General features: G+C 68.3%; 146 protein-coding genes, 1 tRNA gene, 39 pseudogenes and 1 riboswitch (1 of these 187 only partly in view). Of the genes and pseudogenes, 80 read left to right on the top strand and 106 right to left on the bottom strand.

All coding sequences use genetic code 11. The features are described 5' to 3' along the window. The coding region (locus C7T91_RS08380; protein WP_201742020.1) for a mannonate dehydratase at positions 1–334 on the top strand (334 nt) is incomplete at its 5' end. Then, positions 331–1,791 (top strand): mannitol dehydrogenase family protein, encoded by a 1,461-nt coding sequence (locus C7T91_RS08375; RefSeq protein WP_108258840.1) that lies wholly within the window; start codon positions 331–333, stop codon positions 1,789–1,791. The genes C7T91_RS08380 and C7T91_RS08375, both read left to right, overlap by 4 nt. A gap of 57 nt (positions 1,792–1,848) precedes the next feature. On the opposite strand, the gene fdhA is transcribed toward C7T91_RS08375, so the two are convergent. Together fdhA and C7T91_RS08365 are read right to left on the bottom strand one after the other, a co-directional pair. Further along, positions 1,849–3,033, bottom strand: coding sequence for a formaldehyde dehydrogenase, glutathione-independent (fdhA, locus tag C7T91_RS08370; RefSeq protein ID WP_108258839.1), 1,185 nt, complete (start codon positions 3,031–3,033; stop codon positions 1,849–1,851). A 155-nt stretch (positions 3,034–3,188) separates the two neighbouring features. Continuing rightward, positions 3,189–4,577, bottom strand: a complete 1,389-nt coding sequence (locus C7T91_RS08365) for a xanthine dehydrogenase family protein molybdopterin-binding subunit (protein WP_236638099.1) — start codon at positions 4,575–4,577, stop codon at positions 3,189–3,191. Between C7T91_RS08365 and C7T91_RS08360 the strand changes: the two are divergent. The 3 genes and pseudogenes from C7T91_RS08360 to C7T91_RS32360 form a co-directional block, all read left to right on the top strand. Beyond that, positions 4,507–4,674, top strand: a pseudogene (locus tag C7T91_RS08360) (IS3 family transposase); the annotation flags it as partial. The gene C7T91_RS08365 and the pseudogene C7T91_RS08360 sit on opposite strands and share 71 nt — an antisense overlap. Before the next feature lie 275 nt (positions 4,675–4,949). Next, positions 4,950–6,329, top strand: a complete 1,380-nt coding sequence (locus C7T91_RS08355; RefSeq protein ID WP_108258838.1) for an aminotransferase family protein — start codon at positions 4,950–4,952, stop codon at positions 6,327–6,329. Between the two features lie 227 nt (positions 6,330–6,556). Next, complete coding sequence (locus tag C7T91_RS32360) at positions 6,557–6,724, top strand: hypothetical protein (RefSeq protein ID WP_161555801.1); 168 nt, start codon at positions 6,557–6,559, stop codon at positions 6,722–6,724. Positions 6,725–6,761: 37 nt separating this feature from the next. Here C7T91_RS32360 and C7T91_RS08350 read toward each other — a convergent pair whose 3' ends face one another. Continuing rightward, positions 6,762–8,051 (bottom strand): O-acetylhomoserine aminocarboxypropyltransferase/cysteine synthase family protein, encoded by a 1,290-nt coding sequence (locus C7T91_RS08350; RefSeq protein ID WP_108258837.1) that lies wholly within the window; start codon positions 8,049–8,051, stop codon positions 6,762–6,764. A gap of 152 nt (positions 8,052–8,203) precedes the next feature. Between C7T91_RS08350 and C7T91_RS08345 the strand changes: the two genes are divergently transcribed. After that, positions 8,204–9,235, top strand: coding sequence for a ligand-gated ion channel (locus C7T91_RS08345; RefSeq protein WP_108258836.1), 1,032 nt, complete (start codon positions 8,204–8,206; stop codon positions 9,233–9,235). Here C7T91_RS08345 and C7T91_RS08340 read toward each other — a convergent pair. The 6 genes and pseudogenes from C7T91_RS08340 to C7T91_RS08315 all read right to left on the bottom strand — a co-directional run bounded on the left by C7T91_RS08340 (position 9,232) and on the right by C7T91_RS08315 (position 15,637). After that, positions 9,232–9,990, bottom strand: coding sequence for a hypothetical protein (locus C7T91_RS08340; protein WP_108258835.1), 759 nt, complete (start codon positions 9,988–9,990; stop codon positions 9,232–9,234). The genes C7T91_RS08345 and C7T91_RS08340 overlap by 4 nt on opposite strands. A 102-nt stretch (positions 9,991–10,092) precedes the next feature. After that, entirely contained in the window at positions 10,093–10,275 is a 183-nt protein-coding gene (locus C7T91_RS08335) for a hypothetical protein (RefSeq protein ID WP_108258834.1), read from the bottom strand. Between the two features lie 383 nt (positions 10,276–10,658). Then, a pseudogene (rsmH, locus tag C7T91_RS08330) lies at positions 10,659–11,429 on the bottom strand (16S rRNA (cytosine(1402)-N(4))-methyltransferase RsmH); the annotation flags it as partial. Positions 11,430–11,433: 4 nt separating this feature from the next. After that, positions 11,434–11,934 carry a division/cell wall cluster transcriptional repressor MraZ gene (locus C7T91_RS08325; RefSeq protein ID WP_161555800.1) on the bottom strand — a complete coding sequence of 167 codons (501 nt, stop codon included), beginning with the start codon at positions 11,932–11,934 and terminating at the stop codon, positions 11,434–11,436. Positions 11,935–12,790: 856 nt separating this feature from the next. After that, positions 12,791–13,171, bottom strand: a complete 381-nt coding sequence (locus C7T91_RS08320) for a response regulator (protein WP_108258831.1) — start codon at positions 13,169–13,171, stop codon at positions 12,791–12,793. A 109-nt stretch (positions 13,172–13,280) separates the two neighbouring features. Next, a pseudogene (locus C7T91_RS08315) lies at positions 13,281–15,637 on the bottom strand (ATP-dependent helicase). A 400-nt stretch (positions 15,638–16,037) separates the two neighbouring features. Here C7T91_RS08315 and C7T91_RS08310 point away from each other — a divergent pair. Then, positions 16,038–19,475: a pyruvate carboxylase gene (locus C7T91_RS08310; RefSeq protein ID WP_108258830.1), complete on the top strand. Its 3,438-nt coding sequence runs from the start codon at positions 16,038–16,040 to the stop codon at positions 19,473–19,475. Between the two features lie 159 nt (positions 19,476–19,634). After that, entirely contained in the window at positions 19,635–20,699 is a 1,065-nt protein-coding gene (locus C7T91_RS08305) for a hypothetical protein (RefSeq protein ID WP_108258829.1), read from the top strand. Between the two features lie 19 nt (positions 20,700–20,718). Here the strand turns inward: C7T91_RS08305 and C7T91_RS08300 are convergent, their stop codons facing one another. Further along, the gene (locus C7T91_RS08300) at positions 20,719–21,921 is read right to left on the bottom strand and encodes a polyhydroxyalkanoate depolymerase (protein WP_236638098.1); all 1,203 of its coding nucleotides are present in this window, start codon (positions 21,919–21,921) and stop codon (positions 20,719–20,721) included. Positions 21,922–22,043: 122 nt separating this feature from the next. Between C7T91_RS08300 and C7T91_RS08295 the strand changes: the two genes are divergently transcribed. After that, the gene (locus C7T91_RS08295) at positions 22,044–22,700 is read left to right on the top strand and encodes a glutathione S-transferase family protein (RefSeq protein WP_108258827.1); all 657 of its coding nucleotides are present in this window, start codon (positions 22,044–22,046) and stop codon (positions 22,698–22,700) included. A gap of 30 nt (positions 22,701–22,730) precedes the next feature. Here C7T91_RS08295 and C7T91_RS31445 read toward each other — a convergent pair whose 3' ends face one another. From C7T91_RS31445 to C7T91_RS38405, 4 genes are all read right to left on the bottom strand, one after another. Continuing rightward, a complete protein-coding gene (locus tag C7T91_RS31445) occupies positions 22,731–23,375 on the bottom strand; it encodes a hypothetical protein (protein WP_145962810.1) in 645 nt (214 codons plus the stop codon). Between the two features lie 84 nt (positions 23,376–23,459). Continuing rightward, entirely contained in the window at positions 23,460–24,656 is a 1,197-nt protein-coding gene (gene doeA / locus C7T91_RS08290) for an ectoine hydrolase DoeA (RefSeq protein ID WP_108258826.1), read from the bottom strand. Between the two features lie 4 nt (positions 24,657–24,660). Beyond that, positions 24,661–25,068 (bottom strand): hypothetical protein, encoded by a 408-nt coding sequence (locus C7T91_RS38410; protein WP_108258825.1) that lies wholly within the window; start codon positions 25,066–25,068, stop codon positions 24,661–24,663. After that, the gene (locus C7T91_RS38405; protein WP_330848827.1) at positions 24,993–25,475 is read right to left on the bottom strand and encodes an efflux RND transporter periplasmic adaptor subunit; all 483 of its coding nucleotides are present in this window, start codon (positions 25,473–25,475) and stop codon (positions 24,993–24,995) included. The genes C7T91_RS38410 and C7T91_RS38405 overlap by 76 nt, the downstream gene beginning before the upstream one ends. A gap of 226 nt (positions 25,476–25,701) precedes the next feature. Here C7T91_RS38405 and C7T91_RS08275 point away from each other — a divergent pair, with 226 nt between their 5' ends. Continuing rightward, a complete protein-coding gene (locus C7T91_RS08275) occupies positions 25,702–26,340 on the top strand; it encodes a TetR/AcrR family transcriptional regulator (protein ID WP_108258823.1) in 639 nt (212 codons plus the stop codon). Between the two features lie 93 nt (positions 26,341–26,433). Here the strand turns inward: C7T91_RS08275 and C7T91_RS33395 are convergent, their stop codons facing one another. Then, positions 26,434–29,772, bottom strand: a complete 3,339-nt coding sequence (locus C7T91_RS33395) for a hypothetical protein (protein WP_236638097.1) — start codon at positions 29,770–29,772, stop codon at positions 26,434–26,436. 248 nt (positions 29,773–30,020) lie between these two features. Between C7T91_RS33395 and C7T91_RS08265 the strand changes: the two genes are divergently transcribed. Beyond that, positions 30,021–31,277: an amidohydrolase/deacetylase family metallohydrolase gene (locus C7T91_RS08265; protein WP_108258822.1), complete on the top strand. Its 1,257-nt coding sequence runs from the start codon at positions 30,021–30,023 to the stop codon at positions 31,275–31,277. 22 nt (positions 31,278–31,299) lie between these two features. Here the strand turns inward: C7T91_RS08265 and C7T91_RS08260 are convergent, their stop codons facing one another. Together C7T91_RS08260 and C7T91_RS08255 are read right to left on the bottom strand one after the other, a co-directional pair. Further along, positions 31,300–31,662, bottom strand: coding sequence for a Rieske (2Fe-2S) protein (locus tag C7T91_RS08260; RefSeq protein WP_108258821.1), 363 nt, complete (start codon positions 31,660–31,662; stop codon positions 31,300–31,302). Between the two features lie 73 nt (positions 31,663–31,735). Further along, positions 31,736–32,770, bottom strand: coding sequence for a GlxA family transcriptional regulator (locus C7T91_RS08255; RefSeq protein ID WP_108258820.1), 1,035 nt, complete (start codon positions 32,768–32,770; stop codon positions 31,736–31,738). Positions 32,771–32,867: 97 nt separating this feature from the next. On the opposite strand from C7T91_RS08255, the gene C7T91_RS08250 reads away from it, so the two are divergent. The 6 genes and pseudogenes from C7T91_RS08250 to C7T91_RS08225 form a co-directional block, all read left to right on the top strand. Next, positions 32,868–34,121 carry a sarcosine oxidase subunit beta family protein gene (locus tag C7T91_RS08250; protein ID WP_108258819.1) on the top strand — a complete coding sequence of 418 codons (1,254 nt, stop codon included), beginning with the start codon at positions 32,868–32,870 and terminating at the stop codon, positions 34,119–34,121. Positions 34,122–34,132: 11 nt separating this feature from the next. Beyond that, positions 34,133–34,435 (top strand): sarcosine oxidase subunit delta, encoded by a 303-nt coding sequence (locus C7T91_RS08245; protein ID WP_108258818.1) that lies wholly within the window; start codon positions 34,133–34,135, stop codon positions 34,433–34,435. Next, a complete protein-coding gene (locus C7T91_RS08240) occupies positions 34,432–37,422 on the top strand; it encodes a sarcosine oxidase subunit alpha (protein ID WP_108258817.1) in 2,991 nt (996 codons plus the stop codon). Before C7T91_RS08245 ends, C7T91_RS08240 begins: the two co-directional genes overlap by 4 nt. 17 nt (positions 37,423–37,439) lie before the next feature. Further along, the gene (locus C7T91_RS08235; RefSeq protein WP_108258816.1) at positions 37,440–37,994 is read left to right on the top strand and encodes a sarcosine oxidase subunit gamma; all 555 of its coding nucleotides are present in this window, start codon (positions 37,440–37,442) and stop codon (positions 37,992–37,994) included. A gap of 16 nt (positions 37,995–38,010) precedes the next feature. Beyond that, a complete protein-coding gene (glyA, locus tag C7T91_RS08230) occupies positions 38,011–39,279 on the top strand; it encodes a serine hydroxymethyltransferase (RefSeq protein WP_108258815.1) in 1,269 nt (422 codons plus the stop codon). 4 nt (positions 39,280–39,283) lie between these two features. Further along, positions 39,284–40,366 (top strand): annotated as a pseudogene (locus tag C7T91_RS08225) (L-serine ammonia-lyase); the annotation flags it as partial. A gap of 111 nt (positions 40,367–40,477) precedes the next feature. On the opposite strand, the pseudogene C7T91_RS35155 reads toward C7T91_RS08225, so the two are convergent. Further along, positions 40,478–40,765 (bottom strand): annotated as a pseudogene (locus C7T91_RS35155) (class I SAM-dependent methyltransferase); the annotation flags it as partial. Between the two features lie 243 nt (positions 40,766–41,008). Here C7T91_RS35155 and C7T91_RS08215 point away from each other — a divergent pair. Genes C7T91_RS08215 through C7T91_RS08205 form a run of 3 tightly spaced genes read left to right on the top strand, consistent with a single transcriptional unit; the run spans position 41,009 to position 44,002 of the window. Then, on the top strand, positions 41,009–42,145 hold the full coding sequence (locus tag C7T91_RS08215; RefSeq protein WP_108258814.1) for an ABC transporter substrate-binding protein: 1,137 nt from the start codon (positions 41,009–41,011) through the stop codon (positions 42,143–42,145). Positions 42,146–42,191: 46 nt separating this feature from the next. After that, the gene (locus C7T91_RS08210) at positions 42,192–43,253 is read left to right on the top strand and encodes a FecCD family ABC transporter permease (protein WP_108258813.1); all 1,062 of its coding nucleotides are present in this window, start codon (positions 42,192–42,194) and stop codon (positions 43,251–43,253) included. Next, positions 43,247–44,002: an ABC transporter ATP-binding protein gene (locus tag C7T91_RS08205; RefSeq protein WP_108258812.1), complete on the top strand. Its 756-nt coding sequence runs from the start codon at positions 43,247–43,249 to the stop codon at positions 44,000–44,002. The genes C7T91_RS08210 and C7T91_RS08205 overlap by 7 nt, the downstream gene beginning before the upstream one ends. Positions 44,003–44,009: 7 nt before the next feature. Here the strand turns inward: C7T91_RS08205 and C7T91_RS08200 are convergent, their stop codons facing one another. The 3 genes from C7T91_RS08200 to C7T91_RS08190 are packed head-to-tail and all read right to left on the bottom strand — an operon-like array spanning position 44,010 to position 46,593. After that, entirely contained in the window at positions 44,010–44,900 is an 891-nt protein-coding gene (locus tag C7T91_RS08200) for an ABC transporter ATP-binding protein (protein ID WP_108258811.1), read from the bottom strand. After that, the gene (locus tag C7T91_RS08195; RefSeq protein WP_108258810.1) at positions 44,897–45,901 is read right to left on the bottom strand and encodes an ABC transporter ATP-binding protein; all 1,005 of its coding nucleotides are present in this window, start codon (positions 45,899–45,901) and stop codon (positions 44,897–44,899) included. Before C7T91_RS08195 ends, C7T91_RS08200 begins: the two co-directional genes overlap by 4 nt. Further along, a complete protein-coding gene (locus tag C7T91_RS08190) occupies positions 45,898–46,593 on the bottom strand; it encodes an ABC transporter permease (protein ID WP_108258809.1) in 696 nt (231 codons plus the stop codon). Before C7T91_RS08190 ends, C7T91_RS08195 begins: the two co-directional genes overlap by 4 nt. A gap of 17 nt (positions 46,594–46,610) precedes the next feature. Here C7T91_RS08190 and acs point away from each other — a divergent pair. Next, positions 46,611–48,179 (top strand): annotated as a pseudogene (acs, locus tag C7T91_RS08185) (acetate--CoA ligase); the annotation flags it as partial. A 113-nt stretch (positions 48,180–48,292) separates the two neighbouring features. Here acs and C7T91_RS08180 read toward each other — a convergent pair. The 5 genes from C7T91_RS08180 to C7T91_RS08160 form a co-directional block, all read right to left on the bottom strand. Beyond that, the gene (locus C7T91_RS08180; protein WP_108258808.1) at positions 48,293–48,955 is read right to left on the bottom strand and encodes a phosphoribosylanthranilate isomerase; all 663 of its coding nucleotides are present in this window, start codon (positions 48,953–48,955) and stop codon (positions 48,293–48,295) included. A gap of 7 nt (positions 48,956–48,962) precedes the next feature. Next, positions 48,963–49,331 carry a LapA family protein gene (locus C7T91_RS08175; RefSeq protein WP_108258807.1) on the bottom strand — a complete coding sequence of 123 codons (369 nt, stop codon included), beginning with the start codon at positions 49,329–49,331 and terminating at the stop codon, positions 48,963–48,965. Between the two features lie 15 nt (positions 49,332–49,346). Continuing rightward, the gene (gene ihfB / locus C7T91_RS08170; RefSeq protein WP_108258806.1) at positions 49,347–49,637 is read right to left on the bottom strand and encodes an integration host factor subunit beta; all 291 of its coding nucleotides are present in this window, start codon (positions 49,635–49,637) and stop codon (positions 49,347–49,349) included. A 264-nt stretch (positions 49,638–49,901) separates the two neighbouring features. Further along, positions 49,902–51,578, bottom strand: coding sequence for a 30S ribosomal protein S1 (gene rpsA / locus C7T91_RS08165; RefSeq protein ID WP_108258805.1), 1,677 nt, complete (start codon positions 51,576–51,578; stop codon positions 49,902–49,904). A gap of 237 nt (positions 51,579–51,815) precedes the next feature. Continuing rightward, positions 51,816–52,442, bottom strand: a complete 627-nt coding sequence (locus C7T91_RS08160; protein WP_108258804.1) for a nitroreductase family protein — start codon at positions 52,440–52,442, stop codon at positions 51,816–51,818. Between the two features lie 218 nt (positions 52,443–52,660). Here C7T91_RS08160 and queC point away from each other — a divergent pair, with 218 nt between their 5' ends. Genes queC through queE form a run of 3 tightly spaced genes read left to right on the top strand, consistent with a single transcriptional unit; the run spans position 52,661 to position 54,419 of the window. Continuing rightward, entirely contained in the window at positions 52,661–53,362 is a 702-nt protein-coding gene (gene queC / locus C7T91_RS08155) for a 7-cyano-7-deazaguanine synthase QueC (RefSeq protein WP_108258865.1), read from the top strand. Then, complete coding sequence (gene queD, locus C7T91_RS08150; RefSeq protein WP_108258803.1) at positions 53,362–53,715, top strand: 6-carboxytetrahydropterin synthase QueD; 354 nt, start codon at positions 53,362–53,364, stop codon at positions 53,713–53,715. Before queC ends, queD begins: the two co-directional genes overlap by 1 nt. Beyond that, positions 53,712–54,419: a 7-carboxy-7-deazaguanine synthase QueE gene (gene queE, locus C7T91_RS08145; protein ID WP_108258802.1), complete on the top strand. Its 708-nt coding sequence runs from the start codon at positions 53,712–53,714 to the stop codon at positions 54,417–54,419. Before queD ends, queE begins: the two co-directional genes overlap by 4 nt. 47 nt (positions 54,420–54,466) lie before the next feature. Here queE and C7T91_RS08140 read toward each other — a convergent pair whose 3' ends face one another. The 3 genes from C7T91_RS08140 to trmB form a co-directional block, all read right to left on the bottom strand. Then, entirely contained in the window at positions 54,467–55,078 is a 612-nt protein-coding gene (locus tag C7T91_RS08140; RefSeq protein WP_108258801.1) for a (d)CMP kinase, read from the bottom strand. Between the two features lie 71 nt (positions 55,079–55,149). Next, positions 55,150–56,496, bottom strand: a complete 1,347-nt coding sequence (gene aroA, locus C7T91_RS08135) for a 3-phosphoshikimate 1-carboxyvinyltransferase (RefSeq protein WP_108258800.1) — start codon at positions 56,494–56,496, stop codon at positions 55,150–55,152. A 122-nt stretch (positions 56,497–56,618) separates the two neighbouring features. Beyond that, entirely contained in the window at positions 56,619–57,335 is a 717-nt protein-coding gene (trmB, locus tag C7T91_RS08130) for a tRNA (guanosine(46)-N7)-methyltransferase TrmB (RefSeq protein ID WP_108258799.1), read from the bottom strand. Between the two features lie 260 nt (positions 57,336–57,595). On the opposite strand from trmB, the gene C7T91_RS08125 reads away from it, so the two are divergent. Beyond that, the gene (locus C7T91_RS08125) at positions 57,596–58,072 is read left to right on the top strand and encodes a hypothetical protein (RefSeq protein WP_108258798.1); all 477 of its coding nucleotides are present in this window, start codon (positions 57,596–57,598) and stop codon (positions 58,070–58,072) included. Between the two features lie 76 nt (positions 58,073–58,148). Here C7T91_RS08125 and C7T91_RS32350 read toward each other — a convergent pair whose 3' ends face one another. Beyond that, positions 58,149–58,637 (bottom strand): DUF3047 domain-containing protein, encoded by a 489-nt coding sequence (locus C7T91_RS32350; RefSeq protein WP_161555799.1) that lies wholly within the window; start codon positions 58,635–58,637, stop codon positions 58,149–58,151. 316 nt (positions 58,638–58,953) lie between these two features. On the opposite strand from C7T91_RS32350, the gene metH reads away from it, so the two are divergent. After that, positions 58,954–62,709, top strand: coding sequence for a methionine synthase (metH, locus tag C7T91_RS08115; RefSeq protein ID WP_108258796.1), 3,756 nt, complete (start codon positions 58,954–58,956; stop codon positions 62,707–62,709). A gap of 150 nt (positions 62,710–62,859) precedes the next feature. On the opposite strand, the gene C7T91_RS08110 is transcribed toward metH, so the two are convergent. After that, positions 62,860–64,437 (bottom strand): Ppx/GppA family phosphatase, encoded by a 1,578-nt coding sequence (locus C7T91_RS08110; protein WP_108258795.1) that lies wholly within the window; start codon positions 64,435–64,437, stop codon positions 62,860–62,862. Positions 64,438–64,907: 470 nt separating this feature from the next. Between C7T91_RS08110 and C7T91_RS08105 the strand changes: the two genes are divergently transcribed. Continuing rightward, positions 64,908–65,912 carry a BMP family ABC transporter substrate-binding protein gene (locus C7T91_RS08105; protein ID WP_236638095.1) on the top strand — a complete coding sequence of 335 codons (1,005 nt, stop codon included), beginning with the start codon at positions 64,908–64,910 and terminating at the stop codon, positions 65,910–65,912. A gap of 21 nt (positions 65,913–65,933) precedes the next feature. After that, on the top strand, positions 65,934–66,425 hold the full coding sequence (locus C7T91_RS38400) for a hypothetical protein (protein WP_108258793.1): 492 nt from the start codon (positions 65,934–65,936) through the stop codon (positions 66,423–66,425). Here the strand turns inward: C7T91_RS38400 and C7T91_RS08095 are convergent. The 4 genes from C7T91_RS08095 to C7T91_RS08080 all read right to left on the bottom strand — a co-directional run bounded on the left by C7T91_RS08095 (position 66,389) and on the right by C7T91_RS08080 (position 69,993). Beyond that, positions 66,389–67,129: a sulfite exporter TauE/SafE family protein gene (locus C7T91_RS08095; RefSeq protein ID WP_108258792.1), complete on the bottom strand. Its 741-nt coding sequence runs from the start codon at positions 67,127–67,129 to the stop codon at positions 66,389–66,391. The genes C7T91_RS38400 and C7T91_RS08095 overlap by 37 nt on opposite strands. 82 nt (positions 67,130–67,211) lie before the next feature. Then, positions 67,212–67,907, bottom strand: a complete 696-nt coding sequence (locus C7T91_RS08090; RefSeq protein WP_108258791.1) for an ABC transporter ATP-binding protein — start codon at positions 67,905–67,907, stop codon at positions 67,212–67,214. Then, positions 67,901–68,650, bottom strand: coding sequence for an ABC transporter ATP-binding protein (locus C7T91_RS08085; RefSeq protein WP_108258790.1), 750 nt, complete (start codon positions 68,648–68,650; stop codon positions 67,901–67,903). Before C7T91_RS08085 ends, C7T91_RS08090 begins: the two co-directional genes overlap by 7 nt. Continuing rightward, positions 68,647–69,993 (bottom strand): ABC transporter permease subunit, encoded by a 1,347-nt coding sequence (locus C7T91_RS08080; RefSeq protein ID WP_161555798.1) that lies wholly within the window; start codon positions 69,991–69,993, stop codon positions 68,647–68,649. Before C7T91_RS08080 ends, C7T91_RS08085 begins: the two co-directional genes overlap by 4 nt. Before the next feature lie 74 nt (positions 69,994–70,067). On the opposite strand from C7T91_RS08080, the gene C7T91_RS08075 reads away from it, so the two are divergent. The 9 genes and pseudogenes from C7T91_RS08075 to C7T91_RS35115 all read left to right on the top strand — a co-directional run. Further along, on the top strand, positions 70,068–70,391 hold the full coding sequence (locus C7T91_RS08075; protein WP_108258788.1) for an aminomethyltransferase family protein: 324 nt from the start codon (positions 70,068–70,070) through the stop codon (positions 70,389–70,391). 25 nt (positions 70,392–70,416) lie between these two features. Further along, a pseudogene (locus C7T91_RS08070) lies at positions 70,417–71,025 on the top strand (tetrahydrofolate dehydrogenase/cyclohydrolase catalytic domain-containing protein); the annotation flags it as partial. 1 nt (position 71,026) lies between these two features. Continuing rightward, positions 71,027–71,140: pseudogene (locus C7T91_RS40350) on the top strand (DUF4212 domain-containing protein); the annotation flags it as partial. Between the two features lie 28 nt (positions 71,141–71,168). Continuing rightward, positions 71,169–72,951: pseudogene (locus C7T91_RS40345) on the top strand (sodium:solute symporter family protein). Positions 72,952–73,070: 119 nt separating this feature from the next. Then, positions 73,071–74,908: pseudogene (locus C7T91_RS08055) on the top strand (DUF294 nucleotidyltransferase-like domain-containing protein). A 311-nt stretch (positions 74,909–75,219) separates the two neighbouring features. Beyond that, complete coding sequence (locus tag C7T91_RS35120; protein WP_236638093.1) at positions 75,220–75,480, top strand: hypothetical protein; 261 nt, start codon at positions 75,220–75,222, stop codon at positions 75,478–75,480. Between the two features lie 4 nt (positions 75,481–75,484). Further along, positions 75,485–75,889 carry a response regulator gene (locus C7T91_RS08045; RefSeq protein ID WP_108258787.1) on the top strand — a complete coding sequence of 135 codons (405 nt, stop codon included), beginning with the start codon at positions 75,485–75,487 and terminating at the stop codon, positions 75,887–75,889. Positions 75,890–76,023: 134 nt separating this feature from the next. Beyond that, positions 76,024–76,287, top strand: a complete 264-nt coding sequence (locus C7T91_RS08040) for a hypothetical protein (protein ID WP_108258786.1) — start codon at positions 76,024–76,026, stop codon at positions 76,285–76,287. Between the two features lie 112 nt (positions 76,288–76,399). Further along, a pseudogene (locus tag C7T91_RS35115) lies at positions 76,400–77,398 on the top strand (transposase); the annotation flags it as partial. A gap of 16 nt (positions 77,399–77,414) precedes the next feature. Here the strand turns inward: C7T91_RS35115 and C7T91_RS08030 are convergent. Beyond that, positions 77,415–77,930, bottom strand: coding sequence for a MarR family winged helix-turn-helix transcriptional regulator (locus C7T91_RS08030; RefSeq protein WP_108258784.1), 516 nt, complete (start codon positions 77,928–77,930; stop codon positions 77,415–77,417). A gap of 154 nt (positions 77,931–78,084) precedes the next feature. Between C7T91_RS08030 and C7T91_RS08025 the strand changes: the two genes are divergently transcribed. Beyond that, positions 78,085–79,248, top strand: coding sequence for an amidohydrolase (locus C7T91_RS08025; RefSeq protein ID WP_108258783.1), 1,164 nt, complete (start codon positions 78,085–78,087; stop codon positions 79,246–79,248). 106 nt (positions 79,249–79,354) lie between these two features. On the opposite strand, the gene C7T91_RS40340 is transcribed toward C7T91_RS08025, so the two are convergent. Then, positions 79,355–79,918: an IS3 family transposase gene (locus C7T91_RS40340; protein WP_456237838.1), complete on the bottom strand. Its 564-nt coding sequence runs from the start codon at positions 79,916–79,918 to the stop codon at positions 79,355–79,357. 315 nt (positions 79,919–80,233) lie between these two features. Between C7T91_RS40340 and C7T91_RS08015 the strand changes: the two are divergent. Further along, positions 80,234–80,576, top strand: a pseudogene (locus tag C7T91_RS08015) (transposase); the annotation flags it as partial. 136 nt (positions 80,577–80,712) lie between these two features. Here the strand turns inward: C7T91_RS08015 and C7T91_RS08010 are convergent. The 5 genes and pseudogenes from C7T91_RS08010 to C7T91_RS07990 all read right to left on the bottom strand — a co-directional run bounded on the left by C7T91_RS08010 (position 80,713) and on the right by C7T91_RS07990 (position 85,501). After that, positions 80,713–81,444 (bottom strand): helix-turn-helix transcriptional regulator, encoded by a 732-nt coding sequence (locus C7T91_RS08010; protein ID WP_108258781.1) that lies wholly within the window; start codon positions 81,442–81,444, stop codon positions 80,713–80,715. A 242-nt stretch (positions 81,445–81,686) separates the two neighbouring features. Continuing rightward, a complete protein-coding gene (locus tag C7T91_RS08005; protein WP_108258780.1) occupies positions 81,687–82,649 on the bottom strand; it encodes an amidohydrolase family protein in 963 nt (320 codons plus the stop codon). Between the two features lie 87 nt (positions 82,650–82,736). Further along, positions 82,737–84,251, bottom strand: coding sequence for a tripartite tricarboxylate transporter permease (locus tag C7T91_RS08000; protein ID WP_236638092.1), 1,515 nt, complete (start codon positions 84,249–84,251; stop codon positions 82,737–82,739). 21 nt (positions 84,252–84,272) lie between these two features. Continuing rightward, positions 84,273–84,497: pseudogene (locus tag C7T91_RS07995) on the bottom strand (hypothetical protein); the annotation flags it as partial. A 710-nt stretch (positions 84,498–85,207) separates the two neighbouring features. Then, positions 85,208–85,501, bottom strand: coding sequence for a hypothetical protein (locus tag C7T91_RS07990; RefSeq protein WP_108258778.1), 294 nt, complete (start codon positions 85,499–85,501; stop codon positions 85,208–85,210). 667 nt (positions 85,502–86,168) lie between these two features. Here C7T91_RS07990 and C7T91_RS07985 point away from each other — a divergent pair. From C7T91_RS07985 to C7T91_RS07975, 3 genes and pseudogenes are all read left to right on the top strand, one after another. Then, positions 86,169–86,801, top strand: coding sequence for an NAD(P)/FAD-dependent oxidoreductase (locus C7T91_RS07985; RefSeq protein WP_108258777.1), 633 nt, complete (start codon positions 86,169–86,171; stop codon positions 86,799–86,801). A 135-nt stretch (positions 86,802–86,936) separates the two neighbouring features. Next, positions 86,937–87,095: pseudogene (locus tag C7T91_RS07980) on the top strand (IS6 family transposase); the annotation flags it as partial. 123 nt (positions 87,096–87,218) lie between these two features. Continuing rightward, positions 87,219–87,467, top strand: a pseudogene (locus C7T91_RS07975) (hypothetical protein); the annotation flags it as partial. Between the two features lie 177 nt (positions 87,468–87,644). Here the strand turns inward: C7T91_RS07975 and C7T91_RS07970 are convergent. Further along, a pseudogene (locus C7T91_RS07970) lies at positions 87,645–88,748 on the bottom strand (transposase). Here C7T91_RS07970 and C7T91_RS39210 point away from each other — a divergent pair. Both C7T91_RS39210 and C7T91_RS39205 read left to right on the top strand, forming a co-directional pair. After that, positions 88,690–88,833 carry a hypothetical protein gene (locus C7T91_RS39210; protein WP_407943276.1) on the top strand — a complete coding sequence of 48 codons (144 nt, stop codon included), beginning with the start codon at positions 88,690–88,692 and terminating at the stop codon, positions 88,831–88,833. The pseudogene C7T91_RS07970 and the gene C7T91_RS39210 overlap by 59 nt on opposite strands. Before the next feature lie 52 nt (positions 88,834–88,885). Then, entirely contained in the window at positions 88,886–89,554 is a 669-nt protein-coding gene (locus tag C7T91_RS39205; RefSeq protein WP_161555797.1) for an IS3 family transposase, read from the top strand. 536 nt (positions 89,555–90,090) lie between these two features. Here the strand turns inward: C7T91_RS39205 and C7T91_RS07955 are convergent. From C7T91_RS07955 to C7T91_RS07945, 3 genes and pseudogenes are all read right to left on the bottom strand, one after another. After that, positions 90,091–90,659: pseudogene (locus tag C7T91_RS07955) on the bottom strand (Mrp/NBP35 family ATP-binding protein); the annotation flags it as partial. Between the two features lie 954 nt (positions 90,660–91,613). After that, positions 91,614–92,138: pseudogene (locus C7T91_RS39200) on the bottom strand (transposase); the annotation flags it as partial. A gap of 235 nt (positions 92,139–92,373) precedes the next feature. Next, on the bottom strand, positions 92,374–92,868 hold the full coding sequence (locus tag C7T91_RS07945) for an ABC transporter permease subunit (protein WP_236638091.1): 495 nt from the start codon (positions 92,866–92,868) through the stop codon (positions 92,374–92,376). A 232-nt stretch (positions 92,869–93,100) separates the two neighbouring features. Here C7T91_RS07945 and C7T91_RS07935 point away from each other — a divergent pair. Further along, positions 93,101–93,529: pseudogene (locus C7T91_RS07935) on the top strand (glutathione S-transferase N-terminal domain-containing protein); the annotation flags it as partial. Positions 93,530–93,617: 88 nt separating this feature from the next. Here C7T91_RS07935 and C7T91_RS07930 read toward each other — a convergent pair. The 7 genes and pseudogenes from C7T91_RS07930 to C7T91_RS07905 all read right to left on the bottom strand — a co-directional run bounded on the left by C7T91_RS07930 (position 93,618) and on the right by C7T91_RS07905 (position 97,207). Then, a complete protein-coding gene (locus C7T91_RS07930; RefSeq protein WP_108258772.1) occupies positions 93,618–94,082 on the bottom strand; it encodes a type VI secretion system baseplate subunit TssG in 465 nt (154 codons plus the stop codon). Further along, a complete protein-coding gene (locus C7T91_RS07925) occupies positions 94,046–94,366 on the bottom strand; it encodes a type VI secretion system baseplate subunit TssF (RefSeq protein WP_330848830.1) in 321 nt (106 codons plus the stop codon). Before C7T91_RS07925 ends, C7T91_RS07930 begins: the two co-directional genes overlap by 37 nt. Continuing rightward, positions 94,365–94,757, bottom strand: a pseudogene (locus C7T91_RS33385) (hydroxyethylthiazole kinase); the annotation flags it as partial. The gene C7T91_RS07925 and the pseudogene C7T91_RS33385, both read right to left, overlap by 2 nt. Positions 94,758–94,860: 103 nt before the next feature. Beyond that, positions 94,861–94,956, bottom strand: a riboswitch (TPP riboswitch). Positions 94,957–94,961: 5 nt separating this feature from the next. Beyond that, positions 94,962–95,717 carry a DUF3169 family protein gene (locus C7T91_RS07920; RefSeq protein ID WP_236638090.1) on the bottom strand — a complete coding sequence of 252 codons (756 nt, stop codon included), beginning with the start codon at positions 95,715–95,717 and terminating at the stop codon, positions 94,962–94,964. A 115-nt stretch (positions 95,718–95,832) separates the two neighbouring features. Then, positions 95,833–96,048, bottom strand: a pseudogene (locus tag C7T91_RS07915) (S-adenosylmethionine:tRNA ribosyltransferase-isomerase); the annotation flags it as partial. Further along, the gene (locus C7T91_RS07910; RefSeq protein WP_161555795.1) at positions 96,045–96,587 is read right to left on the bottom strand and encodes an AsmA-like C-terminal region-containing protein; all 543 of its coding nucleotides are present in this window, start codon (positions 96,585–96,587) and stop codon (positions 96,045–96,047) included. The gene C7T91_RS07910 and the pseudogene C7T91_RS07915, both read right to left, overlap by 4 nt. Before the next feature lie 413 nt (positions 96,588–97,000). Next, entirely contained in the window at positions 97,001–97,207 is a 207-nt protein-coding gene (locus C7T91_RS07905; protein WP_407943275.1) for a response regulator, read from the bottom strand. A gap of 26 nt (positions 97,208–97,233) precedes the next feature. On the opposite strand from C7T91_RS07905, the gene C7T91_RS07900 reads away from it, so the two are divergent. After that, a complete protein-coding gene (locus C7T91_RS07900; RefSeq protein ID WP_108258768.1) occupies positions 97,234–97,788 on the top strand; it encodes an ABC transporter permease subunit in 555 nt (184 codons plus the stop codon). Then, positions 97,785–97,940 (top strand): annotated as a pseudogene (locus C7T91_RS38390) (ATP-binding cassette domain-containing protein); the annotation flags it as partial. The gene C7T91_RS07900 and the pseudogene C7T91_RS38390, both read left to right, overlap by 4 nt. A 31-nt stretch (positions 97,941–97,971) precedes the next feature. Here C7T91_RS38390 and C7T91_RS07890 read toward each other — a convergent pair. The 7 genes and pseudogenes from C7T91_RS07890 to C7T91_RS35100 all read right to left on the bottom strand — a co-directional run bounded on the left by C7T91_RS07890 (position 97,972) and on the right by C7T91_RS35100 (position 102,220). Further along, positions 97,972–98,352: a hypothetical protein gene (locus C7T91_RS07890; protein ID WP_108258767.1), complete on the bottom strand. Its 381-nt coding sequence runs from the start codon at positions 98,350–98,352 to the stop codon at positions 97,972–97,974. 241 nt (positions 98,353–98,593) lie between these two features. Further along, positions 98,594–99,211 carry a hypothetical protein gene (locus tag C7T91_RS07885; RefSeq protein ID WP_145962807.1) on the bottom strand — a complete coding sequence of 206 codons (618 nt, stop codon included), beginning with the start codon at positions 99,209–99,211 and terminating at the stop codon, positions 98,594–98,596. 226 nt (positions 99,212–99,437) lie between these two features. Further along, positions 99,438–99,998: pseudogene (locus tag C7T91_RS07880) on the bottom strand (acylphosphatase); the annotation flags it as partial. Beyond that, a pseudogene (locus C7T91_RS07875) lies at positions 99,995–100,120 on the bottom strand (nickel-dependent hydrogenase large subunit); the annotation flags it as partial. The pseudogenes C7T91_RS07880 and C7T91_RS07875, both read right to left, overlap by 4 nt. A 239-nt stretch (positions 100,121–100,359) precedes the next feature. Beyond that, a pseudogene (locus C7T91_RS37785) lies at positions 100,360–101,121 on the bottom strand (beta-1,6-N-acetylglucosaminyltransferase); the annotation flags it as partial. 407 nt (positions 101,122–101,528) lie between these two features. Beyond that, positions 101,529–101,906: pseudogene (locus C7T91_RS07870) on the bottom strand (polyphenol oxidase family protein); the annotation flags it as partial. Next, positions 101,897–102,220: an SAM-dependent methyltransferase gene (locus C7T91_RS35100; protein WP_236638089.1), complete on the bottom strand. Its 324-nt coding sequence runs from the start codon at positions 102,218–102,220 to the stop codon at positions 101,897–101,899. The pseudogene C7T91_RS07870 and the gene C7T91_RS35100, both read right to left, overlap by 10 nt. On the opposite strand from C7T91_RS35100, the gene C7T91_RS33380 reads away from it, so the two are divergent. Further along, entirely contained in the window at positions 102,105–102,581 is a 477-nt protein-coding gene (locus tag C7T91_RS33380) for a LysE/ArgO family amino acid transporter (protein WP_236638113.1), read from the top strand. The two genes, C7T91_RS35100 and C7T91_RS33380, sit on opposite strands and share 116 nt — an antisense overlap. Positions 102,582–102,806: 225 nt before the next feature. Here C7T91_RS33380 and C7T91_RS07855 read toward each other — a convergent pair whose 3' ends face one another. From C7T91_RS07855 to C7T91_RS32345, 3 genes are all read right to left on the bottom strand, one after another. Beyond that, the gene (locus C7T91_RS07855) at positions 102,807–103,403 is read right to left on the bottom strand and encodes a very short patch repair endonuclease (protein ID WP_108258764.1); all 597 of its coding nucleotides are present in this window, start codon (positions 103,401–103,403) and stop codon (positions 102,807–102,809) included. A 146-nt stretch (positions 103,404–103,549) separates the two neighbouring features. Then, positions 103,550–103,960: a hypothetical protein gene (locus C7T91_RS07850; RefSeq protein ID WP_108258763.1), complete on the bottom strand. Its 411-nt coding sequence runs from the start codon at positions 103,958–103,960 to the stop codon at positions 103,550–103,552. Further along, positions 103,957–104,133 (bottom strand): hypothetical protein, encoded by a 177-nt coding sequence (locus C7T91_RS32345; RefSeq protein ID WP_161555794.1) that lies wholly within the window; start codon positions 104,131–104,133, stop codon positions 103,957–103,959. Before C7T91_RS32345 ends, C7T91_RS07850 begins: the two co-directional genes overlap by 4 nt. Positions 104,134–104,294: 161 nt before the next feature. Here C7T91_RS32345 and C7T91_RS35095 point away from each other — a divergent pair, with 161 nt between their 5' ends. Next, complete coding sequence (locus C7T91_RS35095; RefSeq protein ID WP_236638088.1) at positions 104,295–106,076, top strand: AAA domain-containing protein; 1,782 nt, start codon at positions 104,295–104,297, stop codon at positions 106,074–106,076. On the opposite strand, the pseudogene ispG reads toward C7T91_RS35095, so the two are convergent. Next, positions 105,995–106,873 (bottom strand): annotated as a pseudogene (gene ispG / locus C7T91_RS07840) (flavodoxin-dependent (E)-4-hydroxy-3-methylbut-2-enyl-diphosphate synthase); the annotation flags it as partial. The gene C7T91_RS35095 and the pseudogene ispG sit on opposite strands and share 82 nt — an antisense overlap. A 271-nt stretch (positions 106,874–107,144) precedes the next feature. Beyond that, a complete protein-coding gene (locus C7T91_RS37780) occupies positions 107,145–107,414 on the bottom strand; it encodes an SDR family NAD(P)-dependent oxidoreductase (protein WP_108258762.1) in 270 nt (89 codons plus the stop codon). A gap of 213 nt (positions 107,415–107,627) precedes the next feature. Between C7T91_RS37780 and cobS the strand changes: the two genes are divergently transcribed. Then, positions 107,628–108,611: a cobaltochelatase subunit CobS gene (gene cobS / locus C7T91_RS07830; RefSeq protein WP_108258761.1), complete on the top strand. Its 984-nt coding sequence runs from the start codon at positions 107,628–107,630 to the stop codon at positions 108,609–108,611. A gap of 78 nt (positions 108,612–108,689) precedes the next feature. On the opposite strand, the gene C7T91_RS07825 is transcribed toward cobS, so the two are convergent. Together C7T91_RS07825 and C7T91_RS07820 are read right to left on the bottom strand one after the other, a co-directional pair. Next, entirely contained in the window at positions 108,690–109,292 is a 603-nt protein-coding gene (locus tag C7T91_RS07825; RefSeq protein ID WP_108258760.1) for a cytidine/deoxycytidylate deaminase family protein, read from the bottom strand. A gap of 443 nt (positions 109,293–109,735) precedes the next feature. After that, positions 109,736–110,812 (bottom strand): DUF3616 domain-containing protein, encoded by a 1,077-nt coding sequence (locus C7T91_RS07820; RefSeq protein WP_108258759.1) that lies wholly within the window; start codon positions 110,810–110,812, stop codon positions 109,736–109,738. Positions 110,813–110,930: 118 nt separating this feature from the next. Between C7T91_RS07820 and C7T91_RS35085 the strand changes: the two are divergent. Then, a pseudogene (locus C7T91_RS35085) lies at positions 110,931–111,500 on the top strand (CYTH domain-containing protein); the annotation flags it as partial. Between the two features lie 139 nt (positions 111,501–111,639). After that, a pseudogene (locus tag C7T91_RS35080) lies at positions 111,640–111,909 on the top strand (IS5/IS1182 family transposase); the annotation flags it as partial. A gap of 285 nt (positions 111,910–112,194) precedes the next feature. Here the strand turns inward: C7T91_RS35080 and C7T91_RS07810 are convergent. Beyond that, complete coding sequence (locus C7T91_RS07810) at positions 112,195–113,154, bottom strand: radical SAM protein (protein WP_108258757.1); 960 nt, start codon at positions 113,152–113,154, stop codon at positions 112,195–112,197. Positions 113,155–113,293: 139 nt separating this feature from the next. Between C7T91_RS07810 and zwf the strand changes: the two genes are divergently transcribed. Genes zwf through pgi form a run of 3 tightly spaced genes read left to right on the top strand, consistent with a single transcriptional unit; the run spans position 113,294 to position 117,030 of the window. Continuing rightward, entirely contained in the window at positions 113,294–114,745 is a 1,452-nt protein-coding gene (gene zwf / locus C7T91_RS07805; RefSeq protein WP_108258756.1) for a glucose-6-phosphate dehydrogenase, read from the top strand. After that, positions 114,742–115,407: a 6-phosphogluconolactonase gene (gene pgl / locus C7T91_RS07800; protein WP_108258755.1), complete on the top strand. Its 666-nt coding sequence runs from the start codon at positions 114,742–114,744 to the stop codon at positions 115,405–115,407. Before zwf ends, pgl begins: the two co-directional genes overlap by 4 nt. Before the next feature lie 12 nt (positions 115,408–115,419). Further along, a complete protein-coding gene (gene pgi, locus C7T91_RS07795; RefSeq protein WP_108258754.1) occupies positions 115,420–117,030 on the top strand; it encodes a glucose-6-phosphate isomerase in 1,611 nt (536 codons plus the stop codon). Positions 117,031–117,823: 793 nt separating this feature from the next. On the opposite strand, the pseudogene hemA reads toward pgi, so the two are convergent. Continuing rightward, positions 117,824–118,925 (bottom strand): annotated as a pseudogene (gene hemA / locus C7T91_RS07790) (5-aminolevulinate synthase); the annotation flags it as partial. A gap of 358 nt (positions 118,926–119,283) precedes the next feature. Here hemA and C7T91_RS07785 point away from each other — a divergent pair. From C7T91_RS07785 to C7T91_RS39195, 4 genes and pseudogenes are all read left to right on the top strand, one after another. Beyond that, entirely contained in the window at positions 119,284–119,769 is a 486-nt protein-coding gene (locus tag C7T91_RS07785; RefSeq protein WP_108258753.1) for a jacalin-like lectin, read from the top strand. 167 nt (positions 119,770–119,936) lie between these two features. Beyond that, positions 119,937–120,407, top strand: a complete 471-nt coding sequence (locus tag C7T91_RS35075) for a glucan biosynthesis protein (RefSeq protein WP_236638087.1) — start codon at positions 119,937–119,939, stop codon at positions 120,405–120,407. Beyond that, positions 120,397–121,530 carry a glucan biosynthesis protein gene (locus tag C7T91_RS07780; RefSeq protein ID WP_407943274.1) on the top strand — a complete coding sequence of 378 codons (1,134 nt, stop codon included), beginning with the start codon at positions 120,397–120,399 and terminating at the stop codon, positions 121,528–121,530. The genes C7T91_RS35075 and C7T91_RS07780 overlap by 11 nt, the downstream gene beginning before the upstream one ends. Before the next feature lie 81 nt (positions 121,531–121,611). After that, positions 121,612–122,989, top strand: a pseudogene (locus C7T91_RS39195) (M20/M25/M40 family metallo-hydrolase). Here C7T91_RS39195 and C7T91_RS07770 read toward each other — a convergent pair. Continuing rightward, the gene (locus C7T91_RS07770) at positions 122,984–123,868 is read right to left on the bottom strand and encodes a glycosyltransferase family 2 protein (RefSeq protein ID WP_108258752.1); all 885 of its coding nucleotides are present in this window, start codon (positions 123,866–123,868) and stop codon (positions 122,984–122,986) included. The pseudogene C7T91_RS39195 and the gene C7T91_RS07770 overlap by 6 nt on opposite strands. A gap of 33 nt (positions 123,869–123,901) precedes the next feature. On the opposite strand from C7T91_RS07770, the gene C7T91_RS31425 reads away from it, so the two are divergent. Further along, positions 123,902–124,135: a hypothetical protein gene (locus C7T91_RS31425; protein ID WP_145962806.1), complete on the top strand. Its 234-nt coding sequence runs from the start codon at positions 123,902–123,904 to the stop codon at positions 124,133–124,135. A gap of 29 nt (positions 124,136–124,164) precedes the next feature. After that, entirely contained in the window at positions 124,165–125,205 is a 1,041-nt protein-coding gene (locus tag C7T91_RS07760) for a succinylglutamate desuccinylase/aspartoacylase family protein (RefSeq protein ID WP_108258750.1), read from the top strand. A 13-nt stretch (positions 125,206–125,218) separates the two neighbouring features. Here C7T91_RS07760 and C7T91_RS07755 read toward each other — a convergent pair whose 3' ends face one another. Beyond that, positions 125,219–126,430, bottom strand: a complete 1,212-nt coding sequence (locus C7T91_RS07755; protein ID WP_108258749.1) for a M12 family metallopeptidase — start codon at positions 126,428–126,430, stop codon at positions 125,219–125,221. Between the two features lie 24 nt (positions 126,431–126,454). Between C7T91_RS07755 and C7T91_RS07750 the strand changes: the two genes are divergently transcribed. Beyond that, positions 126,455–127,096 carry a response regulator gene (locus tag C7T91_RS07750; RefSeq protein WP_108258748.1) on the top strand — a complete coding sequence of 214 codons (642 nt, stop codon included), beginning with the start codon at positions 126,455–126,457 and terminating at the stop codon, positions 127,094–127,096. 49 nt (positions 127,097–127,145) lie between these two features. Here C7T91_RS07750 and C7T91_RS07745 read toward each other — a convergent pair whose 3' ends face one another. The 15 genes and pseudogenes from C7T91_RS07745 to C7T91_RS07675 all read right to left on the bottom strand — a co-directional run bounded on the left by C7T91_RS07745 (position 127,146) and on the right by C7T91_RS07675 (position 142,306). Beyond that, positions 127,146–127,598 carry a M10 family metallopeptidase C-terminal domain-containing protein gene (locus C7T91_RS07745; RefSeq protein ID WP_269100712.1) on the bottom strand — a complete coding sequence of 151 codons (453 nt, stop codon included), beginning with the start codon at positions 127,596–127,598 and terminating at the stop codon, positions 127,146–127,148. Positions 127,599–127,646: 48 nt separating this feature from the next. Next, positions 127,647–129,179 carry a putative baseplate assembly protein gene (locus C7T91_RS07740; RefSeq protein ID WP_108258747.1) on the bottom strand — a complete coding sequence of 511 codons (1,533 nt, stop codon included), beginning with the start codon at positions 129,177–129,179 and terminating at the stop codon, positions 127,647–127,649. A 275-nt stretch (positions 129,180–129,454) separates the two neighbouring features. Continuing rightward, positions 129,455–129,853: pseudogene (locus tag C7T91_RS07735) on the bottom strand (oxidoreductase); the annotation flags it as partial. A gap of 331 nt (positions 129,854–130,184) precedes the next feature. Further along, the gene (locus C7T91_RS07730) at positions 130,185–130,454 is read right to left on the bottom strand and encodes a LysR substrate-binding domain-containing protein (protein WP_236638083.1); all 270 of its coding nucleotides are present in this window, start codon (positions 130,452–130,454) and stop codon (positions 130,185–130,187) included. Next, positions 130,439–130,798 (bottom strand): glutathione S-transferase N-terminal domain-containing protein, encoded by a 360-nt coding sequence (locus tag C7T91_RS07725; RefSeq protein WP_108258745.1) that lies wholly within the window; start codon positions 130,796–130,798, stop codon positions 130,439–130,441. Before C7T91_RS07725 ends, C7T91_RS07730 begins: the two co-directional genes overlap by 16 nt. Then, positions 130,795–131,631 carry an aromatic ring-hydroxylating oxygenase subunit alpha gene (locus C7T91_RS07720; RefSeq protein WP_108258744.1) on the bottom strand — a complete coding sequence of 279 codons (837 nt, stop codon included), beginning with the start codon at positions 131,629–131,631 and terminating at the stop codon, positions 130,795–130,797. The genes C7T91_RS07725 and C7T91_RS07720 overlap by 4 nt, the downstream gene beginning before the upstream one ends. An 82-nt stretch (positions 131,632–131,713) precedes the next feature. Beyond that, positions 131,714–132,244 (bottom strand): hypothetical protein, encoded by a 531-nt coding sequence (locus tag C7T91_RS07715; RefSeq protein WP_108258743.1) that lies wholly within the window; start codon positions 132,242–132,244, stop codon positions 131,714–131,716. Next, the gene (locus tag C7T91_RS07710) at positions 132,241–133,575 is read right to left on the bottom strand and encodes a DUF3131 domain-containing protein (protein WP_108258742.1); all 1,335 of its coding nucleotides are present in this window, start codon (positions 133,573–133,575) and stop codon (positions 132,241–132,243) included. Before C7T91_RS07710 ends, C7T91_RS07715 begins: the two co-directional genes overlap by 4 nt. Beyond that, the gene (locus C7T91_RS07705; RefSeq protein WP_108258741.1) at positions 133,575–135,401 is read right to left on the bottom strand and encodes a glycosyltransferase; all 1,827 of its coding nucleotides are present in this window, start codon (positions 135,399–135,401) and stop codon (positions 133,575–133,577) included. The genes C7T91_RS07710 and C7T91_RS07705 overlap by 1 nt, the downstream gene beginning before the upstream one ends. A gap of 8 nt (positions 135,402–135,409) precedes the next feature. Next, positions 135,410–136,558, bottom strand: coding sequence for an acyltransferase (locus tag C7T91_RS07700; protein WP_108258859.1), 1,149 nt, complete (start codon positions 136,556–136,558; stop codon positions 135,410–135,412). Then, positions 136,555–137,937 (bottom strand): DUF3131 domain-containing protein, encoded by a 1,383-nt coding sequence (locus tag C7T91_RS35055; protein WP_236638111.1) that lies wholly within the window; start codon positions 137,935–137,937, stop codon positions 136,555–136,557. The genes C7T91_RS07700 and C7T91_RS35055 overlap by 4 nt, the downstream gene beginning before the upstream one ends. Beyond that, positions 137,855–139,879, bottom strand: a complete 2,025-nt coding sequence (locus C7T91_RS07690; protein ID WP_456237837.1) for an ATP-binding protein — start codon at positions 139,877–139,879, stop codon at positions 137,855–137,857. Before C7T91_RS07690 ends, C7T91_RS35055 begins: the two co-directional genes overlap by 83 nt. A 449-nt stretch (positions 139,880–140,328) precedes the next feature. Beyond that, positions 140,329–140,745 carry an ATP-binding protein gene (locus tag C7T91_RS07685; protein ID WP_161555792.1) on the bottom strand — a complete coding sequence of 139 codons (417 nt, stop codon included), beginning with the start codon at positions 140,743–140,745 and terminating at the stop codon, positions 140,329–140,331. Then, positions 140,745–141,092, bottom strand: coding sequence for an STAS domain-containing protein (locus C7T91_RS07680; protein WP_108258737.1), 348 nt, complete (start codon positions 141,090–141,092; stop codon positions 140,745–140,747). The genes C7T91_RS07685 and C7T91_RS07680 overlap by 1 nt, the downstream gene beginning before the upstream one ends. Continuing rightward, positions 141,089–142,306 carry a PP2C family protein-serine/threonine phosphatase gene (locus tag C7T91_RS07675; protein ID WP_108258736.1) on the bottom strand — a complete coding sequence of 406 codons (1,218 nt, stop codon included), beginning with the start codon at positions 142,304–142,306 and terminating at the stop codon, positions 141,089–141,091. Before C7T91_RS07675 ends, C7T91_RS07680 begins: the two co-directional genes overlap by 4 nt. A gap of 549 nt (positions 142,307–142,855) precedes the next feature. On the opposite strand from C7T91_RS07675, the gene C7T91_RS38385 reads away from it, so the two are divergent. From C7T91_RS38385 to C7T91_RS37775, 3 genes are all read left to right on the top strand, one after another. After that, complete coding sequence (locus tag C7T91_RS38385; protein ID WP_330848825.1) at positions 142,856–143,128, top strand: nitroreductase family protein; 273 nt, start codon at positions 142,856–142,858, stop codon at positions 143,126–143,128. Next, the gene (locus C7T91_RS38380; protein ID WP_330848824.1) at positions 143,113–143,544 is read left to right on the top strand and encodes a nitroreductase family protein; all 432 of its coding nucleotides are present in this window, start codon (positions 143,113–143,115) and stop codon (positions 143,542–143,544) included. Before C7T91_RS38385 ends, C7T91_RS38380 begins: the two co-directional genes overlap by 16 nt. Before the next feature lie 66 nt (positions 143,545–143,610). Beyond that, positions 143,611–146,664 (top strand): ATP-binding protein, encoded by a 3,054-nt coding sequence (locus tag C7T91_RS37775; protein WP_108258735.1) that lies wholly within the window; start codon positions 143,611–143,613, stop codon positions 146,662–146,664. 517 nt (positions 146,665–147,181) lie between these two features. On the opposite strand, the pseudogene C7T91_RS35035 reads toward C7T91_RS37775, so the two are convergent. Then, a pseudogene (locus C7T91_RS35035) lies at positions 147,182–147,373 on the bottom strand (NAD(P)H-quinone oxidoreductase); the annotation flags it as partial. Between the two features lie 22 nt (positions 147,374–147,395). Further along, on the bottom strand, positions 147,396–148,100 hold the full coding sequence (locus C7T91_RS07655; protein ID WP_236638082.1) for a COQ9 family protein: 705 nt from the start codon (positions 148,098–148,100) through the stop codon (positions 147,396–147,398). Positions 148,101–148,215: 115 nt separating this feature from the next. Here C7T91_RS07655 and rpsU point away from each other — a divergent pair, with 115 nt between their 5' ends. Beyond that, positions 148,216–148,422 (top strand): 30S ribosomal protein S21, encoded by a 207-nt coding sequence (rpsU, locus tag C7T91_RS07650; RefSeq protein WP_005614280.1) that lies wholly within the window; start codon positions 148,216–148,218, stop codon positions 148,420–148,422. Positions 148,423–148,503: 81 nt separating this feature from the next. On the opposite strand, the gene C7T91_RS07645 is transcribed toward rpsU, so the two are convergent. Beyond that, a complete protein-coding gene (locus C7T91_RS07645) occupies positions 148,504–150,216 on the bottom strand; it encodes a sensor histidine kinase (RefSeq protein WP_161555791.1) in 1,713 nt (570 codons plus the stop codon). A gap of 216 nt (positions 150,217–150,432) precedes the next feature. Here C7T91_RS07645 and C7T91_RS07640 point away from each other — a divergent pair, with 216 nt between their 5' ends. Further along, entirely contained in the window at positions 150,433–151,146 is a 714-nt protein-coding gene (locus C7T91_RS07640) for a glutathione S-transferase N-terminal domain-containing protein (protein ID WP_108258733.1), read from the top strand. A 7-nt stretch (positions 151,147–151,153) separates the two neighbouring features. On the opposite strand, the gene mscL is transcribed toward C7T91_RS07640, so the two are convergent. Then, a complete protein-coding gene (gene mscL, locus C7T91_RS07635) occupies positions 151,154–151,600 on the bottom strand; it encodes a large-conductance mechanosensitive channel protein MscL (RefSeq protein WP_108258732.1) in 447 nt (148 codons plus the stop codon). 209 nt (positions 151,601–151,809) lie between these two features. Here mscL and C7T91_RS07630 point away from each other — a divergent pair. Beyond that, positions 151,810–151,899: transfer RNA gene (locus C7T91_RS07630), tRNA-Ser, on the top strand. 469 nt (positions 151,900–152,368) lie between these two features. On the opposite strand, the gene pheT is transcribed toward C7T91_RS07630, so the two are convergent. From pheT to C7T91_RS32335, 6 genes are all read right to left on the bottom strand, one after another. After that, positions 152,369–154,783, bottom strand: coding sequence for a phenylalanine--tRNA ligase subunit beta (gene pheT / locus C7T91_RS07625; RefSeq protein WP_108258731.1), 2,415 nt, complete (start codon positions 154,781–154,783; stop codon positions 152,369–152,371). Positions 154,784–154,852: 69 nt separating this feature from the next. After that, positions 154,853–156,298: a TrkH family potassium uptake protein gene (locus C7T91_RS07620; protein ID WP_108258857.1), complete on the bottom strand. Its 1,446-nt coding sequence runs from the start codon at positions 156,296–156,298 to the stop codon at positions 154,853–154,855. A gap of 501 nt (positions 156,299–156,799) precedes the next feature. Beyond that, positions 156,800–157,054, bottom strand: coding sequence for a hypothetical protein (locus tag C7T91_RS32340; protein ID WP_161555790.1), 255 nt, complete (start codon positions 157,052–157,054; stop codon positions 156,800–156,802). After that, positions 157,051–157,245, bottom strand: coding sequence for a hypothetical protein (locus tag C7T91_RS07610; protein WP_108258729.1), 195 nt, complete (start codon positions 157,243–157,245; stop codon positions 157,051–157,053). The genes C7T91_RS32340 and C7T91_RS07610 overlap by 4 nt, the downstream gene beginning before the upstream one ends. Before the next feature lie 165 nt (positions 157,246–157,410). Beyond that, positions 157,411–158,700, bottom strand: a complete 1,290-nt coding sequence (locus C7T91_RS07605; protein ID WP_236638081.1) for an AAA family ATPase — start codon at positions 158,698–158,700, stop codon at positions 157,411–157,413. A gap of 7 nt (positions 158,701–158,707) precedes the next feature. Next, positions 158,708–158,977 (bottom strand): hypothetical protein, encoded by a 270-nt coding sequence (locus tag C7T91_RS32335; protein WP_108258728.1) that lies wholly within the window; start codon positions 158,975–158,977, stop codon positions 158,708–158,710. Positions 158,978–159,373: 396 nt separating this feature from the next. Between C7T91_RS32335 and C7T91_RS07595 the strand changes: the two genes are divergently transcribed. From C7T91_RS07595 to C7T91_RS33375, 3 genes and pseudogenes are all read left to right on the top strand, one after another. Further along, positions 159,374–160,627, top strand: a complete 1,254-nt coding sequence (locus C7T91_RS07595) for a hypothetical protein (protein WP_108258727.1) — start codon at positions 159,374–159,376, stop codon at positions 160,625–160,627. An 808-nt stretch (positions 160,628–161,435) separates the two neighbouring features. Next, positions 161,436–161,987 (top strand): annotated as a pseudogene (locus C7T91_RS07590) (IS110 family RNA-guided transposase); the annotation flags it as partial. Between the two features lie 103 nt (positions 161,988–162,090). Further along, a complete protein-coding gene (locus C7T91_RS33375) occupies positions 162,091–162,645 on the top strand; it encodes a hypothetical protein (RefSeq protein WP_201742026.1) in 555 nt (184 codons plus the stop codon). Positions 162,646–162,972: 327 nt separating this feature from the next. On the opposite strand, the pseudogene C7T91_RS07580 reads toward C7T91_RS33375, so the two are convergent. Both C7T91_RS07580 and C7T91_RS07575 read right to left on the bottom strand, forming a co-directional pair. Then, positions 162,973–163,165, bottom strand: a pseudogene (locus C7T91_RS07580) (hypothetical protein); the annotation flags it as partial. Between the two features lie 212 nt (positions 163,166–163,377). Beyond that, the gene (locus C7T91_RS07575) at positions 163,378–164,058 is read right to left on the bottom strand and encodes an FAD-dependent oxidoreductase (protein WP_108258725.1); all 681 of its coding nucleotides are present in this window, start codon (positions 164,056–164,058) and stop codon (positions 163,378–163,380) included. 273 nt (positions 164,059–164,331) lie between these two features. Here C7T91_RS07575 and C7T91_RS07570 point away from each other — a divergent pair, with 273 nt between their 5' ends. After that, positions 164,332–165,654 carry an FGGY-family carbohydrate kinase gene (locus C7T91_RS07570; RefSeq protein ID WP_108258724.1) on the top strand — a complete coding sequence of 441 codons (1,323 nt, stop codon included), beginning with the start codon at positions 164,332–164,334 and terminating at the stop codon, positions 165,652–165,654. Here C7T91_RS07570 and manD read toward each other — a convergent pair. From manD to C7T91_RS07545, 5 genes are all read right to left on the bottom strand, one after another. Beyond that, a complete protein-coding gene (gene manD, locus C7T91_RS07565) occupies positions 165,617–166,822 on the bottom strand; it encodes a D-mannonate dehydratase ManD (protein WP_108258723.1) in 1,206 nt (401 codons plus the stop codon). The genes C7T91_RS07570 and manD overlap by 38 nt on opposite strands. A 12-nt stretch (positions 166,823–166,834) precedes the next feature. Then, a complete protein-coding gene (locus C7T91_RS07560) occupies positions 166,835–168,526 on the bottom strand; it encodes an ABC transporter ATP-binding protein (protein ID WP_108258722.1) in 1,692 nt (563 codons plus the stop codon). Then, on the bottom strand, positions 168,523–169,668 hold the full coding sequence (locus C7T91_RS07555; RefSeq protein WP_108258721.1) for an ABC transporter permease: 1,146 nt from the start codon (positions 169,666–169,668) through the stop codon (positions 168,523–168,525). The genes C7T91_RS07560 and C7T91_RS07555 overlap by 4 nt, the downstream gene beginning before the upstream one ends. Continuing rightward, the gene (locus tag C7T91_RS07550) at positions 169,665–170,651 is read right to left on the bottom strand and encodes an ABC transporter permease (protein ID WP_108258720.1); all 987 of its coding nucleotides are present in this window, start codon (positions 170,649–170,651) and stop codon (positions 169,665–169,667) included. The genes C7T91_RS07555 and C7T91_RS07550 overlap by 4 nt, the downstream gene beginning before the upstream one ends. A 139-nt stretch (positions 170,652–170,790) precedes the next feature. Continuing rightward, a complete protein-coding gene (locus tag C7T91_RS07545) occupies positions 170,791–172,713 on the bottom strand; it encodes an ABC transporter substrate-binding protein (protein WP_108258855.1) in 1,923 nt (640 codons plus the stop codon). A 220-nt stretch (positions 172,714–172,933) separates the two neighbouring features. On the opposite strand from C7T91_RS07545, the gene C7T91_RS07540 reads away from it, so the two are divergent. From C7T91_RS07540 to C7T91_RS35030, 6 genes and pseudogenes are all read left to right on the top strand, one after another. Next, positions 172,934–173,629 carry a GntR family transcriptional regulator gene (locus C7T91_RS07540; protein WP_108258719.1) on the top strand — a complete coding sequence of 232 codons (696 nt, stop codon included), beginning with the start codon at positions 172,934–172,936 and terminating at the stop codon, positions 173,627–173,629. Between the two features lie 256 nt (positions 173,630–173,885). Beyond that, on the top strand, positions 173,886–174,326 hold the full coding sequence (locus tag C7T91_RS07535; RefSeq protein ID WP_108258718.1) for an RrF2 family transcriptional regulator: 441 nt from the start codon (positions 173,886–173,888) through the stop codon (positions 174,324–174,326). A gap of 463 nt (positions 174,327–174,789) precedes the next feature. Then, positions 174,790–177,245: pseudogene (nirB, locus tag C7T91_RS07530) on the top strand (nitrite reductase large subunit NirB). Continuing rightward, positions 177,242–177,580 (top strand): nitrite reductase small subunit NirD, encoded by a 339-nt coding sequence (nirD, locus tag C7T91_RS07525; RefSeq protein WP_108258717.1) that lies wholly within the window; start codon positions 177,242–177,244, stop codon positions 177,578–177,580. Before nirB ends, nirD begins: the two are co-directional and overlap by 4 nt. 32 nt (positions 177,581–177,612) lie before the next feature. Continuing rightward, complete coding sequence (locus C7T91_RS07520) at positions 177,613–178,449, top strand: formate/nitrite transporter family protein (RefSeq protein ID WP_108258716.1); 837 nt, start codon at positions 177,613–177,615, stop codon at positions 178,447–178,449. A gap of 64 nt (positions 178,450–178,513) precedes the next feature. Further along, positions 178,514–179,209: pseudogene (locus C7T91_RS35030) on the top strand (PP2C family protein-serine/threonine phosphatase); the annotation flags it as partial. 62 nt (positions 179,210–179,271) lie between these two features. Here C7T91_RS35030 and C7T91_RS37770 read toward each other — a convergent pair. Continuing rightward, positions 179,272–179,487: pseudogene (locus C7T91_RS37770) on the bottom strand (benzoate/H(+) symporter BenE family transporter); the annotation flags it as partial. Positions 179,488–179,561: 74 nt separating this feature from the next. On the opposite strand from C7T91_RS37770, the gene C7T91_RS07510 reads away from it, so the two are divergent. Together C7T91_RS07510 and C7T91_RS07505 are read left to right on the top strand one after the other, a co-directional pair. Continuing rightward, complete coding sequence (locus C7T91_RS07510; RefSeq protein ID WP_108258714.1) at positions 179,562–180,269, top strand: GntR family transcriptional regulator; 708 nt, start codon at positions 179,562–179,564, stop codon at positions 180,267–180,269. 39 nt (positions 180,270–180,308) lie between these two features. Next, entirely contained in the window at positions 180,309–181,271 is a 963-nt protein-coding gene (locus C7T91_RS07505; RefSeq protein WP_108258713.1) for a M48 family metalloprotease, read from the top strand. A gap of 183 nt (positions 181,272–181,454) precedes the next feature. Here the strand turns inward: C7T91_RS07505 and aroC are convergent. Continuing rightward, positions 181,455–182,207, bottom strand: a pseudogene (gene aroC, locus C7T91_RS07500) (chorismate synthase); the annotation flags it as partial. 362 nt (positions 182,208–182,569) lie between these two features. Beyond that, positions 182,570–183,067: the final stretch of a Bug family tripartite tricarboxylate transporter substrate binding protein gene (locus tag C7T91_RS07490; RefSeq protein ID WP_108258711.1), read on the bottom strand. Its footprint extends 504 nt past the window's final position; the window shows 498 of its 1,002 coding nt (coding positions 505–1,002); the start codon falls outside the window, past its right edge — the gene reads right to left on this strand; it ends in the stop codon at positions 182,570–182,572.

The raw sequence follows: 183,067 nt of genomic DNA, 5'->3' as shown, positions 1-183,067 counted from the left end.
CTTCGAGGCGCTGGCCGACCGGGTGCACTTCCTGCACCTGCGCAACGTCGCGATCGAGGGCAGCAACGTGATGAACTCGTTCTACGAGGACGAACATCTCGAGGGCCATACCGACATGGTCGCCATGGTCGCCGCCATCGTCGCCGAGGAAGCACGCCGCAAGGCGGCGGGCCGCGCCGACTGGTCGATCCCGTTCCGTCCCGATCACGGCCAGGACATCCTCGACGACATCGGCCGCGACGCGCAGCCGGGCTATCCGGCAATCGGCCGCCTCAAGGGCCTCGCCGAACTCCGCGGCCTCTACCGGGCCTTCCAGCACGGGGGCCGGGCATGACCCGGCTGGCCTCGCTTGAGCAGGTGCCCGCGGAGCTGCGCCCGTCCTACGACCCGGCGGAGCACGGCACCGGCATCGTCCATCTCGGGCTCGGCGCCTTCCACAAGGCGCATCAGGCGTCGCTGACCGATCTGGCGCTGTCGGCTTCGGGCGGCGACTGGCGCATCCTCGGCGTGTCGCTGCGCTCGCCGAAGGCCTCCGAAGAGCTGGCACCGCAGAACGGGCTCTACACGCTGATCGAGAAGGGCGCGGGCGGCACTGTCGCGCGGGTCATCGGATCGGTGTCCGGGGCGATCTGCTCGGCCGGCAATCCCGGCCCGGCGCTCGACGCGATGGCCGCGGAGACCACGAAGATCGTGTCGCTGACCGTAACCGAGAAGGCCTATGGCCTCGACCGCGCGACCCATGGCTGCGACCCGTCGCATCCGGCGGTGGCGGCCGATCTGGCATCGCCCGACGCGCCGCAGGGCGTGCTCGGCCTGCTGGTTGCGGCACTCAAGCGGCGGCGCGCGGCGGGGCTCGCGCCCTTCACCGTGCTCTGCTGCGACAACCTTCCCGAGAACGGCGTGCTGCTGAAGGGCGCGGTGGCCGATTTCGCCCGCCGCCTCGATCCCGAGCTGGCGGAGTGGATCGCAGCCGAAGGCGCCTTCCCCTCCACCATGGTCGACCGGATCACCCCGGCGGCGACGGCAGCGACGCTGGCCGAGGCCGCGGCGCTGACCGGGGCCGAGGATCTGGCGGCGATCGAGACCGAGTCCTTCTGCCAATGGGTGATCGAGGATGATTTCCCGCTCGGCCGTCCCGACTGGGCGGCGGCGGGGGCGATCTTCACCGATGACGTCGCCGCCTTCGAGGCGATGAAGCTGCGCATGCTCAACGGCACGCATTCGATGCTGGCCTATGCGGGCTTCCATGCCGGGCTGCCCTATGTGCGCGACGTGATGGACGACCCGTCGCTGTCGCAGCTGGTGCGCCGCCATCTCGCCGCAGCCGCCGCCACGCTGCCCGAAATCCCGGGCATCGACACGGCGGAATACGGCGCTGCGCTGGCACGGCGCTTCGAGAACAAGGCGATCGCGCACGAGACCTTCCAGATCGCCATGGACGGCTCCGAGAAGATGCCCCAGCGGATCTTCGCGGCGCTGGCCGAGGCGCGCGCGAAGGACGTGGACATCCGCCCCTTCGCCTTCGCCACCGCGGCCTGGGCGCGGCATGTCTCGGGCAGCACCCATGACTGCGCGGCCTACGAGCTGCGCGATCCGCGGGCCGCGGAGCTGTCCGCGATGGTGTCGGGAAAGGATGCCGCAGGCATCGCCGAGGCGCTGCGCGAGGCGGGCTTCGTGCCGGCCGCAGCGGCAGCGGATGACGGGTTCTGGGCGGAAACCGCCACGATCCTCGAGGCGATGCTGGCGCGGCCGATGGCCGAGGTCATCGCCGAAGAAGCAGGGCGCGGCTGAACCGCGCCCCCTCTGCAACCGCCCCGGTGCGGGCGGTTGCGGTCAGATCTGCGGACCTCAGGCGGCCAGGGTGCCGTGCGGATCGAGCACGAATTTGCGCGCCACGCCGCTGTCGAAGCTCTGGTAGCCGGTGACGGCCTCTTCGAGCGGCATGATCGTCGCGTTGACGATGTCGCCGATCGGCAGGCGGTCATGCAGGATCGCCTGCATCAGCTGGCGGTTGTACTGCAGCACCGGGGTCTGGCCGGTGTGGAAGGACTGCGCCTTGGACCAGCCGAGGCCGAAGCGCATCGACAGGCTGCCCTGCTTCGCCGCCGCGTCGACAGCGCCGGGATCCTCGGTCACGTAGAGGCCGGGGATGCCGACCGAGCCCGCCACGCGGGTGATTTCCATCATCTGGTTCAGCACGATGGCCGGCTGTTCGCCGCCGGAATGGCCGCGCGCCTCGAAGCCCACCGCGTCGATCGCCGCGTCAACCTCGGGCGAGCCGGTGATCTGGGCGATCATGTCGCCGAGACGGTCGCTGGCCGAGAGGTCCACCGGCTCGAAGCCGACTTTCGCGACATGCGCCAGGCGTTCCTTGTTGAAGTCGCCGACCATCACGACAGCGGCGCCGAGGATGCGCGCCGAGGCCGCGGCTGCGAGGCCGACAGGGCCCGCGCCCGCGACATAGACCACCGAGCCGACGCCGACCTTGGCCTGCACCGCGCCATGGAAGCCGGTCGGCAGGATGTCCGACAGCATCGTCAGGTCGCGGATCTTCGACATCGCGCGGTCGCGGTCCGGGAATTTCAGCAGGTTGAAATCGGCATAGGGCACGGTGACGTAGCGCGCCTGCCCGCCGATCCAGCCGCCCATGTCGACATAGCCGTAGGCACCGCCGGCGCGCGACGGGTTCACCGTCAGGCAGACGCCGGTATCGCCTTCGCGGCAGCAGCGGCAGCGGCCGCAGGCGACGTTGAACGGCACAGAGACGAGATCGCCGATCTCCAGCATCTCGACGTCGCAGCCTTTCTCGATCACTTCGCCGGTGATCTCGTGGCCGAGGATCAGGCCCGGCTCGGCGCTGGTGCGGCCGCGCACCATGTGCTGGTCGGAGCCGCAGATGTTGGTCGAGATGACCTTGAGGATGACGCCGTGCTCGATGCGGCGGCCATCGGGGGCCTCCAGCTTCGGATCCGGGATCTTCTGGACTTCGACCAGGCCGGGACCGGTATAGACGACGCCGATATTGCTGCTCATGATAACTCCTCCCACGAGACGCCCCCTGCGGCTGCAGGGTGCCCGCCAGCATGACGCAGAGGCGGCGTCCTGACCTGCACGAATGCGACACATGCGCAAACTGCTGCGACAGGCAGGGTGCCGGGGCCCGGAGAGGAAGGCCCCGGCGCGGAGGGTCAGCCGATCTCCGGCAGCCCCCCGATCAGGCGCTCGGGCGTGACCGGATAGTCGCGCACCCGGATGCCCGTCGCATTGTGCACGGCATTCGCTATCGCCGCCGGGACGCCGCAGAGCCCAAGCTCGCCGACGCCCTTGGCCTTCAGCGGCGAGGCCGCGGCATCCGCGGTGTCGAGGAAGATCACCTGCTGCTCGGGAATGTCGGCATGGACGGCGACCTCGTAGGACGCCATGTCGTGATTGGCGAAGACGCCCCGCCCGGTGTCGAGCGCCATCTCTTCCGACAGGGCTGCGCCGACGCCCATCGCCATCGCGCCGATCACCTGGCTGCGCGCCGTGACCGGGTTGACGATCCGGCCCGCATCGCAGACCGCCAGCATCCGCCGCACCCGCGTCTCGCCGGTATAGGCATGCACGCCCACCTCGACGAAATGCGCGCCGAAAGTGGCCATGGCATAGCCCTTCTGGAACTCGCCCCACTGGACCGCGTCCTCGGCCGAGACCTCTTCCTCGATCTCCGCCAGCGCCCGGTCGCCATCGCCCCCGATGACGCGGCCGCCGCGGAATTCGGGATCGTCGAGACCGAGGCGTTCGGCGATCCGCGCGCGCAGCGCCATGCAGGCTGCATAGACCCCGGCGGTGGAGCTCGGCGCGCCGAACTGGCCGCCCGAGCCCGAGGACACCGGATAGGCGGAGTTGCCCAGCCGCACCTCGACATCCCCGGCCGCCATGCCCATCGTTTCGGCCGCGGTCTGGGCGAGGATGGTGTAGCTGCCGGTGCCGATATCCGTCATGTCGGTCTCGATCACCAGCTTGCCGCCCGCAAGCCGCGCCCGCGCCCCCGAGGGCAGCACCAGATGGCCGCGATAGGCCCCGGCCACGCCATGGCCGACCATCCAGTCGCCGTCGCGCGTGGCCCCCGGCTCCCGGTTGCGCGCCTCCCAGCCGAATTCCTCCGCGCCGCGGCGCAGGCAGTCCGCGAAATTGCGGTCGCTGAACGGCGTGTCGGGCTGCGACGGATGCACCTGGGTATCGTTCAGGATGCGGAATTCGACCGGATCGATCCCGAGCTTTTCCGCCATCTCGTCCATCGCGACCTCGAGCGCCATCAGCCCCGAGGCCTCGCCCGGCGCCCGCATGTCGGCGCTTTCCGGCAGGGCCATGTCGACGACATGGTTCTTCACCCGCCGCGTGCCGCCCGCATAGAAGACCGGCGTCTGCGCCGTCGCGTTCTCGCCGCGCCCGCCCGGCAGGCAATAGGACGCCGCTTCGTGCCAGATGCCCGCGAGGCGGCCGTCGGCACCGGCCGCCAGGCGGAAGAACGAGCTCGTCCATCGAACCAGATTCCGGTCGTGCCGCGAGGCCAGGGCGGCGCCGTTCGAGTACATCGCCATCTTCTACAATCGGCAGCGCCGCCATTCGAGCATCGGATACCGAACACCGGAGCAGGCAAGGATCGGCATGACCACCCCAATGGCCGCATAGTGAATATCGGCCCAGCCCGCGATCCGGGGGCAAGCTCAGTCAGACGTCCCGCCGCTGCCCGGAAATGCATCGCGGCGTCGGCGGGACCGGATGCCGGAACTCCGGAGAAAATTCGGCAAGCGCCATCAAACAGGGACGTTTCCAAACCTCTGCCGATCTGGACCTAAATCGCGAAGTGCTCTGGCCCTATCGGTTTGCAGGGAAAATAGGCAGGACACTCGGCAAACCCGCCGCGGAGCGACCGGCCCCGCGCGATTCCCGCTTTGGAGCACGCCATGAACAAGTCGGTTCAGCCGAACGATCTTTCCGCCGTCATCGAGGCCGACCGCGCCCATCTGTGGCACCACCTGCTGCAGCACAAGTCTCTCGAGACGAAGGATCCGAAGATCATCGTCGAGGGCAAGGGCATGCGAGTCTGGGACCAGACCGGCAAGGAGCATCTCGATGCAGTCTCGGGCGGCGTCTGGACGGTGAACGTGGGCTATGGCCGCGAACGCATCGCCAATGCCGTGCGCGACCAGCTGATCAAGATGAACTATTTCGCGCAATCGGCGGGCTCGATCCCCGGCAGCCAGTTCGCCGAGATGCTGCTCGCGAAGATGCCGGGCATGAGCCGCGTCTACTACGTCAACTCCGGCTCCGAGGCCAACGAGAAGGCCTTCAAGATGGTCCGCCAGATCGCGCACAAGCGCCACGGCGGCAGGAAGCACAAGATCCTCTACCGCGAGCGCGACTATCACGGCTCGACCATCGCCTGCATCTCGGCCGGCGGCCAGCCCGAGCGCAACATGCAGTACGGGCCCTACACGCCGGGCTTCGTCGAGGTGCCGCACTGCATGGAATACCGCGCCCAGTGGGAGTGCGAGAACTATGGCGAGCGCGCGGCTGACGCCATCGAAGAGGTCATCCTGCGCGAAGGCCCCGACACCGTCGGCGCGCTCTGCCTGGAGCCGGTGACCGCCGGCGGCGGCGTGATCACGCCGCCCGAGGGCTACTGGCAGCGGGTCCGCGAAATCTGCGACAAGTACGACATCCTGCTGCATATCGACGAGGTGGTCTGCGGCATGGGCCGGACCGGCACCTGGTTCGGCTATCAGCAATACGGCATCCAGCCCGATTTCGTGACCATGGCCAAGGGCGTGGCCTCGGGCTATGCGGCGATCGCCTGCCTGGTGACGACCGAGAAGGTCTTCGACCTGTTCAAGACCGACATGTCCGACCCGATGGACTACTTCCGCGACATCTCCACCTTCGGCGGCTGCACCGCGGGCCCGGCGGCGGCGATCGAGAACATGAAGATCCTCGAGGAAGAGAACCTGCTGGAGAACACCACCGCCATGGGCGCGCGGATGATGGCCAATCTCGCCGCGCTGATGGAGAAGCACAAGGTCATCGGCGACGTGCGCGGCAAGGGCCTGTTCTGCGGTGCCGAGCTGGTTGCCGACCGCGCCACCAAGGAACCTGCCGCCGAGAAGATGGTGCAGGCGGTGGTTGCCGACTGCATGGCGCAGGGCGTCATCATCGGCGCCACCAACCGCAGCTTCACCGGCTTCAACAACACGCTGTGCTTCTCGCCCGCGCTGATCGCCACGCCGGACGACATCGACCAGATCACCGATGCGGTCGACGGCGCGCTCGGCCGGGTCTTCGGCTGAGCAGGCTGCGGCCCGCTCCGGCGGGCCGCCGGTCCCTGTTGACTGGGACCGGACGTGTTGATCTCCGTTGAGGCCTGACCCTTGTTCGACGTCGCCTCCGGATTGATTGCCGGGGGACGGCGGCGTGATCCGCACGGCATTTCCGGGCGTGATCCGGAGCTTGGCATTGCGGGGCCAGCTCCCGGTCCGGGAGAGCTGCTTATTGGGGCGGCATCGGTTCAAGCCCGATGGGCGACCCGGCGGTCCCGGAGCGCGGCGCGTGCCGCCACCGGTCCGCGGCCGCGCCGGGCGATCCGCAAGTCTCTCCGGGCTGGACCGACGCCGCCATGCCGGTGGCGCCCGGCGCGCTGACGGTGACCGAGCGGGTCACCGTGGTCTTCGCGCTGGACCAGTGATCCGGACGGGGCCGCGGCTGCGCGGCCCCTCTGCCGGTCAGGCGCCGGCGGCGGACAGCGCCTGGTCGAGATCGGCGATCAGGTCCTTGGCATCCTCGATGCCGATCGACACCCGCACCATGTCGGGTGCGGCTCCGGCGGCGACCTGCTGTTCCTCGGAGAGCTGGCGGTGCGTGGTCGAGGCGGAATGGATGATCAGCGAGCGCGTGTCGCCCAGGTTGGCGACATGGCAGAACAGCTTGAGGTTGTCGACGAGCTTGACGCAGGCCTCGTAGCCGCCCTTCAGCCCGAAGGTGAAGAGCGACCCGGCGCCTTCGGGACAGATCCGCGCCACCCGGTCGTGCCAGGGCGAGCTTTCCAGCCCGGCATAGGTCACCCTCGAAATCCGCGGATCGTTCTCCAGCCAGGCGGCGACGGCCTTCGCGTTCTCGACATGCTTGCGCATCCGCAGCGACAGCGTCTCGATGCCCAGAAGCGTGTAATGCGCCGCCTGCGGGTTCATCGTCATGCCGAGGTCGCGCAGCCCGATGGCGATCGAATGGAAGGTGAAGGCCATCGGCCCGAGCGTCCCGAAGGTCAGCCCGTGATAGGCCGGTTCCGGCTGCGAGAAGCTGGGGAACTTGTCCGAGGCCGACCAGTCGAAGGTGCCGCTGTCGATCACCGCGCCGCCGGTCACCGTGCCGTTGCCGGTCAGGTATTTCGTGGTCGAATGGACGACGATGGTCGCGCCGTGCTCGAACGGGCGGCACAGATAGGGCGTGGCCGAGGTGTTGTCGACGATCAGCGGCAGGCCGGCCTTCGCCGCGACCGCCGAGACGGCGTCGAGATCGGTGATGTAGCCGCCCGGATTGGCGATCGACTCGCAGAACACGGCGCGGGTGTCGCCGTCGATGGCGGCCTCGAGCGCGGCCAGATCGTCGAAATCGACGAATTTCGCCGACCAGCCGAAGCGCTTGATCGTCTGGCTCAGCTGCGTGACCGTGCCGCCGTAGAGCCGGGTCGAGGCAACCACGTTGCGCCCCGGGGCCATCAGCGGGAACAGCGCCATGATCTGCGCGGCATGGCCCGAGGAGCAGCAGATGCCGCCCGCGCCGCCTTCGAGCGCGGTGATCCGCGCCGCCAGCGCCGAGACCGTCGGGTTCGTGAGCCGCGAATAGATGTAGCCGATCTCCTCGAGGTTGAAGAGCTTCGCGGCATGCTCGGCATCGCGGAACTTGTAGGCGGTGGTCTGGTAGATCGGCGTCTGGATCGCGCCGGTCGCCGGATCAGGCGCGGTGCCGGCATGGACCTGCTTCGTGTCGAAGCCGTGATCGGGTGCGTCAGTCATCTTGTCCTCCCTCTGTGGGACAAAGGCTTAGGCCATCGGGGGGGCTGTTGCCAACGGGCTTTGCCGCCGCGGCGGGCTGTCGCATCTTGGCTCTTGCGCGAAGCGGGGCCTTCGTGGAACTGTCGGCCATATCAAATGCTTCGGGAGGGCCCATGCGACGGCATCTCGGGCGGTTCGCCGCCTTTCTCCTGCTTCTCTGCCTTCCTGCCATGGCCGTGGCCGACTGCACCTTGCCCGAGCTGCGCACCGACCAGCCGCCGCCCGCGGACGGGCCGGTGCGGGTGGCGGTCGGCTTCATCGTCGCGGATTTCCTCGGCGTCAGCGATACCGACCAGCGCATCGATGTCGACCTGCGCATGGCGATGGAATGGACCGATCCGCGTCTCGAGGGGCTCGAGGGCTGCCGCTTCGGCGTCAGCCAGGTCTGGTTCCCGCCGGTGATGCTGGCCAATTCCGCCTCTCTGCGCGAGGCCTTCCGGATTTCCCGCAACCAGGTCGCGGTCGGCGAGGGCGGCCGGGTCCGCTACGTGCAGCGCTATACCGGGTGGATCTCCTCCTATCACCGGCTGGAGCGCTTCCCCTTCGACCGCCAGCATTTCACGCTGGATTTCCTGGCGCCGGACATGGATGCGCAGAGCCTGTTGCTTGAGCCCGCCGAGGCGCCGCCGCGGATCTCCGGGCGGCTCAATGTCGAGGGCTGGAACATCGAGGGCGTGTCGCTGGCGTCCGTCGTGCACCAGCTTGCCGTGCTCGACCGTCCCTCCAGCGTGCTGACCCTGACGATCGAAGCCCAGCGGGAGGCGACCTACTACATCTACCGGGTCCTGCTGCCGCTGAGCTTCGTGGTGGCGATGTCCTGGACGATCTTCTGGGGCTCGCCGGAGCGGTTCGAGTTCCGCATCGGGCTCGGGGCGACGGCGATGCTGACGGCGATCGCCTTCTCGCTGTCGATCGCCGGGCAGCTGCCGACGCTGGGCTACCTGACGGTGATCGACAAGATGCTGATCTGGGCGGTGGGGCTGGTCTTCCTGTCGATGGCCGAGTCGCTGGTGGCGTGGCTGATCAACAAGGGCGGCGAGGGCCGCGCCTCGGACAAGCCCGCCGCCCGCCGCCTCGACCGCACCTCCCGCTACGTCTTCCCGCTGCTCCTCTTCGGCGGCTGGGCCGCGATTTTCGCGATTTAGGCGGAGCTGCGGAGCGGGCGCGCGCCGGGAATGTTCTGCCGCAGCCGGGGTGCCTCCTCGTGACGGTCCCCCGCACGCACTGGATCACGGCCGGCCAGTGCCGCCGCCACTGCGGTCCGTGCGCGCTCCAATGCCGCGGTGCCTTCCGAGCAGGCCGGGTGACCGGCCAGTGCCAGTTCCGCAATGGCGATGTTTTCCCGCGTAATGGCCCAGTCCGGCGGATGCGCGGACACATCGTGGACGGTGAGGGCGGCGCGATAGGTGGCGGCGCTGCGTGCCGGCAGGGCGGTGCCGTCCTCCCCGGCGCTGCGGCTGCCCTTGTCCCGAAGCGCGACGCCGGGGGTGTTCCGCAAATCGCCCCAAAGTTGCAGCTCTGCTCCCTTGTCGATTTGCGAGAGGCCCGTCCGGTCCATGTCGATGGCCCGTGCCAGCCCGGTACCGCCATAGCGCACCCCGCCTGCGTGGCGCCGGCCTTCGCAGCGTGCCCGCCGTCTTGCCGATCCGGCCAGGTCGGGGCCCGCAAAGCTGTCGGCGGCGGAGAGGATGCGGCAGGCGTCTTCCACCCGGCCGCGCAGACACGCGCTGTCGGCGCGGGCGAGCCCGGTCTCCGCCGCGATCTCGGTCTCGGCCTCGTCCACGCGGGACAGGAGCGCCTCCATTTCCTGCGGATCGCCGTGCCGGATCGCGTCCTGTGCGGTGCTCTTGAGATTGGCAATCGCCGCCGCCCGCCCGTTCAGCCCCTCCACCTGCCGCAACAGCGCGCGGTCGTCCTCGGCCTTCTTCTCCAGCAGGTCGCGCCGTGCCCCGGGATGCCGCTGAAAGGCAATCCGCGATGCCGAAGCGGGTCGTCAGCGCCTTCAGCTGGTCGGTGCCCGCCCTTGCAGGTGCCCCGACGGTGTCGAGCGCTTCGCCGACCGGGCCGCATTGCTCCCGTCCGGCGTTTCCTTCGCGATGGCCGGGGCAAGGGCGGTCATGAAGGTCGGATCAGCCAGCAGGTCGGCCGGAACCGGGTCGAACCAGCGGCGGAACCCCTCGATCATCCCCGCGCGGCTGACCTCGGACCCAGATCGGCACGCCTCGCTGCCATGTCGTCCAGTACCTGTTCGGCGCTCGGATCCGCGGCGGCAAGCTCTGCCGGGGCGGGCATGGCCGCTTCCAGCAACTGCGGAAGCAGGACCTCCGCCTCGTCCGGCGAGCCGCTGGATGCGGGGCGCCGTTGCAGCGCCTGCGCAATGCTCTCGGCCATGGATGCCGCGGCATCCCTGCGCCAAAACGCCGTCCGCTGGTTCATCATTTCATCCTGAACAAGTCCCATGGCATTGATATCCGGCGGATTTCGCCCTGTTTTCTTCGCCATGCCCTGCAAGGAAGAGCACGACACAGGCCGAAACCCTGCAATTTCCGGCCGCCGGTGCCGGCTGCCGCCGCCGCCCGAGCGCGCGGAGCGCGCCTGGAAGAACCGCTTGACCACGCGGTCCTCCATCGAATGGAAGGTGACGACCGCCAGCCAGCCGCCCGGCGCCAGCACCCGCTCGGCGGCCTCGAGCCCTTCGGCGAGCTGGCCGAATTCGTCGTTCACCGCGATGCGCAGCGCCTGGAAGCTGCGGGTCGCCGGATGGCTCTGGCCGGGCTTCGGGCGCGGCAGGCAGGACTCGATGATCTTGACCAGCGCCTGCGTCGTCTCGATCGGCGCGGTCTTGCGCGCGGTCCCGATCGCGCGGGCGATGCGGCGCGAGGCACGCTCTTCGCCGTAGTGATAGAGAATGTCGGCCAGGACCTCCTCGGAGGCGCCGTTGACCAGATCTGCCGCCGAGACGCCGTCCTGGCTCATCCGCATGTCCAGGGGGCCGTCGCGCATGAAGGAGAAGCCCCGCTCCGCCAGGTCGAGCTGCATCGAGCTGACCCCCAGATCCAGCGTGATCCCGTCAAGCGGCCGGTCGGTGGCCTGGTCGAGCGTCGAGAAGGTGCCGTGGAACAGGCTCAGCCGGTCGCCATAGGGCTTGCCCCAGTCCGCCGCCAGCTCCAGCGCCAGCGGATCGCGGTCGACTCCGATCACATGCTCCGCCCCGGCATCCAGAAGCGCGCGCGTGTAGCCGCCGGCACCCAGCGTGCCGTCCAGCCAGCGGCCGGAAACCGGCGCAACCGCCTCGATGATCTTGCCGATCAGGACCGGAACGTGGGGGGCTTCGGTCATCGGTTCAGTCTTCCATGTCAAGCAGTTCGGAGAGGTCCATCCCCTCCTCGTATCCCTCGACCTCGGTGAGGTCGAATGCGGCCGCCTCGGCCTCGTAATCGACCGAGTTCCAGATTTCAAACTTCTCGCCGCCGCCGGCGAAAGTCAGCTCGCCGGTCTCGCCCAGCCCCAGCCGCGTGCGCAGATGCTTCGGCAGCACGATCCGTCCTGTGGTGTCGACCCGGGCTTCCCAGCTGAGCGTCAGGAAGGCCTTGACCAGCGCCTTCTTTCGCGGACTGGCCTTCATCGCGTGGATCTTGGCTTCGACCTCGGCCATGGCCTGCTGGCTGTAGCCCAGGAGACAGCTGCGGGTCGTGTCGCCGAAAACGATGATCAGGTTGGGGTCTTCGCCGGACTCGCGGTCGGGATCGCCGGCATCCAGGACCTTCCGGATCTGTGCAGGAATCGAGACGCGGCCCTTCGCGTCGATCTTCTGCCCAAATTCGCCCCGGAAGGTGCAGAGCACGATGTGATCCCCTGGCAATCCTACCTAAATGAAAGTGGCGGACCGGGCCGCTGCCACAGCCTGATCCGCCACCTGTGCCTCTTGGTCGATCTTCTGCGCGGGGCAAACCTTGGGGGACACGCCCGCGCGAAGACTTCTTACCGGAGATGTGCTTGCCTGTATGAGCCTGCTTTATTTTTTGTCTGTCTCCGTTAGGGAAAGGGATACTATGGGATTTCATGGAACTCAACAGGAATTTACACCAAAGGAGCAGAAAATTTTCCGAGTGTGCGGAACCTGTGACGAAAGTTGCGGGAAGACTCGCCGGATTTCGCGGAAAGAGCCAGGAAATACGTGTTTCGCCCCCCGTCCGCCCATGGGATTTCATGGAATCCGGCCTGCTCCAGCCACCTGCCCTCTGGTTCCATGAATTCCCCTGCGGGATCCAGCCGGGACCGGACGGGCCGCACGGCGCACGCTGCGACCAAGGTCTAATGCCTGGGGATCATTTTGCACTTGCAGAAAGATCGTCGCCGCCTGCCGCGGGGCAAACCCCCAAGAGAATCGATCAATCCTCAAGTATGAAACGATAATTTCCGACGCTTGCGCATGCTGCATAGCAGAAATGTTAACTACCCTATTGTGCAGGTGCAGAAAAATGCTAGATTGAGATCACAGGAAGCGACACGGACCCTGTGGTCCGCTCCGGAGCTTCCGCAGACATTCAGATCAGGAAGCCCCTCCTCCTCCCTGGGCTTTCTGCTTTCGCGGCGGCACCCTCCTCCTCCCTGGTGTCGCCGCTTTTTTTTGCCCGCAGCCCGGCGCACACGGCCCGGAGCCGCTCACAGGATCTCACGAAACCTCACGGAAAGCCCGCTCAGGACGCCGCGGCGGCCTTGCGGGACAGACACACATGCTGGCAGACCGCCATGATGTGCTCTATGTCGACGGGCTTGCGCAGCGCCGAGACCACGGCCGGGGACAGCCCCATCAGCCGCGCCTGGGAGAACCCCGCCGCGCCCGCGACCAGCACCATCTTGCAGTCCGGATTGGCATAGGTCGCCAGCGCCGCCACCGCACGGCCGGGACCGCCGCCGAGATAGAGATCGAGCAGGACAAGATCGAAGCTGCCGCTGATCAGCGCCTTGCGCGCAGCCTGCGCGCTGGCGGCCTCCTGCACCTCGTGCCGCTCCCGCCGGAAGGCAGCCGCCCACAGCTCCCTCGGATTCGGATCGTTCTCGACAATAAGTATCTTCATGCACGCATCCGAAAAGCACCGGCAGGACGGACGCCGCGGTCCGCCCGCACCCCCATGCTTACAAAATGCCGCACCTGCATTCTAGGCGGAAATGCCGCCGGGCCGGAAATCAGAAAGGCGGATCATCCCCGGCCTCGGCGGCAGGCTTCAGGAAGCGCGCGACGACATGCTTGGTCCCGGCACGCTCGAACGCGACCTCCAGCTTGTCGCCCTCGATGCCCGCCACCGCGCCGTAGCCGAATTTCTGGTGGAACACCCGGTCGCCCAGCACGAAGCTCGACACCGCATCGAGATCGATCACGCTGGTCAGCGATTCCTTGGGCTGGTGCATCGGACGCGGACGGCTCTGGGCCTCCTGCAGCCGCTTCCAGCCAGGGGAATTGTAGACATCCGCCCGCGCAGCCCGGTCATCCAGCGTCGAGCGCTGCACCGGCGCCTGCCCGCCATAGAGGCCCGAAGGCGTCAGCACCTCGACATGCGCCTCGGGCAGCTCGTCGACGAAGCGCGAAGGCAGCTGCGACTGCCACTGGCCGTAGACCCGGCGGTTCCCGGCGAAGGAAATCGTGCAGACCTCCTCGGCGCGGGTGATGCCGACATAGGCCAGGCGGCGCTCCTCCTCGAGGCCGGTGATGCCGGATTCGTCCATGGACCGCTGCGACGGGAACAGCCCGTCCTCCCAGCCGGCAGGAACACCGCCGGGAATTCGAGGCCCTTGGCGGCATGCAGCGTCATGATCGAAACCTGCGGACCGGCATTGCCTGCATCGTTGTCCATGACCAGCGCCACGTGCTCGAGGAAGCCCTGCAGGTTCTCGAAGCTCTCGAGCGCCTTCACCAGCTCCTTGAGGTTCTCCAGCCGGCCCGGCGCCTCGGGCGTCTTGTCGTTCTGCCACATCGCGGTGTAGCCCGACTCGTCGAGGATCACCTGGGCTATCTCGACATGGTTGGCGTCCGGCTCGCGCAGCATGATCGCCCAGCGGTCGAGCGCTTCGACCAGCTCGCGCAGCTTCGCCCCGCCCTTGCCGCCGATTTCCTTCGCCTCGACCAGGAGCCGCGCGCCTTCCTTCAGCGGCACGCCGTTGGCGCGCGCCGCCAGCTGGATCTTCTGCTGCGCCTTGTCGCCGAGGCCGCGTTTCGGCGTGTTGACGATGCGTTCGAACGCCAGGTCGTCCTCGGGCGAGGTCACCATGCGGAAATAGGCCATGGCATCGCGGATCTCGAGCCGCTCGTAGAAGCGCGGCCCGCCGATCACCCGGTAAGGCAGCCCGATGGTCAGGAACCGGTCCTCGAAGACGCGCATCTGGTGCGAGGCCCGCACGAGAATGGCGCAGTCGTCGAGCCCGAAGGGCCGCATGCCGCGCGTGCCCTTCTGCATCGACTCGATTTCCTCGCCGATCCAGCGCGCCTCTTCCTCTCCGTCCCAATGGCCGATCAGCCGGACCTTCTCGCCGCCCTTGGCATCGGTCCAGAGCGTCTTGCCCAGCCGCCCCTGGTTGCCGCGGATCACCCCCGAGGCGGCGGCGAGGATATGTTCGGTCGAGCGGTAGTTCTGCTCCAGCCGGATCACCGCGGCGCCGGGGAAGTCCTTCTCGAAGCGCAGGATGTTGCCGACCTCGGCACCGCGCCAGCCATAGATGGACTGGTCGTCGTCGCCGACGCAGCAGATGTTGCGGTGCCCGGCCGCGAGCAGCCGCAGCCACATGTACTGCGCGACGTTGGTATCCTGGTACTCGTCGACCAGGATGTAGCGGAACCAGCGCTGGTACTGCTCCAGCACGTCGGGGTTCTTCTGGAAAATCGTCACGACATGCAGCAGCAGGTCGCCGAAATCGCAGGCGTTCAGGTCCAGCAGCCGCTGCTGGTAGGCGCCGTAGAGCTCTATCCCGCGGTCGTTGAAGGCGTTCGCCTCCGAGGCCGGGACCGCATCCGGGCGCCAGGCGCGGTTCTTCCAGTTGTCGATCACGCCCGAGAGCGCGCGGGCGGGCCAGCGCTTCTCGTCGATATTGGCTGCCGAGATCACCTGTTTCAGCAGGCGGATCTGGTCGTCGGTGTCGAGAATGGTGAAGTTCGATTTCAGACCGACAAGCTCGGCATGGCGGCGCAGCAGCTTGACGCAGATCGCGTGGAAGGTGCCGAGCCAGGGCATGCCCTCGACCGCATGGCCGAGCTGCTTGCCCACCCGGTCCTTCATCTCGCGCGCGGCCTTGTTGGTAAAGGTCACGGCCAGGATCTCGTTCGGCCTGGCGGTGCCGGTGCTCAGCAGATGCGCGATCCGCGCGGTCAGCGCCCGGGTCTTGCCGGTCCCCGCCCCCGCCAGCATCAGCACCGGCCCGTCGAGCGTCTCGACCGCCTCGCGCTGCGCCTGGTTCAGGCCGTCCAGATAGGGCATCGGCCGCGCCGCCATGGCCCGGCGCGACAGCGGCATCGCGGCCGCCTCGAAGGCTTCGCTGTCATCGAATTCATTCATGCCCCGGCTTATAACGCGGGCCGCGCCGGGTGAGAAGGCGTGTTCCCGATACGTTCCGGAAATTTCCGTCAAAACCTTTTGCAGTTCCGGATCGGGCCCGCCGGACCTGTCTGCAGGGGCGCTGCGGGCCGCACATCCGCAGGCAGATTCTCTGCCGCCGCCCTCCCGCGGCGCGGCCGGATCAGCCCAAGCCCCCCGCTGCATGGCGCAAAATGCGTGCCGGACACCATGGATGAATGGCAAATTCATGACGGAAAAACGGCCGGTTTACAGGCACTTCCCTGAAATGGCGGCGCAATATCTGTAACAATTTGACGCCGCATTAGCACAAATGTTTGCCAGCCGCCTTCGGGGACGCTAAGTCAGGCCCCAACGTCGATTTTGGTAAGGATATGTGACCATGGCCGAGTTCTCGAAGATTCTCGTCGCCAACCGCGGCGAGATTGCCATCCGGGTCATGCGGGCAGCCAACGAACTGGGCAAGAAGACCGTCGCGGTCTATGCCGAGGAAGACAAGCTCTCGCTGCACCGCTTCAAGGCAGACGAAGCCTATCGCATCGGCGAGGGGCTCGGGCCCGTGGCCGCCTACCTGTCGATCCCCGAGATCATCCGCGTGGCCAAGGCCTGCGGCGCGGACGCGATCCATCCCGGCTACGGCCTGCTCTCGGAGAACCCGGAATTCGTCGAGGCCTGCGACGCGGCCGGCATCACCTTCATCGGCCCGAAGGCCGAGACCATGCGCGCGCTCGGCGACAAGGCCAGCGCCCGCAAGGTCGCCATCGCCGCGGGCGTGCCGGTGATCCCGGCGACCGAAGTGCTGGGCGATGACTTCGACGCGATCGCCGAAGAGGCGGCCGAGATCGGCTATCCGCTGATGCTGAAGGCCAGCTGGGGCGGCGGCGGACGCGGCATGCGGCCGATCCTCGATCCCTCCGAGCTGAAGGACAAGATCGCCGAAGGCCGCCGCGAGGCCGAAGCCGCCTTCGGCAACGGCGAGGGCTATCTCGAGAAGATGATCACCCGCGCCCGCCATGTCGAGGTCCAGATCCTCGGCGACAAGATGGGCAACATCTACCACCTCTACGAGCGCGACTGCTCGGTGCAGCGCCGCAACCAGAAGGTCGTCGAGCGCGCCCCCGCCCCCTACCTGTCCGAGGCGCAGCGCGAGGAAATCTGCGAGCTCGGCCGCAAGATCTGCGCCCATGTGAACTATGAATGCGCGGGCACGGTCGAATTCCTGATGGATATGGAGACCGGCAAGTTCTACTTCATCGAAGTGAACCCGCGGGTCCAGGTGGAGCACACCGTCACCGAGGAAGTCACCGGCATCGACATCGTCCAGGCGCAGATCAAGATCGCCGAGGGCAAGTCGCTGACCGAGGCGACCGGCAAGGCCAGCCAGTACGACATCAAGCTGACCGGCCACGCGCTTCAGACCCGGATCACCACCGAGGATCCGCAGAACAACTTCATCCCGGATTACGGCCGCATCACCGCCTACCGCTCGGCCACCGGCATGGGCATCCGGCTCGACGGCGGCACCGCCTATGCCGGCGGCGTGATCACCCGCTACTACGACTCGCTGCTGGTCAAGGTCACCGCCAAGGCGCCGACCCCCGAGGCCGCGATCAAGCGGATGGACCGCGCGCTGCGCGAGTTCCGCATCCGCGGCGTCTCGACGAACATCGACTTCGTCATCAACCTGCTGAAGCACCCGGTCTTCCTCAACAACGAGTACTCGACCAAGTTCATCGACACGACGCCCGAACTCTTCGACTTCAAGAGCCGCGCCGACCGGGCGACCAAGGTGCTGACCTACATCGCCGACATCACGGTGAACGGCCATCCCGAGACCGCAGGCCGGGTCAAGCCCGCCATGGCCAAGGAGCCGCGCGCGCCGAAGGTCGAGCCGGGCCTGGCGCCCGAAGGCACCCGCACGCTTCTCGACCGCGAAGGCCCGCAGGCCGTCGCCGACTGGATGGCGGCGCAGACGCGGCTGCTGCTGACCGACACCACCATGCGCGACGGGCACCAGTCGCTCTTGGCCACAAGGATGCGCTCGATCGACATGATCCGCGTGGCGCCGGCCTATGCGGCGAACCTGTCGGGGCTCTTCTCGGTGGAATGCTGGGGCGGCGCGACCTTCGACGTGGCCTACCGCTTCCTGCAGGAATGCCCGTGGCAGCGGCTGCGCGACCTGCGCGCCAAGATGCCGAACGTGATGACGCAGATGCTGCTGCGCGCGTCGAACGGCGTCGGCTACACCAACTACCCGGACAACGTGGTCGAGAGCTTCGTCAAGCAGGCTGCGGCGTCGGGCGTCGACGTGTTCCGCGTCTTCGACAGCCTCAACTGGGTCGAGAACATGCGCGTCGCGATGGACGCGGTGGTCGAGGCAAACAAGGTCTGCGAAGGCACGATCTGCTATACCGGCGACCTTCTGGACCCGGCGCGCTCGAAATACGACCTGAACTACTATGTCTCGATGGGCAAGGAGCTGAAGGCCGCGGGCGCGCATGTGCTCGGCCTGAAGGACATGGCGGGCCTCTTGAAGCCGACCCAGGCGGGCATGCTGGTCAAGGCGCTGAAGGAAGAGGTCGGGCTGCCGATCCATTTCCACACCCATGACACCTCGGGCGTCGCCGGGGCGACGATCCTCGCCGCCGCGCAGGCCGGGGTGGATGCGGTCGATGCGGCGATGGACGCCTTCTCGGGCGGCACCTCGCAGCCCTGCCTCGGTTCCATCGTCGAAGCGCTGCGCCATACCGAGCGCGACACCGGACTCGACATCGCGAAAATCCGCGAGATTTCGGATTACTGGGAAACGGTGCGCGCGCAATACGCCGCCTTCGAGTCGGGCCTCGCGGCGCCGGCCTCCGAGGTCTACCTGCACGAGATGCCCGGCGGGCAGTTCACCAACCTCAAGGCGCAGGCGCGCTCGCTGGGGCTGGAGGAACGCTGGCACGAGGTCGCGCACATGTATGCCGAGGTGAACCAGATGTTCGGCGACATCGTGAAGGTGACGCCGTCCTCGAAGGTCGTCGGCGACATGGCGCTGATGATGGTCAGCCAGGGCCTCAGCCGCGCCGAGGTCGAGGACCCGGCGAAGGACGTCGCCTTCCCCGACTCGGTCATAGACATGATGAAGGGCAATCTGGGCCAGCCTCCGGGCGGCTTCCCGGAGGGCATCGTCGCAAAGGTTCTGAAGGGCGAGACGCCGAACACCGAGCGCCCCGGCAAGCATCTCGCCCCGGTCGACCTGGAGGCCGAGCGCGCCAAGCTCGCCAAGCAGTTCGGCGTGGAGATCGACGACGAGGATCTGAACGGCTCGCTGATGTACCCGAAGGTCTTCGCCGATTACATGACGCGCCACGACATGTACGGCCCGGTCCGGACGCTGCCGACGCGCACCTTCTTCTACGGCATGGAGCCGGCCGAGGAGGTCTCGGTCGAGATCGACCCGGGCAAAACGCTGGAAATCCGCCTGCAGACCGTGGGCGAGACCCAGGATGACGGCGACGTGCGGGTGTTCTTCGAGCTGAACGGCCAGCCGCGCACCATCCGCGTGCCGGACCGCAAGGCCAAGGCGTCTTCCGCGGCGCGGCCCAAGGCCGAGGCCGGAAACCCCAAGCATATCGGCGCGCCGATGCCCGGGATCGCCTCGCAGATCTCCGTCACCCCCGGCCAGGAGGTGAAGGAGGGCGACCTGATCGTCGTGATCGAGGCGATGAAGATGGAAACCGGCCTCTATGCCGAGACCGCGGGCAAGGTGAAGGCGGTCCATGTCACCGCCGGCGCCCAGATCGACGCCAAGGATCTGCTGGTCGAACTGGAATGATGCATGGGGCGGCCTGCGGGCCGCCCCTTCGCTTTCCGGGACAGCCGCGCGGCCGGCCCTTTTGCCGCGGCGCGCCCGCTTCTTCCCGCGCATCGGCCCGGCTAGGATGCCGGAACCGGCCCTGCCTGGCCGGAGGGCGGCCCCGGGGAGTGGAAGACCATGGACGAAGTCCTGCTGCATATCGGCATGCACAAGACCGGAACGACCTCGATCCAGTCGGCGATCCTCGGCTATGACGACGGCGACACGGTCCAGGCGGATCTGGAGATCCCCAACCATTCCGCCCCGCTCTACACCGCCTTTTCCGCAAACCGCGCCAAGTACCATTACTGGCGCAGCTTCGGCCTCGGCCCGGAGCAGATCGAGAAGCGCCGCAGCTCCTATCTGGAGATGCTCGATGCACAGCTCGCCCGCACGGACCGCAGGCGGCTGCTGATCTCGGGCGAGGACATCAGCATCCTCGATCCGGCCGACAAGACCGCGCTGGTCGACTTCTTCGCCGCGCGGGTGCCGAAAATCCATGTGCTTTGCTATCTGCGCGCGCCCGGCAGCTACGCCGCTTCCGCCTTCCAGCAACGCATCACCGGCGGCATGGCGCAGCTTCCGGCGCATTGCAGCCCCGGCTACCGGATGCGGCTGGAGGCGTTCCGCACCGATGCCCGCGTCACCACGCTGGAGGTCCGGGAGTTCTCCCGCGGCAAGCTGGCGGGCGGCGATGCGGTGGAGGATTTCGCCACCGTGCTCGGGCTCGACCTGGCGCGGATGGCGCGCACCAGCCTGAACGAAGGGCTGGGCGAGACAGCGGCCAAGCTGCTCTACCATTTCAACCGGGTGATGCCGCTTTCGGCCGGCGACCGGGTGCTGATGCAGGCGCGCATGGCGATGGGCCGCGAACTGGCGGCCGCCTACCCGTCGCGCCCGATCGCGGCGGAGTGGCTGGGCGCGCTCGCCGACGCCTCCGAGACCAGCTATGTCGCCGGGCATTTCGGCATCGATTTCCCTGCCGCCGCCGCGGACGCCCCGTCCGACCGGGCGGCGCTGGAGGGCTACATGGCGGACCTGTCCGGAATCGACCTGGCGCCGCTCGACCGGCTTCTCGAAACGCACCGGATCTCGGGCCGCTTTCCCGGCGCGACCGAGAAGCTGGTCCGGCTCTATCTGTGGCATGTCTACGAGCGCGAGACCGCGCTGGCCGCACGCAGGCAGGCCGCCGCGGCGGGCTGAACCGGGGCCCGGCCCGGGATCACTCCATGGCGAGGATCAGGTTCCTGACCTGCGGGTAGATCTCGTTCTCCCAGCGGCGGCCGTTGAACACGCCGTAATGGCCGACATTGGCCTGCAGGTGGTGCCGCTTCAGATGCGGCCGCAGCGAAGAGCAGAGTTCATGGGCCGCCGTGGTCTGGCCGAGCGCGCAGATGTCGTCGCGCCCGCCCTCGACGGTCAGGAGGGCCGTGCGCCGGATCGCGGCCGGCTTCACCTTGCGGCCGCGATAGGTGAATTCCCCGGTCGCCAGCTCCGCCTTCTGGAAGATCCGCTCGATCGTCTCGAGATAGAATTCCGCCGTCAGGTCGAGCACGGCGAAATACTCGTCGTAGAATTCCTTGATCTTCTCCGCCTCGCGGAACTCGCCCTTCGACAGGTGGCCGAACAGCTTCCGGTGCTGGTCCTGATGGCGCTCCATGTTCATCGCCATGAAGGCGGTGAGCTGCACGAAGCCCGGATAGACCTTGCGCCCCGCCCCGGCATAGCGCGACGGCACCCGCGCGATGACATTGGTCTCGAACCACTCCATCGGCTTCTCGTTGGCGAGGTCGTTGACCACCGTCGGACTTTCGCGCACGTCGATCGGCCCGGCCATCAGCGTCATGGACACGGGCGTCGCGGGGTTGTTGTCCTCAGACATCACCGCCACCGCCGCGAGCGCCTGCACGCAGGGCTGGCAGACCGCCAGGATGTTCGAGCCCGGGCCGATATGCTCGAGGAACTTGATGACGTACTCGACATAGTCCTCGACGCCGAAACTCCCGGCCGAGAGCGGCACGTCGCGGGCATTGGCCCAGTCGGTGATATAGACGTCGTGGTCGCGCAGCAGCACCTCGACCGTGCCGCGCAGGAGCGTCGCGAAATGCCCCGAGAGCGGCGCCACCACCAGGATCGGCGGCTGCGGCGTATCGATGTCCTTGCGGAAATGCAGGAGCCGCCCGAAGGGCAGCGACATCGCCACCTCCTCGGTGACGGTCGCATCGACATTGCCGGTGCGGACCTTGTGGATGCCGAAGGGCGGGCTGGCATGGGTCAGCTGGAAGCGCGACACCATCTCCATCGCGGCATCGAAATACTGCGCGGTGCCGTTGAGCATCTGCCCCCAGGGCGTGCCGCCCAGGCGCAGGTTCCGTGCCATCATCCGGACCGGCGCGATCACGTCATCCTGGAATTGGTAACCCATGTACAGCATCGTGCCTGCCCCCTGCCTTGTCGCAGCATGTTCGCAGAAAAAAGTTAGTGCATGTTTCGCTGCGCTGCGACAGTATTATTTGCAGTGCGGCATGAAACGCGGGGAACCCGGCCATGGCTCAGGCGACTTTGACTATTTCTTCCAAGAATTACTCATCCTGGTCGCTGCGCGGCTGGCTGCTGTGCAAGCTTGCGGGACTTGATTTCGAGGAAAAGCCGGTCTCGATGGACGATCCGGACACCCGCCAGGAGCTGCTTCTGCTGTCGCCGACGGTGCGCGTGCCGCGGCTGGCGCATGACGGGGTCGAGGTCTGGGACACGCTCGCCATCGCCAACTACCTGCACGACACGTTTCCGGACGCGGGCATGTTCCCCGAAGACCGCAAGGCGCGCGCGCATTGCCGGGCGATCTCGGGCGAGATGCATTCGGGCTTCTTCAACCTGCGCTCGGCGCTGCCGATGAACATCAAGGCGCGCCACGCCAAGTTCAAGGTCTTCTCCGGCGCCCGCCCCGACATCGCCCATGTCAAGGAAATCTGGAGCCAGTGCCTCGACAGCTATGGCGGGCCGTTCCTGTTCGGCGCGGCGCCTTCGGTGGCGGATGCGATGTTCGCCCCGGTCTGCACCCGGTTCCGAACCTATGCGGTGGAGCTGGAGCCGAAGCTGCAGGCCTATTGCGACACGATCTTCGCTTGGGCGCCGATGCAGGAATGGGAAGACGCCGCCAAGGCCGAGCCCGACGAGATGGCCGAGCTCGAAGTCGAGTTCTGAGACCGGACGTTCTTCGTCGTACGGATGAAATCAGGAGATGTATCCGAGCAGTCGCGCCTCAATGGCTTGGCGCGATTTTTCTGTGCGTTGAAGCTTGCCACGTCCATCTTGGTCGAGTTCTTCAACATCAATGACCAGAAGATTGACACCATGGACAGGAAGTACCGTGCGCCGACGCTCATCGTAGCGGCGACGTTGCTCGCCCCGTGACAATCCAGAGATCGTCTGCTTTCGGTCCCAGAAAGGTACTTCGTAGCTATGCTGAAGCTCATTGTACTCTATCACGAGGCTTAATTCTTGATAGAATGCGTCCACGGGCAAACTTGCAGATCGGCCGTTTGCCCCAACATCTCCCCTAAGAAAGGCAAAGCGGTGCTGACGCCAGGCCTTGCATCCAAGCAAGAGATCACACTGGTCGATAACCCATGTTTCGTCGCGATCATTTCGCCTGCTTAAACGATCCGGCGTCACCGCAGGCGCTCTGCAAACGATCTTGTCTAGAACGCCCTGCATGTCGCGTTGCTGTCCGCTTCCAGTCGGAACCGTCCACCTGTCGTTGTGCATGTGCCAGGAAAATGCCGCCCTGCGCAGGGCAGAACGAAAGACTTTCGGGCATATCCTCGCCTTTCTCGCCATCTCAGCCGCCGTCGTCACGCCGCAATTCAACCTGCCCATTCTCGCCAGCTCCCGGTCATTACGGGCCATCCCGCTGCCGGGAGCTTTCGCAAAAACGTTTAACGAAAGGTTGCCAAGGATCTGTCAGTCCTTGATCAGCATCTTGCGCGGGATGTTGCAGAAGATCTCGGGGTCGTGCTCGGTAATGGCAATCGACTCGGTGGTCTCGTAGCCCCAGCTGTCCATCCACAGGCCGGTCATGAAATGGAAGGTCATGCCCGGCTGCAGCACCGTCCGGTCGCCCCGGCGCAGCGACATGGTGCGCTCGCCCCAGTCGGGCGGGTAGCTCAGGCCGATGGAATAGCCGGTACGGTTTTCCTTCTCGATGCCGTGGCGTTCCAGCGCCCGGAAGAAGGCGATCGCGATGTCCTCGCAGGTATTGCCGGGCTTCGCCATCTCGAGCCCGGCTTCCATGCCCTCGAGCACCGCGGCCTCGGCATCGAGGATATGGCCCGGCGGCTTGCCCAGGTAGATCGTGCGCGACAGCGGCACGTGGTAGCGCTGGTAGCAGCCGGCGATCTCGAAGAACGTGCCCTCGTCGGGCTTCATCGGCAGATCGTCCCAGGTCAGGTGCGGCGCGGCGGCATCCGGCCCCGAGGGCAGGAGCGGCACGATCGCCGGGTAGTCGCCGCCATGGCCCTCCCAGTCGTCATAGCGCAGCCCGGCATCGTAGATTTCCGCCACCAGGTCGCATTTGCGGATGCCGACCTCGACCTTCTCGGCGATCCGGCGGTGCTGGCGCTCGACCAGCCGCGCGGCCGAGCGCATGTAGTCGAGCTCCTTCTCGGATTTCACCGCGCGCTGCCAGTTGATGAAGCCGGTGGCATCCTTGAAGGTCGCATCCGGCAGCCCGGAGGTCAGGCGTTCATGCGCCCGCGCCGAATACCAGTAATTGTCCATCTCGACGCCGATATGGCCCTTGTCCCAGCCGAATTCCTTCAGCTTCGCGCAGAGGTATTCCATCGGGTGGCGTTCGGTCGACTGGACGTAATGGTCGGGATAGCCGATCACCCGGTCGCGCTGCATCCAGACGGTGCGGTAGGCGCCCTGGGCGTCCTGGCCGCGGCCGAACCAGACCGGCGCGCCATGCGGGCCGACGATCACGCATTGATGGACATAGAAGGACCAGCCGCCATAGCCCGCGACCCAGGCCATGTTGGACGGGTCCGAGAGGATCAGAAGGTCATAGCCCTCGCGTTCCATCCGGGCGCGGATCTTGACCAGCCGCGCCTCGTATTCCTCGGTCGTGTAGCGTTCCGGCGTTCTCTGCAGCTTGTTCATCGGCTCAGTCCTGGTCGAAGGCGGCAAGCGCCCTGGTGGCAATCGCGGTATCCTGCACGCCGGTCCCGGTCAGGTCGGCGATCGTTATCTCGTCGGGCGCGCGGCGGCCGGGATGGCGGCCTGTGATCACGTCGCCCAGTTCGGGAATGCTCCCGTCATCGGCGATGGTCCCGGCCTCCAGCGCGGCGCGCAGCTCGCCCATCTTGCGGGTCTGGGCGACCCTGTCAGCAACGTAAAGGCCGGCGCGGCCAAGGCAAGCCGGGTCGAGCTCGCCCTTCCCGGCCTGGTCGCTGCCCATCGCCGTCACATGCTGCCCCGGGCGCAGCCAGTCCGCCATCAGGATCGGCTCGGACGCGGGGGTGGTGGTGACGATGATGTCCGCAAAGGCCGCTGCCTCGGCCGGGTCCGCCACGGCGCGGACCGCGAGGCCGGGGGCGGCGCGGTGCGGGCGTCGTCCACCGCCTGCTGGGTGCCGACGCGGCGGTCGAGCAGCTCGGTCACCCGCTTCTCGTCGCGCTGCGTCGCGGCCAGCGCGGCTTCGGCGGCCGAGACCGAGGCCTTGGCCTGCTTCACGGCGGCGTCATAGGTGGCGGGATCGATCGTGTAGAGCAGGTCGCCCTGCTCGACATGGCTGCCCTCGGCGAAATGGCGTTCGGTGATGATGCCGGCCACCTGCGGGCGCACTTCGGCCACCGCAGAGGCGACGACCCGGCCGGGCAGGGTGGAGGTCAGGGTGATTTCCTGCGGCTCCAGCGTGACCACGGTCACCGGCGCGGGCGGCTGTCCGCCGCCCTGCTGGGCCGCTGCGGGCAGGGCCAAGGCGCAGAATGCAAGCGCAAGGGCCGGGAGAGGACGGAAAATTCGAGTGGAACACATGTCTGGCACTCCGCGTGCGGGAACCTTGCGCGGCCCCTGATCTTGAATTACGAAACTAGACGGTTTCATAAATGCGGCGTACCCCTTTTGGCAAGCCTGCTGCGGCTGGTGATGCAGCCGGGTCACGCATCACGTTGCCGTGACATGACAGGGGAATGGAGGAGGTTCTGTGGAGATTGCGGTTTGCGGCAAGGGACGCCGCCGCGGGCGGCCGGCGGCGCTGGGGCACGAGGCCCGGCGCGCCCAGGTGCTCGATGCGCTCGACCTGGTCTACGAGGAAGGCGGCGCAGGCAGCCTGACCATGGCGGAGGTGGCGCGGCGCGCGGGCATGTCGAAGCGCACGCTCTACGAAATCTTCGAGGATCGCGGCGCGCTGTTCGCCGCCTATTTCGACAAGGTCGGCTGCACCTTCATCCGAGACCTTCCCGAAGGCGCCGGGGGCCTGCCGCTGGCCGAGCGGCTGGCGCTGATCCTCGAGCCGCGCGTCGAATGCCCGACCGCGCTGCCGCTGGAGATCTTCCGCTGCATCATCGCCGAGGCCCCGGCACGGCCGGAAATGGCCCGCGAATTCATGCAGAAACTGCGGCGGCGGGCCTTGGGGATCGTCGAGGGCGAGTTGGAGCGCTCGCTGCGGTCGGGCGAGATCCGCCCGGTCGACACCAAGCTTGTCTCCGCGATCCTGCTCGACATGACCCACCAGAACCTGGTGGTGCAGCTGATGGACCCGGGCACCCAGCAGAGCCTCGAGGAACGCCGCCGCCGGTTCGGCACCGCGATCGGCATCGCGCTCGACGGGCTGCGCGCCTGAGCCGGGCCGAACGGGAAAACGCGGCGCATCGCTGCGCCGCGCTCCCTCCCTCCCCACAAGGGAAACCCGCCCCGGAGGGCCCCGGCCGGTCCGTCAGACCAGCACGGTCAGGTGATCCTCCGCCCAGCTCAGCTGCTCCGCGGAAATCTCGGTGTTCCAGAGCACGACCTCGCTCTTCCAGCCGCCCCCGGCATCGGCGAAGCGCAGGATCGAGTTGCCGTCCGCGACGCGCAGGCCGAGGAAATCCTCGAGGCTCGCCGCAACCTCCACCTGGTCGCCGCCGGCCAGATGGTTCAGGTGCTGGCGGCCGAAGCCCTCCGGGCCGGCGGCGAAGTCGAAGACATCCGCATCCGCCGTGCCCGACTGGAGCTGCTTGGCCTTCGCGAAGGAGGCATTCGCCGTCTGGGTCGCGGTGATGACGAAGATCGTGCCGTCCCATGAGATCTCGGATGGGTCCAGCGAATAGCCCTTGATGGTGATCTCGCTATTCCGTGCAGTGCCGAATTTCAGGATCGTGTCGCGGCCGGAATGGATGATTTCCAGCGGCGTTGCCTGGCCTTCGGCGGTCGCCACCTCGATCCGGTCGCCCAGGTCGAAGCCGCGGATCTCGTCCCGGCCGAAGCCGGATTCCAGCCCGGTCACATTGGTGCCGTTGGCGGCGCCGAGCAGCTCCTCCGGGGTCGGATCGGCGCTGATGCCGTCATCCGCAGGCTCGCCGGACAGCGCGAAGCCGAACAGCGCCTCGACCGAGCATTCGGCCGAGTTGACGAAGTCGAGCGCCGCCGCGGCCAGCGCTCCGGTCATCTTGAGGATGTCGGTCGCGCGGGTGCCGTCGACATAGACCAGCAGCACGCCGGGGTCGTCCGCCGGGATTTCCAGCCGCAGGCCGTAATCGTTCCATGCGCCGTTCATCCCGCCCGCGGCGGCGATCGCCAGCAGGCCCTTCATCTCGACGGTGAGCCCGCCGGCATCGTCCCAGATGTCGATCTCGCTGTTCTCGCGGTTGCTTGCCACCGGATCGAGCAGCGCGGCCACCGCATGGATGCCCCAGCCGTCCTCGATGTTCTCCTGCAGGCTCTGGGCGCGGAACCCGCCTTCGGAAGTGTCGAAGATGTCGGTCAGGCGGCCGCGGATGCTGATCGTCTGCACGGTCTCGTCGAAGGCGTAGGTGCGCGCGGCATCGGTCACCGCGAAGGCGAATTTCTCGCGCGTGATCACATGGCGGAAGCGGAACGGATCGTAGAGGGTCGAGGGAATGAAGCCCTGGAATTTCGCGGCAAGCGCGTCGTATTCGGCCTGGAGCTGGTCCAGAACCGCGCCGGTATCCCCGGCCAGGTACTGGGCCGCTTCCCCGGCGATGGCGCCGTCCAGCCGGATCACGTCGGTCTGCCCGACGCCGTCGACCAGGATCTCCATCCAGCCGGCCGCCGGGTCGCTGTCGCCGAGGCGGATGCCGATATCCTGTGCCGTGCCGATCTCGCCGCCCCGGGCCGCGATCGACAGCAGTGCCTGCATTTCCTTGGTCAGGCTGCCATCGGCCTCGTGAATGCGGATCGCCCGGGTCTTGTCGCGCGCGCCGTTCTCCATGTCGGCCATGGCGGCGACATGGATGCCGTAGCCCTCGGCGATGTTCTCGGCCAGGGTCTTCGAGGCAAAGCCCTCGGCGTCATTGGTGTCGGTCAGCCGCCCGGTCAGGCGGATCTTGGTGACGCTGTCATCGACGATGACCGTGCTCGCCTGGTTGCCGAGGGCCAGCGTCTGCTGCGGACGCACCGCCTCGTAGAGCCGCTGGGTCGGGTCGTAGCCCTCGCCGAGGTCGAAATTCTTGTATTTCAGCGCATCGCCGTAAAGCAGCACCGCCCCGGGGGCCACCGCCGCCGGGAAGAGCACGTCGAGGTCGTTCGACGCGGAATTCAGATAGGCCAGGGCCGCGGCGGCCAGCCCGCCCTTCAGCGTGATCAGATCGGTCGCGATGGTGCCGTCAACATAGAGGTCGAGCGTGCTGTCCGAGGCGCTCCAGGCGCCCAGCCGCAGATTCAGGTCGGTCGCGCTGCCCACCGCGCCGCCGGCATCGGCGATCGTCAGCAGCGCCTTGAATTCGGCCGAGAGATTGCCGTCCGCGTCGTAGATCGTCAGTTCCCGCGCGCTGCCCGAGGTGTCGCCCGGCACGGTCATCGCGGCGACATGCAGGCCGAAGCCGCCCTCGATCGCCGCGCGCGCGCCGAGATTGGCGAAGGCGGTCTCCGAGGTGGTGTCGGTCGCGTCATAGAGCGTGCCGCCGATGCGGAACCAGGTCACCGTCTCGTCGATCTCGTAGCTGCGCCCGGCATCGAGCAGGCTCATCGAGAAATAGTCGCGCGCCACCGTCACCGCGTTGCGGAACGGGTCGGTCAGGGTCGAGGCGCGGAAATCCTGGATCAGGCTGCCGAGATGGTCGAGCTGCGCCTGGTACTCGGCAAAGGTCGTGTCCGCGCCGGTATTGGCGATGCGCACATGGTCGAAGGCCAGCTTGGCGATCTCGCCCTCGAAGCGCAGGATGTCGGTCTGGCCGCGGCCGTCGGCCAGCACTTCGAGCATGCCGTCGCCGGTCATGTCGAAGCCGCCGAGGCGCAGCCCGTAATCGGCCGCGCTGCCCGACGCGCCGCCGCCTGCCGCGATCGACAGCAGCACCTTCATCTCGAAGGACAGCCCGCCCGCGCCGTCGCGCAGCGCCAGCGTCAGCCCCTTGTCGGACTCGGCGGATGCGAGATCGGCATGGGCCGCCACATGGATGCCGTACTTGTCGCGGATGTTCTCGCCGAGGCTCTGCATCAGGAAGCTGCCCTCGGCCATGTCGGTCAGCGAGGTCAGGTAGCCCGAGATTTTCAGCTCTTCGATGCGGTCGTCGATCAGGATGGTGGAAGCGGTCGAGCCGACATTCACCGCCTGCTGGGTCTGGCCCTCGGCAAGCCCGTAGATCCGCGCCAGCGGGTCATAGCCGGAGCCGAGCCCGAAATTCAGGTAGGCGGCGGCCGGATCGGCGAAGAAATTGCCGCTCTGGGGCAGGGCGGCCGAGCCGCCGCCGCCGGTGATGCCGGGCAGCGAGAAGCGGTAGACGTCATTGCCGCCATTGCCGATCAGGATGTCGTTGCCGTCGCCGCCGGTCAGCGTGTCGTCGCCGCCGGTGCCGGCCAGCGTGTCGTCCTGGCCGGTGCCGGTGATCTCGATCCCCGCGACCGGCGCGGGGGCCGGATCGGTGCCGGGATCGGCCGCCGCCCAGCCCTCGGCCAGCGCGGCGGCGGCGGCGGCGTTCCTCACCGGGCGCGGGCAGGCGGCGGGTGAGGAAAAGGCCGGTCCGGCATGCAGCAGAACCCGCTCGGGCAGCCCGGGAATGGCCTCCGAAAGCGGCAGGCAGGCGGCGAGATGCGGGGAAATGCCCTCCCAGAAGCTCATGCGGCGGCTCCTGCGGGAAAAAGCGGCAGGGTCTGTGCGGTGCGGCGGGCAGGGGTCATGTGCGTCCTTCCATAAGGCAACCTTGTCCTGATGATAAGCTTTCCTGTCTTGAAAACGCAGATTAGTCAGTCTACTGATGAATTCAAGAAGATGCCACGGAAACGCATGAATTCCCTGTCCTGTCAGCTTCTTGAGGGTTTTCGGCAGGCTGGGGTCGTCCAGGTTTTCGAGTGACAAGAGGTACATAGATGAAACAGGGATACGACACCGTCCTCAAGGGCGGACGGGTCATCGACACCGCGACGGGCCGCGACGGGCTGTTCGACATCGCGGTCGCAGGCGGCAAGATCGCCGCCATCGAGCCGTCGATCGAGCCAGGCGCCGCCGAGGTGGTCGACCTCGCGGGCAAGATCGTCACGGCGGGGATGATCGACACTCACGGCCATGTCTACCAGCATGTCACCGGCAAGTTCGGCCTGAACCCCGACATGGTCGGCGTCCGCTCCGGCGTGACCACGATCATCGACCAGGGCGGGCCCAGCTGCATGACGCTGGGCGGGTTCAAGCATTATCTCGACCATGGCTCCAAGACCAAGCTCTACTGCTTCATCTCGGCCTATCTGGTCGGCGGGCTCGAGGGCCACATGTACCCCGATCTCTACGGGCCGCACGGCGTCAATGCCGAGCATACGATCCGCGTGGCGAAGGAGAACCTCGACATCGTGCGCGGCGTGAAGGCCCATGCCGAGATCGGCGGCCAGTCGCGCTGGGGCATGGAGGTCATCAAGATCGGCAAGCAGATCTCGAAGGAGCTTGGCCTGCCGCTCTACATCCATCTCGGCCAGCTCTGGCCGTCGCTCGAGGAAGGCCCGGTGCCCGACCCGGACGAGCTGATCCGCGAGCTGGTGCCGATCATGGAGGAGGGCGACATGCTCGCCCATCCCTTCACCCGCCATCCCGGCGGCTTCGTCTCCGAAGAGGGCGAGGTCCATCCGATCGTCTTCGAGGCGATTGCCCGCGGCGTGCGCGTCGATGTCGGCCATGGCTCGCATTTCAGCTTCGAAGTGGCGAAGAAGGTGCTCGACAGCGGCATCAAGCCCTTCACGCTGGGCGCCGACATGCACGGCTTCAACGTCACCGTGCCGCCCGAGGGGCTGGAGAAGGACGTCCGCGAGTCGAACCCGTTCTTCGGCGCGGCGCCGTTCAACCTGACCGTGGCGATGACCGAGCTCCTGACGCTGGGCATGTCGATGGCCGACATCATCGCGACCGTGACCGAGAACCCGGCCACGGTGCTCGGCAAGTCGGACGAACTTGGGTCGCTGCAGGTCGGTCGCGCGGCCGACATCTCTGTGCTGGAGCTGCTCGACGGGCGGTTCAAGCTGTTCGACAATTCCGGCGTCGAGGCGGTGACCGACAAGCTGTTCCGCCCGGTGATGTGCTTCAAGGACGGCGAGAAGTTCGACGCGGACTCGCCGCTGATCCCGCCGCCGGTCCTGGCCTGAAATCCGGGCGCGGGCGCCGCGCTCAGGTGAAGTCCCAGACCTTCTTCGCACCGTCCGGCGGGTTCCGCCGGACGGCTTCGGCATCGACCTCCACCCGCTCCCCGGCGATCCGTGCCGGGTAGAGCTTCAGGTCGCTTACCTTCCAGCCGGCCGAGACCTTGCCGGTGGCGAGGTCGAAGCGCGCGAAATGGCGCGGGCAGTGGATCTCGCAGCCCTCCACCTTGCCGTCTTTCAGCGAGGCCTTGTCATGCGGGCAGAGGCTCTGGAAGGCGCGGGGCGCGCCGTCCTGCAGCGCCAGGCCGATCACATGGCCATCGAGCGTGACTGTCACCACACGGTTCTCGGGCAGCGCATCAAGCGCCAGGACATCGCGGAACTCGGCCATCTCACGGCCCTTTCTTGGTCAATGCACCCGATGAATTTAGATTTTATGGCAATGCCTTGCAAGGTTTCCGGCGTCACGCGCGCGGCGGCAGGAAGACGCCGACCGCCATGGCGTCGTCCGAGGGCACGGCGCGGGCGCGGCGGTATTCGGCCGGGGTGATGCCGCGCTCGGCGCGCAGCGTGCGGGTCAGGTGGGAGGCGTCGCAGAAGCCGCAGGCCAGCGCGATGTCGGCGACGCTGGCATCGGTCTCGCGCAGCCGCACCAGTGCCCGCTCCAGCCGCAGGTCGAGATAGACCTTGAGCGGCGTCTGACGCAAATCTGCCAGAAAGCGCCGCTCCAGCGTGCGCCGCGCGACGCCGAGCGCCTCGGCGATCTCGCCGACCGGCAGAGGCATCTCGATATGCTGCTGCATCCGCAGCACCGCGCGGCGCACCAGCGGGTCGCTGGCGCGCTTGGTGAGCAGCTGTCCGGGCTGCGGCCGCTCGCCGTCGAGCGCGTCGTCGATCATCATGATGTTGAGGCTCTTGATCGCCGCCGACTGGCCGACATGGCGCTGCACCAGGAAGGCCGCCAGATGCGCCGCGCCATGCCCGCCCGAGCAGGTCAGCCGGTCGCGGTCGACGACGAAGATCTGGTCGGAAACCGGGCGCTCGGATTCGAAGCGCTCGAGGAAATCCTGGTGGTGGAACCAGCTGACGCAGCAGCGGTATCCGGCAAGCAGGCCTGCCTCCTGCAGGATGAACACCCCGGTGCAGAGACCGGCCACCGGCACCCCCTGGGCGGCGCGCGCCTTGAGGAAGGTCAGCATCGGCGCGGACAGCGCCGCGCGGTCGCCCATGATGCCGCCGACGACCACGATGTAGTCGAACTCGCCGGCCTCGCGCAGCCGCCGGTCGGGCTCCACCCGGACGCCGCAGCTGGAGCGGACATTTTCCATCGTGTCCGACAGCACGCTCCAGTCGCAGAGGATCGGCCGCGACTGGTCGGCCTCGTCCGCGGCGAGCCGCAGCACGTCGACGAAATTGGCGAAGGCCGACAGCGTGAAGCGGTCCGCCAGCAGGAAGGCGACGCGCAAACGCTTGCGTGGCGGGCTATGCGACGGTTTCATGACGCGATTCTGCTTTCCGGCTGTCGTTTTCCTCCAATCGCGACTCTGCACCGGGAACTATGGTCACGTCTACTCCTCCGTAGAAGGCTACCCCGACATGACGCGCTTCAACGCATTCAACCTGGTGAAGAACGCCCTCGGCGGCCACAAGGCCTGGACCGAGCAATGGCCCGAGTCGCAGCCCAAGGCCGAGTACGACGTGGTTATCGTCGGCGCCGGCGGCCATGGTCTTGGGGCGGCCTATTACCTGGCCACGCAGCATGGCATCACCAACATCGCGGTGATCGACAAGGGCTGGCTGGGCGGCGGCAACACCGGCCGCAACACCACCATCATCCGCTCGAACTATCTCTATGACGAGAGCGCGCGGCTGTTCGACCACTCGGTCGACCTGTGGCAGACCCTGTCGCAGGAGCTGAACTACAACGTCATGTACTCGAACCGCGGCGTTCTGATGCTGGCGCACAACGTCCATGACGTGCAGAGCTTCAAGCGGCACATCCATGCCAACCGGCTGAACGGCGTCGACAACCGCTGGCTGTCGCCGGAGGAGTGCAAGGAATACTGCCCGCCGATCAACATCGCCAAGGACGCGCGCTACCCGGTCATGGGCGGCGCCCTGCAGGAGCGCGCAGGCACCGCACGCCATGACGCCGTCGCATGGGGCTATGCCCGCGGCGCGGCCGCCCGCGGCGTCGACATCATCCAGAACTGCGCCGTGACCGCGATCCGCCGCAACGCCGACGGCTCCGTCGCGGGCGTCGAGACCGCCAAGGGCTTCATCAAGGCCAAGAAGGTCGCCGTTTCCGCATCGGGCCACAACACCCAGGTCATGGCGACCGCGGATGTCCGCCTGCCGCTGGAATCCATGCCGCTGCAGGCACTGGTCTCCGAGCCGGTCAAGCCGATCTTCCCCTGCGTGGTGATGTCGAACGCGGTGCACGCCTACTGCTCGCAGTCCGACAAGGGCGAGCTGGTGATCGGCTCCGGCACCGACCAGTACGTGTCCTACTCGCAGCGCGGCGGCCTGCCGCTGATCGAGCACACCATCGCGGCGATCTCCGAGGTGTTCCCGATTTTCAACCGCATGCGCATGCTGCGCAAGTGGGGCGGGATCACCGACAACACCCCGGACCGCTCGCCGATCATCGGCAAGACCCCGGTGCAGAACCTCTATGTCAACTGCGGCTGGGGCACCGGCGGCTTCAAGGCAACGCCCGGCTCGGCGCATGTCTTCGCTTGGACCATCGCCAAGGATGAACCGCACCCGATCAACGCCCCGTTCACGCTCGACCGTTTCCGCACCGGCCGCCTGATCGACGAAGCCGCCGCCGCGGCCGTGGCACACTAAGGACACCCGATATGCTGCTGATCCATTGCCCCTATTGCGGCGAGACCCTGCCCGAGGTCGAATTCGCCTATGCCGGCGAGGCCCATATTGCCCGTCCGGAAAATCCCTCTGCCGTGTCCGACGAGGAATGGGCCGAGTACCTGTTCATGCGCGACAACGTGAAGGGCGTCCATTACGAGCGCTGGCGCCACCTGCACGGCTGCGGACGGTTCTTCAACGCCGCGCGCAACACCATCACCGACAAGTTCCTGACCACCTATGAGGCGGGCGCCCCGCGTCCCGCTCTGGACACCCTGACGGAGGGCGGCAAATGAGCAAGTATCGCGTTTCCGGCCGCGGCCGCATCGACACCTCCCGTCCGGTGAGCTTCACCTTCGACGGCAAGCGCATCAAGGGCGCGAAGGGCGACACCGTCGCTTCCGCGCTGCTGGCGAACGGCATCCACCTGATGGGCCGCTCCTTCAAGTACCACCGCCCGCGCGGCGCCGTGGCGGCCGGGTCCGAAGAGCCCAACGCGCTGATCGGCACCCGCCGCGGCCCGGGCCGGTTCGAGCCGAACACCCGCGCCACCGTCCAGGAGATCTGGGAAGGCCTCGAGACCAACTCGCAGAACAAGTTCCCGAGCCTGAAATTCGACGTGGGCGCGGTCAACGACGCTGCCTACATGATGTTCTCGGCCGGGTTCTACTACAAGACCTTCATGTGGCCGCGCAGCTTCTGGGACAAGGTCTACGAGCCTTTCATCCGCGCCGCGGCCGGCCTCGGCGTGTCGCCGAAGGAAGAGGACCCGGATACCTATGCCTCGCGCAACGCGTTCTGCGACGTGCTGGTCATCGGCTCGGGCCCTGCCGGCCTGGCCGCGGCCCGTGCCGCCGCCGTCGAGGGGCTGAAGGTCGTCCTCGTGGACGAGAACGCCGAAGCGGGCGGCACGCTGCTCAGCGAACCGCAGGCCGTGATCGACGGCAAGCCGGCATGGGACTGGCTGTCCTCCGAGCTGGCTGCGCTGAAGGCGGCGGGCGTCAAGATCATGACCCGCACCACGGCGATCGCCTACTACCACCAGAACCTGATCGGCCTCGTCGAGAAGCTGTCGGACCATCTGGAGGTCCTGCCGCAGGACACGCCGCGCGAACGCCTGTGGCGGATGCGCGCCAAGCAGGTCGTGCTCGCCCAGGGCGCGCTGGAAAAGCCGCTGGTGTTCCACGGCAACGACCGCCCCGGCGTGATGCTGGCAGGCTCGGCGCAGACCTACCTGAACCGCTACGGCGTTCTGGTCGGCACCTCGCCCGCCGTCGTCACCTCGCATGACAGCGCCTGGTTCTCCGCCTTCGACCTCGCCGATGCGGGCGCCAAGGTGCAGGCCATCGTCGATACCCGCAGCGAGATCCGCCAGGAACTGCTGGACGGCGCGAAATCGCGCGGCATCCGCGTGCTGGCCGGCTACACCGCCACCGGCACCGAAGGCCGCCTGCGCGTCAAGTCGGTCCGCGTCAACCCGATGCAGTCGGGCAAGGTCGGCGCGCCGGAGACCATCTCCTGCGACGCGCTGCTGATGTCCGGCGGCTGGACCCCGTCGCTGCACCTGTTCTCGCACACCCAGGGCAAGCTGGCCTGGGATGACGACCGCACCACCTTCCTGCCCGACTACACGCCGGAAGACTGCGTCATCGCTGGCGCGGGCCGCGGCCTCTGGGGCATCGCCGCCGCTCTGGCGGACGGGGCCGAGAAGGGCCAGCAGGCCGTCGAGGCGCTCGGCCGTTCCGCGATCGCGGCGGTTCCGGCGGTCAAGAACGACCGCACCGGCACCGGCGTCTCGCACAAGGAGCTGCCGACCGACCTGAGCCCGGGCAAGGCGAAGGCCTTCGTCGACTACCAGAACGACGTGACCGCCAAGGACCTGCGCCTGGCCGTGCGCGAAGGCATGAAGTCGATCGAGCACGTCAAGCGCTACACCACCAACGGCATGGCGACCGACCAGGGCAAGATGTCCAACATCAACGGCCTGAACATCGCCTCCGACGCGCTCGGCCGCAAGCAGCCGCAGGTCGGCCTGACCACCTTCCGGCCGCCCTACACGCCGACCACCTTCGGCGCCTTCGCGGGCTATCACCGCGGCGGCCATTTCGAAGTGACCCGCAAGACCCGCATCGACAGCTGGGCCGCCGAGAACGGCGCCGTGTTCGAGCCGGTCAGCCAGTGGCGCCGCGCCTGGTACTTCCCGAAGGCCGGCGAGACGATGGACCAGGCCGTGGCCCGCGAATGCGCCGCGACCCGTTCCTCCGTGGGCATCTTCGACGCCTCGACGCTGGGCAAGATCGAGGTCGTGGGTCCGGATGCGGTCGAGTTCATGAACCGCATGTACACCAACCCGTGGACCAAGCTCGGCGTGAACCGCTGCCGCTACGGCCTGTTGCTGGGCGATGACGGCTTCATCCGCGACGACGGCGTGATCGGCCGCATGGGCCAGGACAAGTTCCACGTCACCACCACCACCGGCGGTGCGGCACGCGTCCTGAACATGATGGAGGACTACCTCCAGACCGAGTGGCCGGACCTGAACGTGTGGCTGACCTCGACGACCGAACAGTGGTCGACCATCGCGCTGAACGGCCCGAACGCCGCCAAGCTGCTGGCTCCGCTGGTCGAGGGCGTCGAACTGACCGAGGAAGCCTTCCCGCACATGTCCTGCGTGGAATGCACCGTGGCGGGCATGCCCGCGCGCCTCTTCCGCGTCAGCTTCACCGGCGAGATCGGCTTCGAGGTCAACGTCCCGGCACCGATGGGCCGCCAGCTGTGGGAGACCCTCTGGAAGGCGGGCGAGCAGTACGGCATCACCGCCTATGGCACCGAGACGATGCACGTCCTGCGCGCCGAGAAGGGCTACATCATCGTCGGCCAGGACACCGACGGCACGGTCACCCCGGACGATGCGGGCATGGCCTGGGCCATCGGCAAGGCGAAGCCCGACTTCGTCGGCAAGCGGGGCCTGGCGCGTCCGGACCTCACCGCCAAGGGCCGCAAGCAGCTTGTCGGCCTGCTGACCGAGGACGGCTCCAAGCTGGAGGAAGGCGCCCAGATCGTCTTCGATCCGGCCCAGCCCGTGCCGATGAAGATGGTCGGACACGTGACGTCGTCCTACGACACCGGCACGACCGGGCGTCCGATCGCCCTGGCGCTGGTCGAGGGCGGGCATGACCGGATGGGCGAAACCGTCCACATCCCGATGCCCGACCGGACCATCGCCGCCAAGATCACCGGGACCGTGTTCTACGATCCCGAGAACGCCAAGCTGAAGATCTGATCCGGAGGCAAGGACCGATGACTGCACATGCCAATATCCTGACCCCGGGCACGCTGGCGGATACCGCCGCCGCACGGGTCACCGTCACCGCCGCTCCGGGCCGCCTGAGCCTGCGGGCCCGCGGCGAGCTCGGCGCAATCGAGGGCGCGCTCGGTCTTTCCCTTCCGGGGAAGATCGGCGGCCGCTCCCAGGACAACGGGATCGAGGCGCTCTGCCTCGGCCCGGACGAATGGGTGCTGCTGACCGCGCCGGAGAACGTCGCTTCGGTGGTCGCTGCCGCGGCTGCTGTCTATGACGCGCATCCCCACAGCCTGGTGGATGTCTCCGCCCGCGAGACCACCGTCGCCATCGACGGTCCGCGCGTCCTGGACCTGCTCTGTCTCGGCATGGCGCGCGACCCGGAAAGCATCGCCGAAGGCGAAGGCCGCCGGACGCTGTTCGACGGGCAGACCGTCCTCTTGTGGCGCGACGGCGCGACGAAGTTCCGCATGGATGTCTGGCACAGCTTTGCGCCGCACCTGCTGGGCCTGCTTGAAATTGGTTGCCGGGAACTGGCCGCCGAGACCCTCTGACCCTACGGAGTCACACATGTACGACCAACTTCCCGCCGCGGGCATCACCGATTCCGCGATCGCAGAGGCCGTGGCCGAAGAGCTCCACCGCCAGAAGTCCCAGATCGAGCTGATCGCCTCGGAAAACATCGTGTCCCCGGACGTGATGGCGGCGCAGGGCTCGGTGCTGACCAACAAATATGCCGAAGGCTATGTCGGCAAGCGCTACTATGGCGGCTGCGAATTCGTCGACAAGGTCGAGGCCCTGGCCATCGACCGCCTCAAGCAGCTGTTCGGCGCCGAGTTCGCCAATGTGCAGCCGCATTCCGGCGCCCAGGCGAACCAGGCCGTGTTCCTGGCGCTGCTGCAGCCCGGCGACCGCATCATGGGCCTGTCGCTGGCCCATGGCGGCCACCTGACCCACGGCTCGCCGGTCACCATGTCCGGCAAGTGGTTCGACGTGGTCTCCTACGAGGTCGACCCGGTCACCCACCTGATCGACATGGAGAAGGTGCGCGAGAAGGCACTGGAAACCAAGCCGAAGCTGATCGTTGCCGGCGCCTCCGCCTATCCGCGCGTCATCGATTTCGAAGGCTTCCGCAAGATCGCCGACGAGATCGGCGCCTACCTGATGGTCGACATGGCGCACTATGCCGGCCTGATCGCGGGCGGCAAATACCCGAACCCGGTGCCGCATGCCCATGTCACCACCTCGACCACGCACAAGACCCTGCGCGGTCCGCGCGGCGGCGTCATCCTGACCAATGACGAGGCGATCGCCAAGAAGCTGAACTCGGCCGTCTTCCCGGGCAACCAGGGCGGTCCGCTGATGCACGTGATCGCGGCGAAAGCCGTGGCCTTCGGCGAGGCGCTGCAGCCCTCCTTCGCGGAATATGCAGGCCAGGTGATCGAGAACGCCAAGGCGCTGGCCGATGTGCTGCGCGTCGGCGGCCTCGGCATCGTCTCGGGCGGCACCGACTGCCACATGGTGCTGGTCGATCTGCAGCCGAAGGGCGTCACCGGCAAGGTGGCCGAGATCGCGCTCGAGCGGGCAGGCCTGACCTGCAACAAGAACTCGATCCCGAACGACCCGGAAAAGCCCTTCGTGACCTCGGGCATCCGCCTGGGCACCTCGGCGGGCACCACCCGCGGCTTCGGCGAGGCCGAGTTCGAGCAGATCGGCTCGCTGATCCTGCGCGTGATCGACGCGCTGGCCGAGAATGCCGAGGGCAACCCGGACGTCGAGGCCGCCGTGCGGGCCGAGGTCCAGGCGCTCTGCGACGCCTTCCCGATCTACGGCGGGTAAGACCTTGTTCCTCTCGGTTTTCGACATCTTCAAGATCGGCATCGGTCCCTCCTCGTCGCATACGATGGGGCCGATGGTGGCCGCGGCCCGCTTCCTCGACGATCTGAGGGGCGGCGTGGAGCAGATCCCCGGTTCCGGGGAGCTGCACGCGCTCAAGGCCCGCCTGCACGGGTCTCTTGCCTTCACCGGCAAGGGCCATGCCACCGACCGGGCGGTGATCCTGGGTCTCGCGGGCTGCCGCCCCGAGACGCTGGACCCCGATGCGGCCGAAGGGATCGAGGCCGGGGTGCGCGAGGCGCGCGAAATCCGGGCCGAGGGGCTGCCGCCCCTCGCCTTCGACCCGGAGACCGACCTGGTCTTCGACTACGGTCCGGGCCTGCCGGGCCATGCCAACGGCATGGTGCTGGAAGCCTTCGACCGGCACGGCAATCCCTGGCACCGCCAGGTCTACTATTCCGTCGGCGGCGGCTTCGTGCTGACCGAGGCGGAGCTTGCCGCGCAGCATGCCGGTCCGCAGGACCTGCATGACGAGAAGGTGGCGCATGCCTTCCCCTATCCCTTCGGCTCGGCCGCCGAGATGCTCGAGATGGGCCGGACCTCCGGCAAAACCATCGCCGAGATGAAGCGCGCCAACGAGGCGGTGATGCTCGGCCAGGGGCTCGATGCGGCCGTCGACCGGATCTGGGACGCGATGAATGCCTGCATCGAACGCGGCCTGACCCAGGAGGGCATCCTGCCCGGCGGGCTCAAGGTGCGCCGCCGCGCGAAAGGCATCCACGAGAAGCTCCAGGGCGAACGCGGGCTGAACCTCGCGCAGCCGCACCAGGCGAATGACTGGATGTCGGTCTATGCCATGGCGGTGAACGAGGAGAACGCGGCGGGCGGCAAGGTCGTCACCGCGCCGACGAACGGCGCGGCCGGCGTCGTGCCGGCGGTCGGGCGCTACTATCTCGACCATTGCGTCGGCGCCAGCCGCGACGGGCTGCGCGACTACATCATCGTGGCGGCTGCGGTCGGCGGGCTGATCAAGCACAATGCCTCGATTTCGGGCGCCGAGGTCGGCTGCCAGGGCGAGGTCGGCTCGGCGCGGCGGCGACAGCCGCGCCAATGCACGGGCCAGCCAGCCGCGGGAGACGAAATCGCCGTCCACCAGCAGGAGCTGCCCGCCCGGCGCCAGCACGCGGTGCCACTCGGCGAAGGCCGCCGCCGGATCGACCAGCGTCCAGACCAAGTGCCCCGTCACGATCACGTCCATGCAGCCATCGGGCAGCATCGTCCGTTCGGCATCGGCCTGCAGGAACGCAACGCCGGGAAGCTTCGCGCGGGCCCGCGCCAGCATCGGCTCGGACCAGTCGAGCCCGGTCACCTCGAAGCCCAGCTCCCGGCAGAGCCGCGCGATCTCGCCGGTTCCCGAGGCGAGGTCGAGAAGCCGCCGCCCCGCGGCCGGTCCCAGATGCCGCCGGAACAGCGCCTGCCAGGCGGCCATCTCGGCGCCCTCCGCGATCCTGTGGCCGGGATCACCGTCGAAGCTTGCGGCCCGGTCGGACCAGTAGTCGCGGATCTCGTCGCGGAGATCGCGGTTGGAAAGGCGTGGCGCGGCCATCGGCATCCCCCGGAAGTTGCTTGCGCCTGCCATCCCTTTTTCGACTATTTCTGTCAACTTTAAAGGTTGACTGAAACTATCGGACAATCTAGGGCGGCCACACCTGCACAACCGAAGGTTTCCGACATGATCCTCCGTGCCCTCTCCGGCACCGCCGCCCTGATCCTTTCCGCAGCCAGCCTCGTGCAAGCCGATCCCCTCACCCTCACCGACATCGCCGGCCGCGAGGTCACGGTGGACGCGCCGGTCGAGCGCGTCATCCTCGGCGAGGGCCGCCAGATCTTCTTTGCCGCCGTGCTGGACCGCGAGGATCCGTTCCGGCGCGTGGTCGGCTGGCGCGACGATTTCCGGCAGGCCTCGCCGGACAGCTACGCCGCCTATGCCGCGAAATTCCCCGAACTGGCCGGCATCCCGACCTTCGGCGGCTTCAAGGACGGTACGTTCGACGTCGAACAGGCGGTTTCGCTCGAGCCCGGCGTGCTGCTGATGAATCTCGAAGCCAAGGCCGCCACCGAAGAGGCCGGCTATGACGAGACGCTGGCCAAGCTCGGCATTCCGATCGTCTATGTCGATTTCCGCGAGAAGCCCTTCGAGCACACGCCGCGCTCGATGGAGATCATCGGCAAGCTCTTCGGCAAGGAGGACCGCGCCGCCGAATTCAACGCCTTCTACGCCGAGCAGATGGCGCGCGTGACCGGCGCGATCGAGGCGCAGCCGGACCTGCACCGGCCGCTGACCTTCGTGGAACGCGCCGCGGGCTATTCCGAGGAATGCTGCATGTCCTTCGGGCACGGCAATTTCGGCCGCTTCGTCGAGCTGGCGGGCGGCGAGAACATGGCCGCGCCCTTCATCCCGGGCACCTTCGGCACGGTCAGCGCCGAGCAGATCATCGCCTCGGACCCCGAGCAGATCATCGCCACCGGCGGCAACTGGGAGGCCTATGTCCCGGGCGGCGCCTGGGTCGGCGTCGGTCCCGGCGCGGATGCGGAAGAGGCGCGGCGCAAGCTCTCCGCGCTGATGCAGCGTCCCGGCTTCACCGGCGTGCGCGCGGCGGAAACCGGCCAGGTCCACGCGATCTGGCACCAGTTCTACAACTCGCCCTACAGCTTCGTCGCGGTCCAGCAGCTGGCCGCCTGGCTGCATCCCGATCTGTTCGCCGATCTCGACCCAGAAGCGACGCTGAGGGAACTGCACGAGCGCTTCCTTCCGGTGGCGTACCGCCCGGGCTACTGGGTGTCGCTCGGCGGCGCCGCGTCCAACTGAAACCGGCGGGCGGCCGCCGCGCCGCCCTGCCCGCAAGAGACAGGCCATGTCCACGGCAATCTCCGATCCCCCGCCCGCCGCCGGAAGCTATCACAGGCTGGTGGCGCAGCGCCTGCTGATCCTCGCCGGGCTGGCGGCGCTGCTCCTGCTGTCGGTCGCGGTCGATGTCTCGCTCGGCCCGGCGCGCTACGCGCTGCCCGACGTGCTGCGCACGATCCTCTTCCCCGGCGCGGCCGATCTGCAGATGCGGGTGGTGATCTGGGACATCCGCATGCCGATGGCGCTGCTCGCCGTCACGGTCGGCGCCAGCCTGTCGCTGGCGGGCGCGCAGATGCAGACCATCCTGGCCAATCCGCTGGCCAGCCCCTTCACGCTCGGCCTCTCGGCGGCGGCGAGCTTCGGCGCGGCGCTGGCGATGGTGCTGGGCGTGGCGCTGGTCCCGGCGGCAATCGGGCTGATGGTGCCCGTCAATGCCTTCGCCATGGCGATGGCGGCGTCGCTGCTGATCTTCGGCCTCTCGAGCCTGCGCGGCGTGACGGTGGAAACCATCGTGCTGCTCGGCATCGCGCTGGTCTTCTCCTTCAACGCGGCGCTGGCGCTCCTTCAGTATTTCGCCTCGGAACAGGCGCTCTCGGCGGTCGTGTTCTGGACCATGGGCAGCCTTGCCAAGGCGAGCTGGGCCAAGGTCGGCGTGACTGCCGCGATCCTCGCGCTCTGCACGCCGCTCTTCGCGCGCCGAGCCTGGGCGCTGACCGCGATCCGGCTGGGCGAGACCCGCGCCGCCGCGATGGGCGTGCCGGTCAAGCGCCTGCGGCTCGAGGCGCTGGTCCTCGTCTCGCTCCTGGCCGCGGTGCCGGTCTCCTTCGTCGGCACGATCGGCTTCATCGGCATCGTCGGCCCGCATGTCGCGCGGCTGCTGCTCGGCGAGGACCAGCGGTTCTTCCTGCCCGGCGCGATGCTCTCGGGCGCGGTGATCCTGTCGGCCACTTCGGTCCTGTCGAAGGCGCTGCTGCCGGGCGCGGTGCTGCCGATCGGCATCATCACCGCGCTGGTCGGCGTGCCCTTCTTCGCGGCATTGATCCTGACGCGGGGGCGCAAATCATGGTGAGCCTGTCGCTGGAACAGGTCGGCGCGCGCTACGGCCGCCGCGAGATCCTGTCGGATGCCAGCGTTCCCGCCATCCCCGGCGGATCGCTGACCGCGCTGGTCGGCGCCAATGCGGCCGGGAAATCGACGCTGTTCCGGCGGATCGCCGGGCAGATGCGCGGGCCCGGCACGGTGCGGCTGAGCGGCGCGGATCCGGGCGAGCTGCGCTACATGCCGCAGGACACTGCGATGAGCGCCGCGCTGACGGTCTATGAATCGGTGATCCTCGCGCTGAAGCAGGGCGGCTCGGGATGGCGGCTCTCGGCAGAGGACCTGGCGGCGGTCGACGGCGTGCTCGCGCGCTTCGGCATCGCCCATCTGGCGGAGCGGCAGCTGCCCGAGCTGTCCGGCGGCCAGCGCCAGGCGGTGTCGATCGCCCAGACCCTGGTCAGCCGGCCGCGCGCGGTGCTGATGGACGAGCCGACCTCGGCGCTCGACCTGCAGCGGCAATACGGCATCCTGGAAGCGCTGCGCCGCTATGCCGAGGAAACCGGCGCGGTGATGATCCTGGCACTGCATGACCTGAACCAGGTGATGCGGGCCTGCCGGACCACGCTGGCGCTGGCCCAAGGCCGCATCCTGGCCGCGGGCCCGACGCTCGAGGTGCTGACGCCCGATCTGATCCGCCGCCTCTACGGCATCGACGGACGGGTCGAGCGCTGCTCGCGCGGCTGTCCGATGCTGATCGTCGACGGCCCCGCCGCCGCCTGACCCGGGCTCAGCGGCCCAGCGCGCAGCGCGGCGCGAAGGCGCAGCCCGGCGGCATCTGCGCCAGATCCGGCGGCATGCCGGGAATGGCCCCGATCCGCGCGCCGGGCTCCAGCCCTTGGACCGAGGAAGCCAGCAGGCCCTGCGTATAGGGATGGCGCGGCAGGCCGAGCACTTGGCGTGCCGTGCCGGTTTCGGCCAGCCGTCCGGCATACATCACTGCGACACGGTCCGAAATTTCGGCGGCGACGCCGACATCATGGGTAACGAAGATCACGCCCATGCCCAGCTCCTTCTGCAATTCGCGCAGGAGCAGGATCACCTGGATCTGCACCGTGGCGTCGAGCGCGGTGGTCGGCTCGTCGGCGAGCAGCAGGTCAGGCGAGGTTGAAAGCGCCAGCGCGATCATCGCCCGCTGCCGCATGCCGCCGGACATCTCGTGCGGATAGCTGCCGAGCCGCGAGGCAGCGGACGGGATCTTGACCAGCTCCAGCATCTCCAGCGCGCGCTTCATGGCATCGGTCTTCGAGCAGCCCTTGTGCGCCATCACTGCCTGCGAAATCTGCTGGCCGATGGTGAAGACCGGGTCGAGCGCCGTTGCGGGCTCCTGGAAGACCATGGACACGGTGCCGCCGCGATAGGCACGCAGCCCGCGGCCTTTCAGCCCCAGAACATCGCGGCCGTTCACCCGCATGCCGCCGGAGATTGCGGTGCGCTTTTCCGGCAGGATGCGCAGCAGCGCGCGCAGCGTGACGCTCTTGCCCGAGCCGGATTCGCCGATCAGCCCGAGCACCTCGCCGCGGGCTAGCTGCAGGCTCAGGCGGTCGACCGCGGTGATCTCGCCGCGCGGGGTGCGGAAGCGGACCGTGAGGTTTTCCAGATCGAGAAGTGGCTCGGTCATGTCTTCGCTCCGTTCAGCAGGGGATGTCCCGAGGCCGGATCGGCCAGGTGGCAGGCGACGGTCTGCCGTCCCGCCGCGACCGGGAGCGGCGCGCGCGCCGTGCAGAGGTCGCTTGCGAAGGCGCAGCGCGGCGCGAAGCGGCAGCCCGGCGGCAGGTCGATGGGGGAGGGCGGGTCGCCGGTGATCGGCGGGGCAGTGGTGCGCCGGTCTGGATCGTGACTCGGCATCGAGGCCAGCAGTGCCTGGGTGTAGGGATGGCGCGGATGCGCGTAGAGATCGGCGGCCGGGCCCTCCTCGATCACCTGTCCGAGATACATCACCAGCACCCGGTCCGAGATGTGGCGCACCACGTTCAGGTCGTGGCTGATGAAGATGTAGCTGAGCTTGTAGGCCTCCTTCAGGTCGGCGAGCAGGTTCAGCACCTGCGCCTCCACCGACTTGTCGAGTGCAGAGACCGCCTCGTCGAAGATCACCACGCGCGGGCGCAGGGCGAGGGCGCGGGCGATGTTGACCCGCTGGCGCTGCCCGCCCGAGACCTCGTGCGGATAGCGCCCGGCAAAGCGCGCCGGGTCGAGCCCGACCTGTTCCAGCAGTTCCCGCGCGCGGGCGCGGGCCTCGGCGCGCGGCACGCCGTGCTGGACGGGGGCGAACATCACCGACTGTTCCAGCGTCAGCCGCGGGTTCAGCGAGGCGGAGCTGTCCTGGAACACCATCTGCACGTTGCGGCGGTAGGCGCGCAGGTTGGCCCGGTCGCGGTGCAGCTGCTGTCCGTCGAACAGGATCTCGCCGCTGTCGGGGGTCACAAGATCCATGATCAGCCGCGCGGTGGTGGACTTGCCGCAGCCGCTTTCGCCGACAATGCCCAGCGTCTCGCCTTCGGCGAGGCGCAGCGAGACATCCGAGACCGCGTTCACCCAGCGGTCCGTCTTGCCGAACAGGCCCTTGGACCCGGCCGGAAATCGCTTCTCGAGGTTCAGGGTTTCGAGGACGGGCGTGGTCATGCGTCCATCTCCATGGCGGAGCGCAGCGCGTCGCTGAGCAGGTTGAAGGACAGGGAGACGATGAAGATGAAGACGCCGGGCAGCGCCGCGATCATCGGCTGGCTGTAGATCGCCGCGCGCAAGGTGTTGAGCATCAGCCCCCATTCCGGGGTCGGCGGCTTGGCCCCGAGCCCGATGAAGGACAGGCCCGCGGCCATGATGATCGCCACCGAAAGCTGCGAAGCGGCATAGACCAGCACCGGACCCGCGACATTGCCGAGCAGGTGCTGGCGGATGATCGGGAAGGTCCCGGCCCCCGAGGCGCGGGCGGCATCGACGAAATCGAGCGCGCGGACCTGGGTGGTGGCGGCCTCGGTCATGCGCACCAGCGGCGGGATCAGCACGATGGTCAGCGCGACCAGCGCATTGGCGATCCCGGCCCCCATGGCGCCGGCAATGGCGACGGCCAGCAGGATCGAGGGGAAGGCGAAGATCACGTCTATGCCGCGCATGATCAACGCGTTGGTGCGGCCCCCGGCATAGCCGGCGACCAGCCCCAGCGTGCCGCCGATCAGCAGAGCCAGGGCCACCGGCACGATCCCCATCAAGAGCGAGACGCGCCCGCCATAGAGCAGCCGGGTGAGCATGTCTCGGCCGAGCTCGTCGGTGCCGAGGATATGGCCCGGCGTGCCGACGGGCTTCAGCCGGGTCATGACCGAGCCGACCGAGGGGCGTGCGCAAGGGCGACCGGGTGGTGCTCTACCTGCCGATGATCCCCGAGGCCGCCTATGCGATGCTGGCCTGCGCGCGGATCGGCGCGATCCATTCGATCGTCTTCGCCGGCTTCTCGCCCGACGCGCTCTCGGCGCGGATCAACGGCGCCGGCGCCAAGCTCGTCATCACCGCCGATTACGCGCCGCGCGGCGGCCGGATGACGCCGCTGAAGTCGAACGCGGACGCGGCGCTGCTGCATTGCCGCGACGACGTCAAGATGNCTGGTCGTCAAGCGCACCGGCGGCCAGACCACCTGGGTCGAGGGCCGCGATTTCGACTATGCGGAGCTGCATGCCGAGGCCGACGACCACAACNCGCCCCGCCGAGGTGAATGCCGAGGACCCGCTCTTCATCCTCTACACCTCGGGCTCCACCGGCCAGCCGAAGGGCGTGGTGCATTCCTCGGGCGGCTACCTGCTCTATGCCGCGATGACGNATGCAATACGTCTTCGACTACCAGGAGGGCGACATCTTCTGGTGCACCGCCGATGTCGGCTGGGTGACCGGCCACAGCTACATCGTCTACGGCCCGCTCGCCAACGGCGCCACCACGGTGATGTTCGAGGGCGTGCCGACCTATCCGGATGCCTCGCGTTTCTGGCAGGTCTGCGAGAAGCACCGCGTCAACCAGTTCTACACCGCGCCCACCGCGATCCGCGCGCTGATGGGCAAGGGTCCGGATTTCGTCGAGAAATGCGACCTGACGAGCGTGCGGATCCTCGGCACGGTCGGCGAGCCGATCAATCCCGAGGCCTGGACCTGGTACAACGACCATGTCGGCAAGGGCCGCTGCCCGATCGTCGACACCTGGTGGCAGACCGAGACCGGCGGCCACCTGCTGACGCCGCTGCCGGGGGCGACCGCGCTGAAGCCGGGCTCGGCGACGCTGCCGTTCTTCGGGGTGCAGCCGGTGGTCCTCGACCCGCACACGGGCCAGGAGATCGCCGACACGGAATGCGAGGGCGTGCTCTGCCTGAAGGACAGCTGGCCGGGGCAGATGCGCACGGTCTACGGCGATCACGAGCGCTTCGAGAAGACCTATTTCTCGGATTACAAGGGCTACTACTTCTCCGGCGACGGCTGCCGGCGGGACAAGGACGGCTATTACTGGATCACCGGCCGGGTCGATGACGTGATCAACGTCTCGGGCCACCGGATGGGCACGGCCGAGGTGGAGAGCGCGCTGGTGGCGCATGCCAAGGTGGCCGAGGCCGCGGTGGTGGGCTATCCGCACGAGATCAAGGGCCAGGGCATCTATTGCTACGTGACCTTGATGAACGGGGTGGAACCTTCGGACGAGCTGATGAAGGAGCTGCGGACCTGGGTGCGCACCGAGATCGGCCCGATCGCCTCGCCGGATCTGATCCAGTGGGCGCCGGGGCTGCCGAAGACGCGCTCGGGCAAGATCATGCGGCGGATCCTGCGCAAGATCGCGGAGAACGACTACGGCTCTCTGGGCGACACCTCGACGCTGGCGGAGCCGGCGGTGGTCGACGATCTGATCGAGAACCGGATGAACCGCTGAGGCGATTGTCCCCGCCCCCGGGAGGCTGACGCCCCCCGGAGACGCGGACCGGAAAGGGCGCCAATAGGCGCCCCGGAACGGGCCCTGCGGGCCCGTTTTGCATAGCTGGACGGTCAGCGCAGGATCGGTACCGGATCGCCGGAGACCTGCGCCGCCTCGACGAAGCGCGCGACCTTCAGCGGGTCCTTGATCCCCGGCGCGCTTTCGACGCCCGAGGACACATCGACATTCGGCGCGCCGGTCCGCGCAACCGCCTCGCCGACATTCCCGGGCGTGAGACCGCCGGCCAGCATCCAGGGCCGGGCGAAGGTCCGTCCCGCGATCAGCCGCCAGTCGAAGGCAAGCCCGTTGCCGCCCGGCAGAACCGCATCCTTCGGCGCCTTGGCGTCGAGCAGGAACATGTCGGCCACGCCGTTGTAGCGCGCCACCCCCGCGACATCCTCCGCGGAGGCGATGCCGAGCGCCTTCATCACCGGCAGCTGGAAGCGGGCCTTCACCTCGGCGACGCGCCCGGGGCTTTCCCCGCCATGGAGCTGCAGCAGGTCGATGGGCACGGCGGCGGCGATCGCCGCCAGCGCCGCGTCATCGGCATCGACCGTCAGCGCCACCTTGCAGATGCCGGGCGGCACGGCAGCGGCCAGCGCCGCCGCCTGGTCCAGCGTCACGTTGCGCGGGGATTTTCCGAAGAACACGAAACCGACGAAGGCGGCCCCTGCCCGGGTCGCCGCCTCCACCTGGTCGCGGGCCGTCAGCCCGCAGATTTTCACGCCTGTCATGCCGAAGTCAGCGCGCCGCCGCGGTTTCCTCGACCATCACGAGAACCGGATCCTTTCCGGCATTCTCGCGGGCCTTCATCTTCTTCACCTCGGCCTGCAGCTCCGCCTTGGACTGGCGGCCCTTGGCGGCCTCGTGGCGGTGCTTGTATTCGCGGAACCATTCCCAGAAGAAGCCGAGCACCAGCCCGAGCGCCAGGAAGCCGATGGCCACCGCCCAGAGCGGCACCGAGATCGGCCCCATGATCGCGTTGAGGCCGACGAAGCGCTCCAGCGTCTCGGGGAGGATCACCAGCTCGACGGTCTGGCGGTTCGCATAGAAGATGGTGATCAGCGGGATCGCGATGAGAATGGCGATGGCGATCTTGACGTAACGCATGGTTCCGGCCCGGTCCTATTCTTCTTCTTCATCGTTCAGGCGGTCGCGCAGCAACTTGCCCGTCTTGAAGAATGGCACGTGCTTCTCCTCCACCTCAACAGCCTCGCCGGTCCGGGGATTGCGGCCAATCCTCGCATCGCGGCGCTTGACCGAAAAGGCGCCGAAGCCGCGGAGTTCCACCCGGTCGCCGCGGGCCATCGCCTCGATGATCTCCTCGAAGATCGTGTTGACGATCTTTTCGACGTCGCGCTGATACAGATGCGGGTTCTCGTCGGCTATTTTCTGGATCAGTTCCGACCGGATCATCAAGTCCCTCCTCAGCGCTGCCCCTGTTTCTCAGGAAACCTACAGGCAAATATCCTCGTGCAGAAAGGACTTTCTCGGGTAATCCACAGAAATGGCAAGACAAATGCGCCTTTGGCGGCCGTTTTGGCGCCGCTGCGGGTCCGCTCGGGGGCTGCCGCGCCGCGGCAAGTGCCATTCACCGGCAGGTTGCGCCGCGAATCATGCAGGCACGAAAAAAGGCGGCCCCCGCAGGGACCGCCTTCAACTTCGGGCTGATCGGATGGATCAGTTGTCGCCCTTGAGCGCTGCGCCCAGGATGTCGCCGAGCGATGCGCCGGAGTCGGAGGAACCGTACTGTTCCACGGCTTCCTTCTCTTCGGCGATCTCGCGGGCCTTGATGGACAGGCCCAGACGGCGCGAACGGGCGTCGATGTTGGTGACGCGGACGTCCACCTTGTCGCCGACCTGGAAGCGCTCGGGGCGCTGTTCCGCACGGTCGCGCGACAGGTCGGAGCGGCGGATGAAGGACTTCATGCCTTCGTATTCCACCTCGATGCCGCCATCCTCGATCGCGGTGACGTTCACGGTGATGATCGCGCCGCGCTTCACGCCGTCGATCGCTTCCGCGAAGGGGTCGCCGCCCAGGGCCTTGACGGAGAGCGAGATGCGCTCCTTGTCGGTGTCGACTTCGGTGACCACGGCCTGGACGACATCGCCCTTGCGGTAGTTGCCGATCACGTCTTCGCCGCGGCCTTCCCAGGTCAGGTCGGACAGGTGAACCATGCCGTCGATCTCTTCGTCGAGACCGATGAACAGGCCGAACTCGGTGATGTTCTTCACCTCGCCCTCGACCTGCGTGCCCACCGGGTGACGCTCTTCGAAGACTTCCCACGGGTTGCGCATCGTCTGCTTCAGGCCGAGCGAGACACGGCGCTTGGCGGAGTCGATCTCCAGCACCATGACTTCGACTTCCTGCGAGGTCGACACGATCTTGCCGGGGTGCACGTTCTTCTTGGTCCAGGACATTTCCGAGACGTGAACGAGGCCCTCGACGCCCGGCTCCAGCTCGACGAACGCACCGTAGTCGGTGATGTTCGTGACGCGGCCGGTATGGACCGACTCGAGCGGGTACTTGGCTTCGACGGAATCCCACGGATCTGCCATCAGCTGCTTCATGCCGAGGCTGATGCGATGGGTTTCCTTGTTGATCTTGATGACCTGGACCTTGACGGTCTCGCCGATCGACAGGATCTCGGACGGGTGGTTGACCCGGCGCCATGCCATGTCGGTGACGTGCAGCAGGCCGTCGACGCCGCCGAGGTCGACGAATGCGCCGTACTCGGTGATGTTCTTGACGACACCCTCGACCGCATCGCCTTCAGACAGCTTGCCGATGACTTCGGCGCGCTGCTCGGCGCGGGACTCTTCGAGGATCGCGCGGCGCGACACGACGATGTTGCCGCGGCGGCGGTCCATCTTCAGGATCTGGAACGGCTGCTTGAGGCCCATCAGCGGGCCGGCATCGCGCACCGGACGAACATCGACCTGCGAACCCGGCAGGAACGCAACTGCGCCGCCCAGATCGACGGTGAAGCCGCCCTTGACGCGGTTGAAGATCGCGCCTTCGACGCGCTTCTCTTCGGCATAGGCCTTCTCGAGACGGTCCCATGCCTCTTCGCGGCGGGCCATCTCGCGCGAAATCACGGCTTCGCCGCGCGCGTTCTCGACCTGGCGCAGGTAGACTTCGACCTCGTCACCAACGGTGATGTCGGGAGCCTCGCCCGGATTCGCGAATTCCTTGAGGTCGACCCGGCCTTCCATCTTGTAGCCGACGTCGATGATCGCCTGGCCGGCTTCGATTGCCAGCACGCGGCCTTTGACGACGTGACCTTCGGTCGGGGTCTCGAGTTCGAAGCTTTCGTTGAGGAGGGCTTCGAATTCCTCCATGGACGTGTTCGCCATGTGGCTGATGATTTCCTTACATGTCATGTTGCTGGCCGAGCGGTTGTCTCCGCCGGTCTTTGGATTGGTCTGTCGCCTCTGGGACGCGGGCCACACATAAACAAAACGGGCCGGAGGAACCCCGACCCTGCCCTTGTCCCGGCTCTTACGGCCTTCGACGCTGCGCGATATAGTCCCAATCGGCGATGAACGCAAGCACGGGCGGCGCGAAACCGCCCGCGGGGGGACCGGACCGCCTCAGGCGAGGACGGTGAAGAGCTCGTCTGCGGGTTTCCTGACCTTCGCCATGCCCTGCAGCCAGTCGCCCTCGGCCGCGCGTACTCCCAGGGGCAGCAGCGTGACCGAGCGCAGGCCCTTTTCGCGCAGGCCGAGGATCGCGTCGACCTTCTCGGGCTCGAAGCCTTCCATCGGGGTCGAGTCGACCTCGAGCTCGGCCGCGGCCGCCAGCGCGAAGCCGAAGGCGATATAGGCCTGGCGCGCCGCGTGGTCGTGGTTGGTTTCCTCGGTGCGCGGCAGGTACATGCCCTTGAGCCGCTCGTAATAGGCCGCCAGTGTCTCGGACTCGCCGCGCTCGGCCACGTTCTGCGCCAGCACCGCGTCGATGCGCTCGGCGGTGTAGTTGTCCCAGGCGGCGAAGACCAGCAGATGCGATCCTTCGGTGATCTGCGGCTGGCCGTAGGAGGCCGCGCGGATCGCATCGCGCAGTTCGGGATTGGTGATCACGAAGACCTCGAAGGGCTGCACGCCCGAGGAGGTCGGCGCATAGCGGATCGCCTCGAGGATCTTCTCGACCTTCTCTTCCGGCACGCACTGGCTCGGGTCCATCTTCTTCACGGCATAGCGCCAGCTCAGCTTGTCCAGCATCGATCGTACTCCTCACAGGACGGAACAGGCCCCTCGCGGGGCCGCGTTGCCGCCAAGCTAGGGGCACGGCGGCCGCCGCCGCAACCTCCGCGAACGCACAGCCGGGTTGCGCCCACGCGAAGGCTCGCCCGCGCCCCGCCTTGCCTTCCGCCCACGGAACGCCTAATTTCGCGCCACCGGTCGCAGCCTACCCGGTCATCAAAACAAGGACTGACATGATGAAAGCCACCCTCGTCTGCTCCGGCGGACTCGATTCCGTGTCCCTGGCGCATGTGCTCGCCGCGGCCGGAGACCTTTCCCGCATCGTTTCCTTCGATTACGGCCAGCGCCACCGCAAGGAACTGGATTTCGCCGCAGCCTGCGCAAGGCGGCTCGGCGTGCCCTTCCATCTCGTCGACCTCTCGGGGCTCGGCGCGGCGCTCACCGGCTCGGCGCTCACCGATGATGTCGACGTGCCCGACGGGCATTACGCCGAAGAGACGATGAAGATCACCGTCGTGCCGAACCGCAACGCGATCATGCTGGCGATCGCCTACGGGATCGCCGCGGCAAATGGCGACGATGCCGTGGCCGCTGCCGTGCATGGCGGCGACCACTTCATCTATCCCGACTGCCGCCCGGCCTTCACGGAGGCCTTCGGCGCGATGCAGCGCGCCGCGCTCGACGGCTATGCCGATGTGGCGCTGCACACGCCCTTCGTGCACCGCTCCAAGGCCGACATCGTGGCGGCGGGCGCGGCGGCGGACACGCCCTTCGCCGAGACCTGGTCCTGCTACAAGGGCGGCGCGGAGCATTGCGGGCGCTGCGGCACCTGCGTCGAGCGCCAGGAGGCCTTCGCGCTGGCAGGCGTCCCCGACCCGACCGGATACGCCGACCCCGAGTTCTGGAAGGCCGCCGTCGCGGGCCGGGAGAGCCGCTGATGTTCCGCATCGCCAAGGAATTCCACTTCTCCGCCTCGCACCAGCTGGCGCATCTGCCCGGAGACCACCAATGCGCGCGGCTGCACGGGCACAACTACGTGGTCACCGTCGAGCTGGCCGCGGCCGAGCTGAACGCCGATGGTTTCGTGCGCGACTATCACGAGCTGAAGGCGCTGAAGGACTATATCGACGGCAGCTTCGACCACCGCCATCTGAACGACTTGCTGGAGGTCCCCTCCACCGCCGAGAACCTCGCGAAGCATTTCCACGACTGGTGCAAGGCGCGCTGGCCCGAGACCTGCGCCGTGCGGGTGTCCGAGACGCCGAAGACCTGGGCGGAGTACCGGCCATGACCCTGCGCATCTCGGAGATTTTCGGCCCGACCGTGCAGGGCGAAGGCGCGCTGATCGGCGAACCCACGGTCTTCGTCCGGGCGGGCGGCTGCGACTACCGCTGTTCCTGGTGCGACAGCCTCCATGCGGTGGAGAGCCAGTTCCGCCACGCTTGGGCGGCAATGCAGCCCGAGGAGGTCTGGGCCGAGGTCGAGCGGCTCTCGGGCGGACAGCCGCTGACCGTGTCGCTCTCGGGCGGCAATCCGGCGATCCAGGATTTCGACCCGCTGATCGCGCTGGGAAACCGGGCGGGCTACCGCTTTGCCTGCGAGACCCAGGGCTCCGTCGCCCGCGGCTGGTTCGCCGCCCTCGACACGCTGGTCCTGAGCCCGAAACCGCCCTCGAGCGGCGAAAGCCCTGACTGGGCGGCCTTCGAGGCCTGCCTCGCGGCAGCCGGAGACGAGCCGGAAGTGGTGATGAAGATCGTCGTCTTCGACGGGGCCGACCTGGCCTGGGCGCGGCAGACGGCGGCGCGCTATCCCGATCTGCCGCTCTACCTGCAGCCCGGAAATCCCGAAAGCGATCCTTCGGTGCCGGTCGACCAGGCCGAGGCGACGGCGCGGCTCGACTGGCTGGTGGCGGAAGTGCTGGGATCGGGCTGGTTCCGGCCGCGGATCCTGCCGCAGCTTCATGTGCTGCTCTGGGGCAACAAGCGGGGCGTCTGAGCGCCCCGTCTCCGGTCAGGCGGTCAGGCGGTCAGGCGGTCAGGCGGTCAGGCGGCGAGCTTCGCCACCACCGCCGCGACCGCCATCTCGATCGCTTCCTCGATGGTCAGCTCGGACGTGTCCAGAAGCAGCGCATCGCCCGAGGCGGTCATCGGCGCGGTGTCGCGCCCGGCATCGCGCATGTCGCGGTCGCGCAGATCGGCCAGCACCGCCTCGACGGTCAGCGACGGATCCTTCTGCGACAGCTCGGCATGGCGGCGCTTGGCCCGCACGGCGTCGGTGGCGGTGACGAAGAGCTTCACCTCGGCCTCGGGGCAGATCACCGTGCCGATGTCGCGCCCGTCGAGCACCGCCCCGCCCTCGCGCCGGGCGAAGTTCTTCTGGAAGTCGAGCAGCGCCGAGCGGACCTTCGGCATGGCGGCAACCTTGGACGCCACCTGCCCCACCTGCGCGGTCCTGAGGTCGTCGCGCCGCAGGTCGGAGGATTGCAGCGCCAGCGCCGCGCTGAGGGCGTCCTCGCCATCCATCACCCGCCGCGCGGTGGCGCGGTAGAGCAGCCCGGTGTCGAGATGGCCGAATCCGAATTGCGCCGCCAGAGAGCGCGCAATCGTTCCCTTGCCGGCCGCGGCCGGTCCGTCGATGGCAACGGTGAATTTCATGTCAGGCTCCGATAGAAGAATGCACCCTGCCTAGAGAAGGCAGGGACACATGGCAACCGAAACACCGGCGCTCAGGCGCCGGCGGACAGATCCGCGCCGAGCGCGGTCATCAGCGGTTCGAAGATCGGGAAGGAGGTGGCGATCGGCGAGGCATCGTCAACGGTCACCGGCTGTTTCGACGCCATGCCGAGGCAGAGGAAGCTCATTGCGATGCGGTGGTCGAGACGCGCCGCCGCGGTGCCGCCGCCAGGCACGTTGCCCGGGCCCATGCCGTGGACGATGAAAGTGTCCTCGTCCTCCTCGACGGTGACGCCCATGGCTTCGAGCCCGCGCGCCATCGCGTCGATCCGGTCGCTTTCCTTGACGCGGAGCTCCTTGACGCCCTTCATCACGGTGATGCCCTCGGCATTCGCCGCCAGCACCGACAGGATCGGGTATTCGTCGATCATCGAGGGCGCGCGCTCGGGCGGCACCTCGATGCCCTTGAGCACCGAATGGCGCACCCGCAGGTCGGCCACCGGCTCGCCGCCTTCCAGCCGCTCGTTTTCATAGGTCAGGTCGGCGCCCATCTCGATCAGCGTCTGGAACAGCCCGGCGCGGGTCGGGTTGAGGCCGATATTGGGCACGAGGATCTCGGAGCCCGGCACCAGCACGGCGGCGGCCACCGGGAAGGCGGCCGAGCTCGGGTCGCGCGGCACGGCGATGGTCTGCGGCTTCAGCTCGGGACGGCCGGTGAGCGTGATGACATGGCCCTCGGGCGTGATCTCGGTCGTGATCTCGGCGCCGAACCCCGCCAGCATCCGTTCGGAATGGTCGCGGGTGGCTTCCTTCTCGATCACCACTGTCTGGCCCGGGGCGTTGAGGCCGGCGAGCAGCACGGCGGATTTCACCTGCGCCGAGGGCATCGGCGTGACGTAGGTCACCGGCACCGGGTCCGCGGCGCCGACGATGGTCATCGGCAGCTTGCCCCCGCTCCGGCCATAGGACCGTGCGCCGAACAGCGCGATCGGATCGGTGATCCGCGCCATCGGCCGCGAGCGCAGCGACGCATCGCCGGTGAAGGTCGCGGTGATCGGCGAGGTCGCCATCGCGCCCATGATCAGACGAACGCCGGTGCCGGAATTGCCGCAATCGATCACCTGCTCGGGCTCGGCGAAGCCGCCGACGCCGACGCCATGGACCGACCAGGCGCCCTCGCCATGGCGGATCACCTCTGCGCCGAAGGCCTGCATCGCCTTGGCGGTGTCGAGCACGTCCTGGCCTTCGAGCAGGCCGGTGATCCTGGTCTCGCCGATGGCCATGGCCCCGAAGAGCAGCGAGCGGTGCGAGACCGACTTGTCGCCCGGCACGTCGGCCGTGCCCTTGAGCGGCCCGCAGGCGCGCGAGGTCATCGGGGTTGCGGGGCCGTGGGATGCCATCGGGTCGTCTCCAGCATTGTGTCGGGGGCGGGTTAGCGCAAGCATGACGCGCGGTCCACCGGGAAAGAGGCGGGGCGCCCCCTCACCCCGGCCCTCTCCCCGGCGGGGAGAGGGAGCGCGCCTCAGGTCCGGCGGAAGGTCAGGTAATGCGGCGTGCGGCCCTCGCGCAGCGCCTTCTGCTCGTAGCGGGTCGAGATCCAGTCGTCCCAGGGCTGGCGCCAGTCATCCGGGCCCTCGGCCAGCCACTCGAAATTCGGATCGGGCATCAGCTCTTCCAGCGTCTGGCGGACATAGTCGGGAATGTCGGTCGCCACGCGGAAGATCGCGCCGGGCTTCAGCACGCGGCCGAGCGGATCGAGATAGTCGCGGGTCACGAAGCGGCGGCGGTGGTGCCGCTTCTTCGGCCAGGGATCGGGATAGAGCAGGAAGGCGCGGCTGATCGAGGCGTCGGGCAGCACGTCGAAGAGGTCGCGCACGTCGCCGGGATGCACGGCGAGGTTTTCGACCCCCGCCTGGCGCACCTTGCCGAGCAGCATCGCCACGCCGTTGATGTACGGTTCGCAGCCGATGAACCCGGCCTCGGGGTGAAGCGCCGCCTGATGGACCATGTGCTCGCCGCCGCCGAAGCCGATCTCCAGCCAGACGGGCTTGTCCCCGAAGCGCAGCGCCGGGTCGAAGACCTGCCGCTCGGCATGGTCGCGCCGCGAAATGCCGTCGAGCGCCAGCTCCTCGAGATCTTCCTCGAGATAGCCGCGCTGGCTTTCGCGCAGATGCTTGCCATGGCGGCGCCCGTAGAAATTGCGCCAGCCGTCCTTCGGTGTGGTCGTGTCCTGTCCCATGCAGCGCGGGATGCGCGAGCGGCACGCGAAGGTCAAGACGGAATGGCGCGCGGCGGCACGGGCGCACGGGTTACCGGAGGCCACCTCCGGTTTCAAGGAGCGTCACATTCTGTTGATGTGCATATATTCACATCCAGGGGCTGTTTCGGGCAGTTTCGTTCCCCAGGGCGGAGATCTAAATCCCCTCTTGTCCGGGGCGGACCAGTTGACCCGCCCAGCCAAGACCGCGCCGATCGCGGCGCAGAAGAAGGAAGACCAAGATGAACACCAAGTTTGCCGCCCTCGCCCTGATCGCAGCCGCCGCAACCGCCGGCGCTGCCAATGCCTCCGACCAGCTGGCCAGCCGCTTCGGGCTCGAGCCGGGTGCCTACACCACCGCCGAGCTGGCCCAGCTGAGCATCGCCGTCGACAGGAACGACACGCAGCGCATCGCCTACATCCTCGAGCGCAAGGGCGACACCACCGCCGAGCCGAGCGCCCAGCTGGCTGCCGGCCTGAATGTCGAGCCCGGCCGCTACAACGGCCCCGAGCTGGTCGCGCTGAAACATGCCATCGACCGCGACGAGCCCGCCCGCATCGCCTTCCTCGCCGAGCAGGGCCTGCAGGTCACCCGCGACGCCAATGCCGGTTCGGCGAATGCCCAGCTGGCCCGCGCCGTCGGCGTCGAGCCGGGCAGCACCGACAACGCATCGCTCGCCGCCGCCTATCTGGCACAGTCGGGCGCCGGCGACGACTGATCCACGCACCATCCTCCAATGGTGGAAGCGCTCCCTTCGGGGGGCGCTTTTCCATGTCCGGGCCCTGCCTCTCCGCTCACGGCAGGCGGGCGAAGCGCGCGGCGAAGGCGCCGGCGAACCACGCCACCGCCTGCGGACTGCGCAGCACCACGATGGTGACGCCGCGGCCGCGCAGATAGGGGCTGGGCAGGCGGCTGCCCGGCGGATGGGCGCCGCCCCAGACATAGATGAGCACGCGGGCCGAGCGGTTGCGCAGCAGCCGTTGCGGCGGGGTGTCCGGAGACAGCCGGGCAGCGGAAGCGGCATCCATGAAGACGAAATAGAGCGAGATGTTGCGGTCGTCGCCGCCCTTGCGGGCCAGATCGGTCGGCGGCACGCTCCGGCTCACCGACCAGGACCAGCTGGCGCTGCGCGCGCCGCGGGTGCTTTCGGGGGCCGGCAGGTAGATCAGCGAGGACGAGGCATCGGCCTCTATCTGCAGGCTGGAGCCCTCGAGGCCGTAGCGGGTCGGGTCGAGGCGGGGAAAGGTCAGCGGTCGCCAGCTGCCGCCGAAGCGGACCGGCACCGCCGCCTGCGCCGGGGAACCGCCGCACGTCCGCCCGGACGGCAGCCGCATCGCGCATCGGTCGCGTGACGCCGCGCCCGCCCGATGCCCATCGCCCTTCCGGCCCTGCACTGCGATGCCTGTCCATGCCCTGCCGCCTCCCCGCAGTCCGAGCTTACGGAGGACCCCGGAGGCCGCAAAGCGGAAACCGACCGGACCCGCCCCGGCGCCGCAGGCCCGGATGTGAGCAACTTTCATAGTCTCGTTGAAGATTATGAGTTTGGCATCCGCCGCCAAACCGTATAGCGCGACCCCGTCCGTGCGAAAGGTGCCCGATATGCTGAAACTCTCTCCTGTCTTCGACGACATCCGCAAGGCGGCGGCCGAGCGCATCCTGATCCTGGACGGCGCGATGGGCACGCAGATCCAGCTTCTGGGCCTCTCCGAAGACGACTTCCAGGGCTGCGGCAACGGCGCCTGCTCCTGCCACCAGCCGCATGCGTCGGACAAGCCCCAGAAGGGCAACAACGACCTCTTGAACCTGACGCGCCCGGACGTGATCGAGGACATCCACTTCCGCTATGCGATGGCCGGGGCGGATATCGTCGAGACCAACACCTTTTCCTCGACCACCATCGCCCAGGCCGATTACGCGCTCGAGGCGGCGGTGCGCGACCTCAATGTCGAGGGCGCGCGGCTGGCGCGCAAGGCGATGGACCGCGCCGAGGCCGAGGACGGCCGCAAGCGCTTCGTCGCAGGCGCGCTCGGCCCGACCAACCGCACCGCCTCGATCAGCCCGGACGTGAACAACCCCGGCTACCGCGCCGTGACCTTCGACCAGCTGAAGGACGCCTATGCCGAGCAGGCCCGCGCCCTGATCGAAGGCGGCGCCGACATCCTGCTGATCGAGACGATCTTCGACACGCTCAACGCCAAGGCCGCGATCTTCGCCTGCGAGCTGGTCTTCGAGGAAATCGGCATGCGGATGCCGGTGATGATCTCCGGCACGATCACCGACCTCTCGGGCCGGACGCTGTCGGGCCAGACGCCGACCGCCTTCTGGCATTCGGTGCGCCATGCCGAGCCGCTGACCGTCGGCCTCAACTGCGCGCTCGGCGCGGCCGCGATGCGCGCCCATATCGACGAGCTTTCGACCGTTGCCGACACGCTGATCTGCGCCTATCCGAATGCCGGCCTGCCGAACGAGATGGGCGAATACGACGAGACCCCCGCCCAGATGGCGGCGCAGGTCGCCGAATTCGCCCGCGACGGCCTGGTCAACATCGTCGGCGGCTGCTGCGGCTCGACCTATGACCATATCCGCGCCATCGCCGAAGCGGTGAAGGACTGCGCCCCGCGCACCGTCCCGGAACAGGCGCCGCTGATGCGGCTGTCGGGGCTCGAACCCTTCGTGCTGGCCCCCGAAATTCCCTTCGTGAACGTCGGCGAGCGGACGAACGTCACCGGCTCGGCAAAGTTCCGCAAGCTGATCACCAATGGCGATTATGCCGAGGCGCTCGACGTCGCGCGCCAGCAAGTCGAGAACGGCGCCCAGATCATCGACGTCAACATGGACGAGGGCCTGATCGACTCCAAGCAGGCGATGATCGAGTTCCTCAACCTGATCGCGGCCGAGCCCGACATCGCCCGCGTGCCGGTGATGATCGACAGCTCCAAATGGGAGGTGATCGAGGCCGGCCTGAAATGCGTGCAGGGCAAGGCGGTCGTCAACTCGATCTCGATGAAGGAGGGCGAGGCGCAGTTCCTCGAACAGGCGCGGCTCTGCCGCCGCTACGGCGCCGCCGTCATCGTCATGGCTTTCGACGAGACCGGCCAGGCCGATACCGAGGACCGCAAGGTCGAGATCTGCACCCGCGCCTACAAGCTGCTGACCGAAGAGGTCGGCTTCCCGCCCGAAGACATCATCTTCGACCCGAACGTCTTTGCCGTGGCCACCGGCATCGAGGAACACGACAATTACGGCGTCGACTTCATCGAGGCGACGCGCCGGATCACCACCGACTGCCCGCATGTCCATATCTCGGGCGGCGTGTCGAACCTCAGCTTCTCGTTCCGCGGCAACGAGCCGGTGCGCGAGGCGATGCATGCGGTGTTCCTGTATCACGCGATCCAGAACGGCATGGACATGGGCATCGTCAACGCGGGGCAGCTGGCGGTCTATGACCAGATCGACGCCGAGCTGCGCGAGGCCTGCGAGGATGTCGTCCTGAACCGCACCCCGGCCAATGGCGGCTCGGCGACCGAGAACATGCTGGAGATCGCCGAACGCTACCGCGGCCAGGGCGGCGCCAAGGGCCGCGAGAAGGACATGTCCTGGCGCGAATTCTCCGTCGAGAAGCGGCTGGAGCACGCGCTGGTCAACGGCATCACCGAATTCATCGACGCCGATACCGAGGAGGCCCGCCAGGCCGCCGAGCGGCCGCTGCATGTCATCGAGGGCCCGCTGATGGCCGGGATGAACGTGGTCGGCGACCTGTTCGGCGCGGGCAAGATGTTCCTGCCGCAGGTGGTGAAATCCGCCCGCGTGATGAAGCAGGCCGTGGCGGTCCTTCTGCCCTACATGGAAGAGGAAAAGCGCCTGTCGGGCGGCGAAGGCCGCGAAAGCGCCGGCAAGGTGCTGATGGCCACGGTGAAGGGCGACGTCCACGACATCGGCAAGAACATCGTCGGCGTCGTGCTGGCCTGCAACAACTACGAGATCATCGACCTCGGCGTCATGGTGCCGGCGGAGAAGATCCTGCAGGTCGCCCGCGACGAGAAGGTCGACGTGATCGGGCTGTCGGGCCTCATCACCCCCTCGCTCGACGAGATGGTCCATGTCGCCGCCGAGATGGAGCGGCAGGGCTACGACATCCCGCTGCTGATCGGCGGCGCGACCACGTCGAAGGTCCACACCGCGGTGAAGATCCATCCGCGCTATGCCAAGGGCCAGGCGGTCTACGTGACGGATGCGAGCCGCGCGGTCGGCGTGGTCTCCGCGCTGCTGTCGCCGAGCCAGGTGACGGACTATGTCGAGGGCGTGAAGGCGGACTATGCCGACGTCGCCGAGCGCCATGCCCGCGCCGAGTTGGCCAAGAAGCGGATCAGCCTGGCCGATGCCCGCGCCAATGCGCTCAAGCTCGAACAGTCCGGCAGCAAGGCGCCGTCCTTCCTCGGCACCAAGGTCTGGGACGGCTGGGACTTGGCCGAGCTGGCGCGCTATATCGACTGGACCCCGTTCTTCCAGACCTGGGAGCTGAAGGGCGTCTATCCGCGCATCCTCGAGGACGAAAAGCAGGGCGAGGCCGCAAGGCAGCTCTTTGCCGACGCGCAGGCCATGCTCGAGAAGATCATCGCCGAGAAATGGTTCACGCCGAAGGCGGTGGTCGGCTTCTGGCCGGCCAACCGCGCGGGCGACGACATCCGGCTCTTCACCGGCGAGGATCGCGCCGAGACCCGCGCGATGCTGCACACGTTGCGCCAGCAGACCGCGAAGCGCGAAGGGCGGCCGAACGTGGCGCTCGCCGATTTCATCGCGCCCGAAGGCACGGCGGATTATGTCGGCGGCTTCGTGGTGACGGCCGGCCCGGAAGAGGCGGAGATCGCGGCGCGGTTCGAGGCGGCGCATGACGATTATTCCTCGATCATGGTCAAGGCGCTGGCGGACCGCTTCGCCGAGGCCTTCGCCGAGCGGATGCACGAGCTGGTCCGGACGGAACTCTGGGGCTATGCCTCGGAAAGCTACACGCCCGAGGAGCTGATCGCCGAACCCTACGAGGGCATCCGCCCGGCGCCGGGCTACCCCGCCCAGCCCGACCACACCGAGAAAACGACGCTGTTCGAGCTTCTGGACGCGACGGCGGCCACCGGCGTGGAGCTGACCGAAAGCTATGCCATGTGGCCGGGCTCCTCGGTCTCGGGCCTCTACCTGGCGCATCCCGAGAGCTACTATTTCGGCGTGGCGAAGGTCGAGCGCGACCAGGTCGAGGACTATGCCGCACGCAAGGGCATGACGGTGGAGGCGGCCGAGCGCTGGCTGGCACCGATCCTGAACTACACGCCCGGCGGCGCCTCCGGCGTGGCTGCCGAGTAAGGCCGGCCGGCCCGCGGCACGGCGGGACACGGCAGGAGGGCCCGACCCGGCTGACCTTCGGACGAAGAACCGAGGGCAGCCGAGCCGGGCCAGCGGCGCCGTGCCCGGCGTTTTGCCGCCCCGGAATACGGGCATCGCGCCAGGACGGCCTCAGGCCGAGAGCGTCCCGGCCGCCAGCACCGAAACCTCGGCCTCGAGCGCCTTCGCGAGCGCGATGAAGCGCGCCTCGGCCACTTCGCCGAACAGCGGCTGGGTGTGGTCCGACAGGTGCAGCGCCAGCCGCTTTGCCGCCGGATCCCAGTCGAGCCGCCCGATATTGTCATCCCCGCCCAGGGTCAGCATGGCGCCGAAGCGCAGCGCGCGGCCGAGGATCTCGGCGTCGCGCACCTCTTGCTCGCTCAGGAGCGGACGCAGCGCGTCGAAGCGGGTGCCGTCGCGGTTGTTCTTGTAGCGGTGCAGCAGCGCCAGCCCGAGGAAGACCCGCTCGCCATGGCTGAGCCCGCCCATGTTGGCCCGCGCCGCATAGTCGAAGCAGACCTCGGCGCGGTAGTCGGGATGGGTGCGCCAGCTGACGTCATGCAAGAGGCTCGCCGCCTTGATCAGCCGCAGCCGCGCGCGGTCGGCATCCGGGAACAGGCTGCGGACATAGCGGTAGAGCGTGGTGCCGAAGCCCGGCACGCGGGCCGAGCTCATCTCGGCATGGCGGCAGGATTCGATCAGCGGATCGGCGGTGCGCAGCGCCTCGGGCATCTCCTCGTAGAGCAGCCCCTCGCGCAGCCCGTAGGCCGAGACGAAGAGTTCCTCGGGCTGCAGCACCTTCAGGAGCCCGCGCAGCACCTGTCCCGCCATCGGCAAGAGCGCCATGCGTTCGCCCGAGATCCCGGCCTGCTTGCGCAGCGCATGGGGATCGGCGCTGTCGATCAGGTCGAGGGTCTCGACCAGCGAGTCGCGGTCGAGACGGTATTCGTGCAGCACCTGCAGGGGATAGTCGCGGCGCACCATGTCGATCTTGGCGATCGCCCGCCACGACCCGCCGACCAGGTAGAGCCGCTTCGGATCGCCCGGCATGGCCTTGCGCAGGCGTTTGAGGTGGTCTTCGACGCGGGTGCGCACCGCCTTTTCCGACTCGAGCCGGGCCAGCGCCAGGGGCCCGAGCGGCGAGGTGTCCCGCCAGCCGATCTCGCCCGCCGAGACCTGCGCCAGCTCCATCGACGAGCCGCCGATGTCGCAGACATAGCCCGAAGCCTCGGGCCAGCCGAGCAGAACGCCCTGCGCCGCCAGCCGCGCCTCTTCGGCGCCGTCGATGACGCGCAGCTGCATGCCGGTCTTTTCGAGGATCTCCTTCTGGAAGTCGGGCCCGTCCTCGGCGACGCGCATCGCCGCCGTCGCCACGGCCAGCATCGGCGTGATGCCGAGGCTTTCGCCGATATGCTGGAACCGGTTCAGCGCCGCGAGCGCCCGGGTCTTGCCCTCGGGGCTCAGCCGTCCGGTCTCGGCCAGGTCGCGCCCGAGGCCGCAGAGCACCTTTTCGTTGAAGAAATAGGCCGGAGAGCGGGCGGCGCCGTCGAAGATGACGAGCCGCACCGAGTTCGAGCCGACATCGACGACCCCGACACGGGACAGCCGCTGGACATCTGCCGGGTCGACCGGCGGCGGGCCGAAAAAGCCAGGATCAGGTGACACGTGCCTCAGTTCCGTTAAAGCCAATCCGGCCCTACCTAGGGCCATTCGGGACGGTGACGCAACCTCGGCGGCCCGATTGCCGGGCGCAAGCAGTGTCACAGCCCGTGCGGCGCGGGTTCGGGCGAAGGGCGGGCGATGTGCGGCCCGGGCCTGCAGGCGGCAAGCGCGGCTGCACTGGCGGGGCCGTGCGCCTCATCGAGGCAGCTGCCGTCCAGGCATCGGGAAGCTGCCGGCAATCGCCTCTGGCATATTGGACTCCACGATCGGAGTGGCAGATCAGCCCCGGCTTCGGCCGCCGGTTCTGCAGCGCCATGCGCATCGCGTCGACCGCGAGGCTGCTCGTGAGCCGGTCCGACATCGACCCGCTGCCCGGCAGGCGATTGCGTGCAACCGCCGGGAGGGACCGGCGATCTCCATGGTGGGGTTCGCCATCGGTCCCGGAGGTGCCAGCGGCTGGGCCACCGGTCGGGGCCGCGCTCGGGCCGCTGCCGGCGCGCGCCGCGGGCGACATCACGGTGGGCTTCATCTATGTCGGGCCGAAGGACGATTTCGGCTACAACCAGGCCCATGCCGAGGGCGCAGCTGCCGTTGCGCAGATGGCGGGCGTGACCATCGTCGAAGAAGAGAATGTCGCCGAAACCACCGACGTGCAGAAGTCGATGGAATCGATGATCAATTTCGACGGAGCCTCGCTGATCTTCCCGACTTCTTTCGGCTATTTCGATCCCCACGTTCTGGAAGTCGCGCCGAAGTATCCGGATGTCCGCTTCGAACATGCCGCCGGTCTCTGGACCGAAGGCATGCCGTCGAACATCGGCAGCTATTTCGGCTATATCGGCATGGGCCAGTACCTGAACGGCATCACCGCAGGGCACATGAGCCAGTCGAAGAAGATCGGCTTCGTCGCGGCCAAGCCGATCCCGCAGGTGCTCTTGAACATCAACTCCTTCCTGCTGGGCGCCCGCGCGGTCGATCCGTCGATCACCTGCCAGGTGATCTTCACCGGCGAATGGTCGCTGGCCGTCAAGGAGGCCGAGGCGACGAACGCGCTCGCGGATGCGGGCTGCGACGTGATCACCTGCCATGTCGACGGGCCGAAGGTGGTGATGGAGACGGCGGCCGGCCGGGGCTGCTGGATCTGCGGCTACCATGCCGACCAGTCGCCGCTGGCCCCCGAGAAATACCTGACCGGCGCCGAGTGGAACTGGGCGGGCGTCTATCCGAAGATGGTGCAGACCATGATGGATGGCGGCGAGATCCCGAACTTCCTGCGCGGCGGGCTGGCCGACGGCTTCGTCAAGATGTCGCCGCTGGGCCCGGCGGTCACCGACGCGGCGCGGGCGCAATTCGAGGCGACCCAGGCCGAGATCATGAAGGGTGGCTTCCAGGTCATCAAGGGGCCGCTGAAGGACAACGAGGGCAACGAAATCGCGGGCGCTGGCGAAGGCTTTGCCGAAGACGACATCCGTCTGGAAAGCATGGACTATCTCGTCGAAGGCGTGATCGGCGCGACCTCCTGAGCGCACTGAGGGAGCCCCGCCATGAGTGACCGGACCATTGCCGCCCCGCTCGGGGGCGGGCTCTCCCCCGACGGCTGGCTTGCCGGGATCGCGCGGCGTTCCGAGGCGGTGCTGATCCCGCTCGGCGCCCTGCTGGCCGGGCTGGCAATCTTCTCGCTGTTCCTGCTGACGCAAGGCAAGAGCCCGGCGGAGTATTTCGCCCTTGTCTACAAGGCGGGTTTCGGCACCGCCTTCTCCTGGGCAAACACGCTGAGCCGTACCGCGCCCTTGCTGCTGGCCGCGCTCTGCGTCGCGCTGCCCGCGCGGCTCGGCCTGACGGTGATCGGCGGCGAAGGCGCCATCGTGCTCGGCGGCGTGGCCGCGCTGCGCCGCGAGGAAAGCCGCGGCGCGCATTTCCGCGCCGATTTCCCGCGTCCCTCGGGCGAACCCGGCGCGCGCAGCCGCCTGACCCTGGCCGAGGCGCTGGAGCTCCGCGCTCAGGCCAGCGCGATGACCGAGATGGCGCAGAGATAGGCCGAGACGATCGCCAGCAACGTGCGGATCACTGCCGAATAGATCTTCTGCGGCAGCCAGCCGACCAGCCAGCGCCCGGCGAAGGCGCCGATGATGGCCACGGCGATCAGCGGCACCAGCATCTGCAGCGACAGCCCGCCGGTCAGGCCGATCTCGTGATAGGCCGGCAGTTTCGACAGGTTGATGATCGCGAAGACGATGGTCGAGGTGCCCGCGAAGGCCAGGTTCGGCAGCTTCTGAGGCAGCACATAGGCGGTGAAGGGCGGCGCGCCGTTATGCGAGATGAAGCTGGTGATGCCGGTCAGCACGCCCCAGAAGATGCCGCGTCCGATCCGCGCGCGATGCGGCACCTCGGGCGGCGGGACCAGCACCGACTGCGCGACATAGGCCAGCCCGATCGTCCCGGTCAGCAGCGTGACGGCGGCGACCGGCACATGCGGCGCGACCAGCGTCGCCAGAACGATCCCCGCCAGCGAGGCGGGCACGAGGATCCGTAGGTTCGGCCACGAGGGCTGCTTGCGGTAGATCGCGACGGCGATCATGTCCGAGGCGATATACACCGGCAGAAGCGCGGCGGCGGCCTGCAGCGGGTCCATCCACAGGGACAGCATCGGCACCGACAGCGCGCCTGCGGCGGCAAGGCCGCCCTTCGACAGGCCGACCACGAAGGCGGCGGCGATCAGCATCATCATTTCGGGCGTCATGGGCGGGTCCTCGGGCAGCGCACCCGGCCGGGTTTAGCGCTGACAGGCCTGGGCGTTCAAGCCGGGACGCCGCCGCACCCGTTCAGGCGTGCAGGTAGCGGTCGGCGATCTCCGGAGCGGCGCGCAGATCGGCGGTGCTGCCGCTCCAGACCGTGCGGCCCTTCTCGATCACCACATGCCGGTCGGCGAAACGGGTCAGCGCATCGAGGTTCTTGTCGACCACCAGGATCGCCTCGCCCTCGGATTTCAGCCGGATCAGGCAGGACCAGATCTCCTCGCGGATCAAGGGTGCCAGCCCCTCGGTTGCCTCGTCGAGCACGAGGAGCCGCGGATTGGTCATCAGCGCGCGCCCCACCGCCAGCATCTGCTGCTCGCCGCCCGAGAGCTGGTCTCCCATGTTGCGCCGCCGCTCGGCCAGCCGCGGGAACAGCTCCCAGATGCGCGGCAGGGTCCAGCGGGCGGGACCGTCGCTGCGGGCGGTGGCAACGAGGTTCTCCTCGACCGTCAGAGTCGGGAAGATCTGGCGGCCTTCCGGCACCAGCCCGAGGCCTGCCTGCGCAATCCGGTGCGGCGCCGCGCCTGTCAGGTCCCGCCCGGCGACGCGGATCCGGCCGCCGCGTGCGGGCAGCAGGCCGAAGACCGTGCGGATCGTCGTCGTCTTTCCCATGCCGTTGCGGCCCAGCAGCGTGACGGCTTCGCCCTCGGCCACGGCGAGGTCGATGCCGAAGAGCACTTGCGCCGAGCCGTAGCCGCCTTCGAGCCCCTCGATGCTCAGCATGTGGCTTCCCCGCCCAGATAGGCGGCGCGCACCGCCGGGTCCTGCCGGATCTCCTGCGGCGCGTCCGAGGCGATGATCCGGCCGTAGACCAACACGGAGACCCGGTCGGCGAGGGCGAAGACCGCCTCCATGTCATGCTCGATCAGCACCATCGTCACCTTGCCCTTGAGCCCCGCGAGCAGCCCGACCAGCACCTCTGCCTCCTGCGGGCCGGTTCCGGCGAGCGGTTCGTCCAGCAGCAGAAGCCGCGGGCGGCAGGCCAGCGCGACCGCCAGTTCCAGCTGGCGCTTCTCGCCATGGCTCATCGCGCCGGCGGGACGGGCGGCACGGTCCGCGAGCCCCACCTGCGCCAGGCAGTCCATCGCCTCGTCATTCAGCGCGGCCTCCTGTGCCACCGGGCGCCAGAAGCGGAAGGAGCTGCCGGACCGGCCCTGCACGGCAAGCGCGACGTTTTCCAGCGCAGTCATGGCGGGCATCAACGTGGTGATCTGGAAGCTGCGCGCCAGCCCGGCGCGGACCCGCGATGCCATGTCGAGCCGGGTGATGTCCGTGCCGGCGAAGCGCACCGTGCCGCTGTCAGGCGCAAGCTCGCCCGAAAGCTGTGCGATCAGCGTGGTCTTGCCCGCGCCGTTCGGACCGATGATGGCATGCAGCTCGCATTCCGCGACCCCGAGCGACAGCCCGTCGGTGACGGCCAGCGCGCCGTAGGATTTGCGCAGGTCCCGGACCTCGAGCAGCGTCATGGCCGCTCCTCCGGGCGCAGGCGGCGGACCAGCCCAGTCAGCCCGGCAGGCGACCAGAGCACCACGGCGAGCAGGATCAGCCCGAAGGCCAGCCGCCAATGCTCGGAATAGTCCGACAGCAGCTCTTCGAGCCCGACGGTCACCAGCGCACCGGCCAGCGCGCCCGACAGCGTGCCGATGCCGCCGAGCAGCAGCATGACGATCAACTCGCCCGAGCGGGTCCAGGCCATGTAGGCGGGGGCGACATATTCGGTCTGGTTCGCCAGCAGCACGCCCGCCACCGCGCAGAGCATCCCCGAGATCACGTAGGCCGCCAGCCGGTATCGGAATGGCCGGTAGCCGATCGCGCGCATCCTCAGCTCGCTTTCGCGGGTGCCGGCCAACACCCGGCCGAAGCGCGCATTCACCAGCCGGTGCAGCCCGCCATAGGTCGCCGCGAGACAGCCGAGCACCACGTAGAAGAAGACGGTGTCGTTCTCCAGCCAGTCCTGTCCCAAGAGGGTGGAGCGCGCCGCCAGCGCGGTGCCGTCATCGCCGCCATAGGCCGAAAGCGAGACGAAGAAGAAATAGGCCATCTGCCCGAATGCCAGCGTGATCATGATGAAATAGATGCCGCGGGTGCGCAGCGAGATGGCCCCCGAGGCGGCGGCGAAGGCAGCGGCGGCGGCGGCGCCGACGGCCATCTGGACGAAGAGGTCGGTCACCCCGTGGCGCGCGCAGATCGCGACCGCATAGGCGCCGAGCCCCAGATAGGCGGCGTGGCCGAAGCTGACCAGCGCGCCGAAGCCGAGGATCAGGTCCAGGGACAGCGCGGCGATGGCGAAGACGGCCATCCGCGTGGCGATCACCGTCCCATCGTCCGAGCCGGTGAGGACGCGGCGTCCGTCAGGCGAGAAGACGGCGCTCCGGAGGTAGCTCTCGTGGCCGCGCAGCACCGCGAGTTCCGCCCCGGTCGCCGCCTCCCGCACCCGCGCCGTGCCACCGCCCAAGACGGTGAGGACGCGGCGTCCGTCAGGCGAGAAGACGGCGCTCCGGAGGTAGCTCTCGTGGCCGCGCAGCACCGCGAGTTCCGCCCCGGTCGCCGCCTCCCGCACCCGCGCCGTGCCACCGCCCAAGACGGTGAGGACGCGGCGTCCGTCCGGCGAGAAGACGGCGCTAAGGACTGGGCGGGTCTGGAAGGAGTTCCCGTGGCCGCGCAGCACCGCGAGTTCCGTCGCGACTGCCGCCTCCCAGACCCGCGCCGTGCCATCGTCCGAGCCGGTGAGGTCACGGCGTCCGTCCGGCGAGAAGACGGCGCTAAGGACTGAGCGGGTCTGGAAGGAGTTCCCGTGGCCGCGCAGCACCGCGAGTTCCGTCGCAACTGCCGCCTCCCACACCCGCGCCGTGCCATCCCTTCTGGAGCGGCCCCGGCCAGTGGATGATCACCGGCGAAGGGCTGGCCGATGCGGACTTCGCGGGGCTTGTCTCGGCGGAGGCGCCGGGCGCGCGGATCACCGAACAGACCGACGGTTTCGCCGCCTTCGAGATCGCCGGTCCCGGCATCGCCGCCCTTCTGGAGCGGCTTGTCAACCTGCCGCCCGCGGCGCTGGCCCCCGGCAGGGCGGCCCGCACCGGGCTGCATCACATGACGGTTTTCCTGGTCCGCCGCGCGGAAGACAGGCTGGCCGTGATCGGCATGCGCAGCCAGGCGGGATCGCTCTGGCACGCGCTCGAAACCGAAACCGCGCGCCTCGCGGCCTGACGCGGAGAGAGACGGAGGAAAAGACATGACGGCGGACACGATCCAGGGGGCCCGGCTGCTCGACGGCAGGGCCTTCGCGGAAGGGCTGCGCGCCCGCATCGCGGGCCATGTGGCCGGGCTCGCGCAGCAGGGCATCACGCCGGGGCTGGCGGTGGTGCTGGTGGGCGAAGACCCGGCCAGCCAGGTCTATGTGCGCAACAAGGCGCGCCAGACCGCCGAGGCCGGGATGGCGAGCTTCGAGCACCGGCTTCCCGCGGAGACGCCGCAGGCGGAGCTTCTGGCGCTGATCGCGCGGCTGAATGCCGACCCGGCGGTCCATGGCATCCTGGTGCAGCTGCCGCTGCCCGCGCAGATCGACGCCGATCTGGTGATCAACGCGATCGCGCCGGAAAAGGACGTGGACGGGTTCCATGTCTCGAATGCCGGGCTGCTGGCGACCGGGCAGGCGGCGATGGTGCCCTGCACGCCGCTCGGCTGCCTGATGATGCTGCGCGACCATCTGGGCGATCTGTCGGGCCTGTCCGCCGTGGTGGTCGGGCGCTCGAACATCGTCGGCAAGCCGATGGCGCAGCTCTTGCTGCGGGAAAGCTGCACCGTGACGGTGGCGCATTCGCGGACCCGCGACCTCGCCTCCCGTCGGCGGCACCGATCTGGGCTTCTGGTTCGCCCAGCAGGGGTCGATCCTGGTCTTCCTGGCGCTGATCTTCTTCTACGCCTGGCGGATGAATGCGCTCGACCGCAAATACGGCGTNCGAAGAGTAAGGGACAGCGGGACAGATGGATCAGTTTACCCTCAACCTGCTGTTCGTGGGCGCGTCCTTCGCGCTCTACATCGGCATCGCGATCTGGGCCCGGGCGGGCTCGACCTCGGAATTCTACGCGGCCGGCCGCGGCGTCCACCCGGTCGTCAACGGCATGGCCACCGGCGCGGACTGGATGTCGGCCGCCTCCTTCCTGTCGATGGCGGGCCTGATCGCCTTCGTCGGCTATGACAACTCGGCCTACCTGATGGGCTGGACCGGCGGCTACGTGCTGCTGGCGCTGCTGCTCGCGCCCTACCTGCGCAAGTTCGGCAAGTTCACCGTCCCGGAATTCGTCGGCGACCGCTTCTATTCGAAGACCGCCCGGCTCGTGGCCGTGATCTGCCTGATCATCGCCTCGATCACCTACGTGATCGGCCAAATGACCGGCGTCGGCGTGGCCTTCGGCCGCTTCCTCGAAGTCGACAACACCACCGGCCTGCTGATCGGAGCCGTGGTCGTCTTCGCCTATGCCGTGTTCGGCGGCATGAAGGGCGTGACCTACACGCAGGTGGCGCAGTACTGCGTGCTGATCACCGCCTACACCATTCCGGCGATCTTCATCTCGCTGCAGCTGACCGGCAACGCGCTGCCGCCGCTGGGCCTGTTCGGCGATCACGTCGCCTCCGGCGAGCCGCTCTTGTCGCGCCTCGACCAGATCGTGACCGAGCTGGGCTTCGCCAGCTACACCGAGCGTCACGGCGACCTCTTGAACCTGGTGCTCTTCACCCTGTCGCTGATGATCGGGACGGCCGGCCTGCCGCACGTGATCATGCGGTTCTTCACCGTGCCGACCGTGGCCGCCGCGCGCTGGTCCGCCGGCTGGGCGCTGGTCTTCATCGCGCTCCTGTACCTCGTGGCTCCGGCCGTGGGCGCCATGGCCCGCATGAACATCACCGACCAGATGTGGCCGAACGGCACCTCCGGCGAAGCGGTGACGCTCGAGCAGATGAACGACGACCCGGCCTATGACTGGATGGACACCTGGTCCAAGACCGGCATGCTGGCCTTCGAAGACAAGAACGGCGACGGCAAGATCCAGTACTACAACGACAAGTCTGCCGCGATGCAGGAAAAGGCCGCTGCCGCGGGCTGGTCCGGCAACGAGCTGACCANTCAACAACGACATCCTGGTTCTCGCCAACCCGGAAATCGCCAACCTGCCCGGCTGGGTCATCGGCCTCGTCGCAGCAGGCGGCCTTGCCGCCGCGCTCTCCACCGCAGCAGGCCTGCTGCTGGCGATCTCCTCGGCCGTCTCGCACGACCTGTTCAAGGGCCAGCTGACCCCGGACATGTCGGAAAAGAACGAGCTCCTGACCGCCCGGATCGCCATGGCCGTCTCGATCGCAGTCGCCACCTATCTGGGCATCAATCCGCCCGGCTTCGCGGCGCAGACCGTGGCACTGGCCTTCGGCCTCGCGGCCTCGTCGATCTTCCCGGCGCTGATGATGGGCATCTTCTCGAAGCGCATCAACGACAAGGGTGCCGTCGCCGGCATGCTGGTCGGCATCGGGGTGACGCTGGTCTACATCTTCCTGCACAAGGGCTGGTTCTTCATCCCTGACACCAACTCCTTCACCGATGCGGACCCGCTGTTCCTCGGCATCAAGTCGACCTCCTTCGGGGCCGTCGGCGCGCTGCTGAACTTCGCCACCGCCATCATGGTGTCGCGGGCCACGGAAGAGCCGCCCCAGGAAATCCAGGACCTGGTCGCCTCCGTCCGCATCCCCCGCGGGGCAGGTGCCGCCGTCGACCACTGATCGCCACGGCAACATGAAAAGAAAAATCAGGNCCGGTTCCAAACCGGCCTGATCTGTATCAAGGTTCCGATGTGCTACCCTGTCCTGAACTGGCACCGAGCGGATAGCGAGACCCTTCGATGACCCTGACCCGCGACGAGATCGAGGCCTTCCTGGTTTCCGTCCACCCCTATGACAGTTTCGAGCGCGGCGAGCTTTCCCGCGCCGCCGCCTGCTTCGAGACCGTGACCGNTCGCCAAGGACGACGAGATCTACGCGCTCGGCGCGGAGCTCGCCGGACTCTACCTGATCTACCAGGGCGCGGTCGATGTCCGCGACCACCGCGGCGCCAAAGTGTCGATCCTCNGGCTGCCGCAACTCCTTCGGCGAACGCGGGCTGATGCGCGACGGCCTTGCCGCGACCACCGCCTTCGCCATCGAGGAGACCACGCTCTTCCTGCTGCCCGCCGCGGAATTCGCCCGGCTGATGAAGGAGAATGCGGCCTTCTCGCGGTTCTTCCGCCGCTCCGGTGCCGAACGCGAGGAGCGCGGCACCTCGCTTGCCACCATGCCGGTGCGCCAGATCCTTGCCGGTCCGCCGATCACCTGCCCGCCCTCGACCCCGATNCATCGAGGCGGCGCGGATCATGCGCGACCGCAACATCTCGAGCCTCGCCGTCGTCGAGGAGNGGCCGCCTGGCCGGCATCCTGACCACCTCGNGACCTGTCGAACCGCTGCCTCGCCGANGGGCATCGACGCCAAGCTGCCGGTCAAGCACATCATGACCGCCGACCCGGTGACGCTGGCGCCCGACAGCCTCGGCACCGACGTGCTGCATGTCATGCATGAACGCCATATCGGCCATCTGCCGATCGTCGAGAAGGACGTGCTGGTCGGCATGGTCACCCAGACCGACCTGACCCGGCTGCAGGCGGTGACCTCGGCGCAGTTCGTCTCGGACATCGCGCGCGGCCGCTCGNGTCGCGGCGCTGGCCAAGGTGACCGCGCAGATCCCGCAGCTCCTGGTGCAGCTGGTCGGCGGCGGCAACCGCCATGACGTCGTGACCCGGCTGATCACCGACATCGCCGATGCCTGCACGCGGCGGCTCTTGCGGCTGGCCGAGGACAAGCTCGGCCCTGCCCCGGTTCCCTATGTCTGGTGCGCCTGCGGCAGCCAGGGGCGGCGAGAGCAGACCGGCGTCTCGGACCAGGACAACTGCCTGATCATCGATGACCGCATGGCCGGGGGCGACGACGCGNTATTTCCTGAAGCTCGCGGAATTCGTCTGCGACGGGCTGAACGACTGCGGCTATTTCTATTGCCCCGGCGACATGATGGCGACGGCCGACCNGCTGGCGGCAGCCGCTCGGCGTCTGGCGCGAGTATTTCCGCGGCTGGATCGCCAAGCCGAATCCCGAGGCGCAGATGCTGTCCTCGGTGATGTTCGACCTGCGCCCGATCGGCGGCACCGAAAGCCTGTGGCGCGCGNCTGCAGGCCGAGACGCTGCAGAANGGCGTCGGAGAACTCGATCTTCACCGCGCACATGATCGGCAATTCGCTGAAGCACACCCCGCCCTTGGGGCTGATCCGCGGCTTTGCCACGATCCGCTCGGGCGAGCACAAGAACCGGCTGGACCTGAAGCTGAACGGCGTCGTGCCGATCACCGACCTGGCGCGGGTCTATGCGCTGCAGGGACGGCTGTCCGAAATCAACACCCGCGCCAGGCTGGAGGCGGCGCGGACCCGCGGCGTGCTGTCGAAGGCCGGCGCCAGCGACCTGATCGATGCCTATGACCTGATCGCGCAGGCGCGGCTCGACCACCAGGCGGCGCTGGTGCGGCGCGGCGGGAAGCCGGACAACTACCTGGCGCCGACGGAACTTTCGGATTTCGAGCGCAGCCATCTGCGCGATGCCTTCGTCGTGGTGCGGACGATGCAGTCCGCCATCGGCCAGGGCAAGGGAATGATTGCCTAGCNCGCTTGAGGAGGCGGCTTTGCCCTCCGGGGCAGGAAGGGAGGACNACATGTTCTTTGAACTCATCGCCACCGTCTTTGCAGGGGTCGGCGCGGCCGGGCTTGCGCTGGCGGTGAACTGGATTTCCGGCGGGCGGCTGCCCCGCTGGACGATGCCGGTCGCGGCCGGAATCGGCATGATCGCCATGACCATCTGGTCGGAATACAACTGGTACGACCGCACCGTCGCGGGCCTGCCCGAAGGGCTCGAGGTGGCCNCAGGTCAACGAGGAGCGCCAGTTCTACCGCCCCTGGACCTATGCGGCGCCGCTGGTGAACCGCTTCATGGCGGTCGATGTCGAGCGCATCCAGAGCAACCCGGACCAGCCGGGCCAGCACATCGCCAACATCTACCTGCTGGGCCGCTGGCAGCCGGTCCGCAGCTTCCCGGTGGCCGTCGACTGCACCGGCCACCGCCGCGCCGCGCTGGTCGAGGGCGCGGATTTCGACGCCTCCGGCTCGGTTGCCGGTGCCGCCTGGACCGACGTGCCGGACACCGATCCGGTGCTTGCCGCCACCTGTGCGAGGGGATGAGCCGATGACCGAGATGACGCTGCAGAACGCGCGCAAGGTGCTCCTGGTGGAATCCGAGGACAGCCTCGCCCGCGCCATGGACCATGTGGTGACGGCCGACGGCCATGCCTGCGCCCGGCTCGCGCCCGGCGACCGCATCGTCGAGCGGATCGCCCGCGACCATCCCGACCTGGTGATGCTCGACCTGACCCATGGCGAAACCGCCGCGATGCTCGATGCCTGCCAGTCGATCCGCCGCGACCCGGCGCTCGACGGCGTGCGCATCCTGATGCTGCAGACCGGCGGCAGCGCGCTGGAGCGGCGCCGCACCCGCGCGCTCGGCGCGGACGGGGTGGTGTCCCTGCCCTTCCGGCTGGAGGATCTGCGTTCCGAGATGCGCCGCCTTCTCGCGGAGCAGCCGGTCCACTGACATGCCGGGCAAGCTTTCCCTGCGGCTGAGGATCCTGCTGTTCTTCGCCTTTCTCGGCCTCGGCAGCCTCGCGATCCTCGCTGGCGCCGGCGTCTTCGCCCTCAGCCGCGCGACCGGCGATNCCCGCGCAGGCGATGCTGACCGCCGGGCTGCTGGCGGGATTCGGGATCTTCGCGCTGGCAGCCTTCGTCTGGCGGCTCTTCGACGAGAATGTCGCCCGCCCGATCGACACGGTCGCCGCCGCGCTGCGGGCCCGCGCCCATGGCGGCGTGCATGACGAGCTGGAACCCGAGGTCGCGCGCTATCTGGGCGATCCCGGGGGACCGTTTTCCCGACGAACACGGCGATCGGCAACATGGCGCCGGCGTTCGGCGCTCAGGCGGCATCCGGGCCGCTGATATCGCCCGCCGAGGTCGGAAAGCTGCACGCCAAGATCGGCCAGTTGGTGATCGAGCGCGGTTTTTTGCCGGAAGCCTCCAGTCTCATTCCCGGCACTGGAGCTCGATCGCGGTGAAGAAGGATCATCCCGGCCTCGGCGTGCGGCGGCAATGCAGCCTGCTGTCCCTGGGGCGCTCGAGCCTTTGCTGCCAGCCGCGCGGCGAAAGCGCGGAGAACTTGGCCTTCATGACGATCATCCGCTGCCCGGCAGGCGATTGCGCAGCAATCTGCCGAGAGGGACCGCCAGTTCCCGGACCCCCCGTGGCACGGCTCGCGCCAGCCTCTCGGGACATTGCTGCGCAATGCCCTGTCGGCCAGTGGATGGCCCGCCACATGCAACGGGAAGGGCACAAATGCGGGCGGCATGGCGTGCGTCGGCTGATGAAGCCGATGCGGCTGCTGCCCGTCCATCAAGAGCCCAGGACCAGCGGGAAACACCCTGAGCACAAGATATATCCGCATCTTCTGAGGGACTTGCCCGTCACCCGGCCGGACCGGGCCTGGCGTGCAGACATTGCGCATGGTCCGATGCGGCGCATTCGCCATCGGGCTCGGACCGGTGGCGCCCCGATGGCTCATTTCCCCGCTTCGTGGCCGTCATGGACTGGCACGGCCGGAAGGTGCTGAGCTGGCGGCTTTCCGACAGCATGGATGCGTCCTTCGCTACGATTGATCCCCCGGATCAATCGCTTGACGCTCGAACTCTGCGTCGGGGCGCTGAAGGAGGCGCTGGCGAAATGCGGCACGCCCGAGATATTCAACAGCGATCAGGTGTCCCAATTCACCGGCGACGGCTTCACCGGCGTGCTGCACGATGCGGAGGTGAAAATCTCCATGGACGGGCGCGGGCGCTGGATCGACAACCGGATGACCGAGCGTCTGTGGCGCCCGCTGAAATACGAGTGCGTCTACCTGAACGTCTTCGGGACCGGGTCCGAGGCCCGCAAGGGGATCGGCGCCTGGATCAGCTAATACAACGAGAGACGTCCGCACTCATCGCATGGGCTAGGCCGGAGGCGGCCGCCGGAACGTCGGGCCGGCATCCGCCGGGCCGCGCGGAGCGGAGATGCGCAGGCTTTCCCCCGGCTCAGCTGCCGGACCCGCCAGCGCCGAACTGCACCGCGGCATAGGCGGCGGCGGACTTCTCTTCATAGGCATCGCTGTCGATCCAATCAGCGAGCTTCGCCATGGCCGCAGTGAATGCGGCAAGCTCCTCCGGGGCGAGCGCCTCGAAAAGCACCTCCATGCCGATCTCCGACAGCCGGTCGGCCCGGTCGCGCGCCTCCTGGCCCTCCGGCGTGATGTAGAGGCCGAACTTGCGCGCGTCCTCGGGCAGGTTGCGCCGCTCGACCAGGCGGCCGCGCACCAGGTTCTGGATCAGCCGCGAGGCCAGGCTGCGCTCCAGCGCCGTCATGCCGGTGATCTCGCCGAAGGTGACCCCCGGATTGTCGCCGATCAGCCGCAGCACCCGGATCGTGCGGATGTCGAGCCCGACGAGATCGACGAAACGGGCATCCGCCGAATCGACGGCGATGCTGGCCAGCATGTTCAGCTGGTAGATCGCATTGCCCTGATGAAATGCCTTCGACCACGTCCTGCCCATTTTTTCCTCGTTCTTCCGGTTTCCGTCGGGTTATCGGGCACGCCGCGGGGCCGCACCCGGCAAAACAGCAGACATCACGCATTCTCCCTACGCAATATTCTTATTTTGAGACTATCACTATATGACACTACTTTTGCGAGAACAGGAGACCACCATGAGCGTCATCGCGGAAATCGAGGCCCGGCAGGAGGAGTTCGCCGGCTGGCGGCAGGCGCTGCACGAGAATCCGGGGCTCGGCTTCGAGGAAACCTTCGCCGCCCGCATGGTCGAGGAGAAGCTGCGCGAATTCGGGCTGGACGAAGTCCATGCCGGGATCGGCGGCACCGGCGTGGTCGGCGTGCTGCATGGCCGCCGCAAGTCGAACCGGGCAATCGGGCTGCGCGCCGACATGGACGCGCTGCCGATCGCCGAGGAAACCGGCAAGCCCTATGCCTCGAAGGTGCCGGGCGTGATGCATGCCTGCGGCCATGACGGCCATACCGCGACGCTGCTGGCCGCCGCCTGGCAGCTGGCGCGGACCCGCGACTTCGCGGGCACGGTGCATTTCATCTTCCAGCCGGCCGAGGAAGGCCTCGGCGGCGCCAGGGCGATGCTCGAGGACGGGCTGCTGGAGCGCTTCCCCTGCGACCGGCTCTATGCCTATCACAACTTCCCCGGCATGGAGACCGGCCGCATCTTCACCCGTCCCGGACGGATGATGGCGGGCTGCGCGTTCTTCACCATCAAGGTCGCGGGCCGCGGCGGCCATGCCGCCCTGCCGCAGACCACGGTCGATGCCGCGCAGGTCGCCGCCAACATCGTGGTGACCGCGCAGAGCATCGTCGCGCGCAACCTCGACCCGAACGAGACCGGCATCGTCTCCTTCACCGATGTCCATGCCGGCACGAACAGCCACAACGTCATCCCCGAGCGCGCCACGCTGAAGGGCTGCCTGCGCTACTACGCAGCCCCGGCCGCGGCGCTGATGAAGGACCGGCTGGAAGAGATCGCCAAGGGCGTCGCCGCCACCTACGGCGCCCGGGCCGAGATCGGCTTCGACGACAATTTCGTGCCGCTGGTCAATGACGAGGACGCCACCGAGATCGCCGTGGCCGCCGCCGTCTCGACCGTCGGGCCGGACCGCGTGCATGACGATGTCGCGCCCTTCACCGGCAGCGAGGATTTCGCCTACATGACCGACCGCGTGCCCGGCAGCTACGTGCTGGTCGGCCAGGGCCCCGGCGCGATGCCGCACAATCCCGCCTATGACTTCAACGACGCCATCCTGCCGGTCGCGGCGAGCTATTTCTGCCGCCTGGTGCAGCGCGAACTCGGCTGAAGCCGGGCCAACAGGGAGACAAAGACAATGGAAAATGTCCTGCAAATCGCGAACAGCCCGGTGCTCTGGCTGCTGTCGTGCCTCGTCGTCANGATCGCCATCTTCTTCATCCTCGGCGCCAATGCCGCGGTGGACAAGGACTGGCTCTCGGGCCTCTCGGTCGCCGCCGACGACCTGGCCGCGATCCTCGCCGCCGCCGCAACGATGGCGCTGCTGCATGTCGCGGGCAAGTCCCGCCCCTGGCTGCGCGAATGGAGCGTANCACTGGTTCGAGCAACCATTGGCGACGCTGATGTCGGCAAGCCAGATCCGGTCGGACTCCGAGGCCCGGAAATTCCGCTTGAGCAGGTTCGGGGCGATGCCGAGATTGTGTCGGCCATCCGTCGTCCTCGGGACCTGCCGACCTTTGCGCGGCGGGCGGATATCGCTCGCCATTTCCCTCGGACCGATGGCGGACAATGGCTCGCTCTTTCATGAGCTTGGCCACCGTCTTCCGGGCAACCCGGATGCCTTGGCCCCGCAGCTCGGCGTGGATGCGCGGGGCTCCGTATCGTCGCCGACTGGCCTCGAAGATTCCACGTATCCGCGGCAACAGGGCGTCCCGGGACGACCGGCGCGCCGCCCGTTTCGGGGCGGCGGCACGCCAGGAATGGAACCAGCTCGTGCTCACCGAGAGCACCCGGCACCCGAACTTCGACACTTGGAAGCCGGAATTTGGCCAGATCAGGATCAGCGCCGAGGCGACGGGTCCAAGGCCGGGGATCGAGCTCGGCAAGCTGACGCTCGACAAGCGTAAGCCGCACTTTGACCCGACGTTTCAGAACCGGGTTGATTTGCACATGGCTGCGGTTGCGCAGGCGCGTGCGTTCCTTGACCAGCGCTATACGTGCTACCTGCAAGTCTTTGAGAGCAAGCTGGTTCTCCGANCCTGGTCTTCAAGCCGGAAGGCGTCGAGATGGGTTTTCGAGATGTCGATGCCGATGGCATGGTCTGTCATCTTCGCCATGTCCCATGCTTGTCGTGCGTGGCGCATGGGGCATCCACCGCATCAGTTCAGAGCTACAATCAGGCGCTGAGGCAGCGTGGCTCGCTGACCATCTGGTTCGATCTCACAATGCAATGGGACGCGGTGCCGTCCGGGCGTCGCGGCCGACAGCAGGCCTGTAGCGAATGAGGAGGATCAGGAATTGATCCGGGGGATCAATTCCCCGACGAATGCGATCCAGCTCTGCCTGACCCTCAAGGTCCTGCTCGGGCTGCCGCTCCGTCAGGCGAACGGCTTCGTGGCAAGCCTGTTGGAATTGTCCGGGCTGGATTGGTCGGTGCCCTTCGTCGGGCGGCAGCGCGGCTTCCCTGCCCGGGGCCGGCCGCCGCTTGCGCGGCGCGCGCGGCTTTCGCGCGACCTCGCGACATGACTGAAAATTCCCGGTGCAAACGGCACCGGTTCCGGAAGGCCGGGGCCGCTCAGAGATCGAGCATGCCCCGCGCCATGGCCATCGCCAGGGCCTGCTCGCGCGTGGCAGCGCCCATCTTGATGCGGGCATTCTTCAGGTGGAAACGTACCGTCACCTCGGCCAGCCCCATCCGCTCGGCAATGCCGCCATTGTCCAGCCCGCTCGCCAGATAGGCCAGCACCGCGCGTTCGCGCCCGGAAAGCGGGCTGTAGCGAATGCCCAGGAACCCGTCCGAGGAGGGAGGCGCCGAGAGCTGCCCGCCCATCATCGACGCGATGACCGGCATTTGCGCGGCGATCTCTGGCCCGAGGGAGATGTCGGCGGGAGCCCGCGTGCCGAGGGTCAGGACCTCGATCAGCCCGGCCCGCCGCCACTTGTAGACCTGGACGAAATTGAAATCGCGCGCCCGCATGGCCGAGGACAGCGCGCCGCCGTTTTCCGATGCCGCGATGCCGTCGGAGGACTTCAGCAGCCGCGGCTCCGGCCGCGGCAGCCAGCGCCAGATCGGATCGGCCGTCCAGAGCGCTTCTTGGGAGTACTCCTCCTCCCAGTGGCAGTCCATGTGGAACCGGGTCCAGACCGGCTCGAGGCTCCCGGCAAAGGCCGCGCCCGCATTCATCCCCGTCAGCCCGAGGCTGTCCGCGACACCGCGGATGCGGTCCCAGCCCGCAGCACGATCCTCCGGCCCCGCCTGCAGCCGGTCGGCGATATCGATCAGAAAATTAGGCCCCGCCTGCCGCACCCGCCCTACCTATCGAAACAGATAACTTCCACAAGACAGGGGATTAGTTCATTTATGAAGCTATCTCAGCACGTAAACCTTGGCGGCGAGCGGCTATGGCCCCGGCGCAACAAATGATCCCATTGCAATCAATTGTTTCCCGCGGCCCGGCCCGCAGCGTTGCGCCCGAACAGGCCCCCGGAACAGGGAAATGCCGGGAGATGGCCGTTGCATCTCCCGGCGTGGCAGCCTCCGGGCGGCGCCTAGGCCTGGCCGAAGCCGTAGAGGCGGGCAGGGTTGGCGACGAGCATCTTCTCGCGCAGGGCCAGGTCGGGCGCCCAGACCGGCAGATGGCCGAGCACTGCCCCGTCATCGACATCGAAAAGCGGCGTCAGATCCTTGGCCGTGCCTCCCGCGGGCGGCTTCGCATTCGGATGCGGCCAGTTCGTGCCCCACAGGACCCGGTCCGGACCGGCCTCGACCAGCGCGGCGGCAAGCGGATCGAATACCGAATAGTCGTCCCGCGGGCCGCCCTTCACCGAAAGCTTCACATAGGCCTTGCCGCTTGCGACGAGGGACACCAGCGCCTCGGCATCCGGCTGCGCGCTGGCATCGGGCTGGGCGCCGCCGAAATGGTCGAAGACCAAGGTGCGCGGCTGGTCGGCCAGGAAGTCGTGGAGCGCGGCGATCATCGCGAGATTGGTGTTGAGCTGGAGATGCCAGTCCGTCGCGTCGATGCGGGCAAGCGTCTCCTCGACCATGCCGCGCGCCACTTCCGGCTGGCTGACGCCGCCGGTGGACAGGTTCAGCCGCACGCCCCGGATTCCGGCAGCGTCGAGCAGGCGCATCTCCCGGGCCGTGGTCGTGCCGTCGATGACCGCCACGCCGCGGCCGCGCTCGCCGAGCGCATGCAGGCCCGACAGCGTCGCCGAGTTGTCCGGGCCGTAGATGCTGGGCGTCACGATCACCGCCCGGTCGAGCCCGAGCGCCGCCATCATGGCTTCGAGTTCGCCGACCTCCGCCCCGCCCGGCGTGTAGGTCCGGCCCTCGTAGAGCGGGTAGCCCTCGGGGTGGACATGGACATGGCAATCGCAGGCGCCCGGAGGCAGCGCGAAGCCCGCGGCGGTTTCCGGCTGGGACGCATCGGCGGCCGCCGATGCAGGAACCAGGAAGGGAGCCGCCGGCAGGCTTGCCGCGGCGGCGATCAGGGTTCGTCTCGATATCATGGTAGTCCTCCCATTGATCGGCCCGGGCCGGAACGCCGGCCGGAGCCTTTTATCCCGCCCCCGGGACTGCCGGGGGCGGGATCCGTGTCAGGTTGCGGGTTTCGTCCGGCGGCGGATCGCGGCCGAGATCGGCGCCTTCAGCAGGCCGAAGGCCACCACCGCCAGCACCAGCGTCGAGAACACGGCGGTCAGCGGCTTGGCGAAGAAGATTCCCCAGGAGCCCTGGCCGATCATGATCGACTGGCGCAGGTAGTTCTCGGCCAGCGGCGTCAGCACCAGCGCCAGGATGAAGGGACCGGCCGGGTAGTTCGCCTTCTTCATCAGGTAGCCGATCACGCCGAAGATGGCAGCGATCCAGATGTCGAAGGTGCCGTAGTTGATCGCGAAGGCGCCGACCAGGCAGAAAGCCAGGACGATCGCGCTCAGATGCCGCTGGATCAGCCGCAGCGCGTTGACGAAGAGCGGGATCAGCAGCACGTTCGAGCCGAGCAGGAACACGTTCGCCAGGATCAGGCCGGCGATCGCGCCCCAGACGATGTCCGCCGACTGGATCATCAGCATCGGACCCGGATTGAGGCCGAACATGATGAGCGCGCCCAGCATGATCGCGGTGCCGCCCGAACCGGGGATGCCCAGCGTCAGCAGCGGGATCAGCGAACCCGGCACCGCGGCGTTGTTCGCCGCCTCGGGCGAGGCCAGGCCTTCCTCGGCGCCCTTGCCGAAGCGCTCGGGCGTCTTCGACAGCTTCTGCTCCAGGATGTAGCTGATGAAGGTCGCGATGGTCGCGCCCGCGCCCGGCAGCACGCCGATGCCGGTGCCGATCGCCGAGCCGCGCAGCGTCGGCATCGCCACCTTGCGCAGGTCGCGGGCGCCCGGGATGAACTCGCCGAGGCGGAACTGCGGCTTGCCCATGTTCAGGCGGACGCGCTCCTCGATGTTCACCAGCACCTCGCCGATGCCGAAGAGGCCGATGATCACCGCGACGAAATCGATGCCCTCGATCAGCTCGGGCATGACGACGAAGCGGCTGTTGCCCGAGACGTAGTCGCTGCCGATGGTGCTCAGCAGCACGCCGAACAGCGTGGCGATCAGCGCCTTAAGCGGATCGGCTCCCGCCAGCACGATGATCATGCTCAGCCCCAGCAGCATCAGCATGAAGTATTCCGGCGGACCGAGGAAGATCGCGTATTCGGCGATCACCGGCGCGAAGAAGACCAGCATGACCAGGCCGAAGACGCCGCCGACGAAGGAGGACACCGCCGAAATTCCCAGCGCCAGCCCGCCCCTGCCCTGCTGCATCATCGGATAGCCGTCGAGCGCGGTGATGATGGCGGGGGCGTCGCCGGGGGTGTTGATCAGGATGGCGGTCAGGCGGCCGCCATACATGGTGCCCATGTAGACGCCGGTCAGCAGGCTCAGCCCCGAGACCGGGTCCATGCCGAAGGTGAGCGGCATCATCAGCGCGATGCCCGCCGAGGGGCCGAGCCCCGGCAGCGCGCCGACGACCGTGCCGATCAGCCCGGCCACGAAGATCAGGAGCAGGTTGGCCGGCGTCGCGAATTGCGACATCGCCGAGGCCAGCTCGAGTATGGATGATTGCATGGTTTGGGTTCCGGAACGATCTCAGGTGACGGGCAGGTTCAGCCAGACCGCGAAGAGGACATAGATGATCCCGGTGGTCGCCGCCGCGACGCCCGCCGACAGCGCCAGCGAATGCCGGGTCACCAGCCAGGAGACCAGGAAGACGATCGCCGCGACCGGCGCCATCACCGAGCCGAGCGCCATCGCCGCGATGCCGAGCGCCACGATGCCGCCCGCCAGGAACAGGCCGCGCAGGTCGGGCGCCTCCGCAGACCCGCGCGAACTCCCGGATCGGCACGGCCATGGCGCGGGGGGGCGCCCTGCCGCTGGCGGTCATCGCCGATGCCCGCGCCAGACCAGGTCCCGCAACCGGCATGGCGGCATCGCGGCGGTCCGCCCTGACGTGCTCTCCTGCTTTCGCGGGGAGCGGACGAGCAAACACCATGGCTCGACAGAGATCGCGGACGAGCACGCGCCAAAGCTGTGAGCAGGACCAAGACCGGCCGGTTGCCGGTGCAGGCCGTCGCCGCAATGGCCGACTTCATGGCAGAAATGCCGCCGCCCGGTCCGGGATCGCGGTCCAGTAGCGGAGGCCGCCGAGAGCCGCCGCGGCCGGGATCGCCGCCTCGCGGAGGTCAATCCCGATCGGCCGCCAATCCTGCACTGGGCCGTCCAGGGCCCGGCGCCGGCCCGTCCGGCGCAAACCTCGGCATGGGAGGCCGCCGTCCCGGTCGGCTCGCCCCGTGGTCAAGGGGGCTAGCTGTTTGGTCCCGGGGTGTGGCGGGGCGGGTCGGCGGTGGAACGAGCCGGCTCTTTTGTCCCTCTTCCGCAGATGAACCCGAACGGTCAGCGGCCCCCCAGCGTCTTCAATCTCCGGGCGCAGTTGCAGGCGGCGACGAGCGCGACCAGGCGGCCCTCCAGTTCCGCCTGCGTGTCGCATCGATTCCGTTTGGCGGTCGCCTCCTTGATCCTGCGGTTCATCCGCTCGACTTGGCCGCCCCTCGCGAACTGGTCCCCCGGACCATTTTCGGATCCTCGCTGCGCCAAGGGTGCTTCATCTCCGCGAGCCGGTGCCGGATGGCATACCCTTCGCGGACCCTGCCGGAAATATGGGCCATTGCGTGGCGGTCCTGCTGACGGCTGGCGAACCGGATTCCGTCGCCAATGGCCGCTCGGACCGGTGGCGCAGCCATCGGCAACTCGGCGTGTCCGGCATCGATGCGGCAGGACAGCGCCGCGACGGGAGTTCCGGGGAATTGCGCGGCCGCCATCTTCCCGGCCTTCCGGCGCAACTCGGCGAAGGCGAATTTCGAGGTGGTCCCCGTTTCCCGGACAGTTTTGCGGCGCCTCCCGGGACGGCAGCGATGCCGTGGCGCGGCGCCCGCCGTCCCCTTCAGCCGACGGCCCGCCGTCTTTCCATGGCTGACCGGCACCGCGACGCGGTCGCGCAGGCCTCCCCCGGACGGCCGCATGGGGAGCGGTGCAAGTCCAGCCCCAAGGACCAGCACAGTCCCCGAGCGGCATCAGGGACATGCGCCTCGTCTTGACTTGGCCGCCCCGTCCACTGCCGGATCGGCGATGCGCATCAAGCTGTGGCCAGCGGCGGTGCCGGATGTCTTCACCGCCCCGACGTCTTGCTCGCCTCAAACTCATGGCGCGGCCGATCATCCCGCGCAGGCGCATCACGTCGACCGATCCGGGCCGACGGGAGCGATGCTGCATCAGCGGACAAATCGTGTCCCGGGGGGCGGTGTCGCTTCCGGTGTCCATCGGGTTTCCCGGCAGGGTTGGATTGCCGGCATCGCGCCGGTGAACGCCACCTGTTCGACAGAACCTGCTTGCCGGGGCGATGCCCCCCCATCCGCGGCGGGCGCGTCGGCAGTCTTTCCGGCCGGGAGCCTGGCTCTGGTCATCGGCGCCGACGGCAAGCGCTCGCGCGTGGCGCGGCTCGCCGGGGCCGAAGTCACGCGGCAGGCCCGCCATACGGTGGCCTGCGCCTACCAATATGTTGCGGGCCTGCCCAATCGCGGGTTCCGCTGGCACTTCGCCGCGGGCGCCGCGGGCGGCATCATTCCCACGAATGACGGCAGAAGCTGCGTCTTCGTCGCCTTGCCGCAGGACTCCGCGGACGAGCTGCGCCGCGCCTCGGTGCAAGAGCTGGCCGCACGCTACATGCCGGTGATGGCGGATGACATGGCGGGCTCCGAGCCGGTCGAGGCGCCGGTGATCTTTGCCGGCGTCAAGGGCTACATGCGCCGCTGCGCCGGGCCGGGCTGGGCGCTGGTCGGCGACGCCAGCTGGTTCCGCGACCCGCTCACCGCGCATGGCATCACCGACGCGTTCCGCGACGCCGAGCTGCTCTCCGAGGCGGCGAGCACCGGAACGCTCGGCACTTACGAGGCGCAGCGCGACCGCCTGTCCCTGCCGATTTTCGAGGTCTCCGACCGCATCGCAAGTTTCGGTTGGACGCTTGCCGATCTGGCCGGCCTGCATAGGCAGCTGAACCGCGCGATGAAGGCAAACCAGGCGTGGATCGCCGGGGAGCGGGACGAGATGCGGCATGTGGCGTGAGGCGCCCGGGCGTGCACTGGATGTGGATCGGCATAAGCACATGCCCATTTTACGTGCAAGCAGCAGTTCATGCCGGTGCTTTTCAAGGGGCACTGTCAAGATTCCGGGCACTCCAGATGGCGGCAGCCTGATCTAATGCTGAACGTCGAAGACTTGTCCCGGATCAAAGCCTTCCGCGTCCCGCGAAGCGTCATCGGCTATGCCGTGTGGGCGTATCGCCGTTTCGCTCTGAGCCTGTGCGACGTCGAGGATCTCCTGGCTGCGCGCGGCGTCACGGTTTCCCGTGAGACGATCTGAGGTGGTCCCCAAAATCCGGACACCTGGCTAAGCTTGCTGCCTACAAGTACGAGGACTGACAGCGTGGCCGGCAAACGGAAGAACGACAGCGCCGAGTTCAAGGTATGAGGAGGATCAGAAATCGATCCGGGGGATCGATTTCCCGACGATTGGGTGGCCCTGGAGGCGATCAGGGGCGATGCGACGGTCGCCGAGTTGGTGGCGAAGCACGGCGTGCATCAGACGGTGATCAACACCTGGAGGCGCCAGGCGATCGAGGGGATGACCGGGGTGGTCTCGGGCAGGGCCGAGGCGAAAGCCGCCGAGAAGGAGGGCGGGATCGAGAAGCTTCATGCCAAGATCGGCCAGCTGGTGGTGGAACGCGATTTTTTGGAGAAAGCCTCCTGCCGATGAGCGGGCCCGTCAGGTGACCACCTTTCGCCGATCGATGTCACCCCAAATCAAGCGGCGTCGCATACTCTGACTGACAATGGAAAATGGAGGTATCACATTGGTATTGTTGCAGACGTCTGCGCCGGGGCGTGATGGCCCCTTCCCCAGCTGAGGTCAGGCCACGCGTTCGATCCCGGAGGTGCCGGGGGCGTTGAAGCGGTTCATCAATGAGCGGCAAGCGCCATTGGCCCGAGCGCAGCCGCGAATGACGCGGATGTGGATTTCGGCGGTCTGGCGGTCGGGGTCCCCCGAGGCGATCCGCTCGCCGAAGGATGCCAGGGTCCTCATCCGGGCCTCGACCCGGCTGCGGACATGATCGCCGGACCACCTTTTCCAGAGTGAGCCGGAACCGTGGCGCCAGTGGCGCCGCGAAAGTCCGGCGAACGCGGCCGAGGCGCCGGGTTGCCCTCGGGATGTCGTTGCGGGGCGGGCCATTGTCCGCCGCCGCCAGCGGCGCCCGGACCGATGGCGCAGCCGCTGGCAACTCCGAGGGCAATGGCGAGCGCGGCGGGTCAGTCCTCCTTCCAGAGCCGGCTGTTTCTGCGGATGGGAGCGAGGGCGTGAGGGCCACCGGTCCGAGGGAATGGCCGAGCCCCGGTGCCTCCGCGCGCCAGGATCGCCGCATGGCACTGCCTCGTGTCGGAGGCGTCGCCAGCGGTGCTCGAAGCGGTGGCGCATCCGCTGGCAACTCGCCGGCAACGGTGCCGATTTCCCCGTCCTCGGGGATCTGGTCGGGAAGGTCCGGAAGCACGGGGCTGTCGCCCCGCGGCTGGAGGTGAATTCCACCGTCCGGATGTCGCCGGTGGCCGTGTCCATCGCCAGATGGACCTTGCGGTCCTGGCGGCAGCGGTGGGTGCCATGCTTCCTGGCCAGCCACTCATTCTTCGGGCTTTCGCGGCGCCACTGGCGCCACGGTCCCCCTTCATTCACCCGGGAACTTGATCCTGGCGCTGTCCGCGGCCCGGCAGGGTATTGCGCAGCAATGCCCGAGAGGGGACCAGCAAGGTCCGCGGACCCGCAGCACGTCGGCTCGGCAACTGTACGGCAATCGTTCGACGGGGTTTCGCGGCCCCACCGGGGCCACGGTCCCGTCTCGCTCCGGCGGCGGCTGAGCGTGGAGACGTCCGGGACCGGCCAGTCCGGACCAGCCATCTCGAGGATGCTGGCGACCATCCCGGTCGTTTGCCTGGGCAGCGGGCTGAAGAGCAGCTTGATCATCAGGCAGAACTGGACGGCCGCGTCCGACCAGCACTTCACCGGCGAGACGTTCGTCGAGAAAACAGTCCCTCGGACTGCTTTCTGATCCTCTTCACTCCAGCACCGCCCGCCCATCGATCGTAAGCACTCGGCTTGTCTTGCAGTTACCCACCGAGCTTCTTCCCAGGATACGTGCGATCTTAAAAGCCAGCCACCGGTGTCACGGGGCTCCCCGCATCCACGCCGGGCTTCGCGGTCAAGGCATCTTGGTGGCCAGGAAGACGGTGGCCAAACTCATGAAAGAAAACGATATCCGTCTGCCACGCAAAGGACGCCGTGTTCCGCGGACGACCGACAGCCGGTACCATCTCGGCATCGCTCCGAATCTGCTGAGGCGGACCTTCAAGGCTGCGAAGCCCAACCGGAACTGGCTCGCTGACATCAGCGTCTCCAATGGTTGCTCGAAACAGTGGCGCAAGCTTGGCGACTGCCCATTGACGGGGGCTGGCTCTACCTGGCGGCGGTCACGGAGTTCGTCATCGAGCCGCCGTCGCCAGCGGCGCTCGGACCGATGGCGCAGCCGCTGGCAACTCCGAGACCGATGGCGAACGCCACCATGGAAATCGTCGCCCCTCCCGGCGATTGCAGGCAATCGCCTGCCGGGCAGCGGGTCGATGTCCGGGCGTCTGAAGAGCGGCCTCGCCGTTGACGCGATGCGCATGGCGCTGCAGAACCGCCGGCCGACGCCGGGGCTGATCTGCCGCTCCGACCGCGGAGTTCAATGCGCCAGCGGCTTCCCGATGCCTGGACGGCGCCTGCCTCGATGAGGCGCAACGGCAACTGCTTGGAATTCAAGCTGGACCGCGCCAGCGGACCGGATGATCCGGGGGCTCCTCCGAAGGCGCAGACCGCGCCGATGGAGAGCGTCTCCGGATCGCTCGAGAACGGGCTGGTCTGCCGCACCAAGTTCCGGCCGCGCGGCGCGGCCAAGGCGGCGCTGTTCGACTACATCGCCATTTGTTGGAACCCGCAGCGCCGCCACGCGAGCGCCGGCTACCGCATGCATGAGCAAGCGAGGGCCGACATGAGCGCCGCGATGGCCGCATGGCGAATATCGCCCCAGTCCGGGAACCGGGGGCAAGGTCAGTCAAGCACCGGCATTGCCGATCGGAAGCACCCGAACGGCAAAGGGGGGCGCATGCCCCCTTCCCGTTTCGCAGCCCTGTCAGGCGAGGTTCTGATTGAAGAACGCCTCGAGCTTGTCGAAGGGAATGATGTCCACCTGGTCGTAAAGGTCGACATGATCCGCGCCGTCGATGATCATCAGCTCCTTCGGCTCGGCCGCAGCGGCCACCGCGTCTTCGGAGAAGTAGCGCGTCGACATGTTCTCGATCATGCCGAGGAGCGGCACGTTCAGCTGGCGGAACATGTCGATGCCCTTGCGCGCGTCGAGCAGCGCCACGTCCTGCGGCGTCGAGACCACGATGGCGCCGTCGAGATGCGCCTTCTGGCTCAGCGTCATCTGCACGTCGCCGGTGCCGGGCGGCAGGTCGACGATCAGCACGTCGAGCGCGCCCCACTGCACCTGGGTCAGCATCTGCTGCAGCGCGCCCATCAGCATCGGCCCGCGCCAGACCACCGCCTGGNTCGTCATTGGTCATCAGCCCGATCGACATCATGGTGACGCCGTGGTTCCGAAGCGGCAGGATGGTCTTGCCGTCGGGCGAGGCCGGACGGCCCGAGACGCCCAGCATGCGCGGCTGGCTCGGCCCGTAGACATCGGCATCGAGCAGCCCGACCCGGCGGCCCTGCTGCGNCCAGCGCGCAGGCGAGGTTCGAGGACACGGTCGACTTGCCGACGCCGCCCTTGCCGCTGGCCACCGCCAGGATATGGGAAATGCCGGGGATTTTCTGCGGGCCCTGAGGCGCGGCGCGCTGCGGGCTGGCAGCCCTCGGACGCCGCGCCGTGTCGGCGCTGCGCTCCACCGGTCCGGAACGGCGCAGGGGGCACCCGGGCCATGCGCTCGCCGGTGCTCCCGGAAGGGAATGTCCCCGTCGGCATCGCCCCCGATGACTGCCCGGCACCGGACTCCGCCCGGGTTTGCTGGGTCGTCCGCGGCCGCGAGGATGCCGTTCGTGCCAAACGGCCCGCTCCCCCTGTTGCAAGCGGGTCAGGACCGCCCGGTCGGGGCGCAGCATGATCCATATGCCGACCCTGACCTGCCCGGCGTGATCGCCTGCCGCGACTGCGGGGACGTAACCGCAGGGCAGGGACCGGCGGCGGGGCAGGGCGCGAATGAGATACGGCGATGCGCCGAGGCAGGAAGAGACGGCCGAGCGGCCCATGGCCGTCATCCGCTGCTGCCGCGGGACCGTCAGTTCGGTGCCCGGCCCTGAAGAGGAGGGACGGATCCTGCCGGGTCGGGAAGGGCGGTGCGGACGTGGCGGCCTGCAAGGGACTGAATGCGAAGCCCGGCATCTTGCGCAGCGTCTCGCGGACCGGACCGGCCCCGGGCGGGTCCGGCCATCGGGACGGGCGGAGAACCTGCTCCCCATCGCCCGCACTGGCCAGGCCGGAAACTGCAGGGAGGCCGGATCGATATTGGACCGCCCGACGGCAGTCCGGCGCGCGTCGCAGATGTGGCGCAGCCCCCGCGGACGCGCTCCGGGCGCGCGGCGATGCCTGCGGCGTTGCTGCATTTTCCGGGCGCGAGGCGTGAGGTTCCCTTGCCCCGCTGACGCCATGGTGCCGGGCGGCGCGCAGGAGGCCGTGTCCGGCGCGTGTCGCAGGGCGCCGTCTTTCCGGGCGCGTCCGGTCCTGCGGCTCGGGAGGATCGGGACAGCATCACGGGCGTTCACGGCCTTGCGGCACCGCCGCGTGTTCTGGGCACCGCAGGCGGTCAGGCTGCGGGTCTGCCCACCCCCGGGGGCTTGGCTGAGCAGGTCGGGGGCACAGGGCTGCCGCCGTCACGGCCATGGGCAAATTCGGCGGCAAGGGCCGGATGCGGCCGGACCCATCGCCGGATGCAGCTTGCGCCATTGGCGCAGGCCCCCGAGCTTGCGGCCAGCCATTCGGCCATCGGGCTTCTGCGGCGCTGCTGGCGCCCCGCTCCCTCTTCATTCACCGGGGACCTTGATCCCGGTGCCGTCCGCAGGCAGGTTGGGCGGTCCGCCGACGCGCCGGTGCGGGACCTGGCCCGCCGGGATCTTCCGCCTCCGGCAAAGCGCGGAAACGTCCGGCGCCGGCCCTTTTAGCCCCACCGGCCGGAGCTGGTCGGCCACTCTCCCGGCGGTTTGGCGCAAGGGCCGCTTGAACAGGACTTTGACCGGCAGGCAGACTTGGATGGCCGCACCGGAAGACACCGGCGGACATCCAGGCCGCCCGTCGCGCGGCGCGCCCCGCTTGCGCAGCGGCGGCTTGCAGCCGGACCGATCAGCGGCGACAGCCGCAGCGCCGCGGCCAGCCGGTGGAAGACCGAGCGGCCGAGATGGTCATAGCCCAGGGGCGCGGCCGCCTCGGGCCCGCCGAGGGTCTTCATCAGGTCCATCGCATAGGGATCGCCCGGCACGGCGAGCGGACCGGCGAGCGCGATCGCGGCGACGAGCGCCAGCAGCAAGGCGCCGGAAAGACGGGCAGGGGACAGCGTCATGCGGCACCTCTGGGATCGAGACGGCGCGCTGCCAGGTCGGTCAGCGCATTGATCAGGACGAAGCTGAGCCCCAGCACCAGCGCGGTGCCCTGCACCATCGGCACGTCGCGCGAGAAGATCGCATGGACCAGCGCATGGCCGATCCCGGGCCAGCCGAAGACCGACTCGACGACCACGACGCCCTCGACCAGGGTGACGAATTGCAGCCCCATATAGGTCACGACCGGCACCGCGACATTGCGCAGCCCGTGGCGCAGCAGCACCTGGCGGCGCGACAGGCCCTTCCATGCGGCGAAGCGGTAGAACGGCATGGCGGAAATCCGCGCCATGGCATCGCGGGCGATGCGGGCATTGACGGCCGCGAGACCCAGCGCCAGAGCAAGGGCAGGCAGCACGACATGCTTCGGCGCGCCGTGCCCGGCGGCGGGCAGCGCGCCGAAGCCGACCGAGACGACGAGGATCAGGATCAGCGCCATGAGGAATTGCGGCACCGCCTTCAGCCCGGTGGCCGCGACCAGCAGATCTCGCGGCGCAGGTCGGGCGCGAGCACCAGGTCCTGATGGAAAGCCCGCGCATGGGCCGCACCGCGCAATTCGCCGAGGTGCATTTCTCCGCCGACCAGCCCGAGGGGCAGATCGTGCCGGTCCGCATCACCGGAGCGACGGCGGCCGGCCTGACGGCGTGACGCCGGTCCTGTGGTCTTTCCGCCGCTGCCCCTATGCGATGCGGGCGCGGCTGGCGCTGCAGGTCTCGGGCGTGCCCGTCGAGCTCCGCGAGATCGTGCTGCGCGCCAAGCCTGCGGAGTTCCTTGCCGTGTCACCCGACGGCACGGTGCCGCTCCTGCAGACCGGGCAGGGGATCGTGCCGGAGAGCCTCGACATCATGCTCTGGGCGCTGGAGCGGTCGGACCCGGAAGGCTGGCGCGACATGCCGGAGGCGGGGTGGGCGCTGATCCGGCGCTTCGACGGGCCGTTCAAGCAGGCGCTCGACCGCACCAAATACGCGGCGCGCCATCCGGACAGCGATCCGGAGGAGACCCGCGCGGCGGCGATGGCGATGCTCGGCGGGCTGCGGCCCGGTCCGTGGCTGTTCGGAGACCGTCCGCGCCTTGCCGACATGGCGGTCCTGCCCTTCGTGCGGCAATTCGCGATGATCGACCGGCCGCGCTTCGACCGCGAGGCGTCACCGGCGCTGCGGCTCTGGCTGGACAGGTTCCTGGCGCTGCCGCTCTTCGCCTCGGTCATGCCGAAGCGCGCGGGCCGCGGTCGAGCCCCGGCGCGGGCTGGGCCTCGGCCCAGGCGCGGTAGAACAGGCTCATCATCCGGTGGGTCAGCATGTCCGCGAAAGCGGTCAGCGTCGGGTCGCGGTGGTCGCGCATCCGCTCGCGGGCATATTCCGTCAGATGCAGCGGCATCGGCCCGTGCGGCCCCCAGAACCCGAAGGCGAGGTTGCGCAGCTGCGCCGGGCGGCCGTCTTCGGGCGGCGCATAGCCCGAGATCGCCGATCCCGGGAAAGCCAGCTCCGGGTCCTGTCCCAGCCGCAGCCCGTCCTGCGACGGCTGGCGCGTGCGTCCCAGCGCGGCGCCGGTCTGCAGCTCGGCCTCCAGGATGCGCAGCGCGAGCAGGATATGGTAGCTTTTCGGATCGGCCCGGAACTGCGCGTAATGCGTCAGATCAGCCGCGCCTTCCCTGCTCTCGGGCGCCATCTGGCCACCTCTCCCCTTGTTTCCGTGCAGAGCACGGTTTCCGTGAAACTGTTCATCGTGACGTATTTGGCGAAGAAGCGCTCCAGCACCGCGCCCATCAGATAGGCGGAGGCGCCCTCGAAGAAGCTCTCGTCGCAGGTCAGCTCGATCTCGAGCCCGCGCACCGCGGTCGAGAGCACCTCGTCGACCAGCCGCCTTGCCCGCGGGCGCGCGGCGACGCGGACGATGCCCTCGAGCTGCTTCGCGGCCACCCGGTCGCCCGCGGGCACATGCACGCCCAGCATCTCCGGCATCGGCGCCCTTGCCGGCCGCGGACCCGCCGCCGAGGAACAGGATCTCGGAGGCATTGCCGCGGATGATCGCCGGACCGCGCCCGGCCAGGCTGCGGGTGACCTCGCCGCGGTAGCGCGTGGCGAAGCAGGCCACCGGGTCGAGCACCCAAGGCACCCCCGTGGCATTGGCGCCGGCCACAGCCGCCTCCATGCCCGACACCCAGTCCGGGGAGAGCGTGCCGATATTGACGGTCAGCGCGCCCGAGATTGCGGCGAACTCGCCGGATTCCCCGGCCGCATGCACCATTGCCGGAGAGGCGCCCGCCGCCAGCAGCACGTTCGCGGCGTAGTTCATCGCGACGAAATTGGTGATGCACTGCACCAGCGGCGTGGCGGCGCGCATCCGCGACAGCGCCTCGGCGGGGGTGGTGGCCAGCAACTGGTCCAGATTGGTCAATCTCGCCTCCCTTCCGGCTTGGGGAGGCTCCCGGAGCGGGGAGGTCCCCTGCGCCGGCGAAGCGACTCCCTCCGCCGGCATGATCCGGTTCAGGTTCAAAGGGTGCTTCTCAGCCCCGCGCTGCGGGACGCCCCTGTCGATTGGCGGAGATTAGGGTCTCGGCGCGGGAATGTCACCCCCGGAATTCGCGCCGGAGCGCGTCACGGTGACGGCTGTGCCCGCCGCCGCGTGCTGCCAGTCCGAGACGGTGCCGTCGGGCCAGCGCACGCGCAGCTCGGCGCCGGCGGCCCTGGCGGAGCCGAAGAGCTCGGGGACGGGCGACAGGAACACCGCGGCCCCGGCGCCGAGCCCGGTCAGCACGTTGCGCCGCGTCGCCGATTTCGCGAACATCACCAGCACGGCGCCGTAGAGCGCGGGCAGGGTATAGGCCTTGACCGTGGCGGCAACGGCGGCGGGCAGCGCCTCGACCAGCGCTTGGCCGATCAGCACCAGCGCGACCAGGAAGACGAGATTGACGAGCACCGAGACGGCGATGCCGATCACCGCGGCGAGCTCGGCCTTGCGGCTGCCGGTCCCGGCGCCGACCGCGCTCTGGCAGGAGATCACCACCGGCAGGCGCATGTTGCCGATATTGCCCGACAGGAAGCTCATGTAGGTGCCGCAGACGCCGAGCACCGGGAAATAGGAAACCGGCTCGACGATCCAGATGACGCCGACGAAGGCGAGGATGGCGAGGAAGCCGGTCAGGATCGCGCCGCCGCCCGGCCAGGCGCCGAGCCCGAAGGACAGATAGAGCGCGGGCGTCAGGCAGAGCAGCATCGCGGCCAGCAGCGTGAGGCGGCCGATGCGGTGGGCGCGGGGCAGGAAGGCGGTGCGGTAGACGTGGTCCTGGGTCTGGTCGGTCATGGGAAGTCTCCGTGTCTGGATCAGGCGGCGAGGGGCGCGGCGAGGGCACCGGCGGCGAGCCCGGCCAGGAGCGCGAAGCCGACGCTCCATTCGCGCAGCCAGGGGCGGGACTTGCCCGCGTGCCGGCCAGCCGCGACGGCAGCACACGGGTATTGTTCAGCACCAGCCGGTCGCCCGCGCGCAGGAGGTCCGGCAGGTCGGAGACCTGCAGGTCGCGGAACGGCGCCTCCTGGCCTTCGACCACCAGCAGCTTCGCCGAGGTGCGCGGCCGCGCCGGACGGGTGGCGATGCGGTCCTCGGGCAGGTCGAAATCGAAATCCGAGAGCTTCATTCCGCGCCCCCGATCTGCGGCGGCGGCCGCCGGAACAGTTCCCGGAACACGCCCGGCGCCAGCATCGAGAGCGGGTTCGCGCGCACCCGCGGCTGGGCGAAGGGGCCTTTCATCGTGAAGGTGATGCCCACCAGCCCCTCGCCGCGCCGGGTCATCCCGGCACCGACGCGGTTGACGAAGTAGAATGGCGATATGACGCCCTGCATGTCCATGGTCTTCCGTTTCAGATCTAGTGCACCGTCGAGCGACAGACCGAGACTCGGTCCCGTCGCGCTCGACTGGCTCACAACCAGACGCTCCGGCGTCAAGAGGAACTCTGCCTCGACCCGGCCGAAATGCAGTCCGCCTTCGCCTGCCTGCTCGGCGATGCCGACCAGCGAGATCGCCGAGAGAATGCTGGCGGCGGCCGGCGCATCGGTGACGGTCAGCCCGTCGATCGCCAGATCGCCGCGGTAGCTTCCGGCCGCGCCGGCCGGGTCGAGCCGCAGGTCGAGCGCGCCGCCCCCGGCCTTAATGCGGTCGTCAGCTGATTTGCGCAACAGCGCCAACTTGGGTGGGAAAGGGGAGCTGCGGTCATCAGCTGAGTTTTGCAATGGCGGCCGTTTAAATTAAAATAGGTCGAATTCGCAGTCAGTAGAAGTATTATGGCATTTTTCTTCCGCAAAGAGTGCTTGGAGGCTTGACAACTTTGCGTTCAAAAGTAATGTTTTTTTAAAAATAATTGGTCTCTCATCTGCATTTTCGCTTGCGACCGAAAATAGTGTTGCCATGTCCGCCAAGCGTTGATTGAGCCTATCTATGTATTGCAGTTGCAATATATCTTCTTCTTTGAGGTGCGCGCTTTTTTCCAGTGTTGCGGAAAGTGATTTTTGTATATTCAAGCAGTCGGCACTGCATTCGTCAATTATATTTGAAGAAATTTCCACGAATTTCTTTGTACACAAGGATTTCATTATAGTCGCCCGACAACGGCTTCAATGCATTTTTTAAGATCTAGTGGTTGAAATGGTTTCTTTATGAAGTTATTCATTCCAAGCTTTTTCCCGTTATCTATGATTTGTCGCTCCGCGCGGCCAGTTATGAGAATGAAGCCGATACCTTTTGTTTTCGGTGTGGCTCTAACTGAATGAAGCAACTGGAGGCCATCCATTCCTGGCATGTTGAAGTCAGAAATTATCAAATGAACTGGAGATTTTTCTAGGCCTTGTTGCGCAAATCGAGGGGATTCATCTTGCGCGGCCGGGCTGGCCCGACCGGCTGCTCTCGGGGATCGCCGATGCGCTTCTGGCACTGCCGGGGCTCCTCCTCGTGCTGATCGTGCTGGCCATCGTGCCGGGCACCGCCACGGGATTCTGGATCGGCCTGTCGCTGGTCCTTTGGGTGGAGTTCTTCCGCCTCGCCCGCGCCGCCACCCGCGAGATCCTGGCCTCTCCCGCGGTCGAGGCCTCGCGTCTGCTCGGCTTCGGGCCGGCCTATCTGTTCCGCACGCATCTGTGGCCCGAAATCGCGCCGATGATGCTGACCGCCGCGGCCTTCGGCACGGCCACCGCGATCATGGGCATCGCCGCGCTCGGCTTCGTCTCGGTGGGCATGCGCGCGCCGCAAGCCGAGCTGGGGCTGATGATGGTCGAGCTCCTGCCCTACTGGCACGAGGCGCCGCTGGCGATCCTCGCGCCGGTCTTCGCCACCTTCGCCCTGCTTCTGGGCCTCACCCTCATTGCCGGGAGCCGCGGGACATGACGCTGCTGACTGCCCAAGGGATCTCCGTCGCCTCCGGCGGCGAAACGCTGGTCGAGCCGGTCGACCTGGAGCTGCGGCCGGGCGAGCCTCTGGTCATCCTCGGCGAGACCGGCTCCGGCAAGAGCCTGCTGGCGCAGGCCGTGATGGGCGTGCTGCCGCCGGAGCTGTCGGCACGCGGGCAGGTCACGCTCGGGGCCGCGCAGCTCGAGAGCGCAGCGCCAGGATGTCGCCCGGCACCACGGTCACCCAATGGCCGTCCTGGCCGAACATCGCCTCGCCCTCGAGCAGCATCAGCAGGACCGCCTGCGGCGCGGCCTCCTGCGCGATCTCGGCCGCGCCCCGCTCCACCGCATGCGGCGAGACCCTGAGCTCGGCAAAGCGCATCAGCCCGGCTGCGCAGTTGCGCTGCACCGCATGGAGCGTGCCCGCGGTCGCCGAATGGCAGCGGACGCCCAGCACATGGGTGCGGGTATGGGACTCCCACTGCGCGACCTGCTCGGCAGGGGGATAGGCCGCGGTGTCGATGCGCGGGCCCTGGGGCGTGTGTCGTCCGGGAAATGTCATGTCGTTTGATACCAAGTCGTACGGAATCTCTGCAAGCCGCTAGCATGGGGCCCGTTCCGGGATCACCCCCCACTTTCGGACAGGGGCTGTGCGCGGCGCAGCGCGGATGTCCTGTCGGCGCAAAGGGTTGGTCCCGTGGCGCCAAGACGGCGCCGCCGCCCGGCCCTAGATGTCGCTGGACGCAATATCGAAGGCGGCCCGGCTTCACGGTCCGGCGCCGCCGCCTGCCGCAGGGGAGACCTCACCACATGCAGAACGCGCAGAAGCCCGGCAAGCGGCGCAAGGTCCTGGCCGGGGTGGCGGTTGCCGCGATCCTCGCCGCCGGGGCGGGGGGGTGGGTCCTGCTGTCGCCGGTCACCCCGCGCCGTGCGCCAGGGTCCATCTCGCCCCGCGCGGCCTCGGCATGCTGCGGGCGCTGCCGAAGGACGGCTTCGGCGAAAGCCGCGTGGTCCCGGTCCGCACCGGCAGCAGCGTCGATCCCGGCGGCCGCACCCTGCGCTTCCTGATCACGCCCCATGTCCGCTGGCCCGAGACGCAATGCACCTATCCCGAAGAGGACTCGCTCCTCTTCACCTGCGACCTCCTGGGCTGCCATTTCTGCGACGGGCGGCTGTTCAGCGACGCGGCGGGCGACGTCCGGTTTGCCTTCGAGTGCCATTTCGACCACATCATGCGGCCGTTCCGGCGGCACGTGTCCGAGGCGCTCGACCTGATCCAGCCTTTGGACTTCTCGGTGACCGCCCCCGCCCATGGTCCGGTGCCGCGCAGCCATCCGCGGGACGACATCGTCCATTGCCGGCGGCTGCTGACCAAGCGGCTGGCCTCGGAGGTCACCCAGAAGACCCTGCTGATCTTCCATGCCAGCGCCTATGGCCGCCGCGGTGGCCGGGGGCGCCTCGGAAAACCCGGAGGTCCGCGTCACGCTCTACGATCACGCCGCCGCCGAGGCCGCGCCCTTCCCCGACCTGACCGAGGAGGCCGACGGCATCGTCCCGGGCACGCCGACGGTCAACGGCGATGCGGTCCGGCCGGTCTGGCACCTGCTGGCGCTGCGCGCCGGGATCGAGGGGGTCCGGGGCGGCAGGCTCGATCCAGAGCCGCGGCCCGCACTCCGGGCAGGCCACCGGCTGGGCGTGGAAGCGGCGGTCGGCGGGGTCGGCATATTCGGCGGCGCAGGCCTCGCACATCGGAAAGGCCGCCATCGTGGTCTGGCCGCGGTCATAGGGCAGCCCGGTCAGGATGGTGAAGCGCGGCCCGCAATGCGTGCAATTGGCAAAGGCATAGCCATGGCGGCGGTCGGCCGGGTCCAGGATCTCGGCGAGGCAGGCCGGACAGGTCGCGGCATCGGGGGTCACCCGCGTCTCGGCCCCCGCCGCACCGGAAGCGGCGATCACGAAGCCCTGCGGCGGGTCGAAGGCGCAGGGGGCGGTCTCGACCGCGTCGATCCGGGAGAGCGGCGGGCTTTCGGCCTGCAGCGCGGCGAGGAAGCCGGCCAGATCGCCGCCCAGGGCACGGACCAGCACGCCCTCGGCATCGTTGCGCACCTCGCCCGAGACGCCGAAGCGCTGCGCCAGCTGCCAGACGAAGGGGCGGAACCCCACCCCCTGGACCTGGCCGCGGACCCGGATCTGCAGTCCGTCGCTCAATGGACGGTGCAATTCATGCAGGGGTCGAAGCTGCGCACGATATGCTGGACGGAAAGCGGCGTCTCCTCGCCCTCGGCCACCGGCGCGCCGACCAGCGCGGCCTCGACCGGGCCGGGCGTGCCGGCGGGCAGAGATCGACCGGCTCCGCGGGCGCCGCCGCGGCGCCGAGGAAGCGTTGCGCAAGCTGGCGCCGCAGCCCCTCCGCCCCCGGCGCCAGCTTGCGCAGGAAGAACCGGTCCGAACCCATCACCGCCGCCGCCTGGTCGTCATGGAACGACACCGGCATCCCGTAATCCGAAAAGATCAGCTGGGTCAGGATCCGTTCGGACCGCTCCGCAGCGGGCACCAGATGCGCCACCACCGTCTGGAAGAAGGTCTCGTCCGGGATCCAGCTCGTCCGGAAGAACCGCGGCACCTCGGGACGGGACCGGCAGAAGGCCAGCACCGCCTCCGCCGTCCGCCGCCGCAGCGCCCACCATTGCGATCCGATCCGGAGCGGCAGGCCGGCAGGCAGCCGCCGCTCCAGCCCCAGCCGCTGCTGCCAGCGCCAGCAGGCGCGGAAGAGCCGCGGATGGCGGCGCTCGTTGACCGGATGGCGGTAAAGCACCCGCTCGGCCCGGAGCCCGGTCTTGATCCAGCCCGAGCGGAAGAAATCCCGGGCCTCGATATGGTCGCAGGCGGAGGCCTCCAGATGCGCGCGCAGCTCGCAGAGCGGGCGCAGCGGCATGCAGTCCCCCGACAGCAGCACCAGATGCCCGGCCCCGGGCGCAACCGTCAGCGCGCGGCGCATCATCGCCAGCGTCGCCTCGACCAGCGACCACTGCCCCCAGGCAGCACCCACATCGGCGGAACGCGGAACGTCTCCGTGACCACGGCCGGCACGGGACCATGGACGTCGGTCCGGCCGAGCTTCCAGTCGGTCCGGCCGGAGCAGGGATGCCACGGCCTCGGGCTGCAGATAAGCGCCACGGCGGGACGGAGCGTCCAGTCCCCGGGCAGCCCGACATGCCGAAGTTCGAGCGTGCCGAACTCGATCCAGCGGATCGGCTTCGGCGAAGAACGTGCTGCAGGCGGCGGCAGGTCGATGCAGCCTTGGCGCGGCCGGGCCGCTCGGTGGCGACATGCGCGAGGGTCACCGTCCGGGCGCCGATCATGCCCAGCAGGATGAGGCGGGACCTGCCCAGCGGGACATGCGGGGCAAGCGCCTTCTGCAGGCCGGCGCGAGCGCGGATATCCAGCGGGCGGTTCCCTTGGCGCGGTCGAGCCCGCCAGGAGCCGCCCTCCCGCCGATCGCCGCCACCCCAAGTCAACCGGTGCCGTGCAGTCCGGCCAAGTTCATCCGCTGAGCGCGTCAGGATCTGATATCGTCAAGGGAGCGAAGCCAAAAACGTGGCAACATCACCCGTCAGGCAGACCTCGGGAGCCGCATGGCGTCGAAGGGGCCGAGCTGGTCGGGCATGCTCCTCGAGCGGCCGTTGAAGGTGCGCTCGCCGACATGCGCCGCGTGCGCCTGGATGCGCGCGAGCCGGCGGCATGGGCGGCGCCGACGACCCCGGCCTGCGGGTCTGCGAAAAGCACCGGCGCGCAATCCGCGGTCAGGATCATCAGCACCACGCCCGGCGTTGCGGTGGCGACGGCATCGGCTTCGGGCAGGGGCTTCGAGGTCGGGCCGTCCACGGCGACGGCATCGGCGGAATGCACTTGGTTCACCCCGGCGAGGTCCTCGGGGCGGGCCTCGAGCGCGCCTGCGACGCGGGCGCGGTTGATATGGACCACCTCGGACTGGTCGGAGGAGCCGAAGCCGCAGTTCAGCCCCGAATAGATTCCCGAAGAGGCCCCACCCTTGCGGGTGAAGAAGCCGTGGCGGAAGGGCGAAAGCAAGTCGGAAGTGATGATCTCTAGGGCCATGGATGCAGTCCGGGGAGCGGCGGGCTTCCGGGAGAAGCGATGCCGAGCGACTTGAACACCGTTCCCATTTCGTCCGGATGGGTCAAGCGCCGATGTGCCGCGACCAGCGTGTCGAGCGGCTTGCCGTCGAGTCCGCGCGCCAGCGCCTGGGCGCGCTGGGTGATTCCGAGCCGTTCGAGGAACACGCCCTGCGGCACCATCGGCGAGACCGCGCAGTCCCGGCCGGCGTGGGCCAGCGCCTCGAAATCGACATGGGCGGTCAGATCGGCCTCGCCGGGATGCGCCAGCGGATCGGCCCGCTCGTGGCGGCGCACCGCCTGCCGGCTGCGCGATGCGCTGCGCGGCGGGCAGGACCTCCCGGCGCAGGCGCAGAGCGCAGGCCTCGTCCCGGCGCTGCTGACCGCCGCCGCCTTCACTTGGGCCAATCCGCATGTCTATCTCGACACGCTCGGGCTGATCGGAGCCGTCTCCACCCAGTACCAAGGCGCCGCGAAGGCCGCCTTCGCGCTCGGCGCCATCGCGGCCTCCTTCGTGTTCTTCTTCTCTCTGGGCTACGGCGCGCGCCTCCTCGCGCCGGCGATGCGGAGCCCGCGGGCCTGGCGCCGTCTCGACCTGGCAATCGCCGCGGTGATGCTGGCGCTCGCCGCAAACCTTCTCCGCGGGCTCGCCGCCTGAGCCTGCAGGTTGTCCCCGAGATCCGGACACCCTGCCAATCGTTCCGCCAGCGAGTGCGGGGATGGAGGGCGGGGCCGGCAAACGGACAAACGACAGCGCCGCGTTCGAGGCATGAGGAGGATCAGAAATCGATCCGGGGGATCGACTTCCCCGCGATTGGGTCGCCCCGGCGGCGCTCGGGAGCGATGCGGCGGCCGCCGAGCCAGTGGCGAAGCGCGGCATGCGTCAGACAGCGACCGACATCTGGCGCGAGGGGCCGCCCGCCACCGGTCCAAGGGCGTTGCCCGCCCTCGGGCAATCGAGGGGGTGGCCAAGGCGAAGGCTGCCGGGAAGGAGGGACGCCTTTGCGGGCCGGCGCCTGCCCGGAATCACGGGGGCTGCGGGGAGCTCGATGGCGCGGCCGCCGCCGGAGGTGAGGAACCCGGTCAGCTCTTCCAAGGTGGGCTCCAGCGCGGCCCCGAGAAGCCCGCATTCCCAGACCGTCGCGACCCGCCAGCCAGCCTCGAGCAGCAGGCTGCGGTTGCGGGCGTCGCGCGCGACATTGCCCTCGAATTTCGCGGCCCAGTACTCCGCGCGGCTCGCGGGCGTCGAGGCCCGCGGACAGCCTTCATGGCGGTGCCAGAAGCAGCCATGCACGAAGACGGCCGTGTTCCACTTGCGCAGCACCAGATCGGGCGAGCCGGGCAGCTTGCGCACATCGACGCGGAAACGGAACCCGGCGGCATGCAGCGCCCGGCGCAGCGCCAATTCGGGTTTCGTGTCCTTGCGACGGATCGCGGCCATCATCCGCGACCGCACCTCGGGCGTGACGGTATCGGCCATGTTGCTGCCTCCTGCCGTTTCCCGGAGCCTAGGCGATCCGGCGCGGCAGGGAAACCGGGCCGTCGCTCAGAGCGGCGGCGGGCGGAAACCGGGGGCGACCTCCCCGCCGATTGCCATCAGCGCGGCCTCCGATCCCGGCGGGCCGATCAGCTGCATTCCGACCGGCAGCCGTCCCGCGACCGGGGCCGGGAAGGCCAGCGCCGGCAGGGCAGCGCGCGGCGCGGCTCGATCTCGAGGAGCGGCGCCACCGTGCGGCTCTGGCGCGCCCAGTCGGCGCCGTCGGACAGGAACAGCCCGTTGCCGAGCAGCGGCCCCAGCGCCCCGGCCAGATGCGGCGATTTCGGAAAATCGTCCGGCCGCTCCTGCAGAACGGTGCGGATCAGCCCGGGATCGTTGACGACATAGGAGCGGAAGAACGGCGTGCGGAACTCGGCCATCTTGGCGCGGTAGAGCCGCGGCGACTGGGCCGAGAGGATGTCCTTGCGCAACAGCGACAGGAAGCGCAGCGGCCCGATCCGTCCGCCCCGACCGGGCGGTTTCGGCGGCAGGCCGGTCACCGCGCCGCCTCCGGGCGCAGATCCGCCGCGATCCGTCCCGGAGACGGGGCCCGCCCGGAGAACACCTCCTCCAGCCGCTCCGGCCCGCAGGCGGTGCGGACCCAGTCGAAGCCCGAGGGATCATCGAAGGCGCAGAGATACTGGTGATGGCGGCGGAAGAAGCGGAAGGTCATGGCCCTGCGTCTAGCGGGCGAGAGGCTGCGCGAATACGCGGCGGACAGCACCAGCGGACCGCCGCCCGCCCCCGAGACCGCCGCCGGATCGCAGAGCGCGAAGCAGCACGGGTCGCCCGGCGCAGTGACGTCGACCCAGGGCGTGCCGCCCTCTGCAACCGTTGCCGCTGGAGGACATCCCGCGCGGCGATCCGGTGGCGGCGGCCGTCGAGGCCGTGGCTGCGATGGACGAAACCGTGCTGCCGCTGCAGGGGCCGCCGGGCACCGGAAAGACCTATGTCACCGCCCGCGCGATCCTGGCGCTGGTCCGGCAGGGCCGGCGCGTGGCGGTCAGCTCCAACAGCCACGAGGCGATCCGCAACGTCCTGAGCGGCTGCGTGGCCGCGCTGGAGCCCGGCGATGCGGTCAGCCTTGCCCACAAGACCGGCAGCGAGGACGGCTATCCGGCCGGGAGCCCGGTCGCCCGCGTGGCGCGCAACGACGATCCGCGGCTGCTGCAGGCCGATATCGCCGGCGGCACGGCCTTCCTCTTCGCCCGGCCCGAATTCGAGCAGGCCTTCGACTGGCTCTTTGCCGACGAGGCCGGGCAGGTGAGCCTCGCCAACATGGCGGCGATGGGACGCGCGGCGCGCAACATCGTGCTGGTCGGCGATCCGGCGCAGCTGCCGCAGGTGATCCAGGGGGCGCATCCCGAACCGGCCGGGCTTTCCTGCCTCGACTGGATGCTCGGCGGCGCAGCCACGGTGCCGCCGGAGCGCGGCCTGTTCCTGCCGGTGTCGCGCCGGATGCATCCTGCGGTCTGCGGCTTCGTCTCGGAGCAGATCTATGGCGGGCGGCTGGCGGCCCATCCGGATGAGGGCCGGCTGGCCGCGCCGCACCGTTCCTCGGACATTCTCGGCGGGGTCTCGGCAGAGGTCGCCGCCCGCACCGGCATTCCCGAGGGCACCCCGGTCGCCTGCGGCATCCATGACAGCAACGCCTCGCTCTACCCGCATCTGCTGGGCCGCGAGGGCGCCTTCTCGGTCGTCTCCACCGGCACCTGGGTGGTCGCCATGGCGATCGGCGCCGCGCCGCGGGACCTCGATCCGGCGCGCGACACGCTGGTCAATGTCAACGCGATGGGCGACCCGGTGCCGTCGGCGCGGTTCATGGGCGGGCGCGAATACGAGATCGTCCGCCAAGGATCGGCGGCCGTCCCGACGGAGGCCGACCGAAGGTCGGTTCTGGGCGGGCTGATGCTGCTGCCCTCGGTCGAGCCCGGCAGCGGTCCCTTCCCTGGCGTCTGCGGCGGCTGGACCGCCCCGCCACCCACCGAAGGCGCCCGGATGCTGGCCCTGTCCTGGTACCTGGCGCTGATGACCGATACCTGCCTCGATCTGGTCGGCGCCCAGGGCCCGGTGATCGTCGAGGGTCCCTTCGCGGCCAATCCGGATTACCTGGAGATGCTGGCCGCGCTGCGTCCCGGCGGCGTCGAGACCGCGGCCTCGGCCACCGGCACCAGCATCGGCGCGGCGCTGCTGCTGCTGCCGGATGCCCCGCCGCGGGCGGCAGCAGGATCAGCGCGGCCAGCGTGGCGACATAGAGCAGCCCGATCATCAGCCAGCGGGCCTGGCGCGGCGCCTTCAGCGCCCAGCCGGCCAGCCAGATCGCGGCGGCGGCGGCGAGGAACAGGATCATCGCGGCGCCTCCGTCAGGGGCATCCGGGTGCGGGCGCAGGGCATGGGACGGTCCTTTCCGGCTCGGCTAGGTTCCCTGTCTGCCCCCGGAAAGGCCTGCGATCAATGGGCGAAAGGGGTCATTCGGCCGGAACGCGCACCAGCGCGAAGGCCTCCTTGACCAGCGGGTCGAGCCCGTCGCCGCCCGCTTCCATATGGGCCGCCAGCTGCTGGCGGTCGATCATCTGCTCGTTCGACAGCTTGTGGCTCTGCTTGCCGGCCAGATAGACCATGCCCGCGCCCGCGCCGCCGCCGGTGAAGCCGACATCGGTCATCAGCGCCTCGCCCGGCCCGTTGACCACGCAACCGATGATGCTGAGGCTCATCGGCGTCTTGATATGCTCGAGACGCTTCTCCAGGACCTCGACGGTCTTGATCACGTCGAAGCCCTGCCGCGCGCAGCTCGGGCAGGAGATGATGTTGACGCCGCGATGGCGCAGGCCCAGGGATTTCAGGATCTCGTAGCCGACCTTGACCTCCTCGACCGGATCGGCCGAGAGCGAGACGCGGATCGTGTCGCCGATGCCCATCCACAGGAGGTTGCCGAGCCCGATGGCCGACTTGATCGTGCCGGAGACCAGCCCGCCCGCCTCGGTCACGCCCAGATGCAGCGGACAGTCGGTCGCCTCGGCCAGCGCCTGGTAGGCGGCGGCGGTCAGGAACACGTCGGAGGCCTTCACCGAGACCTTGTATTCGCGGAAATCATTGTCCTCGAGGATGCGGATATGCTCCAGCGCCGAAGCCACCATCGCGTCGGGGCACGGCTCGCCGTACTGCTCCAGCAGATGGCGCTCCAGCGAGCCCGCATTGACGCCGATGCGGATCGAGCAGCCATGGTCCTTGGCGGCCTTGATGACCTCCTTGACCCGCTTCTCGTCGCCGATATTGCCCGGATTGATCCGCAGGCAGGCGGCGCCCGCCTCGGCCGCCTCGATGGCGCGCCTGTAGTGGAAATGGATGTCGGCGACGATCGGCACCGGGCTTTCGCGCACGATCTCCTTCAGCGCCTTGGTCGCCGCCTCGTCCATATCGTCGAGCAGGTCGAGAAGAAGGCGGCCGAGATCGACGCAGCGGCCGAGGTCGAGGCGGCGGAGTAGCAGGCCCGCGGCCGGGCTCAGTCCCGGCCTTTTTCCGGAGGGATTGCATGTCGGCACGCAAGTACCGGCTGGGGCGGATGGCGGCGTGGCTGCTGTCGCTCCTCGGATGGGGGATCATGGCGGGCGGCGGCGTTGCCGTCGCTCTCGGGATGTTCCAGGTGATCGCGATGGGCACGCGCGACCTGGCGACGCTCGCGCCCTATCTCGGCGGCGGCTTCGCGGTGCTGCTGAACGGCCTCTTCATGGTGGCGGGCGCGCAGCTGATGCTGGCGGTCTTCGACATCGCCCTGTCGGGGCGGGCGCTGGTGCTCAGCGTGCCGGGCCAGCCCGCGGCCCCCGCGAGCGGCGCCGCGCGGCGGCCGACCAGCACGACATTCGCGCCTTCGGCCGAGAACCGGCGCGCCGCCGCTGCCCCCATGCCCGTGCCTGCGCCGGTCACGATCACGGTCTTGTCCTCGAAACGGGTCATTCGGCTCTCCTTTTCCGTCGCTTGCGGGGCGGCCGCCCCGCTCCGGGGAAAACCGCGCGGCGCGGCCGGTTGTTCCGCCATCCGGAGTTTCCAGCGCAAAGGAAGCAGGCAGCCCGCCCTTCCGGAACCGGCCGGGACGCGGATTTGTCGCGGCTCCCCTTGCACGCCCGCGGCATATGTTGCATCCCGAAGCTGAAAGACCGAAGGACGGACATGGCGGACGGAACGATGGATATGAGTGCAAAGCCGACCGAGGAGATCTCGGTCCGCGAGGTTTTTGGCATCGACACCGATATGAAGGTGAAAGGCTTTGCCGAAGGCTCGGACCGCGTTCCGGATCTGGATCCGACCTACAAGTTCGATCCGGACACCACGCTGGCGATCCTCGCGGGCTTCTCGCATAACCGCCGCGTGATGATCCAGGGCTATCACGGCACCGGCAAATCCTCGCATATCGAGCAGGTCGCGGCGCGGCTGAACTGGCCGGCGGTGCGGGTGAACCTCGACAGCCACATCAGCCGGATCGACCTGATCGGCAAGGACGCGATCAAGCTCAAGGACGGCAAGCAGGTCACCGAGTTCCAGGAAGGCATCCTGCCCTGGGCGCTGTCGAATCCCTGCGCGATTGTCTTCGACGAATACGATGCCGGCCGCGCCGACGTGATGTTCGTGATCCAGCGCGTGCTGGAAGCCGACGGCAAGCTGACGCTTCTCGACCAGAACCGCGTCCTGACCCCGCACCCGGCCTTCCGTATCTTCGCGACGGCGAACACCGTGGGCCTCGGCGACACGACCGGCCTCTATCACGGCACCCAGCAGATCAACCAGGGCCAGATGGACCGCTGGTCGCTGGTCGCCACGCTGAACTACCTGTCGCATGATGCCGAGACCAACATCGTGCTGGCGAAGAACCCGCATTACAACACCGCCGCGGGGCGCAAGCAGATCGGCCAGATGGTGACCGTCGCCGACCTGACCCGGACGGCCTTCATGAACGGCGACCTCTCGACGGTGATGAGCCCGCGGACCGTGATCGCCTGGGCGCAGAACGCGGAAATCTTCCGCAACATCGGCTATGCCTTCCGGCTGTCCTTCCTCAACAAGTGCGACGAGCTGGAGCGCCAGACGGTGGCCGAGTTCTACCAGCGCTGCTTCGACGAGGAACTGCCCGAGAGCGCGGCGTCGCTGTCGGTCTGACCCGCCGCCTGCACGGCCACGTTTCCGAAACCGCCCCGGTCCTGCCGCGGGCGGTTTTCCTTTTCCGGGCGCCTTCCCCTACATCTGCGGCAGGACGGACCGGATCTTCTGCAGCTCGGAATAGGAATAAGGGGCCTTCCCGCCCCCCTTGTCGGCCTTCTGGTAGCTGGACTGCGCCTTCAGGATCTCGACGCCGATCGCATCGAAGCTGGCTTTCAGCGGCAGGAACGGGTTCACGGTGCCGAAGGCTTCCCAGTAATAGATCCGCCACGTCACCGAATTGTTCTTCTTGAAGAAGGCGATCAGCTTCTGCTCGCAGGAGTCCGGATAGGTCTCGCCATGGACGGTCATGGCCACGCTGGGCGCCGCGTCAATGCTCCGGCACGGCGAACTGGTCAGGAAGATCTCGCAGCTCTTGGGCGGCTTTTGCCTTCTTTGCCAATAGGCCTGCATGCAGGCCTTCCAGCTGGCGATCATCACCATCTCGGCATGGGCGCTGGCCCCGTCCAGCTTGCCCGCATCACCCTGGCAAAAATTGCTGATCCCCGCCGCGGACAGGCTCGGGGCGCTCAGGAAATCAAAGTAGATCGCGCCGCCGATGCCCAGCACCAGGCCGATCTGGTTCGGCCCGCGCTTCGACACGGCCCCGCAGGCGGATGTCAGGGTGTCGTGCTGCGCCATTTGCTCCCTCCCGCAACCGGACTTGCCCCAAGGCTAGCGGCACCTACCCCTGCGTCAAAGGGAATATTCTCCGGGGGAAGCCATCCACACCCATCCCCCGAAAACAGAAAGGCCCGCCGGAACGGCAGGCCTCTTCGGTTCGGATGCCGGATGTCCGGGCTGAGGATCAGGCGCGGACGCGGATCGCCAGCACCGTGAAGTAGAAGGCGATGATCCCGAGGCAGACCGGGTTGGTGACGATGGAAGAAACGAAATCGAACATGGCACGATACTCCGTGTGCGGTTGGGGCAAGGCGCAAGTAGGGCGGGCGCCGTTACTGCCCGGTTAAGTCCGCCCGGGCGCGTGCACACCTAGTTAGCAATTCCTTGCCGGGCAAGGCCGCCAGCGTGGGGTCAGGCTTGCCCCAGATGCATGACTGCGCGGCAGCCCCGCCCGGCCCCGCTCAGCCGTCCAGCGCCCAGACATCCGCCTCCAGCCAGCAGCCATCGCCGATCCGGTGGTCCTCTGGACTGTCATGGGTGATCAGCCAGGTGCCGTCCTGCCAGCGCACCAGCCCCTCGGGATTGTCGGTATCGCCCTTGTAGGGCAAGGCCTTGGCCAGCCCGACCTCCTCCGCGCCGCGCACGCCCGGGGCGCGCGCCTTGGTGCCGTCCGTCCAGCGCCAGATGGCCGAGCGCCCGCCCGAGGCCAGGGGCGTGCCGGTCAGCACCAGGATGTCGTCGCCGTCGAGCGCCAGGTCGCGCACGCCATGGCCGCCGAGCGGCAGCAGGTGCTTGACGTAGCGCCGCTCGCCGTCGATCTTGCGCGGCTTCAGCCAGCCGTCCGAGGTCTCCTTGATCCGCAGTTCCAGGATCACCGAATGGCCGCGCAGCACGGGACCGCGCAGCCCCAGCCAGACCCGGTCGCCGCGCGCCGCGATGCCCTCGATGTCGAGCCCGTTATCCTTCGACGGGATCTCCAGGAACGCCCCCAGATGCGGATCCCCGGCCAGCCATTTGCGCAGCCGCCCCAGCTTCTTCGGCTTAAGCATCCCCGCCTTGCGCGGCCCGTCCTTCTTCACCGGCACCGGCCCGTCCGGCCCGACGTCAAGCGGCACCCGGCCGAGGAACTGGCGGTTCTCGTCCCATTTGATCCCGGCCATGTCCTCGAGCCGCTCGTCCGGATCGTCATCGGGATCGGGCTTGCCGCGCTTCAGCGACTGCGAGCCGGTGATCCACAGCCAGTCGCCGTCGACCGCCAGCCCCTCGATGTCCATCTCGCCCTCCGGCCCGCCCGGCAGATCGAAAATCTCGCCGAGCGAGAAATGCGCGTGGTTGCCCCAGCCCTCCTCGTCGGGCGTCAGCCGCTCGATCCCGGCGGTCTCGTCGCAGCTCAGCAGCAGCGCCTCGCCGTGGCGCGTGGCGGTGGAGATGTCGAGATGCACCTCTTCCTCATGGGCGTCGGGGTCGAAGGTCAGCCGCACCTGGCCGATCGGCTTGCCCCGGGTCGTCCTGCGCTTGCTCGTCTTGGCTTTGGTCATCGCACTTTTCCTTTCGGTTCCCCCGGACAATCCGCGCCCCTGCCGCGCGGTTCCCGCGCAAGCGCCGCAGACGGGACGGATTGCGCAACCGCCCCGCGCGGACTAGATCCCGGACATCATGCCTGAGACCGAACTGAAATTCGCCCTCGACGCCGCCGCCTTCGCGCATCTGCGCGCCCGGCTGGATCAGCTTGGCGCACCCGAACGCCGCATTCTCCACAGCGTCTATTTCGACACCCGCAAGCTCCGGCTGAAGAAGGCCGGGGTCGCGCTCAGGATGCGGCGCGACGGCGAGCGCTGGATCCAGACGGTGAAGGCCAAGGCCCGCAACCATGGCGGGCTGCAGCGCGCCGAGGAGGCCGAGGCCGATATGCCCGACGCGCTGATCGACCTCACCGCCATCCCCGACGAGACGCTGCGGGTGACCGTGCAGGCCGCGCTGAAGGGGCGGATGCTGCAGCCGGTCTGCGAGACCCGGATGGAGCGCCTGCTGCTGGTGGTCCATGGCGCGGAGGGCGCGGCGGTCGAAGTGGCGCTCGACGAGGGGCTGATCGCCGCCGGGGACCGTGCCGAGACCTTCCGCGAGCTGGAGCTGGAGCTGAAATCCGGCCCGCTTTCCGCGCTTTACGAGCTGGCCGCCGATCTGCTTCCCGAGACCGGGGCGGTACCCTCGATGCTGTCGAAATCCGAGCGCGGCTATCTCCTGGCCGCCGAGGGCCGCATCCATCCCCCGGCCGTGCCGCATCCCGCCGCCGAGGTGGCGGTCGCGCGCAGCCAGACGGCGGGCGAGGCACGCGCTCGGCAAGCCGAGTTTTCCGACGGAATGGGCCGTGGCCGACCGCGGCTATCTCGGACACAAGATTGCCGCCGCAAAGGTGCTGACCAGCGGTCAGCGCCGCGGCGTGACGCCGAAGCCGGCGGCCGATTTGCGTCGGCGCTCGGCCATCGAATCCGAGACCGGCCACAGCGCGGCGCCGAACGCCACCGGTCCCCTTCAGCTGGCGCGCTGCCCGCTGAAGGGGACCGGTGGCGACGCGATCTTCGCCGCGCCCTGCGGCTGCGGCCACGACATCCGCAAGGTCCCCGCCCGCCTCCGGCCATTTGGGCCTGGCTCAACGCAGCCATCGTCGTGTCCATGACCGCAGATCGGCCCCCTGACCGGGACTGTGCCGCCGCCTGATGCAGGTGTTCGGGATCGACGCGTCAGCCCGCCCGCCGGGTGACCGGCGGCGGTCAGCCCCGTGGGATCGGCGGCGACCGAGAGCACCCGGACCAGAAGGCGGCGGCATTCGACAGGCGCCCGGGCCGGCCGGCCATCGGCAATCATCCTCACCACATGGCCAAGGAATGCCGCCTGCCCGGGGACGTCCAAGTCCGCAGGGTCAGCCCGAGCAGCTGGCCCCGCCGAGGACGCAGAACTTGGCGCAGTGGGGGTGGTTCAGGGCGACATCGCCTTCGGCTTCCTCCAGCGTCGCGCCCAGCTCGAATTCCGCGTCATAGGGCAGGAGGGTGCAGGCCAGGACCGCGGGCCGCTCGGCGCCGCGGCGCTTGACCACCATGCGCGAGGAGGCGCACATCACGCTGTCCGGGGATTTGCCGAGGATGTCCCAGCAGGCCGTGGTGATCTCGGGCACGTCGGCGGTCTCGTCCATCTCGGGGAAGAGCACGCAGGCCGAAGGGTCCCCGGCTTCGATCGGATAGTGCCGCATCGCGAAGAGCCGGGCGAAGCCCGCGCGGGCCTCTGCCTCGGTCTCGCCCCACATGGTGCGCCCGGCCACTGCCATGGCGATGCCCTGGTCGCGCAGCCAGTCCATGCCGTCGAGCGTCTTGCCGTAGCTGCCGGCGCCGCGCTCCTCGTCATGCTGCGCCTCGCCGTAATGGTCGAGCGAAATCCGCAGCGTCAGCTTCGCCGGATAGGCCGCGTTCAGCCGCTTGAGCCCGTCCTGCACCCGCGGCCGCATCATCGGCTGCATCGCGTTGGTCAGGATCAGCACCTCGTAGCCGCGGGCCAGCGCGGCCTCCGCCATGGCGATCATGTCGGGATTCATGAAGGGCTCGCCGCCGGTGAAGCCGATCTCGCGCACGCCCCAGCGCCGCTGGCCGAGCTGGTCGAGGAAGTCCCCGACCTCCGCCAGCGACAGGTATTCCAGCCGGTCGTTGGTCGGCGAGCTCTCGATGTAGCAATGCGTGCAGGCGATGTTGCAAAGCGTGCCGGTATTGAACCACAGTGTCGTCGGGTCGCGGAGGGCGACAGTTGCGCGGGGTTCGCCTTTAGCGGTAACATCGCGCTGCCGGAACTTGTTTCCGCGGGCGGAAATGGCGTGATCGGGCTGGTCTTTCATCGGTCCCCCTGACTGCTCCGCGGAACATATCCCGCCTGCGGGGATCGGCAAAGCATCGGAAGGCTCCTCTGTCGGAGCTGTGAACAGGCACTAGTTGCAAGCGCCCCGCACCGCCGGGGCAGGAATATGGGGCAGGATCATGGCAGCACGCATCATTCCGGTCGAGGATTTCGACCTGGTCATCTTCGGCGGGACCGGCGATCTCGCCCGCCGCAAGATCCTTCCCGGTCTCTACCGGCGCTTCGTCACCGGCCAGATGCCGCCCGAAGCGAAGATCATCGGCGCGGCGCGCGGCGACATGGACGCCGAGGGCTACCGCGACTTCGTGCGCGCGGCGCTGCATGAATTCCTGCCCGCCGGGGATTGCCGTCCGGGCGACGTGGCGCAGTTCCTCGACCGGCTGGATTTCCAGAGCGTCGACGCCAAGGGCGAGGGCGGCTGGAACGAGATGAAGCCGAAGCTTCGCGAAGGCGTGGTGCGGGCCTTCTACTTCTCGGTCAGCCCGTCGCTGTTCGGCGACATCGCGGAACGGCTGCGCACCCACGGGCTGGCGCTGCGCGACAGCCGCATCGTGGTGGAGAAGCCCTTCGGCCATGACCTGGCCTCGGCCAAGGCGCTGAATGCCGAACTGGCGGAGCATTTCGCGGAAGACCAGATCTACCGGATCGACCACTATCTCGGCAAGGAAACCGTCCAGAACCTGATGGCCGTGCGCTTCGGCAACATCCTGTTCGAGCCGCTGTGGAACCACCAGTACATCGACAACGTCCAGATCACCGTCGCCGAGACCGTGGGCGTGGGCGGCCGCGGCAGCTATTACGACCACTCGGGCGCGATGCGCGACATGGTGCAGAACCACATCATGCAGCTGATCTGCCTGATCGCGATGGAGCCGCCCGCGAAGATGGACCCGGATGCGGTGCGCGACGAGAAGCTGAAGGTGATCCGCGCGCTCGATCCGGCGACGCGGGAACATACCGTGCGCGGGCAATACGCCGCCGGGCAGGGCGGGCCGAGCTATCTCGAGGATGTCGAGAATCCCGGCTCGATGACCGAGAGCTTCATCGCGATGCAGCTGTCGATCTCCAACTGGCGCTGGAAGGGCACGCCGTTCTTCATCCGCACCGGCAAGCGGATGAAGGCGCGGGTCTCGGAAATCGTCATCACCTTCCAGGCGACGCCGCATTCGATCTTCGACGCCGATGCCGGCGGCATGCCGAACCAGCTGGTGATCCGGCTGCAGCCGAACGAGGGCATGGACCTGCGCGTCACCATCAAGGAGCCGGGCCCGGGCGGCATGCGGCTGATCGACGTGCCGCTCGACATGACCTTCGCCGAACGCTTCGGCCAGGAGGCGGCGGGCTCGGATGCCTATGAACGCCTGATCATGGACGTGATCCGCGGCAACCAGACGCTGTTCATGCGCGGCGACGAGGTGGAGGCCGCCTGGGCCTGGACCGACCCGATCCTGAAGGAATGGGAAGACAAGCACGACCGGCCGATTCCCTACGAGCCGGGCAGCGCGGGGCCGGACCAGTCGCTGGCGCTGCTGCACCGCTCGGGCCGCAGCTGGCGGGAGATCAAGGGATGAATCTCGTCACCTATCCCGACCGCGAGATGATGATGATCGACGTCGCCAACATGATGGCGGGCGAGCTGCGCACCGCGCTGGCGGCGAACGGCACGGCGACGCTGGCGGTGCCGGGCGGCAGCACGCCGGGGCCGGTCTTCGACAATCTCTGCGAAGTCGATCTCGACTGGGCGAATGTCACCGTCATGCTGACCGACGAGCGCTGCGTGCCCGAAACCTCGGACCGCTCGAACACCCGCCTGATCCGCGAGCGGCTTTTGACCGGCAAGGCGGCGGCGGCCAGGTTCGTCTCCTTCGCGATCGACCCGGCGACGGAGCTGGAGCGGCTGCAGGACGAGGTCGCGGCGCATCTGCCGCTGAGCCTGCTGCTGCTCGGGATGGGGGCGGACATGCACACCGCCTCGCTCTTTCCCGGCGCGCCGGAGCTTCCCGCCGCGCTGGCCGATGACGCGCCCGCGGTGGTGACGATGACGCCGCAGGACGGGCTGGAGCCGCGGGTCACCCTGTCGGGCCGGGTGCTGAAGGGCGCGATGTCGGCCCATGTGCTGGTCACGGGCGAGGAGAAGCGGGCCGCGCTCGAGGCTGCGGCAAAGCTCCACGATGCGCAGGACGCGCCGATCCGTACTGTGCTCGGCGACGCGACAATCCACTGGGCTGAGTGAAAAGTGAGTACCATGTCTGAGTTCTGGCAGAAGCTGGCGGCGCACCGCGCCGCGACCGAGGCGACGAAGATCATCGATCTCTTCGCTGCCGATCCCGAGCGCGCGAAGGGCTTCTCTGCCGCGCTCGGCGAGATGGTCTTCGACTATTCCAAGACCTCGATCGACGCCGCGGCGCTCGAGCTGCTGACCGGCCTGGCCGAGGATCGCGGCGTCGCCGCGCGCCGCGAGGCGATGTTCTCGGGCGAGAAGATCAACGATACCGAGGGCCGCGCCGTGCTGCATACCGCGCTGCGCAACCTCGATGCCGCCGTCGTGGTCGATGGCGAGGACGTGATGCCGGAGGTGCGCGCGACGCTCGACCGCTGCTGCGCCTTCGCCGAAGAGGTCCGCTCGGGCATGTTCAAAGGGCAGGGCGGCAAGATCACCGATGTGGTCAATATCGGCATCGGCGGCTCCGACCTCGGCCCGGCGATGGCGGCGCTGGCCCTGTCGCCCTATGCCGACGGGCCGAAGCTGCATTTCGTCTCGAACGTGGACGGCGCGCAGATCGCCGAAGTGCTGGCCGGGCTGAACCCGGAAACCACGCTGGTGATCGTCTCGTCGAAGACCTTCACCACGATCGAGACCATGACCAATGCCGAGACCGCCAAGGCCTGGATGGCCAAGACGGTCCGGAACCCGGCCGCGCAATTCGCCGCCGTCTCGACCTCGGCCGAGAAGACCGCGGCCTTCGGCATCGACGCATCGCGCGTCTTCGGCTTCGCCGACTGGGTCGGCGGGCGCTATTCGATGTGGGGGCCGATCGGGCTGAGCCTGATGATCGGTGTCGGGGCGGAGGATTTCCGCGCCTTCCTGAAGGGCGGGGCGGAGATGGACACCCATTTCCGCGAGGCGCCGTTCGGCGAGAACCTGCCCGTGCTGCTGGCGCTGGTCGGCATCTGGCACCATCAGATCTGCGGCTATCCGAGCCGCGCGGTGCTGCCCTATGACCAGCGGCTGGCGCGTCTGCCCGCCTATCTGCAGCAGCTCGAGATGGAATCGAACGGCAAGTCGGTCTGCATGGACGGCACGGCGCCCGCCACCGTCACCGGCCCGATCGTCTGGGGCGAGCCCGGCACCAACGGCCAGCACGCCTTCTACCAGCTGATCCACCAGGGCACGGGCGTGGTCCCCTGCGAATTCATGGTCGCCGCGAAGGGGCATGAGCCGGAACTGGCGCATCATCACCAGCTCCTGGTCGGCAACTGCCTCGCGCAGGCCGAGGCGCTGCTGCTCGGGCGTTCGATGGAGACCGCGCGCGGCCTGATGGAACAGGCCGGTTTCGAAGGCGCGGAGCTGGAGCGCCAGGCCGCGCACCGGGTCTTCCCGGGCAACCGGCCCTCGACCATGCTGGTCTATCCGCAGCTGACGCCGGAGATCCTCGGCAAGATCATCGCGCTCTACGAGCACCGGGTCTTCGTCGAGGGCGTGATCCTCGGCATCAACAGCTTCGACCAGTGGGGCGTCGAGCTCGGCAAGGAGCTGGCCAAGGCGCTCGGTCCGGTGCTGGCGGGCGAGACCGGCACCGGGGACAAGGACGGCTCCACCGCCATGCTGGTCGATTACATCCGCAGCCACGGCTGAGATCGCGCCGCAGACGCTTTGCGGGGCCCGGGGACCACCCCGGGCCTTTTGCGTTTCCGGCAACGGCGCGAACGGGCTTGGCGCAGGCGCGCTCCCGGACAATCCTGCGGCCATGGCAGTCGCGGGCGGGGCAGGCATGGCGGGCGGCAGATGACATCCGGGGCAGGGCGATGGACAGGCGCGGGCGGCCTCCCGCCCGGAACAGGGCCAGCCGCTGCAGCCCGGTGCGGACGGTGCGGCTTGCCGAGAAGGCGATGATCGGCGCATGCGAGGGCTGCCGCGCGGCTGCGCGCGCCAGCCGGAGCACTGCGTCCGGCGCGGTGGCGGATCCCAGTCCGACCAGCGCGGTCCAGACATCGAGATAGGCGCGGGCATTCACGCCATGGGTCTCCGTCTGCAGATGGTCGGCGGGCAGTCCTGCCTGGCTGAGCACCTCGGCCGGATCGATGTCCAGCAGGCCGCAGCCGAGCCGGACCATCCGCGCCACCGGATAGAGCGACTTTCTACTCATGGGCTCCCCTCCCGTTATGGTTGTTTTCTTTCATACTGCCTGTCGGGGGGAGTCTGGCAAGCTCTGTGGCGCGAATTGTTAGCAGCTTGGCACATATTGCAAGTCAGGTGCCGTGGTGAATCCCGTGCGGCATGGCAGGATGGGAGACCGAAGGGACAACCCCGGGGCGTGCGCCGACCTCCGCGCGCCGCGCCGGGCCCGAAGCCAAGGGTGGAGCGCGAAGATGACGACTTCTCTGACATTGAACGGCAATCCGGTGACCGTGGAGGCGGAACCGGGCACGCCGCGCGGCACGGTCGGGAAGTTGATCGGCTGGACGTAGATGCCGTGATCTTCCAGCAGCCGGTCCGAGATCATCTTGCACTTCACCGGGTCGCCGACCAGCAGCGGCACGATATGGCTGCCGTTGTCGATGATCGGCAGGCCCATGCCCTTGAGCCGCGCCTTGAGGATGCGGGCCGCCGCCTGGTGGTGCTCGCGCCGCGCCGCGTCCGTCTTGAGATGCGCGATCGAGGCCGCCGCCCCTGCCGCCACCACCGGGGGCAGCGAGGTGGTGAAGATGAAGCCCGGGGCATAGGACCGGATCGCGTCGCACATCCTGGCCGAGGCCGCGATATAGCCGCCATGGACGCCGAAGGCCTTGCCCAGCGTGCCGTTGACGATGTCGATGCGATGGACATTGCCCTGGGCCTCGGTCACGCCGCCGCCGCGCGGACCGTACATGCCCACCGCATGGACCTCGTCGATATAGGTCAGCGCGCCGAATTCGTCGGCAAGATCGCAGATCGCGTCGATCGGGCCGAAATCGCCGTCCATCGAGTAGACCGATTCAAACGCGATCAGCTTCGGCACNGCCGGCCGGGATGCTTTCGAGGATCTCGCGCAGATGGCCCAGGTCGTTGTGGCGGAAGATGTGCTTGGGGCAGTTGCCGTGGCGGATGCCCTCGATCATCGAGGCGTGGTTCAGCTCGTCCGAGATGATGTGCAGCCCCGGGAACAGCTTCGGCAGCGTCGAGAGCGTCGCGTCGTTGGCGATGTAGGCCGAGGTGAAGACCAGCGCGGCTTCCTTCTGGTGGAGGTCGGCAAGCTCGGCCTCCAGCTGCTTGTGCCAGACGGTCGTGCCCGAGATGTTGCGCGTGCCGCCCGACCCGGCGCCGGTCGCGTCCAGCGCCTCGTGCATCGCCGCGAGAACCGCCGGGTGCTGGCCCATGCCGAGATAGTCGTTGCCGCACCAGACCGTCACCGGTTTCGTCGTGCCGTCGGGCTTGTGCCAGACGGCATGGGGGAAGTTCCCCTTTTCCCGGGCAATGTCGATGAAGGTGCGGTACCGGCCTTCCTGGTGAAGGCGCTCCAGCGCCGCGTCGATGCTGGCGGAATAGTCCACTGCGGTCTTGCCCTTTTCGTGGCTGGGCCCCCGGTTCCGGAGACCTGGTTTCGGTCCTGGGTCAGTCCCAAGCGTTACTTGCCCGGATATGTGGCACAAATGCAATGCTGCCCGGCGCACAATTTCGTAAATCGCAGACCAAAGTTCTAGCGCAGCTGCACCTTTGCCAGCCGCCCGGAGGCCCGCGCCTTGATCCATGTCAAGCGCCCCGCTTCCGCCCGCCGGAGGCGCCCGGCTGGCAATTCCGCGGAAAACATGCGAAAGTTGCAATGTCGAAAATGCCCCCCAACGCGAGCCCGGGCCGTCCGGCCGCCAGCCGGATCAGGTCCCGGAGCCGTCCGACCGGGAGGATGTCCACATGACCCCGTCCAGCCGTTTTGCGGCCCCGCCTCAGCCGCGCCATGTCCTGGCCGCGCTGGTCCTTGCACTCGGCCTGCCCGCCCAGGCCGAGGTGATCGGCAACTGCACGCCGAGGCAGGCGATCTTCGGCGGCGGCGGCGGCAGCCAGTTCACCGCTGTCGCGCCAAGCTCGATCCAGCTGCAGCACGGCAAATACGTCGATGCGATCATCCTCAACGGCCGCCAGCATGGCGGGACCGGCGGCATGCGGCCGATGGGCATGAGGCTCGGGCCCGGCGAATACATCAACCGCGTCCAGGTCCGCTCGGGCAAGCTGGTCGACCGGGTGTTCTTCACCACCAGCACCGGCAAGACGCTGGGCGGCGGCGGCATGGGCGGACAGGTGCGCGAGCTCGGCAACATCCGGGTGCTGACGATCGGCGGCCGCGCGGGCAAGTATCTCGACCAGCTCGAGATCACCTATTGCGCGAATTACCTGCAATAGCGGCGATGCCCCGCAACCAAAGGTTAATCCTGCACAATCCCGGTCGCCCCGCCTGCCCCGGACCGGGCATTTTTCCGCCCAACCGCCGCCCGCGCGCTTTGACATGGCGCGCGAGGACGGCTCTGAATGTGCGGGCCCTTCTGCGGGCTTCCTAGCGAGTCGAGACGATGGACACAGACCAGACCAGACGCGACATCCTGAAGGCGCTCGGCGCCGGTGCCTTCTTCCTGCTGCCGCGCCTTGCCGCCGCGCAATCCCCGGCCCAGGCGACCGGAGAGGCGACGCCCTTCTCCTTCGACATCCTCAAGGGCATGGCGCGCGATCTGGCGCAGCATCCCTTCACGCCGATGAACGTGGCCGATGCCGGGATCATCGACCTGATCGATTACGACGCCCACAACCGGATATCCTACCGCGCCGAAGACACGCTCTGGGCGGAACAGGGCGACCGCTCGCCGGTGCAGTTCTTCTTCCCCGGCCGCTACTTCCCGCTGCCGGTGCATGTCTACGCGGTCGAGGACGGGATGGCACGCGAGGNTGCCGTTCTCGCTCGATCTCTTCGACATCCCCGAGGGCAACCCGGCGCGCGAGCTGACCCAGACCGAGGGCTTCGCGGGCTTCCGCGTGATGAACCCTGACATGAAATCCGACTGGATGGCCTTCCTCGGGGCGGCCTATTGGCGGACCTCCGGCTATTCGGGCCAGTTCGGCCTCTCGGTGCGCGGCCTCGCCATGGACACCGCGATTCCGGATGGTCCGGAGGAATTCCCGCGCTTCACCCGCTTCTGGCTGGAACCCGGCGAAAGTGGCGCGCTGACCGCCTATGCGCTGATGGAGAGCCCGCGCTCGACGGGCGCCTACAAGATCGCCAGCCACCAGGACAACGGCATCATCCAGGATGTCGAGGCCGCGGTCTTCCTGCGCGGCGACGTCAAGCGCATGGGGCTGGCGCCGCTGACTTCGATGTTCTGGTACGGCAAGATGAACGAGCGGCTCGGCACCGACTGGCGCCCGGAAATCCATGACAGCGACGGTCTGGAAATCCTGGCAGGCTCGGGCGAGCGCATCTGGCGGCCGCTCAACAACCCGCCGCGCACCATGGCCAATGCCTTCTCGACGCCTTCGGTGCAGGGCTTCGGCCTGATGCAGCGCGAACGCGACTTCGAGCGCTATCTAGATGACGGCGTGTTCTACGAGAAGCGCGCCTCGGTCTGGGTCGCGCCCACGGAGGACTGGGGCGACGGCGCGGTGACGCTGGTCGAGATCCCGACGAATGACGAGATCCACGACAACATCGTCGCGATGTGGACCCCGGGCGGCGATGCGGTGGCGGGCCGGGAATACAATTTCGGCTACCGGCTGAGCTGGCTCGAGGATTGTCCGGTGCCGCAGAGCACGGGGCGCTTCTCGGCGGTGCGGATCGGCAAGGGCGGCGTTCCGGGCCAGCCGCGTCCCGCAGGCGTGGCCAAGATCGTCTGCGATTTCGACGGCATGGGGCTCGACGGGCTCGGCCGCGGCGACGGCGTGGCGCTGGAGGTCTCGGCCTCGCGCGGCACGACCGGCAACACCGATGTCTTCCCGGTCGTGTCGACCGATTACTGGCGCGCGATGTTCGATCTCGATGTCTCGCAGCTTGCCCAGGATGACGACACGCCGGTCGACCTGCGGCTCTACGTGACGCATGAGGGCGACGCGAAGACCGAGACGCTGCTGCTGCAGCTCTTCCCGTCGCAGCTGCGCGCGCAGCTCGACGGCATGTGAGCTACGGCCTCCCTGCCCCGGCCTTGCGTCCGGCGGCAGGGAGGCTAGGGTCCGGGGCGACGACAAGACAGGAGTCGGAAAATGTCAGTTGCCCCCGTTCTCGCCCGTATCGACCAGGATCTCGACGCTTCCTTAGAGCGGCTCTTCGATCTTCTGAGAATCCAGTCGATCTCGACCGATCCGGCCTACAAGGCGGAATGCGCGAAAGCGGCCGACTGGCTGGTGGCGGAACTCTCCGCGATGGGCTTCGACGCTTCCACCCGCCCGACCCCCGGCCATCCGATGGTGGTGGCCCATTACGACGGCCCCGGCNCCGCATGTGCTGTTCTACGGCCATTACGACGTGCAGCCCGTGGACCCGCTGGAGCTGTGGGACCGCGACCCGTTCGACCCGCAGATCGAGGACACCGCCAAGGGCCGGGTGATCCGCGGCCGCGGCACCTCGGACGACAAGGGCCAGCTGATGACCTTCGTCGAGGCCTGCCGCGCCTGGATCGCCGAGACNCGGCAGCCTGCCCTGCAAGGTGACGATCTTCCTCGAGGGCGAGGAAGAGAGCGGCTCGCCGTCTCTGGTGCCCTACATGAAGGAGAATGCCGAAGAGCTGACCGCCGATGTGGCGCTGATCTGCGACACGACGCTCTATGACAGCAAGGTTCCGGCGATCACCACCCAGCTGCGCGGCCTGCTCGGCGAGGAAATCACGATCACCGGCCCGTCGAAGGACCTGCATTCCGGCATGTTCGGCGGCCTCGCGATGAACCCCGCGCGGGTGCTGGCCAAGATCGTCGCGTCGCTGCATGACGACGAGGGCCGCGTCACGGTGCCGGGCTTCTATGACGGCGTGCCGGAGATTTCGCCGGAGCTGAAGGCGCAATGGGACGGGCTGNGGCTTCGATGCCGGCGCGTTCCTCGGGGCGGTCGGCCTCGGCCAGCAGGCCGGCGAAGCNGGACCGCACGCCGCTGGAACTGCTCTGGAGCCGCCCGACCTGCGAGGTGAACGGCATCTGGGGCGGCTATACCGGGGCGGGCTTCAAGACCGTGCTGCCGTCGCAGGCCCATGCCAAGATCAGCTTCCGCCTGGTGGGCACGCAGGATCCGCACAAGCTGCGCGAGAGCTTCCGCGAATACGTCTCGGCCATGGTTCCCGCCGATTGCAAGATCGCGTTCAAGGGCCACGGCAATTCGCCCGCCAGCGTGATGGAGACCTCGCATCCGATCTTCGAGAAGGGCCGGCAGGCGCTGAGCGAGGAATGGGGCATCGAGGCCGCCTTCATCGGCTCGGGCGGCTCGATCCCGATCGCGGGCTATTTCAAGACGTATCTGGGCATGGACTCCGCGCTGATCGGCTTCGGCCGCGACGATGACCAGATCCATTCGCCGAACGAGAAATACGACCTCGAATGCTTCCACAAGGGCACGCGCAGCTGGGCGCGGATCCTGGGGCAGATGGGCTCATAACAGGCCGCGGAACCGCTCCGGCAGCCGGTAGAGCGCCGGATCCTCCGCCAGCTTGAACTCGAAGAAGGGCGTCCCGGGCCGGGGCGCCCAGCTTTGCGCCATCGCCTGCCGTTCGGCGGCGAAGCCGAAGCCGCCGCGGATCTCCGCCGCGTCGATCGCGGCGAAATCGGCGGCGTCATTGCGCGACCCGGCAAACCAGTGCCTGCCGATCATCGCGTCCCGCGGTCGCGCCACCCCTGTCGCGGCAGCCGTCGCATTCCGGCGGTCGGCGGTGGCGGCGCAGAGCGCCCGGTCGGCATGTTTCAGATGCAGCAGATAGAGCCCCGCAGGCATCACCAGCCGCGGCGAGGTGGCGTAATGGCCGCCGCGCGACAGCCGGACATCGCCGCGGATCAGGCAGGGTTTCGCATAGAGCGGCGCGATGCGGACATGGGTCCGCGCCCGCAGGATCGGCGCCTCGAAGGATGCGGGTTCTTCGGCGGGCCGATGCACCAGCTCCAGCCCGAAGGGCGTCAGAGCCCGCGCCTTGCGGTGCCGCGCGAGGATGCCGGCCAGCGTGCCCTGCGCCGGATCGGCCAGCACGATCTCGTCGACATCGCCGACGATCACCCGGTCATGGTAGAGCCGCAGCCCCTGGGCGATGTGGTTCAGCAGCTGCCAGCGCTTCGCGTCGAAGCGCGGATCGGGCTCGTAGGGGATCGGCAGGATGTTCGCCCCCGCCGCCGTGTCGCGCACCATGTCGCTGTCGCCATGGCTGACCACGAAAAGCGACCGCATCCCGAAGAGCCGCCCGTAATGCCCGGCCCAGATCCGCAGGAAGGTCTCGTCGTCGCGCACCATGGTCAGGACCGCGACCTTCGGAAGGGGACATGGCTGCATGCACCCGGTCTAGGACAGCATGGTTAACGGGCGGTGATCAGCGCCCGTCGCTCGCCCCGCCATCGGCATGCGCGGCGCCGCCCGGCAGGGCCGCGGCCTCGCCCGGGGCTCGGCGGCCGGGTCGGCAGCCATGCCGTGGCCGACCGCGATCTCGGCACGCTGCATGTCTTCACCGGGCTCGAGATCGCGGCGATTCCGCCGCAGCGCGCCGCGCGGCTCCGCCAGCTTTCCGGCGGGCGCTTGCAAGCCCCCGGAACGGGTGGTTAGCTCGCGCGTCCATTGCCAGGAGCGCCGCATTGACCAACCGTGCCCCCTTCCAGATCGGCAGCCAGCGCATTCCGCCGGGCTCGCGCCGCACCGTCGACCTGCCGGTCAGCGTGCTGTCGGACCACACGCCGGTCAGCATGTCGGTCCATGTCATCCACGGCCGCAAGGACGGTCCGGTGCTGTTCGTCTCGGCGGCGGTGCATGGCGACGAAGTGATCGGCGTCGAGATCGCCCGCCGCCTGCTGCGTAGCCAGCATCTCGACCGGATCTCGGGCACGCTGATGGTGATCCCGATCGTCAACACCTTCGGCTTTCTCAACCATTCGCGCTACCTGCCGGACCGGCGCGACCTGAACCGGTCGTTTCCGGGCTCGGAGACCGGCTCGCTCGCCGGGCGGCTGGCGCATCTCTTCATGGCCGAGATCGTCGGCCGGGCGGATCTGGGCATCGACCTGCATTCCGCGGCGATCCACCGGATGAACATGCCGCAGATCCGCGTCAGCCCCGGCAAGCCCGAGACCATGGCCCATGCCGAGGCCTTCGGCGCGCCGGTGGTGATCCGCTCGAAGCTGCGCGACGGCAGCCTGCGCGCGGCGGCGCAGCAGGCCGGGGTCGACATCCTGCTCTACGAGGCGGGCGAGGGGCTCAGGTTCGACGAGATGTCGGCGCGGGCGGGCGTGGCCGGGGTGCTGCGGGTGATGCACAGCCTCGGCATGATCCCCAAGCGCGGCGTGCCGATTCCCTCGGCGGCGCCGCTCAGGGCCTCGAAGACCGAATGGGAGCGGGCGCCGGCGGGCGGGTTGATGCGCGCCTTCAAGAGCTGCGGCGAGATGGTGGCGCAGGGCGATCTCCTCGGCATCATCTCCGATCCCTTCGGCGAGGCCGAGGCCGAGATCACCGCCACGGGCGGCGGGCTGATCGTCGGGCGCACCAACCTGCCGATCGTCAACGAGGGCGACGCGCTCTTCCACATCGCCGATGTCGAGGCGGAAGGCGCCGAGCGGCGGATCGAGAGCCTCTCGGCGCAGCTCGACGCGGCGGCGCTGTTTGACGAGGACGAGATCATCTGATCTCCGTCCGGCCTCAGCTGCGGGGATGCTCCAGCGTCCAGCGCAGATAGGGGTTGGAATGGGCCTCTTCGCCCTGTTTCTTCCGGGCGTGGCTGGGGCCGCCGTCGAGATAGCTGCCGGTATGCGGGTTGTAGAGCACGTAATACTCGCCGATCCGCTCGAACTGCCAGCGCAGGAACGGGTTGCGCGCGCTGTCCTTGTGCGAGCCGTCGCGGGCGTGGTCCGGCCCGGCATCGAGATAGCGGTCGGCATGGGCGTTGTGGAGCAGGTAGCCGCGCCCGTCCGGCCGCACCGGTTTCCAGCGCAGGAACGGGTTGGTCCGCGCGTCGCCGTGCCTGGCGGCCCGGATCGCGTCGGACCCGGCATCGAGATAGCCGTTGACCTTCGGATTGTGCAGCACGCAGTCGCGGCCGATGCTGCCGGCGGCGACGAAGGGCGTCTTCTGCGCGCAGCGCTGCGGATAGAGCGCGTTGACCGCGCGGACGGCATCGGCATTCAGCCATTCCGGCGTGCCCCAGCGGCGCGAGGGCTCGGGGATGTATTCCATGGTCCGCTTGCCGCTGCTGCTGCCGGCCGTGTCCCAGTACTGCATGAAGGAGCCGAGATTGTAGGGAATGCCGTAATTCTCTGAATCGTCGACACGGGCCCAGTCGCTGTCGGTGCGGGTGGCCAGCGAGGGATCGAGGAAGCGGATGAACCGGTCGCGGTCCGAGCGGGTATGTTCGTGGATCAGCCCCAGCACATGGCCGAGCTCGTGCAGGGCGCGGACATTCTTGTTGATGTACACGTCGCGCGATCCGCTGTCCGGCGCGCCGATCCGGGTGTGGTTGCCGGTGCCGTCGTCGATGAAGGTGACGTGGACCTCATTCAGCGCGTCCAGCATCGCGCGCGGGGTCGGCCTCAGGAGGACGTTGGTCTTCTGGTTCATCTCGGCGATCGCGTCCAGGATCACCTGCCTCTGGCTGTGCAGGAGGACGCTGTCGAGGTCGACCGGCACCAGCCCGCCGGCCCAGAGGTCCGGATTTCTCCGGCTGGCGGCGCGCAGCGGGGCGCCGGGCAGGGCGGCCCGCGACCGCTTGCCAGGGCGTGTCCGCGGGCAGCCCTGCGAGCATGCGGAAAGCCCCGGCCGGAAGCTGCAGATCGGCCCCGGGTCCGGACCGCAGGGCGGGGTCCGGCGCTTGCGCCGCAGCCATGCCGGATGCCAGATATGCCAGCAGCGCCGCAAGGCGGAGCAAGGAGCAGAGCCGCCATGGCCAGGACGCCGCCATTCTCAACCGTCCTCGCCGACGATCACCAGATCGTCCGGCTGGGACTGGCCGCGCAGCTCGGCACCGATCCGGAGTTCGAGGTGGTGGCCGAGGCCGCCGACGGGCTGCAGGCGATCGTCGCGATCCGGCAGCACCGGCCCGACCTGCTGCTTCTCGACGTGCAGATGCCGCTGGCGGGCGGGGTCGAGGTGATCGGCGAGGTGCGCCGCTGGAGCCCGGAGACCCGGATCGTCGTGCTGACAGGCATCGCCGCGCCGGGGCTGGTGGCCAGCCTCGTCGAGGCCGGGGTCGAGGGACTGTTCTCCAAGCGCGAGGATCTGGCACCGCTCTTCGAGGCGCTGCCGCTGATCATGCGCGGCGGCCGCAAGGTGGCGCCGTTCTTCCTCGAGGCGATGGGCGGGGCGGAGGACAGCGCCGCGCTGACGATGCGCGAGCGGCAGACGCTCAACATGATCCTCAAGGGCCGCTCCAACAAGGAAATCGCGGCCGGTCTGGGAATCAGCATCAAGACGGTCGAGAAACATAGGACTAGCCTTATGCAGAAGCTCGGGGTCAATTCCATCGCGCAGTTGCTGGCGGTGGCGCTCCGCGACGGGCTGATCGACCCGTCGCAGGAGCTGTGACGCAAGCGGCACCCGGCCGGAGCCGGGTGCACACCACGCCCCCGCGGGATCAGAACAGGAAATCGGCGGTGCCCAGCTCGTGGCTGCCGCGCAGCATGACCAGAAGATCGGCGGAGGCGTCGCCGTCGAGATCGGCCTCGATCCAGGTCCGGCCCCCGTCTGCGTAGCTGCGCATCTCGCCTGCCGTGCCGCCGAAGCTGCCGCCGCCGATGAAGGCGATCTCCGCAGCCCCGAGGCCAGAGACGTCGATGCGGTCGGTGCCCTGTTCGAAATCGCGGATCACGTTCAGCGCGCGGTCCGCATCGGCCCCGGCGAAGACGAAGGTGTCCGCCCCCGCGCCGCCTGACATCCTGTCGGCCCCGGCGCCGCCTTCCAGAACGTCCCGTCCATAGCCGCCGCGCAGCACGTCGTCGCCCGCGCCGCCGGACAGGCGGTCGGCATTGAAGCCGCCCATCAGCTTGTCGCCGCCGCCGCCCGCAGCGCCTTCGGCGCCAGCCGCCAGCCGGTCGCGGCGTTGAGCCTGAGAAACGGTGGGACCGTGGCGCGCGGCTCAGCCATGGGAGGCCACCAGGCGGATCACGTCCCGTTCGAGCAGCGGCAGGGTGCCCTCGGGGACCGCCGCGATATCGGCATCCGCGTCCCCTGCCCCGGCCTCGGTATCGACGGCCAGCGACGAGACCCGGCGCACGCCCGCGACGCCGAGCATCACGTCGTAGAGATCGCCGTAATAGATGTCCTCGCCGAAGGGCCATCCCGCCCCGTCACGCCCGCCGGTCACCGGATGCAGGAAGGCGAGGATCGCGTCATAGAGCGCGGCCTGCACCACCGCCAGGTCATGGCTGGCCGAGACCGTCACCCTGGCATCGAGCCGGGTGACCTTGGTGTAGGCCGGGCCGATGATGTGCAGCTCGGTGGTGATCAGGCGGCGCGGCTCGAGGTAGCGGCAGATCTCGCGCAGCTCGGCCTTGGTCGGCTGCGGCCGCGGCTCGTCGCGGTCCGGCAGCACGATCAGCGTCACGGCGCCGTCCTTCGCGGTCAGGACATGGCTGCCATCCGGCTGCTCGACCGGCACGGTGCGCGCCAGAGCGGTGGCCGAATGCAAGGGCACGCCCGGGGTCTCCATGGCGAGGTCGCGGAAATCCTCCGCGCTGACCGCCCGGTCGCGGGACCGCAGGGTCGAGGGCGCACGCAGCAGAACCTCGTCCATCTCTTCGGCGTCGCTGCCGCCCGTTGCGGGACGGAAATTCGACATGCCCTTCACGCCGCGGATCTTGCCCTTGACCTTGGTGACAGTGGCCTCGGGGACATTGCCGGCCGCGCCGCCGCCATGGCGGTAGCGCTGCGCCACGATCTGCGCCCCCGCCACGGGAATGCGGCCGCGGCGGCCGTCGCCGAAGGTGACCCGGCCGGTCTCCGGGTCGAGCAGGTAATGCCCGTCGGACGGCCCCGAGCGGTAGAAATCCGTCACCCGCTGCCAGCTTTCGCCCGCGACGGTCAGGTCGAGATCGGGCAGCAGCGTGTCCGGGTCGATCAGCACCGGCAGTTTCGACAGCGTGACCGCCTGCGCCGGTCGGCCGTCGGAGCGGCCGAGCGTTTCCTCCAGCCGGGTGACGGCCTGGGTCGCGGCAACGGTGTTCAGATGCAGCGCGCGCAGCCCCTGCGGCTTCGGGTCCTCCGCGGCATGGGCCGATTTCACCCGCGCCCGGATCCAGTGGAGGCGGCGATAGGCATCTTCGGCCATCGGCAGCTTCTGGGCGAAATCCGGGCTGATCTTCTCCCAGTCCGACAGCGCCAGCACCGACGGGTCGAGCGGCGTGCCGAGCTCGTCGATCTTGTCCAGGGTTTCAGCCACGCTTTCGCCGCAGGCCGCGAAGGCGGCCAGGTCGTCCGGATCGTCGACGCCCATCGCCTGCCAGTGATCCGCGAGCCCGGCGAGGACCGTGGCGCCGTCGCCGCCCTCGAGCGCATCGACCAGCTCGGCCTGGGTCTGCGGCGGCTTGGCGGCGCCGAATTCCTCCCAGAATCCGGCATCGAGCGCCAGAGGATCGACCGGCACCAGCCCGGCGGGCAGTTCTAGCGCCACCGCGCCGGCCCGCGTGAGGCCCAGCGTGCCGTCCCCGCCGCGAGGCCAAGGCGGCGCTGTTCGACTGCATCGCCATCTTCTGCAACCGCCAGCGCCGCCATTCGGGCATCGGCTGCCGCACGCCCGGGCAGGCAAGGATCGACATGGCCGCCGCGATGGCCGCATAGCGAATATCAGCCCAGTCCGGGTTCCGGCGGGAAGGTCACGCGGAGCAGGCAGAACCGCCCGGGCACTCCGCCAGCCGCGCCGGGCCGCCCGGATCCTGCGCCATGTCCTCAGCCCAGCTCGGGTGCGACCGGCACGACCACCCGGCCGCGGATCTGCCCGTCGAGGAATTTCGGCGCCGTGTCGATCACGTCCCCGAAAGGCAGCTCCACCGACAGCGCGGCGAGCTTGTCCAGATCGAGCTCTGCGGCCAGCAGGTCCCAGGCCTCGCGGCGCCGCGCAATCGGGCACATCACGCTGTCGACCCCCGCCAGCGTCACGCCGCGCAGGATGAAGGGCGCCACGCTCGCGGGAAGATCCATCCCCGCCGCCAGCCCGCAGGCCGCGACCGTGCCGCCATAGCGGGTCATCGAGAGCAGGTTCGCCAGAACCGTGCTGCCGGCCACGTCGATCCCTCCGGCCCAGCGTTCCTTGCCCAGGGGGCGCGGCTTGCCGGCCAGCTCGCGGCGCTTTTGGGGACATTACGGGCGGCGGTTGCACACGACCGCCGAAGCCCGAACTGGTCCACCGCAAGAGGTTCCGGTCGCGCCGCGAGGCCAAGGCGGCGCTGTCCGAATGCCTCGCGATCTTCCGCAACCCCCAGCGCCGCCTCGCGAGCATCAGCGACCGGACGCCCGGGCAGGCAGGGACCGGCAGGGCCGCCGCAAGGGCCGCATGGTGAATATCGAACCAGTCCGGGATTCGCGGGGCAAGGTCGGAAACGGGGGCGGGCGTTTTCGGGATCACATCGCCGCCGCCCCTCGCTCCGGCAGGCAGCCCGCGCCGGTGCAGATTGCCCTTCTAGCCGCGCACGAAACTTCCGGCGAGCACTGTCTCGAGACGCGGGGCTGCGAAATCGAGGAAGGCGCGCAGCTTCCGCGGCACCGGCGCGTCGCGGTAGACGAGGCTGACCGGCCAAGGCTCCGGCTCGAAAGCCTCCAGCAGGAATTCCAGCCGACCGGCGGCTACCGCTCTGGCCGCCTGGTAGGACAGCACCCGCGCGATGCCCGCCCCTGCTGCCGCCGCATCGACCGCCGCCTCCGCCGTGTTGACCGTCAGCCGCGGCCGCACCGGAAGTTTGCGGGCGCGCTGGCCGCCAGCCGGTGGGAAAAGCCCAGCCATTGCTGCATCTGCGCCATCGGCCCGGGATCGCGCGGATGCCAGCGCTCGGTCACATCGGCGGTCAGCGCCAGCCAGACCAGGATCGAAGGCGCGTCGCAGAGCACCAGCCCGCCGGCCGCCGCGACCGGCAGCGTCCCGGCCGGGTTCAGCGCCAGGAAGGCGTCGGACAGGTTTTCCGTGCCGGGATGGATGTCGACGGCCTCGATCTGCGGCCGCACGCCCAGGAGCGCCGCCATCAGCCGCACCTTGTAGCAATCCGCATCGAGCACATGGTTGTAGAGAACGAAGCTCATGGCGCCTCCGACTGGGCGCCGTAGAGCGCGCCCCTGCGTTTCAGCCAGCGCCGGTAGGCGACCGAGGTCAGGTCGGCGCGGGTCGGGATTTCCATCTTCGGATCGAGCGGCAGGCGGACGGGCAGCTGGTTTTCCAGGATCGAGCGGTCCTGCAGGAAGATCTCCTGCTGGAACTGCACCAGCTCGGCCTGGCTCGACATGTCGTCGTAGAGCGCCATCCACGGCCAGGCGAAGCACTCGGTCTCCGACACCGGCTGCACGAAGATCGCGATCACGTCCCACTCGGCCGGGCGCGGCGGGCAGGTCTTGTAGAGCACCGCCGCCATCGGATGCGGCACCCGGTATTCATAGCGGATATCGGCGCCGCCGCCCGAGGAGCTGGCCGCCTTCGGCTGGTGGAAGCTGACCTTGGTGGCCCAGACCTCGTCGACCTCCTCGCGGATCTTCACCTCGTAGGGGAACACCTCGGTCTGCGGCTCGGCGCCGAGGATGCCGGTATGGACATAGGGAAAATGCGCGATGTCGAGGAAGTTCTCGACCGCGCGCAGGGCCGAGCATCTCACCCGCACGGACCCGCAGGGCACGCGGCGGCGGCCCTCCTGTTCCGCCTCCGGAATGTCGAAGAGCGGCCGCGGCGCCGGGCCGAGACAGGTCCAGACGTGATCGTAGCGGATCTGCACCGGATAGGCGGTGCCGTCCGTGCCGGTCACGGCCGCAGTTTCACCGTCCCAGGCGACGCTCAGATCGGTGCCGAGCAGCCGCGTGGTCCGGATCTGCGGCAGCACCGTGTCGCCGACCGGATACCAGTCGCCGAGCGCATGGTCGCGGCTCATGCGAAGGCCTCCTCTGCAGCGCGCCGCAAGCTTTCGGTGCGGTGGATCGCGGCGATCCGGTCGGCCCGCGGCAGCGGCGCGGTCAGCACATGCGCCTCGGTCCGGCCCTCGCCCGCCGGGTTCGGGCCCCGGTGGCCAGGCCGGCGCCCGAGCCGACGATGCGCCCGGCATCCGTGACGCCCGCATCCGGAGGCAGGCCGATCGCCGTCTGGCCGCCCCCGGAGACCAGCGTCACGCCGGAAAGATCCTCCCCCAGGAGGCACCGTCCCAACATCTCGGCCACCGGCAGGGCGCCGGGCGGCACGTCTCCGGTCCGGCGCTGCTCGCATCCGGCTGCATCCGCATCGCACAGGACCACGACCTGCCACTCCGGCGCCTCGAAGCCCGGAGCGACGAAAGCCGACAGGTCGCTGGCGATCTGGTAGGAGAACCCCGCGATCCGGCCTTCCTGCCAGATCCCCGGGAAGCGCGCCGTCGGCACGTCGCGGAACCGCTGCTCGGACTGGACCGCCCCGGGCAGGGGACGGTCGAAGCCCGGGCCGACGCAGGGCTCTGCCAGCACCGGCACCGGAAGCGCCAGGGCCCCGCAGACAGCCAGCCCAGCCGCCTTCATTCGCCGTCCGCCCGCATCAGCGGACCGAAGGCCTTGAAGGACAGCGCGGCCAGAACGACGGCATTGGTGTTTGCCGTCGTCGAGGTGTTCACCTCGCCAGTCGCTTCGTAGATCCCTTCCGGCCATCCCTTCTCGGGGTCGGCCGCCTCGGAGACCGCCTCGACCAGCCGCCCGGTATACTTGGTCCCGAACAGCGCATCCCAGCCGAAGGCCGCCTTGGTGGCGACGGTCCGCCGGTCGTCGATCCGCTCGCCCTGGAAGGTCATCACCGCCCAGGGTTCGCCGCCGCCCCAGACCGTGGAATAGGCGAAATAGGGCTCGCCGCTGAGATGGCTCTCGGTCACCGCCGTCAGCTCGCCGGTCTCGTCGAAGCGGTTCTTCTGCGCGCGGTAGATCGCCGAAGCGAAGCGGTGCGAACGGGCGTCGAAGCCGAATTCCAGCCCGTCGAACAGATAGGGTTCGCTGACCACGAAGGCCGGCGTCTGTCCGCGGTGGAGCCGGGTGTCGACCGGGATCGGCTGGCCCTCGACCATCTGCACCATCAGGTTGTCCCGGACCTCGTAGGCCTTGTAGACGTCGAAGCCGAACAGCATCATCGCCTTGGCGGCGTATTGCTCGTAGCCGACCCGGCCCTCCTGGTTCTCGCGGACCTCTCCGGCAACCACGTTGGTGCCGATCAGCTCGCCGTCCCGGACCATGCGGTCCAGCGACCAGGCCGCGACCAGATCCTCGACCTGCGGGGCCAGCTCGGGATGGCGGCGCTCCACCAGGCCCAGCGTCGACACGATCCGCGCCACGTCGAGCGCGGACCATCCGAGGCCCAGCTCGGACGGCTTGTTGCCGTAATCGACCAGCTCCAGCGTCCGGGTGTGATACGCCTTGTTGGGCAGCGTGTCCTGGAACAGCCGCAGGGTCCGGAGGCTGCCCAGCAGCGTCTCCAGGCGCGCCCGCGCCTCGTCGCCGCCGATCAGCCCCAGCCGCTCGGCCGAGAGGATCGCGACGATGTAGGACCCGGTTTCCCACATGGTGGTCGACGGATAGCGGTCGACCGAATTCGCCAGCCCGGTCTCCTCGACCGTGTTGTTGACGAAGTAGGTCCAGGCGATGCGCGCGGCCTCCAGGTCCTCGGGCGTGCTTTCGCCGCGGATGGCCAGCGGCAGCGGCTCGATCTTGTCGAAGACCTCCATGACGTCGGGATGTCCCTGCATCTGGACGACCTCGGGCGGGTCGCCGAATGTTTCAAGCCAGAGCACGAGCGCAAGGCCCGCGACAAGTCCCACGAGAAAGACGATATGCCCCCGCGCCCGGGTCACGTTCTTGCGGAAGCTCATCAGTGCCCCTCCTCTTCGCTCTCTTCCGGCGGCTGCCACATCGCAGCCAGGATGATGCCCGCCATCGCGGCGCAGTTGTTGAGCCCCCACAGGGCATTGGTGACGACGCCGGTCAGCGTGTGCTCGGTATCCGCGAAGGCCAGCGCGGCAATGCCCCAGACCACCCCGGCGGCGGTCAGCACGAGGACGCCCAGCTGCGGGCGGACGAGCTTCAGGAAATTGCCGGACTGGCGGTCCTTGGGCGTGACCGGGAAGGAAATCTTCTGTCCGCGCAGGACCGTCCAGATCGCGCGCAGGCCGAGCGGGAAGAAGGACAGGTAGCTGGCCTTGGACGCATAGCCCGCCACGCCCCAGGTCCCGACCATCATGGCCAGTTCCAGCATGACGAGGAAGGGCACGACATGGACGAAGAAGTCGTTGGTATAGGCGGAGACCGGCGCGATACCGGAGAACAGGTAGATCACCGGCGAGAACAGGAAGACGATGTTCCACAGCGCGCCGAGATAGGAGTAGAAGGTCGCCCCGTACATCATCCGCTGCGGCAGGGTCAGCCCGCGCCGGAACATGGCGTTGTCGTTGACGAGGATGTCGAGGCTGCCCCCGGCATATTTGAACCGCTGGATCGTCCAGGTCAGGAAGTCCTGCGGCGACAGCATCTTGGATTCGACGAATGGATGCTGGAAGGACTTCCAGCCGCGCTCCCGGTCGGAATGCAGCACGATCGAGGTATAGATGTCCTCGGAGACGTGGAAGCGGTAGGGCGTCAGCACGACCTCGGACACCGCCTCGGTGCGGATCGCCTCCATCAGCGCGGGGTTCACCCGGCGCTCGCGGCTTTCAAGGGTGATCTCCTCTTCCGCGGCGATCACCCGGCGCTCGACGAGCTCGCCGAAGCTGCGCAGCGCTGCCTCCATCACCGCCTCGCGCCGGTGAATCGACCCTGCACCGCAGCAGAAGGCGGCATTGGCGGGGTTCCGGCGGCGCTGGATCACGTCGTAGAACATCTGCGGATCGTTGACGAACGGATCCTGGCCGACGCGGATCTCGCCGAGGATCCGCTCGATCCCGTGGCCGACGCGCTCCCCGGCACGGCCGAACCGCCGCGCCAGCCGGTCCGGCAGGCGCTGGCCCTCCGGCAGGTCGTAGAACCATTGCGGGGTCTGGACCCAGGCCATCTTGGGATCGCGGAAATAGCCCATGGTGCGGGCCAGCAGGGTCGGGAAGGGCCGGGTGTCGGCATCGCAGATGACGATGAAATCGCCCGAGGTCTGCTCCATCGCGTTGCGCAGGTTGCCGGCCTTGAAGCCTTCGTTGCCCTCGCGGGTGATGTAGCCCGCGCCCTCTTCCTCGGCCACGGCGCGCATCGCGGGACGCTTGCCGTCGTCGAGCACGTGGATCTTGACGTCGATCGGGAACGGGTAGTCCAGCCGCTTGGCATCCTGAAGGCCGAGCCGGACCAGCTCGGGATCCTCGTTGTAGGTCGCGAACAGCACGTCGATGCTGATCGGCCGCCCCGGATCAGGCGCGGCCGGATCGACATCCTCGATCAGGGCAGGCGCGTCCGGAACGGTGGGCGCCTGGTCCTTCCAGAGGTTGCAGACGAAGAGGATCAGCCCGAGATAGGCGGCCGTCTCCGACAGGACCAGCGGCAGCGCGAACCACATCGCGTCATGGTTCAGCGAATGCAGCCAGCGCCAGCCGAGATACCAGGCCCCGACCACCAGCGAAATGGTGGCCAGGAACTGCCAGAGCATTTCGCGCGCCGGCGAATAGGGCAGGGGCTCGGGCGGGCGGCGGTGTTCGAAGGCGCGGAAATAATCGTCCATCTCTGGCCTCAGCTCTTTCCGGCCGGGGCGCCCCGGCTCCATTTCCACGGCGGCTCTCCGAGCCCGATGGTCCAGGCCAGCGGCCGCGTCCGTTCGATGAGCAGCGCCAGGCCGAAGGCGGCAGGCAACACGACCGCGAGCCGCGCCAGCACCAGCAGGGTCGGGGACAGCAGGTCCGAAAGCCCGCTCCGGAACACGGCCACGTCGAAGAGGTCGATGATCAGCGGATGGACGAGGTAGACGCCGAAGGTATACTTGGCCAGCCGCGACCAGCGCGGCGACCAGTCGAGGAACTGGCCGCCCATGAAGATGCAGAAGATGAACAGCGGCATCAGGAAGTGGCCGTAATAGTCCCAGCCCGTGCGCACGCCCCAGACCCCGTCGAACAGCGCCTTGCCGAAGAAGGGCAGCGTCGCGATGTAGACCATCGAGGCGAAATAGAAGGCGCCGCGGCGGATCAGCTTCGACTCGCCCCTCGGCAGCCCGTCGCGCCACAGAGAATAGATCGCGAAGGCCGCCAGGCCATAGCCGACATAGCCCCAGACCTTGGTGATCCTCACCAGGTAGGCACGGGTCAGCGGGTCGATGTCGATCGACCAGAAATAACGCTGCACATGGTCCATCGCCCCGAGCGTGGCGAAGAGCATGACCCCGAGCACCGGATAGCGCATGGCGATCCGCATCACCGGGAAGAACAGGAAGATGGCAAACAGCGTCGGCAGGAAATGCATGTGGTACTGCGACCGGCCGAGCAGGAAGTAGGAGACCCAGGTCTCGGCCTCGCCGAGGCTGGCGAGGTATTGCGGCGCGTAGCCGAACGCGTCTGCCTTCAGCAGCCGGAAGAAGGCGTAGAACACGGTCCAGAAGGCGAAGGGCACGAGCAGGCGCCCGGCCTGGACGGAGATGGCCTCGCGGTAGCCCGGGCGGCTGCGGTCGACCCGCATCGCCATCAGGAAGAGCGAGAAGAAGAAGAACATCTCCGAGCCGGAGAATTCGCCGATCGAGCGCAGCAGGACCGGCACGAAGCGTTCGCCCGGCTCGACGCCCGGGAAGGGCCGCCCGGCGAAATCAGTGGTGGTGTGGATGAGAACGACGCCGACGGCCGCGCAGACGCGGTTGGCATCGAACCAGACGAGGCGCGACCGTTGGGAGCTCATGGCTGCCCCCAGGGCGACCGGCATTGCTGCGGCAGGACGATCCGCGGCTCGGGCTTGGCGAAGCTCTGCGCTTCGGGCCGGCATTCGGTTGCGGCGATCCCGGTTTCGCGCTGGAGCGGCCGGCAGTACTGGAACTCCTCCCACGGCACGGCCGGCTGAAGCGGCGGCAGGTCTTCGCAGGCGCAGCAGGTCGCTTCGATCACCATCGGCTCGGGCATGCATTTCGCGCCGCGGATGTCGGTCCCGGAATAGGCCATGTCCCACCAGCTGGTATTCTCGTTGAGATACTGCAGGATCGGCCCCTCGGCCTTGTAGAGCAGCGCTGCCAGGATGATGCCGTTGTTGTTCGCCGTCTGCAGCGGGATGTAGCCGTTGCCGTTCTCGTAGAGCCCTTCGTAGAAGCCGCCCTCGGCCTCCGACAGGTCGGCGACGGTCTCGAAGAGCAGGTCGGTATAGGGCGTGTCCCACAGCGCCCACATGCCGATCGCGGCCTTCGAGGCCACCGCGGCGCGGTCGGGCTGGTAGACGTCGCTGGGATCGAGCGTGTTCCAGGCGTAGCCGTCGGCGAAGATCGAGTCGTAGACGAAATAGGGTTTGCCCTCGACCTGGTGCTCGGAGCGGGCGGTGATGATGCCGGTCGCCTCGAAGCGGCGCTGCTGCACCAGGAAGATCCGGTGGGCGAATTCAGCGCGCCAGCCCTGCGAGGCGATGCCGGGCCCGTCGCGGTCGTTCACCGGCAGGTCCCAGCCCAGTTCCAGCCCGTCGAGCAGGTAGCTTTCGGTCAGGACGTAGTTCTGGTTGTGGAAGACCCTGGGGTCGCGGCCGTCATAGGGCACCATGACGTCGTAGATCTCGGTGTAGTTCAGCGGCGCCGGATCGAGGGCCCCCGCCACGTCGAAGCCCCACAGCGCAAAGCCCTTTGCGGCATATTCCTCGTAGCCGAGCCGGCCTTCCTGCACATAGCGGGTCTCGCCGTTGCCGCGCACGATCGAGCCGAAGAGCCGCCCGTCATCCTCCACGATGTTGCAGTAGTTCCAGCGCAGCGGCACGTTGTCGACGCTGTTGGCGAGATAGGGATAGCGCTCCTTCAGGATGCGCAGCCAGACCAGCATGCGGCCCATGTCGAGCACCGAAAAGCCCACCTCGCCCGGCTGGTTGGCATAGTTCACCTTGGCGCCGGTCTGGGTGTTGTAGACCTTGTTCGGGGCCTCGCCGCGGAACAGGTCGAGATTGCGCAGCGTGCCGAGGAGCAGCGTCGCGCGGCGGTCGAATTCGCGCTTGTCGATGATGCCCAGCTCATAGGCCGAGACCAGGCCGCTGATATAGGAGGCCGTGTCCCACAGCGTGGTCGAGGGATAGGATCCGACGGCATTGACCATGCCGGTTTCCGGCTGGAAATGCTTGACGAAATAGCTCCAGGCAGTGCGGGCCATGTCCATTTCGCGCGGGGTCAGCGCACCGTGCCGCCCGAAATGGCCGGTCTGCGCGGCGCCGTCCTGCGGCGGCAGCAATTCGGAGAAGCCCAGGGTCCGCGCCGAGGCGGGCGGCACGGTCTGGCCGGCGCTGTCCTGCGCCCGGACCGCGCAGGGCAAGGCGGCGAGCGCGAGCGCCAGCGGAACCGCGAGAGCGGAAAGATGGGAACGGCTGATACTCATGCCTCTTCTCCGGAAGATNTTCCAGGAGCGCTGCAAGCTCCGCGCGGCACAGCCGGATGTCGTTGGCCAGCTCCTCGAGCTCGGACGGGGCGTCCCTTCGGGCATCGGGCAGGCACTCCAGGCGGCGGCAGCGCGCCGCGAGCTCCGTGCAGCCCAGCGTGCCGGCAATGCCGACGAAGGAATGCAGCGCGCGCCTGCGCAGCGTGCCCGGCGGCTCGCTGCCGTCCTGCGGCGCGTCCTCCTCGAGGATGCCCAGATGCCGGTCGAAATCCGACAGCGCCGCCGTCAGCATGGTCGGCGCGACATCCGCGCCGAAATCCCTGGTCAGGTCGCGGATCCGCGCGCGCAGGCTGTCGGCTTCGGAAAAGGTCTGCGGCATCTGCTGCGGCAGCTCCGCGGCCTCCTCCGCGAACTGCGACGGCTCGAAGGGCACGGTCTCGATCTCCTGCCCGGCGGCGCGCCGCTCCGAATAGCCCTTCCACTTGTGCAGCATCTGCGCCACCTCGAAGAGGATGACCGGCTTGCACAGCACGTCGTCGAACCCGTCGGCAATGAAGGAGTCGTGCCACTCCTGGCCGGCATGCGCCGTCACCGCGATGATCGGAATTTCCGAAAGCGGGCTGCCGAGCGCCCGGATCGCGCGCGTGGCTTCGGCGCCGTCCATGACTGGCATCGAAAGATCCATGAAAATCAGGTCGTAGCTGAATTTCTGCACCGCCTCGACGGCCTCGGCCCCGTTCAGCACCATGTCGGAATTCTGCCCCAGCCGGTCGAGCTTGGTGCGCGCGACAAGCTGGTTGGTGCTGTTGTCCTCGACCACGAGGATCCGCATCCGGGGCAGATCCAGAGGCACCTCTTCGGGCACCTCCTTGACCACCGGCTCGGCGCTGTCGACGGGGATGTCCATCCAGAAGGTCGACCCCTCGCCCTCGATGCTGCGGAAGGCAAGCGAGCCGCCCATCAGCTCGGCAAGCTGCAGGCTGATCGCCAGTCCCAGCCCGGTTCCGCCGAACCGGTGCGTGTAGGACGCGCCGAGCTGTTCGAAGCGCCCGAAGACCTTCGCCTGGTGCTGTTCGGGGATGCCGGTGCCGGTATCGGTCACGCTGAATCTCAGGCGCAGTTCCTCGCCGTCCTGCGGCTCCAGCCGCTCGACCGACAGGATGACGCTGCCATGGGCGGTGAACTTGACGGCATTGCTGACGAGGTTTGCCAGCACCTGCCGCACCCGGCCGGGATCGGTGCACATCCAGGGCGGCACGTCCCCGGCGATGCGGCTGTCGAGTTCGATGCCCTTTTCCTGCGCCTTGACGGCATAGAGATGGATGATGCTGCGCACCACGGAGAGGAGCTCGAAGGGCTCCTTGTTCAGCTCCATCTTACCGGCCTCGATCTTCGAGACGTCGAGGATGTCGTTGAGGATCACCAGCAGGGAGTTCGCGCTCTGGCGCGCCACCCGGGCCTGCTCGCGCTGCGGCGCGGACAGGCCGCTGTCCTCGAGCGCGCCGAGCATGCCGATCATCCCGTTCATCGGCGTTCGCAGCTCGTGGCTGATCATCGCGAGGAATTCGCTCTTGGCGGCATTGGCCTGCTCCGCGGCCTCGACCGCCTCCTGCAGGGCCAGCTCGCGTTCGACATGCTCCGAGACGTCCCGGACGGTCGACACCATCCGGACCGGCTTGCCGTTCTCGTCGGCCAGAAGCTCGGAGAGGGCCTCGATCTGCAGGACCCGGCCATCCCGCGCCCGGACCTTGTAGAAGATTTCGCGCCGGGCATACTTGCCGGTCCGGCGCGAGGTCTCAAGCGCGATCCGCTCGCTCTCGACGACGGCGGCTTCGTATTCGGGCAGCAGCATTCCCTGGAACTCGGCGCCGGTCATCCAGCCGCCGGGCTCCAGCGCGAGCAGCCGGGCATATTCGTCCGACCATTCGACCACGTCCCGGCGGAAATCCCAGCGGACCGTTCCCATCCGCGCAATGCGTTGGGCCTCGCGCATCTGCCGGGTCACCGCCGCCAGCGCCCGGCGGCGCCGGATCTGCCACACGGCCTGGAGCGCCAGGACGATGACGGCCACGGCCAGCAGGATCACGAGTACGGAATAATGCGGCCCTTCCTGGATCATGCCGGCGCTTCGCGTTTGAACAGCAGTTCCAGCCGGTTCTGGCCGTCGCGGGGCTCGTAGACCAGATCGTCGCTGCAGAACCGGATCAGCGGCAGGCCGCGGCCGCTTTCGGCAAGCGGATCGACCTCGTCGAGCGACGCCACGTCCTCGTAGAGGTCGTCCGGCATCTGTTCCCCGGCATCGACGATCTCGACCCGCACGCCGTCCGCGCCGATCGTCGCGGTCACGCGGATCGTTTCGTCCAGCGCGGCCGAGGTGCCGTGGTTCACGGCATTGGCCAGGGCCTCGGTCACGGCAATTTCCATTGCCGACAGCTTGTCCTCGGAAACAGCTCCGTCCAGCGCCGCCTTCAGCGTGACGACCAGGTGGTCTATTTCATCCAGTTTCGGGGGCATTTCGAGGACGATCGCCATCATACGCGTTCCTTGATCGCCGCAATCGCGGCATTGACGTCGCTGTAGGAGCTGAACACGCGGTCCATGCGCGTGATCTTGAACATCTGCTGGACACCGCTCGACAGGCTGCAGACCACGATCTCGCCGCGGTTGCCCAGCCGCTTGAGCAGCCCCACCATTGCGCCGATTCCCGAGGAATCGAGGAAGGTCACATCGGCCAGATCGATCACCAGCTTGTCCTGCTTCTGGTCGATCAGGGCCAGCACCTCTTCCTTGAATGCCGTCGCATTGGCCGCCGTGAGCCGCTCGACGGCCGGGTTCACGACGCAGATGCCATATTCGTCATGCAGGCGGGTCTTGATCATTGGTTCGGGGTCCTTTCACAGACAAGAACGGTAAGGTCGTCGTCCAGCGCCCGGCCCTCGCGCCAAGCTTCCAGCGCCGAGACGAGATTGCCGGGAATGGTGTGCGGGGCAGGCGCCGAACCGGCCAGCGCCGCCTCCACCCGGGCCTCGCCGAAGGCCTCGCCGGCGGGACATTCCGCTTCCATGGCCCCGTCCGAGCACAGCACCAGGAACTCGGCCTCGGCAAAGGGCGTGACATCCGTTTCGAAGGGCACCCCGTCGAGCAGCGCGACCGGAAAGCCGCCGGTCCCGACCTGGCGGCACGCGCGGTCGCGCGTCAGGATGTAGGGCGAGGGATAGCCCGCCTGGCAGAAATGTAGCAGGTCCGAGCCGTGTTCGATCATGCCGCAGAACATGGTGAAGTATTCGGTGCCGTCGTCGCGGTAGAACCGTTCGCTGAGGCTGCGCACAAGCGCGGCCGGATCCGGCCGGCCGTCGGCACCAAAGGAATGCGCCCGGAAATGCTCCGCCGTCAGCAGATGCCCCAGCGCCACCGACATCAGCGAGGCATGCACCCCGTGCCCGGCGACGTCGATCGCATAGAAGGCCGTGTAGCTTTCGCAGATCCGGTAGTATCCGAACATGTCGCCCGACAGGATGTTGGACGGCTGGAAGGCCGCATGGAACCGGCAGCCCTCGACGACCTGGTGGGCGGGCGGCAGCAGCCGCCGCTGGGCATCGGCCGCGGCCCGCAGGTCGTCCTCGATCTGCTCCTTCGCCTTTGCCAGAACCTTGCTGCGCTGGAGCAGCAGCTCTTCGTGCCGCAGCAAGCGGTCGGCCGAGCGGACCCGGGCGGTCAGCGTCGCGGTATCCACCGGCTTGCCCATGAAGTCGTCGACTCCGGCCTCCAGCGCGAGCTCCCGCTGCTGGCGCTGGTCCTGGCCGGTGACCATCAGGATATGGACATAGCCGTCGCCGGGTTCTGCCCGGATCGTCCGGGCAAGATCGTAGCCGTCGAGGCCCGGCATATCCAGATCGCAGACCAGAATCTTGGCCGATATCGCCCGCACGAGCTCCAGGGCCTCGGCGCCGTCACGGGCTTCGTGCGTTTCATATCCGAGCTTCTTCAGGATGAGCGAGATATACGCCCGCTGCACCGCGTCATCATCCGCGACGACCACCTTCAGGCGGGTGCAATCTGGCTGCGGCCTGGAGATGGCCGTGTACTCGTACATAGGCGGATACCCGGATACCCTGCGCACTCATGTTCCATGCAGGGGACAAAAAACGTTCGTTAACCATTTTTGTATAACAAATTAGCTACTTTCCTCAAAGCCATTTCTCCCCCTTGCAGCGCATTTCACCTCTACTATCCGACCGTTTTCACAAGATTTTTCAGCCTTCATCCGCGCAGCTGCGTGTGTGCCGCACCCCACGCGGCCGATTTGACCCAAATGCCGCTTGCCCCCGCCCCGGACGGGCCCTGCCGTGGCCAGGCAGGGCTTCCGCCCTGATTCCCCGCGCGGCGCCAGGGCAGCGGCCGATTCGCGGAAACAACATCTCCGTGATCGGATCCGCGGCCCGAACCGGACCGCCCGCAGCCCCCGGCCACCGCCGCGGGACCGGGCAGGGCAGGCGCCGCCAAACGCAGGTTCACCGCCTGCCCCCCAGAGCCGGATGCGGCAGAGCTTCGATCCTCCGGGCCTGCGCCGCGGCAGTTCGGCTTGCACTTCGGCCGGCCGGAGCTAGTATCCGCCGCCACATCGAGCGCTTGGAGAGGCTCCATGCCCAAGACCGACGACCTTGCCGCGCGCTTGCTGGCGCAGCGCAGCTCCTGCCGGGCCTTCCTGCCGGAACCGGTCCGGGCCGAGGACCTGCGGCAGATCCTGTCGGCCGCCCGCCGCGCGCCCAGCGGGGCAAACCTGCAGCGGGACGGTTCCACGCCCTTGCCGGAGAGCCGCTCCGCGCGCTCTGCCGCACGCTCGAAGAGGCGGCCTCCGGCCCGGCCGAGGCCCCCGAATACAGCTACTTCCCCCAACCGATGCCCGCGCCGCTGAAGCAGCGCCAGCGGGACGCCGGATATGCGCTCTACCAGGCGCTCGGCATCGAACGGCGCGACATTGCCGGGCGCCGCGGCCAGTTCCTGCGGAACTACCGGTTCTTCGATGCGCCCGCCGGGATCGTCGTGACGATCGACCGGGAGATGGGGGCCGGCTGCTTCATGGATCTGGGCATGTCGCTGATGGCGCTCATGCTCTGCGCGCAGGACATGGGATATGGCAGCTGCGGGATCGGCGCCCTGGCGAATTACGGGCGCAGCGTGCAGCGCGCCCTCGAGCTCGGCGACGGGGAGATGGTGGTCTGCGGCATCGCGCTGGGACGGCCGGACCCGGCGGCGCCGGTCAACCGCTTCCGCACCGCGCGGGCGCCGCTCGAGGAATATGCAACCTTCCGCGGGTTCCCAGATGGCTAGGCAGCCGCTCCGCCAGCCCTCGGCCTGCTGCTGCTCTTCGCCGCCTGCCGGGGCGCCGCCGCGCAGGTGCCGCCCTATGCCTTCGCGGCGGGCTGCATTTCGGTCGCCAATCTCTGCGAGGAAACCGCCGAAGGCCGGTTCGAAGGCTTCGCCGCCGACCTGTCGCGCCGCCTGGCGGAAATGACCGGCGCCGAGGTCGCGTTCCGCGCCACCCTGCCCAGCATGGCCATCGGCGCCCAGCTGCGCGGCGAAACCCAGATCCTCGCCGGCATTCCCGAGCTGGAGCTGCTGGAGCAGACCAGCATCGCCTCGATCCCCGTGGCCAGCAACCAGATCCGGCTCTTCGCCCTGCAGGAGCGGCTGGAGGAATTCGGCGACGGCCCGCCCGAAGGCCTCAGGGTCGCCTATATCGAGGGCGGCACCGGCGCGAAATTCCCCGAGCTTTTCGCCGCCAACGAGGGCATTCCGACCCGCACCCCCGAAGAGCTGATCGCCTTCCTGCTGGGCCGCCGCGCCGACATCGCGGTGATCTCGGAACGCGCGGTCTTCCCGACCACGCGCGGCATGGGGGTCGATCACCGCATCGCCGAGCTTGGCGCGCCGCTCGCGCGCGAGTCGCGGGTCGTCTACGTCCATCGCAGCCGCGAGGCGCTGATCGGCCCGGTCAACAGCGCCATCGAGGAAATGGAGCGCAGCGGCGAATTGCCCGAGCTGCGGCGGCGCTGGCGGATCGACCCGCCCGCCCCGGAGCCCGACATCCTGCGCGTCGGCATCGCCCATGCGCCGCCCTACGGCATCATCGATCCCGGGAGCGGCGGGATTTCCGGCTATGCGGCGGAGTTCTTCCGCCAGCTCGCCGGGCGCGCCGGATTGGCCTATGAATTCGTGCCGCTCAGCCTTGCCGACTATTTCGCCTTTCCCGACGGGCCTGCGGTGGACATCCTGCCGGTCTATGTCATCTCCCCCGGCGCGCGCGACCTCATGGATTTTACCCTGCCGACCGATCTGGTCCAGTTCGGCATATATGTCCGTGCCGACGGGCCGGCGGTCTCCGGCCTCGCGGATCTGGCCGGGCAGCCGGTGGCGATGCGCGACGACCTGCGCCAGGCCGCAGAGGGCCCGCTCGCACGGGTCGCGCCCGTGGTCATGGACAGCGAACGCGACATGATCGACGCGTTGCTCTCCGGCCGGGTCGAGGCGATTGCCGAGGTGCCGGATGCCGTCCAGGCAGCCGCCGCCGCCATCGGCGCCCGGGACTCCCTGCGGCGGCTGGACGGCGAAACCATCGATCTCCGCAACGCCATCGCGCTGCGCTTCGGCCTCGGAGCCGTGCGCGAAAAGCTCAACGCGCAGCTGCCTGGCTACGTGCTCTCCGACGAATTCGCGGACCTGCGCCAGGCCTATTTCGGCACGCCGGGCTTCTGGACGCCGGAACGCCAGCGGCTGGCTCTGCTCCTGCTTCTGTCAAGCGGCGTGCTGCTGCTGCTCTTCGGCGTCATCACGGCGCTGAGCCTGCGCGCCAAGCGCCAGGCGGAAACCCTGACGCGGCGGACGATCTCGGTCTCGTCGCGGCTGCAGGCGGTGATGAATTCCGTCCAGAGCGGCATCGTCGGGCTCGACGGGCAACGCAACATCGTGCTGCTCAATCCCGCGGCCCGCGCCATGCTCGGCAACCTGCCCGAGACCATGCCCTGCCCCTGGCCGCCCGGCACCGGCTTTCTCTGCAGCGCCGATCTGCGCCGCCTCGAAGGCGCCGAAGACCCGGTCTCCCGCGCGCTCGCCGGCGAGAGGCTCGACGGCGAGATCCACCTGATGGCGCAGGCCGGCAGCAGCGCGCAGAGCCTCTATGTCAGGCTCTCCAGCGCCCGGATCGACGTGCCCGACAGCACCATCCGGGCGGTCATCAGCATCGACGACATCTCCGAGCAGGAACGCAACCGCCAGCAGCTGGAGCGATCGGGGCGGCTCGATGCGCTCGGCCAGCTCACCGGCGGGGTCGCGCATGACTTCAACAATCTCCTGGCCACGATCGAATACGGCATCCAGCTGGCCGACCAGGAAACCGAGGCGGAGCTGCGCGGGCGCTACCACGCCACCGCGCTGGCCTCGGTGCGGCGCGGATCGGCGCTGACCAAACGGCTCCTGGCCTTCGCGAAGCGCCAGCCGGGCCTGGCCGTCTCGCGCTCCGTCGAGGACATCCTGCATGATTTCGAGCTCCTGGCGCGGCCGTCGATCGAGGCGCGCATCGCCCTCGATTTCGCTGCCGCGGCTCCCGGCCTATGGGTCCATTGCGACGTCGCCCAGCTGGAGAACGCGCTGCTGAACCTGGTGCTGAACGCCCGCGACGCTGTGGTGCAGTCCGGCAAGGGCGACAGGATCACGGTGGATGCGCGCAGCGTCGGAGAGGCCGAGGCACGGTCGCTCAAGCAGGCGCCGGACGCAGCCGAGAGCGGCGGCCTGCACCAGCGCTACATCGAGTTCTCGGTGACCGATAACGGCCCGGGCATGACGGAGGAGATCAAGCGCCGTGCGCTCGATCCGTTCTTCACGACCAAGGGCACCCATGCCGGAACCGGGCTCGGCCTGTCGATGGTCTATGGCTTCATCCAGCAATCCGGCGGCGAATTGCGGATCTATTCGGAACCGGGCCTGGGCACGACCGTGCGCATGGTGCTGCCGCGCGGCACCCCCGCGGGACGGCGCGAAGATCCGATGCCGCTGCCGCCGCTGGCGGCCGGGACCGGCGAACGCATCCTCGTGGTCGAGGACGAGCCGGAGCTGCGCCGCATGACCGGGGACATGCTGCTGTCGCTGGGCTACCGGGTCGAAACAGCCGAGGATGGCAGCGCAGCTCTGGCCAAGCTCGGCGCCGGCACCGCGGTTGACCTGCTGCTGACCGACATCGTGATGCCCGGCCCCCTGGACGGGTTCGCGCTGGCCCGCGAGGCCCGCCGCCTCGCCCCCCACCTGCCGGTGATCTACATGTCGGGCTATACCGGCATCTCGGCAGACGAGATGGGCGAGGTCCGCGCTCCGCTCCTGCAGAAGCCCTGCCCCCCGTCGCAGCTGGCGGAAACCGTCCGCATCGCTCTTGCGGGCGAGGCCGCGGACCCCAATTGAGCATCGCCCTGCGGTATCCCCCATGAAAGTTGCGCCGGGTTTGCGGACTGCGCCGATACTCCCCATGCGGAGATCGCAGCGGTCATGACCTTTCTCCCGGATGCCGGACCGGTTCGATATCTGTCACGCGGCCATTGTGGCTGCCATGCCGCTCTTTGCCTGCTGCGGCGGCAAGAATGCGATGCCCGACCGGCTGCGGCGCCGGTTGCAGAAGATCGCGAGGCCGTCAGACGGCACGGCTTTCGCCTCCTGGCACGGCCGGACCGTGTGCGGCGGAACTGCTCGGTCTCGAGTGCGCCGAAGAAGCGCTCCATCGGGGGGCGCGCCGCCGATCGGTTCCCCGGGCCGGCCGATCCGCTGGCGCGGCCGCGCTTGGATCCGCAGCTGTCACCGACACTGGAACGAGGGCCAAATGCCCGCGCCCGCCAGCCGCCCGCCGTGGCGACTGAACAGGCATCGGGCGGGTCCGACCGGTCGCCGCAATCGCTTGGAAAAGGAAGTTGCGATGACAGGGGTCGGAGGCGCCGGGCGGCGGATTGTAGGACCCGGCCCGCTGCAGCGCGTCGGGGCGGTTCACCCCGGCCCAGGCGACGCGGATCACCACCTGTCCGGCCGCGGGTTGCGGAACCGGCCGGGTCACGGGCGTCAGCACCTCGGGGCCGCCGGGAGAGGAAATCTCCACGGCGCGCATGGTCTCGGGCAGGGTCATCTCGGGCTCCTTCGGTCGTTCCTCAGCGCGGATCGTGCAGCGAACCCGGCATTGCGGGGCCCTGGCTGCGGTTCGGCGCCTTCACCAGACTTAGCGCCCATTTCGGTCCGGCCAGAAGAGGACGCAGCAGCGCATTGTCATTGACCTTCTTCTTGACCGCCTCGATCTGCATCACCTCGTCGATGCGCCGGTCGAGGAAGCGCCAGGTGCGCTGGTGCTCGGGGCTGTCATCGCCCAGCCAGTAGAGCAGCGTCGCGCTGTAGACCCCTGCGAGCGTCGCGCGCTTGGTGTACCAGTTGATGTCGTCGGAGCCGTCGCCGAGCACGGTCCAGATCTGGTCGACCGTGTGCCACAGCGCTTTCGCTCCGTCCGGCGCATGCGGCGGCAGCGCGAAGAGCGTCGCGCCGCGGCGCACCGCCTCCTTGTCCTCGACCAGCTCCAGCCGGAGGCGCACGGCCCGCGCGATCCGGTCGCGGAACCGCATGGCGCTGAGATCCTCGGCCTTCAGGCGGCGCACCATCTCGGCGTCGCCGGCGGCATGGTAGGCCAGCGCCAGGTCGACCGCCCCGCGCGGGCAGACCGCGCGCGCCACCGCGGGGTCGATTTCCGAATCGGCCGCCGCGGCGCGGAAGCTGGTCTCCGACCAGCCGTCGAACACGACATGGGGAAGGATCGCCTCCAGCAGACGGTCCTTGACATCCATATGGGACATTTCAGACACTTCCATGGTCTCTTCCTCTTCGTTCTGCGGAGCCGCGGCTCTGGACAGAGTGGTCTTGCCTTGCTATAGGGACGCCTCCTGCTGAAAATGCAACTCTAACAGGAAGGGTGGTGACACCAGAATGCAGGTTAGTGTTCGCGACAACAATGTCGACCAGGCTCTTCGGGCCCTGAAGAAGAAGCTGCAGCGCGAAGGCGTGTTTCGTGAGATGAAACTCAAGCAGCACTTCGAGAAGCCGTCCGAGAAGAAGGCACGCGAGAAAGCCGAGGCTATCCGCCGTGCGCGCAAGCTCGCGCGCAAGAAGGCTCAGCGCGAAGGTCTGCTTTAAGCCGATCGACCGCGAACCAGATGCGTCAGCATCAAGGTTTCAGAAAGACCCCTGCAATCGCGGGGGTCTTTCTTTTTGCGTTCAGGCCCGGTCGGCAAGGCGCAGCCCCTCCGCGCCGGGCGCTTCCGGGCCGTCCTCGGCATCCCGGTCCTCCGCCGCCGCGCCGGCCGCAACCTCAGGGAAATGCATCGTCACGCGGGTCCCCTCCCCCGGCGCACTGTCGATCCTGAGGAAGCCTCCGGACTGGCGGCAGAAGCCATGGACCATCGACAGCCCCAGCCCGGAACTGGTCGCCTCGTCCTTGGTTGTGAAGAACGGATCGGTGGCCTTTTCGAGGATCTCCGGCGCCATGCCATGCCCGTTGTCGCGCACCTCGACGAACAGGTAGGTTCCCGGCAGCGCCGGAGGCACCGGCAGGCCGGCCCCAGCCGCGATGCAGCAATGGCCGGTGCTGATCTCGATCACGCCGTTTGCGCCGACCGCGTCGGCCGCATTGGAAACGAGGCTGATGATCGCCTGCTCCAGCTGGCCGCGATCCGCCATGAGCCAGCGGCGGCCGGAGCCGAGCGCGACCGAAAGCCGGACATTGCCCGGAAGGTACCGGCGCAGCATGCCCTCGAGGAAGCGCAGCTTGCGGTCGAGGATCAGCGGTTCGGCATTGAGCACCAGCTTGCCGCCATAGGACAGGAGCTTCTGCGTCAGCTCCGCCCCGCGCTCGGTCGCGGCAAGGGCGTCACGCAGGCAGCGCTGCCGCGCCTCCTGGTCCCCGGCCTCGGCGATCAGGTCGAGATTGCCGCGGATCACGGTCAGCAGGTTGTTGAAATCATGCGCAACCCCGCCGGCGATGCGTCCGAGCGAATTGGCCTTCTGGATCCGCGCGGCCATCGCCTCTGCCTGGGTCAGGACGACATGCTTCTCGTGCAAGCCGTGCAGGGCGCGGCGCTCGCGCTCGGACACGCGGTTCAGCTGCCGCGCCATGACGAGGAGGCCGGTCCCCGCGTACCAGCAGGAGGCCAGCGTCATCAGCGCGATGCCGAATTGCGCGGTGAACATGCCGCGCGCCGCGCCGTATTCGCAGAACACCCCGAAAGCCAGCTGCCCCGCCACGATCGCCGGCAGGAACCGCCGCAGGATCCGGCTGCCGGGCCCGGAGCGGAACAGCAGATGAACCCAACCGGGACGCTGCACCGCCAGCAGCAGCGCCGCCTGCAGCAGCAGGAAGCAGACCGCGGTCATCAGCGACAGTTTCGAGAACAGCACCGTCTCGAACAGGAACCCCATGTCGAAGACATAGCCGAGCAGCGCCACCTGCGAGAGCGGCATCGAGCCGAGCACCGCCGCGTGGATGACGGCCGCCTGCAGCCGGCTTTGCCCCGGCAGGCTGCAGAGCGCGGCAGCGATCATCAGGAAGCACAGCCGCGTCGTCAGCGACATGCCGTCATGCGCCGGCACATCGGCATCCATCATCTGCTCGACGAAGCCCGTGATCAGCAGGGCGAAGACCGCGCACCCGGCGCCGAGCGGGAAGATCCGGCGGCGGGTCCGCCCCCAAGCCGCCAGCGCGCCGCCGGCGAGCAGGAACAGCAGGGCCGTCGACGGCACCAGCGCCGGCCATTCCGGCATGATCCGCGGCAGGCGGGCAAAGCCGAATCCCCATCCGAAAACCAGGATCGCGCCCGCCATGGCGGCGGCGCCGAGCGATAGCCAGAGCGACAGGCGCAGCCCGCGTTCGACCGCCTCCGTCCGGTCCTCCTGCCTGCCCGAAGGCTCCTGCAAGCCGATTGCAGCGTCCATGTTCCCCAGCCCGACCGTTTCACGTTCCCCGCAGCCTGCCGTGCGTTCCTTTCGAAACCTTTGAGCCGGCAGCAACTTCGCGGCGGAACCGGGCGGAAGCCCCCGGTTTTTCGCTCGCATTGGAACGAGCCCTGCACAGCCGGTCTGCGCTGGCGCAGGTGGCATCTGCCGCGTTCGCCCCTAACTTCGGCGCAAAGCACTGCAAGGACCGTTCCCATGACCGCGACTTCCCCGCTCGCAGATTTCCCGATCTCCCGGCGCTGGCCCGCTGCCGATCCGACGGCGATCCAGCTCTATTCCTTCCCGACGCCGAACGGCATCAAGGTCTCCGCGATGCTGGAAGAGACCGGACTGCGCTACGAGCCGCATCTCGTGACCCTGGCCGATGCCGACGTGAAGAGTCCCGAATTCCTGTCGCTCAACCCCAACAACAAGATCCCCGCGATCATCGATCCCGACGGTCCGGACGGCACGCCGCTCGGCCTGTTCGAATCCGGCGCCATCCTGATCTACCTCGCCGAAAAGACCGGACGATTCCTCGGGGCCACGGCAGCGGCGCGCGCCGAGACAATCCAATGGCTAATGTGGCAGATGGGAGGCGCCGGCCCGATGTTCGGCCAGCTCGGCTATTTCGCCAAGTTCGCCGGCGCCGAAATCGAAGACCCCCGCCCCCGCGCCCGCTACACGGCAGAGGCCAGGCGCCTGCTTGGCGTGCTCGACGGCCGCCTCGCCGGGCGCGACTGGATCACCGGAAGCTATTCCATCGCCGACATGGCGACCGGCCCTTGGGTGCGGGCCCTGACGGAAACCTACGGGGCCGGCGAGGCGCTGGAGATCGACAGCTTCGCGAACGTGACCGCCTGGCGCGACCGCTTCCTGGCGCGACCGGCGGTGCAGCGCGCGCTCGACATCCCGTCCCGCGAAGGCTGATCCGGAGCTAGCCGGCTGCCGGGCCCTGAGGCCCGGCCTGCGCCTTCAGCAGATCGCGGATCTCGGTGAGGATCTCGGTTTCGGTCGGCGCGGGCAACTCGGCGGCATCTGCCGGATCAGGCACATCGCCCCGCGCCTTCTGCGCCAGCCCGTCCTTGACCCGGTTCACCGCCTTGACCAGCAGGAACACCACCCAGGCGATGATCAGGAAATTGATCACGGCCATGATGAACTTGCCATAGGCGAGGGTCGCCGCCATCTCCCCTTCACCGAAGGTGATGGCCATGTCGGTGAAGTCGATGCCGCCGACGACGAGCCCCAGCACCGGATTGATCAGGTCGGCGACGAGCGAATTGACGATGCCCGTGAAGGCCGCGCCGACGATGATGCCCACCGCCATGTCCATGACATTGCCACGGGAAATGAAGGCCTTGAATTCCTGGACGAGCGCCATTCGGGAAACCCCTTAATCCTTAATGATGTGTTACGGATTTGTGATACCATGGGGCCGCACATGCCGGAAGCATGCGCCGGAGCAGGCTCTGCCATCTTGACCTCCCCCGCATTGGACGCCATGACGAACCCCGCGGCCTGCACCGTGACCGGGTTTCCCTCCCGGAACGCCAGCACGGCCCGGGGCGCCGCCACTTGCGCCCGGCATTCGGAGGAGTGGCAGAGTGGTCGATTGCACCGGTCTTGAAAACCGGCGTGCGTGAAAGCGTACCGTGGGTTCGAATCCCACCTCCTCCGCCATCCATGGTTTAACCCATTGACAAATCTAAGGAGTTGGTCCGTTTCCCGCCAAATGTCCGGCCAACTGGAAAACGCTTGATAGCATCAGGATGCGACATGGCGGCACCGCCGGAAGGCAGTTCAAGCTTACTTTCATCCAGAAGCAAGACGGGAAGCACTTCATGGATTGGTTGGCTGACCACGGGAAGAGGCCCTGTTGCGCAATACGGCTGACGGCCGCAGGTCCCCTTTCCCGGACAGGCTTATCCAGAGCCGCGCGAACCGGAATGCCGATGGCGTTTCCTGCCCTGTCCTGAGCCGCTTCACTGCCCGCGGCACTGCCGAGCTCGAATGCGCGGCCTGAGCTCGGCCAAGGCAAGCGGCACAGGATCTTGAGGCCTACTTCCGCAGCAATGGTGCCGCGGCCCAGCCAGGACTCCGGGGCAAGCTCTCTGCAGCCCGCCCCGCCCTTCCGGGCCGCCGCCGCGGCTCAGCCGCGCAGCTCTGCGCCGGTGGCCTTCTTCACCTTCTCGACGATCTTGGCGCTGACCGCCTCGATGTCCTTCTCGGTCAGGGTCTTGTCGACCGGCTGCAGCCGCACCGAGATCGCCAGCGACTTCTTGCCGGCACCCATCTGGGCCTCGGCCTTGCCGCCCGCGAACTCGTCGAAGACCCGCACCGCCTCGATCAGCGCCTTGTCGGCGCCCGCGGCGGCATTGACCAGCGCCAGCGCCTCGACGGAGGCATCCACCACGAAGGCGAAATCGCGTTCCACCGCCTGCAGGTCGTTCAGCACAAGCGCCGGACGGGTGGTCACCGCCTTCTTCGGCAGCGGCACCTCGGCGGGCATCACGGTGAAGGCCAGCGCCGGGCCCTTGACGCCGAACTGCTCAAGCACCCGCGGATGCAACTCGCCGAAGACCGCGATGGTCTTCTTCGGGCCGAGCCCGACGCGGCCCGACCGCCCCGGGTGGAACCAGTCCGGCGTGTTGCGGAAGATCTGCGCCTTCTCCGGCGCGCCGACCGCGGACAGCACCGCCTCCATGTCCGCCTTGGCGTCATAGACATCGAGCGCCCGGCGCGCGCCATGCGGATCGCGCGGACCGCTATGTCCGACCAGCAGGCCGGTGACATGGGTGGACTGCTCCTCCGGCTCTCCGCCCGAGAAGGCCGGACCGACCTCGAACAGCGCCAGATCGGCGAAGCCGCGCGCCTGGTTGCGTGCCGCGGCCATCAGCAGGCCGGGCAGCAGGTCGGGACGCATGTGGCCCAGATCGGCGGAGATCGGGTTCTCCAGCGCGCGGGCCGCATCGCCGCCGCCGAAGCGCTCGGCCGATTTGCGGTCGACGAAGCTGTAGGTCACGCATTCGTTGTAGCCCAAGCTGGCCAGCATCCGGCGCGCGGCGATCTCGCGGCGCTGCTGCGGGGTCAGGATCGGCTTCGGCACGCCCGCTTGGGCGCGGGCCATCGGGCGGCCCTGGAGCTTGGTCAGCGACGCCACGCGGGCGACTTCCTCGACCAGATCCGCCTCGCCCAGGATGTCCGGGCGCCAGGATGGCACGGCAGCCATGTCATCGGCGTCGAGCGCGAAGCCGAGCGCGGCCAGCGTCGCGCGCTGGGTCTCGGGCGCGATCTCCATGCCGACGAGGCTCTGCACCCGCTCGACATCGAGCTTGTAGCTGCGCGCGACATCGGGCAGCGCGCCCGCGGTGACGACCTCGGAGGCTTCGCCGCCGGCGATCTCCAGGATCATCGCGCAGGCCTCGTCCAGCCCGACCGGGGTCCAGAGCGGGTCGATGCCGCGCTCGAAGCGGTAGCGCGCGTCCGAGTTGATCTTCAGCGCCCGGCCCGTCAGAGCGGTGCGGATCGGGTCGAAATAGGCGGCCTCGACGAAGACATTGACGGTTTCGTCGGTGCATCCCGTCCTGAGCCCGCCCATCACGCCGGCGATGCTTTCCGGGCCTTCGGCATCCGAAATCACAGTCATGCCCGGCTCGAAGACATAGTCCTTCTCATCGAGCCCGGTCAGGGTCTCGCCGCCCTGGGCCTTGTGCACCCGCAGGGTGTTGCCGGTGATCTTGTCGGCGTCGAAGACATGCAGCGGACGGCAGGCATCATGAGTGAAGAAGTTGGTGACGTCGACGAGGAAGCTGATCGGGCGCAGGCCGATCGCCTTCAGGCGCTGCTGCATCCATTCGGGCGACGGGCCGTTCTTCACGCCGCGGATCAGCCGGCCGTAGAAGACCGGCGCCTGCGGAGCCGTGTCCGCGTCGATCGAGACGCTGACCGGACAGGGGAATTTCGCGTCGATCGTCTTCGCGGGGCGCGGTTTCAGCGTGCCGACGCCGCGGGCGGCGAGGTCGCGGGCGATGCCCTCGACGCCGAGCGCGTCCGGACGGTTCGGGGTGATGGCGATCTCGATCACCGGGTCGACCTTTGCCGGATCGTTGGCCGCCAGCCAGTCGGGGAAGCTCTGGCCGACCTCGCCCGAGGGCAGCTCGATGATGCCGTCATGGTCCTCGCCCAGCTCCAGCTCGCGCACCGAGCACATCATGCCGAAGCTTTCCTGGCCGCGGATCACGCCCTTCTGGATGGTGATGTCGATGCCCGGGACATAGGTGCCGGGCTTGGCGACGACGACGGTGATGCCTTCGCGCGCATTCGGCGCGCCGCAGACGATCTGGGTCGGGCCGTCGGCGGTTTCCACCTGGCAGACGCGCAGCTTGTCGGCGTCGGGATGCTTCTCGGCCTTGACCACCTTGCCGAGGGAAAAGCCCGCAAGTTTTTCCGCCGGATTTGAGATTTCCTCGACTTCGAGCCCGAGGTCGGTCAGGGCATAGGCGATCTCCTCGACGGAGGCCTGCGTGTCGAGATGGTCTTTGAGCCAGGACAGAGTGAACTTCATGGTTTTCCCCTCACGGTCTTGGCCAGCCTCCTAGCGGCCCGAAACCGGAAAGGGAAGTGGCCGCGGGGCTCAGGCGCGCCAGAACTGGATGGTGAGGATCGTGTAGACCACCATCACCTCGAGCCGCCCGACCAGCATGCCGAAGGCGAGCATCCATTTGGCAAGATCATTGATCCCGGCGAAATTGCCCGCGGGCCCCACCTGGTCGCCGAGGCCGGGCCCGACATTCGCCAGCGCCGTCGCCGCCGAGGACAGCGCGGTGATGAAATCGAGTCCGGTTAGCGTCAGCCCTACCGACAGCACCCCGATCGACAGGATGAACATCACGAAGAAGGCCATCACCGATCCCAGCGCATCGTCATCCACGGCGCGCCCCTCGAAGCGGGTCACGAAGACGCCGGAGGGCGAGTGGATGCGCTTGATCTGGGTGACGATCGAGGCGAACAGGATCTGGTAGCGGAAGATCTTGATCGAGCAGGCGGTCGAGCCCGCACAGCCGCCGATCAGCCCGGCGAAGAAGAAGTAGCCGACCGCGAAGCTGCCCCATTTCATGTAATCGGTATTGGCGTAGCCGGTGCCGGTCATGATCGAGGCGGTGTTGAAGATCGCCTCGCGGAAGCCCTCCTCGCCGCCCATGCCGATATGTTCGACGAAGGCGAAGAGGATCAGCGTCATCACCGAGATCGTGCCGACGAAGGCGCGGACCTGGCTGTCGCGCCAAAGCGGCTTCGGCCCCTGGTGGATCAGCTGGACATAGCGCACGAAGGGCAGCGCCGCTAGGATCATGTAGATCGAGCAGGCATAGGTCTCGGGCGCGTTGAACTGGCCGAAGGAGGCGTCGTAATTGGCGAAGCCGCCGGTGGAGATCGTGGTCATCGCATGCACGATCGAGTCGAAGCCCGACATGCCGAAGGCGAAGAAGGTGATCGCGCAGCTGATCGTCAGCCCGACATAGATCACCGAGATGCGGCTGGCGATCTCGGCGGCGCGCGGCAGGATCTTGCCCATCGTGTCGAAGGCTTCCGAGCGGAAGATCTGCATGCCGCCGATCCGCAGTTCGGGCAGGAACACCATCGCCACGACGATGATGCCGATGCCGCCGAACCATTGCAGCATGCCGCGCCAGAGGAGCAGACCCTTGGGCAGGTATTCGAGCCCGGAAAACACCGTCGAGCCGGTGGTGGTCATCCCCGACATCGCCTCGAAATAGGCATCGACCAGCCGCGCGTCGGTCGCCCCGAACATGAAGGGCAGCGCGCCCGCCGCGGGCAGCGCCACCCAGACCAGCGTGGTCAGAAGGAAGGTCTGCTGCAGCGTCAGCCCGGTTCCGGCCGTCGAGGAACAGGACAGCGCGGTCAGCCCGCCGACCATGCAGGCCAGCACGCCGCTGATCAGGAAGGCCGGCCAGTGGCCGTTGCCATAGGCGAGGTCCACCAGCAGAGGCACCAGCATGGTCGCGCCCAGAACCGCGACGAGCATGCCGATCACATAGGCAACGGGGCGCAGATCGATCATGTGCCTGCGATGGCGCGGGCGCCCCACGCTGTCAAGCGCCCCTCCGGCACCCCGGCGCGGCTGTGGCGCCAAGGCGGCAGCGGCGCTCAGGGCTCCCAGCCCAGGCCTTCCGCGGCAAGCGGCGCCCACCTGAACCGCGAAGTCCTGGATCTGGAAGCCGACGTTCTGGATCTGGGCCCGCGTCTGGCCGGACATCTGCCGCCCGACCTCCTGCGCCCGGCGGCCCATGTCGTAGGTCCGGCGCGAGGTCCGTGCCGCTGCAGCCCCGGTGCGCTCTAGCGCGTCCTCGGTGCGGCGCAGGCCGCCCTCGGCGTCTGCGCTGTCGGCGCTGATGCGGATTCTGATGTTAGGGTCAGTCGCCATAACGCCCTCCATAATATGTGAATTTTACCGTTGTTGTGGTGGAACACGTCGGCAGGTCTGCGGCTAGCAAACCATCGGGATGCCAAACTACCCACGCCCCAGAGGCCCCAGAAGGACCCGAAAGCGCCTCAAATGGGGTCAGCATGGCCGCCCCTCCGTCTCCATCGCCCAGGCCAGCGAGGCAGGCGGCAGGCCCTCGACCTGCTGCGCCGCTGCCCTTGCCCTCTCGGCCGCCACCGGCCCGCCATAGACTGCCGCGATCTCTGAGACGGCCACGGCATGCGCTGCGGCCAGGACGTGGCGGGGGTCGTGCCCCTGTGCCACCAGCATCGCCATCAGCGCCTTGATGGCCCCGGCAACCTGGTCAGTCGCTTGCTTGTCGTCCTCGGTCATTTCCGCCCCCGCTTCTTGGGCTTCGCGGTCATGGCCTCGATCGCCTCGTCAGCCAGCCTCAGTTGAATGGCCAGCATCTTGCGGACGCCCCGCATGTCCTCCAGCGGGTCATCCCCGCGGGTTCTCGCTGCCGCCACCAGGCTGTCAAAGATCTGCGCGGCGTACTGTTCGAGCATCACGTCTTCGTTCATTTCACTGCTCCGATTTCTTGGATTGGTTGCCCCACCCCAGGGCCATCGGGGTGAGGCGCGCCACACCACCCCCACCCCCCTTTAGGGGTGGGGTGGTGGGGCAGCCGATTTCAGGGGGGTTTGCCACACCCTGCCACACCTCGGTTTCAGGGGTGGGTGGGGCAGTCATTCGGTCGCCCATTCGCCCACCTCCAGGCACGGCCGTTCCATGCGCTTGCTGTCCATGAGCTTCACCTTCTTGAGCGCGCCGGACCGCAGCCATGCCTCGATCATTTTCTTGATGCGCTTCTTGTCAGCGACTGGGTTAAGCCCCAGCACCTCGGCCACGGTGCAGCCCGCCCACTCGTCGCCCGACTGGTCGGAGTAGCGCATGCCCTTGCCGTCGAGCGCGCGCTGCACGGCCAGCAGATCGCGCACCGACACGCCATCGAAGGTGTCGGGCCATTGCCAGACCTCGGCGACGCCCACGCTGTCGCCATTGGCCAGGTGCACCGATGCCATGCGGCGCCAGAGGCGAGCGCCCACCGGGGCGAGGTTCGCCTTGTCCCGGTCCACCGCGAAATAGGTCGCTGGGTCGTCCTGCACGCCAGCCTCCGCCTTCATGGCGTCCGGCATCTTGTTGAGCACCCGGCCGGAACGCGCCGCCCCCAAGAGCGCAGAGGCCCCGCGGGCGCCTTCCGTGGTCGCTTCCTCGCCGTTGGTCTTCCGGGTGTGGTGAACCAGCTCGATCGCGCAGTTGCACCGGTCAGCCAGCCGCGCCCATTCCTTGGCGACCAGGTCGATCGCGCCATTGTCGTTCTCGTTCGCCTGGTGCGACGACACGAAGGGGTCGACCACCAGAACGTCGATGCCCCGCGCCTCGATGACATGGGCCAGGGCCTCGATCTCCGGCTTGTTGATCACCACGCCTTCACGGGTCTGGACGGCTGTGCACAGCCCGCGCTCGCGGCCCGAGTCCACGAAGAGCCGCCCGGCGATTTCATCCGGGGCAACCTGGTAGTGCTGCATTGCGCCGACGATGCGGCGGTCGAGTTCGTCGCGCGGGTCCTCGAGGTTGAAGATCCAGACCTTGAGATTGCGTTCGGTCCATTCGCCCAGAAGCTCGCGGCCGGAGGCCATCGCCAGCCCCTCGCAGATCGTCAGGGAGGACTTGCCGACGCCGCCGGGGGCCACGGTCACGGAGACCTGCTTGCGGATCAGGTGGCGCCCGTAGAGCCACGGCCGCGGCGGTATGGCGGAGGGGTCGCGCCAAACGAAGGGCGTCGGGTCCATCGTCGCTTTCAGGCGCTCCGTGGCCGCCTGCTGCTTCCGTTCCTGCTCCTGCCGGGCGTACATCTCCGGCGTGCCGCCATCCATTTCCGCCAAGGCGCGGTGGGTGGCGGTGATTTCGAGTTTGCCCGGCGGCCGGTAGCTGGCGCCTTGCTGGCGCTTGGCCTCTTCCTCGATCCCGCGCATGAAATCGTCAGGCATCAAACGGCACCTCCAGCGCGGCACCGGCCGTCATCTCGGCGAATTCCGGGGGCAGGCTCTTGAGCGCGGCCCAGGCCAGCGCGGCGCGCTCGCGCACGTCGAGACGCACGGCCAGCACCGCGGCGGCATCCGCCCAGGCGTCGAAGTCCTCGCCCAAGATCAACGCGTCACAGACCACCTTCCCGGCGATTTTGTGGCGCGCTTCGGCGTGCTTGGAGATGGACAGGCGCCCGCGTTTCGGGGTATTCTTCTTGCGAAGCACGCATACTTCACACGCACTCTCAGCCCCGCTCGCAGTTGCCCCTGCGGCGGGGTTTCCCTTTTCTGCGACATTCTTTCCGGTGCCCAGGCATGCTTCTGGTTGAGTACCCTCCTTCTTGTTGCCAACCACACGGTTGTGACAAGTATCAGCCCCGGTAGCCCTCCCCAGCGCGCCGGGGTTTTTCTTTGCCGTATCGCCTAGGCAGCCCAGATCGCCGTTTGAAAGATTCCCGTTCTGTTCACGATCTGTCCGGGGATGGTTTGAAACATTACCCCCTGATTTTCCTTTGGTTTCTTGGCGGATATCCCGTCCGGGCGGCAACTTTCTTGAACGCTGCGGCAAACCCTGCTTTGCTCCCGCAAGGTCGATTTCTTGCAATGTTCAGGATTTTCTGTCGTGTCCTATTCGATTTCCCGCTACGTGGGCGACATCAGTTCGCCCCTGGTCCGTCTCTATGTCGAGTTCCAGGTCACCTATAGCGAAGCCCCCTTCCCCGAGACCCTGTATGACGATCCGGTCTACGGCACGAAGTTCGGCTATACCGATCCCGATAAATACTATGTGCCGCTGACCCTCGGCAATGCCGTGGAGACCGTCGTCGAACTCGGCGAGTACCGGTACGGCGCCTATAACGATCCCGGCGAGTCCTCGGACTGGACGAACGGATCGCCGGATGGCGACTGGATGGGGATGGACTACTACAAGACCGAGATTTCGGCGGTCTACACCTTTCCGACCGAGGCCTATCTCGAATGGCTCGACCGCGACTGGATGCTCAAGCATCCCAGCATCAGCCAGCCGGCAACCTTCTGGCAGACCTACTACATCACCGGCGGAGAGCTGTCGCGGCTGTCCTCCCCCGAACCGTTCAACCTGTTCCATGGCACCAATCCCGAGATGCGGAAGGCAGAGGCGCAGCTCTATCTAGACCAGGCGAAGGAGAGCTTCGGCTGGAGCAGCCTGCTCTACGAACTGCCCGGCGGCTACCGGACCGTCGAACTCGACACGTCCGACGACGACCTTGCCGAATACGAGATCCCCTATCTCGAGCAGACCGTCGCCGGCGCGGCCCTGATGCTGGCGGAGCTGTGGCTGAGCGACCGCGGCCATTCCGGGCTGGCCGAGCTCGCCGGGACGATCAGCGCCCTCGACGCCCTCGGAACCTCGATCGAGGAGCGGTTCGTCGGTCCACGGCTGGAGCTCATCGGCCTGATGGCCAGCGAGGATGGCGAGCTGGCCGATTACGCGACCATCGCCGAATGGGAAGCCGCCAACGGGCTGCAGGCCGCGACCCTGGCCGGGTTCATCGCGGACAATGGGCCGCCTGCGGGCCTTGCGCTCGCCTCGGTCTCGCTGATCGCCAGCGAAGGCGCCAGCGGCGATGTCCTGTCGGTCTTCGGCGGCGGCCAAGAGCCCGCCAGCGGCACCGACGGCTCGGACCGTGCGATCTTCGGCTCGGAGGGCGCCACCTTCTCGGGCGGCATGGGGCGCGACTATCTCGCGGGCGGCAGCGGCAGCGATCACCTGCGCGGCGGCGCCAGCGCGGCCATAGGGATCAGGGGGCAGGACATCCGCATTCCGGGGCCCGCCTCGCCAGATCGCGGCCCGGCGGGACGCGACAGGGGCCTGCCGCTGGGAAGGCTTCCGTGATGCACGCCTTGGCGTGATCCGGTCTGGCCGCGTGCGGCTCCTCGGGACCGCGAGGCCGGCCATCCGGCACCGGCCTCGAACCGGCGGCTGCACGATGCCCCGTGCAGCGATCACGATGATGGGCTTGCCGGGCTGGAGCAGCCGGGCCGAAGGAAGCCCCCTTCGCCTGGACCGTTTCCAGGCGCGCACCGGCAGATGATCCTGTTCCGGCACGATGATCCATCGGTGCGCAATTGCTCCGGGCGGCAATCCTGCGTGGGCTGGCGAGGTCCTTCAGGCGAAAGGACGAGACAGCGTTCGACGGCCCGCAATCACCGGCTTGGCGGTGCTCCTGGACCGGGCGGTCTTCGCCGGGATTGGCTGGCGCAAGGTGACGGCGCTCGAGGTTCGGCGGGCTCCGCCACGGAATGACCCGCGGGCGCCTCTCTCCGCCTGCCGCAGCGCCGCCGGAGCCATCCGCACAAAGGTCTAAAATCCGGGCAGCACCGGGTGCGGCGGCCAATGAAGCTGGGGCGGCGGCGGCCTGCCGCCTGAAGCGATGGCCGGCCATCCCCCGTCGGCAAGCCCGCGGACCACCTGCCATTTCATCGGCAGAGCCGGTTTCCCGCCCGCCCCGGCATCGACTGCCGCAGCAGCACGCTAGCACTCTGCGGGGCGTGCGCGGTGCCGCGCGGCATTGATACTGCAACCGCCCCGACAGCATCAGCTGTGCCAAGGTGGGATCGCGACACTCCGAATTGGGAGGCGGTCATGCCGGAAATTGTCACGGCCGGGCTCGATCCGCTGGCCGGCAGGCGGATGCAGAGCAATCGCCGAGAGGTTGGCGAAGAATGCGGTCCAGGTCCACGGTGCCGACGTCAAGGACGCTGGGATCTTGCGCAGGAAACTCCGAAGGACCGAAGTGCTGGTGTTCTTCGCGCAGCTGCCGCCCTGCCTGGTGGCGATGGAGGCCTGCGGCGGCGCGCATGTCTGGGGCCGCGAGATTGCGAGGCTGGGCCATGAGGTCGGGCTCATCCCGCCTGCCTATGTGAAACCCTTCATGAAACGGCAGAAAAATGACGCGGCGGACGCGGAGGCGATCTGCGAGGCAGCCCAGCGGCCGAGCATGCGCTTCGTCCCGGTGAAAAGCGCGGACACGCAAGGGGCGGCCAGCGTCTTCCGTGTCCGGGAGCTGCTGATCCGGCAGCGCACCCCGGCGATAAATGGCCTCCGCGGACATCTGGGCGAGTTCGGCTGAGTCGCGCCGCAGGGGGCTGCGAATGTCCGGGCCTGGTTGCGGTCGTCGCCGACGAAGACACGGACCTGCCGGAAGCGGCACGAGCCTCCCTGCAGGTCCTGATTGCAACGCTCGCGCAGCTCGACGGGCGGCAGGCCGCGGATGGGCGAGCGCCCGCTGAGGCGGCTGCCGATCATCGGCGCCAACAGCGTCATCATCAAGCGGCCTGGAGGCCAAATTCGACCGGATGAGCCGCCAGCTGACCGCGCTGTCGCGCCGCGAAACCGCCCGGCTGACGCAGGTTCTGGCCGAAGCCCAGGAGCGCATCGCGGCGGCGGAAACCGGTCCGACGGCCGAAGACCTTATGGCCGAACGCGACCGGAAGGTGGCCCGCACCGAGCGCGAGCTGGAGCGGACCCGCGCGGAGCTGGCCGAGCTGCAGGCCGGCATGGAAAGCGGCGAGGCGGAGCGCGAAAATCTCCGCGCGACGCTGCGGCGCCGGGAATCCGAGCTGGTTGATCAGATCGCGCAGCGCCGTGCGCTGAAGGCCGAGCTCGACGCCCTGCGCCAGGATACGGCCAGAACGCAGTCGGAGCTCGAATTCGAAAGGCAGCAGCACGAAAAGCTGACTGCGGATCTGACGGCCCGGCACGAGACGCTGACCGCGGATCTCCGGGCCCAGACCGAGCAGCAGCGCCTGATGCTGGAGAAATGGATCGCGGATATCGAGAGCAGCACGTCCTGGCGGGCCACCCGCCCGCTGCGGTCTGTGATCTCGGTGCTGCGCCGCTCGAAAACCTGACCCTCCGCGGGGCGGCGCCCGTTTCGGCAGCCGCCGCCCTTCCCGGCCCGTTTCCGGTCATGGGCGGCGACGCCGCGCAGGCGCTGACCTTGCCCCCGCATCCGGGACTGCGAATTGAGCGCCGAGAGAGCGCCCCCACGACCAGGCCCCCGCAATCCCTTGGCCCCCGAAGTCACGGAGTGGCCGGAGCTTGCCCCTGATCCGGGACCGGGAGTTGCATTGCTCCGGGGAAAAGGAACCGCGACGAGCAGACAGCGCCGCCGCCGCTTCCCCGGCGAGGTCAAGGAGCAGGACGTCGCGCGCCTGTCCGAACCCGGTGCCACGCATAAAGGCCGGCGGGCGCCCGGGCTTGCCTGCCTTCGGCGCGAGCCAGGTGATCTCCTTGTCCAGCCAGACGAGCAGCGCCCCACGCCGCTTGAACGCGTTCGCCGTTGCAGCCGGACCAGGGACGCAGCAACGGCTCACCGCAGGATTTCCGGCTGGTCGTGCGGCAGCGGGCTGGCTCAGCAGGCTTCGTCATGCGAGGCTCTCGACCCGCCAGTCTCAGGCCGAGAATCCCGGAAGCCGCTGCGTTCTGCGGCAACGCCCTTGGAAGGCCTCCGCTTCGATGAGCAGGATGGGTGATTGTCTCGAATTCAAACTGGTCCGCGCCAGCGGATCGCACGGTCCGGGGGAGCGTTCGAAAGCGCGGAACGCCCCATGGAGAGCGTCCCCGGCTCACTGAAGAACGAGCTAGTCCACCACCCCAAGTTCGGGCCACGCCAAGAGGCGAAAGCCGCGCTGTTCGAATGCATGGCCACCTCCTGCAACCGGCAGCGCCGCCACTCCAACATCGGCGAGCGGCCCCCTGCAGCGCTCGGGCGAGGTGACCCGAGCATCCCAGTATTCCAGGACCGCCCGCACCGCGGCGGAGAACGGGATCGCGCGCGCTTCGCCCGGGGGCACGGCGCGGTGGCGCGGCATGGTCCGGTCGGTCTCGCCGAACCGGTCGAAGAGCGACAGGCCCAGCCGCACCACGGCCGATCCCTTGTCTCCCGGGCTGCGCTTGAGCCGCAGGAACCGCAGCCCGGCCGAGAACAGACCGCCGAAGCGGCTGAGCGCCGGGACCCAGACAGGGATCGGCCGGACCAGGTGCGGCGCGTTCAGGAGCATCCGGTTGCGCTCTTCCACCGACTCGCGGACCAGCGCGAATTCCCCGGTCTCGAGATAGCGCAATCCGCCATGGATCAGCCGCGACGGCGCCGAGCTTGTCCCCGAGGCGAAGTCGCCCTTGTCGACGAGCAGGGCCGGAATGCCCTGCGCGGCGAGATCGCGGTAGAGCCCGGCCCCGTTTATGCCGCCCCCTGCGATCAGCACGGCTCCGTCGAAAGCGCCTTCCCTGAGGCGGGCGATGATCCGGTCGCGGCTGTCCATGAAGTCCTCCCTGGCCGTTTTTTGGCCATCCTGTAATTACAAGTTGGAAGATGATCGAAGCCGGACGGGAGTTTCAAGGGAAAACTGCGCCACGCGCAATGCTGCATGTGCGAACAAATACTATAAGACTACGACCTTAGTCTCGGCGAGGCTTCCTTGACTTAAAGCAAAGCCTGCCGCCATAGTCCAACCTGTAACTACAAGTTAAAACAAGTCCGGCAACGGACGAGACGGTTGCAAGGGTCCCCGGACCCGCCTTGGGAGGAGGAAAGAATGGCAGCACGGCTACTGGGCATCGATTCAGGCGGTACCATGACGAAGGTTGCCCTGTTCGACGAGGCGGGCGACGAAATCGCCTGCGAGACCAGCCCGAACCGGATCCGGTTCCCGCATGCCGGCTGGACCGAACGCGACCCGGACGCGATGTGGCGGGCCGCCTGCAAGGCGATCCGGCGGCTGCTAGAGCGCAGCGGCACCGGCCCGGCAGAGATCGCGGCAGTCTCCGTCTCGGGCTATGGCGCCGGGCTCTATTTCGTCGACGGCAAGGGCGAGGTCGTGCGGCCGGGGATCGGCTCGACAGACACGCGCGCGGCCGGGACGGTCGGGCAATGGGACCGCAGCGGGCTGAAACCGGTGCTGGAACGGGCGATCAGCTCGCAGGTCTGGCCCGGCCAGAGCCTCGCGCTCCTCGGCTGGTTCTCCGATTTCGCGCCCGAAGTCCTGGACCGCACCTGCCACCTGCTGTCCTGCAAGGATTTCCTGCGGCTGCGGCTCTGCGGCGACATCTCCACCGATCCGACCGATGCCGGCTGCGCAGGCTTTGCCGACGTGGCCCGCGGGCAATATTCCACCGACGCCTTCCGCGCCGCGGGACTGGAGCGCTGCCTGGCCAAGCTGCCCCAGATCGGCGGCTCCGCCGAGATCGCGGGGCATGTCTCGGCCGGGGCGGCGGCGCTGACCGGGCTGCTCGAGGGCACGCCGGTGGCGCGCGGGGTCTATGACGTCGTGGCCTGCTCGCTCTCCTCGGGGCTGACCCGCACCGACGAGCTGGGCGTGGTCGCCGGCACGTTCAGCATCAATTCCCGGCTCTTCGCGGCGCCCTCCGCCGATCCGCTGCCGACGCTGAAAGTCGCCTATCCGCTGGAAGACCGCTTCCTCGGCACGATGGCGGCGGCGACCTCGGCAAGCAATCTCGAATGGGTCTGCACCGCGCTCCTGGAGGCCGAAGGCGCCCGCGCGCGCGCCCGCGGCCGGTCGATCTACGAGGTCTGCAGCGACCTGGTGGACGGCGCGATCGACCGCGATTGCGGCATCCTCTTCTTTCCCTACGTCTTCGGCGGGGCAGGCGGGGCCCCCGCCGGGCTGCTTGGCGTGCAGGCCGGCAGCGCGCTCCCGGACGTGCTGCGCGCGGTGTTCGAGGGCATCACCTTCGCGCACCGGCAGGACATCGAGTACCTCCTCGGCGGCAGCGGCGGGCCGCGTCACGCGGCACAACGCCGCCGCGCGCACCCGCCTGCAGGCGGCGCAGGCCGCCGCAGGCAGCAAGGGATCGGCGCCCTCACCAGTGCCAGAGCGTGCCGTCTTCCAGACGGTTGACCGGGAGGTAGGACCGCTCGTAGGGGAATTTCGCGGCCAGCGCCTCGTCGATCTCGACCCCGTGCCCATGTGCCTCGCCGGGATGCAGATGGCCGTCCGAGACGGTCCAGGCGCCGGGGAAGACATCGAGCGTCTCGGGCATGTAGGGCGAGTATTCCTGGATGCCGAAATTCGGCGCCCAGAGCCCCAAATGCAGGTTCGCCGCCAGGCAGGCCGGCGACATGTCCATCGCGCCGTGGCAGGCGGTGCGGACATTGTAGAGCCCGGCCAGGTCCATGATCCGGCGCAGCGGCGTCACGCCGCCGGCATGGACGGTGGTCATGCGGATGTAGTCGATCAGCTGCTCTTCGATCAGCAGGCGCGCATCCCAGACAGTGTTGAACACCTCGCCGAGCGCCAGCGGCGTGACGGTGTGCTGCCGGATCAGCCGGAAGGATTCCTGGTGCTCCGCCGCCACCGCATCCTCGAGCCAGAACAGCCGGAACGGCTCCAGGTCCTTGCCGAGCCGCGCCGCCTCGATCGGGGTCAGCCGGTGATGCACGTCGTGCAGCAGCTCGACCTCCCACCCCAGGTCGCCGCGCAGCGCCTCGAAGAGCTTCGGCACATGGCGCAGGTATTTCGGCGTCGACCAGACCTCTTCCTGCGGCAGCCCGTTCAGGTCGGCCGTGTTGGTCGCCGACTTGTCGGTGCCGTAGACCGCGGGCAGGCCGGGAATGCCGACCTGGGCGCGGACCGCGCGGAACCCCTCCTCCATCCGGCGCGCGACCGCCTCGACGGTCTGCGCGATCTCGCTGCCCTGGGCATGGACATAAGCCATCAGCCGCTCGCGGCTGGCGCCGCCGAGAAGCTGGTAGAGCGGCATGCCCGCCGCCTTGGCCTTGATGTCCCACAGCGCCGTGTCGATCCCGCCGATCGCGGCCATGGTGACCGGGCCGCGCCGCCAGTAGGCGCCCTTGTAGAGATACTGCCAGATATCCTCGATCCGCTGCGGGTCGCGCCCCGTGAGCACCGGCACGAGATGGTCCTGCAGATAGGCCACCACGGCCTTCTCGCGGCCGTTCAGCGTGGCGTCGCCGATGCCGGTCAGCCCCTCGTCGGTGAAGATCTTGACGGTGACGAAATTGCGCCCCGGGGAGGAGACGATGATCTTGATGTCGGTGATTTTCATGGTCGTTTCCGTTCAGGCCAGCGCCGCTTCGGGGACGTGGCGGAACCGCGCGCGCAATCTTGGGTTGCGCGGATCGGGATTGGGGATGGCAGAGAGCAAGGCGCGGGTATAGGGGGCCTGCGGCGCGCCGATGACCTGGCCGGTCTCGCCGGTCTCGACGATGCGGCCGCGATACATCACGGCGACGCGGTCGCACATGTAGCGGATCACCGACATGTCGTGCGAGATGAAGATGTAGCTCAGGCCCATCTCGTCCTGCAGCTTCATCATCAGGTCCAGCATCTGCGAGCGCAGCGACACGTCGAGCGCCGAGGTCGCCTCGTCGGCGATGATCAGCCGCGGCTTGACCGAGATGGCGCGGGCGATGCCGATGCGCTGGCGCTGGCCACCCGAGAAGGCATGCGGATAGCGCTCGCGCCAGGCCGGCGGCAGGCCGACCTGCTCCATCAGGTGGCAGACCTCCTCCTCGCAGGCCCTGCCGCGGATGCCGGCCAGCTTCAGCGGCTCGGCGATGATCTCGCCCACCGTCTTGCGCGGGCTGAGCGAGCCCACCGGATCCTGGAAGATCATCCGCATCTCGCGGCGGATCGATTTCAGCCCATGCCGCCCGGCAGAGAGCACGTCCTCGACCCGGCCGTCGGCACGGCGGAACTCGGCCCGGCCCTGCTGCGGATCGTAGATGCGCAGCAGGCAGCGCCCCATCGTCGTCTTGCCCGAGCCGCTTTCGCCGACGATGCCCAGCGTCTCGCCCTCGCGCAGGGTCAGCGAGACATCGTCGACCGCCGTCTTGCCGTTGCCGAAGGTCAGCGACATGTTCTCGACCTTCAAGAGCGGCGGCTGGTCCGCGGGCGGCAGTGCCGGCCGGACGCGCGCCCCGGCCTTCTGCTCCAGCTTGACGACGGAGCCGATCAGGTCGCGGGTATAGCCGTCCTGCGGCGCATGGAAGATCGCGTCCACCGGGCCGCTCTCGCGGACCTTGCCGCGGAACATCACCAGCACTTCGTCGGCGATCTCGGCCACCACGCCCATGTCATGGGTGATGAAGATCACCGCCATGCCGTGGCTGTCCTGCAGGCGGCGGATCAGGTCGAGGATCTCGGCCTGGGTGGTCACGTCGAGCGCGGTGGTCGGTTCGTCGGCGATCAGGACGCGCGGGTCGCAGGCCAGCGCCATGGCGATCATCACCCGCTGCCGCATGCCGCCCGAGAATTCGAAGGTATAGCGGTCGATCGCGGTCTCCGGATCGGGGATTTCGACCTGGCGCAGCAGCTCGAGGACGCGGTCGCGCTCCTCGCGGCGGGTGACCTTCCGGTGCAGCCGGACTGCCTCGCCGATCTGGTCGCCGACCCGGTGCACCGGCGAGAGCGAGCTCATCGGCTCCTGGAAGATCATCGCGATCTCCTTGCCGCGGATCGCGCGGATCTCGCGGCCGCGCGGATCGAGCTTCGCCAGGTCGGTCACCGTGCCGTCCTCGCGGGCCAGCTCGATCGCGCCGCCCTCGATCCGGCCGGGATGGTCGACAATCTGCAGGATCGAGCGCGCGGTGACCGACTTGCCCGAACCGCTCTCGCCGACGATGGCGAGGGTGCGGCCGCGCTCCAGCGTGAAGGAGACATCGTCGACCGCGCGGAAGGTGCCGTGGCGGGTCGGGAAGAAGGTCTGCAGGTTGCGGACCGCCAGAAGCGGAGGCTGGGGCCGGGTCATGAGATCGCTCCATGCGGGTCGGCGGCATCGCGCAGCCCGTCGCCGAGGAAGTTCAGGGCCAGCACCGCGAGGACGATCGCGGCGGCCGGAGTGAAGAGCAGCCAGGGCGCCTGCGCCACGGCCCGGATGTTCTGCGCCTCCTGCAGCAGCGTTCCCCAGGAGATGATCGGCGGCTGAAGCCCGATGCCGAGGAACGACAGCGCCGTCTCGGCCAGGATCATGGTCGGGATCGCCAGCGTCAGCGTGGCGATGATGTGGCTGGTGAAGGAGGGCACGAGATGGACGAAGATGATGCCGATCTCGCTCATCCCGTCGAGCCGCGCGGCAGTCACGAAATCCTCGTTGCGCATCGACAGGAACTTGCCGCGCACCTCGCGCGCCAGCGCCGTCCAGCCGATCAGGGAGACGATCAGCGTGATGAAGAAATAGGTCTTCAGCGGCGGCCAGCCGACCGGGATCGCGGCGGCGAGCCCCATCCAGAGCGGGATCGTCGGGATCGAGCGCAAAAGCTCGATCAGCCGCTGGATCAGCACGTCCACGGTGCCGCCGAAGAAGCCCGAGATGCCGCCGATCGCGACGCCGAGGACCAGGCTGAGGAACACGCCGACAAGGCCGATCGACAGCGAGATCTGCGCGCCGTGGACAACGCGGGAGAAGATGTCCCGGCCCAGCCGGTCGGCGCCGAACAGGAACAGGCTGTCGCCCGGCCGCGCCCCGGCGATGCCGAAGAGCTTGGTCTCGACGGTGAAGAACCCGAGCAGCCGGTAGGGGGCGGACGGCGCGAGAAACTCGATGAAGACCGGCTTCTCGGGCGCGGGCGCGAAGACCCGGCGCATCGACTCGCGGTCGACCGTCATCGCCAGCCCGTCGACATGCGGGGCAAAGCGGCCCTCGTGGAACAGCTGCACGGCCTGCGGCGGCGCATAGGTGAAGCGGGCATTTGTCTGGTTCGGATCGGACGGCGCGATGAACTGCGCGAAGGCGGCCACCAGATAGAGCGCGGCGACCACCACCAGGCTGACCACGGCGAGCTTGTGCCGACGGAAGCGCAGCCAGAACAGCGTCCACTGGCCTGCCACGGCCAGTTCCGCGGCGCCCGGATCGCGCGGGGCGGTGTCGATCGGTGAGGACGTATCGGTCATTGCAGTCGGATCCTCGGGTCGGTCAGAGCAAGAAGGATGTCGGAGATCAGCGTGCCGATGATGGTCAGCACCGAGATCAGCAGGATCAGCGATCCGGCCAGGTACATGTCCTGCGCCAGCAGCGCGCGCAGCAGCAGCGGCCCGGTCGTGGGCAGGCTCATCACCACCGAGACGAGGATCTCCATCGACACCGCGGCGGGCAGGATCCAGCCAAGCGCAGAGATCAGCGGGTTCAGAGCGATCCGCACCGGATAGCGCATCAGCAGGCGGAACTCGTCCAGCCCCTTGGCGCGGGCAGTGGTGACATAGGGCTTGCGCAGCTCGTCGAGCAGGTTCGCGCGCATGATCCGGATCAGCGCCGCGAGCGAGCCGGTGCCGATGGCGAAGACCGGCAGCCAGACATGCTTGAGGAAATCCCAGAGCCGGGCCAGAGACCAGGGGGCATCGACGTATTCGGCCGAGAACAGCCCGCCGACGCTCTGTCCGAAATAGGCGGACATCACGTACATCATCCCCAGCGCCAGCACGAAGTTCGGCAGCGCGAGGAAGACGAAGGCGATGAAGGTCGCGATGTAGTCGGCGACGGAATACTGCCGCACCGCCGAGAGGATGCCGATCGGCACGGCGATCGCCCAGGCAAAGAGCAGCGTCAGGAAGGCCAGCAGGAAGGAGAAGCCCAGCCGCGACCAGATCAGCTCGGACACCGGGCGGCCGTATTCGAAGGACATGCCGAAATCGCCCTGCAGCAGGATCCCGGACATCCACTTGAAATACTGGACATAGATCGGCTGGTCGAGGCCGTAGCGTTCGCGCATCGCCTCGACCATGCCCGACTCGACCGCGCCGCCCTGCGCGGCCCAGTCGGCCATCAGCGTGGTCAGGTAGTCGCCGGGCGGGAGCTGGATGATGACGAAGGCGATGACCGACACCGCGAAGAGCGTCGGGACGGCATAGAGCAGCCGCCGGGCCAGGAATGGGAGCATGGGAGCAGTCCTTGGTCTGCCGGGAGGCCGGAGGCGCCCGGCGGGATCGGCATGGTCGCGGGAAGGACGCCCGGCGGCGGGAGGAAGCCGCCGCCGGAACGCAGCCGCGCCGGACGGGATGGACCGGCGCGGCGATCCGTCAGCGGCTGCCGCCGAAATGCCACTGGCTCAGCGTCGGCGCCGGATGCCAGAGGATGCCGCTGACCGGGATGCCGTCCTTGACGTTGTGCAGGTCGTTGGACACCATCATGTATTTCGGCTCTGGCCGCACGATGCCGATATTGAGGAACGCCTCCGCGGAGCGTTCGAGGAAGCTCTCCATCAGCGCCTTGCGGTCCTCTTCGGTGACCGCGGCAGTGACGGCGTCATAGGCCGCCATCAGGTCCTGCACCTCCTGGGGCGGCTCCTCGCCGCGGCCGTGGTCGGCGTACCAGTCCGACCATTTCGAGGCGAAGAACACGTCCGCCTTCTGGTAGGGCATGTAGCAGCGCGGGTCGGTATAGACTTCGGACAGCCCGCCGGTGCAGCTCCAGATATAGGCGTCCTGCTCGTTGGCGTTCCACATCGTGCTGAGCCGCGTGCGGTCGGTGGTGCGGATCTGGATGTCGAGCCCGACATCGGCCGCGTATTGCTGCACCATCTGCATGATGTCCGGATAGGACAGGCCGTAGACATCGGCGACCATGAAGTTGATGGTGAAACGCGCGCCGTCCGGCCCGAGCCGGTAGCCCTCGGCATCCTTCTCGGGCAGGATCCCGTCGAGCAGGCTGGCCGCGAGCTCGGGGTCGTATTCGGTATATTGCGACGACTGGCGCTCGTTGTGGAGCTCGTGGATCGGGTTCACCGCCACCTGCGACGGCGTCCCCTGCCCGACATAGATCAGGTCGATGATGTCCTGGCGGTTGATCGCGTGGCTCAGCGCGATGCGGAAATCCTTGTCGTTGAAGACCGCGTTCTTGACCGGGTCCTCGACATTGAGGTTCAGCATCAGCACGGCATCGTTGGCCGGCAGATCCTGCACGTCGAGGAAATGGTAGTTGCCGGTCTCCTGGCCGTCATGGAGCACCGAGCGGAAGGTGGCGTTGTTGATGTGGCGGAAGGCGAAATCGAACTCGCCCGAGGTCATCTTCAGCACCATCAGCTGCGGGTCGTCGACCTTCGCCCAGGTCACGCCGTCGATATAGGGCAGCTGGTTCCCCTCCGGGTCGACCTTCCAGTAATAGGGGTTGCGGGTCGCCGCGACGCGCTCGCCATCGGCATAGGGCACGGTCAGGGTCCACGGGTTCATGGTCGGCAGTTCGGCATTCTGCCAATAGACCGGCTGGAAGCTCGGCGAGACCTTGGAATTGAACAGCGACACCCAGTCATGCGCGGCCGGGTCGACCTCCAGCAGCGCCGGAATGCCATCGGCATTGTAGTCCTCGTGGAACTGCTCGAGGTAATGCCGGGGGTAGATCACCGGCTGGTGCCCCTGTCCGTAGGCCAGCTGCTGCAGGAACAGCCCGTAGGGGCCGGCGAACTTGAACTCGACCGTCAGATCGTCGATCCGCGTCACGGCCACCGGCTCTCCTGCGGCCATGAAGACCGAGCTCTTGCTCGGCGTCAGGGCCTCGTTCATGAACACGTCCTCGTACCAGAACATGATGTCATCCGCGGTGAAGGGCGCGCCGTCGCTCCACCTGAGCCCCTCGCGGAGCCGGAGCGTGTAGGTCGTCGCATCGTCGGAGGCCGTCACCTCCTCGGCCAGCGAGGGCACGATCCGCTGCCAGTCCGGATCCCAGCGCACCAGGAGTTCGTTGGCGATCGTGCGGGTCAGGTTGTACTGGTCGCCATTTGCCAGGATCGTCGTGCGCAGCGTGCCGCCATAGCTGCCGGTCCCGTCGACCATCGTCTCGACGAAGGGATTGCCGGGCAGGCGGTCCTCCACCGGCGGCAGCGTGCCTTCGGCGACACGGGCATCGAGCATCGGCGCCTGGGCATAATCGTCGGCCAAGACGCCGCCGGGCAGCAGCAGGGCCGCCACGCTTCCCGCCAGGGCGATCCGCAACTTGGAACTTGGCATCTTCATACAGTCCTCCCGCCCCGGCACACGGGGCCATGCAGCGCCCGGCCTTGCCGGACCGCGCTGCCTCCTCCTGAGTTCCGCACGGGCTCCTTTCCCGAACGTTGTAGAATAGACACCAGATCGTACATTATCTGTCAACTATCGTACTTTAAATTTTTTGACACCCCCCCCATCTCGGGATAGACACGACCACAGGGACAAACGCGGGCAACACGTCATGGATGATCGGCAAGACAGCGGAACGCAGCCCGGGGACCGCAGGGCCTCCGTCTATGACCGGCTGCGCGATGACATCGTCCTTGGCCGCGTGAAACCGCATGAGCGCCTGAAAGTGTCCGAGATCGCGGCCCGCATGGGCAGCTCGACGAACCCGGTGCGCGAGGCCCTGCAGCAGCTGCGCGGCGAGGGGTTCGTGATCCTCGAACCCAACCGCGGCGCGCGCGTGCGCCCCATGGATGCCGATTTCGTCCGCGACATCGTCGAGATCGAGATGCTGATCGAACCGAAGCTGACGCGCTGGTTCGTCGGCATGGCCACCGCCGAGGACATCCGCGCGCTGGACGGGCTCTGCGCCAGGATGGAGGCGCTGAAGCTCGATGACGACCACGAGGCGCAGTACGAATACGACACGCAGTTCCACCGCCTGATGTACGACCGGCACTACAACCGCAACGCGGTCGAGCTGTGGTGGCGGCACCGCAACATCCTCGGCGCCATAGCGCGCCCCTTCACCGTCTCGCCGAAGCGGCGCAACGACGTGCTTGCCGAACACCGCGCGCTTGTCGATGCCATCCGCCGCCACGATGCCGACGAAGCGGCGCGCGTCATCGAACAGCATGTCGAGGGCTCGGGCCGCCATATCGTCGAACAGATGCGTGCCATGGACCGCAGCGGCCGGGCCCGCGCCGTGTGAGGCGCCCTCCACGGCGGCTGCGGGAGCAAGCGGCGCCGAGGTCGGCAGCCGACCGCAAACCTCTGCCTCTCCCGGCAATCCGCGGTCGGCCGCGAGCGCCATGCCGCCGCGACGCTCGGCACGCTGGCCGAGACGATCCGGCGCGAGGCCCTGCCGAGCCCGGCGATCCTGTTCCTGCGCCATCCGAAATCGCTGTCGGCCGGAACCGCCACCCGCGCCGCCTGACCGGAACCGCCGCAGACCCGAGGCTCCCGCCATGCGCCTGTCCAAGTTCACCGATTACGCGATCCGCATCTGCCTCTATCTGGGGGCGCATCAGGATCGGATCGTGACGGTCGCGGAAATGGCCCGCGCCCACGGCCTGTCGAAGAACAACCTGATGAAGGTCGCCCTGCAGCTCGTCGAGGGCGGCTTTCTCGAAAGCACGCGCGGCCGCGCCGGGGGCGTGCGGCTCGCCCGCCCCGCCCCCGAGATCCGGCTGGGCCAGGTGGTGCGGCACATGGAGGGCGATGGTGGCCTCGTCGACTGCGGCGGCTGCCTCCTGACCGGGGCCTGCGGCCTGCCGGGCCCTTTCGCAGAGGCGCAGGCCGCCTTCTACGCGGCGCTCGACCGGCTGAGCCTGGCCGATGCGCTGCTGTCCCATCCCGGGTCGCTCGGGCTTCTGCAACGCGCCGCCGCGCATGATTCGCCCGGATAGCGCCCGCGATTCGCAACTCCCTTTCCCGGAGCCCCGGCGCAGCCCCCTGCGCCGGGGCTTTTCGATGGCAAAGCGCCGTGATGAATGAATATTACCGTTTCAAAACCGCTGCGGAAATCGCCAGACATGCCGTTTTCTGCACGGCAGAAAGCCATCCCCGCCCAGCGCCGCGGCCAGTCCGAAACATTCGCCGGATGCGCCACATTTTTCCCTGGATCGCGCCGCGGCAAGCCGGTAACCAGAATGTCATCGGAGGCACCGTCCTCCACCTAGGCTGCAATGGCGCGGCCTTCTCCGAACAGACGGCCCTCCGGGCCCCGGCAGCAACGGCGCTGCGGACTCAAGACTACCGATACCATCGGACAGTTTCTGGGAACGCGTGCGGGCGCTGCCATCTCGCATTCCCTTTCGAGTTAACGCAGGCGCTTTGCGTCTCGCCAGCTGAACACGGAAGCGAGCGGAAATGACCAAGAAGAACCTCGTCATCATCGGCAACGGCATGGCCCCCGGCCGGATGCTCGAAACCCTGTTCCGGATCGCTCCGGACGCCTGGGACGTCACCATCTTCAATGCCGAACCCCGCGTGAACTACGACCGCATCATGCTGTCGCCGGTGCTCTCGGGCGAGAAGACCTACGAGGACATCATCATCCACGGCGATGACTGGTACGCCTCGAACGGCGTCACGCTGCATCGCGGCCAGAAGGTCACGCAGATCGACCGGGACGCGAAGACCGTCACCTCCGAGGGAGGCATCACCGTCTCCTACGACAAGCTCGTGGTCGCCACCGGCTCCACCCCGTTCATCATTCCCGTCCCCGGCCACCAGCTCCCGGGCGTGCTGGCCTACCGCGATCTCGACGATGTCGAGGGCATGCTGGACGCCTCCGCGAAGGGCGGCCGCGCCGTGGTCATCGGCGGCGGGCTCCTCGGTCTCGAGGCGGCAGCGGGCCTGAAGGCGCGCGGCATGGACGTCACCGTCATCCACCTGATGCCGACCCTGATGGAGCGCCAGCTCGATCCAGCGGCAGGCTATCTGCTTCAGAAAGAACTGGAATCGCGCGGCATCGAAGTCCGCTGCGGCGCCAATACCAAGGCGATCCTCGGGACCGACAAGGTCGAGGGGCTGGAACTGGAAGACGGCACCGTGATCGACGCCTCGCTGGTCGTCATGGCCGTCGGCATCCGCCCGAACACCGCGCTGGCGAAAGAGGCCGGGCTTGAGGTCGGCCGCGGCATCGTCTGCTCGGCGGACATGCGCAGCTCCGACCCGGACATCTTCTCGGTCGGCGAATGCGCCGAGGTCGAGCGCCGCGTCTATGGCCTCGTCGCCCCGCTCTACGCCATGGCGAATGTCGCGGCAGAACACCTTGCCGCCGCCAATGACTGCCAGGCCGCCTTCGCCCATGCCGAGACGCCGACCAAGCTGAAGTCACCGGCATCAACCTCTATTCCGTCGGCGACTTCTCCGAAGGCGCGGACCGCGAGGACGTGGTCCTGCGCAACGCCGCCAACGGCACCTACAAGCGCGTGATCCTGAAGGACAACCGCGTCATCGGCGCCGTGCTCTACGGCGATGTCGCGGACGGCATGTGGTACAACGAACTGCTGAAATCCGGCGACTGCGTGGAGGACATCCGCGACACGCTGATCTTCGGCCAGGCGTACCAGGGCGGCGGCGCGGCGGCCGATCCGCTGGCAGCGGTCGCGAACCTGTCGGACGACGCGGAAATCTGCGGCTGCAACGGCATCTGCAAGGGCACCATCGTCGACGCGATCACCGAAAAGGGCCTGACCAGCCTCGGCGAGGTGCGCGCCCATACCAAGGCCTCGGCCTCCTGCGGCACCTGCACGGGGCTGGTGGAATCGGTCATTGCGCTGACCCTCGGCGACAGCTTCGAGAAAAAGGTTGAGGGCATGTGCGGCTGCACCGATCTCGGCCATGGCGAGGTCCGCCGCCTGATCAAGGCACAGGGGCTGAAGTCGATCCCCGCCGTCATGCAGGAACTGGAGTGGAAGACGCCCGAAGGCTGCGCCAAGTGCCGCCCCGCGCTGAACTACTACCTGCTCTCCGACTGGCCGGGCGAGTATGTCGACGACCAGCAGAGCCGCTTCATCAACGAGCGGGTGCATGCGAACATCCAGAAGGACGGCACCTATTCGGTGGTCCCGCGGATGTTCGGCGGCATGACCACCTCGTCCGAGCTGCGTGCCATCGCCGACATCGTCGACCGCTACGACATCCCCTCGGTGAAGGTCACCGGCGGCCAGCGCATCGACCTGCTCGGCGTGAAGAAAGAGGACCTGATCCCGGTCTGGAAGGACCTGAACGACGCCGGCATGATCTCGGGCGCGGCCTATGCCAAGGGGCTGCGCACGGTGAAGACCTGCGTCGGCAAGGAGTGGTGCCGCTTCGGCACGCAGGACTCCACGGGCTTGGGCATCAAGCTGGAGCAGTATCTCTGGGGCTCCTGGTCGCCCGCGAAGCTGAAGCTCGCCGTCACCGGCTGCCCGCGGAACTGCGCCGAGGCGACCTGCAAGGATATTGGCGTGATCTGCGTCGATAGCGGCTACCAGATCGTCTATGGCGGCGCGGCCGGCCTGCATATCCAGGGCACGACCGAGCTCGGGTCGGTGAAGACCGAGGAAGAGGTCATCGAGGTGGTGGGCGCGCTGACGCAGTACTACCGCGAGACCGGCTTCTACCTCGAGCGGATCTACAAATGGGCCGACCGGCTCGGCTACGACCACATCCGCGAGACGATCTTCGACGATCCCGAGGCACGCAAGGCCTATGCCGACCGCTTCGCCTTCTCGCAGCAATTCGCGCAGGTCGATCCCTGGGCGGAGCGCGTCGCGGGCACGGACGCCCATGAATTCACCCCGATGGCAGATCTCAAGCTGGAGGCAGCCGAATGAAGGACCTTGGAACCGCGTTCGACTGGCGCCTGATCGGCACCATCGACGACATCCCGCGCCAGGGCGCGCGCTGCGTGAAGAACGGCGCGATGACCATCGCCGTGTTCCGCACCGGGGATGACCGCATCTTCGCAATCGAAGACCGCTGCCCGCACAAGAACGGGCCGCTCTCCCAGGGGATCGTGCATGACGGCTGCGTCACCTGCCCGCTCCACAACTGGGTGATCTCGCTCGAGACCGGCGCCGCACAGGGCGCCGACGAGGGCGCCACCCGCACTTTCCCGGTCCGTCTCGACGGTCAGGACATCTACCTCTCCACCACCATCGGCGCCTGACCACAGGCCCCCATTCTATAAGGACGACACGCATGTCTTACGTGATGCCGAAGGAATTCGCGGCCAAGATGGTCGATGCAGGCGAATCCAAAATTTTCATGTCCACCAAGGACACCCTGATCCGCGCCTACATGGCCGGTGCCATCCTCGCGCTCGCCGCCGCCTTCGCGGTGACCATCGCGGTCAATACCGGCAACTTCCTCGTTGCCTCGCTCCTGTTCCCGGTCGGCTTCTGCATGCTCTACCTGATGGGCTTCGACCTGCTGACCGGCGTCTTCACGCTGGCCCCGCTCGCCGTCATCGCCAAGCGCCCAGGCTGCACCTGGGGCGGCGTGTTCCGCAACTGGGGCCTCGTCGCGCTCGGCAACTTCGGCGGCGCCATGACCACCGCCATCCTGATGGCCATCGTCTTCACCATGGGCTTCTCGACCGAACCGAACGCGGTCGGCCAGAAGATCGGCCAGATCGGCGAAGCCCGGACGCTGGGCTATGCCGCTGCCGGCGGCGCAGGCCTGCTGACCGTCTTCGTCCGCGCGGTGCTCTGCAACTGGATGGTCTCCACCGGCGTCGTCGCGGCGATGATGTCGACCTCGACCTCGGGCAAGATCATGGCGATGTGGATGCCGATCCTGGTCTTCTTCTACCTCGGCTTCGAGCACTCCATCGTGAACATGTTCCTCTTCCCCTCGGGCATCATGCTGGGCGGCCAGTTCACCTGGGGAGACTACCTCCTCTACAACGAGATCCCGGTCGTGCTGGGCAACCTCGTCGGCGGCCTGACCTTCGTGGGCGGCATGATCTACGCGACCCACTTCCGCGAATCCCCGAAGCGCAACGCTTCGCCGGACTTCCGCGTCGCAGCAGAATAATCGAGCAGAAGAACAGGGCCCTGCGTCAAGCGGGGCCCTGTTCCGCCGTTTCCGGAGAGCCGCAATGCCCAAGGACACCCAGCACAAGGCCGCCCTCGCCGCGACCATCGGGCAGTTTTCCGCGGCAGGCGCGAAGCCGGAAAACCAGGATTTCCATGGGGCGGCCGTGCCGGACGGCGCCGCCCTCGTGCTGAAGGGCATCGCCGTCGCCATTGCCGACGGGATCAGCCCCAGCCCGGTCAGCCGCGAAGCCGCCGAGACGGCCGTCGCCGCGCTGATGACCGATTACTACGACACGCCCGATGCCTGGACCGCCGAGACCTCGGCCCGCCGGGTGATCGCCGCCGCCAACGCCTGGCTCTGCGGGCAGAACCGCGGCATCGAGGATCTCGACCGCGGACATGTCTGCACCCTCTCCGCGCTGATCCTGAAGGGCCGCGAGGCGCATGTGCTGCATCTTGGCGATGCCCGCATCGCCCGGGTCGCCGGGCTGAGCCTGGAGCCGTTGACCGAAGACCACCGCGCGGGCCAGGGCGGGCATCTCGACCGCACGCTCGGCCTGCACGAAGACATGCAGCCCGACTACCGCCGCGTGTCCGTCGCGCCCGGCGACATCTTCGTATTGACCACCGACGGCGTTCACGAACACCTGGCCCCCGGCACCATCGCCCGCATCGCCTCCTCCGCCGAGCCGGACGCCGCCGCCCGCGCCCTCGTCGAGGCGGCTCTGGACCGCGGTTCGCCCGACAACCTGACCGCGCAGGTGGTGCGCGTCGACCGCCTGATCAGCAGCGCCGCGCCCGGCGTCGACCAGGCGAGGCTGATCGGCTGGCGGTGCCTCAGCCCCAGCCAGACCGCCAGCGCCCCCTGCAGCAGGCAGAGCGCAAAGAGCCCCGACGCCGCCTGGGACGGGCTTGCCCCCACCCCGGCAAGTCCCTGCAGCACGATGGCGAAGGAACTGGCGAAGCCGACCACGGCGGCAAGGAGGCCGGCGGTGAGCGGCTGGACCAGGGAAGACGGCTGGGCGGTATCGGTCATGGCGACTCGCAACGACTGTTTGACGGATGCAGCGTTGGTGGCATAATTGGATCCAATCAGCAATTGGATATCGGATGCAGCAACTTCCCGACCTGGCCGCCCTCGCCGCCGCAACCGGCGGACGGCCCCGCACCGCGACCCAGCATGTCGAGGCCACCCTGCGCGAAGCTATCCTGACCGGCCGGCTCGCGGGCGGCACGCCGCTCCGGCAGGAAGAGATCGCCCGCGCCTTCGGCGTCAGCCGCATGCCGGTGCGCGAGGCTCTGCGCCAGCTCGAGGCGCAGGCACTGCTCGATTTCGTGCCGCACAAGGGCGCCGTGGTCACCGAGATCTCCGCCGCCGACGCCGCGGACACCTATGCGATCCGGCTGGCGCTGGAGCCGGCCTGCCTCGAACGCTCGATCCCGCACCTGGCGGAGGCTGAATTCGCCGCCGCCGCCGAGCTGATCGACGAGATGGACAGCGAACCCGACCCCGGGCGGATGGGCGAGCTGAACCGGCGCTTCCACATGGTGCTCTACAGTGCGGCCGGGCAGCCCAAGCTGCTGGCGCTGACCGAGACCACGCTGGCAGGTTTCGACCGCTACCTGCGCTTCCACCTTGCCGCGCATGGCCGGGCGCACATGTCCCAGGACGACCACCGCGCCATGCTGGAGGCTGCGCGCGCCCGCGACATTTCCCGCGCCACGCAGGTGCTGCGCGGGCATCTGGAGACCGCCGCCGCCACCATCGCCGCCTTCTTCGCCGGACGCTGCGACGCGGAACCGGGAGGATTTTCTTAAGATCCCATCCGTTAATCTCCGCCAAGGCAGGGAGACAGGATGTCCAGGATCTTGCGGCAGATCGCGCAGCGCGCCCGCCCCGGAATTCTCCGGGCTGCCGGGCTGTGGCTGCTTCTCTTGCTTGCGCCGCCGGCCCTTGCCGCGCCCTATACCGCCGCCGAGCTGGAAAGCGAGAAACAGCGGCTTGCCCCGCTGATCCGGACGGCCTTCCGCGAACTCCGCGCCGCCGTGCCGGAATTCGACCAGTTCCGGGCCGCGGAGCTGCTGCTGTCCGTGCCGCTCGACGGCCCGTCGCCGATCTATTTCGGCAACCGGCCCGACACCCAGACGGTCGTCATCCCGGTCGAGTCGGTCCGCTTCCTCGAGGATTTCGTCCAGCTCGAGGCGATCTTCGAACGCCGGGGCTGCGACCGGGGCTGGCTGCAGGCCTATGCCTGGGCGCTTCTGGCGGACGGGCGGGACCTGCCGCCGCCCCTCCGGGCCTTCGGCATCACCGCCGACACGGCAGCCGATGATCTCGGTGCCCGCCTGGCCGCCAGCGACCTGCTGGGCCCGACGCTGCAATTCCTCATCGCCCATGAAATGGGGCACCTGCTGCGGGGCGACACCCGCGGCCCGGCAGAGCCCCATTCGCTGGCCGAGGAACTCGGCGCGGACAGGTTTGCCCTCGACCGCGCGGCCGGCTTCCGCATCCGGCCGGAGTCGCTCGACACCGTTTTCCTGCTGGAACGCTGGCGCGACCCGGGTGGCGCGCAAACCGGGGGCGGCAAGCATCCGGTCTCGCCGGAGCGCCTGCAGGCGATCGCCGACAGGCTGCTGCTGGACCGGGACATGTTCCGCAGCTTCCGGTCCGGCGAATTGGGGCAGGTCCAGGTGGAAATGCTGGCCTATGACCTTTCCGGCATGGGGCGGCTCATGGACAGCGCCCGGCTGGTCCGGCCGCTCGAGGGGCTGCTGAGCGACTACCCCCCTTCGCAAATGGCGCTGGCCTGTCCGGAATAGCCCCTCGATACGCGCCGCCCCCCGCGGCACGGGCGGACGGCCCGCTCCGCCGGGGCGGCAGGGGCGGATCGCCAAGTTTCCCGCCTGTCGGCTAACGCGGCGGCTGCGCACCGCAATCGGACGGCGCCCGAAACCGGAGGGCGGGGACTCAGCTTTGCGCCGCGCCCGCCTTGCGGCAGAGCCTCAGCCGATCGGACCGCGGATGCCGCCGGTCTGGCCGCGGTCGAGCAGAAGGTGGTCGAGGATCACGCAGGCCATCATCGCCTCGCCGACCGGCACCGCGCGGATGCCGACGCAGGGGTCATGGCGGCCCTTGGTGATGATCTCGGCCTCTTCGCCCGACTTGGTGATGGTCTTGCGGGTGGTCAGGATCGAAGAGGTCGGCTTGACCGCGAAGCGCACCACGACCTCCTGGCCGGTGGAGATGCCGCCGAGGATGCCGCCGGCATGGTTCGAGGAGAAGACCGGACCGTCCGGCCCCATGGAGATCTCGTCGGCATTGTCCGCGCCGGTCAGCGCCGCCGCCGCCATGCCCTCGCCGATCTCGACCGCCTTCACCGCGTTGATCGACATCATCGCCGCCGCCAGATCGGTGTCGAGCTTGCCGTAGATCGGCGCGCCGAGGCCGGCCGGAACGCCTTTCGCCGTGACCTCGATCACCGCGCCGACGCTGTCGCCCGACTTGCGCAGCGCATCGAGATACTCCGCCCAGTCCGCGGCCGCCCCTGCATCGGGGCACCAGAACGGGTTCCGCGCGATCTCGGCGGCGTCGAACCGGCTGCGCTCGATCGCCCCCGGCCCCATCTGCACCATGTAGCCGGTGATCTCGATGCCCGGCACCAGCTTGTCGAGCGCCGCCCGCGCGATGCCGCCCGCAGCGACCCAGCACCCAAGCGCCGAGCCCCATGCCCGCGATCGCGATCGCGACCCAGACCGGACGGTCGAAGGAGATGCGCCGGGCGCGCTCGGCGCCGCCGGCCAAGAGCCAGCGCAGCAGCAGCAGGACCAGGCAGCCGATCGTGCCGATGGCGATCAGCAGCGGAAAGGCGCCCGCACCGATCTCCACCGGGTTGCGCGAAGCGGGCAGCTCCTGCGCGGCCAGCAGGTACCAGACGGCCCCGCCGAGCAGCGCCAGAACCAGGGCGATTTCGGTCCAGCATGCCGGAAGCGACAGGCTGGCGCGTCCGCGCGGAAGCGGGGAGCGCTGATCATTGGACATGGAACCCTCCGGATGTCTCTCTGGGGTCGTCAGGGGCGGCGGCCGGGGCACAGGCCCTCCGGCCGCCGGGCGGCGCGCGTCAGTTCAGGCCGGCCGAGTCCAGCGCTTTTTCCGCGATCCGCGACAGCTGCGCGCCGAGGGCGGTGTACTCCTCCGACCCGATGATGTTCGAGGAAATGCCCGCCCGGTCCATGTATTGCTGGAAACCGTCGCTGCGGGCGGCCTCCTGCAGCGCGGCGGCCAGCTTGTCGCGGATGTCTCCGGGGATGCCCGCCGGGCCGTAGACGCCGCGGATCTGCTGCCACGAAGTGTCGATCTCGTAGCCCTGCTCGCCGAGCGTCGGCACGTCCGGAATGACCGGATTGCGCTCGCCCGCAATCACGCCGAGGATCTTCACCCGGCCGGCGTCGCGGTATTCCAGCGCGTTGCTGGGGGTCAGCGACACCACCTCGACATGGCCGCCGAGCAGCGCGGTGATCGCCTCTGAGGAGGCATTGAACGACACCCAGTTGTAGGTCACGTCCGCCGCGTCCAGCCCCATGTCGGCCGCGATGTTGGTGGTCGAGCCGATCGGGCC

Source organism: Mangrovicoccus ximenensis, assembly GCF_003056725.1.
GTDB lineage: Bacteria > Pseudomonadota > Alphaproteobacteria > Rhodobacterales > Rhodobacteraceae > Mangrovicoccus > Mangrovicoccus ximenensis.
The sequence above is the reverse complement of the archived record's forward strand: the minus strand, read 5'-3'. Positions and strand labels throughout refer to the sequence as shown.

Coding starts and splice junctions, on each gene's coding strand:
- C7T91_RS08300 (WP_236638098.1), bottom strand. CDS start 21,921: ATGGGTTACCAATTCCAGGATGACGTGATCGCGCCGGTCCGGATGATG.
- aroA (WP_108258800.1), bottom strand. CDS start 56,496: ATGGCATCCCACGGCCCCGCAACCCCGATGACCTCGCGCGCCTGCGGG.
- C7T91_RS08260 (WP_108258821.1), bottom strand. CDS start 31,662: ATGGCCGAGTTCCGCGATGTCCTGGCGCTTGATGCGCTGCCCGAGAAC.
- queE (WP_108258802.1), top strand. CDS start 53,712: ATGACCCTGCGCATCTCGGAGATTTTCGGCCCGACCGTGCAGGGCGAA.
- C7T91_RS33375 (WP_201742026.1), top strand. CDS start 162,091: ATGAGCCGCCAGCTGACCGCGCTGTCGCGCCGCGAAACCGCCCGGCTG.
- C7T91_RS08210 (WP_108258813.1), top strand. CDS start 42,192: ATGTCCACGGCAATCTCCGATCCCCCGCCCGCCGCCGGAAGCTATCAC.
- pgi (WP_108258754.1), top strand. CDS start 115,420: ATGTCTGAGTTCTGGCAGAAGCTGGCGGCGCACCGCGCCGCGACCGAG.
- C7T91_RS07990 (WP_108258778.1), bottom strand. CDS start 85,501: ATGGCGGCCGCGCAATTCCCCGGAACTCCCGTCGCGGCGCTGTCCTGC.
- C7T91_RS38400 (WP_108258793.1), top strand. CDS start 65,934: ATGAGTGACCGGACCATTGCCGCCCCGCTCGGGGGCGGGCTCTCCCCC.
- C7T91_RS08180 (WP_108258808.1), bottom strand. CDS start 48,955: ATGACAGGCGTGAAAATCTGCGGGCTGACGGCCCGCGACCAGGTGGAG.
- C7T91_RS08110 (WP_108258795.1), bottom strand. CDS start 64,437: ATGGCCCTAGGTAGGGCCGGATTGGCTTTAACGGAACTGAGGCACGTG.
- C7T91_RS08025 (WP_108258783.1), top strand. CDS start 78,085: ATGAGCGTCATCGCGGAAATCGAGGCCCGGCAGGAGGAGTTCGCCGGC.
- C7T91_RS08295 (WP_108258827.1), top strand. CDS start 22,044: ATGGCTCAGGCGACTTTGACTATTTCTTCCAAGAATTACTCATCCTGG.
- C7T91_RS08215 (WP_108258814.1), top strand. CDS start 41,009: ATGATCCTCCGTGCCCTCTCCGGCACCGCCGCCCTGATCCTTTCCGCA.
- C7T91_RS07825 (WP_108258760.1), bottom strand. CDS start 109,292: ATGGCGCAGCACGACACCCTGACATCCGCCTGCGGGGCCGTGTCGAAG.
- C7T91_RS07605 (WP_236638081.1), bottom strand. CDS start 158,700: ATGCGCGGGATCGAGGAAGAGGCCAAGCGCCAGCAAGGCGCCAGCTAC.
- C7T91_RS07520 (WP_108258716.1), top strand. CDS start 177,613: ATGTCTTACGTGATGCCGAAGGAATTCGCGGCCAAGATGGTCGATGCA.
- C7T91_RS07505 (WP_108258713.1), top strand. CDS start 180,309: ATGTCCAGGATCTTGCGGCAGATCGCGCAGCGCGCCCGCCCCGGAATT.
- C7T91_RS08235 (WP_108258816.1), top strand. CDS start 37,440: ATGACTGCACATGCCAATATCCTGACCCCGGGCACGCTGGCGGATACC.
- rpsU (WP_005614280.1), top strand. CDS start 148,216: ATGCAGGTTAGTGTTCGCGACAACAATGTCGACCAGGCTCTTCGGGCC.
- C7T91_RS08375 (WP_108258840.1), top strand. CDS start 331: ATGACCCGGCTGGCCTCGCTTGAGCAGGTGCCCGCGGAGCTGCGCCCG.
- pgl (WP_108258755.1), top strand. CDS start 114,742: ATGAATCTCGTCACCTATCCCGACCGCGAGATGATGATGATCGACGTC.
- C7T91_RS08245 (WP_108258818.1), top strand. CDS start 34,133: ATGCTGCTGATCCATTGCCCCTATTGCGGCGAGACCCTGCCCGAGGTC.
- C7T91_RS07640 (WP_108258733.1), top strand. CDS start 150,433: ATGACCGCGACTTCCCCGCTCGCAGATTTCCCGATCTCCCGGCGCTGG.
- C7T91_RS32360 (WP_161555801.1), top strand. CDS start 6,557: ATGGGCGACCCGGCGGTCCCGGAGCGCGGCGCGTGCCGCCACCGGTCC.
- C7T91_RS08355 (WP_108258838.1), top strand. CDS start 4,950: ATGAACAAGTCGGTTCAGCCGAACGATCTTTCCGCCGTCATCGAGGCC.
- C7T91_RS08140 (WP_108258801.1), bottom strand. CDS start 55,078: ATGAAATTCACCGTTGCCATCGACGGACCGGCCGCGGCCGGCAAGGGA.
- nirD (WP_108258717.1), top strand. CDS start 177,242: ATGAAGGACCTTGGAACCGCGTTCGACTGGCGCCTGATCGGCACCATC.
- C7T91_RS08175 (WP_108258807.1), bottom strand. CDS start 49,331: ATGCGTTACGTCAAGATCGCCATCGCCATTCTCATCGCGATCCCGCTG.
- C7T91_RS32345 (WP_161555794.1), bottom strand. CDS start 104,133: ATGACCTTCCGCTTCTTCCGCCGCCATCACCAGTATCTCTGCGCCTTC.
- C7T91_RS38385 (WP_330848825.1), top strand. CDS start 142,856: ATGCCCAAGACCGACGACCTTGCCGCGCGCTTGCTGGCGCAGCGCAGC.
- pheT (WP_108258731.1), bottom strand. CDS start 154,783: ATGAAGTTCACTCTGTCCTGGCTCAAAGACCATCTCGACACGCAGGCC.
- C7T91_RS07645 (WP_161555791.1), bottom strand. CDS start 150,216: ATGGACGCTGCAATCGGCTTGCAGGAGCCTTCGGGCAGGCAGGAGGAC.
- C7T91_RS07610 (WP_108258729.1), bottom strand. CDS start 157,245: ATGAACGAAGACGTGATGCTCGAACAGTACGCCGCGCAGATCTTTGAC.
- C7T91_RS07770 (WP_108258752.1), bottom strand. CDS start 123,868: ATGCAGCCATGTCCCCTTCCGAAGGTCGCGGTCCTGACCATGGTGCGC.
- C7T91_RS08305 (WP_108258829.1), top strand. CDS start 19,635: ATGGACGAAGTCCTGCTGCATATCGGCATGCACAAGACCGGAACGACC.
- C7T91_RS08085 (WP_108258790.1), bottom strand. CDS start 68,650: ATGACGCTGCTCGAGGTCCGGGACCTGCGCAAATCCTACGGCGCGCTG.
- C7T91_RS08350 (WP_108258837.1), bottom strand. CDS start 8,051: ATGACTGACGCACCCGATCACGGCTTCGACACGAAGCAGGTCCATGCC.
- C7T91_RS07540 (WP_108258719.1), top strand. CDS start 172,934: ATGGATGATCGGCAAGACAGCGGAACGCAGCCCGGGGACCGCAGGGCC.
- C7T91_RS08030 (WP_108258784.1), bottom strand. CDS start 77,930: ATGGGCAGGACGTGGTCGAAGGCATTTCATCAGGGCAATGCGATCTAC.
- C7T91_RS38380 (WP_330848824.1), top strand. CDS start 143,113: ATGCCCGCGCCGCTGAAGCAGCGCCAGCGGGACGCCGGATATGCGCTC.
- fdhA (WP_108258839.1), bottom strand. CDS start 3,033: ATGAGCAGCAATATCGGCGTCGTCTATACCGGTCCCGGCCTGGTCGAA.
- C7T91_RS08040 (WP_108258786.1), top strand. CDS start 76,024: ATGCTGACCGCCGGGCTGCTGGCGGGATTCGGGATCTTCGCGCTGGCA.
- C7T91_RS33395 (WP_236638097.1), bottom strand. CDS start 29,772: ATGAGCTTCTGGGAGGGCATTTCCCCGCATCTCGCCGCCTGCCTGCCG.
- C7T91_RS07930 (WP_108258772.1), bottom strand. CDS start 94,082: ATGGCGCCCGAGAGCAGGGAAGGCGCGGCTGATCTGACGCATTACGCG.
- C7T91_RS07720 (WP_108258744.1), bottom strand. CDS start 131,631: ATGAGCCGCGACCATGCGCTCGGCGACTGGTATCCGGTCGGCGACACG.
- C7T91_RS08090 (WP_108258791.1), bottom strand. CDS start 67,907: ATGCTGAGCATCGAGGGGCTCGAAGGCGGCTACGGCTCGGCGCAAGTG.
- C7T91_RS08345 (WP_108258836.1), top strand. CDS start 8,204: ATGCGACGGCATCTCGGGCGGTTCGCCGCCTTTCTCCTGCTTCTCTGC.
- C7T91_RS31445 (WP_145962810.1), bottom strand. CDS start 23,375: ATGGGCAGGTTGAATTGCGGCGTGACGACGGCGGCTGAGATGGCGAGA.
- C7T91_RS39210 (WP_407943276.1), top strand. CDS start 88,690: ATGCTGGCGACCATCCCGGTCGTTTGCCTGGGCAGCGGGCTGAAGAGC.
- C7T91_RS07550 (WP_108258720.1), bottom strand. CDS start 170,651: ATGCTCCCATTCCTGGCCCGGCGGCTGCTCTATGCCGTCCCGACGCTC.
- C7T91_RS08095 (WP_108258792.1), bottom strand. CDS start 67,129: ATGACGCCCGAAATGATGATGCTGATCGCCGCCGCCTTCGTGGTCGGC.
- C7T91_RS35055 (WP_236638111.1), bottom strand. CDS start 137,937: ATGGTCAATGCCGTCGGATCCTATCCCTCGACCACGCTGTGGGACACG.
- mscL (WP_108258732.1), bottom strand. CDS start 151,600: ATGGCGCTCGTCCAGGAATTCAAGGCCTTCATTTCCCGTGGCAATGTC.
- C7T91_RS07620 (WP_108258857.1), bottom strand. CDS start 156,298: ATGATCGATCTGCGCCCCGTTGCCTATGTGATCGGCATGCTCGTCGCG.
- C7T91_RS08320 (WP_108258831.1), bottom strand. CDS start 13,171: ATGAAGATACTTATTGTCGAGAACGATCCGAATCCGAGGGAGCTGTGG.
- C7T91_RS08205 (WP_108258812.1), top strand. CDS start 43,247: ATGGTGAGCCTGTCGCTGGAACAGGTCGGCGCGCGCTACGGCCGCCGC.
- C7T91_RS08160 (WP_108258804.1), bottom strand. CDS start 52,442: ATGCTGGACAAGCTGAGCTGGCGCTATGCCGTGAAGAAGATGGACCCG.
- C7T91_RS07655 (WP_236638082.1), bottom strand. CDS start 148,100: ATGGAAGTGTCTGAAATGTCCCATATGGATGTCAAGGACCGTCTGCTG.
- C7T91_RS07680 (WP_108258737.1), bottom strand. CDS start 141,092: ATGATCAAGACCCGCCTGCATGACGAATATGGCATCTGCGTCGTGAAC.
- C7T91_RS07575 (WP_108258725.1), bottom strand. CDS start 164,058: ATGGACAGCCGCGACCGGATCATCGCCCGCCTCAGGGAAGGCGCTTTC.
- rpsA (WP_108258805.1), bottom strand. CDS start 51,578: ATGGCGAACACGTCCATGGAGGAATTCGAAGCCCTCCTCAACGAAAGC.
- C7T91_RS07510 (WP_108258714.1), top strand. CDS start 179,562: ATGCAGCAACTTCCCGACCTGGCCGCCCTCGCCGCCGCAACCGGCGGA.
- C7T91_RS07705 (WP_108258741.1), bottom strand. CDS start 135,401: ATGGACGATTATTTCCGCGCCTTCGAACACCGCCGCCCGCCCGAGCCC.
- C7T91_RS08045 (WP_108258787.1), top strand. CDS start 75,485: ATGACCGAGATGACGCTGCAGAACGCGCGCAAGGTGCTCCTGGTGGAA.
- queC (WP_108258865.1), top strand. CDS start 52,661: ATGAAAGCCACCCTCGTCTGCTCCGGCGGACTCGATTCCGTGTCCCTG.
- glyA (WP_108258815.1), top strand. CDS start 38,011: ATGTACGACCAACTTCCCGCCGCGGGCATCACCGATTCCGCGATCGCA.
- C7T91_RS07905 (WP_407943275.1), bottom strand. CDS start 97,207: ATGCCAGGAATGGATGGCCTCCAGTTGCTTCATTCAGTTAGAGCCACA.
- C7T91_RS07725 (WP_108258745.1), bottom strand. CDS start 130,798: ATGAGCTTCGTTCTCTACAACCATGTGCTCGATGCGGATTGCTACAAG.
- C7T91_RS32340 (WP_161555790.1), bottom strand. CDS start 157,054: ATGACCGAGGACGACAAGCAAGCGACTGACCAGGTTGCCGGGGCCATC.
- C7T91_RS07700 (WP_108258859.1), bottom strand. CDS start 136,558: ATGAGCTCCCAACGGTCGCGCCTCGTCTGGTTCGATGCCAACCGCGTC.
- doeA (WP_108258826.1), bottom strand. CDS start 24,656: ATGAACAAGCTGCAGAGAACGCCGGAACGCTACACGACCGAGGAATAC.
- C7T91_RS07685 (WP_161555792.1), bottom strand. CDS start 140,745: ATGGCGATCGTCCTCGAAATGCCCCCGAAACTGGATGAAATAGACCAC.
- C7T91_RS07715 (WP_108258743.1), bottom strand. CDS start 132,244: ATGAAGGCGGCTGGGCTGGCTGTCTGCGGGGCCCTGGCGCTTCCGGTG.
- C7T91_RS07570 (WP_108258724.1), top strand. CDS start 164,332: ATGGCAGCACGGCTACTGGGCATCGATTCAGGCGGTACCATGACGAAG.
- zwf (WP_108258756.1), top strand. CDS start 113,294: ATGGCAGCACGCATCATTCCGGTCGAGGATTTCGACCTGGTCATCTTC.
- C7T91_RS07780 (WP_407943274.1), top strand. CDS start 120,397: ATGAACCCTGACATGAAATCCGACTGGATGGCCTTCCTCGGGGCGGCC.
- queD (WP_108258803.1), top strand. CDS start 53,362: ATGTTCCGCATCGCCAAGGAATTCCACTTCTCCGCCTCGCACCAGCTG.
- C7T91_RS08005 (WP_108258780.1), bottom strand. CDS start 82,649: ATGATATCGAGACGAACCCTGATCGCCGCCGCGGCAAGCCTGCCGGCG.
- C7T91_RS07785 (WP_108258753.1), top strand. CDS start 119,284: ATGACCCCGTCCAGCCGTTTTGCGGCCCCGCCTCAGCCGCGCCATGTC.
- C7T91_RS08200 (WP_108258811.1), bottom strand. CDS start 44,900: ATGACCGAGCCACTTCTCGATCTGGAAAACCTCACGGTCCGCTTCCGC.
- cobS (WP_108258761.1), top strand. CDS start 107,628: ATGGCGGACGGAACGATGGATATGAGTGCAAAGCCGACCGAGGAGATC.
- C7T91_RS07535 (WP_108258718.1), top strand. CDS start 173,886: ATGCGCCTGTCCAAGTTCACCGATTACGCGATCCGCATCTGCCTCTAT.
- C7T91_RS08240 (WP_108258817.1), top strand. CDS start 34,432: ATGAGCAAGTATCGCGTTTCCGGCCGCGGCCGCATCGACACCTCCCGT.
- C7T91_RS37780 (WP_108258762.1), bottom strand. CDS start 107,414: ATGACCCGTTTCGAGGACAAGACCGTGATCGTGACCGGCGCAGGCACG.
- C7T91_RS07810 (WP_108258757.1), bottom strand. CDS start 113,154: ATGAAAGACCAGCCCGATCACGCCATTTCCGCCCGCGGAAACAAGTTC.
- C7T91_RS08365 (WP_236638099.1), bottom strand. CDS start 4,577: ATGTACTCGAACGGCGCCGCCCTGGCCTCGCGGCACGACCGGAATCTG.
- C7T91_RS08000 (WP_236638092.1), bottom strand. CDS start 84,251: ATGCAATCATCCATACTCGAGCTGGCCTCGGCGATGTCGCAATTCGCG.
- C7T91_RS07675 (WP_108258736.1), bottom strand. CDS start 142,306: ATGTACGAGTACACGGCCATCTCCAGGCCGCAGCCAGATTGCACCCGC.
- C7T91_RS08255 (WP_108258820.1), bottom strand. CDS start 32,770: ATGAAACCGTCGCATAGCCCGCCACGCAAGCGTTTGCGCGTCGCCTTC.
- C7T91_RS08265 (WP_108258822.1), top strand. CDS start 30,021: ATGAAACAGGGATACGACACCGTCCTCAAGGGCGGACGGGTCATCGAC.
- manD (WP_108258723.1), bottom strand. CDS start 166,822: ATGAAAATCACCGACATCAAGATCATCGTCTCCTCCCCGGGGCGCAAT.
- C7T91_RS08250 (WP_108258819.1), top strand. CDS start 32,868: ATGACGCGCTTCAACGCATTCAACCTGGTGAAGAACGCCCTCGGCGGC.
- C7T91_RS08195 (WP_108258810.1), bottom strand. CDS start 45,901: ATGACCACGCCCGTCCTCGAAACCCTGAACCTCGAGAAGCGATTTCCG.
- C7T91_RS07710 (WP_108258742.1), bottom strand. CDS start 133,575: ATGAGCTTCCGCAAGAACGTGACCCGGGCGCGGGGGCATATCGTCTTT.
- C7T91_RS07855 (WP_108258764.1), bottom strand. CDS start 103,403: ATGGCCGATACCGTCACGCCCGAGGTGCGGTCGCGGATGATGGCCGCG.
- C7T91_RS07890 (WP_108258767.1), bottom strand. CDS start 98,352: ATGACATTTCCCGGACGACACACGCCCCAGGGCCCGCGCATCGACACC.
- trmB (WP_108258799.1), bottom strand. CDS start 57,335: ATGGGACAGGACACGACCACACCGAAGGACGGCTGGCGCAATTTCTAC.
- C7T91_RS07555 (WP_108258721.1), bottom strand. CDS start 169,668: ATGACCGATACGTCCTCACCGATCGACACCGCCCCGCGCGATCCGGGC.
- C7T91_RS07750 (WP_108258748.1), top strand. CDS start 126,455: ATGGCCAGGACGCCGCCATTCTCAACCGTCCTCGCCGACGATCACCAG.
- C7T91_RS07560 (WP_108258722.1), bottom strand. CDS start 168,526: ATGACCCGGCCCCAGCCTCCGCTTCTGGCGGTCCGCAACCTGCAGACC.
- C7T91_RS07885 (WP_145962807.1), bottom strand. CDS start 99,211: ATGGAAGATCAGCAGGGTCTTCTGGGTGACCTCCGAGGCCAGCCGCTT.
- C7T91_RS08075 (WP_108258788.1), top strand. CDS start 70,068: ATGATCACCGGCGAAGGGCTGGCCGATGCGGACTTCGCGGGGCTTGTC.
- C7T91_RS07920 (WP_236638090.1), bottom strand. CDS start 95,717: ATGACCGACCAGACCCAGGACCACGTCTACCGCACCGCCTTCCTGCCC.
- metH (WP_108258796.1), top strand. CDS start 58,954: ATGCTGAAACTCTCTCCTGTCTTCGACGACATCCGCAAGGCGGCGGCC.
- C7T91_RS08310 (WP_108258830.1), top strand. CDS start 16,038: ATGGCCGAGTTCTCGAAGATTCTCGTCGCCAACCGCGGCGAGATTGCC.
- ihfB (WP_108258806.1), bottom strand. CDS start 49,637: ATGATCCGGTCGGAACTGATCCAGAAAATAGCCGACGAGAACCCGCAT.
- C7T91_RS08125 (WP_108258798.1), top strand. CDS start 57,596: ATGAACACCAAGTTTGCCGCCCTCGCCCTGATCGCAGCCGCCGCAACC.
- C7T91_RS07545 (WP_108258855.1), bottom strand. CDS start 172,713: ATGCCAAGTTCCAAGTTGCGGATCGCCCTGGCGGGAAGCGTGGCGGCC.
- C7T91_RS07820 (WP_108258759.1), bottom strand. CDS start 110,812: ATGACCAAAGCCAAGACGAGCAAGCGCAGGACGACCCGGGGCAAGCCG.
- C7T91_RS08335 (WP_108258834.1), bottom strand. CDS start 10,275: ATGATCGAGGGGTTCCGCCGCTGGTTCGACCCGGTTCCGGCCGACCTG.
- C7T91_RS08190 (WP_108258809.1), bottom strand. CDS start 46,593: ATGACCCGGCTGAAGCCCGTCGGCACGCCGGGCCATATCCTCGGCACC.
- C7T91_RS07925 (WP_330848830.1), bottom strand. CDS start 94,366: ATGCTGGGCGTGCATGTGCCCGCGGGCGACCGGGTGGCCGCGAAGCAG.